Source organism: Embleya sp. NPDC005971, from assembly GCF_040629175.1.
Lineage (GTDB): Bacteria > Actinomycetota > Actinomycetes > Streptomycetales > Streptomycetaceae > Embleya.
In genome coordinates this window covers 1-179,549 of sequence record NZ_JBEXUX010000013.1, presented here as the reverse complement: position 1 = coordinate 179,549, position 179,549 = coordinate 1, and the positions used below count along the sequence as shown (strand labels likewise).

149 protein-coding genes, 6 tRNA genes, 3 pseudogenes and 1 riboswitch are annotated in these 179,549 nt (G+C 71.1%); of the genes and pseudogenes, 101 read left to right on the top strand and 57 right to left on the bottom strand.

Annotated features, from left to right (window positions below; all coding sequences use genetic code 11):
• Nucleotides 1-127 precede the first annotated feature (127 nt).
• The 3 genes from ABZ374_RS14755 to ABZ374_RS14745 form a co-directional block, all read right to left on the bottom strand.
• Nucleotides 128-1,681: an MFS transporter gene (locus ABZ374_RS14755; protein ID WP_360310743.1), complete on the bottom strand. Its 1,554-nt coding sequence runs from the start codon at nt 1,679-1,681 to the stop codon at nt 128-130.
• Nucleotides 1,682-2,480: 799 nt separating this feature from the next.
• On the bottom strand, nt 2,481-3,086 hold the full coding sequence (locus tag ABZ374_RS14750; RefSeq protein WP_360310741.1) for a response regulator transcription factor: 606 nt from the start codon (nt 3,084-3,086) through the stop codon (nt 2,481-2,483).
• A gap of 157 nt (nt 3,087-3,243) precedes the next feature.
• Nucleotides 3,244-4,689, bottom strand: coding sequence for a hypothetical protein (locus tag ABZ374_RS14745; RefSeq protein WP_360310739.1), 1,446 nt, complete (start codon nt 4,687-4,689; stop codon nt 3,244-3,246).
• A 204-nt stretch (nt 4,690-4,893) separates the two neighbouring features.
• Here ABZ374_RS14745 and ABZ374_RS14740 point away from each other — a divergent pair, with 204 nt between their 5' ends.
• On the top strand, nt 4,894-7,311 hold the full coding sequence (locus ABZ374_RS14740; protein WP_360310737.1) for an excinuclease ABC subunit UvrA: 2,418 nt from the start codon (nt 4,894-4,896) through the stop codon (nt 7,309-7,311).
• A gap of 28 nt (nt 7,312-7,339) precedes the next feature.
• Here the strand turns inward: ABZ374_RS14740 and ABZ374_RS14735 are convergent, their stop codons facing one another.
• Nucleotides 7,340-7,780 (bottom strand): MarR family transcriptional regulator, encoded by a 441-nt coding sequence (locus ABZ374_RS14735; RefSeq protein ID WP_360310735.1) that lies wholly within the window; start codon nt 7,778-7,780, stop codon nt 7,340-7,342.
• 50 nt (nt 7,781-7,830) lie between these two features.
• Here ABZ374_RS14735 and ABZ374_RS14730 point away from each other — a divergent pair, with 50 nt between their 5' ends.
• From ABZ374_RS14730 to cimA, 12 genes are all read left to right on the top strand, one after another.
• The gene (locus ABZ374_RS14730) at nt 7,831-8,970 is read left to right on the top strand and encodes a substrate-binding domain-containing protein (protein WP_360310733.1); all 1,140 of its coding nucleotides are present in this window, start codon (nt 7,831-7,833) and stop codon (nt 8,968-8,970) included.
• Nucleotides 8,971-9,024: 54 nt separating this feature from the next.
• Complete coding sequence (locus ABZ374_RS14725) at nt 9,025-10,479, top strand: APC family permease (RefSeq protein WP_360310731.1); 1,455 nt, start codon at nt 9,025-9,027, stop codon at nt 10,477-10,479.
• Nucleotides 10,476-11,495 carry an acetamidase/formamidase family protein gene (locus ABZ374_RS14720; RefSeq protein WP_360310729.1) on the top strand — a complete coding sequence of 340 codons (1,020 nt, stop codon included), beginning with the start codon at nt 10,476-10,478 and terminating at the stop codon, nt 11,493-11,495. Before ABZ374_RS14725 ends, ABZ374_RS14720 begins: the two co-directional genes overlap by 4 nt.
• Before the next feature lie 1,602 nt (nt 11,496-13,097).
• On the top strand, nt 13,098-13,613 hold the full coding sequence (locus tag ABZ374_RS14715) for a SigE family RNA polymerase sigma factor (protein WP_360310727.1): 516 nt from the start codon (nt 13,098-13,100) through the stop codon (nt 13,611-13,613).
• A gap of 183 nt (nt 13,614-13,796) precedes the next feature.
• Nucleotides 13,797-15,416 carry a PP2C family serine/threonine-protein phosphatase gene (locus tag ABZ374_RS14710; RefSeq protein WP_360310725.1) on the top strand — a complete coding sequence of 540 codons (1,620 nt, stop codon included), beginning with the start codon at nt 13,797-13,799 and terminating at the stop codon, nt 15,414-15,416.
• 61 nt (nt 15,417-15,477) lie between these two features.
• A complete protein-coding gene (locus ABZ374_RS14705) occupies nt 15,478-16,302 on the top strand; it encodes a hypothetical protein (protein WP_106669023.1) in 825 nt (274 codons plus the stop codon).
• 31 nt (nt 16,303-16,333) lie between these two features.
• A complete protein-coding gene (locus ABZ374_RS14700; RefSeq protein ID WP_360310723.1) occupies nt 16,334-17,155 on the top strand; it encodes a hypothetical protein in 822 nt (273 codons plus the stop codon).
• 77 nt (nt 17,156-17,232) lie between these two features.
• Nucleotides 17,233-17,625 (top strand): hypothetical protein, encoded by a 393-nt coding sequence (locus ABZ374_RS14695; protein WP_360310721.1) that lies wholly within the window; start codon nt 17,233-17,235, stop codon nt 17,623-17,625.
• Nucleotides 17,626-17,821: 196 nt separating this feature from the next.
• Nucleotides 17,822-19,411, top strand: a complete 1,590-nt coding sequence (gene serA, locus ABZ374_RS14690) for a phosphoglycerate dehydrogenase (RefSeq protein WP_360310719.1) — start codon at nt 17,822-17,824, stop codon at nt 19,409-19,411.
• Nucleotides 19,412-21,161: 1,750 nt separating this feature from the next.
• Nucleotides 21,162-22,205, top strand: a complete 1,044-nt coding sequence (locus tag ABZ374_RS14685; protein ID WP_360310717.1) for a 3-isopropylmalate dehydrogenase — start codon at nt 21,162-21,164, stop codon at nt 22,203-22,205.
• Nucleotides 22,206-22,450: 245 nt separating this feature from the next.
• Nucleotides 22,451-23,578, top strand: a complete 1,128-nt coding sequence (locus ABZ374_RS14680) for a branched-chain amino acid aminotransferase (RefSeq protein WP_360310715.1) — start codon at nt 22,451-22,453, stop codon at nt 23,576-23,578.
• Nucleotides 23,579-23,886: 308 nt separating this feature from the next.
• On the top strand, nt 23,887-25,515 hold the full coding sequence (gene cimA / locus ABZ374_RS14675; protein WP_360310713.1) for a citramalate synthase: 1,629 nt from the start codon (nt 23,887-23,889) through the stop codon (nt 25,513-25,515).
• A gap of 18 nt (nt 25,516-25,533) precedes the next feature.
• On the opposite strand, the gene ABZ374_RS14670 is transcribed toward cimA, so the two are convergent.
• The 5 genes and pseudogenes from ABZ374_RS14670 to ABZ374_RS14650 all read right to left on the bottom strand — a co-directional run bounded on the left by ABZ374_RS14670 (nt 25,534) and on the right by ABZ374_RS14650 (nt 31,553).
• Entirely contained in the window at nt 25,534-25,956 is a 423-nt protein-coding gene (locus ABZ374_RS14670) for a hypothetical protein (RefSeq protein ID WP_360310711.1), read from the bottom strand.
• A gap of 309 nt (nt 25,957-26,265) precedes the next feature.
• Complete coding sequence (locus ABZ374_RS14665; protein ID WP_161364843.1) at nt 26,266-26,856, bottom strand: ATP/GTP-binding protein; 591 nt, start codon at nt 26,854-26,856, stop codon at nt 26,266-26,268.
• Nucleotides 26,837-27,160: pseudogene (locus ABZ374_RS14660) on the bottom strand (DUF742 domain-containing protein); the annotation flags it as partial. The gene ABZ374_RS14665 and the pseudogene ABZ374_RS14660, both read right to left, overlap by 20 nt.
• Nucleotides 27,161-27,207: 47 nt before the next feature.
• Nucleotides 27,208-27,636 carry a roadblock/LC7 domain-containing protein gene (locus tag ABZ374_RS14655; RefSeq protein WP_020553297.1) on the bottom strand — a complete coding sequence of 143 codons (429 nt, stop codon included), beginning with the start codon at nt 27,634-27,636 and terminating at the stop codon, nt 27,208-27,210.
• A complete protein-coding gene (locus ABZ374_RS14650) occupies nt 27,633-31,553 on the bottom strand; it encodes a nitrate- and nitrite sensing domain-containing protein (RefSeq protein WP_360310709.1) in 3,921 nt (1,306 codons plus the stop codon). Before ABZ374_RS14650 ends, ABZ374_RS14655 begins: the two co-directional genes overlap by 4 nt.
• A 716-nt stretch (nt 31,554-32,269) precedes the next feature.
• Between ABZ374_RS14650 and ABZ374_RS14645 the strand changes: the two genes are divergently transcribed.
• The 5 genes from ABZ374_RS14645 (at nt 32,270) to ABZ374_RS14625 (ending at nt 33,846) form a co-directional block, all read left to right on the top strand.
• The gene (locus ABZ374_RS14645) at nt 32,270-32,455 is read left to right on the top strand and encodes a hypothetical protein (protein WP_360310707.1); all 186 of its coding nucleotides are present in this window, start codon (nt 32,270-32,272) and stop codon (nt 32,453-32,455) included.
• Between the two features lie 84 nt (nt 32,456-32,539).
• Nucleotides 32,540-33,340, top strand: a complete 801-nt coding sequence (locus ABZ374_RS14640) for a fumarylacetoacetate hydrolase family protein (protein ID WP_360310705.1) — start codon at nt 32,540-32,542, stop codon at nt 33,338-33,340.
• A gap of 184 nt (nt 33,341-33,524) precedes the next feature.
• Nucleotides 33,525-33,596 (top strand) — tRNA-Gln (locus tag ABZ374_RS14635).
• 51 nt (nt 33,597-33,647) lie between these two features.
• A tRNA-Glu gene (locus ABZ374_RS14630) sits at nt 33,648-33,723 on the top strand.
• Nucleotides 33,724-33,773: 50 nt separating this feature from the next.
• Nucleotides 33,774-33,846, top strand: a tRNA-Glu gene (locus ABZ374_RS14625).
• A 156-nt stretch (nt 33,847-34,002) separates the two neighbouring features.
• Here ABZ374_RS14625 and ABZ374_RS14620 read toward each other — a convergent pair.
• Nucleotides 34,003-34,728 (bottom strand): IclR family transcriptional regulator, encoded by a 726-nt coding sequence (locus tag ABZ374_RS14620; protein ID WP_026218813.1) that lies wholly within the window; start codon nt 34,726-34,728, stop codon nt 34,003-34,005.
• 217 nt (nt 34,729-34,945) lie between these two features.
• Between ABZ374_RS14620 and leuC the strand changes: the two genes are divergently transcribed.
• The 4 genes from leuC (at nt 34,946) to ABZ374_RS14600 (ending at nt 38,315) form a co-directional block, all read left to right on the top strand.
• On the top strand, nt 34,946-36,358 hold the full coding sequence (gene leuC / locus ABZ374_RS14615) for a 3-isopropylmalate dehydratase large subunit (protein ID WP_360310703.1): 1,413 nt from the start codon (nt 34,946-34,948) through the stop codon (nt 36,356-36,358).
• Between the two features lie 3 nt (nt 36,359-36,361).
• Complete coding sequence (gene leuD, locus ABZ374_RS14610; RefSeq protein WP_360310701.1) at nt 36,362-36,958, top strand: 3-isopropylmalate dehydratase small subunit; 597 nt, start codon at nt 36,362-36,364, stop codon at nt 36,956-36,958.
• A 164-nt stretch (nt 36,959-37,122) separates the two neighbouring features.
• Entirely contained in the window at nt 37,123-37,362 is a 240-nt protein-coding gene (locus tag ABZ374_RS14605; RefSeq protein ID WP_040877248.1) for a hypothetical protein, read from the top strand.
• A gap of 116 nt (nt 37,363-37,478) precedes the next feature.
• The gene (locus ABZ374_RS14600) at nt 37,479-38,315 is read left to right on the top strand and encodes an HU family DNA-binding protein (RefSeq protein WP_360310699.1); all 837 of its coding nucleotides are present in this window, start codon (nt 37,479-37,481) and stop codon (nt 38,313-38,315) included.
• A gap of 129 nt (nt 38,316-38,444) precedes the next feature.
• On the opposite strand, the gene ABZ374_RS14595 is transcribed toward ABZ374_RS14600, so the two are convergent.
• Nucleotides 38,445-38,657 (bottom strand): hypothetical protein, encoded by a 213-nt coding sequence (locus ABZ374_RS14595; protein WP_360310697.1) that lies wholly within the window; start codon nt 38,655-38,657, stop codon nt 38,445-38,447.
• A gap of 47 nt (nt 38,658-38,704) precedes the next feature.
• Nucleotides 38,705-39,424, bottom strand: a complete 720-nt coding sequence (gene cofC, locus ABZ374_RS14590; protein ID WP_360310695.1) for a 2-phospho-L-lactate guanylyltransferase — start codon at nt 39,422-39,424, stop codon at nt 38,705-38,707.
• Nucleotides 39,425-39,677: 253 nt separating this feature from the next.
• Here cofC and ABZ374_RS14585 point away from each other — a divergent pair, with 253 nt between their 5' ends.
• The 3 genes from ABZ374_RS14585 to ABZ374_RS14575 all read left to right on the top strand — a co-directional run bounded on the left by ABZ374_RS14585 (nt 39,678) and on the right by ABZ374_RS14575 (nt 43,003).
• Complete coding sequence (locus ABZ374_RS14585) at nt 39,678-40,598, top strand: lysophospholipid acyltransferase family protein (RefSeq protein ID WP_360310693.1); 921 nt, start codon at nt 39,678-39,680, stop codon at nt 40,596-40,598.
• The gene (locus ABZ374_RS14580) at nt 40,595-41,590 is read left to right on the top strand and encodes an NAD(P)H-dependent glycerol-3-phosphate dehydrogenase (protein ID WP_360310691.1); all 996 of its coding nucleotides are present in this window, start codon (nt 40,595-40,597) and stop codon (nt 41,588-41,590) included. Before ABZ374_RS14585 ends, ABZ374_RS14580 begins: the two co-directional genes overlap by 4 nt.
• A gap of 270 nt (nt 41,591-41,860) precedes the next feature.
• Complete coding sequence (locus ABZ374_RS14575; protein WP_360310689.1) at nt 41,861-43,003, top strand: D-alanine--D-alanine ligase family protein; 1,143 nt, start codon at nt 41,861-41,863, stop codon at nt 43,001-43,003.
• A 501-nt stretch (nt 43,004-43,504) separates the two neighbouring features.
• On the opposite strand, the gene ABZ374_RS14570 is transcribed toward ABZ374_RS14575, so the two are convergent.
• Both ABZ374_RS14570 and ABZ374_RS14565 read right to left on the bottom strand, forming a co-directional pair.
• A complete protein-coding gene (locus ABZ374_RS14570) occupies nt 43,505-44,014 on the bottom strand; it encodes a DUF3515 family protein (RefSeq protein ID WP_360310687.1) in 510 nt (169 codons plus the stop codon).
• Between the two features lie 44 nt (nt 44,015-44,058).
• Nucleotides 44,059-44,295, bottom strand: coding sequence for an Lrp/AsnC ligand binding domain-containing protein (locus ABZ374_RS14565; protein WP_360310685.1), 237 nt, complete (start codon nt 44,293-44,295; stop codon nt 44,059-44,061).
• A gap of 180 nt (nt 44,296-44,475) precedes the next feature.
• On the opposite strand from ABZ374_RS14565, the gene ABZ374_RS14560 reads away from it, so the two are divergent.
• Together ABZ374_RS14560 and thiD are read left to right on the top strand one after the other, a co-directional pair.
• Nucleotides 44,476-45,426 (top strand): thiamine-phosphate kinase, encoded by a 951-nt coding sequence (locus tag ABZ374_RS14560; RefSeq protein ID WP_360310683.1) that lies wholly within the window; start codon nt 44,476-44,478, stop codon nt 45,424-45,426.
• Between the two features lie 46 nt (nt 45,427-45,472).
• Complete coding sequence (gene thiD / locus ABZ374_RS14555; protein ID WP_360310681.1) at nt 45,473-46,273, top strand: bifunctional hydroxymethylpyrimidine kinase/phosphomethylpyrimidine kinase; 801 nt, start codon at nt 45,473-45,475, stop codon at nt 46,271-46,273.
• A gap of 124 nt (nt 46,274-46,397) precedes the next feature.
• On the opposite strand, the gene rpmB is transcribed toward thiD, so the two are convergent.
• Nucleotides 46,398-46,583: a 50S ribosomal protein L28 gene (gene rpmB, locus ABZ374_RS14550; RefSeq protein ID WP_079026714.1), complete on the bottom strand. Its 186-nt coding sequence runs from the start codon at nt 46,581-46,583 to the stop codon at nt 46,398-46,400.
• Nucleotides 46,584-46,828: 245 nt separating this feature from the next.
• Between rpmB and ABZ374_RS14545 the strand changes: the two genes are divergently transcribed.
• From ABZ374_RS14545 to ABZ374_RS14490, 12 genes are all read left to right on the top strand, one after another.
• Nucleotides 46,829-48,493, top strand: coding sequence for a DAK2 domain-containing protein (locus tag ABZ374_RS14545; RefSeq protein ID WP_360310679.1), 1,665 nt, complete (start codon nt 46,829-46,831; stop codon nt 48,491-48,493).
• 58 nt (nt 48,494-48,551) lie between these two features.
• The gene (gene recG, locus ABZ374_RS14540) at nt 48,552-50,813 is read left to right on the top strand and encodes an ATP-dependent DNA helicase RecG (protein ID WP_360310677.1); all 2,262 of its coding nucleotides are present in this window, start codon (nt 48,552-48,554) and stop codon (nt 50,811-50,813) included.
• A gap of 85 nt (nt 50,814-50,898) precedes the next feature.
• Nucleotides 50,899-51,450 (top strand): RNA polymerase sigma factor, encoded by a 552-nt coding sequence (locus ABZ374_RS14535; RefSeq protein ID WP_360310675.1) that lies wholly within the window; start codon nt 50,899-50,901, stop codon nt 51,448-51,450.
• Nucleotides 51,447-52,028: a hypothetical protein gene (locus ABZ374_RS14530; RefSeq protein WP_360310673.1), complete on the top strand. Its 582-nt coding sequence runs from the start codon at nt 51,447-51,449 to the stop codon at nt 52,026-52,028. Before ABZ374_RS14535 ends, ABZ374_RS14530 begins: the two co-directional genes overlap by 4 nt.
• Nucleotides 52,029-52,252: 224 nt before the next feature.
• Nucleotides 52,253-52,822: a 16S rRNA (guanine(966)-N(2))-methyltransferase RsmD gene (gene rsmD / locus ABZ374_RS14525; RefSeq protein ID WP_360310671.1), complete on the top strand. Its 570-nt coding sequence runs from the start codon at nt 52,253-52,255 to the stop codon at nt 52,820-52,822.
• A 60-nt stretch (nt 52,823-52,882) separates the two neighbouring features.
• Complete coding sequence (coaD, locus tag ABZ374_RS14520) at nt 52,883-53,365, top strand: pantetheine-phosphate adenylyltransferase (protein ID WP_360310669.1); 483 nt, start codon at nt 52,883-52,885, stop codon at nt 53,363-53,365.
• 108 nt (nt 53,366-53,473) lie between these two features.
• Complete coding sequence (locus ABZ374_RS14515) at nt 53,474-54,403, top strand: cell division initiation protein (RefSeq protein WP_360310668.1); 930 nt, start codon at nt 53,474-53,476, stop codon at nt 54,401-54,403.
• Nucleotides 54,404-54,667: 264 nt separating this feature from the next.
• The gene (locus tag ABZ374_RS14510; RefSeq protein WP_360310666.1) at nt 54,668-55,183 is read left to right on the top strand and encodes a YceD family protein; all 516 of its coding nucleotides are present in this window, start codon (nt 54,668-54,670) and stop codon (nt 55,181-55,183) included.
• A gap of 2 nt (nt 55,184-55,185) precedes the next feature.
• Nucleotides 55,186-55,359, top strand: a complete 174-nt coding sequence (gene rpmF, locus ABZ374_RS14505; RefSeq protein ID WP_026218805.1) for a 50S ribosomal protein L32 — start codon at nt 55,186-55,188, stop codon at nt 55,357-55,359.
• A gap of 20 nt (nt 55,360-55,379) precedes the next feature.
• A complete protein-coding gene (gene rnc / locus ABZ374_RS14500) occupies nt 55,380-56,108 on the top strand; it encodes a ribonuclease III (protein WP_355544790.1) in 729 nt (242 codons plus the stop codon).
• 192 nt (nt 56,109-56,300) lie between these two features.
• The gene (mutM, locus tag ABZ374_RS14495) at nt 56,301-57,179 is read left to right on the top strand and encodes a bifunctional DNA-formamidopyrimidine glycosylase/DNA-(apurinic or apyrimidinic site) lyase (protein WP_360310663.1); all 879 of its coding nucleotides are present in this window, start codon (nt 56,301-56,303) and stop codon (nt 57,177-57,179) included.
• Between the two features lie 26 nt (nt 57,180-57,205).
• Nucleotides 57,206-57,805 (top strand): hypothetical protein, encoded by a 600-nt coding sequence (locus ABZ374_RS14490; protein ID WP_360310661.1) that lies wholly within the window; start codon nt 57,206-57,208, stop codon nt 57,803-57,805.
• 37 nt (nt 57,806-57,842) lie between these two features.
• Here ABZ374_RS14490 and ABZ374_RS14485 read toward each other — a convergent pair whose 3' ends face one another.
• Entirely contained in the window at nt 57,843-58,664 is an 822-nt protein-coding gene (locus tag ABZ374_RS14485; protein WP_360310659.1) for a CAP domain-containing protein, read from the bottom strand.
• Nucleotides 58,665-59,016: 352 nt separating this feature from the next.
• Here ABZ374_RS14485 and ABZ374_RS14480 point away from each other — a divergent pair, with 352 nt between their 5' ends.
• Together ABZ374_RS14480 and smc are read left to right on the top strand one after the other, a co-directional pair.
• Entirely contained in the window at nt 59,017-59,223 is a 207-nt protein-coding gene (locus ABZ374_RS14480) for a hypothetical protein (RefSeq protein ID WP_078975259.1), read from the top strand.
• A 366-nt stretch (nt 59,224-59,589) separates the two neighbouring features.
• A complete protein-coding gene (gene smc / locus ABZ374_RS14475) occupies nt 59,590-63,261 on the top strand; it encodes a chromosome segregation protein SMC (protein ID WP_360310657.1) in 3,672 nt (1,223 codons plus the stop codon).
• 82 nt (nt 63,262-63,343) lie between these two features.
• Here smc and ABZ374_RS14470 read toward each other — a convergent pair whose 3' ends face one another.
• Nucleotides 63,344-64,339, bottom strand: coding sequence for an LLM class flavin-dependent oxidoreductase (locus ABZ374_RS14470; protein ID WP_360310655.1), 996 nt, complete (start codon nt 64,337-64,339; stop codon nt 63,344-63,346).
• Between the two features lie 201 nt (nt 64,340-64,540).
• On the opposite strand from ABZ374_RS14470, the gene ftsY reads away from it, so the two are divergent.
• Nucleotides 64,541-65,725 (top strand): signal recognition particle-docking protein FtsY, encoded by a 1,185-nt coding sequence (gene ftsY, locus ABZ374_RS14465; protein WP_360310653.1) that lies wholly within the window; start codon nt 64,541-64,543, stop codon nt 65,723-65,725.
• A 92-nt stretch (nt 65,726-65,817) separates the two neighbouring features.
• On the opposite strand, the gene ABZ374_RS14460 is transcribed toward ftsY, so the two are convergent.
• Nucleotides 65,818-66,510: a bifunctional DNA primase/polymerase gene (locus tag ABZ374_RS14460; RefSeq protein ID WP_360310651.1), complete on the bottom strand. Its 693-nt coding sequence runs from the start codon at nt 66,508-66,510 to the stop codon at nt 65,818-65,820.
• Nucleotides 66,511-66,797: 287 nt separating this feature from the next.
• Between ABZ374_RS14460 and ABZ374_RS14455 the strand changes: the two genes are divergently transcribed.
• Nucleotides 66,798-68,315: a hypothetical protein gene (locus ABZ374_RS14455; RefSeq protein ID WP_360310649.1), complete on the top strand. Its 1,518-nt coding sequence runs from the start codon at nt 66,798-66,800 to the stop codon at nt 68,313-68,315.
• A gap of 58 nt (nt 68,316-68,373) precedes the next feature.
• Here ABZ374_RS14455 and ABZ374_RS14450 read toward each other — a convergent pair whose 3' ends face one another.
• The 9 genes from ABZ374_RS14450 to ABZ374_RS14410 all read right to left on the bottom strand — a co-directional run bounded on the left by ABZ374_RS14450 (nt 68,374) and on the right by ABZ374_RS14410 (nt 81,979).
• Nucleotides 68,374-69,918: an ABC transporter substrate-binding protein gene (locus ABZ374_RS14450; protein WP_360310647.1), complete on the bottom strand. Its 1,545-nt coding sequence runs from the start codon at nt 69,916-69,918 to the stop codon at nt 68,374-68,376.
• A 349-nt stretch (nt 69,919-70,267) separates the two neighbouring features.
• A complete protein-coding gene (locus ABZ374_RS14445) occupies nt 70,268-71,854 on the bottom strand; it encodes an ABC transporter substrate-binding protein (RefSeq protein WP_360310645.1) in 1,587 nt (528 codons plus the stop codon).
• 148 nt (nt 71,855-72,002) lie between these two features.
• The gene (locus ABZ374_RS14440) at nt 72,003-73,613 is read right to left on the bottom strand and encodes an ABC transporter substrate-binding protein (protein ID WP_360310643.1); all 1,611 of its coding nucleotides are present in this window, start codon (nt 73,611-73,613) and stop codon (nt 72,003-72,005) included.
• Between the two features lie 208 nt (nt 73,614-73,821).
• Nucleotides 73,822-75,444 (bottom strand): ABC transporter substrate-binding protein, encoded by a 1,623-nt coding sequence (locus tag ABZ374_RS14435; RefSeq protein WP_360310641.1) that lies wholly within the window; start codon nt 75,442-75,444, stop codon nt 73,822-73,824.
• 330 nt (nt 75,445-75,774) lie between these two features.
• Nucleotides 75,775-77,376, bottom strand: a complete 1,602-nt coding sequence (locus tag ABZ374_RS14430; protein ID WP_360310639.1) for an ABC transporter substrate-binding protein — start codon at nt 77,374-77,376, stop codon at nt 75,775-75,777.
• Between the two features lie 210 nt (nt 77,377-77,586).
• Complete coding sequence (locus tag ABZ374_RS14425; RefSeq protein ID WP_360310637.1) at nt 77,587-78,909, bottom strand: oligopeptide/dipeptide ABC transporter ATP-binding protein; 1,323 nt, start codon at nt 78,907-78,909, stop codon at nt 77,587-77,589.
• Complete coding sequence (locus ABZ374_RS14420; protein ID WP_360310635.1) at nt 78,906-79,973, bottom strand: ABC transporter ATP-binding protein; 1,068 nt, start codon at nt 79,971-79,973, stop codon at nt 78,906-78,908. Before ABZ374_RS14420 ends, ABZ374_RS14425 begins: the two co-directional genes overlap by 4 nt.
• A gap of 132 nt (nt 79,974-80,105) precedes the next feature.
• Nucleotides 80,106-81,032: an ABC transporter permease gene (locus ABZ374_RS14415; RefSeq protein ID WP_360310633.1), complete on the bottom strand. Its 927-nt coding sequence runs from the start codon at nt 81,030-81,032 to the stop codon at nt 80,106-80,108.
• On the bottom strand, nt 81,029-81,979 hold the full coding sequence (locus ABZ374_RS14410; RefSeq protein ID WP_360310631.1) for an ABC transporter permease: 951 nt from the start codon (nt 81,977-81,979) through the stop codon (nt 81,029-81,031). The genes ABZ374_RS14415 and ABZ374_RS14410 overlap by 4 nt, the downstream gene beginning before the upstream one ends.
• Before the next feature lie 595 nt (nt 81,980-82,574).
• On the opposite strand from ABZ374_RS14410, the gene ABZ374_RS14405 reads away from it, so the two are divergent.
• The 7 genes from ABZ374_RS14405 (at nt 82,575) to ABZ374_RS14375 (ending at nt 93,215) form a co-directional block, all read left to right on the top strand.
• Nucleotides 82,575-83,888 (top strand): ammonium transporter, encoded by a 1,314-nt coding sequence (locus ABZ374_RS14405; protein WP_360310629.1) that lies wholly within the window; start codon nt 82,575-82,577, stop codon nt 83,886-83,888.
• Entirely contained in the window at nt 83,885-84,223 is a 339-nt protein-coding gene (locus ABZ374_RS14400; protein ID WP_360310627.1) for a P-II family nitrogen regulator, read from the top strand. The genes ABZ374_RS14405 and ABZ374_RS14400 overlap by 4 nt, the downstream gene beginning before the upstream one ends.
• A gap of 130 nt (nt 84,224-84,353) precedes the next feature.
• A complete protein-coding gene (locus ABZ374_RS14395) occupies nt 84,354-86,684 on the top strand; it encodes a [protein-PII] uridylyltransferase (RefSeq protein WP_360310625.1) in 2,331 nt (776 codons plus the stop codon).
• Nucleotides 86,685-86,847: 163 nt separating this feature from the next.
• Nucleotides 86,848-88,413, top strand: a complete 1,566-nt coding sequence (gene ffh / locus ABZ374_RS14390; RefSeq protein ID WP_360310623.1) for a signal recognition particle protein — start codon at nt 86,848-86,850, stop codon at nt 88,411-88,413.
• Nucleotides 88,414-88,492: 79 nt separating this feature from the next.
• Nucleotides 88,493-89,056 carry a GNAT family protein gene (locus ABZ374_RS14385; RefSeq protein WP_360310621.1) on the top strand — a complete coding sequence of 188 codons (564 nt, stop codon included), beginning with the start codon at nt 88,493-88,495 and terminating at the stop codon, nt 89,054-89,056.
• Between the two features lie 26 nt (nt 89,057-89,082).
• Complete coding sequence (locus ABZ374_RS14380) at nt 89,083-90,801, top strand: alkyl sulfatase dimerization domain-containing protein (protein ID WP_360310619.1); 1,719 nt, start codon at nt 89,083-89,085, stop codon at nt 90,799-90,801.
• 47 nt (nt 90,802-90,848) lie between these two features.
• Nucleotides 90,849-93,215, top strand: a complete 2,367-nt coding sequence (locus ABZ374_RS14375) for a substrate-binding domain-containing protein (protein ID WP_360310617.1) — start codon at nt 90,849-90,851, stop codon at nt 93,213-93,215.
• Nucleotides 93,216-93,393: 178 nt separating this feature from the next.
• Here the strand turns inward: ABZ374_RS14375 and ABZ374_RS14370 are convergent, their stop codons facing one another.
• Entirely contained in the window at nt 93,394-95,100 is a 1,707-nt protein-coding gene (locus tag ABZ374_RS14370; RefSeq protein WP_360310615.1) for a proline--tRNA ligase, read from the bottom strand.
• Nucleotides 95,101-95,356: 256 nt separating this feature from the next.
• Between ABZ374_RS14370 and rpsP the strand changes: the two genes are divergently transcribed.
• From rpsP to ABZ374_RS14280, 18 genes are all read left to right on the top strand, one after another.
• Nucleotides 95,357-95,824, top strand: coding sequence for a 30S ribosomal protein S16 (rpsP, locus tag ABZ374_RS14365; RefSeq protein WP_360310613.1), 468 nt, complete (start codon nt 95,357-95,359; stop codon nt 95,822-95,824).
• 2 nt (nt 95,825-95,826) lie between these two features.
• Nucleotides 95,827-96,066 (top strand): RNA-binding protein, encoded by a 240-nt coding sequence (locus ABZ374_RS14360; protein WP_020553237.1) that lies wholly within the window; start codon nt 95,827-95,829, stop codon nt 96,064-96,066.
• 124 nt (nt 96,067-96,190) lie between these two features.
• Nucleotides 96,191-96,934 (top strand): ribosome maturation factor RimM, encoded by a 744-nt coding sequence (rimM, locus tag ABZ374_RS14355; RefSeq protein ID WP_360310611.1) that lies wholly within the window; start codon nt 96,191-96,193, stop codon nt 96,932-96,934.
• Nucleotides 96,931-97,749 carry a tRNA (guanosine(37)-N1)-methyltransferase TrmD gene (trmD, locus tag ABZ374_RS14350; protein ID WP_360310609.1) on the top strand — a complete coding sequence of 273 codons (819 nt, stop codon included), beginning with the start codon at nt 96,931-96,933 and terminating at the stop codon, nt 97,747-97,749. The genes rimM and trmD overlap by 4 nt, the downstream gene beginning before the upstream one ends.
• Nucleotides 97,750-97,902: 153 nt before the next feature.
• Complete coding sequence (gene rplS, locus ABZ374_RS14345; protein WP_360310607.1) at nt 97,903-98,262, top strand: 50S ribosomal protein L19; 360 nt, start codon at nt 97,903-97,905, stop codon at nt 98,260-98,262.
• A gap of 65 nt (nt 98,263-98,327) precedes the next feature.
• Complete coding sequence (lepB, locus tag ABZ374_RS14340) at nt 98,328-99,410, top strand: signal peptidase I (RefSeq protein WP_360310605.1); 1,083 nt, start codon at nt 98,328-98,330, stop codon at nt 99,408-99,410.
• Nucleotides 99,403-100,536, top strand: a complete 1,134-nt coding sequence (lepB, locus tag ABZ374_RS14335) for a signal peptidase I (RefSeq protein ID WP_360310603.1) — start codon at nt 99,403-99,405, stop codon at nt 100,534-100,536. The genes lepB (ABZ374_RS14340) and lepB (ABZ374_RS14335) overlap by 8 nt, the downstream gene beginning before the upstream one ends.
• Before the next feature lie 212 nt (nt 100,537-100,748).
• Nucleotides 100,749-101,714 (top strand): signal peptidase I, encoded by a 966-nt coding sequence (gene lepB / locus ABZ374_RS14330; RefSeq protein WP_360310601.1) that lies wholly within the window; start codon nt 100,749-100,751, stop codon nt 101,712-101,714.
• Between the two features lie 85 nt (nt 101,715-101,799).
• Nucleotides 101,800-102,369 carry an NUDIX domain-containing protein gene (locus ABZ374_RS14325; protein ID WP_360310599.1) on the top strand — a complete coding sequence of 190 codons (570 nt, stop codon included), beginning with the start codon at nt 101,800-101,802 and terminating at the stop codon, nt 102,367-102,369.
• 145 nt (nt 102,370-102,514) lie between these two features.
• Complete coding sequence (locus tag ABZ374_RS14320) at nt 102,515-102,841, top strand: DUF2469 domain-containing protein (protein WP_020553228.1); 327 nt, start codon at nt 102,515-102,517, stop codon at nt 102,839-102,841.
• A 102-nt stretch (nt 102,842-102,943) separates the two neighbouring features.
• Nucleotides 102,944-103,411, top strand: coding sequence for a YraN family protein (locus ABZ374_RS14315; protein ID WP_360310757.1), 468 nt, complete (start codon nt 102,944-102,946; stop codon nt 103,409-103,411).
• A gap of 2 nt (nt 103,412-103,413) precedes the next feature.
• The gene (locus ABZ374_RS14310) at nt 103,414-105,024 is read left to right on the top strand and encodes a YifB family Mg chelatase-like AAA ATPase (protein WP_360310597.1); all 1,611 of its coding nucleotides are present in this window, start codon (nt 103,414-103,416) and stop codon (nt 105,022-105,024) included.
• Nucleotides 105,021-106,193 (top strand): DNA-processing protein DprA, encoded by a 1,173-nt coding sequence (gene dprA / locus ABZ374_RS14305; RefSeq protein WP_360310595.1) that lies wholly within the window; start codon nt 105,021-105,023, stop codon nt 106,191-106,193. The genes ABZ374_RS14310 and dprA overlap by 4 nt, the downstream gene beginning before the upstream one ends.
• A gap of 772 nt (nt 106,194-106,965) precedes the next feature.
• Nucleotides 106,966-107,814, top strand: a complete 849-nt coding sequence (whiG, locus tag ABZ374_RS14300; RefSeq protein WP_360310593.1) for an RNA polymerase sigma factor WhiG — start codon at nt 106,966-106,968, stop codon at nt 107,812-107,814.
• A 66-nt stretch (nt 107,815-107,880) separates the two neighbouring features.
• The gene (locus ABZ374_RS14295; protein WP_360310591.1) at nt 107,881-109,188 is read left to right on the top strand and encodes a deoxyguanosinetriphosphate triphosphohydrolase; all 1,308 of its coding nucleotides are present in this window, start codon (nt 107,881-107,883) and stop codon (nt 109,186-109,188) included.
• Between the two features lie 52 nt (nt 109,189-109,240).
• A complete protein-coding gene (gene dnaG, locus ABZ374_RS14290; protein ID WP_360310589.1) occupies nt 109,241-111,175 on the top strand; it encodes a DNA primase in 1,935 nt (644 codons plus the stop codon).
• A 139-nt stretch (nt 111,176-111,314) separates the two neighbouring features.
• Nucleotides 111,315-112,442, top strand: a complete 1,128-nt coding sequence (locus tag ABZ374_RS14285) for a sigma-70 family RNA polymerase sigma factor (RefSeq protein WP_360310587.1) — start codon at nt 111,315-111,317, stop codon at nt 112,440-112,442.
• Between the two features lie 61 nt (nt 112,443-112,503).
• Complete coding sequence (locus ABZ374_RS14280) at nt 112,504-113,976, top strand: FGGY family carbohydrate kinase (protein ID WP_360310585.1); 1,473 nt, start codon at nt 112,504-112,506, stop codon at nt 113,974-113,976.
• Nucleotides 113,977-114,124: 148 nt separating this feature from the next.
• On the opposite strand, the gene ABZ374_RS14275 is transcribed toward ABZ374_RS14280, so the two are convergent.
• The gene (locus ABZ374_RS14275; protein WP_360310583.1) at nt 114,125-114,424 is read right to left on the bottom strand and encodes a YtxH domain-containing protein; all 300 of its coding nucleotides are present in this window, start codon (nt 114,422-114,424) and stop codon (nt 114,125-114,127) included.
• Nucleotides 114,425-114,586: 162 nt separating this feature from the next.
• On the opposite strand from ABZ374_RS14275, the gene ABZ374_RS14270 reads away from it, so the two are divergent.
• Nucleotides 114,587-114,662: transfer RNA gene (locus ABZ374_RS14270), tRNA-Asn, on the top strand.
• A gap of 57 nt (nt 114,663-114,719) precedes the next feature.
• Here ABZ374_RS14270 and ABZ374_RS14265 read toward each other — a convergent pair.
• Complete coding sequence (locus ABZ374_RS14265; protein ID WP_360310581.1) at nt 114,720-115,256, bottom strand: nuclear transport factor 2 family protein; 537 nt, start codon at nt 115,254-115,256, stop codon at nt 114,720-114,722.
• Between the two features lie 107 nt (nt 115,257-115,363).
• Here ABZ374_RS14265 and ABZ374_RS14260 point away from each other — a divergent pair, with 107 nt between their 5' ends.
• Nucleotides 115,364-116,338: an LLM class flavin-dependent oxidoreductase gene (locus ABZ374_RS14260; RefSeq protein WP_360310579.1), complete on the top strand. Its 975-nt coding sequence runs from the start codon at nt 115,364-115,366 to the stop codon at nt 116,336-116,338.
• 38 nt (nt 116,339-116,376) lie between these two features.
• On the opposite strand, the gene ABZ374_RS14255 is transcribed toward ABZ374_RS14260, so the two are convergent.
• The gene (locus ABZ374_RS14255) at nt 116,377-117,321 is read right to left on the bottom strand and encodes an NADP-dependent oxidoreductase (protein ID WP_360310577.1); all 945 of its coding nucleotides are present in this window, start codon (nt 117,319-117,321) and stop codon (nt 116,377-116,379) included.
• A 256-nt stretch (nt 117,322-117,577) separates the two neighbouring features.
• Here ABZ374_RS14255 and ABZ374_RS14250 point away from each other — a divergent pair.
• A tRNA-Ile gene (locus tag ABZ374_RS14250) sits at nt 117,578-117,651 on the top strand.
• Between the two features lie 166 nt (nt 117,652-117,817).
• Here ABZ374_RS14250 and ABZ374_RS14245 read toward each other — a convergent pair.
• Complete coding sequence (locus ABZ374_RS14245; protein ID WP_360310575.1) at nt 117,818-118,801, bottom strand: SGNH/GDSL hydrolase family protein; 984 nt, start codon at nt 118,799-118,801, stop codon at nt 117,818-117,820.
• Nucleotides 118,802-119,129: 328 nt separating this feature from the next.
• On the opposite strand from ABZ374_RS14245, the gene ABZ374_RS14240 reads away from it, so the two are divergent.
• A complete protein-coding gene (locus ABZ374_RS14240) occupies nt 119,130-119,624 on the top strand; it encodes a DUF3145 domain-containing protein (protein WP_026218798.1) in 495 nt (164 codons plus the stop codon).
• 163 nt (nt 119,625-119,787) lie between these two features.
• On the opposite strand, the gene ABZ374_RS14235 is transcribed toward ABZ374_RS14240, so the two are convergent.
• The 10 genes and pseudogenes from ABZ374_RS14235 to ABZ374_RS14190 form a co-directional block, all read right to left on the bottom strand.
• Nucleotides 119,788-121,233 carry a carboxyl transferase domain-containing protein gene (locus ABZ374_RS14235; protein ID WP_360310755.1) on the bottom strand — a complete coding sequence of 482 codons (1,446 nt, stop codon included), beginning with the start codon at nt 121,231-121,233 and terminating at the stop codon, nt 119,788-119,790.
• 103 nt (nt 121,234-121,336) lie between these two features.
• Nucleotides 121,337-122,638 carry a beta-ketoacyl-ACP synthase II gene (gene fabF / locus ABZ374_RS14230; protein ID WP_360310573.1) on the bottom strand — a complete coding sequence of 434 codons (1,302 nt, stop codon included), beginning with the start codon at nt 122,636-122,638 and terminating at the stop codon, nt 121,337-121,339.
• Nucleotides 122,639-122,772: 134 nt separating this feature from the next.
• Nucleotides 122,773-123,021 carry an acyl carrier protein gene (locus ABZ374_RS14225; RefSeq protein ID WP_020553211.1) on the bottom strand — a complete coding sequence of 83 codons (249 nt, stop codon included), beginning with the start codon at nt 123,019-123,021 and terminating at the stop codon, nt 122,773-122,775.
• A 79-nt stretch (nt 123,022-123,100) separates the two neighbouring features.
• Entirely contained in the window at nt 123,101-124,111 is a 1,011-nt protein-coding gene (locus tag ABZ374_RS14220; protein WP_360310571.1) for a beta-ketoacyl-ACP synthase III, read from the bottom strand.
• Nucleotides 124,112-124,454: 343 nt separating this feature from the next.
• Nucleotides 124,455-125,366, bottom strand: a pseudogene (locus ABZ374_RS14215) (ACP S-malonyltransferase); the annotation flags it as partial.
• Nucleotides 125,367-125,463: 97 nt separating this feature from the next.
• The gene (locus ABZ374_RS14210) at nt 125,464-126,630 is read right to left on the bottom strand and encodes a helix-turn-helix domain-containing protein (RefSeq protein WP_360310569.1); all 1,167 of its coding nucleotides are present in this window, start codon (nt 126,628-126,630) and stop codon (nt 125,464-125,466) included.
• Nucleotides 126,631-126,634: 4 nt separating this feature from the next.
• Nucleotides 126,635-127,414 carry an adenosylcobinamide amidohydrolase gene (locus ABZ374_RS14205; protein ID WP_360310567.1) on the bottom strand — a complete coding sequence of 260 codons (780 nt, stop codon included), beginning with the start codon at nt 127,412-127,414 and terminating at the stop codon, nt 126,635-126,637.
• Nucleotides 127,411-128,220 (bottom strand): ABC transporter ATP-binding protein, encoded by an 810-nt coding sequence (locus tag ABZ374_RS14200; protein ID WP_360310565.1) that lies wholly within the window; start codon nt 128,218-128,220, stop codon nt 127,411-127,413. The genes ABZ374_RS14205 and ABZ374_RS14200 overlap by 4 nt, the downstream gene beginning before the upstream one ends.
• Nucleotides 128,217-129,269 carry an iron ABC transporter permease gene (locus tag ABZ374_RS14195; RefSeq protein ID WP_360310563.1) on the bottom strand — a complete coding sequence of 351 codons (1,053 nt, stop codon included), beginning with the start codon at nt 129,267-129,269 and terminating at the stop codon, nt 128,217-128,219. The genes ABZ374_RS14200 and ABZ374_RS14195 overlap by 4 nt, the downstream gene beginning before the upstream one ends.
• Before the next feature lie 10 nt (nt 129,270-129,279).
• Nucleotides 129,280-130,266, bottom strand: coding sequence for an ABC transporter substrate-binding protein (locus tag ABZ374_RS14190; RefSeq protein ID WP_360310561.1), 987 nt, complete (start codon nt 130,264-130,266; stop codon nt 129,280-129,282).
• 112 nt (nt 130,267-130,378) lie between these two features.
• Nucleotides 130,379-130,441, bottom strand: a riboswitch (cobalamin riboswitch).
• Between the two features lie 177 nt (nt 130,442-130,618).
• On the opposite strand from ABZ374_RS14190, the gene ABZ374_RS14185 reads away from it, so the two are divergent.
• The 3 genes from ABZ374_RS14185 (at nt 130,619) to ABZ374_RS14175 (ending at nt 132,885) form a co-directional block, all read left to right on the top strand.
• The gene (locus ABZ374_RS14185) at nt 130,619-131,353 is read left to right on the top strand and encodes a pirin family protein (protein ID WP_360310559.1); all 735 of its coding nucleotides are present in this window, start codon (nt 130,619-130,621) and stop codon (nt 131,351-131,353) included.
• Between the two features lie 91 nt (nt 131,354-131,444).
• Nucleotides 131,445-131,909, top strand: a complete 465-nt coding sequence (locus ABZ374_RS14180) for a MerR family transcriptional regulator (protein ID WP_360310557.1) — start codon at nt 131,445-131,447, stop codon at nt 131,907-131,909.
• Nucleotides 131,887-132,885 carry an aldo/keto reductase gene (locus tag ABZ374_RS14175; RefSeq protein ID WP_360310555.1) on the top strand — a complete coding sequence of 333 codons (999 nt, stop codon included), beginning with the start codon at nt 131,887-131,889 and terminating at the stop codon, nt 132,883-132,885. The genes ABZ374_RS14180 and ABZ374_RS14175 overlap by 23 nt, the downstream gene beginning before the upstream one ends.
• A 44-nt stretch (nt 132,886-132,929) precedes the next feature.
• Here ABZ374_RS14175 and ABZ374_RS14170 read toward each other — a convergent pair whose 3' ends face one another.
• From ABZ374_RS14170 to aceE, 3 genes are all read right to left on the bottom strand, one after another.
• The gene (locus ABZ374_RS14170; RefSeq protein ID WP_360310553.1) at nt 132,930-134,093 is read right to left on the bottom strand and encodes a hypothetical protein; all 1,164 of its coding nucleotides are present in this window, start codon (nt 134,091-134,093) and stop codon (nt 132,930-132,932) included.
• Nucleotides 134,090-135,478: a hypothetical protein gene (locus tag ABZ374_RS14165; protein WP_360310753.1), complete on the bottom strand. Its 1,389-nt coding sequence runs from the start codon at nt 135,476-135,478 to the stop codon at nt 134,090-134,092. Before ABZ374_RS14165 ends, ABZ374_RS14170 begins: the two co-directional genes overlap by 4 nt.
• A gap of 252 nt (nt 135,479-135,730) precedes the next feature.
• Nucleotides 135,731-138,466 carry a pyruvate dehydrogenase (acetyl-transferring), homodimeric type gene (gene aceE / locus ABZ374_RS14160; RefSeq protein WP_360310551.1) on the bottom strand — a complete coding sequence of 912 codons (2,736 nt, stop codon included), beginning with the start codon at nt 138,464-138,466 and terminating at the stop codon, nt 135,731-135,733.
• 655 nt (nt 138,467-139,121) lie between these two features.
• On the opposite strand from aceE, the gene ABZ374_RS14155 reads away from it, so the two are divergent.
• Nucleotides 139,122-139,565 carry a DUF3052 domain-containing protein gene (locus ABZ374_RS14155; RefSeq protein ID WP_360310549.1) on the top strand — a complete coding sequence of 148 codons (444 nt, stop codon included), beginning with the start codon at nt 139,122-139,124 and terminating at the stop codon, nt 139,563-139,565.
• 178 nt (nt 139,566-139,743) lie between these two features.
• Here ABZ374_RS14155 and ABZ374_RS14150 read toward each other — a convergent pair whose 3' ends face one another.
• On the bottom strand, nt 139,744-140,688 hold the full coding sequence (locus ABZ374_RS14150) for a maleylpyruvate isomerase N-terminal domain-containing protein (RefSeq protein ID WP_360310547.1): 945 nt from the start codon (nt 140,686-140,688) through the stop codon (nt 139,744-139,746).
• Between the two features lie 628 nt (nt 140,689-141,316).
• On the opposite strand from ABZ374_RS14150, the gene ABZ374_RS14145 reads away from it, so the two are divergent.
• The 5 genes from ABZ374_RS14145 (at nt 141,317) to ABZ374_RS14125 (ending at nt 145,413) form a co-directional block, all read left to right on the top strand.
• Nucleotides 141,317-141,775 (top strand): peroxiredoxin, encoded by a 459-nt coding sequence (locus ABZ374_RS14145; RefSeq protein WP_360310545.1) that lies wholly within the window; start codon nt 141,317-141,319, stop codon nt 141,773-141,775.
• Nucleotides 141,776-141,921: 146 nt separating this feature from the next.
• Entirely contained in the window at nt 141,922-142,497 is a 576-nt protein-coding gene (locus ABZ374_RS14140) for a TerD family protein (RefSeq protein WP_360310543.1), read from the top strand.
• 196 nt (nt 142,498-142,693) lie between these two features.
• Nucleotides 142,694-143,272 (top strand): TerD family protein, encoded by a 579-nt coding sequence (locus ABZ374_RS14135; protein ID WP_026219140.1) that lies wholly within the window; start codon nt 142,694-142,696, stop codon nt 143,270-143,272.
• Nucleotides 143,273-143,421: 149 nt separating this feature from the next.
• Nucleotides 143,422-144,570, top strand: a complete 1,149-nt coding sequence (locus ABZ374_RS14130; RefSeq protein WP_360310541.1) for a DUF475 domain-containing protein — start codon at nt 143,422-143,424, stop codon at nt 144,568-144,570.
• A gap of 150 nt (nt 144,571-144,720) precedes the next feature.
• Entirely contained in the window at nt 144,721-145,413 is a 693-nt protein-coding gene (locus ABZ374_RS14125; protein WP_360310539.1) for a Tellurium resistance, read from the top strand.
• A gap of 70 nt (nt 145,414-145,483) precedes the next feature.
• On the opposite strand, the gene ABZ374_RS14120 is transcribed toward ABZ374_RS14125, so the two are convergent.
• Entirely contained in the window at nt 145,484-146,746 is a 1,263-nt protein-coding gene (locus ABZ374_RS14120) for a TerD family protein (protein WP_360310537.1), read from the bottom strand.
• 250 nt (nt 146,747-146,996) lie between these two features.
• Between ABZ374_RS14120 and ABZ374_RS14115 the strand changes: the two genes are divergently transcribed.
• The 3 genes and pseudogenes from ABZ374_RS14115 (at nt 146,997) to ABZ374_RS14105 (ending at nt 151,516) form a co-directional block, all read left to right on the top strand.
• Nucleotides 146,997-148,184: an HpcH/HpaI aldolase/citrate lyase family protein gene (locus tag ABZ374_RS14115; protein ID WP_360310535.1), complete on the top strand. Its 1,188-nt coding sequence runs from the start codon at nt 146,997-146,999 to the stop codon at nt 148,182-148,184.
• An 85-nt stretch (nt 148,185-148,269) separates the two neighbouring features.
• Nucleotides 148,270-150,701, top strand: a pseudogene (locus ABZ374_RS14110) (phosphoribosyltransferase).
• Nucleotides 150,698-151,516, top strand: coding sequence for an HAD family hydrolase (locus tag ABZ374_RS14105; protein WP_360310533.1), 819 nt, complete (start codon nt 150,698-150,700; stop codon nt 151,514-151,516). Before ABZ374_RS14110 ends, ABZ374_RS14105 begins: the two are co-directional and overlap by 4 nt.
• A gap of 70 nt (nt 151,517-151,586) precedes the next feature.
• On the opposite strand, the gene ABZ374_RS14100 is transcribed toward ABZ374_RS14105, so the two are convergent.
• Together ABZ374_RS14100 and ABZ374_RS14095 are read right to left on the bottom strand one after the other, a co-directional pair.
• The gene (locus ABZ374_RS14100) at nt 151,587-152,066 is read right to left on the bottom strand and encodes a hypothetical protein (RefSeq protein WP_360310531.1); all 480 of its coding nucleotides are present in this window, start codon (nt 152,064-152,066) and stop codon (nt 151,587-151,589) included.
• Between the two features lie 290 nt (nt 152,067-152,356).
• Entirely contained in the window at nt 152,357-153,733 is a 1,377-nt protein-coding gene (locus ABZ374_RS14095; protein WP_360310529.1) for a hypothetical protein, read from the bottom strand.
• A gap of 181 nt (nt 153,734-153,914) precedes the next feature.
• On the opposite strand from ABZ374_RS14095, the gene ABZ374_RS14090 reads away from it, so the two are divergent.
• The 5 genes from ABZ374_RS14090 to ABZ374_RS14070 are packed head-to-tail and all read left to right on the top strand — an operon-like array spanning nt 153,915 to nt 159,029.
• On the top strand, nt 153,915-155,543 hold the full coding sequence (locus ABZ374_RS14090) for an ABC transporter substrate-binding protein (protein ID WP_360310527.1): 1,629 nt from the start codon (nt 153,915-153,917) through the stop codon (nt 155,541-155,543).
• Nucleotides 155,544-155,560: 17 nt separating this feature from the next.
• Complete coding sequence (locus tag ABZ374_RS14085; protein ID WP_360310751.1) at nt 155,561-156,526, top strand: ABC transporter permease; 966 nt, start codon at nt 155,561-155,563, stop codon at nt 156,524-156,526.
• Complete coding sequence (locus ABZ374_RS14080; protein WP_360310525.1) at nt 156,519-157,403, top strand: ABC transporter permease; 885 nt, start codon at nt 156,519-156,521, stop codon at nt 157,401-157,403. The genes ABZ374_RS14085 and ABZ374_RS14080 overlap by 8 nt, the downstream gene beginning before the upstream one ends.
• 14 nt (nt 157,404-157,417) lie before the next feature.
• Nucleotides 157,418-158,377, top strand: a complete 960-nt coding sequence (locus tag ABZ374_RS14075) for an ABC transporter ATP-binding protein (protein WP_360310523.1) — start codon at nt 157,418-157,420, stop codon at nt 158,375-158,377.
• Complete coding sequence (locus ABZ374_RS14070; RefSeq protein WP_360310521.1) at nt 158,370-159,029, top strand: ATP-binding cassette domain-containing protein; 660 nt, start codon at nt 158,370-158,372, stop codon at nt 159,027-159,029. Before ABZ374_RS14075 ends, ABZ374_RS14070 begins: the two co-directional genes overlap by 8 nt.
• 100 nt (nt 159,030-159,129) lie before the next feature.
• On the opposite strand, the gene ABZ374_RS14065 is transcribed toward ABZ374_RS14070, so the two are convergent.
• The 3 genes from ABZ374_RS14065 to ABZ374_RS14055 form a co-directional block, all read right to left on the bottom strand.
• Nucleotides 159,130-159,723: a lytic polysaccharide monooxygenase gene (locus ABZ374_RS14065; protein ID WP_360310519.1), complete on the bottom strand. Its 594-nt coding sequence runs from the start codon at nt 159,721-159,723 to the stop codon at nt 159,130-159,132.
• A 369-nt stretch (nt 159,724-160,092) separates the two neighbouring features.
• Complete coding sequence (locus ABZ374_RS14060; RefSeq protein ID WP_360310517.1) at nt 160,093-161,031, bottom strand: PhzF family phenazine biosynthesis isomerase; 939 nt, start codon at nt 161,029-161,031, stop codon at nt 160,093-160,095.
• 184 nt (nt 161,032-161,215) lie between these two features.
• A complete protein-coding gene (locus tag ABZ374_RS14055) occupies nt 161,216-162,376 on the bottom strand; it encodes a serine hydrolase domain-containing protein (protein ID WP_360310515.1) in 1,161 nt (386 codons plus the stop codon).
• 611 nt (nt 162,377-162,987) lie between these two features.
• Between ABZ374_RS14055 and ABZ374_RS14050 the strand changes: the two genes are divergently transcribed.
• Nucleotides 162,988-163,839: a hypothetical protein gene (locus ABZ374_RS14050; protein ID WP_360310513.1), complete on the top strand. Its 852-nt coding sequence runs from the start codon at nt 162,988-162,990 to the stop codon at nt 163,837-163,839.
• A gap of 166 nt (nt 163,840-164,005) precedes the next feature.
• On the opposite strand, the gene ABZ374_RS14045 is transcribed toward ABZ374_RS14050, so the two are convergent.
• The 3 genes from ABZ374_RS14045 to ABZ374_RS14035 form a co-directional block, all read right to left on the bottom strand.
• Entirely contained in the window at nt 164,006-165,982 is a 1,977-nt protein-coding gene (locus tag ABZ374_RS14045; RefSeq protein WP_360310511.1) for a cellulase family glycosylhydrolase, read from the bottom strand.
• A 123-nt stretch (nt 165,983-166,105) separates the two neighbouring features.
• A complete protein-coding gene (locus ABZ374_RS14040; RefSeq protein ID WP_360310509.1) occupies nt 166,106-168,181 on the bottom strand; it encodes a beta-galactosidase in 2,076 nt (691 codons plus the stop codon).
• Between the two features lie 258 nt (nt 168,182-168,439).
• Nucleotides 168,440-169,429, bottom strand: coding sequence for a LacI family DNA-binding transcriptional regulator (locus ABZ374_RS14035; RefSeq protein ID WP_360310749.1), 990 nt, complete (start codon nt 169,427-169,429; stop codon nt 168,440-168,442).
• A 520-nt stretch (nt 169,430-169,949) separates the two neighbouring features.
• Between ABZ374_RS14035 and ABZ374_RS14030 the strand changes: the two genes are divergently transcribed.
• The 6 genes from ABZ374_RS14030 (at nt 169,950) to ABZ374_RS14005 (ending at nt 176,360) form a co-directional block, all read left to right on the top strand.
• Complete coding sequence (locus tag ABZ374_RS14030) at nt 169,950-170,834, top strand: sugar ABC transporter permease (RefSeq protein WP_360310747.1); 885 nt, start codon at nt 169,950-169,952, stop codon at nt 170,832-170,834.
• 158 nt (nt 170,835-170,992) lie between these two features.
• Nucleotides 170,993-171,823 (top strand): carbohydrate ABC transporter permease, encoded by an 831-nt coding sequence (locus ABZ374_RS14025; RefSeq protein WP_360310745.1) that lies wholly within the window; start codon nt 170,993-170,995, stop codon nt 171,821-171,823.
• A gap of 182 nt (nt 171,824-172,005) precedes the next feature.
• Nucleotides 172,006-173,400, top strand: a complete 1,395-nt coding sequence (locus tag ABZ374_RS14020) for a sugar ABC transporter substrate-binding protein (RefSeq protein ID WP_360310507.1) — start codon at nt 172,006-172,008, stop codon at nt 173,398-173,400.
• Between the two features lie 150 nt (nt 173,401-173,550).
• On the top strand, nt 173,551-175,191 hold the full coding sequence (locus ABZ374_RS14015; protein ID WP_360310505.1) for a glycoside hydrolase family 31 protein: 1,641 nt from the start codon (nt 173,551-173,553) through the stop codon (nt 175,189-175,191).
• Nucleotides 175,192-175,255: 64 nt separating this feature from the next.
• A tRNA-Val gene (locus ABZ374_RS14010) sits at nt 175,256-175,329 on the top strand.
• A 413-nt stretch (nt 175,330-175,742) separates the two neighbouring features.
• Entirely contained in the window at nt 175,743-176,360 is a 618-nt protein-coding gene (locus ABZ374_RS14005) for a GntR family transcriptional regulator (protein ID WP_360310503.1), read from the top strand.
• A 1-nt stretch (nt 176,361) separates the two neighbouring features.
• Here ABZ374_RS14005 and ABZ374_RS14000 read toward each other — a convergent pair whose 3' ends face one another.
• Nucleotides 176,362-176,580: a hypothetical protein gene (locus tag ABZ374_RS14000; RefSeq protein ID WP_360310501.1), complete on the bottom strand. Its 219-nt coding sequence runs from the start codon at nt 176,578-176,580 to the stop codon at nt 176,362-176,364.
• Nucleotides 176,581-176,807: 227 nt separating this feature from the next.
• Complete coding sequence (locus tag ABZ374_RS13995; RefSeq protein ID WP_360310499.1) at nt 176,808-177,281, bottom strand: hypothetical protein; 474 nt, start codon at nt 177,279-177,281, stop codon at nt 176,808-176,810.
• A gap of 146 nt (nt 177,282-177,427) precedes the next feature.
• On the opposite strand from ABZ374_RS13995, the gene ABZ374_RS13990 reads away from it, so the two are divergent.
• The 5 genes from ABZ374_RS13990 to ABZ374_RS13970 all read left to right on the top strand — a co-directional run bounded on the left by ABZ374_RS13990 (nt 177,428) and on the right by ABZ374_RS13970 (nt 179,462).
• A complete protein-coding gene (locus ABZ374_RS13990; RefSeq protein WP_360310497.1) occupies nt 177,428-178,240 on the top strand; it encodes a helix-turn-helix transcriptional regulator in 813 nt (270 codons plus the stop codon).
• Complete coding sequence (locus ABZ374_RS13985) at nt 178,237-178,425, top strand: DUF397 domain-containing protein (RefSeq protein WP_360310495.1); 189 nt, start codon at nt 178,237-178,239, stop codon at nt 178,423-178,425. The genes ABZ374_RS13990 and ABZ374_RS13985 overlap by 4 nt, the downstream gene beginning before the upstream one ends.
• Nucleotides 178,426-178,590: 165 nt before the next feature.
• Nucleotides 178,591-178,905 carry a hypothetical protein gene (locus tag ABZ374_RS13980; protein WP_360310493.1) on the top strand — a complete coding sequence of 105 codons (315 nt, stop codon included), beginning with the start codon at nt 178,591-178,593 and terminating at the stop codon, nt 178,903-178,905.
• The gene (locus ABZ374_RS13975; RefSeq protein ID WP_360310491.1) at nt 178,905-179,150 is read left to right on the top strand and encodes a hypothetical protein; all 246 of its coding nucleotides are present in this window, start codon (nt 178,905-178,907) and stop codon (nt 179,148-179,150) included. Before ABZ374_RS13980 ends, ABZ374_RS13975 begins: the two co-directional genes overlap by 1 nt.
• Before the next feature lie 63 nt (nt 179,151-179,213).
• Complete coding sequence (locus ABZ374_RS13970) at nt 179,214-179,462, top strand: hypothetical protein (protein WP_360310489.1); 249 nt, start codon at nt 179,214-179,216, stop codon at nt 179,460-179,462.
• The last annotated feature ends 87 nt before the right edge of the window (nt 179,463-179,549 follow it).

The following is a 179,549-nucleotide window of genomic DNA, read 5'->3' as shown; positions in this document are numbered from 1 at the left end:
TACGACCGGTACGAGCCGGCGGGCGAGAGCCGCGGGACGGTGATCCTCGTCGGCGGCGCGTTCAGCTACCGGAGCGGTACGTGGGCGCGGGGGTGTCCTTCGACCGGATCGGCCCGGCGACAGGTGGTCAGCGGGGCGCGCCGATCGTGCCGTTGCGGGACTTCCACTCGGTGGCTGCGTCCTCGGCGGGGCCGTCCGCCGGAGCCGCTGCGGCCTCGGCCTCCAGCGACGGATCGACGGCGGGGCGCGCCGGCAGCGCGAACATCAGCACGAAGATCGCGACCAGTACGACGGCGGCCCACAGCAGCGAGTTCTCGAAGGCGTTCACGAACGCGGGCCCCACCTTCTCGGGCGCGAGACCGTCGTCGATCAACCGGAAGAAGACCACCGACGTCAGGCCGAGACCCAGCGCGTTGCCCATCTGGAGCGTCGTATTGATCAGTCCGGACGCCGATCCGGCGTGCTCGCGCGGTACATCGGACAACACCGCGTTGGTCAGCGGCGCCACGATCAGCCCCATGCCGAGGCCGATCACCAGGAGCGGCAACGCCATCTGCCAGGTCGCGATCCCGGTGCCGTACCGGTCCGCTTCCCACAGGTAGATCAGCATGCCCGCACCCATCACCAGCGCACCGGCCTGGAGCACCTTGCGGCCGAACCGCGGCACCAACTTCTGCACCGACACCCCCGCCGCGGCGGCGACCGCCACCGAGAACGGCAGGCTGGTCAGACCGGCGCGCAGCACGCTCCAACCCAATCCGACCTGCATGTACAGCGTCCAGACCAGGAAGAACATGCCGCACACGACACCGAAGCCGAACTCCACGGCGATCCCGGCGCTGAAGCTCTTCACCCGAAACAGCGACAGCTCCACCAGCGGCGAGCCGTCCCGACGGGTCTTGGCCCGCTCGTACAGCGCCAGCGCGGCGAACACCGACACCGAACCGGCCATGGAGAGGTAGCCCCACAGCGGCCAGCCCAGCTCGCGGCCCTGGGTGAGCGGGTACAGCAACATCAGCAGGCCCAGCGTGACCAGGCCGACGCCGACCAGGTCCAGATGCAGGGCGCGGACGGCCTTGGACTCGGTGATGTACTTGCGGCCCAGGACCAGGCCGGCGATGCCCACCGGGACGTTGATCAGAAAGATGGTCCGCCATTCGAGGCCGAACACGTTCCACTCGGTGAGCAGCGCGCCCAGCAGCGGTCCGCAGACCCCGCCCATGCCGACGATGGCGCCGAACAGGCCGAAGACCTTGCCACGTTCGTGCGCGGGAAAGGTGGCGTGCACGATCGACAGGACCTGCGGGACCATGATCGCGGCTCCGGCGCCCTGCAGGATCCTGGACGCGACCAGCATGTCCGCGTTCACCGCGCAGCCGCTGAGCGCGGAGGCGACGGTGAAGGTGGTGACGCCGATCAGGAAGATCCGCCGGCGCCCGTGGATGTCGCCGAGCCGGCCGCCGGTGATCAGGCCGGCCGCGAACGCGAGCACATAACCCGCGGTGATCCATTGGATCTGGCTCGTGGAGGCGTCCAGGTCGCGCTGGATGGAGGGCAGTGCGACGTTGACGATCGTGACGTCGAGCAGATCCATGAACGCCGCGGTCATGACGATGGCCAGTGCGATCCAGCGCCGCGAATCCGGCGGGGCCGCTTCCGGGTGAGCGATGGGTGAAGTCATGCTTCCAGGCTAGAAATCGAAGGGGGTGTACAGGGGGTCGGGCGTTAAGGGCTTGCGTTCGTTTCGATCAGCACGGTTTATGACCGAGCCCCGGGATTTCCGCGTGAATGCGCGGCGGCGGCAATCGATGGGGTGCGGATCGAATACGTGTTCCATCGGGCGGGTGCCGCATTCGTGATATCCGTTGTGTATGCCCGGAGTTCACCCTCCGGCCGATGGAAACCCGCAGCGCGTCGGGGGCGTGGTCACGGCGCGCGGAGGAAGACTTCCCTCGTCATCGACGAAGTGCCCGGTCCGGTCCCCGGCTTCGGACACACCGGCCCGGCACGCCGCCGCCCACCCTCCGAGAGCCACCATGAACACCATTGCCCTTCCGCCCACCCGAGTCCACCTGCCCGCCACTGCGGCACTTTCCCCGACGGCCGCGAGAAACCGGTCGTCGAAAATCTCGGCGCATCGCCGACCGACAAAACCGGCCGGCCACGTGTATCCGCCGGTCGAACGCGCAGCCCCTGGACCGACCGGGATATCTCGGCCCGATCGCAGGACTCCCCCGAGGACGGAAGGGAAATCGTGAACGGCGCACGACCGAATGCCCCCGGCCTTGCCTTCGAACCCCACCTCGGCGTACCGGGAACTCGCGGGTTCGGACGGTCATTTCGCGGCGGACCGGACACGCGTCGGCCCGGTTGACGTGGTCGGTATCGGCGCGACCGGCACCGCGACCGGGTGCGGCCGACCCCGATCAACGACGGCATCGACGCGAGGCGGACGCCGCCGCACGACCGGTCGACGCGCGTCACAACCAGCCGGAGTCGCGCGCGATCCGCACCGCGTCGATGCGATTGCGGGCGTTGAGCTTGGTCACCGTCGTGGTCAGGTAGTTGCGTACCGTCCCGGCGGACAGGAACAGGCCGCGCGCGATCTCCGGCACGTCCACCCCTTCGGCGGCCAACCGCAACACCTCGGTCTCCCGCGCGCTCAACGGATTCTCCGCCGCCTGCAACGTCGCCACCGCCAACCGCGAATCGATCACCCGCTCACCGGCGGCCACCGTGCGGATGGCGGCGGCGAGTTGGTCCGGATCGGCGTCCTTGAGCAAGAACCCCCAGACGTGCGCGGCCATCGCCCGCCGCAAATTGCCCGGCAGGCCCAGGCTGGTCATGATCACCGTGCGGCACTCGGGTAACCGCTCGTGCAGCAGCCGGGCCGCCCGAATGCCGTCCAGACCCGGCAGATCGATGTCCAACACCGCGACCTCCGGCCGTACCTCGAGCGCCACCGGCAGGATGAGATTTCCGCGATCGACCTCGGCGACGACCTCGATGTCGGGCTCCAGTTCGAGCAGCGACACCAGCGCCCGGCGCAGCATGAGCATGTCCTCGGCGAGAAGAACCCTGACCATCGTGTCCCCCCACGGCATCCCAACGGGATGGTCACTGTCATCGACGTTCCTCGAAAGCACCGGCAGCGGCGCCCCGCCCGCGCCACCGGCGATCCCACGCCCTCTCACCTGCCCCGACGTGCTCCGATCACGCCGGGTCGGACCCGAACACCACGGCTCAGATCGAGAACGTCTCGCCACCCACCCGTACCGAGCGACCGACCCACGGGTCGGTGCGCATCGACGCCAGCACGTCGGCGTCCGTCGAGGAGGCCACCGACCGCACGCCGCCCGCTCCCTCGACCACCGCGATCGCCACCGCCGGCTCGCCCTGCTCGAACGCCACCGTGCAGCCCACCACCTCGGCCGGGCCCGCGTAGTCCGGGTCGACCGGGCGGCTCGGCAACTGCGCGCGCACGTCGATCGCCCGGAACCCGTCGGCGGCCGGCCGATCCGACCACAACGCGCCGGCCTGCTTGGTGACCATCCCGGACACGCTCGTCACCAACCCGTCGCCACCCGCGAGCACCCGTCGGGTCACCTCGACCGTCGCCTGCAACGCGTAGTTGTTGAGCGGCCCGCCGGCGAACGCCATCCCGCCCGTCGCGGTCAACTCCCGGCCGGGGCGCCCGGTCAGACCCAGCTCGTGCCGCTGGATCCGGACCGCCGCCGGGAAGCAGCTGTACAGGTCCAGGTGCGTCGCGTCGCGCACCCCCGCGCCCAGTGCCGCGCCGACCTCGGCGAATCCGGGCGAGCGGCCCAGGTCCGGCCGGGCCACCAGCGGCACCATGGTGTTCGATTCGGCCGCGGCCGTCGGGAACACCCACCGGTCCCGGGCCACCCCGAACCGGCGTGCCGCCTCGGCCGAGCACAGGAGCAGCGCGGCGGCCTGGTCGACGTTCATCTGCGAGCAGTGCCACTTCGAGTACGGGCTCGCCAACCACGCGTTGCGGCCGGTGGGTGCCAGCAGTTCGTCCGGCTGCACCGCGCGGCCCCGGATCGCCTGCCCGGCGTCGGCGGCGACCGTCGAGAAGTCCGCCCACAGCGCGGCGATCTCGCGCGCGTCGTCCGCGGGCGACCGGCCCCGAGCGGCCCCGATCGCCGACTCCATCACCGCGTACTGCCGCGCGGGCACCGCCAGATGGCGATCGATCTCGACCCGGGCCAGGATATCCGCGCCGGGCGCCCACACCGTGTCCGGGACACCCTCCGCGACCGGATCCGCGAGTTCGAGCCCGGCGATCCGGGCGCGCAGTCGCCGATGCGCCGCCTCGCCGCCCACGACGAGCACCACGTCGGCCTGCCCGGCGGCGATCTCGGCACAGGCCCGGGTGATCAACGACTGTTGCAGGACCCCCAGTTCGGCCAACGTGCTGTGCGCGTCCACGATCTTGAACCGGTCCGCCAGCCAGCGGCCAGGATCGCCGTGCCGCCAGGTCCCGCGCGGCACCAGCACCTGCCGGACCGCCCGCAGCAGCGCGCCCGACCCCTCGGCGGCCTCCTCGACGGCCCGCGCCATCAGCTCCAACTCGCCGACGCCCGCCCCGGCCTCGGCCGAGCGCTGCCGCGCCACCCCGGCCCCGACCAACACCGGCGTCCGCGGCTCGACCGCCTCCAGCCCCATCGCCGCCCCCTTGCCACCGCCCGACCGCCCCGGACCATCCGGCGCGCGCCGACGTTAGTGGCGGAGCCCGACGATCACCAGTGCGTCCCGGTCCTCGATCCCGGGTGGCAGAAGGGTGCGCGCTCCCGGTGTCGGTCCGCGACGGTTGTGGATCTCCGTTCGGCGGGCATAGGACAACCTTCGGCCGGTGGCGCAGGGAGCGGTGTGATGACCGAGCACGATCCGTTCGTCCGGGTGCGCGGGGCGCGCGAACACAATCTGCGAAACGTGGACGTGGACATCCCGCGCGACGTGTTCACGGTGTTCACGGGGGTGTCCGGATCGGGCAAGTCCTCGCTGGCCTTCGGCACGGTGTACGCGGAGGCGCAGCGGCGCTACTTCGAGTCGATCGCGCCCTACGCCCGGCGGCTGATCCAGCAGGTCGGCGCACCGCACGTGGACGAGATCAGCGGATTGCCGCCGGCCATCGCGTTGCGTCAGCAGCGGTCCGCGCCCACCTCGCGCTCGACGGTGGGCACGCTCACGACGCTGTCCAACTCGTTGCGGATGCTCTTCTCCCGGGCCGGCGACTACCCGCCCGGCGCGGAGCCGGTGGACTCGGACGCGTTCTCGCCGAACACCGTCGCCGGCGCCTGCCCGAACTGTCACGGCCTGGGTCGGGTGCACGAGGTGAGCGAGGAATCGCTGGTCCCCGACCCGAGCAGGTCGATCCGGGACGGGGCGATCGCCGCGTGGCCGGGTGCCTGGTACGGAAAGAATCTGCGCGACATCCTGGCCACGCTCGGCTACGACGTGGACCGGCCGTGGCGCGAACTGCCCCGGGTCGAGCGGGACTGGATCCTGTTCACCGACGACCAACCGGTGGTCACCGTGCACCCGGTGCGCGACGCGAGCCGGATCCAACGCGACTACCAGGGCACGTACAGCAGCGCGCGGCGGATCGTGCTGAAGACGTTCGCGAGTTCCAAGAGCGCGACGCAGCGCAAGCGGGTCGAGCGTTTCCTGACCAGCGGGCCGTGTCCGGTGTGCCACGGCCGAAGGCTGCGCCCGGCTTCGCTGGCGGTGACCTTCGCCGGCTTCGACATCGCCGCGCTGGTCGCCCTGCCGCTGGTCGAGGCGGCGAAGGTGTTGGCCGGTGCGGGGGACGCCGGCGAGCCGGCCGCGACGATCTGCGCCGACCTGGCGGCCCGGATCGCGGTGCTGGTGGAGTTGGGCCTGGGTTATCTGAGCATGGATCGGGAGACGCCGACCCTGTCCTCGGGCGAGTTGCAGCGGCTCCGGCTGGCCACCCAGTTGCGGTCGGGGCTGTTCGGGGTGGTGTACGTGCTGGACGAGCCGTCGGCCGGGCTGCACTCGGCGGACACCGAGGCGCTGCTCGTGGTGCTCGATCGGCTGCGCGCGGCGGGCAATTCGCTGTTCGTGGTCGAGCACCGGATGGCGGTGGCCCGCCGGGCGGGCTGGCTCGTGGACGTGGGGCCCGGCGCGGGCGAGGGCGGCGGCCGGATCCTGTACAGCGGTCCCCCGGACGGGCTGCGCGCGGTGGCCGACTCGGCGACCCGCCGATTCCTGTTCCCGGCGGGTCCGCCGCCGGCTCGGGAGCCGAGGTCGCCGACCGGCTGGCTGACGCTGACCGGGGTGCGGCTGCACAATCTGCGCGACCTGGACGTGCGGCTGCCGCTGGGCGTGTTCACGGTGGTCACCGGGGTCTCCGGCGCGGGCAAGTCCAGCCTGATCGGCGGGGTGCTGGCGGACGTGACGGCGGAGCACCTGGGCACCCGGGCGCAGGAGGACGAGGAACGTCGGCAGGAGTCCGGCGAGATCCAAGCGGTCCGCGGTCTGGAGGTGATCGACCGCCTGGTGCGGGTGGACCAGAAACCGATCGGGCGCACGCCGCGCTCGAACCTGGCCACCTACACCGGTCTGTTCGACACGGTCCGCAAGCTGTTCGCGGACACCGACGCGGCGCGCGAGCGTGGGTGGACCGCGAGCCGGTTCTCCTTCAACGTGGACGGCGGGCGGTGCGAGACGTGTTCGGGCGAGGGCTTCGTCGCGGTCGAGCTGCTGTTCCTGCCGGGGACGTACGCGCCGTGCCCGACCTGCCGAGGGGCGCGCTACAACCCGCCGACGCTGGAGGTCGCCTACCGGGGGCTGAGCGTCGCGGACGTGCTCGGGCTGACCGTGGACGCCGCCGCCGACTTCCTCGCCGAGGTGCCGGCCGCCGCGCGCAGCCTGACCACACTGCGCGAGGTGGGCCTGGGCTATCTACGGCTGGGCCAACCGGCGACCGAGCTGTCCGGCGGCGAGGCGCAGCGGATCAAGTTGGCGAGCGAGCTGCAACGGGCCCGGCGCGGGCACACGTTGTATCTGTTGGACGAGCCGACGGCCGGACTGCACCCGGCGGATGTCGAATTGTTGATGCGTCAATTGCACGGGTTGGTCGCCGCGGGCAACACGGTGGTGGTGGTCGAACACGACCTGGACGTGATCGCGGGTGCGGACTGGATGATCGACATGGGCCCGGGTGGTGGGGCCGACGGTGGGCGAATCGTGGCGAGCGGGGTGCCTGCGGAGGTGGCGACGGCGGGGGTGGGGGTGACCGCGCGGTATTTGGCGGGGCGGTGACGGGGGCGACGGGTGGCCCGACGCGCCGTCAGTCGATCCGTGGTTCGGCCAGGAAGGCGAGCAGGGTGGCCGGATCCTCGCTCGCGCACGCGGTTCGTACGGCCGATTCGTGTGCCTCGGCCAGCGCGTTCAGCCGGGTCAGGCGATCGTGGCCGCGTCGGGACAGATGGGCCGCGATCCGGCGGCGGTCGATGCCGGACTGACGTCGGTAGATCCAGCCGTCGTCCACCAGCGCGTCCACGATCCGGGTCAGACTGGCGTGCGGGATCAGCAGGCGCTGCGCCAGATCGCCCATCAGCCGGCCCTCGCCGTCGCCCAGGGCGCGCAGCACGAGCCACTGGTCGAAGGTGCAGTCCTCCTCGGCCAACGCGTGGGTCAGCGTGCGGGTGAGGCGGCGCTGCGCGAGGGTGAGCAGCTCGACCAGGAGCGGCGGCGCGACGGCTCGCTCTGCGATTTCGCCGGCGGACATGCTCATCACCCCTTCGCCAGGCCGTTCCCAGGAGCATACTTACTCGCCTTATGAGCGTCGAGACAGTCCTGATCGAGCCGCTCGAAGCGCTGTATTCCGACCGGGATCCCCAGGTGCTTCGAGTGGGACTCGTGGTGCCCCAGTCCGGTGCGCTGGGGATCATCGGGCCCTCCGCGGTGGATGCGGCGCTGCTCGCGGCACACGAGATCAACACGGCCTGCGGTGTGCGCGACCGCCGGATGGAGCTGGTCCTGGTGGACGCCGGCGGCCCGCCCGACCGGGTCGCGGCGCAGGTCGGGATGCTCGGCGACGCCGGCGCGGTGGACGTGCTGGTCGGTTTCCACACCAGCGACGTGCATCGCGCGATCGAGGCGGTGGTCGGCGGCCGGACGCCGTACATCTTCACCCCGCCGCACGAGGGCGGCGGCCGGTTGCCCGGGGTGGTCTGCACGGGTGTCGACCCGATGCGGCAACTGCGCGAGTCGATCGGGTGGCTCACCGAGCACCATCGGCTGCGGCGGTGGGCGCTGATCGGCAACGACTACATCTGGCCGCAGGCCATCCACGCCGCCGCCGGCCGGTTGATCGCGGACGCGCGCAGCAGTGTGGTGTACGAGCGGCGGGTGGGCTTCGGCGCGGTGCGGGACGGGTTGGACGAGTTGTTCGCGGGCCTGCGGAGCACCCGGGCCGACGCGCTGCTGCTCAGCCTGATCGGCCGTGATCTGGTCGACTTCAATCGGGCGTTGCGGCACGCCGGGCTGGATCGCATCCTGGTCCGGCTGTCCGGCTCGCTGGAGGAGAACGGCCTGTTGGCGTACGGCGGGGACGACACCGGCGCGATGTACGCGGTGATGCAGTCGTTCGCGTCGCAGACCGACGATCGCCGGTTGGGTCTGGCCGAGCGGCACCGGTCGTTGTTCGGTCCGCAGGCGCCGGTGTTGGACGCCTACGCGGAGGGCCTGTACGACGGGCTGCATCTGGTCGCGGCGTTGGCCGCGCGGGGCGCGCTCGCGCCGAGCGGGTTGGCGGCGGCGGTGGATCGGCTGTTGGACGGGGGGTCGGACGCGGCGCGTGGGGCCTGGGCGCGCTCGCCGTTGGGGCCGCCGCGTCGGCAGGTGTACCTGGCTCGGGCGGAGGGGCTGGATTTCGCCGTGTTGCCGCGGCGAGAAAGTACTTCCATTTGGAAATAACTGGTTCTAAGGTCTCTTCGAGACCCCTCGGGGTCGTCCCGAGGAGAGATCGACATGAGCGAAGTCCCCACGCCCGCATCGACCGCAAGACCCGGCTCGACCGGTGGTTCCGGTTCGTCCGGTGGTTCCGAGTCGATCGAGAAGTACGGCTACAAGCAAGAGCTCCGCCGCTCCCTGAGTTTTCGTGATCTGCTCGTCTACGGCCTGGTCTTCATGGTCCCGATCGCGCCGTTCGGCATCTTCGGCGGCGTGTTCCAGGGCTCCGGCGGCATGGTGGCGCTCGCCTACGTCATCGGCATGGTCGCGATGATGTTCACGGCGCTGTCCTACGCGCAGATGTCCCAGGCGTTCCCGATGGCCGGGTCCGTGTACTCCTACGCCGGACGCGGCATCGCCGCCCCGGTGGGCTTCCTGGCCGGCTGGATGATCCTGCTCGACTACATCCTGGTCCCCGGCCTGCTCTACCTGATCGCTGCCGTCGCGATGAACTCGCTGGTCACCTCGATCCCGGTGTGGATGTGGGTGGTCGGGTTCGTGTTGCTGAACACGGCGGTCAACTACCTCGGCGTGGCGATGACCGCCAAGGTCAACAAGATCATGCTGATCGGCGAACTGATCATCCTGATCGTGTTCATCGTGATCGGCGTGGTCGCCCTGATCGACGGCAAGGGCCGCGGCTTCGACTTCACCCCGATCTACAACAGCGACACCTTCTCCTGGAGCCTGGTCTTCGGCGCCGTCTCGATCGCGGCGCTGAGCTTCCTCGGCTTCGACGGCATCTCGATGTTGTCCGAGGAGAACAAGGACTCGGCCAAGGCCATCGGCCGGTCGATGGTCGCCGCGCTGCTCCTGGCCGGGACGTTGTTCATCGTGCAGACGTGGGTGGCCTCGCTGCTGGTGGCCGACCCCAAGGCGCTGATCGACAACGGCGATCCGGACGGCACCGCGTTCTACGACGCGGCCCGGGTCGCGGCGGGCGGCTGGCTGGCCAAGCTCACCGCGGTGGCCACCGCGATCGCCTGGGGCTTCGCCAACTCGCTGGTGGCCCAGGCCGCGACCTCGCGCCTGCTGTACGCCATGGCCCGGGACCGGCAACTGCCGTCCTTCCTGGCCAAGGTGCACCCCAAGCACCGGGTCCCGGTCAACGCCACGCTGCTCGTCGCCGCGATCTCGCTCGCCCTGGGCCTGTACACCAGCACCCGCGACGACGGCATCACCACACTGAGCAGCCTGGTCAACATCGGCGCGCTCACCACCTTCCTGGTCCTGCACGTGTCGGTGGTCGTGCACCATCTCGTCCGGCAGCGCAGCCGCGACTACTGGCGACACCTGATCGCGCCCTCACTCGGCTTCGCGATCCTGGCCTACGTCGTCTACAACGCCGACGGCGACGCGAAACGGCTGGGCGGGATCTGGTTCGCGATCGGCCTCGCCCTCCTCGCCGGCCTGGTGCTGGCGGGCCGTCGGCCCCAAATTTCCGCCATCGACCAGGTCGAGGAACCCGTATGACCCTGCTCGAAGTCGTCTCGCTGAGGCCGACCTACCACCAGTACGCCTACACCTTCGGCGGACGCCGACCCCTGGTCACCGTCCGCCCGGGCACCATCGTCGAACTGTCCACCGAGGACTGCTTCGGCGGCAACGTCAAGGGCATCGACGACCTGCCCAGCGCGGTGTGCACCTTCCCCTACCTCAATCCGGTCACCGGACCGATCGCGGTCGAGGGCGCCGAACCCGGGGACACCCTCGCGGTGCACTTCGTGGACATCACGCCCGCCCGCGACTGGGGCATCTCCAGCACCTTCCCGCACTTCGGCGCACTCACCGCGACGAACACCACGGCGATGCTGCACGCGCCGCTGGAGGAGAGGGTGTGGGTGTACGACCTGGACGTCGCGGCGGGCATCTGCCGCTTCCGGGCCCGGAAGAGCGACTTCACCGTCGACCTGCCGCTGGACCCGATGCACGGCACCGTCGGCGTCGCGCCCGCCGGCGGCGAGACGCTGATGTCGATCACCCCTGGCGCGCACGGCGGCAACATGGACACCCCCGAGATGCGCGCCGGCACCACCGCGTACTTCGGCGTCAACGTCGCGGGCGGCATGCTCTCGATCGGCGACGGCCACGCCCGGCAGGGCGAGGGGGAGGTCTGCGGGACGGCGGTCGAGGCCGCGATGCGCACGGTGATCGTGGTCGACCTGATCAAGGGCGGTGCCCCGGTGTCGCCGCGCCTGGAGAACGACGACCACCTGCTCACCACCGGCTCGGCCCGCCCCCTGGAGGACGCCTTCCGGATCAGCCAGCGCGACCTGGTGGACTGGACGGCGGACCTGCTCGACCTGGACCTGCTCGACGCCTACCAATTGGTCAGCCAGACGGGGCTGGCCCCGGCGGCGAACGTGTGCGACACGAACTACACGATGGTGGGGAAGCTGCCGAAGGCCCTCCTCGGCCGACACCGCGCCTACGAGGGCCGACACGACCACCTGCGGGCGGTGGCGGCGGCCTACTTGGCGGAGCGGTGAGGGGCGGGGCGGGCGGGCTTCGGGTGGGGTGAGGTTGCGGGGCTAAGGGGTCGGCCGGCTGGTTGGATGGGGTGGGCGTTCGTCCAGGCGGATGTTTGGTGAGGTTGGGGGCTTGGGGTCGAGGAGGGGTGTTGGCCTTGGTCGGCGGGTTGGCTGACGGGCTGGCCCGCGGACCGGCCGGCCGGCGGACCGGCCGGCGGACTGGCTGACCCGCCGACCGGCAGACCGGCTGGCCCGCGAACCGGCGGACCGGCTGACGGGCTGAGCAGCTGAAGGGCCTGCCGGCCGAGCCGCACGGTATGGACCCCGGGACCCAGGCCATTGGTCCCGGCGCCCGGCGTGTGCCGCCCCCGCGCCGGGCGGGAGGGGACATCCCCGGGGAGTACGCGTCCGCCGACGCGGATCCTTTTGGGAACCCGGGGATGTTCCCGCAACTGCGCGCACGGGGCGCAGCAGGCGTGGCGGGCCGAACGGTGGGCGGGGTGGTGTCCTGGGGCGAGCGGCATCGTGCGTGAAGCCGGCCCGCAAGCTGGAGTCGTGGGCGGAGCGTGGCGGTTCGCCGGGGTCGCGAGTGGAGCGACGCGGTGAGCGAGGGTGCGTTGAGGGCGACTGGGCTGGGTTGTGAGTGGAGCGGGTCGGGGGGCCTGGGTGGTGGGCGGAGCGGGGGGTGGGCCCGGGTCGTGAGCGGAGCGGGCGGGTGGGGGCTTTCGGCGATGCAGCGCTGCTTTTTGTTGGGCGCCTTTGGCGCCGGCTCGCGAGGCACCACTTTTTTGTTCCGTCGCGGGCTCCTCCACAAAAAAGTGGCCCCTCGCTCGTGACTTCGTGTCCCTTCGCTTCGCTACGGGCCACGAAGTCTTTGTTTGGCGGCTCCGCCGCTCTCCGCGCTGCGCGCGTCGATCACGAGGTCTCGACCGGGTGGGCGCTGACGCGCCGGGCCGCAGCCGTACTCGGGGGCCCGGGGAAGGCCCCATGCGTTGCCGCAGCGGGTCAATCGTTGTGGACCAGGGCCACGATGGTGGCTTGGGGGCCTGACCGGGTCGCTCCGGTGCCCGTAGAACCGCAGCGTTCGAGCGTGGGGCAACGGGTGGAGCGGGTGGGTGCGCAACCCGAGCCACCCGCAGGGGAACCGTAGCCGGAGGGTCGGTTCGCGGGCGGCCGTGGGTGGCCGCGTCGTCGGTGGGGCGTCCTCGTGGGTGGGGGCGCAACCTTGGGGGCGTGGTGGGCGTGTGTGCCGTACCAGGCGTGGGTGTGGGTACGGGGGGCGTGATGGACGGGGAGGCGTTGGGGGTTGCGTTCGGTGTGTTGGAGCGGGATGTCGGGCGGGTTCTGGGTGCGCGGGTGGGGGGTGGTGGGGCGTCGATCCGGGCGTTGAGTGCGCGACGGCGGCGGCGACGGGTCTTGGTGGGGGGTGGGTTGGTGGTTTTGGTGCTGTTGGTCGTGGGCGATCGGGTGGCCGCTTCGCGGAACCGATCACCCGGTCGTGTGCGTGGGTGGGGGAGAGACGCCGGAGGCGGCCGAACCGACATCGGGTGGGCGTCTCGGGCCGGATAAGGTACCGGGTCACGGCAGGACGAATACGCCGCGACGGGACGCGGGGGAACGATGGGACGGGACACGGGCGGTCGAGCCGACTTCGACGTGTTCTACGCCGAGAGCTACGGCGCCCTCGTGGCACACCTGTACGCGCTGACCGGTGATCTCGGCGAGGCCCAGGAAGCCGCGCAGGAGACCTATATCCGGGCCTGGAAGGACTGGGACCGGATCAGCGACTACGAGAACCCCGTCGCGTGGATCCGACTGGTCGGCCAACGCATCGCGGTCAGCCGCTGGCGGCGCACTCGTACCGCGCTCAAGAGCTGGATCCGGCACGGCCCGGACGGCGACCTGCCCGCGCCCGGCCCCGAATCGGTCGCCCTGGTGACCGCGTTGCGGCAGATCCCCGAGGCCCAGCGGCGCGCGGTGGTGATGCATCACATGGGCGGCCTGTCGGTCGCCGAGATCGCCGCGCACGAGGGTGCGCCCGAGGGCACCATCAAGGCCCGGCTGTCCCGGGGCCGCAGCGCGCTGGCCGGTCTGCTCGCGGACGGTTCGGAGGCGGTTCGCACCGGACGCCGCTAGGGGCTCGGGCCGCAGCGCGGTCGGTTCGGGTCGGCCCCGGCCGCCGCGTACCGAGAAACCCGAAGGAATTGGCCTTCCGGTTCACATGCCAGGGCCGCATCCGAGGCAGCATGCTTGAACGAGGCAGTGCTATCGCCGCACCGGACTTGCCGTTCCGGTCCGACATCGTGGAGCGTGAGACACATGAAGGGCAGAGGGGACTCGGGTCGGGAGACGACCGTGCCGGCTCGCGGTGGCTTCCCGGAACGAACGCTGCGGCAGGACGAATTGCGCGCCGAACGGCCACCGGCGGCGGACGACGACATCTTCGGCGATCTGTATCTCGACTTCGAGGACGCGCCGGTGCGCGAGCCGGTGGAGCGGGTCGAACCGGTGCAGCCGCGGCCCACGTACGAGCCGACCTCCGGGTCGACCACCTTCGACGACGAGTTCGAGGGAGAGGACGGGGAGTCGGCGCCGGACGGGGACTACGCGTCCGATCCGGGGCGTGAGTCGGGCGCCGCGCCGGAGTTCGAGGCGGAGGCCGACCCCGAGCCGAAGGCGGCCGCCGCGTCGCGGTCGTTGTGGGACGAGGCGCCTCGGCCCGCCGAGACCTTTGCCACCGGGACGGAGGGGGACGACCGTGCGGCCGACCCGGTTCCGCACACGGTGACGCCGCGGGCGGTCCGCCCGGACGCGCGGATTCCGGCGCCGCCGCCGTCGGTTCCCGCGCCGCCCACGGTCGTCGGTGGCTCCGCCGACACGACGTACGCGGCCGGGCACCCGGTGCCGCCGCCGCCCCCCGCGGTGCCGCCGATGCCCACGTCGCCGCCGCCGGTGCCCGAGCCGCAGACCGAACTGCTGCCGGCCGCCGTGCCGATGCCCGAGCCGGTGTCCGAGCCGGTCGAGGACGCGGACGAGTTGGACGTGCCGACCACGTCGCGCAGTGACAGCCTGCGGCGGGCCGAAGCGGCCGGGGAGGACCCGCAGGCCCGCAGTGGACCGCCACTGGGTGTCCAGGCGTCGGCGTGGTCGACCTCCTCGCATCCCGGCCGCCGACGCGCCGCCCGGCGGGAACGGCGCGGGCTGGGGCCGGAGCTGACCGCCCGGGACAACGACGACCGGTACGCCGCGACGGGTGAAGTGTTCATCGTCGCCGACGGCCTCGGCGGCCACCCCGCCGGTTGGTACGCGGCCGATGTGGCGGTGCGCACGCTGGTGGCCGAACTGGCCGCCGCCGACCTGTCCGCGGGCTGGAGCGACCGGCTCAGCGCCGCGATCGCGGTGGCCGACCTCGCGGTGCGCCGGCACGGCGTCGCCCAGTACGAGGGCATGCGCACCACCGTGGTGGCGGCCGTACTGCAGCACGGCAGGCTGCACCTGGCCGGATGCGGCGACAGCGTGTGCTGGTTGGTGCGCGGCGGGCAGGCGTTCCGGCTGACCGAGCAGGGCAACGCCGCCGAGTTCGGCCGACCGTGGCTGCTCACCTCCACTCCGCTGGGCGGCTCGCAGGTGCCCGAACCCGAACTGCAACGCATCGAGTTGCACGAGGGCGACCGTGTGGTCCTCGCCACGGACGGCGTCGGCCACCTGCCCGACGAGACGGTCGCCGACCTGGTGCACGGCGACCCCTTCCACGCGGCAACGACCTTGACCCGGACGGCCGTCGAGAGTGGTGACGACGACGCGACGGCGGTCGTGGTCGAATGCGATGCACTGCCCGTACCCGAAGGACATCGCTCCGGCGCGGACCCTCGGGAACAACCGGAGGATGCGTCGGGTACCCCCGGGGCCCTACGGTCGGACGGCGGAACGGCCTGGTGACGGTTCACCGGGAGAAGATGGGCGATGCCCCAGGGCGGGGCACGAGACCGGACGGATGGCGATGCTCGAACTGATCCTCACCGTGGCGACGTCGGACGACGCCGACCAGCAGGAGTCGGACCTGGCCCGGCCGCGCACGGTGAAGGTGCAAAGCGAGCCCGGCAAGAAGATCGCGATCGGCCGGGACCCGTCGCGATGTGGCCTGGTCACGCCGAAGGACTGGCGTTTCGTATCGCGTGTGCACCTGGAGTTCGTCTACTCCCTGGAGCGCGGCTGGAGTGTGGAGTGGCTCCAGGGCTCGCACCCGCGTCCGGTCGCGCTGGTCCAGATCGATCGCGAGGGCGTGTCCGAACCGGTGCCCTACGGCGCCACGCTGCCGCTGGGTTCGCTGCGCCCGGGCCGAGTCGTGGTCACCGACCTGGCCCGACGTCGGCGGGTCCTGGTGGAGTGGCGGGTGTCGTTGCCGCAACGCCCGGGCGAGGAGCCCACCGAACCGGACGTGGGTGTGCCCGAGACCCAGGACGTCGCGCCGTTCGTCCTGCAGAACCGCCTCTCCGAGACGGAGATGGAGGTGCTGGCCGCGCTGTCCTGCGACTGGGTGCACGGTCGCCCGGTCAAGCGCGCCAAGTCCACCAAGGAACTGTGCGAGCTGTTGCACCTGTCGGCGGCCACGGTCGAGCGGTACAAGACCAAGCTGCGCCGCGAGTTCTACAGCTCGGGTCTGTGCCCCGAACTGAACGCCCTGCTCGGTCCGAACTACCTCGATACCGTGCGGCACGTGCACGGGGGCTGGGACCTGATAGCGCAGACCGCGGTCACGCACGGCATAACGGGGCGCGGCCCCTGCCCGTGTGGTGCGGATGCGCCGCACGCGGGTACCAGGTGAGCGGTAGGACCGGGGAGGGGGCGGGGGGATCATGCTCGAACTGAACATGTCGTTCGTCGCGATCGAGGACGGCCGCGAGGCGGAGCGGGATCCGCTGCCGAGCCCCAAGAGCGTGCGCACGCCCGGGGTGGCCGGCACGCGGTTGTTCGTGGGTCGCGATCCCAGTGCGTGCCGCCCGCTGTTGACGCCGCACGACTGGCTGTTCGTCTCGCGCAGGCATTTGGTCTTCGAGTACAGCGAGGACCGGGGCTGGACGGTGGAGTGGCCGCGCGGCCAACGGGACACCCCGGTGGCGATCGTGCGGATCAAGCGTGGCGAGACCTCGCAGGACATGCCGTACGGCGCGATCCTGCCGCTGCCCGCGCGCACCAGCGGCAACATCCTGGTCAGCGATCTGGCCCGGCGGCGCAGCGTGCTGCTCGGGTGGCGGGCGATGCAGCCGATCCGGCCCAGCGCGTCCGCCTCGCCGGACGGGAACGCACCGCCGACCGTGGACGTCGGACCGGAGGAACTGCGCAACAAGCTGCGCGGGGTGCGCCTGGAGGTGCTCGCGGCGATGTCCTGCGACTGGATCCACGGCCGCGCCACCAAGCGGCCCAGGACCACCGACGAATTGTGCGACATGCTCTACATGGCCAAGGCCACCGTCGAGCGGTGCAAGACCGAACTGCGTCGCGACTTCTACAGCTCGCTGCTTTGCCCGGAATTGAATCATCTGCTGGGGCCGGACTACCTGGACACGACCCCGCATGTCCACGGAGGCTGGGACCTGATCGCCCAGACCGCGGTCACCTGCGGCATTGTGGGACGCGAACCGTGCCCGTGTGCCCGCCGCGGTGGATCGATCGACTGAGACGACGCGAACCGCGTGGGCCGCAGGTCGGGGCGCGCGGCATTGACTGACGACCAGGAGCGTGGGGGAGGAGACCGGTGCTCGATCTCAACATGGCGTCGACTTCGGGGGCGGACGACGCGGCGACGGTTGCCATGCTGATGGCAAGCGCGCCGAGTCGACCGGGGGCGACGTTGGCCGTCGGTCGCGACGCGACCCGCTGCCATCTCGTGACGCCGGCCGATTGGCTGTTCGTTTCCCGGGTGCACCTGGAATTCCAGTGCGGCGCCGACGCGGTGTGGTGGGTGACCTGGCGACGCGGTTCGCAGGACGCGCCGGTGGCCGAGGTGCAGGTGGACGACGGGGAAGCGCGCACGTTGCCCTATGGGGGTACCGCGCCGTTGCCCAGTCCCGGCTCGGGTGAGGTGGTCATCCTCGACCTGAACGGGCAGCGGCGGGTCACCATCGGGTGGTTCCTGGCCGCCGACTGATCGGGGCATGGGTTCCGGGTGTTCGACCGGGTGGATCTGACGATGGGTCAGGTATTGACCTGCGGGTTGGGAGTCCACACATCGGACATCTGTGAAGTCCTTCACAAGGGCGGCGGTAGGATCGGCCACGCGTCAGGCCACCCCGTCGTGCGTCTTCCACGCGGCCACCCGTCATCGCAGCACGCGAAGGAAAACCGTGAGCAAGCCCGTCGTTCTCATCGCCGAAGAGCTGTCCCCGGCCACCGTCGATGCCCTCGGACCCGATTTCGAGATCCGTCACTGCGATGGTGCGAACCGCGGTGAGTTGCTGTCCGCGATCGCCGACGTCGACGCCATCCTGATCCGCAGCGCGACCAAGGTGGACGCCGAGGCGATCGCCGCGGCCGGCCGCCTCAAGGTGGTCGCGCGCGCCGGCGTGGGGCTGGACAACGTCGACGTCCCCGCCGCCACCAAGGCCGGCGTGATGGTCGTCAACGCGCCGACCTCGAACATCGTCACCGCCGCCGAACTCGCCTGCGGCCTGCTCATCTCGGTCGCGCGCAACATCCCGCAGGGCAGCGCCGCGCTCAAGAACGGCGAGTGGAAGCGCAGCAAGTACACCGGCGTCGAGCTCTCCGAGAAGACCCTCGGCGTGGTCGGCCTGGGCCGGATCGGCGTCCTGGTCGCGCAGCGCATGTCCGCGTTCGGGATGAACATCGTGGCCTACGACCCCTACGTGCAGCCCGCCCGCGCCGCGCAGATGGGCGTGCGGCTGCTCACCCTGGACGAGGTGCTGGAGCAGTCCGACTTCATCACCGTGCACCTGCCGAAGACCCCGGAGACGCTGGGTCTGATCGGCGACGAGGCGCTGCGCAAGGTCAAGCCGACGGTGCGCATCGTCAACGCCGCGCGCGGCGGGATCGTCGACGAGGTCGCGCTCGCGTCCGCGCTCAAGGAGGGCCGGGTCGCCGGCGCCGGCCTGGACGTGTTCTCGAAGGAGCCGTGCACGGACAGCCCGCTGTTCGAGTTCGACAACGTGGTGGCCACGCCGCACCTGGGCGCGAGCACCGACGAGGCGCAGGAGAAGGCCGGCGTCGCGGTGGCCAAGTCGGTGCGGCTCGCGCTGGCCGGCGAACTGGTGCCGGACGCGGTCAACGTGCAGGGCGGCGTGATCGCCGAGGACGTGCGTCCGGGCCTGCCGCTGGCCGAGAAGCTGGGTCGGATCTTCACCGCCCTCGCGGGCGGCGTCGCGGTTCGACTGGACGTCGAGGTGCGTGGCGAGATCACCCAGCACGACGTCAAGGTGCTCGAGCTCGCGGCGCTCAAGGGCGTGTTCGCGGACGTCGTGGAGGAGTCGGTCTCCTACGTGAACGCTCCGCTGCTGGCCCAGGAGCGCGGCGTGGAGATCCGGCTGACCACGAGCTCGGAAAGCCCGGACCACCGCAACCTGGTCACCGTGCGCGGCACGCTCGCCGACGGCGGCGAGATCTCGGTCTCCGGCACGCTCGCCGGGCCCAAGAACATCGAGAAGATCGTCGAGGTGGACGGCTTCGACGTGGACCTGGTGCTCACCGCGCACATGGTCTTCCTGCGGTACGCGGACAAGCCGGGCGTGGTCGGCGTGATCGGCCGCCACCTCGGCGAGGCGGGCGTCAACATCGCCGGCATGCAGGTGGCCCGCGCCGCCAAGGGCGGCGAGGCGCTGGTCGGCCTCACGGTCGACACGACGGTGGAGCCGCAGATTTTGAACGCCATCGCGGAGGAGATCGGCGCGGCGTTCGTGCGCTCGGTGAACTTGGAGGACTGAGGGCTGGGTCGCGGGTGCGGCCGGCGGGGCGGGCCGGCCTGGGTCGTGGGACCCGGTGGGCCGGGATGTGAGCGGGGCCGGCCGGGTCGGGCCGGGTTGTGGGCCGGCGGATCCGGCCGGCCAGGGGGAACTGCCGGCTGTTCGGCGGGCCGGCGGCGAATCGCGGGCGGGGCGTGACGGGGTTGGGGGGCGGGCAACCCCGGACCAGGTTGTGGGGCCGGTGGGCGTAGTCGGCCGAGGTGTGAGCGGGGCGGGTTGGTGGACCCCGGACCCCGGTCGTGGGCGGGGCTCGACGTCTGGGCCGGGGTTGTGAGCGCAGCGGGCCGAGGAGCTCGGGATGCGGGCCGAACACCACATCCGGTCCGGGGTCGTGAGCGGAGCGGGCCGGAAGGTGCTGGTTGTGGGCTGAAGCCTGTACCTGGGCCGGGGTCGTGAGCGCGGGGGGCCGGAAGGCGCCGGTCGTGGGCTGAACCCCGCACCTGGGCCGGGGTTGTGAGCATAGGGGGCCGAGGAGTCCGGGACGTGAGCCGGACTTCAAGCCTGAGCCTGGGTCGTGAGCGGAGCGGGCGGGAAGCCCGAGACGCAAGCCGAACCCGGCACCCGGGCCCGGGTCGTGAGCGGAGCGGGCGGGCGGGAAGGCCTCGGTCGCGAGGTGAACGCCGCAACCGGGCCCGGGTCGTGAGCGGAGCGAGCTGGAAGGCCTCGGTCGCGAGGTGAACGCCACAACCGGACCCAGGTCGTGAGCGGAGCGGGCGGGTGGGCGTCGGTCGGCGATGCAGCGCTGCTTTTTGTTGGGCGCCTTCGGCGCCGGCTCGCGAGGCACCACTTTTTTGTTCCGTCGCAGGCTCCTCCACAAAAAAGTGGCCCCTCGCTCGTGACTTCGTGTCCCTTCGCTTCGCTACGGGGCACGAAGTCTTTGTTTTGCGGCTCCGCCGCTCTCCGCGCTGCGCGCGTCGATCGCGCGGCTTGCCTGCCTCGGGGGCGCTGACGCGCCGGGGGGCGGGCTTGGTGGGAGGCCGGGGTCGGGGGTGTTGTCGGGGTGGGGCCTCGGTCGTGGGGCTTCCGCTTGTCGTTGCAGCGCTACTGGGGGTAGCGGCGCACGGTGGGCGCGGTGGCCGACTGTGTTGCTTGTGTTTGTGTCGCCCGTCGATTGCCTCATGGAGCTCGGGCTGTTGGGGCGGGGGCGTGTCGTCTCACAGTGTGAGATGTCTTGCGTGGCGTCGTGGGTGCTTGTGTCGTGTCTTGGGCGGTGGTTCGTTGTGGGGCCGCGTTGTCGAATTGCCGCGCCGTGCCTGCTACGTGCGGTGGAGCCCTTGTGGCCCGTGGATCCCGTGTCGTGGGGGGTGCTCCCGTGCGCGTCGTGCGGGGACGCGCCGGGGGTGGTTGGTCTCAGATAGTAGGAACTCCGAGTAAATTGCAGACAGCGATGTCATGCGTCGCCTAACGTGAAAGAAGACGGTCCCTTCCGTACCCGGAAATCCCCGTACGGCAGGAAATTTCAGCACGCCCACAAGGCCCCTGCACGTGTCCGTCGCACGCTGTGTAGACCCCCGCCTTGTGAAGGAAGTGCAACCATGGACGAAACCGCGCGCCGTAACGCCGCTCGTGCCCTTCAGCGTGCCCTCGATCGGCGTGACAACGGGGGCAGCCCGGCCGACGAGGAGCGCTGACGGGCTCCGATTCGCACCACTGCGTCCCATCATCCGGACTGGATATGTCAGTCCCTGGGACGGAAGGTAAGGTCCAGCGCATGTCTCGCAGCATTCGTCTCGCAGTGGTTCCCGGTGACGGCATCGGCCAGGAAGTGGTCGCGGAGGGTCTGAAGGTCCTCGGCGCCGTGCTTCCTCCCGACGTCAAGATCGAGACCACCGAGTACGACCTCGGTGCCCGCCTGTACCACCGCACCGGAGAGACGCTGCCCGACAGCGTGCTCGACGAGCTGCGCGGTCAGGACGCGATCCTGCTCGGCGCCATCGGCGACCCGAGTGTGCCCTCGGGGGTGCTGGAGCGCGGCCTGCTGCTCAAGCTCCGCTTCGCGTTCGATCACCACGTCAACCTGCGTCCGGCCAAGCTCGCGCCGGGCGTGGTCTCGCCGCTGGGCGCGGACGCGCAGATCGACTTCGTGGTGGTCCGCGAGGGCACCGAAGGCCCGTACACCGGCAACGGCGGCACGCTGCGCACCGGCACCGAGCACGAGGTGGCCACCGAGGTCAGCGTCAACACCGCGTTCGGCATCGAGCGGGTCGTGCGGGACGCGTTCGCCCGCGCCCAGGCCCGGCCGCGCAAGAAGCTGACCCTGGTGCACAAGAACAACGTGCTGGTGTACGCGGGTCACCTGTGGACCCGGGTGTTCGACGCGGTCGCGGCCGAGTTCCCCGACGTCACCACCGACTACCTGCACGTCGACGCGGCGACCATCTTCATGGTCACCCAGCCCGAGCGCTTCGACGTGATCGTCACCGACAACCTGTTCGGCGACATCATCACCGACCTCGCCGCCGCCATCGCGGGCGGCATCGGCCTCGCGGCCAGCGGCAACATCAACCCGTCCCGCGAGTTCCCGTCCATGTTCGAGCCGGTGCACGGCTCGGCGCCGGACATCGCCGGCCAGGGCAAGGCCGACCCCACCGCCACCGTGCTCTCGGTCGCGATGCTCCTGGAGCACCTGGGCCTGACCGCGGAGGCCCGTCGGGTCGAGGCGGCGGTCTACGCCGACCTCGCCGAGCGCGGCACCCTCGGCACACGCGGGACGTCGCAGATCGGCGACGCCCTCGCGGCCCGAGTAGCCGGCTGATTCGCCGGCACCATCACGTTCGTCGACCGGGACCGTCGACGCGTGCCCCCTGCCCGACCGGCGAATCGGTCGTCGGGCAGGACGGGGGCCGCGCCTGTCGGGATCCCGGTCGACTGCGTTAACGTCTCACCGGGTGGAACGCGAGTGCGGTTCCCGGGAACACTTCCAGTACGTCTACGTGCCGGAAGCCGGGTTCCAACAGCACCCAGCTCCGCCATACTCCACGGTGAAGGACGAGAACAGCCATGACGACTGCCGCCCCGCAGGAGCCCTCCCTCCAGGCTTCCCTGACGATCGACCTCAAGCCCACCGCACATCCGCTGAGCGACGCCGAGCGCGCCACACGCCTGGAGAGCCCCGGCTTCGGCCGCGTGTTCACCGAGCACATGGTCGGCATCAAGTGGAGTGCGGGGCGCGGCTGGTACGACGCGCAGCTCACCCCGTACGCATCCCTCGACATCGACCCCGCGAACATGACGCTGCACTACGCGCAGTCGATCTTCGAGGGTCTCAAGGCGTACCGCCGCCCCGACGGCAGCGTGGCCACTTTCCGGCCGTACGCGAACGCCGCGCGCTTCCAGAACTCCGCCCGCCGGCTCGCCATGCCCGAGCTGCCGCAGGACCTGTTCGTGGCCGCGGTGGACGCGCTGATCCGCCAGGACGCCGCGTGGGTGCCCAGCGCGCCCGAGGAGAGCCTGTACATCCGGCCGTTCATGTTCGCCACCGAGGTCGGCCTCGGCGTGCGGCCCGCGAACGAATTCCTGTTCCTGGTGATCGCGTCGCCGGCCGGCCCCTACTTCGCGGGCGGCGTGCGGCCGGTCTCGGTGTGGTTGTCCCAGGAGTACGTGCGCGCGGTGCCCGGCGGCACCGGCGAGGCCAAGTGCGCCGGCAACTACGCGGCATCGCTGGTCGCCCAGGCCCAGGCCATCGAGCAGGGCTGCGACCAGGTGGTCTGGCTGGACGCGATCGAGCGTCGCTGGATCGAGGAGATGGGTGGCATGAACCTGTACTTCGTGTACGGGGAGGGCAAGGACGCGCGGATCGTCACGCCGCGCCTGACCGGCTCGCTGCTGCCCGGCATCACCCGCGACTCGCTGCTCCAGCTCGCGGCGGACCGCGGCTACGCCACCGAGGAGGCGCTGATCTCGGTCGACGACTGGCGCGAGGGCAACGCGAACGGCACCCTCACCGAGGTCTTCGCGTGCGGCACCGCCGCGGTGATCACCCCCGTCGGCTCGGTCAAGTCCAGCAGCGCGAACTGGACCGTCGGCTCCGGCGAGGCCGGCCCGATCACGATGGAGCTGCGCAAGGCGTTGGTCGACATCCAGACCGGCCGCGCCGCGGACGCGCACGGCTGGACGCACACGATCTGAGCCGGGTCTCGCGCGGGGCGGCCGTGCCCACGGCCCAGCCGCCCCGCCGACGACCATCGCCCACATAGTGAGACCCCGGGCCCGACCCACAGGCACCTGTGCCAGACTCCGGAGCATGCAGCAGTGGCTCATTATTAGCCGCAGCGTGCCGGTAACGGGTTGATCCCCCCACCAGGGGTGCACCATCGCCCACCGCCCGCACGCAGACCTCTCGCGACCGCGAGGGGTCTTTTTGTTTGCCGCCCCACCCCGGCGGTGAGCGTGCGCGTGGGCCCGTCATGTCTTGATCGAAGGGAGAACCGAGGCCAATGCACCCCACGACCACCGACCCGAGCGCCTTCCACGTCTTCGACACCACCCTCCGGGACGGTTCACAGCGCGAGGGCATCAACCTGACGGTGTCCGACAAGCTCACCGTGGCCCGCCACCTGGACGACTTCGGCGTCGGCTTCATCGAGGGCGGCTGGCCCGGCGCGGTACCGCGCGATACCGAGTTCTTCCGCCGGGCCAAGGAGGAACTGCAACTGGGACACGCCGTCCTGGTCGCGTTCGGCTCGACCCGCAAGGCGGGCACCACGGCCGCCGCGGATCCCCAGGTCCAGGCGCTGCTCGACGCCGAGGCGCCGGTCGTGTGCCTGGTGGCCAAGTCGCACGACAAGCACGTCTCGCTCGCGCTGCGCACCACGCTGGACGAGAACCTGGAGATGGTCCGGGACACCGTCGCCCACCTGCGGGCGCAGGGCCGTCGGGTGTTCGTCGACTGCGAGCACTTCTTCGACGGCTACCGGGCCAACCCCGAGTACGCGCTGAGCGTGGTCGCCGCCGCGCACGACGCGGGTGCCGAGGTGGTCGTGTTGTGCGACACCAACGGCGGGATGTTGCCCAGCGGCGTCCGCGAGATCGTCGCCGCCGTGCACGCCGGCACCGGGGCCCGGCTGGGCATCCACGCGCAGGACGACACCGGCTGCGCGGTGGCCAACACCATCGCGGCCGTCGAGGGCGGCGCCACGCACGTCCAGTGCACCGCCAACGGCTACGGCGAACGGGTGGGCAACGCGAACCTGTTCCAGGTGGTGGGCAACCTCGAACTCAAGAAGGACATGCGCGTATTGCCCGAGGGCAAACTGCGCGAGATGACCCGGATCTCGCATGCGATCGCCGAGGTGGTCAACCTGGCCCCCTCCACCCACCTGCCCTACGTGGGGGTGTCCGCGTTCGCGCACAAGGCCGGACTGCACGCGTCCGCGATCAAGGTCGACCCCGACCTGTACCAGCACATCGATCCGGCGCTGGTCGGCAACGACATGCGGATGCTGATCTCGGACATGGCCGGGCGTGCCTCGATCGAGCTCAAGGGCAAGGAACTGGGCTACGACCTCTCCGACGACAAGGACCTGGTCGGCCGGGTGGTCAACCAGGTCAAGGTGCGCGAGGCCGCCGGTTACACGTACGAGGCCGCGGACGCGTCCTTCGAACTGCTGCTGCGGGACGAGAGCCTGGGCCGGGCACGGTTCTTCACGCTGGAGTCGTGGCGCGCGATCAGCGAACAGCGCGGCGACGGCGTGCCGGTCAACGAGGCCACCGTGAAGCTCTTCGCCAAGGGCGAGCGGATCGTGGCGACCGGCGAGGGCAACGGCCCGGTCAACGCGCTCGACCGCGCGCTGCGGCTGGCCCTGGAACGCATCTACCCGCAGCTCGCGGCGTTCGAGCTGCTGGACTACAAGGTGCGGCTGCTGGAGGGCCGACACGGGACGGACGCGATCACGCGGGTGCTGGTGGAGACCACCGACGGCAAGCAGGAGTGGAGCACCGTCGGGGTCGCGGAGAACGTGATCGCGGCGTCGTGGCAGGCCCTGGAGGACGCGTACACCTACGGTCTGCTCAAGGCGGGCCTGACCCCCGGTGCCCCGGACACCGAGGGATCGGACCACGCGTAGCTCGTAAGTGATGAACCGTCAGGGGCGGCCGGGGCGGAACGATCGCCACCCGTCGCCCCACGGTTCGTCCCAGCCCGCCGGCAGCGGCGACAGGGACCCCGGCGGGGGCGACGGCAGCGCGGGGGGAGCGGGCGCCGGGGCGGGCGGACGCACGGGTGCGGAGGCCAGCGGACTGGCCGCGGTCATCGGGTTGGGCGGCAGCAGCGGTTCGCTCTCTTCGAGACGTGCCAACTCGCGTCCGACGGCGAAACGTTCGAGCCGCCCTCGGACCTCTTCCGGTTCCCGCGACACGGATAGTTCCCGGTCGAGGTCGAACTCCTCGGCCGCCGCGCCCGGCAGCAGGTTGGCCTGCGGGGGCCTTCGCGGCAGCCCCGACTCGGTCGTGCCGTCGACCATCGGAAGGCGGGCCGCTTGCGCCGCGCGCCTGCTGTTGTCGTCCACCGAACCCCACCTCGGTTCGTTGTTGGGCCTGCGCCTCAAAACGTTCTGATATCAATTGGGCAACAGATGGCTATGGAATGACCTTAGCAATGTGCGGCTCGAGGCGGGCACTCGGCCGGGCATGTCGCCGAGTCCTGTCACACGTTTGTCGAATTTCTCGAACGCCCTTGGGAATCCCGCTACTCGGGCTTCGCGACCACAACACCTCAGGCGAACCCCGCAATGGGATTCGCCTGAGATGAAGTGGTGCGCAATACGAAAAAACAGGTGCGAACGGTTACCGAAGACCGGTGCGAGCGAGCCCGAAGGTCAGCGCAGGCGGGCCATCAGTGCGTGCTCGACCAGCGTGATCAGGGTCGACTTGGCCGATTCGCGGCGCCGTGCGTCACAGCTCACGATCGGGGTGTCGGGCCCTATCTGCAATGCCTCGCGGACATCCTCCGCGTGGTGGGTCTGCAATCCGTCGAAGCAGTTCAACGCGACGATGAACGGCAGCCCGCTGTTCTCGAAGTAGTCGATCGCGGGGAAGCAATCGGCGAGTCGGCGCGTGTCCACCAGAACCACGGCGCCGATCGCGCCGCGGACCAGGTCGTCCCACATGAACCAGAATCGGTGCTGACCCGGCGTACCGAAGAGGTACAGGATCAGATCCTCGTCCAGCGTGATGCGACCGAAGTCCATCGCGACCGTCGTCGTCTGCTTGTCCGGCGTCGCCGACAGGTCGTCGACACCGGCGCTGGCGGACGTCATGACCGCTTCGGTACGCAGCGGAGCGATCTCCGAGACGGCACCGACGAGCGTGGTCTTGCCCACGCCGAATCCGCCGGCGACGACGATTTTCGCCGACGTGGTGGAGGACCTGGCGGGAGCCGGGCCCGGGCTAGAGCTTGCGAAGTCCACTGAGCACCCTTTCGAGCAGCGTGACGTCCGGCTGCCCCTGGTCGTTCCCGGGCTGGTGAATGACCACCAGCCCGGCTTCGGCGAGGTCCGCGACGAGTACGCGGGCGACGCCGAGCGGGATGGTGAGCAGAGCCGAGATCTCGGCTACCGACTTGACCTCCCGACACAGCGCACAGATGCGCTGGTGCTCGGGCAACAGGCCGGGTGGGTTGGCCACCTGAGGTGTAGTGGTGACCAGGGCCTCCAGCGCGAGCTGATAGCGAGGCCGGGTGCGACCACCGGTCATGGCGTACGGGCGGACCAGGGTCTCGTGAAACTCCTGGTCCCCGTGATCGGACATATCCGGAGGTGTCATCGCGGCAGTGCACCTTGGAGTTCGGCGCGCAAGGCCGGCGTGAGCACGGCGCCCGCGCGATCGACGAGCAGGGCCATCTCGTAGCCGATCAGGCCGATGTCGCACTCCGGCGACGCCAGCACGGCCAACGAGGAGCCGTCCGAAATCGACATGATAAAGAGGAAACCCCGTTCCATTTCCACGACCGTCTGGGTCACGTGCCCGCCCTCGAAGATACGGGACGCACCCTGGGTCAGGCTGGTCAAACCCGATGCGACGGCGGCGAGCTGATCCGCCCGGTCGCGAGGGAAGCCCTCGGACAGGGCGAGCAGCAGGCCGTCCGCGGAGACCACGACCGTGTGCGACACCCCGGGGGTGTTGTCCACGAAGTTCGTGATCAGCCAGTTCAGGTTCTGCGCGGCCTGGCTCAACGACTTCTCAGTCATGCCTGCTCCTGGTTGTTCTCGTCACGAGGCCGAGGGGCGGATCCCCCGGACCCGGCGGTGCGACCCTGCTGGATGCCCCGGCGGAAGTTGGTCAGTCGCCCGCGAACCTCGTCGGGCGACCGGGACAGGCCCGGAGCGCCCGGCGTGGGCCGGCCCGACTGCTCCTGACGGGTGCCGGGTGCGGCAGGACCCGCACCCGGGTGGCCCGGGGCCTGAGCCCCGCCGGACTGCTCGACGCCGCCCGGCACCAGGTTGGCGCGGGGCACACGGCGAGGCAGGCCCGCTCCGGTGGTGCCACCCGAGGACGGCTCGCGAGCGGCCTCCGCCGCGCGCCAACCGTCGTCACCGGCCGAGTACCAGCCGGACTGCTGACCCTGGGGGCCGACGGCGGGTGCGACCGCGGGGGACTGCTCGACAATCTCGTCCGGTTCCGTCGGCGTCCCGAACATGTCGGTGGCGGGCTGTTGACGCCCTCCACCGAAGGCCGGGGCCTGCTCGACCGGTGCCGGTGCCTGCGGCGGGTTGGTCGCCATCGGCACCCGACGGTCCAGGTTGCTGAGCGGACTCGCCTCGGCCTCCTGCTCCGGCGCGGCCTGCTCCCCGCCTCGCGGCGTGGAACGGACCTGCGCGGCTCGCATCCGGCCGCCACGGTTGCCCTGGCGGTGGAACCAGTCGGATTCGAGCGTGTCGAAGATCGGCAGCCTACCGTCGTCGCCGGTGCTCGGCGGCGCACTCATGTCCAACTCGGACGGAGCGGGCAGTTGTTCGGCGCTTTCCGGCACACCCACCGGCGCGAAGGGCGAGCCCTCCGAGCGGCCGGGTCCCACCGGTGCGAACGGCGAGGCCGCCGGCCGCACATCGCCCTGCGGACCGCGTACCTGCTCGGCCCGGGTGTGCTCGTCCTGTTCCTGCCGCGGGGGCTCGGGGCGAGCCTGCGGGGCGAGACCGCGCAGTACCGGCAGCGAGTCCCCGGTCGAGGGCAGGTCGCCGTCGAGGGGAGTGCGACCGCGCTGCGGCAGTTCCTCCCGACGGGTCAGTTCCTCGCGGCGCGGCGTCTCGTAGCCGGTCGGCACCTCGGCCGGCGGCGCAACGGGCTCCAGCGACTGCGGTGCCACCGGGGTGAGCTCGTCGTATTCGGTGCCCCACGGAGCGAGCGCACGCTCGTCCTGCCGGGGCGCGAGCTCCGCACCCGGGCGGCCGAACGGCTGCGCGGGCTGCTCGTAGCCGCCCCGGTCGATCTCGGTCCCGGGCTGCGGCTCGTCGGCGTACGGCGAACCGAACGGCGACGCGAACTGCGAGGTGTCACCCCCGCGTCCGGACTCCTCCAGGGGCTGCGGCGGGGCCGGGAACGAACCGGTGTCCTGCCCGTACCGCGGCTGCAACGACTCGGCCTCGTGGCCGTCGTCGCCGGTGCCGAACATCGGCGCCGAGGGCGCGGCGGGGAAGACTCCGGCGCGCGGGTCGTCCGCGTGCGTCCGGTGCTGCGGCGGCTGCGGCAGTACCGGCGCGAACGGGTTGTCCTCCCGACCCGGCGTGGCCGGCGGCGGCGAACTCGGCGCGCGGTGCGCACCCGTGCTGGTGACGCCCGGTTCGCTTGCGAACGGGTTCACCGTGCCCGGGTAGGGCGTGTCCGTCCCGACCGAGCCGTCCTGGAAGGACGGGGCCGCGAAGGACTGCGTGCTGCCGTAGGAAGGCTCCTGCTGAACCGGAGGCTGCGCGGGCCGGCCGTCGGTGTTGCGGTTGTTGCGGGTGTCGGGAGCGTTGTTCGGCTGCGGGGCCTGGTTGACCGGCTGGGCCGGTGCCTCGGCGCCCCGCTGCGGCAGTTCGCGTCGCCGGTTGCGCTCCTCGGCCCGGCTGCCCACCCGGGGTCCGGGCAGGGCCTGGGCGACCGGCGCGGCGGCGGGCAGTTCCTCGGTCCAGCCGGAGACGGCCGCCGCGGTCTTGTCGCCGCCCTTGCTCCAGCCGTCGCCGCCACCGGGGCGGTCGCCCTGGATGAGTTCGATCGGGAGCATGACCAGCGCGGTGGTACCGCCACCCTCGCCCGGCCGGAGCTGGACGCGGATGCCGTGCCGGGTGGCCAGTCGGCCGACCACGAACAGACCCATGCGGCGCGAGATGGACACGTCCACCACCGGCGGGCGGGCCAGCCGCTGGTTGGCGTCGGCGAGGTCGTCGCCGGTGAGCCCGATGCCGTTGTCGTGGATCTCGATCAGCGCGCGGCCGTCGGGGAGGATGTGGCCGGTGACGCGCACCTTGGTGTGCGGGCTGGAGAAGGTGGTCGAGTTCTCCAGCAACTCGGCGAGCAGGTGCACGAGGTCGTTGACCGCGCGGCCGGCGATGTCGGTGGTGGGCAGTGCGCCCAACTCGACTCGCTCGTACTGCTCCACCTCGGAGGCCGCGGCGCGCAGCACGTCGACCAGCGGGACCGGTCGGGTCCAGCGGCGGCCGGGCTCTTCACCCGCGAGCACCAGGAGGTTCTCACCGTTGCGGCGCATACGCGTCGCGAGGTGGTCGAGCTTGAACAGGTTGGCGAGCTGGTCCGGGTCCGCCTCACGGTTCTCCAGGTCGGAGATGAGCGCGAGCTGACGCTGGATCAGGCTCTGGCTGCGGCGCGAGAGGTTGACGAACATCGCGTTGACGTTGCCTCGGAGCAGGGCCTGCTCGGCGGCGAGTCGCACGGCCTCGGCGTGCACCGCGTCGAACGCGCGGGCCACCTGACCGATCTCGTCCCGGGACAACACGCCGATCGGCTCGATGGCCAGATCCACGTCGCCGGGATCGGACTCGGAGAGCCGGCGCACCGTCTCGGGCAGTCGCTCCTCGGCGACCTCCAGGGCGGAGCGGCGCAGCGTGTTCAGCGAGCGCACCAGCGACCGCGCCACGATCACACCGAGCAGGATGGTGATCAACAGCGCGCCGACGACGAGGATCGTGTTGATCAACGCGTCGGTACGGGCTTCGTCCCGCAGGTCCTTCGCGGTGGCGGTCAGCTTGAGCCCGAGTTGGGCCTCGACCTGACCGAGCGCGCTGATCTTGTCGGTGGACAGCGTCCACCACTCCTGCGTGGTGAAGTCGTTCGCGTTCTCCAGCCGGGCCAGGCCGTTCGGCTTGTTGTTGGAGGCCAGCGCGGCGTTGACCATGCTCTTGAAGAGCTGGAACCGCTCCTCGACCGCGGTGATCTTGTCCCGGCTGACGCTGGCCTTGTAGACCGTGCTCCAGTCGGAGGGCGCGACGCTGGTGAAGCCGCGAATCGCGTTCTGCTCGGCTTCGTTGAGCCGGGCGAGCGTCTCGCTCGCCTCCAGCGGGATCTCGTTCGGCTTGAGGCCGTACGCGATCACCGCGGCGCGCTGCGAGGACGCGTACGCCTTCGACTCACCGAACGAACCCAGTGCGCGGGCGCCCTGGATCAGGTCGGGGTCGCGGGTGACCTCGGGCGCCTCCTGGTTGATCTGCAGGAGCTGCAGAATCATCTTGTTGTAGGCGTCGACCGTGCTGCGGGTGCTCGTGCGGAAGGCGTCCTGACGGGTGCGGTTGAGCTCCGTCAGAGAGTGGCCGATGTCCTTGAGCGTGGCACCGAGCACCGGCATCGAATCGGTGTTCATCTTCGCGACGGTCGCGTTGTAGACGGTGACCTGGTCGTCGGTGGTCTTCTTGGCCTTGTTGACCTCGGCCGTCAGATCCGACGAGGGAGCCACACTCGCCTGCGCGAGCAGGTCGCGTTCCTGCTCCAGCCACGTGGCCAGCGTCGAGGCCTGATCGATGATGGCGGCGGCCTTTTGCACCGTGTCCATCTCGCGGGTCTTGTCGATCGACGACTGGATACGCAGGCCACCGAGCAAAGCGGCGACCACGACCGGGAGCAGGAGCAGCGCGGTGATCCGGGTACGGATGCGCCAGTTCCTGATCGAGAACAGCAACTTGAACCGGGACGGTGCCGCCCCGGTGGGCCGGGCTGCCCCGGCGCCGGCTAGGGAGTCCCCGACGGGGTCGGAGGTCTCGTTGGCGTCCTGGGGTCCGCTGGCTTGCTGCGGGGCTCGCACCTCCGGCGTGGAAGGGCCGGCCGTGGCCGGGGCCCCTGCGGAGTCGTGCTGCTTCTTCCGACGTCCCTGCACTAGCGTCGCAACCTCTTGTGACCAGTCGTTAGACCCGCCGGTAAGGCGAGGCTCGTGTGCGTAAATCCGCTGGATTCGCGTTCTTCCCAGGGCACCTCGGCCGCGTTCGCGCGCCGAGATGAAGGAACTCCGCTTGTTGGGAACCACCCCCGTGGTCGCAGGCATTTCAGCACAGCCACGGGGCCGCAACAAGATAGCGGGGTCCGGACATAGAACCATTGCAACCGGTCTTGGCGGTTAACCCGCTTCGTGGGGTAAACAACCGGTATTAAGGGACGAGCGAGGGCAAAATGCCACACGTTTGTCGAGGTTCCGAGGAGGTGAAAATCACATATTGATGTCCCGGTTCGAACACCTGGTGTAAACCGTGATGTGCAGTCGGTGATCGAGGCCGGCGGGTGACCCGTGACCACCCCTGACGTAACCACGGGTAATCTTGAAGGACAAGGCTGCACCCTGCATGCAGTTGTGACGGTGCCCCGCATGCGGCACGAGGCGAGAAAGAGCGAGAACCGGGAATCGTGGACAACATCAGCACGCACCGCGCCAGCACGGCCAATCCCAGGCGTACCCAACTGGACGTGGTCCTGCCCCGCCAGCGCGTGGCCGAGGCGGCGGTGGGGACGTCGGTGATCGCCGAGGTGCGGACCGCGAACCCCAGGCGCACCAACCTGATGGACGTCCCGCCGGCGGACGCGCGCGGCTGACCCCGCACCACCCACCGAGGCGCTCCGCGCCCGCGTAGCCTTGGGCACGTCTCGTACGTGTCTCTTCGGCAAGGGTGACCCATCTTGCGCATTGCCAGGTTCTCCACCGACGACTCCGTCTCCTTCGGGGTGGTGACCGGCGACGCCGACCGACCCGAGTCGCTGGTGGTGCACGCCCTCGCCGGCCACCCGTTCGGCGAACTGCGGCCCACCGGCGCCCAGCACGCGTTGTCCTCGGTCCGTCTGCTCGCGCCCGTACTGCCGAGCAAGGTCGTCGCGATCGGCAAGAACTACGCCGCGCACGCCGCCGAGATGGGCTCGGCCGTCCCCGACGTGCCGATCACCTTCCTCAAGCCGTCCACGTCGGTGATCGGGCACGGCGACGGCATCGCCTACCCGCAGATCTCCGACGACGTGCACCACGAGGCCGAACTGGCCGTGGTGATCGGCCGGATGTGCCGGGACGTGCCCGCCGAGCGGGCGGCCGAGGTGATCTTCGGCTACACCTGCGCCAACGACGTGACCGCGCGCGACCTGCAACGCGCCGAGGGCCAGTGGGGCCGGGCCAAGGGCATGGACACCTTCTGCCCGCTGGGCCCGTGGGTGGAGACCGACATCACCCTGGCCCAGATCGACGAGGGCGAGGGCCTGACCGTGGCCTGCACCGTCAATGGCGAGGTGCGCCAGGCCGGCAGCACGGGACAGATGATCCGCACCGTCACCGAGTTGATCGTGCACGTCACCCAGGCGATGACCCTGCTGCCCGGCGACGTGCTGCTGACCGGCACCCCGGCGGGCGTCGGTCCACTGCACGTGGGCGACCGGGTCTCGGTCACCGTCGGTGGCGTCGGCACCCTGACCAATACCGTGATCAAGCGCGGCTGAACCCGGCGCGCGCGGGCAATCATGGGCGGGACATCCCACTTGTGACGGTTCGAACGAGGGTCCGGTAACCCGTTTTGGTCACGCGCGCCTCATCGGGTAAAGTTCTTCTCGTGCCGCCCCGCAAGGGACCGGCGCGGAGCGAAGTCCTCGCAAAAGCCCCCGGGTGCGGCGAAGGACCGAGCAATGGGGTATGGGGTAATTGGCAGCCCGACGGTTTCTGGTTCCGTTAGTCTAGGTTCGAGTCCTGGTACCCCAGCTGCATCGTCTCCGGACGATGTCGCTGGAAGAAGTTCATGATTGATGATCTGGCCCCGTTGTGTAGTGGCCTAGCACGTCGCCCTCTCAAGGCGGTAGCGCGGGTTCGAATCCCGTCGGGGCTACCAGATCAGCCGTTCGCCGCTTCCCTGGCACGCGGCATCACACAGCAGTACGAGGCCCCGTTGTGTAGTGGCCTAGCACGTCGCCCTCTCAAGGCGGTAGCGCGGGTTCGAATCCCGTCGGGGCTACCTCGAAGAAGAAGACCTCTCGCAGTCGCGGGAGGTCTTCCTCGTTTTCCGGGACGCAGGCGCCGGACACCGGTGCAGGGCCTGCCGGTTCGGGTCTCGATCGTGGTACGTGGTGCGGTTCCCCGGACGCCGCCGGGCGCCCGGGGAGCGGGGCGGTCAGACCTCCACCTGTGCCCGGCGCAGTGCGTCGGACAACTTGGCGGCGGCCTCCATGACGGCCTGCGCGTGCAGGCGGCCGGGGTGCCGGGTCAGTCGCTCGATCGGGCCGGAGACGGACACGGCGGCCACCACGCGGTTGCTCGGACCGCGTACGGCGGCCGAGACCGACGCGACGCCCGGCTCGCGCTCGCCGATGCTCTGCGCCCAGCCGCGGCGGCGCACGCCGGAGAGTGTGGTCGCGGTGAATCGCGCGCCCTGCAGGCCGCGGTGCAGCCGCTCGGGTTCCTCCCAGGCGAGCAGGCACTGGGCGGCCGAACCGGCCTTCATCGGCAGCGTGCTGCCCACCGGGACGGTGTCGCGCAGGCCGGAGAGTCGCTCGGCCGCGGCCACGCACACGCGCATGTCGCCCTGGCGCCGGTAGAGCTGTGCGCTCTCGCCGGTGATGTCGCGCATGTGCGCGAGCACCGGGTGCGCGGCGGCCAGCAGCCGGTCCTCGCCGGCCGCGGCGGCCAGCTCGGCCAGCCGCGGGCCGAGCACGAAGCGCCCCTGCATGTCGCGCGCGACCAGACGGTGGTGTTCCAGGGCCACCGCGAGTCGATGTGCGGTGGGCCGGGCAAGACCGGTTATGGCGACGAGTCCCGCGAGCGTGGCAGGACCGGCTTCGAGCGCGGCCAGCACGACAGCGGCCTTGTCGAGAACGCCGACTCCGCTAGAATTGTCCATGCCTTGATATTGCCGTCTCGGATTACGAGACGCAAGTCCGCGACCGAGGCCGGTGCTGGCACAGTGGCGCAACGCGCCGAACCCGAGCACCGGAAGACAGCCGGGAGCCGTCGGGAGCGGGGACGCGTCAGCGCGTCGACCGCGGATACGGAATCAGCCGCACCCGCGCGACACAGGACATACAGCGCCGGCAATGGCGCCGGCCGGAGGGACAGCGATGGGACGGACACTCGCGGAGAAGGTCTGGGACGCACATGTGGTGCGTCGCGCGGAGGGCGAGCCGGACCTGCTCTACATCGACCTGCACCTGCTGCACGAGGTGACCAGTCCGCAGGCGTTCGACGGCCTGCGGCAGGCCGGTCGGCAGGTTCGTCGGACCGATCTGACGATCGCGACCGAGGACCACAACACGCCGACGCTCGACGTCGACAAACCCATCGCGGACCCGGTTTCGCGCGCCCAGATCGAGACGCTCCGCAAGAACGCCGCCGAGTTCGGGGTCCGGATCCACTCGCTGGGCGACGTCGAGCAGGGCATCGTGCACGTGGTCGGCCCGCAGTTGGGACTGACCCAGCCCGGCATGACGGTGGTCTGCGGCGACAGCCACACCGCCACCCACGGCGCCTTCGGCGCCCTGGCGTTCGGCATCGGCACCAGCCAGGTCGAGCACGTGCTGGCGACCCAGACGTTGCCGATGGCGCCGTTCAAGACGATGGCGGTCACCGTCGAGGGCGACCTGCCCGAGGGCGTGGGCGCCAAGGACCTGATCCTCGCGGTGATCGCGCGGATCGGCACCGGCGGCGGTCAGGGCTACGTCATCGAGTATCGCGGCCAGGCGATCCGGAACCTCTCGATGGAGGGCCGGATGACGGTGTGCAACATGTCGATCGAGGCGGGTGCCCGGGCGGGCATGATCGCGCCCGACGAGACCACGTTCGCGTACCTGAACGGCCGGCCGCACGCCCCGCAGGGCGCCGACTGGGACGCGGCGGTGGAGTACTGGACGGGTCTGGCGACCGAGGCGGACGCGGTGTTCGACAAGGAGGTCGTGATCGACGCGGCCGAACTGTCACCGTTCGTCACGTGGGGTACCAACCCCGGCCAGGGCGCGCCGCTGGGCGAAGCCGTGCCGGACCCGGTCGCGATCGAGGACCCGGTGGAGCGCGCGGCGGCCGAGAAGGCGATCGCGTACATGGGTCTGACGGCGGGCCAGAAGCTGCGCGACATCGCGGTGGACACGGTCTTCGTCGGCTCGTGCACCAACGGTCGGATCGAGGACCTGCGCGAGGTGGCCGACATCGTCAAGGGCCGCAAGGTCGCCGACGGCGTACGCATGCTGGTCGTTCCCGGCTCGGTGCGGGTCTCGCTGCAGGCCGTGTCCGAGGGCCTGGACAAGGTGTTCACCGACTTCGGTGCCGAATGGCGCTACGCGGGCTGCTCGATGTGCCTGGGCATGAACCCCGACCAACTCGCCCCCGGCGAGCGCAGCGCGTCCACCTCCAACCGCAACTTCGAGGGGCGGCAGGGCAAGGGCGGCCGCACCCACCTGGTCTCGCCGCAGGTCGCGGCCGCGACCGCCGTGCTGGGCCACCTGGCCGCACCCGCCGACCTGAGCACCGCAGGAGTCTGAGCGATGGAAGCCTTCACCACCCACACCGGAACGGCCGTCCCGCTGCGCGAGAGCAACGTGGACACCGACCAGATCATCCCCGCGCACTGGCTCAAGAAGGTCACCCGCGACGGCTTCGAGGACGGATTGTTCGAAGCCTGGCGCAAGAACCCGGAGTTCGTACTGAACCGGCCCGAGCGCGCGGGCGCCACCGTGCTGGTGGCCGGCCCCGACTTCGGCACCGGGTCCTCGCGTGAGCACGCGGTGTGGGCCCTGCAGAACTACGGGTTCAAGGCCGTCATCTCGGCCCGGTTCGCGGACATCTTCCGGGGCAACTCGCAAAAGGGCGGTCTGCTGACCGTCGTGCTGCCGCAGGAGACCGTCGAACGCCTGTGGGCGTTGACCGAAGCCGACCCGACCGCCGAGATCACCGTGGATCTGGTGGGCCGTCAGGTGCGCGCGGGCGAGCTCGTCGCCGACTTCGAGATCGACGACTACACGCGTTGGCGGCTGCTCGAAGGGCTGGACGACATCGGTCTGACCCTGCGTCACGAGGAGGATGTCACCTCGTTCGAGGCGACCAGGCCGACCTGGCTGCCGCGCACCCAGCCGGTGGGCTGATCGGCAACTCCCTTACGCAGTAGGCAAATCTGCGAGGATCGAACGGCGGGACGCGGTTGCGTCCCGCCGTTCGCATGTTCGGTGTCCGCCCCCGAAGGGCGCCCCGTTGTGCCCATAGCCGGATGAGCTGTCACAATTGCGGTGTGGAGCACCAAGGCCGACACGTGAACGAGTTCGAAGAAGTGGAACTCTTCGCCGAACTGGCCACCCGGTTGAAGGTCGCCCACGCCCGGGTGCGTAGGCTCCGACTACCGAACGAGGCTAAAGTGGCGCTAATACGCCGCTTGTTGGTCATCACCGACGCGGCAAAGCATGATTTGGCGGACGCCTCGCGGCGACTGACCAAGCTCATGGACGAGTTGGACGCGGGGCCCGCGAGTTCGCGGGACACCGCCGAAGCCTGAATCCGTTGCGACACAAGGGTGATTCGCCCGTTCGGTAATTGCTTCGGCACTTTTGGATGCTTAGCGTGCCCAATGCCGGCTGAACTGTCCCGGCATCGGTTTCCGAAGGGGAAGACGTGAACAAGGCGCAGCTCGTCGAGGCGGTCGCTGACCGACTGGGTGGCCGCAAGGCCGCCGCAGAGGCAGTCGATGCCGTCCTCGACACCATCGTTCGTGCGGTCACGGCGGGAGACCGGGTGTCCATCACGGGCTTCGGCTCGTTCGAGAAGGTGGACCGTTCGGCTCGATACGCCCGCAACCCGCAGACCGGTGAGCGGGTGCGCGTCAAGAAGACCTCGGTGCCGCGCTTCCGCGCGGGCCAGGGCTTCAAGGACTACACCAGCGGGACCAAGAAGCTCCCCAAGCCCAACGTGAAGAGCGCGGCCGCCAAGAGCAGCCCGACTCCGCGCGTGGTCGCGACGGACGCCACGGCGCCCGCCGCGAAGGCGACGACCCGCAAGGCGACCGCGGCGAAGAAGGCACCGGCGAAGCCGGCCACCTCGCGCGCCGCGGCGGTCAAGACGCCTGCCGCCACCACCCGCAAGACCGCGGCGGCCGCCAAGACGACGGCGGTTGCCAAGCCCGCCGCCAAGAAGGCGACCAAGGCGCCCGCCACCAAGGCGCCCGCCACCAAGGCGCCCGCCACCAAGGCGCCCGCGACCAAGGCCGCGACCAAGCCGGCCGCGGCGAAGAAGGTCACCGCCAAGGCCGCGACCAGCACCGCCAAGGCCACCACCACCAAGGCCGTCAAGAGCACGCCGGCCGCGGCGAAGGCTCCGGCGACCAAGGCGAAGGCGACCAAGGCCGCGCCGAAGGCCGCGACCGCCAAGCCGGCCGCGGCCAAGCCCGCCGCTGCCGCCAAGGCGCCGGCGACGAAGAAGCCCGCTACCAAGCGCGCGGCCAAGAAGGCCTGACGCGGCGGATTTCCCGAGCCGGCGAACCGCCGGACGACGGCGACGGGCCGGAACCCACACGCGTGGGTTCCGGCCCGTCGCCGTGTCCCGATCACGGGTCGGTGCGGTCGCCGGGCGCCGGCGTCGAACTCAGCGCAGCGGATCAGGCAACGTGTACAGCGTCACCAGCACCACTCGATCACCCGTCGCGTCCATGGTCATCCGCACCCGTTGGCCGGGCCGCAGGAAGCGCATTCCGCCGGCGTCGAACGCCGCCGCGTCGAAGGGCACGGGAGAGCCGTCGTCGAGCAGCACGACGCCCTCTCGCGAATCGGTCTCGAAGGTGTACACGGTGCCCTGCATGCCCTCATTGTGACGGCTGCCGCGCCGCCCGCCGATCCGACGCGGCGTCAGGAAGCGGCGGCCCGAGGCGAAAACGGCACGGACGGGAGCACCGCGGCGGTGGCCGTGCCGACGCCGAGCGCGATCGCGGCCCGCAGATCCTCGCCGGTATCCACGTCTCGGCGCACCGAATCCACGTCGTAGGGCGTGAGTTCGACCGCTCCCGAGGCCAGGTGCCGAGCCCGCGAGCGACCCTCGAAGCCCGGCGCCAACGACACTCCCGGCGCGGCGGTCAGCAACGTGGTGCCCACCCCCGCCGCGTCCGCCAGGAAGGCCCGCCGCGCGAACGTCGCGGCGGCCAACACCCGATCCAACTCCTCGGCCCGCAAAGCCGGAAGGTCGGCGGACAGCGCGGCCACCCCGGTCCGCGGTCGTGCCGCGCCGGCCGACCGGGCCCCGTGCGCGAGCGCGGCGTTCAGGCCGCCGCCGACGTCGGCCAGTACGTCCGCGCCGAGCGCCCGGATCGCGCCGGCGACCCGGACGTCGTCGGTGACCACGAGCACACCGTGCACGCGCGGGCAGGTCAGCGCCGCCCGCACGGTGTCGAGCGCGAAGGCGAGGGCGAGTTCGGGGCGATGGCCGGGACCGATCGTGCCGGCGAGGCGGCTCTTGGCGATCGACAACGGCTTCACCGGCACCACGAGCCGCCACGCGCGCGTGCCGGAGGGTGCGGTGCGACCGTTTCCGGCGGGCCGGCGCCGATCGGTGGAATCCGTGGCGGGGGACATCGGCAAGATCCTCGCATCCGTACCGTAAGCCCATATCCTCGTCGGTCGACGAGGACGTTTCTCGACAATGCGGAAGGCCCGGGGGAAACTATGGGGTCCGCGTGTACAGAATCGATGTTCCGTCAGAATCGATGTTCCGCGCTTCTCGCGGGGAACGTCGATTGTGTGAGGAGCGACACGGCAGCGGAACTCCACAGCGGGACTTCCGCGTCGACACGCACAGATCTGAAACACATGAACGGGAGGAACGCCGGTGGCCCGCCGAAGGATCGGTTTCTGGTACCGCCTGGCGGTCGTGGTGATCAAGCCCCTGTTGTTGCTGTTCACCAAGCGTGACTGGCGGGGCACCGAGAACATCCCGACGTCGGGCGGGTTCGTCACGGCGGTGAACCACATCTCCTATGTCGACCCGCTGACCTACGCGCACTATCAGTACGACAGCGGCCGGGTGCCGCGCTTCCTGGCGAAATCCGGCCTGTTCAAGATTCCCTTCGTCGGCCGGGTGCTGGCCGGCGCCGGCCAGATCCCGGTCTATCGGGACTCCGCCGATGCCGCGCTCGCGTTCCGCGCGGCGGTGGAGGCGGTCGAGAAGGGCGAGTGCGTCGCGGTCTACCCGGAGGGCACCATCACCCGGGACAAGGACCTGTGGCCGATGCCGGGCAAGACCGGCGCGGCCCGGATCGCGCTGAGCACCGGCGCCCCGGTCATCCCGATCGCCCAGTGGGGCGCACACGAGCTGTTGCCGCCGTACGGCAAGCGCCCGCGCCTGCTGCCGCGCAAGACCATGCACATACTGGCCGGCCCGCCGGTGGACCTGGACGAGTTCCGCGGCCGTGAACTGACCTCCGACGTGTTGCGCGGGGCGACCGATCGCATCATGGAGGCGGTGACCGAATTGTTGGCCGAGCTGCGCGACGAGCCCGCCCCGCCGGACGCCGGCGTGCGTCGGGTGTCCGGCCGCCGGTCGGAGGCCGGGATCGAGCCGGTCGAGCCGGACCCGGTCGAGCACGACCTGATCAAGACGGGCTCGGTCGAGAAGAGCCTGGTCGAGCAGGTCGCCCGGCCGGAGCCGAGCCACGCCGAGCCCGCGCGCAAGGACACCGCGAAGGTCGAGACCGAGCACCCGGTGGGCGAGCGCGCCGGGACCGAGCACACCGAGGATGGCCGCGCATGACGCGCTGCGCGGTATTCGGCATGGGTTCCTGGGGCACCGCCTTCTCGATCGTGCTCGCCGAGGCGGGTTGCGACGTGGTGATGTGGGGCCGGCGCCAGGAGATGGCCGACGCGATCAACGTGCGGCACGAGAACGACGAGTACCTGCCCGGGATCGCGCTGCCGGTTGGGATCCAGGCCACCACGGACGCGGCGAAGGCGGCCGAGGGTGCGGAGTTCGTGGTGCTCTCGGTGCCGTCGCAGACGTTGCGCGGCAACCTCACCACGTGGGCGCCGCTGCTCTCCGACGAGGCGATCCTGGTCAGCCTGATGAAGGGCGTCGAACTGGGCACCGCCAACCGGATGAGCGAGGTGATCCGCGAGGTCACCGGCGTGCCCGAGGGCCGGATCGCGGTGGTCAGCGGGCCCAACCTGGCGCCCGAGATCGCCCAGCGCCAGCCCGCCGCGAGCGTGGTGGCGTGCGTCGACGAAGAGGTCGCCCGGCGACTCCAGGCGGCCTGCCACACGTCCTACTTCCGCCCGTACACCAACACCGACGTGGTCGGCGCCGAACTCGGCGGCGCGGTCAAGAACGTGATCGCGCTCGCCGTCGGGATGGCCGACGGCATGGGCATGGGCGACAACACCAAGGCCACGCTGATCACCCGAGGGCTGGCCGAGACCGCCCGACTGGGCGCGGCGATGGGTGCCGACGCGCACACCTTCGCGGGCCTGGCCGGCCTCGGCGACCTGGTGGCCACGTGCACCTCGCCGCTGTCGCGCAACCGCACGTTCGGCGAGAAGATCGGCCGCGGCATGCCGATCGAGGAGGCCGTACGGGACAGCCGACAGATCGCCGAGGGCTTCAAGTCCTGCGAATCCGTGCAACTGCTCGCGCGGCGGTACGGGGTGGAGATGCCGATCACCGACGTGGTCGTCTCGATCATGCACGGCGGGAAGCCGCCGTCGGTCGGCATGGCGCTGCTTTCCCGCTCGGCGAAGCCGGAGCGTTAGGGCGCTGCGCGCGGTGGTGGCCGTGCCGCCGGTGGCCTCCGGCCGTTCTCCTCGCGGGTTCGTCGATCATCGGTCGACGATCGAGTCCGCGGGCGCCGACGCGCCGGGGGAGCGGCCGGGGGCGTCGCGGTGTCCGGCTCGGTCGGTGGTTGGTTCGGTCGCGGCGCGGTCGGATCGGGGCCGAGTGCCGTGTGGGTTCGGTGACTTCGATGCCTGTGCCGGGCGGGCCTCGGCGCATTCGAACAGCAGGAGGGATAGGGTCGTCCGACCATGAACGACGTTTCCGCCACCCCCCACCCCAGTTCGCGCCCCCGCGTCGCGGTCGTCTTCGGCGGCCGCAGCTCCGAGCACGCGATCTCCTGCGTCACCGCAGGGAGCGTGTTGGCCGCGATCGACCGCTCCAAGTACGACGTGCTGCCGATCGGCATCGGCACCGACGGGCGTTGGCTGCTCGTCGGTGACGATCCCGAACGGCTGGCGATCCGCGGCGACCGGCTGCCCGCGGTGGCCGATGTCGCGGACTCGTCCGCGGCCGTCATGCTTGCCGCCGACCCCACGTCGCGCGAGATCACCGTGCTCGAACCCGGCGCCTTGCCCAAGCTGCTCGGCGAGATCGACGTGGTCTTCCCGCTCCTGCACGGCCCCTACGGCGAGGACGGTACGTTCCAGGGCTTCCTGGAACTTGCCCAGGTCCCGTACGTCGGGTCCGGCGTGCTCGCCAGCGCGGCGAGCATGGACAAGGAGTACATGAAGGCCCTGTTCAGCGGGTTCGGCCTGCCGTCGGGTCCGTACGCCACGGTGCGCCCGCGGGAATGGGAGCGCGACCCGGCCGCCGTGCGCGAGGCGGTCTCCTCGCTCGGCTTCCCGGTGTTCGTCAAACCGGCCCGCGCCGGCTCCAGCATGGGCATCACCAAGGTGCACCGGATCGAGGACCTGGACGCGGCGATCGAGGAGGCCCGCCGACACGATCCCAAGGTGATCGTCGAAGGCATGCTGGTCGGGCGGGAGATCGAGTGCGGCGTCCTGGAGTTCGAGGACGGACCGCGCGCGAGCCTGCCGGCCGAGGTCCGGGTCGGCGGGGAGCACGAGTTCTACGACTTCGCCGCGAAGTACCTGCCGGACAACGGCACCCAGTTGGACGTGCCGGCGTCGCTGACCAAGGAGGAGACCGCCGAGGTGCAGCGGCTCGCGGTCGCCGCCTTCGAGGCGCTGTCCTGCGAGGGGCTGGCCCGGGTCGACTTCTTCCTGCTGGAGAACGGCCACTTCGTGATCAACGAGGTCAACACGATGCCGGGCTTCACCCCGGTATCGATGTTCCCGAGCATGTGGCAGGCGACGGGCGTGGACTATGCCGAGCTGGTTGACCGCCTGATTCAGGCAGCGTTGCGACGGCCCAACGCTTTGCTGCGTTAGTTGGGCGGGTTGGTTGGTAGGTAGGTAGGTAGGGGTGGGTCGGGGTTTGGTGAGGCCGGCCCACCTGGGGTTTGAGTGGCTGGGTCGTTGGGCGGGGGCGGTGTTCGGAGCTGGGTCGTGAGTGGAGCGAGGTGGGAAGTCCACGACGCGGGCTCAACTCCCTGACCGGGCCTGGGTCGTGAGCGGAGCGGGCGGGGTGGGCGGCTTTCGGCGATGCGGCGTTGCTTTTTATTGGGCGCCTTTGGCGCCGGCTCGCGAGGCACCACTTTTTGCTCCCCCGCTGACGCTCCTCCGCAAAAAGTGGCCCCTCGCTCGTGACTTCGTGTCCCTTCGCTTCGCTACGGGGCACGAAGTCTTTGTTTTGCGGCTCCGCCGCTCTCCGCGCTGCGCGCGTCGATCACCGGGGGCGGGCTGGGTCGGGGGCGCTGACGCGCCGGGGGTGTGGCGGGTGGGCGGGGCCTACGAGGTCTTGGCTGGGTTGGGGCGCTGACGTGGTGGGGGTCAGTCGGGTTCGGTCAGGTTCAGGGTGGTGGGGACGGCGTGGGTTACCGCTTCGGCGATGTCGGTGAGGGGGGCGGCCGGTTCGGCGAATTTTTTGGGGACGGTCATTTCGACGTTGGCTTCGCGGTAGACCGTGGTGAAGCGGACGCCGTCGGCGTACTTCGCGAAGTTCCAGATCACGCCGTTGACGGTGACCGAGTCGCGGGGTTCGGAGCCGACCTTGTCGGGGTCCACCACGCGCAGCGAGGCGGGCAGGCCCACGCCGCAGCGGAGCACGATCGCCGGGTTTCCCCAGGCGGCGGTCAGGGTGGACTTCGGCGAGGTCTTGCGAGCCTCGGCGTCCATCACCTTCGCGGGGAGTGCGTCGTGCAGGGCGCGACACGCGTCGGTCGCGGCGCCCGGTGGCGGAGTCGGCGCCGCGACCTCGATGTTGCCCGAACCGCTGTCGCACGCCACGGCCAGCGACAGTGTGACCGGGAGTAGTCCGGCGAGGATTCGAGAGGAACGCACGGGCTCGATCCTAGATGTCCCGTGCGTCGGACCACGTTCGCGGGTCAGCCCAGGTTGACCACCGGACAGGTCAGGGTGCGGGTGATGCCGTCGATGCGTTGCACCTCGGCGACCACCATGCGACCCAACTGGTCGACATCGGGGGCTTCGGCCCGCACGATCACGTCGTAGGGGCCGGTGACGTCGTCCGCTCTGGTCACCCCCGGCAACTCGGCGATCGCTCTGGCCACCGCAGCCGAACGGCCGACCTCGGTCTGGATCAGGATGTATGCCTGTACCACCACGGCCTCCCGGCGCGCAGGATGATGGGATCTTGACGTGATCCCCGCTGCTGCGACCATTGTCGGCCCGGTGGGGCTTCGGCGACCACAGCGGAAGTCGATGGATCACGGGTGACGGATCACAGCTCAACACGGGCGACGAGGCGGATCAAGGCTGATGGGCATGGCAGGAGAGCGGCGATGAGCGGGACGCTGGGCGATCTCGGCGAATTCGGCCTGATCGGGGCACTGGTCGCCCGCGTGCCGACGGGGCCGCACGTGTCCCTGGGGCCGGGCGACGACGCCGCCGTGATCGCCGCCGCCGACGGGCGGGTGGTGGCCACCATGGACCTGCTCGTCGAGGGGCGACACTTCCGGCGGGACTGGTCCACCGCGTACGACGTCGGCCGCAAGGCCGCCGCACAGAATCTGGCCGACGTGGCGGCGATGGGCGCCGTGCCCACCGCGCTGCTGATCGGTCTGTGCGGCCCGCGCGACCTGCCCACCGGGTGGGCGCTGGAGCTGTACGACGGCCTGCGCGACGAATGCGCGGTGGTCGGCGCGGGTGTCGCCGGCGGCGACGTCGTGGGCAGCGACACCGTCACCGTCGCGGTGACCGCGCTGGGCGACCTCCAGGGCCGGGCGCCGGTGGTCCGCTCCGGGGCCCGTCCCGGCGACGTGCTCGCGGTCGCGGGCTGGTTGGGCTGGTCGGCGGCGGGGCTGGCGATCCTGGGCCACGGGCACCGCGCGCCGCGCGCGTTCGTGGAGGCACACCGCCGGCCCGAGCCGCCCTACGACGCCGGTCCCGGTGCGGCGATGCTCGGCGCGACCTCGATGATCGACATCAGCGACGGCCTGCTCGCCGACATGGGCCACGTCTCGCGCGCCTCCGACGTGCGGATCGACATCCTCACCGCCCGGCTGGACGTGCCCGCCCAGATGCGCGATGTGGCCCGGGCGCTGGGCGCCGACCCGCTGAACTGGGTGCTCACCGGCGGCGAGGACCACGCCCTGGTCGCCACCTTCCCGGCGGGCACCGCGTTGCCCGCGCGCTGGCGGGTGATCGGCCGCGTACACGCCGGCACCGGCGTCACCGTGGACGGTCGGGACCCGGGCCTGGCGGGCGGATGGGACCACTTCGACCGGGGCTGAGGGGCGCGCACGCCGAGGGTGCGGGCGGCGTGGATAGGCTGCCGGGATGGTGCAGACTCCTCCGCGCGTGCTCACGGTGGCCGGCTCCGACTCCGGCGGTGGCGCCGGGATCCAGGCCGACCTCAAGACGATGCTGGCCCACGGCGTACACGGGATGAGCGTGATCGCGGCGGTGACCGCGCAGAACTCGCTCGGTGTGCAGGGCTACTGGGAACTGCCCGCGGAGGCGGTGCGGGCGCAGTTCCGCAGTGTCGTGGACGACATCGGTGTACAGGCGATCAAGACCGGGATGCTGGCCTCGCCGAACCTGGTGGCGGTGGTCGCCGCGCTGCTGGCCGAGGTGTCCGCGCCCGTGGTGGTCGATCCGGTGGCCTCCTCCAAGCACGGCGACACGTTGCTGGCGAACGACGCGCTGGAGACCCTGCGCAGCAGGCTGCTCCCGGTCGCCACGATCGTCACGCCCAACCTGTACGAGGTCGAGTTGCTGACCGGGCACAAGGTGCGCGAGCGGGCCGACATGCGCGGCGCGGCCGAGGCGGTGCGGGCGTTCGGTGCGCGCTGGGTCCTGGTCAAGGGTGGTCATCTCGAAGGAGAGGCCGCCGACCTGCTGTTCGACGGGACGCGTGAGTACTGGTTCACCAGCCCGCGCTATGACAACCGGCACACCCACGGCACCGGCTGCACGTTGGCGAGCGCGATCGCCTCGCGGCTGGCCCTGGGCGACACGGTGCCGGACGCGGTCGCCGCGGCCAAGGAATACGTCACCGGTGCGATCCGGGCCGGCTTCCCGCTGGGCGAGGGGATCGGGCCGGTCGATCACGCGTGGCGGTGGCGGGAAGGGTTCTGACCCGGAGGGGGCCGGGACTCGTCGCCTCGGGCGACGGGTCCCGGTTCACTCGACGGGCGGGCACCCCGGACAAGCCGAAGGGCCGGTCCACCGTGAGGTGGACCGGCCCTTCGAAGTCGAGCAACTAGCGGGAAACCTTGCCCGCCTTGATGCAAGAGGTGCAGACATTGAGGCGCTTCGGCGTGGCACCGACCATCGCGCGCACCGTCTGGATGTTGGGGTTCCAGCGACGGGGCGTCCGGCGGTGAGAGTGCGAAATGCTGTTGCCGAAGCCCGGCCCCTTGCCGCAGACGTCGCAGTTGGCAGCCACGGGAACACTCCAAAGACGAATGGGAATTGCGTACGAACACGTGCCGGCCGAATGCCGGACAACCGCAGAAGAGTAACCGACGAACCATGCGATGCGCGAACCCGGGATGATCCGGGCATACGCAATCAGCCGATCTCGTCATGCTTCCCGCCAAGCCTAACCCATCCGGGTGGGCCGCTTCACCGCTCCCCGTCTCGATAACGTGACCGGCGGACGGGACGCGCAGAGACGGATTCGTACAGGAGGTGGGCGTGCAGGGCCTGCTGGGAGAGCTGGACGGTCCGGCGGTACGCCGCTGGGGTCGCGTCGCCTTGGAACTGATGGGGCGAGCGCGCGAGGAAATCGACGCCCTCAACGTGTATCCCGTCCCCGACGGCGACACCGGCACCAACCTGTTCCTGACCCTGGAGTCGGGAACGGCCGAGGTCGACGCGCTGTTCGTTCGCGACCTGCCCGAGCCCGACCTGCCGACCGCCTTCCGGGCGCTGGCGCACGGCGCGTTGATGGGCGCGCGCGGCAACTCCGGGGTGATCCTCAGCCAACTCCTGCGCGGCATGGCGGAGCGCCTGGAGGCCGAACAGGTCGCCGCGCTCGAAAGCGGCCGCGCGGTGCCCGCCGGGCTCGCCCTGGCGCACGCGCTGTGCACCGCCGCCGACGCCGCCTACGCCGCGGTGGCCCGGCCGGTCGAGGGCACCATGCTCACCGTGGCCCGGGCCGCCGCCGACGCCGCGGCCGGCGCGGGCGAGGAGCTTCGGCCGGTGGTCCGGGCCGCGGCGACCGCGGCGCGCGGCGCCCTGGCCCGCACCCCCGAGCAACTGGACGTGCTGCGCCGGGCGGGCGTGGTGGACGCGGGCGGGCGTGGCCTGACCGTGCTCCTGGACGCGCTGCTCGCGGTGGTGACCGGCGAGCGCTCGGCGTACCGGATCCACCCGCACCAGGTGCAGACCCCGGTGCCGGTCCCGTTCGCCGCACCGGACGGGCCGGACACCTCGACCGAGGGCCCGGGCTTCGAGGTGATCTACCTGCTGGACGCGCCCGACCACGCGCTGCCGGCGCTGCGCGAGCGGCTCGGCGCGCTCGGCGACTCGCTCGTGGTGGTCGGCGGCGAGGGATTGTGGAACGTGCACGTGCACGTGGACGACGCGGGCGCGGCGGTCGAGGCGGGCATCGAGGCGGGCCGGCCGTACCGGATCCGGATCACCCACCTGGAGCGCACCCTCGCCGGCCTCACCGCGCCCGAGCCCACCTCCACGCGCGGGATCGTCGCGGTCGCCCAGGGCGGCGGCCTGGCCACGCTGTTCGCCGAGAACGGCGCGCACGTCGTACAGGCCGGACCCGGCCGGCGGCCCTCCACCGGGGTCCTGGTCGACGCGATCCGGCGCACCGAGGCGCGCGAGGTGGTGCTGCTGCCCAACGACGCCGACTGCCAGGCGGTGGCCGGGGTGGCCGCCCAGCAGGCCCAGGCGCACGGCATCCGGGTCCAGGTGATCCCGACCAAGGCGGCCGTACAGGGCTTGGCCGCGCTCGCCGTGCACGAACCCGGCCGGCGCTTCGACCAGGACATCGTCGGGATGACCTCGGCCGCCGGCGCCACCCGCTACGGCGCGCTCACCGTCGCCGTGCGCGAGTCCTGGACGATGGCCGGCGTCTGCCAGGCGGGCGACGTGCTCGGCGTGATCGAGGGCGACATCGCGGTGATCGGCCACGACCAACGCGAGACCGGCACCGTGCTGGTGGACCGCATGCTCGCGGGCGGCGGCGAACTGGTCACCCTGGTCACCGGCAGCGCCTGCCCGCCGGGCCTGGCCGCCGCGATCGAGCGCCACCTGCGGGCCACCCGGCTCGGCGTGGACGTGATGGTCTACGAGGGCGGCCAGGAGGTGTATCCGCTGCTCATCGGGGTCGAGTAGCGGCGACTCGGCGCTTGGGCGGCCTCGATGACAGCGTCGACCAGTACCGTTGGGCGGCATGTCGCGCCTTGACGAACCGCTGAAGAAACTCGTCGGCGACCGCACGGCGACGGTGCTGGCCAAATCCCTCAAGCTGGACACCGTCGGAGATCTGCTGCGCCACTACCCCCGGCGCTACGCGGAGCGCGGGCGCCTGACCGACCTCTCCCGCCTGGAGCCCGAGGAACACGTCACCGTGATGGCGGAGATCGCCAAGGTGACCAAGCGGCAGTTCCGCAATCGGCGCGGCAACCTGCTCGAGGTCGAGGTCACCGACGGGCGCGGCAAGCTCACCCTGATCTTCTTCAACCAGGCGTGGCGCGAGGAGGAACTGCGCCCGGGCCGGCGCGGCCTGTTCGCGGGCAAGGTGGGCCGGTTCAACAACGTGATCCAGCTCAGCCAGCCCGACTATCAACTGGTCGGCGAGGACGATCAGGACGGTGTGGCGAACCTGTTCGCCGGCGCGCTGATCCCGGTCTATCCGGCCGCCGCCAACATGCCGTCCTGGAAGATCGCGCAGTGTGTGGGCATGGCGCTGGACACGCTGGGCGAGGTCGGCGACCCGCTGCCCGCCGAGATGCGCGAGCGGCGCGGCATGCCGGGACTGGCCGAGGCGCTCGTCCAAGTGCACCGGCCGGCCTCGTGGGACGACGTCACCGCGGCCAAGGACCGGCTCAAGTGGGACGAGGCGTTCGTCCTGCAGATCGCCCTGGCCCGCCGCCGTCGGGACGCGCGGGCGCTGTCCGCGGTCGCCCGCCCGCGCCGCGCGAACGGCATCCTGGACGCCTTCGACGCCCGCCTCCCGTTCGAACTCACCGACGGGCAAAAGGAGGTCTGCGCCGAGATCGAGGCCGACCTGGCCACCGAACATCCGATGCACCGCCTGCTCCAGGGGGAGGTCGGGGCCGGCAAGACGCTCGTCGCGCTGCGGGGCATGTTGACCGTGGTCGACGCCGGCGGACAGACCGCGTTGTTGGCGCCGACCGAGGTGCTCGCGCAGCAGCACTATCGGTCGATCGTGGAGATGCTCGGACCGCTGGCCGAGGGCGCCGGGATGCTCGGCGGGTCGGAGATCGGCACCAAGGTCACCCTGCTCACCGGCTCGATGGGGGTGCCCGCGCGCCGTGCCGCGCTGCTGGACCTGGTCACCGGTGAGGCCGGGATCGCGATCGGCACGCATGCGCTGATCGAGGACAAGGTGGGGTTCCACGACCTGGGCCTGGTCGTGGTCGACGAGCAGCACCGCTTCGGCGTCGAACAGCGCGACGCGCTGCGCGGCAAGGGCAAACGTCCGCCGCACCTGCTGGTGATGACCGCCACGCCGATCCCGCGCACGGTGGCGATGACCGTGTTCGGCGACCTGGAGACCTCGATCCTGGCCCAGCTCCCGTCCGGCCGATCGCCGATCGCCACGCACGTGGTCCCGGCCAAGGAGAAGCCGCACTTCCTCGACCGCGCGTGGCAGCGGGTGCGCGAGGAGGTGGAGAACGGCCACCAGGCCTACGTGGTGTGCCCGCGGATCGGCGACGAGGAGGACGACCCGAAGGCGAAGAAGAAGGCCAAGAAGAAGGCCAAGGCCGCGAAACCGGCCGAGGACCTGCCCGCCGAGGCGTACCTGGACGACCCCGAGGACATCGGCGCGGACGCCGCGGACGGCGAGGAGCGGCGACCGCCGCTGGCCGTACTCGACGTCGCCGCGGCGCTGACCGCCGGTCCGCTGGCCGGGCTGCGGATCGCGGTGCTGCACGGCCGGATGGCGCCGGACGACAAGGACGACGTGATGCGCCGCTTCACCGCCGGCGAACTGGACGTGCTGGTGGCCACCACGGTGATCGAGGTCGGCGTCAACGTGCCCAACGCGACCGCGATGGTGATCATGGACGCCGACCGGTTCGGCGTCTCCCAACTGCACCAGCTCCGCGGCCGAGTCGGCCGCGGCAGCGCTCCCGGCCTGACCCTGCTGGTCAGCGAGATGCCCGGCGGCACCTCCGCGCGCGAACGCCTGGACGCGGTCGCGGCGACCCTGGACGGATTCGAGCTGTCCCGGATCGACCTCGAACAACGCCGCGAGGGCGATGTGCTCGGCGACGCGCAGTCCGGCTCGCGCTCGTCGCTGCGCATGCTCGAGGTCGTCCGGGACGAGGAACTGATCGTGGCCGCTCGCGAGGAGGCGAGCACGATCGTGGCGAACGATCCGGACCTGGTCGAGCACCACGACCTGCGCAGCGCGCTGGCCAGCATCCTGGACGACGAGCGCGCGGAGTACCTCGACAAGGGCTGACCGCCCTCGTTCCGCTCCCGCGCGCCCCCACGGCTCACCCGTTCGGAGCACGCGGAACAGCTCGTCGGTTGGTTACCAATGGGCCATGGACGCACGTACGGGGGACCAGGGCTTCGACGCGCTCTTTTGCGGGTTGCTCCCTCGGTTGTATCGACGGGCCGTGTTGCTCGCCGGCGAGGGCAGCGCCGAGGACGCGGTGCACGAGACGTACCTCAAGCTGGCCCGCAGACCCGACCGGCTGCTCGGCCATCCCGAGCCCTACGCCTACGCCTTCCGGGCCCTGGTCAGCGTCACCCGCGACATGTGGCGCGTCCGCAGCCGCCAGGTGTTGCTGCCCGAACCGCCCGAGCCCGCGGAGCGGGCCCGGTCCGGCGCCGGCGACGACGCGATCGCCCGGCGCGAGGCCGAGTGGGAGGCGGTACGGATGCTCGGCTCGCTGCCCGCCAAACAGGCCGCTGCGGTGCTCCTGGTCGACCTGGACGGATACACGATCGATCAGGCCGCCGAGATCCTCGGCGTGCACCGGGGGACGGTGTCCCGCTCACGCGAGCGTGCCCTGACCCGGCTGCGGGTCGGTCTGGGCGGCCCCACCGGACGGTTCCGCCGCCGGGATCGACACGAAGGAGTCTCCCGGTGAACCCGTTGCCCCCCGATGTCGACGACCCCGACGTCGCGGTCGCCGAACTGCGAACCCGGCTGCGCGACGCGGACGCCGCGTGTGTCGAACCGCCCGGCCTGGCGCTGCGGGTGCTGCGCCGGCCCGCACCGCGCCCGGTGTGGCGCGGCGCGTTCGCGGTGGTGCTCGCCGCGGTGCTGGTGGTCGCCGTGGTCGGCCTGGGTGCCTTCCTGGCCGGCCGGCACGACCCGGTCGACCGGCCGACCCCCAGGCCGCCCGCCGCGCGTGCGGTCAGCGTGCAGAGCGAGGTCTTCAACTCCGAGGTGCCGTGCCGCGAGCTGCGCACGATCGAGTGTTCGCTCGGCGTCTTCAAGGAGGCGAGGTTGTCGTCGCGGACGGCCGATCTGGCCGATCGGGTCTGGCACGGCGACCGGCTGCTCCTGGTCTGCCTGCGCGCGGACGGTCCGCGGGTGACCGACGAGACCGGCGTCGGGTCCAAGCACTGGTATCGGGTGGTGGTGCTGGGCACCGGTGCCGAGGGCTGGCTACCCGGCGTGCGCACCCGCAACGAGGCCGAGGTACCGGACTGTTCCTTCTGAACGCGGCGGGCGAACGCAAGTCGCCCGTGCCGTTGCCGTCGACGTGACGGTTCGCTGCGGGCGACCTGCCGGTGTCTTTGGGTGAACGAGGCGTCGCGCACCGTGCCTCGGCCCGGATTTCGTCGGCCGCGACCAGTCGATAGCGTTGACCCCATGCCGGATACGTACGCCGGGCCCGCCCGCAGCGCCGCCCACGAGCCCGCCCACCGCCCGCGAGCACGCGCATGACCCGGGTGATCGCCGGGGCGGCGGGCGGCCGACGCCTGACCACCCCGCCCGGCGAGAACACCCGGCCGACCTCGGACCGGGCCCGCGAGGGACTGTTCTCCACCCTTCGCTCGTTGCGCGGCAACCTGCACGGCGCCCGAGTGCTCGACCTGTTCGCGGGCTCCGGCGCGGTCGGCCTGGAGGCGCTGTCCCGCGGCGCGACGCGGGCGCTGCTGGTCGAGTCCGACCCCCGGGCGGCGAACACGATCCGCACGAACATCCGCCTCGTCGCATTGCCCGGCGCGGAGCTGCGGTCGGCCCGCGCGGAGAAGACGGCCGCGATCCCCTGCGTCGAGGAGCCGTACGACGTCGTCTTCCTCGATCCGCCGTACGCGGTCACCGACGGTGACGTGCGCGCGCTGCTCGAAGCACTGGCCGAACACGGCTGGTTGGCGCCCGAGGCGCTGATCGTGGTCGAACGGGCCACTCGTGGTGGGCCATTCGCGTGGCCCGCCGATTTCGCCGAGATCAGATCCCGTCGCTACGGCGAGGGAACGCTCTGGTACGGTCGCGCCGCGCAAGCCTGACCAGGCGGGCGGGCCATCGGGCCCGGACCCGTCGGCACCCGATTTCGAGGGGAACCTCCGTTGCGTCGAGTCGTCTGCCCCGGTTCGTTCGACCCGGTCACCAACGGCCATCTGGACATCATCGGACGGGCGTCGAGCCTGTACGACGAGGTCTACGTGGCGATCGGTTTCAATCGTGCCAAGCGCTCGGGTCTGTTCACCATCGAGGAACGCATCGAGATGCTCCACGAGGTGGTCGAGCAGTACCGGAACGTCAAGGTCGAGGCCTTCGAGGGGTTGCTGGTCAACTTCTGCAGGGAACGCGGGATCCCGGCCATCATCAAGGGTCTGCGGGCCGTCACCGACTTCGACTACGAGTTGCAGATGGCGCAGATGAACTACGGTCTTACCGAAGTGGAGACGTTGTTCGTCGCGACGAACCCCCTCTACAGCTTTCTGTCGTCGAGTCTCATCAAAGAGGTCGCGACGTACGGAGGCGACGTGTCCGGCCTGGTGCCGGAGACGGTGCTACGTCGGCTCACCGAGCGGCTCGCGCAGGGCTGACGCGGCACGTGCCTCGTTGTCGGGCCGACCGCCCGCGGCGAGTCGGTCCGTCACGCGATGCCGGCGAACACGACGGCTACCGTCGGTTTGAGGAGAGAGAGCAAGCCCGTGGACGTGCAGCCCAAGCTCGATGAACTGATCGCTCTGGTCGAGAACGCGCGCTCGATGCCGATGTCGGCGTCGTGCGTGGTCAACCGTGCGGACGTGGTGGCCCGGCTCGAGGAACTCAAGAACCTGCTGCCCGCCGAGTTCGACCACGCCCGCCGAGTGCTCGGCGACCGCGAGTCGGTCATCGAGGAGGGGCGCCGCGAGGCCGAGCGGGTGCTGGCCAACGCGCGCGAGGAGCGCGGCTCGCTGATCGCCGACACCGAGGTGGCCCGCGAGGCGTACGGCGAGGCCGACCGGATCCTGTCCGAGGCCCGGCGCGAGGCCCAGCGCATCCGCGAGGAAGCCGACGACTACGTCGACCAGAAGCTGGCCAACTTCGAGGTCGTGCTGACCAAGACGCTCGGCGCGATCGGCCGGGGCCGGGACAAGATGCGCGGTCGCCGCCCGTCCGACGAGCTCGGCGAGTACATGCAGGCGCAGGAGCTGGCCGACGCCCAGGCCAAGGGCCGTCCGGGCAGCCTCCAGGCCCAGCTCGACGGCCACGAGGAGACCTTCGCCGCGCCGCCCGCCCCGGAGTACCCGGCCGCGCCGCCCACCGCGCCGACCGTGCCCGCGCAGGCCGGCCCGTACGGCCAGGACACCTATGCGCAGCCCGGCTACGGACAGCCCGCCTACGCGCAGGGCACCGGCCCGGACAACGGCTACGCCGGTGGCTACGAGGGTCAGTACGACATGCAGCAGTACGATCAGCACGGGCAGCCGCAGTACCCGGCGCAGCACAACCCGGCCCAGCACACTCCGGCGAGCACCGGGCAGCAGCCCGCCTACGACCCGCAGGCCCAGTACGCGCAGTCGCTGGACGAGACCAGCTTCTTCGACACGAGTCTGATCGACGTCCGCCAGTTCCAGCAGGACGGCGGTCGGCAGTAGCCGGCTCGCGCGAGCGGGCCCGGCGATCGAAACGTGCCGCTCGAATGGCCCCGTTTGGGGCCTGGCGCGCCGGCTGCGATACTCTTACGGACCGACCCTGCCCGAGGCGTGTTTTCCGCGTGCCCCGAGGGTCGGCACCCTGACCATCGAAGCCCCCCGCGACCCGGGGGGTGGCACTGCATGAGGTAGGACATCCTGGACCGCTTGGATCACCGCAAGCCGCTCGTCGTCGATACACGCGAGCTGGGGCGTCGGCCTGGATCCATGCTGAAGGTGTCCCGCTCCGTGCCGGCCCCGGTGGACATGGGCGTGGCAGACGTGATCGGCGCTCCCGAAGGTGCCCCCATCCAGCTCGGTGTCCGACTGGAAGCGGTCATGGAGGGTGTGCTGGTCACCGGCGTCGCACAGGTGCCGCTGACCGGTGAGTGCGTCCGGTGCCTGGAACCGCTCGAGCGCGAGCTCACGGTGCGTTTCCAGGAGCTGTACGTCTACCCGGACGCGGACGCCGACGAGGACGCCTTCCGGCTCACGGACGACTTGTTCGACCTGGAGCCGGTGCTGCGGGACGCGACGGTGCTCGCACTGCCGCTCTCGCCGCTGTGCCGGGAGGACTGCCCGGGTCTGTGCTCCGAATGCGGAGCACTGCTCGCGGAGGACCCCGACCACAGTCACGAGCTCGCCGATCCCCGGTGGGCGAAGTTGACCAACATCTTCGACGGACCTTCCGCCGAAGCCGACGTTGACGGCGCGTCCAGCGCCGACGAGAACCAGGAGAAGTAGCCGTGGCTGTTCCGAAGCGGAAGATGTCGCGCAGCAACACCCGGCACCGCCGGAGCCAGTGGAAGGCCACTGCCGCCAACCTGGTGACCTGCGAGCGCTGCCGTGAGCCGAAGCTGTCGCACATCGCGTGCCCGAGCTGCGGCACCTACAACCGCCGCCAGGTCCTCGACGTCTGATCAGGCCGGTGGTCGTTCCGGTGACGGAATCACTCGCGCAATACGCGGATCTGGAAGGGCGGCTGGGCTGGTCGCTCGATGCCGCCCTTCTGGAACGCGCCCTCACCCATCGCTCGTACGCGTACGAGCACGGCGGGCTCCCGACCAACGAGCGCCTGGAATTCCTGGGCGACTCGGTGCTCGGTCTCGTCGTCACCGACACGCTGTACCGCAGGCACCCCGACCTGCCCGAGGGTCAGCTCGCGAAACTGCGGGCCGCCGTCGTCAACTCGCGCGCCCTGGCGGGCGTCAGTCGGCGACTCGACCTGGGCGCCTTCATCCGGCTCGGCCGAGGTGAAGTGGGCACGGGTGGGCGAGACAAGTCCTCGATCCTCGCGGACACCCTCGAAGCCATCCTCGGTGCGGTGTACCTGGACCAGGGTCTCGACGCGGCGACCGAACTGATCCACCGGTTGTTCGATCCACTGATCGAGCAGTCGGCGAATCTCGGCGCGGGCCTGGACTGGAAGACCAGTCTCCAGGAGCAGACCGCCGCGGCGGGAATCGGAGTGCCCGAATACGTGGTCTCCGAGACCGGTCCCGACCACGAGAAGACCTTCACCGCCCTCGCCCGGGTCGCGGGTGTCGATTACGGCACCGGTGTCGGGCGGAGCAAGAAGGAGGCGGAGCAGCAGGCCGCCGAAAGCGCTTGGCACTCGATCCGGGCCAAGTACGGAGACGGTTCCGGCACGCAGCCGGCCACCGCGTAGTCTCCGAGCCAATGCCTGCCGATAGGTAAGTTCGAACCGGTCACCGACCTCACGGTCGCCCGGCACGACCTCACCTACCGGCAGGCATTTTCGCATTCCCGGTACCGGCCCGCCGACGTTTCTCGCGTCGCGGGTCGAGGCCGTCTCCCGTCGTGTCGTCTCCGGTTGTGCCGTCCCCAGGGGGAGTGCAAGGTGCCCGAACTGCCCGAGGTCGAGGTCGTCCGTCGCGGACTGGAGAAGTGGGTGGTGGGTCGCACCATCGCGCACGTCGAGGTCACCCACGAGCGTGCCGTGCGGCGCCATTCGGCGGGCCTGGTGGACTTCGCCGACGTGCTGGTCGGCGCCCGGGTGCACGCCGCCCGACGGCGCGGGAAGTATCTGTGGTTGCCGCTGGTGGCGCCCGAGGCCGAGGACCCCGAGGACGCGCTGCTCGCGCACCTGGGCATGAGCGGCCAACTGCTGGTGCAACCGCCCGAGGCGCCCCGGGAGAAGCACCTGCACGTGCGGTTCACCTTCACCGACGGCGGGCGCGAGCTGCGCTTCGTCGACCAACGCACGTTCGGCGGGCTCGCGGTCGAGCGCGGCGGCGCCGAACTGCCGCCCTCGATGGCGCACATCGCCCGCGATCCGTTGGACCCGCTGTTCGACGACGCGCTCTTCCACGCGGCGCTGCGCCGGCGCAACACCGAGATCAAACGGGCCCTGTTGGACCAGTCCCTGGTCAGCGGGATCGGCAACATCTACGCCGACGAGGCGTTGTGGCGGGCCCGGCTGCACGGTGCCCGGCAGACCGGCAACCTCACCCTCGCGCAGACCACGTTGCTGCTCGCGTCCGCGCGGGACGTGATGACCGACGCGCTGGCCGCGGGCGGCACCTCCTTCGACAGCCTGTACGTCAACGTGAACGGCGAGAGCGGCTACTTCTCCCGCGCCCTGGACGCCTACGGCCGCGAGGGTGAGCCGTGCAACCGGTGCGCGACGCCGATCCGACGGATCTCGTTCATGAATCGCAGCAGTTACTTCTGTCCGGTCTGTCAGCGCACGCCACGCAAGCCGACGGCCGGGGCGTAGGCACCGCAATCCAGGGAGCGCGTGTCATGGGATTCAACGGGGACATCGTCGTCGTGCGCGGGGCGCGGCCGTTGTCCGAATACGCGCCGCACGTGGACACGGCGGCGCACCCGGCCCGGACGATGTGGGAGTCGCCGGACGGCTGGACCACGACGCATGTGCGGCACGGGGACGACCCGTTCGCGTTCGAGCGGCCGTGGCTGGAGGCGCTGGCCGCGAAGGCGGACTCGCCGGTGCTGGTGTGCTGGGTCTTCGAGACGCACGTCGCGCACGTCCAGGGGGTGAGCGAGGAGGGCGCCTGGGAGGCGTGGCTCAATCCGGGGGAGGCGGCGGCGCACCTGGCGATGGGCCGGCTCGAACTGGAGGCGGCGCGCACCGGGACGGAGGTCTTCGACGGCGGCGAGCTGCGGCGACCGGAACGCTACGCCCAACTGCGCGACGAGGTGGGCGAGGTGCTGGACCGGGCCCGGCCGAAGGTGGTCGACGCGGCGGTGCGCTGGGCACGGGCGGCGGGTCGCACGGCGGCGGCGGAGGCGGTCGACCTGGTGCTGGCCCGCAACCAGGGCGAATCCGGGCTGTACGTGTTCGGTCTGCTGGCGGATCGGCTCGGCGTCGGGCCGCGCTGAGGAACGGGCCCGCGCCGTCTGCCGGAAACGCCCGGGGTCAGCGGCCGAACTCCTGGGTCCACCAAGGGCCGTTGCCGCCCTCCTTGATGCCGACGCCGATCTTGGTCAGGCTGCAGTCGAGGATGTTGCGGCGGTGGCCGGGGCTGTTCATCCAGGCCCGCATCACCGCGTCGGCGGTCTTTTGGCCGCGGGCGATGTTCTCCGCGCCCAGGTAGGTCACGCCGGCCTTCTCGGCGCGGTCCCACGGGGTCAGGCCCTCGGGGGTGTTGTGGTCGAAGTAGTCGCGGGCGGCCATGTCCGCGCTGTGTGCGCGGGCCAGGGCGACCAGCTTGGCGTCGTTCTTGACCGGGCCGCAGCCGGCGGTCGCGCGCTCCTCGTTGACCACCGCGAGCACCCTGTCCTCGGGGCCGCTCGGCGGGTTCGACGCGCTCGTGCTCGGGGTGCCGGCGGGCTTGCTCGGCGTCGCGGTCCGGCTCGGGACGCCGGTCGCGCCGGTGGTCGGCGCACCGGGCGTCGTGCTCGTGGTGGGCGCGGTGCTCCCCGTGGGCAGCGCGGTCCGGCCGCTGGTCGCCGCGCCCGGGAGCAGACTGCGGGACGCCTCGTCGCCGGTGCGGTCGGCGCCGACGGCGCCCGGTGCGGCGGAACCGTCGAGGGCATGCCCCGGAAGGGGTCCTTCGGCGCCCGCCACCCGATTGGCGGAGGACTCGCCCGCCCGGTTCGAGACGACCAGGCCGGCCACTGTGCCACCGACCGCGAGCAGGGCCAACAGGGCGATCAACGGAGCCAGACGGCGGCGGCGCGACTTCGCGCGTCGTCGATGCGGGTGGGCCGAGGCCGAGGTACGACTGTGCCGAGCCATGGAGGGTTGCGTCACCTTCCGGCAGGGGATATTCACTCACCCGAACGGGTGACATGCCGGAGTGACTCTAGGGCACAGCCGACCAGAGTTGACGGACAACCGGAATCTTCTTGACTGGGGAGGTCGAAAGATGATCTCGTACACCCAGCACGACAGCCGTCACCCCAGTCCGCGGTCGAACCGCGTTTGATCGGGTGAAGGTCTCGTTATCGTGCCGTTATGATATTGACCTCCTGCGATTTTGGTGCGACGCTGGAAGCCCGCGCACCCTATCAGGAGCCTTGCGGCCGGGTGCCACATTTAGACCCGCGAATCTGCGTGGTCATTCATTTTCAGCGTGGAGGACCCTCTCATGGCGAAGGCGCTTCTCGGTTACGTCGGCGGCCCCGATCCCCGACTGCTCGCCGAGAATCGACGGCTCCAGCAGCGTGTTCGTGACCTGGAAACGGAACTTGTCCGTGCCCAGGAGCGTAACGACGCGCTCAACGCCGCCGCTTCGGACGAGCTGCTTGCCGGCTTCGACGTCTCCGCGGCAGAACCCGCGCTTTCGCGAGCGTAGGTCCGCGCAAGCGATAACCAGGGACGCCTTCAGGCGTCCCTTTGTCGTTTCCGGCCACGGTCGTGTTCCGCCCGTTACCCGGGATGTCATCCGGTTGGTGGCCGGGTGTTGCTCCCGGCTGGTCTCCGGCTCCTGCGTCCGGCTCCGTGGTTGCGACCCGTGGTCCCGATCCCGCGCGACCCGTGTGGCGCGCGCCGTGATCCGCGCACCCGGTACTTCGATTCCCCTGCTGCCGTCCCCGCCCTGCCCCCTTGTGCCCACCCGCTCGCTTCCAGCGGTTGATACCCCCATCCGTGGCGCTCGACACGCCCTCGGACGGACCGAGCGGGCGAATCGTCCGGGTCGTGCCGACTACCCTTTCGTCGCGTGCACCTGAAGAGTCTGACCCTGCGTGGCTTCAAGTCCTTCGCGTCGGCGACGACGCTGCGCTTCGAGCCGGGAATCACCTGTGTGGTCGGACCCAACGGCTCCGGCAAGTCGAACGTGGTCGACGCGCTGTCGTGGGTGATGGGCGAGCAGGGTGCCAAGACACTGCGCGGCGGCAAGATGGAGGACGTCATCTTCGCCGGCACCTCGGGCCGACCGCCGCTCGGGCGCGCCGAGGTCAGCCTGACCATCGACAACACCGACGGCGCGCTGCCCATCGACTACTCCGAAGTCACCATCGCCCGGCGGATGTTCCGCAACGGCGGCTCCGAGTACGAGATCAACGGCAGCACCTGCCGGCTGCTGGACATCCAGGAACTGCTCTCCGACTCCGGCATCGGTCGGGAGATGCACGTGATCGTCGGCCAGGGGCGACTCGACTCGGTGTTGCAGGCCGATCCCGCCGGTCGACGCGCGTTCATCGAGGAGGCCGCGGGTGTCCTCAAGCACCGCAAGCGCAAGGAGAAGGCGCTGCGGAAGCTGGACGCGATGCAGGCCAACGTGACCCGGGTGCAGGACCTGACCAACGAATTGCGCCGGCAGCTCAAGCCGCTCGGGCGTCAGGCCCAGGTGGCCCGCCGGGCGGCGGCGATCCAGGCCGACCTGCGGGACGCGCGGCTGCGGTTGCTCGCCGACGACCTGGTACGGCTGCGGTGCGCGCTGGCCGAGGAGGTCGCGGACGAGGCCGCGCTGCGCGAGCGGCGCACCGCGGTGGAGCGCGAACTCGCGGTGGTCCAGGCGCGGGAGGCGCAACTGGAGGCCCAGGTGCGGGCGATGGCGCCGCGGCTGGCCCGGGCGCAGGAGACCTGGTACGCGCTGTCCGCGCAGGCCGAACGGGTGCGCGGCACGGCGGGGCTGGCCCGGCAGCGGGTCCGGCACGCGAGCTCGCCGCCCGCCGACGAGCGGCGCGGACGCGACCCGCAGGAGATGGAGCGCGAGGCGGAGCGGATCCGCGAGCAGGAGGCCGAACTCGCCGCCGCACTCGAATCGGCGCAGGTCGAACTGGCCGAGACGGTGGAGCGGCGGGCCGAACTCGAAGGTGCCCTGGTCGAGGAGGAACGCCGGCTCAGGGAGGTCGCCCGGGCGTTGGCGGATCGCCGCGAGGGATTGGCCCGGCTGGTCGGCGGGGTCGGCGCCGCGCGCAGTCGGGTGGCCGCGGCGGAGGCCGAGATCGGTCGCCTGGTCGGCGCGCGGGACGAGGCGGTGCAACGGGCGGTCGCCGCGCAGGAGGAGTACGAGCAGCTTCGGCTGGGTGTCGAGGGCGGGCCGCCCGAGGACGGCACGGCCCCGGACGGCGGCGGGGGACTCGCCGCGATCGAGGCCCGGTTGGCCGCGGCCCGGGAGGTGCTGGCCGAGGCCGAGGAGGCGCTCGTGCTCGCCCGCGACGCGGAGCAGGAGGCCGAGCGGGAGCGGTCGGCGGTGCTCGCGCGCAAGGAGGCGCTGGAGCCGGCGCTCCGGCGCAAGGACGGCACCGGCGCGCTGCTGGCCGCAGGGGATCGGCTGTCCGGCGTGCTGGGCACGGTGGCCGCGCTGCTCACCGTCGAGCACGGGGCCGAGCAGGCGATCGCGGCGGCGCTGGGCGCGGCCTCGGACGCGGTCGCGGTGACCGGTGTGCGGCCGGCCGTGGACGCGTTGCGGCTGTTGCGCGAGGACGACGCGGGTCGCGCCGCGCTGCTGCTCGGCGGGGTCGAGGCGGACGGGCCGACGGCCGGTGGGCCGGCGGCGTGGCCGGAGTTGCCGGCGGGCGCGGTCTACGCGACGCGCCTGGTGTCCGTACCGCCCCGGTTGCGCGGCGCGGTGGATCCGCTGCTCGATCGGGTCGCGGTGGTCGAGGATCTGGCCGCCGCCGCCGAGTTGGTCCAGGCGTTGCCCGGGGTGCGCGCGGTCACCCGGGACGGCGATCTGGTCGGCGAGGGCTTCGCGCACGGCGGGTCGGCGAGTGCGCCGAGTCTGCTGGAGGTGCAGGCGGCGGTGGACGAGGCGACCGAGCGGGCGAAGGTTATGGGCGAGCGGTGCGCGCGGTCGGCCGAGGCGCTGGCCGGTGCGCTGGCGAACCGGCGGGAGGCGGCGGCCGAGGTCGAGCGGATCACCGCGCGGCGGCGCGAGGCGGAGCACCAGGCGGCCGCGGCGGCTCGGCAGTTGGGCCGGCTCGGCGGGCAGGCCCGGGCGGCGGCGGGCGAGGCCGAGCGGTTGGCGGGCGCGGTGGCCGCGGCCGAGGCGGCGCGCGCTCAGGAGGAGCTCAAGGCCGAGGAACTCGACGCCCGGTTGGCGGCGGCGCGGGAGTACAACGCGGCCGAGGGCGACGAGGAGCCGGACACCGCCGAGCGGGACCGGCTCGCGGGCGCCGCGAGTGCCGCCCGGCAGGCCGAGATGGAGGCGCGCCTGGCGGTGCGTACGCACGAGGAGCGGGTCCGGTCGCTGGTCGGTCGGGCCGACGCGCTCGACCGGGGTGCGCGGGCCGAGCGCGAGGCGCGGGCGAGCGCGGCCCGGCGACGCGAGCGGATGGCGGTGGAGGCGCGGATCGCGGGCGCGGTGCTCGCGGGCACCGAGGTGCTGCTGCGCTTCGTCGAGGCGTCGTCGGTCCGGGCCGGGGCCGAACGCGATGCGGCGGAGGGGGCCCGGGCCGCACACGAGGCCGAACTGGCCCGTGAGCGCGGCCGGTCCCGCGGCTTCGCCGCCGAGTTGGAGAAGTTGACTGACTCGGTGCACCGGGACGAGATGTTGCGCGCGGAAAAGCGACTGCGGGTCGAGCAGTTGGAGGCCAAGTCCCTGGAGGAACACGGGATCGAGGCCGAGGGCCTGCTGGCCGAGTACGGCCCGGACCAACTTGTTCCGCCGTCGCCGCCGGCCGAGGGCGAGGAGCGCGCCCCGGATGCGCCCGAGGCGCTGCCGCGGCCCTACGTCCGGGCCGAGCAGGAGAAGCGGCTGCGCGCGGCGGAGAAGGCGCACGTGCAACTGGGCAAGGTGAATCCGCTGGCGTTGGAGGAGTTCGCCGCCCTGGAGGAGCGGCACAACTTCCTCACCGAGCAGTTGGAGGACCTGAAGAACACCCGCCGGGATCTGATGACCGTGGTCAAGGAGGTGGACGCGCGGGTCGAACAGGTCTTCACGGCGGCCTTCCACGACACCGCGCGCGAGTTCGTGGGCGTGTTCGCGCGGCTGTTCCCGGGCGGCGAGGGTCGGCTGATCCTGACCGACCCGGACGACATGCTCACCACCGGCATCGAGGTGGAGGCCCGGCCGCCGGGCAAGAAGGTCAAGCGGCTGTCGCTGCTCTCCGGCGGCGAGCGCTCGCTGACCGCGGTGGCCCTGCTGGTGGCGATCTTCAAGGCCCGACCCAGTCCGTTCTACGTGATGGACGAGGTCGAGGCGGCGCTGGACGACATGAACCTCCAGCGGCTGATCGGGATCTTCGCGGAACTGCGGGAGAGCTCGCAGCTCATCGTGATCACCCACCAAAAGCGCACGATGGAGGTGGCCGACGCGCTGTACGGCGTCTCGATGCGCGGCGACGGGGTCACCACGGTGATCAGTCAGCGGCTGCGTCAGGAGGATCGGCGGGTCGCGTCCGAGCACGCCGAGCCGATGAGCGGGGTGGCCGCGGGCGGGTGAACGCGAACGGCGGCCACACCCCGGTCGAGTCGAGGGTGTGACCGCCGCTGCTCGCGGGCCGTGCGTCAGCGGGCCGGCCGGGTCACTCGGCCGGCACGTTGCGCGGCATGACCTTGTCGTTGAACAACTGCAGGCTGGCCCAGCCCGCGTCGATCGGCAGGCCGCCGACCAGCGGGTGCAGGATCAGCGCGTCGGTCAGGCCGCCCGCCTGGCCGATCTCGACGCACTCGTCGGGGGTGAGGCAGCAGTAGATGCCCTCCTCGCGCAGCGCGTCGACCGTGGTGGCCGCGGACTCGACCACCGACGCGATGTCGGGGGTCTGCCAGCCCGCGTACGTGGTGGCCTCGTGCAGGAAGTACTCGCCGTACTCGGCCCACGCCTTGTCCGGGTCCTCGGTGCAGAAGATCATCCGGGTGGTGACCGGCGGCAGGATCGCGAAGCCGCCCTCGAAGCCTTCCTCGGCCGCGAGCTCGTAGTAGTACTGCTCCAGCTCCGGGATCGGCGCCGCGGCGTAGAACGGCAGTCGCAGGCGCACCGCGCGGCGTACGGACGCCTTGGCGGTGCCGCCGACCATGACCATCGGGTGCGGGTCGCTGAACGGCTTCGGGGTGACCCGGACGGTGCTGCCGCGGTACTCGAACGGCTCGCCGGTCCACGCCTTGAGCAGCGTCTCCAGCACCTCGTCCTGGATCTTCCCGCGCCGCTTCCAGTCCTTGCCGAGGGCCGCGTACTCCTCGGGCCGGTAGCCCAGGCCCGCGACGATGGACAGTCGGCCGCCGCTGATGTTGTCCAGGACGGCGAGGTCCTCGGCGAGCCGGATCGGGTCGTACAGGGGGGCGAGCAGCGCGCAGACGATCACGCCGATGCGCTCGGTGGCGCCGAAGATCGCGCCTGCGGTGCTCAGCGGGGAGGGGCTCCACGCGTTGTCCGCGCCGTGGTGCTCCTCCAGGCTGATCATGTCGAACCCGTTCTTGTCCGCGAAGGCCGCCATCTCGACGGTGGCCCGGTAGCGCGCGGACATCTCCTGCCGGTCGAGACCGGGGAGGACCTGGTTGAACCGCAGATTCGTGACAGCCATGGAGCGTGAACACCTTCCGGGTCGAGCCGAAGCCGTCTCGGTCACGTGTCGTCCGCCGGACGGTGCTTGGCAAGGGCAAGCTATCTGACGCAGTGTCAGGATTCAACGGTCTCCCGGTCGGGGGCGTGCGGCCGGCCCCGGACCCGCCGGGAACGGCCGGTCGCGGGCGGTCGCCGAACCGTCTGGGAGACTGGAGGTCCTATGGAGACTGTGATCCTGATCGTCGTCATTGCCCTCGTTGTCCTCGGCGCCGCCGGCTGGTTCGTGGTCGGCTCGCGCCGCAAGGGCGTGCCGCCGGCGCCGCCGCGCACACCGGTCGAGCCGGGTGTCGGCGACGAGGCCGCCCCGACCGTCGAAGCGCCCCGGCGCACCATCGACACGGTCGATCTGCCGGAAACCTCGGTCGTCGTGCCGGCCGAGCCGGAACCCGCCCTGTTGGAGGTTCCCGAGCCCACGGCCGGGCGGCTGGTCCGGCTGCGCGCCCGGCTGGCCCGCTCGCAGACCACGTTCGGCAAGGGCCTGTTGGCACTGCTCGCGCGCGAGCACCTGGACGAGGACACCTGGGAGGAGATCGAGGACACCCTGCTGACCGCCGACGTCGGCGTCGCGCCCACCCAGGAACTGGTCGACCGCCTGCGGACCCGGGTCAAGGTGCTGGGCACCCGCACTCCCGCCGATCTGCGCGCGTTGCTGCACGAGGAACTGCTCACCCTGCTCGGCCCCGACCTGGACCGCACGCTCAAGACCGCCCGGCACACCGGCGGCGAGGCCGGCGATCGGCCGGCCGTGGTGCTCGTGGTCGGCGTCAACGGCACCGGCAAGACCACCACGACCGGCAAGCTCGCCCGGGTGCTGGTCGCCGACGGCCGCAGCGTGGTGCTGGGCGCGGCGGACACCTTCCGCGCCGCCGCCGCCGACCAGTTGCAGACGTGGGGCGAGCGGGTCGGCGCCCGCACGGTGCGCGGCCCGGAGGCGGGCGACCCGGCCAGTGTGGCGTTCGACGCGGTCAAGGAGGGCATCGCCGAGGGCGTGGACACGGTGCTCGTGGACACCGCCGGCCGACTGCACACCAAGACCGGCCTGATGGACGAGCTGGGCAAGGTCAAGCGGGTGGTGGAGAAGCACGGCCCGGTCGACGAGGTGCTGCTGGTGCTCGACGCCACCACCGGTCAGAACGGCCTGGTCCAGGCCCGGGTGTTCGCCGAGGTGGTGGACATCACCGGCATCGTGCTGACCAAGCTCGACGGCACCGCCAAGGGCGGCATCGTGGTCTCGGTGCAGCGCGAGCTGGGCGTGCCGGTCAAGCTGATCGGCCTCGGCGAGGGTCCGGACGACCTGGCGCCGTTCGAGCCGTCCGCGTTCGTGGACGCGCTGATCGGGGACTGACGGGTGGCACACGAACGCCGGACGGGCCGAGTCGGCCCGTCCGGCGTTGTGCTGCTCGCGGTCGTTTCGTCGATCGTGCTCTTCGCGCCCGCTCAGGAGGCCAGCCACAGCCCCCGGCCACTGGGCGAGGCGTCCCTGCGGTGGCACGCGTAGGCCAGGGTGCCCAGGAGCAGGCGGGCCTCCGGGAGCGCCGGGTCGCCGTTGTCGGGCGGGCGGATCCACTCCACCGGGCCGAGCACGCCCATCGGCGACGGCGGCGCGAACACGTAGTCGCCCTCGCCGTGGCAGCGCAGGTCCAACTCGGCGTCGTCCCAGCCCATCTGGTAGAGCAGGTGCGGCAGTTCGGCCGCCGCGCCGGGGGCGACCAGGAACGCGACCCGCCCGGTCGGCGTGGCCAGTACCGGCCCCAGCGGCGTGCCCATCCGCTCCAGCCGGACCAGCGCCCGGGTTCCCGCCTGCCGCGGCACGCTGATCGCGTCGAAGACTCGACCGGTGGGCACCACGACGGTGCTGTCCGGCCATTGCGACCACAGGTAGCGCACCGCGGCCGGCGACGCGGTGGCCCGCTCCGACCAGCGCGGGTCCGCCGGGTGCATGCCCGGCGCGGCACACGTGACACGGCCGCACGAGCAGTGGGTGCCGCGTCCGTCGCGTACCAGGTGCGCGCCCTGGGCCACGGGCCAGCCGCGTTCCTCCGCGAACTCGGCCACCGCCTGCCACAGTGCGGCCCGCGTACGCCGGCGCGATCCGAGCATGATGTCCATGTCCTCCCCAACGGCACTCATTACTTTTGGTTACGCTGTGACCGCATCGGGTCATCTCGACGGGTGCGGGGTTCGCACGATATGAACGGGACCGGCAGCCGTCGTCGGCACTGTGTCGCCGATCAGTCAAACGCGGCCTCCCCCGTAGCGCGTCCCGGGCGCGTGGGGTGGCGAAGCCTGGCGTTTGCCGCATCGACCGATGCCTGCGGGTGAGTCGGAATACGTTCGGCGAACGGGCCTGCGCGTACGGTTCCCATCGGGGCCCGACGCCTGACCGGCCGGACCGCTGAGGGCATGGGGGCGATGCGGTGGCGACGACGCGAGCGCGGGACGGCGGCTCCGCGGACGAGCACGAGCCGGAGCACGGGCGACAGCCCAACGACCGGCTGTCCGCGTGGTTCGCGCGCAGCGGCTGGTCCAAGGGCGAGTTGGCCCGGCAGGTGAACCGGCACGCACGGGCGATGTCGGCCCCGCATGTGAGCACCGACACCTCCCGGGTGCGCCGCTGGCTGGACGGTGAGCAGCCGCGCGAGCCGATACCGCAGATCCTGGCCGAGTTGTTCACCCGACGGTTCGGTCGGGTGGTCAGCATCGACGAACTGGGCCTGCGCGAACCGGACGAGCCGCACGGCGACTTCGGCGTGGACCTGCCCTGGACGTTCGAGACGGTGGTCGAGATCCTCGGCGAATACACCCGGGGTGATCTGCTGCTCGGCCGACAGGAGTTCGTCGGGCCGTCGCTGCGGCTGGCGGCGGGCCGCGACCTGGTCGAGCCGCTCCAGCGCTGGTCCGCGGCGTTGCCCGCGACGCCGGCCCCGCCGCCCGCGTCGGTCGTACCGGGTGCCGGCGCGGGTGCCGTTGCCGACTCCGGCATGCGCCGGCCGCGGTTGCCGGCGTCCGCGACCGAGCATCTGCGCGAGTCGGTCCGGCTGTTCCGGCGCTGGGACATGCAGGGCGGTGGCGGGCTGCGGCGCAAGGCGGTGATCGGGCAACTCAACGCGCTCACCGACCTGTTGCGCGACGAGCACCCACCCGCCGTGCGGGCCCGACTGCTCGGGCTGACCGCCGAACTGGCGCTGCTGGCCGGGTGGATGTCCTACGACACCGGCCTGCAACCGGGCGCGCAGAAGTACATGGTGCTTGCCCTGCACGCGGCGAAGGAGTGCGACGACGCGCCGTTCGGAGCCAATGTGCTCGGGGTGATGTCCCGGCAGATGATCCACTACGAGTTGGGCGAGGACGCGCTGGAGTTGATCCACCTGGCCCAGTACGGCAGCCGGGACACCGGTGGGGCCGGGCTCCAGGCGATGTTGTACGCGCTGGAGGGGCGTGCCTACGCCGCGCTGGGCGACGCGGAGCGATGTCGACGCGCACTGGGACTGGCCGAACAGGCGTTGGCGGACAGTCGGCCGCAGGCCGAACCGGATTGGATCCGCTATTTCAATCGGGCCGAGCTGCTCTCCGAGAGCGGCCACGCCTATCGCGATCTCGCCTATACCCGACCGGCGTTCGTGGCGCCGGCGAAGGAGCGACTGAGCGAGACCGTGCGATTGTTGCTGGGCACCGGCGAGTTCGTGCGCAGCCTCGCGCTCGCGCAGGTGGGCCTGGCCACGGTGTACCTGATCGAGCACGACGCGGCGGGTGCGGTGGAACAGGCCACGGCGGCCCTGGAGATCGCCTTCCGGGTGCGTTCGGAGCGGCTGATCGTGCGACTGCGGCGCACCGTGGAGGCGTTGGCCGGGCGGTTCCCGGCCGATCCGGCGGTGGCCGAACTGGCCGCCCGGGTGGCCCGGGAGCTGCCCGAGGCGCCGTTCCCGACCGCGTGACGCGCGTCGGCCCCCGCCCGCGCGTGGCGGACGGGGGCCGAACGGTGTTGCCGGTGGGCTACTTCAGCCCGATCCGGTCCATGAAGAACACGCCGGTGTTGTACTGCACGACGCCGGTGACCTTCTTGTTGAATATCACGCCGATCGAGGATTCGGCGTACGTCCACAACGGCAGCTCGGCGACCATCGCCTTCTGCAGGTCCGAGTAGGCCTTCTTGCGGGCCGCCGGGTCGGTCGAGCTGCGGCCGGCCACCAGCGCGCCGTCCACGGCCGGGTTGATCCAGCCGACGAAGTTGGTCGGGCTCTTGGAGAACCAGTTGTTGAAGGCCAGCGGCTCGGGGTCGACCAGCCACTGCTGGAAGAGCATCGCCTGGAAGTCCTTGCGCAGCGCGTACTTCTCGATGTACGCCCCGATCTCCAGCGGCTCCAGCTTCATCGAGACGTTCTTGTACTCGGCGAGCTGGGTCTGCATCCACTCGGCGACCTTGACCGAGGAGGGGTTCTGCGGCAGGAGGTAGGTGAACTCGACCTTCTTGCCCTCGCGCTCCAGCTCGTCGAAGAGCTGCTTGGCCTTGGCCTTGTCCGGGTTCGCCTGCACGTTGGCCGGGTCGAAGAACGGCGACTTCTGGGCGAAGTAGCCCTTCGCGGGCACGTAGCCGTTGGACAGCGTCTTGGGGATGCCGGCCGGGTCCAGGGCCAGGGTGACCGCCTGGCGTGCCCGCAGGTCGTCGAACGGCGGCTTGGTCATGTTGAACTGGATCATCTGGCCGCCGTCGACCGAGCGCTGGACGACGCCGACCTCCTTCTCCGCCTGCGCGAGGGTCGCGTTGTCGGAGCTCAGGAAGACGTCCGCGCCACCGCTGTTGACGGTGTTGTACTGCTGCTTGACGTCCGGCACGTTCTTGATCGTCAGCTTGTCCAGCTTGGGCAGACCCTTGTCCTTCTGCCAGTAGTTCTCGTTCTTGACGAAGACCTGCTGGCTGCCGCGGGTCCAGCTCTCCAGCTTGAACGGTCCCGCGCCCACCGGCTTGTTGCGGTACTCGTCGGGACCCTTGGCCAGCGACGCGGGCGAGGCGATGTAGGTCAGGTCGATGGCGATCGCGCGGTCCAGTTGGGCGTTCGGCATGCCCAGCGGGGTGATCTCCAGCGTGGTCGGGTCGACGACCTTGCTGGTCAGCGCCGCGGCTATCTGGCGGTGCTGGGACTGGGTCTCCGCCTTGGCGTGCATGTCCCAGTTGAGCTTGACCGCCGCCGCGTCGAGCGGCGTGCCGTCGGAGAACTTGACCCCCGGGCGCAGCTTGAGCTGCCAGGTCTTGCCGTTGTCCGCGGTGGTCAGCGCCTCACCCAGGTGTGCCTTGACCGAGTTGTCCGCCGCGTCGATATAAAAGAGCGGGTCGTACAGCGCGGCCAGCCGCGGTTCGTCGGCCACCGCGACGGAGGCGGCCTTGAACGGGTCGAGGGAGGCGGAGTCCTGTACGGCCAGCATGGTCATGCTGCCGCCGGCCTTGGCCTCGCCCTGGACGGTCGACTGTTTGCCGCCCGATGAGTTGGAGTCGTCCGAACCGCCACACGCGGTGGCGGTGATGCCGAGAACCACCATCATCGAGACGATGGTCGTGCGACGTGCGGTCGTGCGTCGTGCAGACAACGTTCTTGCCACCTCCGCCGGGGAACAACACATGTGGTGCCGGGAGCCATGAGCGTGGAGCGGGAACAGCCGAATCGGTACCGCGTGCGGCACACCGTAGGACCAAGGGGCGTAAGTTGCACGCCCTGTGAGCCGATCTGTTACATCGTTACAGAGGGTCGTTGAATCGTGTCGGAACGCGGGTGCGTCCCGGCTGCCCGGGAGCGGGCCGGGAAGCCCGTCCGCACACGGCGAACGAGCCTCCCGGACACCGATGGTGACGGTGCGTCGGATCAGCCGGGGATGATCCGGACCCGGTGTCGAACTACTTCAGGCCGACCCGGTCCATCAGCATGCCGCCGTCCTGGACGCCGACGACACCCACGGCCCGCGGGCCGGAGATGATGTTGGTGACCGCCTCCTGGTAGGCGAGCATCGGCAGGTCCTTGACGAGCACCTTCTGCAGGTCCGAGTAGGCGGCCTTGCGGGCGGCCTCGTCGGTGGTGGAACGGCCCTTGATCAGCGCCGCGTCCGCCTCCGGGCTCTTGTAGCCGGTGAAGTTCAACGGGGTCTGCGAGAACAGGCTGTTGAACAGGATCGGCTCGGGGTCGCTGGACCAGATCTGGTACAGCGCGGCGGTGAAGTTCTTCTGCACCGTCAGTCGCAGGTAGTAGCTGGCGACCTCGGCCTTGTCGAGCTTGACCTCGACGTTCTTGAACGCGTTGAGCGCGGTCATGGTGTACTCGGAGGTCGCGTTGGAGGTCGGGTTCTCCGGGACCAGGTAGCTGAACTTCACCGGCTTGCCCTCGGCCGCGAGCTCGTCGAAGAGCTTCTGTGCCTCGACCTTGTTCGGGCTCGGCTGTGCGGCGGTGGGGTCGGTGAACGGCTTGCCGCTGTGGAAGATGCTCTTGGCCGGGGTCGCCGTGCCCGCGTACATCTTCTGGTTCAGGTCGGCCGGGTCGAGCGCGAGCGCGACCGCACGACGGGCGCGCGGGTCGTCGAACGGCGCCGTCGAGGTGTTGAAGACGATCATCTGGCCGCCGTCGAGGGTGAACGGCGTGACGCCCAGGCCCGCTTCCTGCGCGGCCTTGGTCTTCTGCGGGTCGATCGTGAAGGTGATGTCGGCGCCGCCGGCCTTGATCGTGTCGACCTGCTGCTTGACGTCGTTGACCACCTTGATGGTCAGGGTGTCCAGGTACGGCTTGTCCGCGCCCTGCCAGTAGTTCGGGTTCTTCTCGAACACCATCTGGCTGTCGCGGGTCCAGGTCTTGAGCACGAACGGCCCGGCGCCGACCGGCTTTTCGCCCTTCGGGTCGGCCGCGTACTGCTTGGGCGACTCGATGTAGGACAACTCCGAGGCCACCGTGCGGTCGAAGTTCGCGTTCAGCATCGGCAGGGTGATCTTCAGCGTCAGCGGGTCGACCACCTCCAGCCCGAGACCGCTCGCGGCCGGGCGGTGCTGGCTGAGCACCTCCGGCTTGGCGTGCATCTCCCAGTTGAACTTGACCGCGGCGGCGTCCAGCGCAGTGGCGTCGCTGAACTTGACGTTCGGCTTGACCTTGAGCAGCCAGGTCTTGCCGCCGTCGTCGCTCTTGAGGCTCTCGCCGATCTGCGGCACGACCTTGTTCTGCGTGTTGTCCAGGTAGAACAGCGCGTCGTAGACCGCGAGCATGCGGTTGAGGTCGGTGACCGCCGCGTAGGACGCGTTGAACGGCGTCATGCTGCGGGCGTCGGACACCGTCAAAAGGGTGAGGTTGCCACCCTTCTTGGCGCCCGCCGACGCGTTCGGATCGGCCTTGCCGCCGGCGCCGTCGTCCCCGCCGCCGCAGGCGGCCAGGACCAGGCCCAGTGCCGATGCGCCGGCGACGGCCGCCGCGCGCTTTCGTGCGTTGTTGCCGAGGTGCTTGCTCATGTGACTCCTCCGTTGTCACAAGGCACACCCGGTCCCCGTTCGGACCGAATGTGATGGTGCGGTGGTGCACGGTCGGGTGGTGTGCGCGGCATGACGATCTCGGCGCCGCGCACGCCACCCGGCCGGGTCTGTGGGGGTCAGCCGCTCATCAGCGCCGCCCGATGGCGTCGAAGTGGATCAGCCCGTCGTTGTAGAGCTGGATCCCGACCAGATCGGTCCGGTGCACGGCACCGATCACCGCCGACGAGTAGACCCAGAACGGCAGATCGCGGTTGACCTGGTTCTGCAGCCGGGTATAGGCGTCGCGCCGCGAGCCGGCGTCGGTCGAGCGCCGACCGTCCTCCAGGGCGGTGTCCACGACGTCGTTGGCATAGCCGGTGATGTTGCTCAACCCGGCCTTGCTGTACAGGAATTGGTAGATCGTCGGCTCCACGTCGTCGGCCCAGAGCTGACAGACGGTGGCGTCGAAGTCGTTGCCCGCCAAGCGGGTCACCAGCGAGGCCATGTCGGTGACCTCGACGATCACGGTCACGCCCGGATAACCCTCCAGGGTCTGCCGGATGTAGTCGGCGGTGGCGCGCATCTTGGCGCTGTCGGGCACCAGGTAGCGGAAGACGAACGGTTTCTTCCCGTTGTTGGTGACCTGCGCGAACAGTGCACGAGCCTCGTCGGGCCGGTTCTCCGGCGCGGCCAGGTTGACGTTGGCGAGCGGGGAGGTGCTGTCGAAGATGCCGCGCGCTGATTCGCCCCGCCCGCCGTAGAACCGCCGGCTGATCTCGGTGCTGCTCAGCGCCAGTGCGGTCGCCCGGCGGGCGTTCGGGTCCTGGAACGGTCCCTTGCGCACGTTGAAGGCGACCATCAACCCGCCGTTGAGCCGGGCGTCCTCGGCGACCAGCCCGTCCGCGCGGGCCTGCGCGATGCTCTGCGGGTCCGTGGTCAGGGTGAGGTCGGCCCGCTTGGCCTGGATCGCCTTGTTGCCGCCCTCGACGTCCTTGTCCACTCGGAAGACCACCTCGTCGAGGTAGGGCCGATTCCGTTGCCAGTACTGCGGGTTGCGCTCCAGCCGAACCTCCTTGCCCGGTTCCCAGCTCTTCACCTTGAACGGGCCCGCGCCCACCGGCGCGTGCTTGAGCTCGAAGCGACCCTCGGGCGTGGAGACCAGTCGTCGGGGTGCGACGAAGGAGAGGTTGCGCGCGATGGTGTGGTCGAAGTTGGCGTTGGAGGAGGGCAGTTCGATGCGGAGCTGGAGCGGGCCCTGCTCGGTCAGGGTCACCCCGCGCAGCGGACCGCCGACCAGCGATCGCACCGTGGGGTCGCGATGCGCGTCCCAGTTGGCCCGGACGGTGCCCGCGTCGAGCAGGCTGCCGTCGCTGAAGTGCACGTCGGGACGCAGGGTCAGGGTCCAGATCCGCGCGCTCTGGTCGGAGACCAACGACTCGGCCAGTTTGGGGCGCACCCCACCGGTGGTCGGATCGGTCCAGACCAGGACGTCGTACAGGGCGGACAACCGGTTCGAGTCGGCCACGCTGGAGTACGAGGCGGTGAACGGATCGAGCCCGCGCTCCTCGCCGGGCATCAGGATGGTCACCGAACCGCCGTGCTCGGGCTCGCCGCTCGCACCGCCGGAGTCGGACGAGTCCAGGCCGCAGCCGGCCGTGGCCAACACCGTGGCCGCGGCGAGCGCGAGGGCGAGGGAGAGTCGGCGGCGCAGGCCGCGACACGGTGGTCGTCTCGGGGGTTTCTTCGGGTGGGGTACCACTGCCGGCCTACCTACCTATCACTGTGGGGTTCGAACGTGCCTCGTGCTTCGGTGCATTCGTGCAGTCGTTCCGGAAGTGCGGTAGAGCTGTGGTGCGATGGCTCGCGCGCGGAGTGCGGCGGGAGCCGAATGCGTTGGTGCGCCGGCCCCGGGTACGGCGGGGTGTCCCGCCCGGGAACACGGAGCCCGGGCGGGACGAGTCGCTCGACTAGCCGGTGGTGCCGATCCGATCCCACAGGACGACACCGTCGTTGGCCAGTTGGATGCCGGTGATCCTGGGGTTGTAGACCGCGGCGGTGACCGCTTCCTGGTAGACCCAGAACGGCATGTCCTTGTTCACCTGGAGCTGTACACGCGTGTACGCGTCACGTCGCTGCGCAGGGTCGGTCGTCCTGCGGGCGTCCTCCAACGCGGCGTCGACCGCCGCGTTCTCGTAACTGCTGTTGTTCGGCATGCTCTTGCTGTGCAGCAGATCGTAGATGCCCGGCTCCGGGTCGTCGATCCATTGCTGGCCCAGAGCCGCCGCCCATTCGGTGGTGCCGCCTCGGACGGTGCGGACATAGGTCGCGATGTCGACGACCTTGACCTCCATCTGGACCCCGGGGTAGGTGTTGAGTACCTGCTTCATGTACTCCGCGACCCGGATCGAGGCGGGGGCCTGGGGAACCCAGTAGGTGAACTTGAGCGGCTTGGTGCCGCCCGCCGTCACGTCCTCGAACAACTCCTTGGCTCGCTTGGGGTCGTTCTCCGACGCCGCGAGCTGGATGTTGGCCACCGGGGACGAGGCGGCGAAGATGCCCTTGGCGGGGGTGCCCTTGCCGCCGAAGAACTTCTGGTTGATGTCGATGCCGTTGAAGGCGTAGACGAACGCCCGGCGTGCCCGCAGGTCCTTGAACGGCGCGACGTTCAGGTTGAACACGACCATCTGGCCGCCGTTGAGGCCGATCCGCGTCACGCCCAGCTTCTTCTCCTCGGCCTGCGCCGTGGCGAGCGGGTCCACCGCGACGGTGAGGTCGGTCTTGCCCTCGTCGACCGCGGATACCGAGTGGTTGACGTCGGTGTCCACCGTGATGGTCAGGTTGTCCAGGTGCGGCAGACCCTTTTCCAACTGCCAGTAGTCGGGATTGCGGGTGAAGCTCTGCTTGACCCCGCGCTCCCACTTCACCAGCTTGTACGGGCCGGCGCCGACCGGCTTGTCGCCGATCCCGGTGGGACTGGCCCGCAGCGCGGTGGGTGAGGCGATGTAGGCGAGGTTGCGGGTCACCAGGTGGTCGAAGTTCGCGTTCTCGCTGACCAGCTTGATGTCCAGGGTGAGCGGGTCGCTGACGGTGAGCGAGAGGATGACGCTCGCCGCACCCCGCTGGAAGGAACCGACCTTGGGGTCCTTGTGTCGGTCCCAGTTGAACCGGACGGCCTCGGCGTCGAAGACCGTGCCGTCGCTGAACTTCACGTTCGGACGGATCTTGAGTCGCCACGTGTCGGCTTTGGGGCCGTTGATCGCCAGCGACTCGGCGATCTGCGGGCGAATGCTGCCGGTGCTGGGGTCCGCCCACACCAGCGAGTCGTAGAGCGCCGACATGCGACTGCCGTCGGCGACGTTGACATACGACGTGGAGAAGGGGTCCAGGCTGGTGGAGTCGCCCGGGAGGCTCATCGTGAGCGAGCCGCCCTGCTTGGGCGTGCCCGCGGCCGACGGTTTGCTCTTGTCGTCGTCCCCGCAACCGGCGAGGGCGGTGGCCGCCAACGCGGTCGCGACGACCAGTACGGCTATTCGGCGCCGGGGACGGGGATGGCGCGTGGATCGAAGGGACAACAGGGAAGTACGAGTCACTGCAGGGCCAACCTTCACCTGACGGACCGTCCGGGCTGCTGTGGCCGGGCGGCGGACGTGCTTGGTGCCGGGTACGTCGGCCGACTCGGGGGGAGAGGGCGACGGCGCCCCGGGTGGAGCATGGTGGTGCGTCCGTGCGGCTGTGCTGTCGTGCGGTGGTGCGTGCTGCTCGACTGTCTGCAACCCTCGGGCGAGACACGTGAAGGCCGGGAATCACCAAGGTGATTCCCGGCCTCCACGAACCGACTGGTAAGGGTGCCGTCCCTTTCTACTGCCTTCCGGCGATCTGGTCCATCAAGATCGGGTCACTGTTGTACTTCTGATGACCAGTCAGCCCTTTTTGCCGATGCGATCGAAGAGGAAGATGCCGTCGTTGGACAACTGCACACCGGTCACCCCGGAGTGGAACACGCCCGCCACAACCGCCTCCTGATAGACCCACAGCGGCATGTCCCGGTCCAACTGGAGCTGGAGCTGCGTGTAGGCGGCCCGGCGCCGGGCCGGGTCGGTGGTGTTGCGGGCGTCGTCGAGCGCCTTGTCCACCACGTCGTCGCCGTAGAAGCAGCAGTTGCTCGGGCTGCCCTTGTGCAGGTACTGGTAGACCGCCGGCTCGGGGTCGTCGGCGAGCAACTGGCTGACCTTGACGTCGAACGCCTCGGCCAGGTTGGAGCGCTTGACGAACTCGGACAGGTCGGCGGTCTCCACGTCGACCCCGACTCCGGGGTACTTCTCCAGCGTTTCCTTCATGTACCGGCCGAGTTCGTCGATCGCGTTGCTCTTGGGCGCGATGAACTTGATCCGCATCGGCTTGGCGCCGTTGTCGGTCACCTTGGCGAACATTTCCGCGGCCTGCTTCGGCTTGTTCTCCGGAGCGGACAACTGCGGGTTGGCCAGCGCGGTGGCCTGGTTGAAGATGCCGCGCGCCGGGGTGCCCGCACCGCCGAAGACGCGCCGGTTGATCTCCTCGCTGCTCAGCGCCAGCACGATCGCGCGACGCACCTCGGGATTGGCGGTGGGACCGCCGGAGGTGTCGAAGCTGAGCAACTGGCCGCCGGAGAGCGCGAGCGACTCGATGCCGATGCCCGCGTCGCGGGCGGCCTTGAGGGTGAACGCGTCGCTGACGTTGGCGACGTCGGCCTTGCCCTTCTTGACCCGGTCGACCGCCGCACTGCCGCTGGACTCGTAGCGGAAGGTGAGGCTGTCCAGGTACGGCTTGTCCGGGCCCTGCCAGTAGGTCGGGTTCTTCACCAGGGTCAGGTGGTCACCCTTGACCCAGCCGCCCTCGCGCAGCATGAACGGACCCGCGCCCACCGGGTGTTCGGCCAGCTTGTCGACGCCCTCGGCGATCGCCTTGGGAGAGGCGATGAAGGACAGGCTGCGCGCGACCAGGCGGTCGAAGTTGCCGTTCGGCTTGTCCAGGATGATCCGCAACTCCAGCGCGTCGGCGCCGATCTGGCTCTTCATGCCGACCGTCGCGTCGCGCTGGCGCGACTTGGTGGTGGGCACCGCGTGCGTGTCCCAGTTGATCTTGACCGCCGCGGCGTCGAAGACCGTGCCGTCGGTGAACCTGAGGTTGGGTCGAAGCCGCAGGCTCCAGATCTTGTTGCCACTGCCCTCCACCGGCGCCAGGCTCTCGGCCAACTGCGGCTGTACGGAGCCGGTGACGGGGTTCGTCCAGAGCAGGCTGTCGTACAGGGCCGCCATCCGGTTTCCATCCGCCTGGGCGGCGTAGGAAGGCAGGAAGGGGTCGAGGCTGCGGGCGTCGGAGGTGGCCAGGATGTCCAGCGAGCCGCCGGCGCGGGGGGTGCCCACCGCGCTGGGGGCCTCACCGGACTCGGAACCGCAGCCGGCCGCGGCCAGCAGGCCGATTGCCGCGATGACGGCGGCGGTGCGACGGCGTGCCCGAAGGGCGAAAGGTCGTGCGTGTGCCACAGAAAACGTCCTCAAGCATGGAGCAGGTCGGCCGGTGGCCGGATGCCGCGCGATGAGCGCGGTCAGCGCCGTGAGGCTACAACTCGACACGTGTCGCATCGTCGACGGGATGCCCGATTCGACCCCCGGGCGGCCGACCGGGACACGTGCGTGTACGCACAGCGACGCGGTACGGCCGGGCTCGGCCGTACCGCGTCGGGTGTTCGGCGGTCAGTCCCGCTCGGCCGCCTTGGGTGCGGCTTCGGGGGCGGACTTCGGGTCGGGCTCGGGCTCGGGCTCGGCTTCGGCCTTCGGCTCGGCGTCGGAATCGGCGTCGATCTCGACCTCGGGCGCGGCCTTGGGCTCGGGCTCGACCGCGGCTTCGGGCGTGGCTTTGGACTCGGGCTCGACCGCGGCCTCGGCTTCGGGCGTGGCCTCGGCCGCCGCCTCGGGCACGACCTCGACCTCGGCCGCCGGCTCCGGCGCGGCTTCCGCCTCGACCGCAGCGGTGCTCGACGCGAACACCGCTGCCTCGCCCACCAACGGGAAGTGGCACGCGACCCGATGCCCCGGCGCGATCTCGCGCAACGTCGGCACGTGGGCCGCGCACTCCTCGCGCGCGATCGGGCAGCGGGTGCGGAACCGGCAACCGCTGGGCGGGTTCATCGGCGAGGGGATCTCGCCCTTGAGCGAGGGCCCGGCCGGCGCCGCCTCGGGGTCGGGCGCGGGCACCGCGTCGAGCAGGGCCCGGGTATAGGGGTGCGCGGGCGTGTCGTAGATGGCCGCGGTGTCGCCGGTCTCGGCGATGGTGCCCAGGTACATCACCGCGACGTCGTCGCTGATGTTGCGCACCACCGCGAGGTCGTGCGCGACGAAGATCATCGACACGCCGGTGCGGTTCTTCATCTCGTCGAGCAGGTCGAGCACCTGCGCCTGCACCGACACGTCCAGGGACGCCACCGGCTCGTCGCAGATCAGCAGGTCGGGATCGACCACCATGGCCCGGGCGATCGCGATCCGCTGGCATTGGCCGCCGGAGAACTGGTGCGGACGCCGGTCGGAGACCAACTCCGGGTCCAGGCCCACCTGACGCAGCACCGCCTCCACCCGCGGGCGGATCTCCTCGGCGGACATGCCGGAGATGACCAGACCCTCGGCGACGATGTCGAAGATCTTCCGGCGCGGGTTCAGCGCCGAGATGGGGTCCTGGAACACCATCTGGATCCGCCGACGCATCGTGCGCAGACCGGCCTTGGGCAGCGTGGTCAGTTCCTGACCGTCGAACCGGACCGAGCCCTCGGACGGCTTGGTCAACTGCAGGATGGCCCGGGCCAGCGTGGACTTGCCGCAGCCGGATTCGCCGACCAGGCCCAGCGTGCGCCCGCGCCCGAGCTCGAAGCTCACCCCCGCGACCGCGTTCATCATCCCGCCGGGCACCCGGAAACGCTGGACCAGGTCGGTGACCGTGAGCAGCGGGTCGGTGCCGGTCGAGGTCTCGGCGGCGGGCTTGTCGTCCAGGGCGAGCGCGCCCGGCGTGGTGCCGTCGGCGGTCATGCGGAGGCCTCCTTCATCAGGGACGGCTGCCCGCTGTCGGCACCCGCGACGGCGGCGACGTCCTCGCCGACGGGGTGGTGGCAGGCGAACCGGTGTGCGCCGAGCTCGTCGCCCAGCTCGGGCCGCTCCTCGCGGCACAGGTCGTCCGCCGCCGTGCAGCGGGCCGCGAACGCGCAGCCGGACTTGAGCGTGATCAGGTCCGGCGGCGTGCCCGGGATCGCCCGCGGGCGCTGGTCGCGTGGCACGTCCAGGCGGGGTACGGCGCCCAGCAGGGCCTCGGTGTAGCGATGCCGACGGTGGGCGAACAGGTCCGTGGTGGGGGAGTGTTCGACCATGCGACCGGCGTACATCACGGCGATCTGATCGGTCCGCCCGGCCACCACGCCCAGGTCGTGGCTGACCAGGATCATGCCCATGCCGCGTTCGGCCTGGATCTCCTGGAGCAGGTCGAGGATCTGCCGCTGCACGGTCACGTCCAGCGCGGTGGTCGCCTCGTCCGCGATCAGTACGTCGGGGTCGCAGGCGAGTGCCATCGCGATGGTCACCCGCTGGCGCATGCCGCCGGAGAGCTGGTGCGGGTACTGCCGGGCGCGCTTGGCCGGTTCGGGGATGCCGACCAGCGTGAGCAGTTCGATCGCGCGCTCGCCGGCCTCCTTCTTGCCCAGGCCCAGGTGCAGGCGCATCGACTCGGTGAGTTGTCGGTCGATCCGCAGTACCGGGTTGAGCGAGGTCATCGGGTCCTGGAAGACCATCGCGATCCGGTTGCCCCAGATCTTGCGGGCCTCCTTGCGTGGTACGCCGACCAGTTCGCGGCCGTCCAGGCGCACGCTGCCGTGGATGTCGGCGATCGAGGGGCAGATGCCCATCAGCGAGCGCACCAGCATCGACTTGCCCGAGCCGGACTCGCCGACCAGGCCGAGTGTCTCGCCGCGTTCGATGCTGAAGGAGACCCCGTCCACCGCCTTGAGCACCCCGCGCGGGGTGTCCAGGTGCACCCGCAGGTCGGTGGCCCGCAGCAGTGGTTCGTCCGGCGTGGGCGAGCCGGTCGTCTTCGGCTCCGCCATGGTCACCACGCCACCTTCGCGCCGCGCGGCTGTTGGATCCCGTCCATGTGAGCGGTCCCGTCTGTGTGAGGGGGTCGAAGAACGGGGCCGACGGCGGTCCTGTGGGAGGCAGGACCGCCGTCGAGCCCTCGGCTACAGCTTGGTGTCGCGGACGTCGAACCTGGCACGCAGCCGGTCGCCGATGACGTTGAGCGAGAAGACCGTCAGGAACAGCACCCCGCAGGGTACGAACACCTGGGCCGGATACAGCGACAGATCGTCCCGGGCGGCGTTGATCATGCCGCCCCAACTGGGCATCGGCGGCGGGATGCTCAGGCCGAGGAAGGACAACGAGCCCTCCGCGACGATCAGCACGGCCATCACGATCACCGAGTACGACATCACCGCGGGGAACGTGTTGGGCAACAGTTCCTTGAAGATGATCCGGCCCGGACCCGCGCCCATCGCCTTGGCCACCGTGACGTATTCGCGGTTGGACTGGGCGATCGCGCTCGCCTTGGTCAGCCGGGTGAAGCCGGGGATGGTGAGCACGGCCAGACCCGCGGTGATGCTGGTCTGCGAGGGCTCGTACACCGAGGACAGCGCGAGCAGCAGGATCAGCGGCGGGAAGGCCAGCAGCGCGTCGGAGAACAGGTCGATGATCATCTCGGTGACGCCGCGGAAGTAGGCCGCGACCAGGCCGAGCAGACCACCGATGAGGACGCCGACCACGACCGACACCAACGCGACGATCATCGACACGCGCGCGCCGAAGGCGAGCCGGGTCAGGTGGCTGCGACCGAGGCCGTCGGTGCCCAGGAACTCGGGCCAGGCGGCGAACGGCTTCTGCTTCGCCTCGCCGAACGCCTGCCCGTACTCGTGCGGGAAGACGCCCGGTGCGATCAGGCTCAGCACCGCGCCGAGCAGCACGATGCTCATCCAGGCGATCGCGAACCACAGCAGCACGCTGGGCCGCTTGCGGGCCTTGCCGCTCTTGGCCCGCTTGACCTGCGAGGGTCGCAGGCCCGTCGGTTCGGCCGCGCCGAGAGCCGGCTCCGGGGCGGTTTCGAGTGTGCTCATCGGGCCCTCACTCTCGGGTCGATGAGTGAGTAGCCGATGTCCACGAGCGTGTTGAGCAGCACGTAGACGATCGCGATCACCACGACCGTGCCCTGGACGACCGGGATGTCCTTGCCGTTGATCGCCTGGTACATGCCCTGTCCCAGACCCGGGATGGAGAAGTACGACTCGACGATGACGGTGCCGCCGATCAGCCGGCCCAGGGTCAGCCCGGAGACGGTCAGCAGCGAGAACGACGAGGGCCGCAGCGCGTGTCGGAACAGCACGTACGACGTCGACAGGCCCTTGGACCGCGCGGTCAGGATGAAGTCCTCCTGGAGCGTGGCGAGCATGTCGCTGCGCAGGAGGCGTTGGAACTGGGGGATCTCCGCCAGCGCGAGCGCGAGCGCGGGCAGGAACGCGAACTCGATGTTCTTGGCGAAGTCGATCGAGATGTACTCCCATCCCGTCGGCTTGAACGCCGCGATCATCTCCCGGTTCGCGAAGAAGTAGACGAGCAGGAACACGCTGACGAAGGTGGGGATCGACAGCAGTGCCGAGGACACGCCGCCCACGACGCGGTCGACGCGTCCGCCCGCCTTCGCTGCCGTCCACACGCCCAGCGGCACGGCCACGATCAGGGCCATGAGGAGGGCGAAGACGGCGAGTTCCAAGGTCACCGGGAATCGCTCGGTGATCCCGTCCATGACGGGGGTTCGAGTCTTCAGCGACTCCCCGAGGTCGCCGGTGAGCGCATGGCCCACCCAGGTCACGTATCGGACGGGCAGCGACTTGTCGTACCCGAACTCGTGCTCCAGGTCCTTGAGATCCTGAGGCGTGGAGCCGGGGCCGAGCATCTGGGCGACCGGTGAGCCGTCCACCAGGTCGGGCAGGGCCGTGGTCGCGAACGTGACCAGGAACAGCACCGGAATCAGGGCCAGCAACTTGCGACCGAGCAGGCGCAACACGACGGTGTCACCCCCTCTCGCTGGTCTGGTCGGTTGACGAGGTCTGTTGACGTTCCGTGCGGTCGTGCGGTGGTGCGCTCGCGCGAAACCGCCGAATCCCGGACAGGGCCGATCACCTGTGGTGACACGTGCCTTGACGGGTCGTCAGTTAAGCGCGGTGATTAATTACGGCAGTGGGCGCGATCAATGTCAATGGATTCATCGCAACCGTTAGCGGGTCGAAAACGTCCGGCCCGAAGCGGAGCGCCGGCCCCCGGCGGCACGTGTCGACCTGCGGGAATAAGGTGCGGACGGCAACTAACTGACGGTGCGTCAGATGTGGTCGACGGGCTGTGTGTGCGCTGCCTGCCGCTCACCTGCGGGACACCCGATCGCGCCTCGCGCGCGAGCCCTCGGTGGCTTCGCCGCGGTTGCGGGGACCGGCGCGATCCGGCCGGCCACGTGCGTGAGCGGACGTTCATCCGCCGGAAACACATGTGCGGCAAGCGTCACGTCGGCGAAACACGTCGCGCCACGGCGCGAAACCTCACGCCTCGAAGCTCCTTTCCATGAGCTCCCGGAGGTCGGCCGGGGCCACGGAGAAGAGAGGCAGAGTATGGACACGGGTAACACCGCATTCGTACTCCTGAGCGCCGCACTGGTCATGCTCATGACGCCCGGGCTGGCGTTCTTCTACGGCGGCATGGTCCGCGTGAAGAGCGTCCTCAACATGCTGATGATGAGCTTCATCTGCCTGGCTGTCGTGACGGTGCTGTGGGTGCTCTACGGGTTTTCGATGACGTTCAGCACGGACGCGTTCGGCGGCCTGGTGGGCAACTTCGACTGGTACGGCATGCGCGACATCGGGGTCGCGGAGTTGTGGGACGGCTACACGATCCCGGTGACGGTGTTCGCGGCCTTCCAGTTGATGTTCGCCATCATCACCCCGGCGCTGATCAGCGGCGCCGTCGCGGATCGCACCAAGTTCACCGCCTGGGCCGTGTTCGTGGCGTTCTGGGTCACCCTGGTCTACTTCCCCGTCGCGCACTGGGTCTGGGCCGCGGACGGCTGGTTGTTCGAGAAGGGCGTGATCGACTTCGCCGGCGGTACGGCGGTGCACATCAACGCCGGTATCGCGGCGCTGGCCCTGGTCCTGGTGATCGGCAAGCGGGTCGGCTTCAAGCGTGACCCGATGCGCCCGCACAACCTGCCGCTGGTGATGATCGGCGCCGGTCTGCTGTGGTTCGGCTGGTTCGGCTTCAACGCCGGTTCCTGGCTCGCCGCGGACGGCGTCACCGGCCGAGCCCTGATCAACACCCAGATCGCCACCGCCGCGGCCATGCTCGGCTGGCTGTTCCTGGAGAAGATCCGCGACGGACACCTGACCACCCTGGGCGCCGCGTCCGGCGCGGTGGCCGGCCTGGTCGCGATCACCCCGGCGTGCGGTGCGCTCAGCCCGCTCGGCTCGATCGCCCTGGGCCTGGTCGCCGGCGCGGTGTGCGCCTGGGCGGTGGGCCTGAAATACAAGCTCGGCTACGACGACTCGCTCGACGTGGTCGGGGTGCACCTGGTCGGCGGCATCATCGGATCGCTCGCCCCCGGGTTCCTGGCCACCGGTCACGTCCAGAGCGACGCCAAGGGCTTGTTCTACGGTGGGGGCTTCGATCAGCTCGGCAAGCAGTTGATCGGAGTCGGTGCCGTCCTGGCCTACTCCTTCGTCGTCACCTTCATCCTGGGCACGGTCATTCACAAGACCATCGGCTTCCGGGTGACCGAGGACGACGAGGTGGCCGGCATCGACCAGGTCGAGCACGCCGAGACCGGGTACGACTTCGCCACACTCGGCGGTTCCACCCGACCGTCGGCGGGCATCGGCACCTCTACGGGCGCGGGCGCCGCGGCGCCCGCCGACACGAAGGTGGATGCGTGAAGCTCATCACGGCGGTGATCAAGCCGCACCGGCTCGACGACGTGAAGAACGCCCTCCAGGCGTTCGGCGTCCACGGCCTCACCGTGACCGAGGCGAGCGGCTACGGCCGGCAGCGCGGCCACACCGAGGTCTACCGGGGCGCCGAGTACCAGGTCGACCTGGTGCCCAAGGTCCGCATCGAGGTCGTCGCGGACGACGAGGACGCGGAGGAACTGCTCGACGTCCTGGTCAAGGCCGCGCGTACCGGCAAGATCGGCGACGGCAAGGCGTGGATCGTCCCGGTGGACAGCGTGGTGCGGGTGCGCACCGGCGAGCGCGGCCCGGAAGCCCTGTAACACCTCCGATGGCCGGTCCCGCTCCGAAGACGCTCTTCGGGGACGGGTCCGGCCATCGGCCTTTGTGTCGACCGCTCGCGGTGCTCGGCGGCCGGCGCCGCCGGCGCGTGTGAACGAGGGAGCAGGCCCCATGGAACCGACCGCCACCTCGCGGTACACCCGAGCCAGGGACGACCTCCTGGCCGACCCCGCCGGACCCACCGGTGCGACCCGTCGACAGGCCCTCGGCACCCTGTCGGACCGCTGGCTGACCGAGTTGTTCGTCGGCGCGGGCGCGCCGACCGAGGGCGTGTGTCTGGTCGCGGTCGGCGGCTACGGCCGACGCGAACTGTCCCCCGGCAGCGACCTGGACCTGGTGCTGCTGCATCAAGACCACGACGGGATCACCGAACTCGCCGACGCGATCTGGTACCCGGTGTGGGACGCGGGCATCGCCCTGGACCACTCGGTGCGCACCCCCGACGAGGCCCGCCGGGCCGCCGCCGAGGACCTGCGGGTGCAGACCGGCCTGCTCGACATCCGACACATCGCCGGCGATCCCGAGTTGACCGCCGCGCTGCGCACCTCGATGTTCGGCGCGTGGCGAGCCGCCGCCGTCAAGCGGCTGCCCGAACTGCACGAGTCCTGCCGCGAGCGCGCGCAGCGGCACGGCGAGGTCGCCTTCCTGCTCGAACCCGACCTCAAGGAGGCCCGCGGCGGCCTGCGCGACGCGACCGCGCTGCGGGCGATCTCGGCCTCGTGGATCGCGGACGCGCCGCACGAGGAGGTGAACACCGCCCGGGCCACCCTGCTCGACGTGCGCGACGCGCTGCACCTGGTCACCGGGCGCGGCTCGGACCGACTGCTGCTCCAGGAACAGGACGCGGTCGCCCGCCGGCTGGGCCTGCTGGACGCGGACACGTTGCTGCGCCGGGTCTCCGAGGCGGCCCGGGCGCTGGCATACGCCTGCGACGTGACCTGGCGCGAGGTCTCCCGGGTGCTCGCGGCGCGCGACGCGGGCGCGGGGGTGCGCCGGCTGCGCCGGGGCCGGCATGCGGTGCCCGCCCGCACGCCGCTGGCCGAGGGCGTGGTCGAGTACGCCGGCGAGGCGGTACTCGCCCAGGCCGCGCAGCCGGCCCGGGACCCGGTGTTGTTGCTGCGCGCCGCCGCGGCCGCCGCACAGGCCGGCCTGCCGCTGTCCCGTCACACCGTGGACCGCCTGGCGATCGAGTGCCCGCCCCTGGCCGATCCGTGGCCGTCGGCCGCCCGCGAGGCGTTCGTGTCGCTGCTGGGCGCCGGGCGGGACGTGTTGCCGGTGTGGGAGGCGTTGGAGTCCAAGCGGCTGATCACCAAGCTGTTGCCGGACTGGGAGCGGGTGCGCTGTCGGCCGCAGCGCAACGCGGTACATCGCTTCACCGTCGACCGGCACCTGATCGAGACCGCGATCGAGGCCGCCGCGCACACCCGCCGGGTGGCCCGGCCGGACCTGCTCCTGGTGGCCGCGCTGCTGCACGACATCGGCAAGGGCTGGCCGGGCGATCACAGCGTCAGCGGCGAGGTGATCGCGCGCGAGGCCGCCGTGCGGATGGGCTTCGCCAAGGACGACGTGGACGTGCTCGGCACGCTGGTGCGGTGGCACCTGCTGCTGGTGGACACCGCGACCCGGCGGGACCTGGACGATCCGACCACCGTGGCGGCGTTCGCAGAGGCGGTGGGCAGCGTGGAAACCCTCGAACTGCTCCACGCACTCACCGAGGCCGACGCCGCCGCCACCGGACCCGCCGCGTGGAGCGAGTGGCGGGACGCCCTGGTCCGGGACCTCGTGGCCCGGACCAGGGCGGTGTTCGCCGGCCGGCCCACCCCGGCGGTGTCCGAGCGCATCGTCACCGCCGACGTGTCGGGGGAACTCCCGGTGGTCCGGCTGGAACCGCTGCCCTTCGGCGCCGAGGTGACCATCGCGGCGCCGGACCGGGTCGGCCTGATGGCGCTCTCCGCGGGCGTCCTGGCGCTGCATCGGCTCACCGTGCGCTCGGCCGCGATCGACGTGGTCGAGGACCTGGGTGTCACGGTGTGGACGGTGGAGACCGAGTTCGGCCGACTGCCCGACCCGGCCGCGCTGCGCGAGGACGTGCGCAAGGCCCTGGCCGGCGGCCTGGACGTGGCCGCCCGGCTGGCCAAGCGCGAGGCGGCCTACCCGCCCCGGCGCGGCACCACCCCGGCGCCCGCACGGGTGGAGGTGATCGCGGACGCGTCGCGGAGCGCGACCGTGCTGGAGGTGCGGGCGCACGACAGCCCCGGCCTGCTGCACCGGATCGGCAAGGCGCTCGCCGACGCCCGGGTGAGCGTGCGTCAGGCCCGGGTCGGCACCCACGGCGCGGACGCGGTGGACGCCTTCTACGTGGTCGCCCCGAACGGACACCCGCTGACCGCCGCCGACGCCCGGGGCCTGGCCCGCACCCTGGAGCGGGCGCTGACGCCGTGATCCCGGGCGCACGCCGCCTTCCGGGGTGCACGAGTCACCATTGCCGCAGCGCCCACATGTGCCTGGCAGGCGGATCCGGGACACGTGCCCCCGCCACGACCGCTCGGCGGGCGGTTAGGCTGGGCCCGACACCACCCGTATCTGACGAAGGACCTCTGCCGACGTGTTCGACACTCTCTCCGACCGCCTCGCAGCGACCTTCAAGAACCTTCGCGGCAAGGGGCGGCTCTCCGAAGCCGACATCGACGCCACCGCACGCGAGATCCGCGTCGCCCTCCTGGAGGCCGACGTGGCCCTCCCGGTGGTCCGCGAGTTCATCGCCCGGGTCAAGGAGCGTGCCCGAAGCGCCGAGGTGTCGGGGGCGCTGAACCCGGCCCAGCAGATCGTCAAGATCGTCAACGAGGAGCTCGTCGGGATCCTCGGCGGCGAGACCCGCCGGCTGCGCTTCGCCAAGACCGGCCCCACCGTGATCATGCTCGCCGGCCTCCAGGGCGCGGGCAAGACCACCCTGGCGGGCAAGCTGGGCAAGTGGCTCAAGGAGCAGAAGCACGAGCCGCTCCTGGTGGCCTGTGACCTCCAGCGCCCGAACGCGGTCAACCAGCTCTCCGTGGTCGCCCAGCGGGCCGGCGTGGCGGTCTACGCCCCCGAGCCCGGCAACGGCGTCGGCGACCCGGTCAAGGTCGCCCGCGACTCGATCGAGTTCGCCAAGACCAAGCAGTACGACGTGGTCGTGGTGGACACCGCCGGCCGTCTGGGCATCGACGCCGAGATGATGCAGCAGGCCGCGGACATCCGGGACGCGGTCAAGCCGGACGAGATCCTGTTCGTCGTCGACGCGATGATCGGTCAGGACGCGGTGGTCACCGCGCAGGCGTTCCTCGACGGCGTCGGCTTCGACGGCGTGGTGCTCTCCAAGCTCGACGGCGACGCGCGTGGTGGCGCGGCCCTGTCGGTCGCGTCGGTGACCGGCCGCCAGATCATGTTCGCCTCCAGCGGCGAGAAGCTCGACGAGTTCGACGCCTTCCACCCGGACCGGATGGCCTCGCGCATCCTGGGCATGGGCGACATGCTCAGCCTGATCGAGATGGCCGAGGCCAAGTACGACCAGGACCTCGCGCTCAAGGCCGCCGAGAAGCTGCACGGCGGCGGCAACAACTTCACCCTGGAGGACTTCCTCCAGCAGATGGAGCAGGTCAAGAAGCTCGGCTCGATCTCGAAGCTGCTCGGCATGTTGCCCGGCATGGGCGCGATGAAGGAGCAGATCGACAACATCGACGACCGCGACCTGGACCGGGTCGCGGCGATCATCAAGTCGATGACGCCGGCCGAGCGCGCGGACGTGAAGATCCTCAACGGCTCGCGCCGGGCCCGGATCGCCAAGGGCGCCGGCACCGAGGTCAGCGCGGTCAACAACCTGATCGAGCGGTTCGTCGAGGCCCGCAAGATGATGGGCCAGATGGCCAAGGGCGGTGGCATGCCGGGGATGCCGGGGATGCCGGGCATGGGCGGCGCCGGCAAGAAGAAGGGCAAGGCGCCCAAGCAGGCCAAGGGCAAGCGCCAGTCGGGCAACCCGATGAAGCGCAAGCAGGAGGCGGCGGCCGAGGCGGCGCGGCGCGAGGAGCGCGCGGCGAACCCGTTCGGTCTGCCGGCCGGCGGCGGTGCGGGCGGCGCGGCCGACTTCGAACTGCCCGAGGAGTTCAAGAACTTCCTGCCGCCGGGCCAGAAGTAGGCTCGACGCGACGCGGGACGACCGCACCCGGGCGAACCCCCGGGTGCGGTCGGCGCACACGACGAGGGGACGCAGGCAGATGACCAAGGCCGTCGACCTTTACACCGTGGCCGGTGCCCGGGTGGGCATTCGCGCACCGCGCCCGGCGGACACGGCGGCGTCCGCCGCGGCGATCCGCCGCTCGGACCACATCGCGCGGTGGAACCCGTCCGACCCGGACGACCTGCCGGACCTGATCCGCCGCCAAAGCGACACCTTCCGCACCTTCCTGGTGGTGGACCTCGCCGACGCGGGCCTGGCCGGCCGGATCAACGTCTCGAACATCGTGCGCTCCCGGTTCTGCAACGCCTCGCTCGGCTACGACGCGTACAAGCCGTACGCGGGCACCGGGCGGATGACCGAGGCGCTCGCCCTGGTGATCGACCGGGTGTTCGCCGCGGACGGTCTCGGCCTGCACCGGCTGGAGATCAACGTGCAGCCGGGGAACGAGGGTTCGATCGCGCTCGCGCGGCGGATGGGCTTTCGGCACGAGGGCTTCACACCGCGGATGTTGTTCATCAACGACGACTGGCGCGACCACGAGCGCTTCGCGCTGACCGCGGAGGAATGGCCCGGGGCGGAGAAGACCATTCTTCCCTCGTAGGGCCGGACGTGGCAGGCTGCCCGGCCATGACGTACGAGGTCGAGCCTGCTGTTCATCCCGAACTCGCCGCCCACACCGCGCACTTCACCAAGCGCGTGTACACCGTGGCCGAGCATGTACACGTCGCCGTGGGCTGGTCCTCGGCCAACGCGACGGTGATCGAGGGTCCCGGTGGTCTGGTGGTGGTGGACACCGGCAGCGGCGCGGATCTGGCCGCGGTGATCGAGGCGGAGGTACGCCCGCACCTGGACGACCCGCGGGCGCCGGTCCGGGCCGTGGTGGTCACCCACCATCACCCCGACCACGTGAACGGGTTGAGCCACTGGGCCGCGACGCCGGATGTGGACGTGTACGCGCACCGCACGTTCCTGGCGAGCCTGACCGACCAGTCCGGTCCCGCGCTGCACATCATGGGCCTGCGCTCGGTGTACTCGCTGGGCAACCTGCTCGGGCCCTCGGACACCGAGGGCGTCAACGACGCGGTCGGCCCGCACGCCGGGGTCGGCACCCCCTCGTTCGTGATGCCCACGGTGCTGGTGGGCGACGAGTTGGAGACCGAGGTCGCGGGGGTGCGGCTGCGGCTGTTCCACAACCCCGGCGAGACCGACGACGCGATCAGCGTGTATCTCCCGGACAGCGACGTGCTCCTGTGCGGCGACACCATCCAGGGCCCGACCCTGCCCAACATCCACACCCTGCGCGGTTGTCGCTACCGCGACCCGATGCAGTGGGTGCGCAGCATCGACGCGCTGCGCGCGCATCGGGCCGCGCACCTGATCCCCAGTCACGGGCAGCCGGTGTCGGGCGCCGCCAAGGTGGCCGAGGTGCTGGCCGTGGAGCGGGACTGCATCCAGTACATCCACGACCAGACGGTGCGCCGGATGAACGAGGGGCTGACCCCGGACGAACTGGCCGAGACCGTCGAACTGCCCGAACACCTGGCCTCGTACGCGCCGTACGCACGGGAGTACTACGGCACGGTCAAGCACACCGTGCGGCAGATCTTCTTCGGCTACCTGGGCTGGTTCGGCGGCGACCCGGTCGACCTGGACCCGCTGCCCCGGGCCGAATACGCGCGCCGGACGGTGGAGTTGATGGGTGGCCGGGAACGGGTGCTGGACGCGGCGAGGCGGGCGTACGCGAGCGGCGAATACCAATGGGCGGCCGAGTTGGCCACGCACCTGACCCGGATCGACCGCGCGGACGCGGACGCGCGCTCGCTCAAGGCCGCCGCGTTTCGCCGGTTGGGCTACGCCCAACTCAACATCAACTGGCGGAACTGGTACCTGACCAGCGCGGACGAGCTGGAGGACCGGATCCAGCCGATCCTGCCGCTGATCAACTTCGCCGCGATCTTCGCGCCGCCGGACCTGGTCGCCCGGATCCCGGCGGCCTGGCTGATCGAGCTGTACACGACCCGGCTGCGCGCCGAGGAGGCGCTGGAGGTGGACGCCGTGCTGGGCTGGCGGGTGTCGGGGGGTGTGCACGGCGAGGAGGAGGTCGCGCTGCACATCCACCGCGGCGTCGCCCGGTTCCTGCGCGAGATCCCCTCGGACGCCGAGGTGATCCTCGAACTCCCGCGTGAAACGGTGGAATCGCTGCACCTGGGCCGCACCGACCTGCGCGGCGCCCTGGCCGGCGAGGACGCCCGGACCTCTCGGGGCACCGCCGAACGGGCGGTGACCCTGCTGGACCTCTTCGACCCGGCCCAACCGAAGAAGCCCACCGAACTCACGCTGCGCTGAGATCTCCGACCACCGGTACGCGGCACCCGGGTTCCGGGTGCCGCCGTGTGGCTGCGGCGCGGGGTCGGATTCGGCGACGATTGGGCCCGGCAGTGCACGCGGTCCGGGCATGCGGCCCGACCCGGCCCTCGCCCGGGTGGGATCGGCGGCCGGAGTCGACGACGGGGGAACCAGTGGACGCATTGCGGGCCGACGATCCGCGTCGCGTGGGGCCGTTCCGATTGCTCGGCCGGCTCGGTGCCGGTGGCATGGGACAGGTCTACCTCGGCCGCGGGCCCGAGGGGCGCACCGTGGCGGTCAAGCGGGTCCGGGTCGAACTCCTGGACGACGAGGACACGTTCCGGCCGCGGTTCGCCCGCGAGGTGGAGGCCGCGCGTCGGGTGCGAGGCCCGTTCACCGCACCGGTCGTGGCTGCCGACGCGTATGCCGAGGTGCCCTGGCTGGCCACCGCGTACATCCCCGGGATGGCGCTCGGCGAAGCGGTCGGCGCGTTCGGTCCGCTGCCCCCGCACACGCTGGGCGCGGTGGCCTCGGGCCTGGCCGACGCGCTGGTGGCCATGCACGCGGTGGGCCTGGTGCACCGGGACCTGAAGCCGGCCAACGTGCTGCTCGCGGTCGACGGCCCGATCGTGATCGACTTCGGCATCGCGCTGTTGGACGGGGCGACCGCGCTGACCCGCCCCGGGCACACCCTGGGCACGCTCGGGTTCATGTCGCCCGAGCAGTTCGAGCGGGCCGACGTCGGGCCGGCCAGCGACGTGTTCTCCTACGGGGCGGTGCTCGCCTACGCGGCCACGGGACGACTGCCGTTCGGCAGTGGGCCCTGGCCGGTCCTGTTGGCCAACCTGACCGGCCGCGATCCGGATCTGGCCGGTGCCCCGGAGGCTTTCCTGCCGTTGTTGCGGGCATGCCTGGACAAGGATCCGGACCGCCGGCCGACGCCGACCCTGGCCCGTGCGCTGGTACCGAGCGGAACGGGCGAGGACCTGCCGGGCGGCTGGTTGCCGGCGCCGCTCGCGCACGAGCTGTTACGGATCGCGGGGCGTGCGCTGGACGCCGAGGGCGTGCCGGATCCGCCGGGCGAGGCGGGGCCGGCCGACCAGGGCGGCGACGGCCCGCCGATCGCCTGCGCGGTGGTCGAGGACACCGCCGACTCGGTCGGGTTCGGGCCGACCCGGGTCGGCGCCGAGCCCGCCGGGGACGCGCTGCCGGGCGACCCGCCGGCCGACCTCCCGGCCGGCGCGTCGAGCCCGATGCCGCGCGCCGCCCCCGCCGTGCGTGGCCCGACCCCGGGGCGCGGCGGGAGCCATCGGCTGCCGTCGACCCGCTCCCGTTTCACGGTGGTGATCACGGTGGCCGTCGCGGCGGCGCTGACGGCCGGCCTGCTGGTGTGGCGCGGGTTCGGGGACGGCGCGTCGAACACCGCCCACTCGCGCGGCGCCTTCCGGGTCGGCCTGCTGCTGCCCGACGATCGGGCCGAGCGCACGGTGCGACCCGCGTTCGAGGCCCGGATCCGCCGGCTGTGTCCCGGCTGCTCGGTGCGTTTCGCGCAGGCCGGCCGGCAGCCGGACGTACAGCACCGGCAGATCGACACGATGATCTCGGCCGGCGTCCGGGTGCTGGTGCTGGGCCCGGTGGACCCCAGGGACTCGGCGGCGGCCGTGACCAGGGCCCGGGAGCGCGACATCCCGGTGGTGTCCTTCGACAAGCTGGCCGCCGGTCCGGTGGCCGGGCACGTCTCGTTCGATTTCCGGGCGGTGGGCCGGCTGCAGGCCCAGGCGCTGCTCGACGCGGTGCGCGCGGCGGGCGGACCACAGCGCGGCTCGATCGTGATGCTCAACGGCCGCGCGGGGGACCGGGCCGGAAACGAGATCAAGCGCGGCGCCCACGGCGTGCTCGACGGCGAGGTGACGATCGCTCGCGAGTACGACGTCGACGACGCCGGTGGACCCAAGGCCCAGCAGGTGATCGCGGACGCGCTCACCGCGCTCGGCGGGCCGCGGCAGTTGATCGGGGTCTACGCGGCGGACGACACCCTGGCCGCGGGCGCGTTGCGCGGCCTGACCGCCGCCGGGGTCGGCCCACCCGTGCCGCTGACCGGACAGGATCCGGACCCGGCCGCGCTGCGCCGAATCATCGCCGGCACCCAGACCGTGTCGGTGCTCAAGCCCGGCGGGCCGGAGGCCGAGGCCGCCGCCGAGATGGCGATCACGCTGGGCCGGGGCGAGGAGCTGTCGCGGGTCGACGTCACCCGCGACAACGGCACGACCCAGGTGCCGACTGTGGCGCTCGCACCGGTCGCGCTGACCAGGGGCAACGTCAAGGAACTGCTGCCCACGCTCACCGGCCTGGACGTGCGCGAGGTGTGCACGGCCGAACTCGCCTCCGAATGCGCCCGGCTCGGGCTCGGCTGACCGGCCGCCAACGCGCCTTCGGTGGGGCGTGGGCCCGGGGACGACAACGGCGGCGAGGGTCGATCGGGGCATCACCCACGATGCCCGGCGAATCGTCGGCCGGCCCGGACCGGCACGCGAGCGCCCCCGTCGATCGATGCGACGGGGGCGCTCGTGGAGTGGTCGTCGGGAGCAGGGGTCAGCTCGCGTCGAGGACCAGCTTGCGCACGTACTCGACCGCCTCGGCGACCGGGACCAGGGCCTTGTCGCCGCTCGCCCGGGAGACGATCTCCACGTTGCCCTCGGCCAGGCTGCGGGCGCCGACGGTGACCCGGAACGGGATGCCGACCAGCTCGATGTCCTTGAACTTCACACCGGGACGCTCGGCCCGGTCGTCCAGGATCGTGTCCACCCGCTGCCGCAGCAGTTCGGTGTAGATCTCCTCGGCCGTGCCACGCGACTTCTCGTCGTCCACGTCCAACAGCGCGACCGCGACCTCGAACGGCGCGACCGCGATCGGCCAGACGATGCCGTTCTTGTCGTGGTGCGTCTCCACGACCGCGGCCATCGCGCGCTCGACGCCGATGCCGTAGCTGCCCATGATCGGGGTGACCCGCTCGCCGTCCGCGCCCAGCACGTTCACGCCCAGGGCCTCGGTGTACTTGTAGCCGAGCTTGAAGATGTGGCCGATCTCCACCGTCTGCTCGACCTCCAGGCCGGTCCCGCAGGCGGGGCACGGCTCGCCGGCCACCACCTCGCGCAGGTCGGCCCAGGTGCCCACGGCGATGTCCCGCTCGATGTCCACGCCGCGCACGTGCACCTTGTCGATGTTGGCGCCGGTCACCATGTCCCGACGACCACGCAGCGCCTGGTCGGCCAGGATCGGTAGGTCGCTCACGCCGACCCCGCCCAGGCTGCCCGGGTAGGCGCCGAGCGCGGCCTTGATCTCGTCCGGGGTGGCCGGGCGCACGTCGGTGGAGCCGGTGGTGTCGATCAGCTTCTGCTCGACCAGCGCGTGGTCACCGCGCAGCAGGGCCAGGGTGAGCTGCCCGCCGACCATGTAGACCAGCGTCTTGATCTGCCGGTCGGCCGGCACGCCGTGCGCCTTGGTCAGGTTCTCGATGGTCTTGATGCCGGGGGTGTCGAACCGCTCCGGCGCGTCGAGCCCGGCGCCGTCCTCGATCTCCGCGAGCCGGGAGACGGCCTTCTCGACGTTGGCCGCGTAGTCGCAGTTCGGACAGTGCACGACGAGGTCCTCGCCGGCCGCGGAGGGGCACATGAACTCGGTCGAGCCGCTGCCGCCCATGGTGCCGCTGGACGCCTGCACGGCGATCGCCGGGATGCCCAGCCGCTGGAAGATCCGCACGTACGCCTGCCGGTGCGCCTCGAACGAACGATCCAGCCCCTCGGCGTCCAGGTCGAAGCTGTACGAGTCCTTCATGGTGAACTCGCGCACCCGGATCAGACCGCTCTTGGGCCGCGGCTCGTCGCGGAACTTGGTCTGGAACTGGTACCAGGTCTGCGGCAGGTCGCGGTAGGAGCTGAGTTCGTGCGCGAGGGTGGTGAAGATCTCCTCGTGCGTCATGCCCAGCGCCAGGTCCGAACCCTTGCGGTCCTTGAGCCGGAACATCTCGTCGCCCATGACCTCCCAGCGACCGCTCCTCTGCCAGATCTCGGCCGGGTGCATGGTTGGCAGGATCATCTCCTGCGAGCCGATCCGGTTCATCTCCTCGCGGATGATGGCGACCACCTTGGCCCGCACCCGCACCGCGAGCGGCAGCAGCGAGTAGTGACCGGCCATGAGCTGGCGGATGTATCCCGCGCGCACGAGCAGACGGTGGCTGACCGCGTCGGCGTCGGCGGGGTCCTGGCGGAGGGTGGGTACGTACAGATCGGACCAACGCATGAGACCGTGGCGTCCTGACGGCTAGAGGGGAAGGGCGAGCGACCTGCATTCTAAAAGCCGCGCGAGGCTCGGTCGGCCGAGTTTGCGCCCGGCTTTGGTCGGGGCCGGGATGTCTGGCAGAATGGCGAGCTGAGTACCCGGGGCATTGCCGGACCCTCTCTCCGCATGCTTACCGTGTCCACGATCAGCCGAGCCTCATGTCCCCACGTGAATGCCGGCTGTTCACCCACGTCAAGATGCAGGAGACACCACTCTCGTGGCAGTCAAGATCAAGCTGAAGCGCCTGGGCAAGATCCGTTCGCCCCACTACCGCATCGTCGTCGCCGACGCCCGCACCAAGCGTGACGGTCGGGCGATCGAGGAGATCGGTATCTACCACCCGATGGAGAACCCCTCGCGCATCGAGGTCGACTCCGAGCGGGCGCTCTACTGGCTGGGTGTCGGCGCGCAGCCGACCGAGCCGGTCGCGCACATCCTCAAGCTCACCGGCGACTGGCAGAAGCACAAGGGTCTGCCGGCCCCGGCCCCGCTGCTCGTCGCCGCGGAGAAGGCCGACAAGAAGTCGCTCTTCGAGGCCGCCGCCCGTGAGGCGATGGACGAGCCCAAGGACGGCGCCACCACGCCGAAGGCCAAGAAGGAGAAGAAGGTCGAGGCTGCCGCCGAGACCGAGACTCCGGCCGCCGAGGGCGAAGCCGCCGCCGAGACCGCCGCTGACGAGGGCTGACCATGCTCGAGGAAGCCCTCGAACATTTGGTCAAGGGCATCGTCGAGCATCCGGACGAGGTCAAGGTACGGGCGCGTAATCTCCGCCGCGGCCGCATTCTCGAGGTTCGGGTCCATCCCGAAGACCTCGGGAAGGTCATCGGTCGAGGTGGGCGCACCGCGCGTGCGCTGCGCACCGTCGTGACCGCGCTCGGCGGCCGAGGAGTCCGCGTCGACCTCGTCGACGTCGACCAGGTTCGCTGACGTACCCGGACATCACGTCCAACCGGGAGCTGCCCGGCGGAGTCATCCGCCGGGCAGCTTCTTGGCATTTTCGCCTCCTGCCTCGGGCACGAGGTTTCATCGGGCAGAGAACGAGGAGTCGCAGGTGCAGCTTGTGGTCGGCCGTATCGGCAAGGCACACGGCATCAAGGGCCAGGTGACCGTCGAGGTCCGTACCGACGAGCCCGAACTGCGGCTCGCGCCCGGCGCGGTGCTGATGACGGATCCCCCGTCGGTCGGTCCGCTGACCATCGCCGACGGCCGGGTGCACAGCGGCCGGCTGCTGCTCACCATCGAGGGTGTGAGCACCCGCAGCGGCGCCGAGGCGCTGCGCAACACGCTGCTGATCGCCGAGGTGGACCCCGAGGAACTCCCCGAGGACCCCGAGGAGTACTACGACCACCAGTTGATCGGGCTCGACGTGGTCACCGCGGACGGCGAGGCGATCGGTGAGCTGACCGAGGTGGTGCACCTGCCCTCGCAGGACCTGCTCCTGGTCCGTCGGGCGGACGGCCGCGAGGTGATGATCCCGTTCGTGCACCAGATCGTCCCGGAGATCGACCTGGAGAACCAGCGCGCGGTGATCACCCCGCCGCCGGGTCTGCTGGACGCGGAGAACGCGGTGCTCGCGGTCTCCGACCCGGAGGCGGGCGAGGACCGTCCGCGCGAGCGCAAGCCGAAGAAGGCCAAGCCGAAGAAGCTCACCGCCGCCGAGCGGGCCGCGGCGAAGGCCGCCCGAGCCGCGGCGCGGCCGGCGCCCGACGCGAAGCCCACGCCGGGCACGACGCCGCAGGCCGAGCCGAAGCCGCAGGCCGAGCCGAAGCCGGAACCCGGGCAGGACCCCTCGTGAGGATCGACGTCGTCACGATCTTCCCCGAATACCTCGCACCGCTGGACGTCTCCCTGGTCGGCAAGGCGTGCGCCAAGGGGCTCATCGACGTGCACCTGCACCAGTTGCGGGACTGGACGTACGACGTGCACAAGACCGTCGACGACACCCCCTACGGCGGCGGCCCCGGCATGGTGATGAAGCCCGAGCCGTGGGGCCTCGCGCTGGACGCGGTGCTCGAACAGGGCGTGAGCGAGGCGGCGCCGGTGCCGCGGATGATCGTGCCGACCCCGTCCGGGCGCCCGTTCACCCAGGACCTCGCGGTCGAACTGGCCGACGAGCCGTGGTTGTTGTTCGCGCCGGCCCGGTACGAGGGCATCGACCGGCGGGTGCTCGACGAGGCGGCGACCCGGATGCGGGTGGACGAGGTGTCCATCGGCGACTACGTGCTGGCCGGCGGCGAGGTGGCCGTGCTGGTCATGGTCGAGGCGGTGGCCCGGTTGTTGCCCGGTGTGCTCGGCAACGCCGAATCGCACCGGGACGACTCGTTCGCACCCGGTGCGATGGCCAACCTGCTGGAGGGGCCGGTCTACACCAAGCCCGCCGAGTGGCGCGGGCGCGAGGTGCCGCCGATCACGGTGTCCGGGAACCACGGCGCGATCGCCCGCTGGCGGCGCGACGAGGCGCTGCGTCGGACCGCCGCGCACCGGCCCGATCTGATCGGGCGCATCGCTCCGGCGGCCGTGGACAAGAAGGACCGGGCCACCCTCGCCGAGCTCGGCTGGGTCGAGCGGGACGGCCGGTTTCGGCCGGCCGATACACCTGTGGCAGACTGAGACGCTGTTGCCATGTCCCGATCCGGACCGGGTTCCCCGGGAGCCGGACGGCACCCCTGCCACAGGGGGAGCGCCACTCGGGAGCGGCGACCCCACACTTGTGACCACGAAACCCGTGGGTGACCTGTGGCACCCACGAGAAAGCGACGCGAGATGAACAAGCTCGACCACATCGATGCCGCATCCCTGCGGGACGACGTCCCGGACTTCCGTCCCGGTGACACCCTCAAGGTGCACGTGCGAGTCATCGAAGGCAACAAGTCCCGCGTCCAGGTCTTCCAGGGCTTCGTCCTGCGTCGCCAGGGTGACGGCGTGCGCGAGACCTTCACGGTCCGCAAGGTCAGCTACGGCGTCGGCGTGGAGCGCACCTTCCCGGTGCACACCCCGGTGATCGAGAAGATCGAGCTGGTCTCCCGCGGTGCGGTCCGTCGCGCGAAGCTGTACTACATGCGTGACCTGCGCGGCAAGGCTGCGAAGATCAAGGAGAAGCGTACGGACCGTCCGAGCCGCTGACCCGGGCGTTCCACCCGGGGTGCCTGGACCATGTCGAGGCGACCCGGACGCTAGGCTCGTTCGTGATGGACGACGCAGAGCAGAGCAAAGGCCGTGCCTCCACGGCGGAGGAATCCGCCGGTACCTCGTCCACCGAGGTCGTGGAGGCGCGGCCTTCGCGTGTCTCGGGGCAGGTGCGGAGCGCGGACGGCGACGAGACCGGCTCCGAAGGGGCCGTCGCGACGGTCGCGCAGCCGGCGAAGTCTCCAAACCTGGCAAAGGATTCGGCCGCGGAGCCGCCCCGGGAGCCGGCTGCGGATCCGGTACCCGTCGCCGATGCCGAAGCCGTCGTCGAACCCCCTGCCGAAGCGCACGCGAACGTCGTCGCGGCGCCTGCGGCCGACCCCGACCCGGCGACGGAGGGGGACGGGCCCGGCGAGCCGGCGGACGCCGCCGACACCGACGACGAGGCCGACGACGCACCTGCCGCGCCGCGCCGGCGGCGGATGCCCGCGTGGGTCGAACTGCCGCTCCTGGTCGCGGTGGCGATGGTGGTGGTGCTCGCGGTGAACTCGTGGGTGGCCCAGCCGTTCGTGATTCCGAGCGGTTCGATGGAGAACACGTTGCAGGTCGGCGACCGGGTCCTGGTCAACAAACTCGCCTACCGATTCGGGGACATCCACCGCGGCGACATGATCGTCTTCGACGGACGCGGCTCGTTCACCCCCGAGGACACCGACAAGGCGAACCCGGTGACCGGCGCGTTGCGCAAGTTCGGCGGGGTGTTCGGCTTCACGAACCCGGACGACAGCGACTTCGTCAAGCGGGTGATCGGGGTCGGCGGCGACGTGGTCAAGTGTTGCGACGCGCAGGGTCGGGTCACCGTCAACGGCGTGCCGCTGGACGAGGGCGACTACCTGCATCCGGGCGACAAGCCCTCGGACTTTCCCTTCGAAGCTGCGGTGCCCAAGGGCAAGCTGTGGGTCATGGGCGACCACCGCAGCAACTCGGCCGACTCGCGTGACCACCTCGGCGACCCGGGCGGCGGCATGGTGCCCGAGAGCCGGGTGATCGGACGGGCGCAGTGGATCATCTGGCCGTTCGGTCGCATCCAGGGCGCGGACCGGCCGAAGACGTTCGAGCGGCCGGACTTCGACCGTCGTGGGTAAGCGGGGCAAGCCCAAGGGTGCCCGCGCCGCCGAGGCCGGCACGTCGGGGCCGGCCACGCGCCCGCGGTCACCGGACACGGGGGCCGCACCCGCCGCGTCGGCCGGCGCGGTGGTGCTCGGCGAGGCCGAACCGCCGCCCTCGCCGCCCTCGGCGCCCTCGGTCCAGGCGGCCCCGCCGACCCGACGGCGGCGCGGCCGGCGTTCGCGGCGCAAGGACAAGGTGGTGCCGCTGTGGCGCGAGTTGCCGATGTTGGCGGTGATCGCGCTCGCGCTCGCGCTGCTGATCAAGACCTTCCTCGTGCAGGCGTTCTACATTCCGTCCGGTTCGATGGAGCACACCATCAACGTCGGCGACCGGGTGCTGGTGGACAAGTTCTCGCCGTGGTTCGGCTGGACTCCCGAACGCGGCGAGGTGGTGGTCTTCCGGGACCCGGGCGGCTGGTTGGGCAAGAAGCAGTCGGACGATCCGCCGCCCGGGCTCAAGCAGGTCAAGCAGGGCCTGGTGTTCGTCGGCATGTTGCCCTCGGACGACGAACAGGACCTGATCAAGCGGGTGATCGGGGTCGGCGGCGACACGGTGGCCTGTTGCGACCCCTCCGGTCGGATCACGGTCAACGGTGTCCCGTTGGACGAGCCGTACCTGTATCGGGGCAACGCGCCCTCGGAGAAGAGATTCAGCGTGACCGTGCCCAAGGGCCGATTGTGGGTGATGGGCGACCATCGCGGTGACTCGGCCGACTCGCGGGCACATATGGATCGGCCCTTTCAGGGCACCATCCCGGAGGGCGATGTGGTCGGTCGGGCCTTCGTGGTGGCCTGGCCGTTCGGCCGGGTGCATCGATTGCCCGTTCCGGAAACGTTCGGGAACAAAGCCCTGTCGGTTGCGATTCCCCCGCCCACCCCGGTCGTTATGGGAATGGTGGGTGCGGTTCCGCTGGTCCTGCTACGTCGACGTGTACGCTCGCGCCGGCGCATGCCGGACCTTTGGGACCGACATCGACCCGGCAACGTGCGCGGCACGGGTCGGAAATCATCAAGACAGAGCTGTGGGCGGCCGGTGGACAGCCCCGACCGGATGCCGTCCGGCCTGCACGGGTACGAGGAGGCGCCGTGGGGGAAGTCGTGATCGGAGCGCGATCCGCTGGTGGAGACGACGATCGTGGGCGGGAGCCGCAGGAGCGGCATCCGACCGACGCGCCGCACGATCCCGGAGCGCCACCGACCCAACCAACGAACGGGGACGGGCCCGCGCAGTCGCCCGATCTGGTGAAACGGCCGGCGTCCGATCCCGGGAACCGACCGGGCGTCGACCCGAACTCGGCGCCGATCTTCCCGGCGGTGGGCCCGACCCCCGCGCCCGGCGGCCCGGGCGGCGGTTCGCCGCCCGACGCGGACGATCCCGGCGGTCCGGGCGGCTCCGGCGGATCGCCCGGCCCGGAGGACTCCGGGGACGACGAGGGCGCCTCCGACTCGGGCGAACGGCGCAAGAAGAAGGGGTCGTTCTGGAAGGAACTGCCGCTGCTCCTGCTGATCGCCATCGTGCTGGCACTGCTCATCAAGACCTTCCTGGTCCAGGCGTTCTCGATTCCGTCGGAGTCGATGGAGAACACCATCAAGGTCGGCGACCGGGTGCTGGTGAACAAGTTCTCGCCATGGTTCGGCGCGGAGCCCGAGCGCGGTCAGGTCGTGGTCTTCCACGACCCGGGCAACTGGCTTCAGGAGGCCCCGAAGCAGTCCGACAACGCGGTGGTGCGCGGGTTGCAGAAGGGCATGTCCTGGGTCGGTCTGATGCCGTCCGCGGACGAGAAGGACCTGATCAAGCGGGTGATCGGAGTCGGTGGCGACCGCGTGCAGTGTTGTGACGCGCAGGGTCGCCTGATGGTCAACGGGAAGCCGTTGAACGAGAGTTCGTACCTCAAGAAGGGCGTGGCCCCGTCGACGAAGGTGTTCGACGTGACCGTGCCCAAGGGCCGGATCTGGCTGATGGGCGACAACCGGGACAACTCGTCCGACTCGCGCTATCACATGGACCAGCCGTTCAACGGGACCGTCGACAAGGACCAGGTGATCGGACGCGCGTTCACCGTGGTGTGGCCGCTGAACCGGATCCACGGGCTCGGGGTGCCGGGCACGTTCGATCAGCCGGGTCTGGGGCTCGACGTGATCGGCGGCACGCCGATGGCGGCCGGGCTGATCGGGGCCGTGCCGCTGGTGATCTGGCGACGCAGGCGCCGGGCGGCGGCGGACGGCGCGCCCGAGGCGCGGGTGGCCACCCGCGACCCCTCGGGAGCGCCGCCGGCCTGACCGCGGGTGCCTCGGCCCGGCCGGGTCGCTCGGGAGCGCTTCTCCCGGGCGACCCGGCCGGGCGCGTTCGGGGCACAATCCGTGGATGACGACTCAACCCGTGTCATGGCCCGGAGACGTGCCGGAGCCCGTTCCGGACTACCCCACCGACCTTGTTCCCGACCTGGAACGCCGCGCCGTGCGTGTGGTGCTGCTCGATCCGGACGATCGGGTGTTGCTGTTTCGCACCCGGGTCGACGAATCCGACCCGTCGCAGTGGTACGACCTGCCGGGCGGCGGCATCGATCCCGGGGAGACCTACGTGGACGCGGCGGTCCGGGAGATTCGGGAGGAGACCGGCCTGCGGATCGCCCCCGCCGACGTGGGCCCGCCCACCTGGCGGCGGAGTGTGACCTGGGCGCGCCCGGGGCATCGGCGGGTGCAACACGAGTTCGTGGTGCTGGTCCGGATCGCCGAGCGGGCGCCCGCGGTCGGCGAGGACCGGTCGCAGTGGACGGCCGAGGAGCTGGCCGAGTACCAGGAGGCGGTGTGGTGGTCGCCGGCCGAGATCAAGGCCGCCCCCGTGCGGTTCTACCCCGGGCGGCTGCCCGAGCTGCTTGCGGCGTTCCTGGCGGGCGAGCTGATCGACGAGCCGTTCGAGTGGTGGAACGACTGAGCGGCGGCAGGCCGCCCGGGATCCGGCCGGCCGATCCGGGCCGCAGGCGGGCTCCCGGACCGTTGTGCCATGGTGCGCCGGTGGTCGCGAGGGTCGCCGGTACACAATGGGAGACGTCAGCGAAGCGCAGGAGCGAGGGGCGCGCATGAGTGCGGAAGATCTCGAAAAGTACGAGACCGAGATGGAGCTGCAGCTCTACCGCGAGTACCGCGACGTCGTCGGTCTCTTCAAGTACGTCATCGAGACGGAAAGGCGCTTCTACCTCACCAACCAGTACGAGCTGCACGTGAGGTCGGCCGACGGGGAGGTCTTCTTCGAGTTGTCCATGGCGGACGCGTGGGTGTGGGACATGTATCGGCCCGCGCGATTCGTGAAGAATGTCCGAGTCCTCACCTTCAAGGACGTCAACGTCGAGGAACTGACCAAGAGCGAATTCGAGATGCCCTCGGGCAACGAGGGATTCGGCGGCTGAGCGGACCCGGCGCGGGTCCCCACCCGCAAGGGCGGCGTCCACAACGACCGAGTCGTCCACAGCCGGTCGGGCCCGCGCCCACGACCACCTCCGGCCCCGGCACTGTCGGTGCCGGAGGTGGTCGTCGTGCGAATCGGTGCGGGTGGCGGCGAAGACCGGGGCAGCGGCCCCGCGGGTGCACGGGAGGGGGCCGGCCCGGCCCGGCAGTCCCGGAACACCGCTGTGGGGCGGTACGGCGAACGGGTCGCGGCCCGGTATCTGATCGAGATCGGGATGGCCGTCCTGGATCGCAACTGGCGATGTCGCGACGGTGAGATCGACATCGTCGCCCGGGACGGGCCCACGCTCGTGGTGTGCGAGGTCAAGACCCGGCGGGCGGGCGGCTTCGAGCATCCGCTGGAGGCGGTCGGCGCGGTCAAGGCACAGCGGCTGCGGGTGCTCGCGCAGCGCTGGTCGCTGGCCCACCCGGCGGTCGGCCCGCCGGGGGGCGAGGTGCGGATCGATCTGGTCGCCGTGGTCCCGGCCGCGCGCGGGGCGGCCCGGGTCGAGCATGTGCGGGGGGTGTGCTGACCATGGGCTTCGCACGGACCCGCTCGGTGACCCTGCTGGGCGTCGACGGCGTGGTGGTCGAGGTGCAGGCCGACCTGGAGCCCGGGGTGACCACGTTCACTCTGGTGGGATTGCCGGACAAGACCCTCGTGGAGTCCAAGGAGCGAGTGCGCGCCGCGCTGGTCAACAGCGGCGAGGAGTGGCCGCAGCGACGGCTCACGGTGGGCCTGTCGCCCGCGACCGTGCCCAAGACCGGGTCGGGGTTCGATCTGCCGATCGCGGCCGCCGTGCTGGCCGCGGCGGGCGTGCTCGACCCCCGGGTGATCGAGGACCTGGTGATGATCGGCGAACTGGGCCTGGACGGGCGGCTGCGACCGGTGCGCGGGGTGCTGCCGGCGGTGATGGCCGCCGCCGCGGCGGGCTGCGCGCGGGTCGTGGTGCCCGCCGTGGTGGCCGGCGAGGCCGAGCTGGTGCCCGGGATCACCGTGTGCGGGGTGACCTCGCTGCGTCACCTGCTCGCGCTGCTGCGCGGCGAACCGGTGCCGGTGCCGGAACGCGCGGTGGCCGACATCGGCCTGGGCCCGGACCCACTGGCCGTGGTCGGCACCCTGGCCGCGGGCCCGACGCCGGCCGGCGCGGAGCCGGCCGACCTGGCGGATGTCGCCGGACAGGACCGGGCCCGGCGGGCGCTGGAGGTGTGCGCGGCGGGCGGCCACCACCTGTTCCTGCTCGGCAGCCCCGGAGCGGGCAAGACGATGCTGGCCGAACGGCTGCCCGGGATCCTGCCCGCGCTCGACGGGCCGTCCTCGCTGGAGGTCAGCGCGGTGCACTCGATCGCCGGCACGCTGCGCCCGGACCTGCCGCTGGTGACCACGCCGCCGTTCTGCGCGCCGCACCACAGCGCCACGATGCCCGCGATCGTGGGCGGCGGCAACGGCCTGCCCCGCCCGGGCGCGGTCTCCCTGGCGCATCGGGGCGTGTTGTTTCTGGACGAGAGTCCGGAGTTCTCCGGGCGGGTGCTCGACGCGCTGCGGCAGCCGTTGGAGTCGGGCACGGTCACCGTCGCCCGCAGTGGGGGGATGTTGTGTTTCCCGGCCCGGTTCCTGCTGGTGATGGCGGCCAACCCGTGTCCGTGCGGGCGGTTCTCCGGGCGCGGCCTGGACTGCACCTGCTCGGTGCTGATGCGGCACAAGTACCTCTCCCGGCTGTCCGGGCCGCTGATGGACCGGATCGATGTGCGGGTCACCGTGGACGCCGTCTCCCGGGCCGAGTTGTTCGCGCCCGAGGGGTCGGGGGAGCGGTCCGCGGTGGTGGCCGCACGGGTGCTGGCGGCCCGGGAGCGGGCGGCGCGGCGACTGGCCGGGACCGGGTGGGCGGTCAACGCCGAGGTGCCCGGGCGCGAGCTGCGGACCCGCTGGAGCGTCGAGCCGGACGCGCTGGATCGGGCGGCCCGGGACATGGAGCGTGGGCTGCTCACCGCCCGGGGCCTGGATCGGGTGTTGCGGGTCGCCTGGACCGTCGCCGACCTGCGCGGGCGCGAGCGGCCCGGGCGGGCCGATCTGGACACCGCGCTGGAGCTGCGGACCGGGATCGTCCGGGGCGACTCGGCGGGCGACGGCGAGCCCGCGTCGTGAGGGCGCCGGATCCGCTGCCCTGGGCCGAGCCGGACCCGCCGGCTCGGGACGCCGCGGCGGAACGGTCGGCCCGGGCCGCGCTGACCCGGCTGGTGGAGCCGGGCGACGAGGCGTTCGGCCGCGCGGTGCGGGTCCACGGCGCCGCCCGGTTGTTGGCCGACCTGCGGGCGGGCCGCGCGTTGCCGGTCGAGTTGGCCCGGCGGGATCCGGCCGGCTACCGGGTCCGACTGGGCGGGCACGACGACCCGGAGCACGACCTGGCGCGGATCGCCGGGCTCGGTGGCGACTTCGTGGTCCCCGGCGACCCGGGCTGGCCCACCCAGCTCGACGACCTGGGGGACACCCGGCCACTGGGCCTGTGGGTGCGCGGCGCGGCCACGCTGCGGCTCGCCGCGTTGCGCTCGGTGGCGGTCGTGGGCGCGCGGGCCTGCACCGACTACGGCGCGCACGTGGCCGCGACGCTGGCCGCCGACCTGGCCGAGGCGGGCTGGACGGTGGTCTCGGGCGGCGCCTACGGGGTGGACGCCGCCGCACATCGCGGCGCGCTCGTGGTGGCCGGCCCCACCGTCGCGGTGCTCGCGTGCGGGATCGACGTGCACTATCCACGCGGACACGAGCGGCTGCTCACCCGGATCGCCGAGGAGGGCACCGTGGTCACCGAGCTGCCGCCGGGGGCGCACCCCACCCGATACCGCTTCGTCGAGCGCAATCGGGTGATCGCGGCGCTGACCCGGGGCACGGTGGTGGTCGAGGCGGCGCTGCGCAGCGGGGCGCTGATCAGCGCGCGTCGGGCGGCGCGGCTGGGCCGCCAGGTGATGGGGGTGCCGGGGCCGGTCGGCTCGCCGAGTTCGGCCGGGGTGCACGCGTTGTTGCGCGAGCCGGGTTCGGTGCTGGTCACCCGGGCGGCCGAGGTGATCGAGCAGGTGGGGCTGATCGGTGACGACCTCGCGCCGGTGTTGTCCGGTCCCCTCCGGCCGGGCGACGATCCGGCGCCGATCACGCGCCGGATCCTGGAGGCGGTGCCGACCCGCGGTGCCGCGTCCACGGCGCGGATCGCCCGCGAGGCCGGTCTGGCGCCCGCCGCCACCCGCCGCCATCTGGATGTGCTGGTCGCCCGCGAACTGGTCGATCGCACCTCGAAGGGGTGGCGTCGCCGTGGCGGTGCTTGACCTGGGGCGGCAGTGATCATCACCGTGAGGGGAGGCCCAATCGAGGAGGTGCCATACCCCGTGACCGACGAGAGCGTGGCCGAGGCCGCGGCCGAGGAAGAAGAGGCCGCGGCAGAGGCAAGGGACACCGGCCGCCCCGATCGGATCGCCCCGCCGCCGACCGCGCCCGCCCGACCGACGGGCGGGGCCCGGCTCCACCGCCGCGGCGGGCGCCCGCGCGCTCGGGACGGCGTCGACCCCGCTCCCCTCGAACGCGCGTGCCCGGGTGGCGTCGCCGCGACGTTCGACGACACGCCCGTACCGGCCGGTGACCTTGTGGCCGCGTCGACCCCCGTGCCCGCATCCGACGCGGCGGGTACACCCGTCCGGGTCGGTGCGACCGCCGTACCCGGGCGCGCCACGGCGCGGACGCCGAGCCCGGTCGCGCACGCGCGCACCCCGCCCCGCCCCGGCCCGCCCGCGGGCACCCCCGATCGGTGGATCGGCGCCGGTGGGCGGCCCCGCGCGGGCCGGACCCGGGGCGCCGCCCGCCATCGGGCCCAACCCTCGTCCCGACCACCGCGACCGGCACCCCCGACCCGCGCGGAAACCACCTTCGCGCCGCCGCCCGGATCCGTCGGGCGCGATCCGGGCGATCCGGGTCACCGCGCCGCGATCCGGCCGAATTGTGCCCGACGGGATATTCGTAGCGCTCGGGAGTCGTCAGGTCACGCTACGCTCGCGAGAACTCAGATCTGCACGCACGTCTCCGTGGAACGACACAAGGCCACGCATGCCCAAGCAAATCCCAGGGCGTAAGAGCGCCACCGCGTCCGCGTCCCAGGACGGACCGGCCGTCACCGTCGAGGACGGTGGCGCTTCCAACCGTGCGCTGGAGAACCTCTGGAGCGACTTCAAGCGCTCGGGGGATCCCACCCTGCGGGAACGCCTCATCCTGAATTACTCGCCGCTCGTGAAGTACGTCGCCGGGCGCGTCGGCGTCGGCCTTCCGGCCAACGTGGACCAGGCCGACTTCGTCTCGTACGGGATGTTCGGCCTGATCGACGCGATCGAGAAGTTCGACCTCGACCGCGCGATCAAGTTCGAGACGTACGCGATCAGCCGCATCCGGGGCGCCATCATCGACGAACTGCGCGCGCTGGACTGGATCCCGCGATCCGTGCGGCAGAAGGCCCGCGCGGTCGAACTGGCCTACGCGGGCCTGGAGGCCAAGCTCAACCGCACGCCCTCGGAGGTCGAGGTCGCGCACGAGATGGGCATCGCGCTGGAGGACCTGCACGCGATCTTCAGCCAGCTCTCGCTGATCAACGTGATGGCCCTGGACGAACTCCTGCACACCGGCCAGGACGGCGGCGACCGGCTCAGCCTGGTGGACACGCTGGAGGACACCACCGCCGACGACCCGGTCGAGGTGGCCGAGAGCCGAGAGATGCGACACCTGCTCGCCCGCGCGGTCAACGCGCTGCCCGAACGGGAGAAGACCGTCGTGACGCTCTACTACTTCGAGGGCCTGACCCTGTCCCAGATCGGCCAGGTGCTCGGGGTGACCGAGAGCCGCACCTGCCAGATCCACACCAAGGCGGTGCTCCAACTGCGCGGCAAATTGTCCGACGCGCGGTGAAGGGTTCCCGCGTTGTTCGCGGCCCGGCCTTCGTCGAATGTCGGTACGACTCCTTAATGTGGACAAGTGGACAGCAAATCGGCAGGCACGACGGCAGCCCCCGCCACCCGGTCCGGGGCAACGGATCGATCCGGGCCGGGCCCCTACCAAGCCGCGGACCTCGCCCGGTGGGTCACCGAACCCAACAAGCGACCCGGTCGCACCGCGTTCGAGCGCGACCGGGCCCGGGTACTGCACTCGGCCGCGCTGCGTCGCCTCGCGGGCAAGACCCAGGTGGTGGTCCCCGGCGAGACCGCCGCCGCGGGTCAGGACAGCCCGCGGACCCGGTTGACCCACTCGCTCGAATGCGCCCAGATCGGTCGTGAGCTGGGCCAGGCGCTGGGCTGTGATCCGGACCTGGTGGAGACCGCGTGCCTGGCGCACGACCTCGGCCACCCGCCGTTCGGCCACAACGGCGAGCGCGCCCTGGACGAGGCGGCCAAGAGTTGCGGCGGCTTCGAGGGCAACGCGCAGAGCCTGCGCCTGCTCACCCGGCTCGAACCCAAGACGTTCGCCCCGGACGGCCGCAGCGTGGGCCTGAACCTGACCCGCGCCGGGCTGGACGCGGTGCTCAAATACCCGTGGTCGCGCCGCCCCGACACGCACTCCTACGGGGCCTACGAGGACGACCTGGCCGTGTTCGAGTGGGTGCGCGCCGGCGCCGACCCCAGCCGCCGCTGCCTGGAGGCCCAGGTGATGGACTGGTCCGACGACGTCGCCTATTCGGTGCACGACCTGGAGGACGCGGTGCAGTCGCACCGGCTCGACCTGGTCCGACTGCGCGACGCCGGCGAACGGCGCGAACTGCTCGACCTGACCGTGCGCCGCTACCGCCCCGACTGCGCGGCCGACGAACTCGGCGAGGCCCTGGACCGACTGCTCGCGCTCGACTTCTGGCCGGTGGGCTACGACGGCTCGCGTCGCGCCCAGGCCCGGCTCAAGAACGCCACCAGCGGCCTGATCGGCCGCTTCTGCCTGGCCGCCGAACACGCCACCCGCGAGCTGTACGGCACCGACCCGGTCACCCGCTACGCCGCCGACCTGATCGTCCCGCGCGACATCCGGCTCGAATGCGCCGTGCTCAAGGCGGTCACCGCGCGCTACGTGATGGCCCGCGAGGGCGCCGAGCGGCTGCGCGAGCGCCAACGCGCGGTGATCACCGAACTGGTCGAACTGCTCGTGGCCGGCGGTCCCGAGGTGCTGGACGCGTCGTTGCGCGCGGACTGGGCCGACGCCGCCGACGACGCGGCCCGGCTGCGGGTGGTCGTCGACCAGGTGGCCTCGCTCACCGACCGCGCCGCGATCACCCTGCACGCCGCGCTGAGCTCGCGGTGAGTCGCCCGGTCGCCGCCGACGTCCACCGCGCGGACCCGTAGACTCGACGATCGTGGCCGGCCGTATCCGTGAGGAAGACGTCAGGCGGGTCCGCGAGACGGCACGCATCGCGGAGATCGCCGAACAACACCTGCAACTGCGCAACGCGGGCGGAGGAAACTTCAAGGGGCTGTGCCCCTTCCACGACGAGAAGTCCCCGTCCTTCCAGGTCAGCCCGGCGAAGAACCTCTGGTACTGCTTCGGCTGCGGCGAGGGCGGCGACGTTCTCGACTTCGTCATGCGCCTGGACCACACCACGTTCTCCGAGACCGTGGAGCGGCTGGCCCAGCAGTACGGCATCGAACTGCGCTACGAGGAGGGCGGCTACACGCCGGGCCGCCAACAGGGCCGGCGCACCCGCCTGGTCGAGGCGCACAAGATCGCCGCCCGCTGGTTCGCCGATCAACTCGGCACTCCGGAGGCGCAGACCGCCCGGCAATTCCTCGCCGACCGAGGCTTCGAGCAGGACGCCGCCGAACGCTTCGCGCTCGGCTACGCGCCCAAGGGCTGGGAAAACCTGGTGCGCTTCCTGCGCGGCAAGGGCTTCACCCCGCAGGAGATGCTGGAGGGCGGCCTGGCCAGCGAGGGCCGCAACGGGCCGATGGACCGCTTCCGGGGCCGGTTGATCTGGCCCATCCGCGACATCACCGGCGACGTGATCGGCTTCGGCGCGCGCAAGCTCTACGACGACGACAACGGTCCCAAGTACCTGAACACCCCCGAGACGCCGATCTACAAGAAGTCCCAGGTGCTCTACGGCCTGGACCTGGCCAAGAAGGAGATCGCCAAGTCCGGCCGGGCGGTCATCGTCGAGGGCTACACCGACGTGATGGCCTGCCACCTCGCCGGCGCGGGTACCGCGATCGCCACGTGCGGCACCTCCTTCGGCGACGAACACATCAAGGTGCTGCGCCGACTGCTGATGGACTCCGGCGAGTTCCGCGGCGAGGTGATCTTCACCTTCGACGGCGACGCGGCGGGCCAAAAGGCCGCGCTGCGGGCGTTCGAGGAGGACCAGAAGTTCGTCACCCGCACCTTCGTCGCGGTCGAGCCGCGCGGCCTGGACCCGTGCGACCTGCGCCTGGCGCACGGCGACGAGGCCGTGCTCGGCCTGATCGACGCGCGCGTCCCGCTCTTCGAGTTCGCCATCAAGTCCCGGATCGAGGGCCACGACCTGTCCACCGCCGAGGGCCGGGTGGCCGCCCTGGACGCCGCCGCACCGGTCATCGCGGGCATCAAGGACCAGGCCCTGCGGCACACCTACGCGGTCCGGCTCGACTCGATGCTCGGCTTCCTGGACGAACGGTTCGTGGTCGCCCGGGTCGCCCAGGTCAACCGCTGGCAGCGCGAGCGCGCCGCACGCGGCGAGCGGGGCGCCCAGCCCGGTCAGGCCCCCACGCAGCCCGGCCGGCAACCGCAGGCCGCAGCGCGACCGGGCGGCTTCCGGCCGGACCCGCGCGACATGTGCCAGGCCGTGCAACGCGAGGTGCTCAAGCTGGCGTTGCAGGCCCCGGTGTTGGTCGCACCGGCGTTCGACCACTACGAGGCCGACGAGTTCACCGCGCCGGCGTACGCGGCCGTGCGCGCGGCGATCGCCGTCGCCGGCGGCGTGTGCTGCGAACTCGCACAGACCCCGAACTGGGTCGCCGAGGTGCGCACCGCCGCCCCCGACGACACCGTGCGGCACATGGTCACCGAACTCGCCGTGGAGAGCCCGCACATCACCGCCGACCCGGACCGGGCCTACGCCGACGGCAACCTGGTCCGGCTGCGGGTGTTCTCCGCCGAACGCCGGATCGCCGACGCCAAGTCCCGCCTGCTGCGCATCGACCCGGTCCGCGACGCGGACGAATACGCGCTGGTCTGGCAGGAGTTGACCACCCTGGAGACGTACAAACGCGCCCTGGTCGACCGAGGCGCCGAGGCGCTGTACGCCCCCGGCGGCTGACCCCCGGGGCGTCTGCCCGGGCAAAACCGCCCCCACCCGGCCGGTGGGCCGCGTCGATCGGCCGGATCGCCCCCGTGCCGGCGAGATTTCCGCGCCCAACCCTCGGCGGCAGGCCCCCTCGTACAGCAGACTGGGGAAGGTGCATCGGCACACCAGAGGGGGGAAAACGCCCGGCGGCGACCCCACCCACACGGATCGGACGGATGAGCCTGAACCGGGCCCGGCCACCGTCCTCACGGAGCACGCCACCCCAGGAACCGCGCCACCCGAACCACCCGCGCCGGCCGCGGCCGAAGACGTCGAGCGACCGGCCGCCGACGGCGAACCCGAGAGCGCCCCGCAGCCCGCGGAATCCGGCGCCTCGTCCGCCGACCTGCTGCGCCAATACCTGCGCGAGATCGGCCGGGTGCCCCTGCTGAGCGCCGCGGACGAGGTCGACCTGGCCCGTCGGGTCGAGGCCGGCCTGTTCGCCGGCGAACGCCTGCTCGCCGACCCGCCCACCGACCCCGCCGCCCGCGACGCGCTGAGCACCCTGGTGCACGACGGCGAGCGGGCCAAGCGCCGGCTGATCGAGGCCAACCTGCGCCTGGTGGTCTCGATCGCCAAGCGCTACGTCGGGCGCGGCCTGGGCCTGCTCGACCTGGTCCAGGAGGGCAACCTGGGCCTGATCCGGGCGGTGGAGAAGTTCGACTACACCCGCGGCTACAAGTTCTCCACCTACGCGACCTGGTGGATCCGCCAGGCGATGAGCCGGGCGCTGGCCGACCAGGCGCGCACCATCCGGGTCCCGGTGCACGTGGTCGAACTGATCAACCGGGTGATCCGGGTGCAGCGCCGACTGCTCCAGGAACGCGGCGAGGAACCCACCGCCGAGGACGTCGGCAGGGTGCTCGACCTGACCGCCGCGCGGGTCACCGAGATCCTGCGGCTGGCCCAGGAACCGGTGTCCCTGCACACCCCCGTCGGCGAGGACGAGGTGCTGTTGGGCGACATCGTCGAGGACACCGACGCGACCTCCCCGGCCGAGGCCGCCGCCGCCCTGATGTTGCGCGAACACCTGGAGGCGTTGTTGTCCACGCTGGGGGACCGCGAGCGTCAGGTGGTGCAACTGCGTTACGGCCTCGCCGATGGCGAACCGCACACCCTGGAGGAGATCGGCCGGGTCTTCGGGGTGACCCGCGAGCGCATACGCCAGATCGAGTCGCGCACCCTGTCCCGCCTGCGCGAGCGGTCCTATTCCGAGCAACTCCGGGGCTATCTCGACTGATCCCCGACCGTTGTGCCCGGGAGTCGGGTCGCGCTCGGTCGGCTGCTGTCAGAATCTGCCCATGCCGACAAGCCCGACACCCACCCTCGTCGCCGGAGTGCACTGCTCGGCGCGCCAGTTGCGCATCCTCGTCTGCGACGCCGAGACCGGTACGCCACTGCGCCAGGGGCGCGCCGCGTACGCCGAGGGCGCCGCGACCACGCCCGGGGCATGGCTGCGGGCCTTCGGCGAGGCCGCGGCGGGCGGTCTCCTCGACGACGTGGCCGCGATCGCGGTGGCCGCGCAGAACCACGGCGCGGTCCCGCTGGACGCACAGGGGGTGATCCTGGGCCATCCCCTGCCCGCGGACGACCCCGGCGCCTCCGGAGCCGCCGCGGACCTCGTGGACGGGCTCGGCGGGCCGGCCGCGTGGACCGCCGCGACCGGGTCGGTGCCGCGCTCGTCGTCGGCGATCGCCCAACTGCGCCGCTTCGCCCGCTTCGAACCGGAGGCGGTGGGCCGGATAGCCTCCGTGCTGCTGCCGCACGACTGGGTCACCTGGCAGTTGCTCGGCTGCCCGCCCGACCCGGTCACCGACCGCGCGGACGCCTCCACCACCGGCTACTACGCCACCACGGGAGAGTGGCGGGAGGATCTGCTGCACCTGGCCATCGGTCGGGTGCCGCGCACACCGATCGTGCTGCCGCCGGGCGGCGCCGCCGGGCGCACCCCGGAGGGGGTGCTGGTCTCGGCCGGGACGGGCGCCGAGGCGGCACTGGCGCTCGGGGCGGGGCCGGCCGACGGCGACGTGGTGGTCGCGATCGGCACCATCGGCACCGCGTTCGCGTCGCACCCGGTGTCGTTGGCCGACCCCACCGGCGTGGTCGCCTCCTACGCCGACGCCACCGGACGCCACCTGTCGCTGACCCGCACCCTCAACGCGGCCCGGGTGTTGCGCGGAACCGCGTCGATGCTGGGGCTGGACGCCGAGGCGTTCGACCGGGCGGCGCTGGAGTGCACACCCGGCGCCTGCGGACTGGTCCTGCTGCCCTACCTCGACGGCGAGCAGATCCCCGACCTGCCGCACGCGGCGGGCACGCTCACCGGACTGCGCCCGGAGAGCATGACCCCGCAGGCGCTCGCCCGGGCCTCGGTGGAGGGCATGTTGTGCGGCATCTCGGATTCGCTGGACGTGCTGCGCGACCGGGACGTGGCGGTGGAGCGGGTGATCCTGGTCGGCCCCGGGGCCCGCTCGGCGGCGGTGTCCACGATCGCGCCTGCCCTGCTCGGCATGCCCACCGCGGTGCCCGCGGCGGCGCTCGCCGGACGCTACGTGGCCCAGGGCGCGGCCCGACAGGCCGCGTGGGCGCTGTTCGGGGCGCTGCCGGCGTGGGCCTCGGGAGTGGGCACCTTCGTGGAGCCCGACGAGGAGGAACTCGCGTTCGGCGACGCGGTCCGGGCGCAGTATCGCGAGGTGCGCGACCGGCTGCATCCGGGCGCGGTACCGCCGCCGCGCGAGGGGGCGGAACTGGGCGGGCGCCACCGCCGGGGGTGATCGGGCAGGCGAAGGCCGCCAGGCGATTCCGCTGCCCGGCCCCACCGGCTCACCCGGGCTCACCCGGCCGATGCCGTCGATCGGCGCACCGCTCGATTTCCGCAGGCCGCCGGGACAGCGGCGACCCCACCACCGTCCCGGCGAGCCTCTACAGGCCCTGTCCGTAGCGCGCGGACGTCACCGAGGTGCCGTTCGTGCCCTGCCGGACGAAGCGGTCCGGCAGGTGCCGTCCCACCCGCTCGGGCAGGTGCTCGCCGATCGCCCGACCGGCCTTGGCGCCCGCCTCGCGGCCGAGTCCGGCCGCCGCGTGTCCGGCCTTGCGGGCGGGCGGGCTGGCCGCCACCGTGCCGGACAACTTCCGGATCTGCTCGTAGCGCTCGCGCCCCGCCTTGGTCCCCAGTACGTAGCCGACGGCGAGGCCGGTGACGAAGGTGAGCTTGTTGATCATGATGTCCTCCGCGGTCGTGTGTCCCGCCCGTGCACGTCAGCGCCTACCCGGGCGCGGTGCGTAGGCAACCTGTGAGGTCCTACCGGAAAAACCCTGGTGCGGGCCACCCCCGGGAATGCGCTAATGTATTCCACGCAGCGACCGCCCAACGGTCCGACGCAATCCCGCATAGCTCAATTGGCAGAGCAGCCGGCTGTTAACCGGCAGGTTATTGGTTCGAGTCCAATTGCGGGAGCCACCGAAGCGCCCGCCGGATCCATCCGGCGGGCGCTCGTGCGTTGCAGCCGGCCCCGACTCACTCGCTCCCGGTGCGCGCCCAGAACTCCCGCCACGACGCCCACGCCTGCGGCAGTTGGGCGTCGGTGATCATCGGGTTGTTCGGGAAGTGGAACCGGTCGGGCACCGACAGCGGGTGCTCCAGGACGTCCGCCGCGTAGAACACCCGGGGCTTGCGGCTGCGGAAGTACCAGCGCCCGTCCCGCCGTTCGTAGCGGTCCTGGTACTGCATCGGCATCACCACCCACAACTCGCCCACCTCGTGTTCGGGGCGGCAGTAGACCACGCCGGTGGCGTGATCCTCGTCCACCAGGTCGATCACGTGGTTGCCGATCAGGTGGAAGGTGATCCCGTACGGACGCAGCACCGGGTCGAACCACCGGGCCAGCGCGTCCCGCCCGACTCCGCCGTCACCGGTGCGCACGTCGTCCACGAACAGCGCGGCCAGCGCCGGCACATCCCGACTGTCCAGCGCGAGTGCGTAGCGGGCCGCGAGTTGGCGGATCTGCTCGTGCGCCTCCAGGCGATCGAGCCGGGCGGTGATCGGGTCGGACACGCTGCCTCCGTAAGCTGACGGTCAGTCAGATATCACCGTGTCAGATGGCCGGCCGAGGCGCTGCCCCGGGTCAGCCGATCCCGGCACCCACCCATGGGGAGCGTCGCATGGTCAACGTCGGCATCTACCTGGACCTGCGCAATCCGGTCGAGTGGCGGCAGGACTGGTCCCGGCTGTACGCCTTCACCCTGGAGCTGTGCGAGGAGGCGGACCGCCTCGGGGTGCACTCGATCTGGACCACCGAGCACCACGGCTTCGAGGACGGCTACCTCAGCCAGCCGCTCACCCTGGCCGCCGCGATCGCCGCCCGCACCCGGCGGGCCCGGATCGGCACCGGCGTCACCATCGCGCCGCTGCGCCACCCGGCGCACCTGGCCGAGGAGGCCGCGATCGTGGACCTGATCGGCGGCGGCCGGTTGGAACTGGGCATCGGCACCGGATACCGGCAGCCCGAATACGACCTCTTCGACCGGACCGAACTGCTCCGGACCCGGTTCGCGGCAACCGACGCGAGCGCCCGCGAGATCCGCCGACTGTGGGAGAGCGGGACCATCACACCCGCGCCGGTCCAGCGCCGACCGCGGATCTGGCTGGGCTACCAGGGCCCGCAGGGCGCGCGTCGGGCCGGGCTGCTCGGCGAATCGCTGCTCACCGCGAACCCGGCGATGGCCGCGCCCTACCTGGACGGCCTGCGCGAGGCGGGCCACGACGTGGCGGACGCGCGGATGGCCGGACTGCTGAACGGCTGGATCACCGAGGACCCCGAACGGGACTGGCCGGTGGTCTCCCGGCATCTCGCGCACCAGTGGGACGGCTATCACCGGTACGCGGTCGAGGGCACCGACGCCGCGCCGCCGCGCCCGATCGATCCGAACCGGTGGCGGGCCCGCGGCCTGTCCGCCGCACCCGGCCACTTCCTGCACGCGACGCCCGAGGACGCGGCGCGCGAGATCCGGGCCTACGTGGCCGATACGCCGATCGAGACGGTGTGGTTCTTCGCGTCGCTGAGCGGCATGGGCGAGGAACTGGTCCGCACCCATGTGACCACGCTGTGCTCGCGGTTGGCGCCGCTGTTGGCCTGACCGGCGGCCCGGCCGACACCGCCGGACGGGCCCGGTGACTACGGCAGGATCACCGTCTTGCCCCGGGCGCCGCCCAGGCGGCTGCGGGCGATCGCGCTCGGGGCGTCGGACAGCGGCAGGCGCGCCTCGATCGGCACGGTGATCCGGCGCGCGCGCAACTCGTCGGCCAGCCGGTCGTACAACCGGGCCGTGGACTTCTGGTTGTGGTTGATCGCCTCGATCCCCCGGCGGCCCAGTTCGTCCGGGTCGGCCACGAACTGGGTGCTCAGGGCCACCCCGCCGTCCCGGATCAGCCGGGCGTACGCGGCGAAGTCGGCCGCACCGGAGACCAGGTCGACCAGCGCGTCCACGCCGTCGGGGTGGTCCGAGCGCACCTTGTCCACCACGATCCCATCGGCCGCGTCGTAGGTCTCGGCGGCGCCGAGCGCACCCATCCCGGCCGCGCCGACGCCCCGGGTGACCGCGAGCACCCGCACGTCGCGGGCCGCCGCGAGCTGGGTCACGAAGGTGCCCACGCCGCCGGCCGCGCCGACCAGGAGGACGGTCTGCCCGGCCAGGACGCCCCCCGCCTCCAGCAGGCCCAGCGCGGTGCCGGCGGCGGTGGGCAACGCCGCGGCCCGGGCCGGATCCAGGTCGGCGGCCGAGGCCACCAGCCCCTCCGAGGGCACGGTCAGGAATTCGGCGTACGCGCCCACCGCGCCGACCGGCGCGCGCAGCACCGAGCCGAACACCCGGTCGCCGACCGAGAATCGGGTCGTGTCCGCACCGAGGTCGACCACCGTGCCGGCGAAGTCCGACCCGAGCACGAGCGGGAACGTGTGTTCCATCGACCCGCCGAGCATGCCGTCCGCGACCTTCCAGTCGAACGGGTTGACCGCCGCGGCGGCGATCTCGACGAGCAACTCACCCCTGCCGGGTGTCGGCTTCGCCAGATCGACGACCTTCGGGTCGCCTCCGAACTCGTTCACGGCGACGGCGCGCATGGTGGTTCTCCTCGCACAGGTGACGGATCACGGGATCACCCGAGTGACCGCAGCCGGCGGGTCGTAAACGAGTGGCGCCGAGCGGGTGTGCGAACCCCTGGATCGGCCCATCCACGGGGGTGTGGCGCGCGCCGGCCCCGACGGCGGGATGCGAACACTTTCGGGCAGGATGAGACCACGCTCGCGAGGATCCCCCCGGGCGATGGTCGTGCCTGACCGGTTATGCTGCCTCAGGTTGTCCGGCAGCGGACGGCGAGGGGCGGTAGCTCAGCTGGTTAGAGCAGGGGACTCATAATCCTCTGGCCGTGGGTTCGAGTCCCACCCGCCCCACCCATTCAGGTCGGCGTCTCGTGTGTGCTCCCGCGTGGTATGTCTCGGTAGGCTGCTTTCGTCACCAGACTTCGTCGCTCTGTGTCGCCGAGCGACTCTTTTCCGTAGTCGAGTCAGAGCTTAGCGGGCCGGTGAGTGATTCCGGGAGGGAAATCACTCGGATGGGTTATCCCCAGGTATATCCCTGGCGGGACGTCACCTCCGCGAGCGTGCGCTGACCGGCCACGCTGGGGTGGAACCAGTCCCAGTGGCTGACGTCGTTCTTGCCGAACCGCTGGGTGTTCACCACGCCGCCGTCGTAGCGGCAGTTGGACCAGGTCGAACACACCTCGCGCAACTTCGCGTTGTAGGCGGTCACCCGATCGCGCACCCGCTGTCGGCGATCCAGCGCGTCGGGCTTGGCCGAGCGCGGGTCCTCCAGCATCGACTGGCACACGTTCGCCAGCGACCACACCGTGCGGGCCACCAGTTCGTCGTGGCCCGTCTCCCACATCCGCCCCAGATCGGGCACGCTGACCACGAGCACGCGCGCATGCGGCAGCCCCTCGCGCAACACCGACAGCGCGTCACGGAACTGGCTCTCGAACGTGCCCGGCGAGGTCATCTCGGCCTCGGTGCGGCGGCACGCGTCGTTGGCGCCCATCAGGATCGTCACGTATTCGGCCCGCTCCCGGACCGCCTCGCGGGCCTGACCCGCCAGATCCGACATCCGGGCGCCGGTCGCGGCGTTGTTGAACACCGCGTCCGCGGGCAACTGCAACCGCTTGGCGTGACTGTTCACATCGGCCGAGGTGCCGGTGGCCCACGACTTGTCCGGGCAGTCCTGCAGCGGGTCGCACGAGTCGAAACCGCGCGTGATCGAGTCGCCCAGGGCGGCCATCGAGCGCGGCCGGGGCGGCACGGTCGCGGTCGCCGGCGGGTCCGGTGTCGGGACCAGCGCCTTCCCGTTGGGCTGTTCGGTCGCACTCGGGTTGCCGGGCTTCCCGGTTTGCTCGCCGGTTCGGCTCCCGCTCGGCTTGCCCGCGTGGTCGGCGTCGACCGCCGCCGGCGCGGCACTCCTGCCCCCGTCCGAGTCGTTGCACGAGGACAGTGTCAATACCGCCGCGACCATCGCCGCGGTTGCCGTCCCTACTCGCCGTTTCCCACCCACGTCGCCCCCTCTGACCCCTAGCATCGACACGACGATGTCCATCGACGGCACGTCACTCCTTCGTGTGAAGGCCGACACTGCCGGGAGTGGCATTGTCGACGGCCGGGCACGTTGAGTGCAGTGGCTCACCATTCCGAGACGGTGAGTAACGAATTGTTCCTCCGCATCGGACAATTGCCCACATGTGATTACGGACAGCAACTGGTGCCTGTGGTACATCCGTGGTCTGTGGGGCACAATGGAAGACCGGGATTCGAACAGGCAGTCCGAGACAAGGGTTGAGGCCGCTGGGGAAGGCGAACCTCGTCCTTGAAGCCTGGAGGTCCCGGTGACGACACGTGGAGTTCTTTACGTGCACTCCGCGCCGCGTGCGCTGTGCCCGCACGTCGAGTGGGCGGCAGCGGGCGTTCTTGGCGTGCGCGTGAGTCTTGACTGGGTCCGCCAGCCGGTGGCGCCCGGAATGTTGCGGGCCGAACTGTCCTGGCAGGGCGCGCCCGGTACTGCGTCGCGCCTTGCCTCGGCGCTGCGCGGGTGGCACCTGCTGCGCTTCGAGGCCACCGAGGAGCCCTCGGCCAACGCGGAGGGGGAGCGCTACAGCAACACCCCCGACCTCGGTATCTTCCACGCGGTCACGGGGGCGCACGGCGACATCCTGATCCCCGAGGATCGGCTGCGCGCGGTGCTCGGTCGCGCGGCGCGCGGCGAGGTCGACCTGCGTTCCGAAGTGGAGAAGCTGCTCGGCAAGCCGTGGGACGACGAGTTGGAGCCCTTCCGCTACGCGGGGGAGGGCACGCCGGTGCGTTGGTTGCATCAGGTGGTCTGAGCCCGGCCGGCGGGTCGGCGGTGATGGCCGGAGCGGCCGTGGAAAAGACATACGTATAGACATACCGACGAGGCGGGCCCTTCCGAATCATTCGGAAGGGCCCCTCGTGTCTCCGCCTTGGGGCCTATTCGGGGCCGCCGAGGTACTGGTGCCGAGCCCGGTTCTACAGTGGGATGTTGCCGTGTGCGCCGCGGGCCGGCGGGGCGGCGGCGATCGCCTTCGCGATCGCGATCCGGCTCTCGTCCGGGTCGATCACCTCGTCCACGACGCCGATTTCGATCGCTCGGTCCAGACCGCCCGCGACCTTCTCGTGCTCGGCCGCCAGCTCCAGCTCGACCTGCGGCCTCAGCTCGTCCGGGACCTCGGCGAGCCGGCGCCGGTGCAGGATGCGCACGGCGGCGACCGCGCCCATCACCGCGACCTCGGCGGTCGGCCAAGCCAACACCCGAGTCGCGCCCAGCGAGCGTGAGTTCATCGCGATGTACGCGCCGCCGTACGCCTTGCGGGTGACCATCGTCACTCGCGGCACCACACACTCGCCGAACGCGTGCAGCAACTTCGCGCCGCGGCGCACCACGCCGTCCCACTCCTGGCCCACGCCGGGCAGGTAGCCGGGCACGTCCACGACCACCACGAGCGGCACCCCGAACGCGTCGCACATGCGGACGAAGCGGGAAGCCTTCTCGGCCGACGCCGAGTCCAGGCAACCGCCCAGCCGCAACGGGTTGTTCGCGACCAGGCCGACGGTGCGTCCGCCGAGCCGGCCGAGCGTGGTGACGATGTTCGGCGCCCACTTGGGGTGCAGTTCCCGACCGGGCTCGTCCAGCAGGCCGTCGACGACCGGGTGCACGTCGTAGGCGCGTTTGGCCGACTCGGGCAGCAGGGCGCCCAGTTCGCGGCGGTCCAGCGCGCCCGGGTCGATCTCGCCCTGGTTGGCCAGCAGGTCGGCCAGGCCGCGGGCCCGGTCGATCGCGTCCTGCTCGGACTCGGCGACCACGTGCACGACCCCGCTGCGCCGGCCGTGCGGCTCGGGGCCGCCCAGGCGCAGCGCGTCGACGTCCTCGCCGGTGACCGAGCGGACCACGTCCGGGCCGGTGACGAAGATCCGACCCTCCGGGGCCAGGATCACGATGTCGGTCAGCGCGGGCCCGTAGGCCGCGCCGCCGGCGGCAGCGCCGAGTACGACCGAGATCTGCGGGATCCGGCCCGAGGCCATGGTCATCGCGTGGAAGATCCGGCCCACCGCGTGCAGACTGGCCACCCCCTCCTGGAGGCGGGCGCCCCCGGAGTGGAACAGCGCGATGATCGGTGCCTGTTCGGCCATGGCGCGCTCGTACGCCTCGACCACGATGGCGCAGCCCGCCTCGCCCATCGCGCCGCCCTGGACGGTGGGGTCCGACGCGTAGGCGACCACTCGGGCGCCGTTGATGGTGCCGACGCAGGCGAGCGTGCCGGAGGTGGTCTCGTAGGCCGAGATCTCCTCGTACGATCCCGGGTCGACCAGCTTGCGCAGCCGCAGTCTCGGGTTGCGCGGGTCCTCGTCGCGGTGCGGACGGGTGGGCCCGGCGGCGGGCGCGGACGCGGTCTCGGTGCCGGGTCGGTTGTCCATCACGGTCACGGCTGTCTGGTCCGTCCTGCCGAGTGCGGCACGTGCGCCGGGCATGGTGCGGCCCGGCGGCACGCTTCGCGAACCGGCGCAAGGAGCTCGGGGATCACCCGAGCCGGCGGAAGGCGACGACGACGTTGTGGCCGCCGAAGCCGAACGAGTTGTTGAGGGCGACGACGTTGCCGTCGGGCAGCGTGCGCGGCTCGTCCCGGATGATGTCCAGGTCGACCTCGTCGTCGAGGTCGTCCACGTTGATCGTGGGCGGTGCCGTGCGGTGGTACAGGGCGAGCACCGTGGCGACCGACTCGACCGCGCCGGTGCCGCCGAGCAGGTGCCCGGTCATCGACTTGGTGCTGGTGACGGTGACCTTGTCGGCCGCCGCGTCGCCCAGCGTGGCGCGGATCGCCTTGAGCTCGGTGACGTCGCCCGCCGGGGTGGAGGTGCCGTGCGCGTTCACGTGCACGACCTCCGCCGGGTCGATCGCGCCGTCCTCCAGGGCCAGGGCCATCGCGCGGGCGATGTCGCGGCCGGTCGGCTCGGGCTGGGCGATGTGGTGGCCGTCGGAGCTGAGTCCGGCGCCGGCGACCTCGGCGTACACCCGGGCGCCGCGGGCCGCCGCGTACTCGGCACTCTCCAGGACCAGGGCGCCCGCGCCCTCGCCCATCACGAAGCCGTCGCGGCCCTTGTCGTACGGACGCGACGCGCGCTGCGGCTCGTCGTTGCGCTTGGACATCGCCATCATGTTCGCGAAGGCGGCCATCGGCAGCGGGTGGATCGCCGCCTCGGTGCCGCCGCAGACCACCACGTCGGCGCGGCCGGAACGGATCATCTCCAGGCCGTAGGCGACCGCCTCGGCGCCGGAGGCGCACGCGCTGACGGGGGTGTGCACACCGGCCCGCGCGCCCAGCTCGATGCCGACGTTGGCGGCGGGGCTGTTGGGCATGAGCATCGGGACGGTGAGCGGGCCGACCCGACGGGGGCCCTTCTCGTGGAAGGTGTCCCAGGCGTCGAGCAGGGTGGTGACGCCGCCGATGCCGGACGCGATGACCACGCCGAGACGGACCGGGTCCACCACGGGTGCGTCCGGGGCGTCCTCGGGTGCGGTGTTCTTGGCCGCGTAGCCGGCGTCCAGCCAGGCCTCGCGCGCGGCGATCATCGCGAACTGGCCGGACCGGTCCAGGCGACGTGCCTCGACCTTGGGCATGACCTCGAGCGGCTCGACGGCGATCCGCGCGGCGAAGGTCACCGGCAGTTGCTCGGCCCATTCCTCGGTCAGCGCCCGCGCGCCGGACGTGCCCGCGAGCAGCGCGGACCACGTGGTCGCGACATCGCCGCCGACCGGCGTGGTCGCGCCCAGACCGGTGACGACCACGGTTCGCGCGGCATCGTTGCGCTCGGTCGACTTCACTGTCTTCTCACTCTCACGCTGTGGTTTCGGGCGGTCCGGCGGTGGGCGGGCCGGGGCCCGGTGTGGCTGCGACGGACCGGGCCGGACTCGCGGGTGCGGGTCCGGCCCGGAGAACGGCCGGCGCTACTTGCGAACTAGGCGGCGGCCTTGACGATGTAGTCGACCGCGTCGCGGACGGTCTTGAGGCCCTTGACGTCGTCGTCCGGGATCTTGACCTCGAACTTCTCCTCGGCCGCCACGACGACCTCGACCATCGACAGCGAGTCCACGTCCAGGTCGTCGATGAACGACTTGTCCAGCTCGACCTCGTCCTGCGGGACGCCGGCGATCTCGTTGACGATGTCGGCGAGGCCCGTGAGGACCTCTTCCTGGCTGGCAGCCATGTTGCTCCTTGAATCGAATCTTCTGCGGTGACGGGTAATGCTTTTGTTGCTCGTCCGGCCGGCGACGACCGACAGGGGACTACGGAAGCGTAATGACCTGGCCCGCGTAGACGAGGCCGGCCCCGAATCCCATGATCAGTGCCGTTCCGCCGCTGACCGCTTCGCCGCTTTCGAGCATGCGCTCCATGGCGAGCGGGATGGACGCGGCGGAGGTGTTGCCGTTCTCGGCGATGTCCCGGGCGACCGGCACCTCGGCGGGCAGCTTCAGCGCCTTGATCATCGCGTCGGTGATGCGCATGTTGGCCTGGTGCGGGATGAACGCGTCCAGGTCCTCGGCCTTGACGCCGGCGGCGTCCAGCGCCTGTTCGCACACCTTGGCCATCTCCCACACGGCCCACCGGAAGACCTTCTGGCCCTCCATCTTGAGCGTGGGGAAGTCCTGCTCGGGCCGGTCGCGCAGGTCGTTCCAGTCGACGGTCTGGGTGATCGCCTCGGACTGCGAGCCGTCCGAACCCCACACGACGGGACCGATGCCCGGTGTGGCGGAGGGGCCGATCACCACGGCGCCCGCGCCGTCGCCGAAGATGAACGCGGTGCCGCGGTCGGCCAGGTTGGTCAGGTCGCTCAGTCGCTCGACCCCGATCACCAGGACGTACTCGGCACTGCCGCCGCGGACCATGTCACTGGCCAGCGTGACGCCGTAGCAGAAGCCGGCGCAGGCCGCGGAGACGTCGAACGCCGCCGCCCGCCCGCCGCCCGCGCCCAGTCGGTGCGCGATTTCGGTCGCGATCGCCGGGGTCTGCTTGAGGTGGGTGACCGTCGAGACGATCACGCAGCCCACCTGGGAGGCGTCCAGACCGGCGTGCGCGAGGGCCTTGCCGGCCGCGGCGATGGACATCTCCGCGACGGTCTCCTCCGCGGACGCCCAGCGCCGGGTCTTGATCCCGGAACGGCTCTGGATCCACTCGTCGGACGAGTCGATCCGGTCCACCAGCTCGGAGTTGGGCACGATCCGAGCCGGGCGATACCCGCCGACACCGAGGATGCGCGCGTGCGCGGCTCCGGCGCGAGGGGTGATGGAAGCGGTCACGCGTGGTCCTCCCGTACGGGTTCGAGGCCGGGTGGGTTCGCGGCCGGATGCGAAGCGGATGTCGCGACGAGGATCACGGCGAGCTCTGCGGGTGGATGCGCAACAGCGGCATGCCGGGGGCGACCGGGTCGCCGTCCTCGACGAGCCACTCGACCACGGTGCCGCCGTGCGGAACGGTGATGCTCTGCTCGTCGCGGTGCGAGCGCACCGTGGCGACCCGGGCACCGGGCGCGAGAGCGTCGCCCGACTTGATGTCGGTGAGCTCGATGACGCCCTTGAACGGCGCGACCACCAGGCGCCACGTGGGCGAGGCGTCGATCGTGCTGGGGCTGCCGTGCCGCTCGACCAGCTTGCGGGCGGCCTCCAGGTCGTCCGGGGTCTTGAGGGCGACCGTCTCCACGCCGGGCAGGGCGCGCTTGGCCAGACCGGTCAGGGTGCCGGCCGGGGCCACCTCGATCAGCCCGGTGACACCCAGGTCCTTCATGGTCTCCATGCACAGGTCCCAGCGCACCGGGTTGGAGACCTGGGTGACCAGCCGCTTGACCACGTCGCGGCCGTCGTGCAGCACGGCGCCGTCGGAGTTGGAGATGAACGGGGTGCGCGGGTCGCGCACGGTGACGCCCGGAACCAGCTCGGCCAGCCGGTCCACCGCGGAGGCCATGTGCTCGGTGTGGAAGGCGCCGGCCACCGCGAGCGGACGCACGCGGGCCTTCTCCGGCGGGTCGGCGGCGAACGCGGCGAGCTGCTCCAGGGTGCCGGCGGCGACGATCTGGCCCGCGCCGTTCATGTTCGCCGGGGTCAGCCCGTGTTCGGTGATCTTGGCGAGTACGGTCTCCGGGTCGCCGCCGAGCACCGCGCTCATGCCGGTCTGCGTGACGGCCGCTGCGGCGGCCATCGCCTTGCCGCGCTCACGCACGATGGTCATCGCCGACTCGGCGGTGATCACGCCGGTGCCCGCGGCGGCGGTCAGCTCGCCGACGCTGTGGCCGGCGGCGGCGCCGACCACGCGGTAGGCGTCGGAGGGGTGCGGGAACAGGGCGAGGGCGGCCACCAGACCCGAGGCCACGAGCAGCGGTTGGGCCACCGCCGTGTCCCGGATCTCGTCCGCGTCGGCCTTGGTGCCGTAGTGGATCAGATCGAGGCCCGTGACGGCAGACCACCAGCGCAGCCGATCGGCCACGCCGTCGAGGTCGAGCCAAGGGGCGAGGAATCCGGGCGTCTGGGCGCCCTGTCCGGGAGCGACGAGTACGAGCACGAGGTCAAGCCTCTCTCCTGCGAGGGGTGTGAGCCCCTTATCGGCAGGGACGAAGATCCGATGGTGGCTTTGTGGGTTTCCTACAAGAGTGTCTCGACTAGATCTCGATTGCGGCGAGCCGGCCGAGGATCAGTGAGACCTGGAGGGTGAATGCGGAACGGGTCTCCGTCGGTACGAGTCCGGTCACGTCGACCACACGTCGCAGCCGGTAGCGCACGGTATTCGGATGTACGAAGAGCATTCTGGCGGCCCCCTCCAGGCTCGCCGCCTGCTCCAGGTACACGGAGAGTGTCTCCAACAGTGCGGAGCCCGCCGCGTGCAGAGGTATGTAGATCTCCTCCACCAACTGCTCCCGAGCCTCCGCGTCACCCGCGAGCGCGCGTTCGGGCAGGAGATCGTCGGCGGACACCGGGCGCGGAGCGTCCGGCCACGCCACGCACGCCCGGTGTCCCGACATCGCGGCCTGGGCCGAGCGCACCGCGGCCAGCAGGTCCGGTACCTCGGGGCCGACCACCACCGGGCCCGGGCCGAACTGGCCGATCAGCGAGCGGGTGGCCCGGATCGGATCGTCGGTGCCACCCAGGATCACCACGAGGCGTTCGCCCTGGACGCCGGTGAGCACGTTGAGTCGGGCGTGTCGCCCCGCGCGGTGGATGCCGTCCACCACCGCCTGCGAGTCCGCGTCCGGCGCGTTGCCCACCACCACCATGACCGAGTCCGGCGAACCCCAGCCCAGTGCCGAGGCGCGGGAGAGGATGCCCTCGTCCGCCTCGCCCCGCAACAACGAGTGCACGACCAGCGCCTCCAGCCGCGCGTCCCACGCGCCGCGCGTCTCGGCGGCGTGGGCGTAGACCTGCGCGGTGGCGAAGGCGATCTCGCGGGAGTACAGCAGCAGCGCCTCGCGCAGCGCCTGTTCGTAGCCGGGCGCGGCCAGCGTGGCGATCTCGGCCTCGACCACCTCGATCGTGGTGCGGATCAATTCCACCGTGTGCGGCAGCGTGATGGTGCGGGTCAACTCGCGCGGTGCGGTGCCGAAGACGTCGGCGCTGACCTTCTGCGGCGTCTCGGGGTGCCGGAACCATTCGGTGAACGCGGAGATGCCGGCCTGGGCGACCAGACCGATCCAGGAGCGGTTGTCCGCGGGCATGTCCCGGTACCAGGGCAGTGCCTCGTCCATCTTGGCCAGGGCCGCTCCGGCGAGCGCGCCGGCGGACTTCTCCAGCCTGCGGACGGTGGCGGCACGCAAATCGGGCTTGGAGGTCACGGGGTCATTCTGCTCTGTCACGTGGCCGGGAGTGGTGGGGGCTCGCTCGGGGCGAGTCGTGAGCGGCGCGAACGCGGTCGTGGCCGCGGCGGCGGATGTGGTCGGCACGGGCGCCTTGGAGGACGGCGGTGTGGACCGCGCGGGCCAGGCGGGCGCCCCACAGGGAGCGGGGGCCGGCGAAGGGTTCCGGGGGGTCGGTGGGGTGGGGAGTGTGGGCGGCGATGCAGATGGCGTCCGAGGGGGTGCCGGTGCAGGCGTAGCCGGCGGTGAGGAGGGCTTGGACCTTGGCTTCGGTGGCGGTGGCGATCGCGTTGATCAGGGCCGCGTCGGAGAGGGGCGCGGGGATGGCGGCGAGGATGTTGATGGTGCCGGGAGCGGGGATGCCCGGGGTGCCGGGGACCGGGGCGGCGGCCCAGGTGGGGATGCCGATGCCGGTGGTGACCGCGGCTTCGACGCCCTCGTCGGCGCCGTGTGTCCAGGCGGTGACCTCGGCGGCGGTCATCAGACCCACGCCGAGGGTGCTCGGCAGGCCCAGGGGCGCGGCGACCTCGTGCAGGTGGGTGACCGGGTCCATCCGGTCGTAGCCGGGGCGTACCTGCATGTTCAGCACCCAGGAGCGTTCGCCGATGCCGCCGCCGAGCAGTGCGGAGGAGGCCATTCGCCAGCCGGGACCGGCCCGCCAGAGCAGGGCCGGGCGGCGCACGCCGTCCTCGTCGCGCCAGATTGCCGTCGGCCACAACAACGGGTTCGCCGGCGCCTCGCGCGGGCCGGGCAGGGTGCTCATGCGTCTTCCTCGCTGTCTCGGCCCGCGTGCCCCGGGCGGATCAGGTGCACTCGTGGGCGACCGTCCGGACCCGGCTCGACCGATACCCGCGCCTGGTAGTGCTCGGCGATCGACGCGGGGGTGAGCACCTCGGCGGCCGATCCGAAGGCCACCGGCCGCCCGTCGACCAGCATCAGCAGCCGGTCCGCGTACTGCGCGGCGACGCCCAGGTCGTGCAGCGTGGTGAGCACCGTGAGGCCGTCGTCGCGGCGCAGGCCGTCGACGATCTCCAGCACCTGTTGTTGGTGACCCAGGTCCAGCGCGGTGGTCGGCTCGTCCAGGAGCAGTACCGGTGCCTGCTGGGTGAGGGCGCGGGCCAACACCACGCGTTGGCGTTCGCCGCCGGAGAGGCGGCCCACGTCGCGGCTCGCGAAGGGGCCCAGGTCCAGGCGCTCGATCACCTCGTCGGCGATCGCCCGGTCGCGCCGCCCGGGGCGGGCCAGGTAGCCCAGGTGGGGGGTGCGACCGAGCAGGATGTACTCGTGTACCGGCATCTGCGCGGGCACCACCGGGGTCTGCGCGGTGTAGGCGATGCCGCGGCCCGATTCGCGTCGGGTGAGTTCGCGGACCGGGCGGCCGGCCACGCTGATCGAGCCCAGGTAGGGCAGCAGCCCGGCGACCGCCTTGAGCAGCGTGGACTTGCCCGCGCCGTTGGGGCCGATCACCGCCAACCACTCGCCGGGCTCGACCTCCGCGTCCACCCCGCGCAGCACCGGAACCCCGTCGCGGTCCACGCCGGTGTCGCGCAACAACAACCGGGCGCTCACACGTCCACCTTGCGGGTGCCACGCAGCACGAACACGAAGAACGGCGCGCCGACGAACGCGGTGACCACACCGATCGGCAGCTCGCCGGGCGCGGTGATGGTCCGGGCGAGCAGGTCGGTGAGCACCAGGAAGGCCGCGCCGCACAGCAGCGACATGGGCAACACCCGGCGGTAGCTGCCGCCCACGAAGCGCCGCACGATGTGCGGCACGACGATGCCGACGAAGCCGATCAGGCCGCTGATCGCGACCGCCGACGCGGTGGCGAGGGAGGCGGCCAGGAGCACCACCAGGCGCACCCGGCCGGCCCGGACACCCAGGCCCGCGGCTTCCTCGTCGCCGACCGACATGACGTCGAGCAGGCGTCCGTGCAGGAGCAGCACCGCGGTGCTCAGCAGCGCGTACGGCAGGATCATCCGCAGATCGGCCCAGCCGATGCCGGACAACCGGCCGAAGATCCACGAGTAGATCCGCCGCAGTTCGTCGGTGTTCGCGGACTGCACGTAGGTCTGCGCGGCGGCCAGGAACTGGGCGACCGCGACGCCGGCCAGGACCAGGTTCGCGGTGCCGTCCGAGCGGCCGGTGCTCGCCCCGAGCCCGTAGGCGAGCAGCACCCCGCCCATCGCGCCGACGAACGAGGCGAGCGGCACCACCGGGATCCCGCCCACGCTGTTGCCGTCGGCGTAGACGATCACCAGCGTCGCACCCAGGCCCGCGCCGGAGGCGGCGCCGAGCAGGTACGGGTCCGCCAGCGGGTTGCGAAAGACGCCCTGATAGCCGGCGCCCGCCATGGCCAACAGCCCGCCCACGGTCACCGCGGCCAGCACCCGGGGCAGCCGCAGGTCCATCAGGACCGCGTACTGGACCGGGGACAGGCCATGGTCCAGGTGTACCCACGGCAGCTTGTCCAGCAGGGCCAGCAGCACCCCGCTCGCGGGCAGATCGGCCGCCCCGACGGTCAGTGCGAGCACGACGACGCCGACCAGCAGCACGCCCGCGCCGAGCAGGGGCAGTACCGCCGGTCGGGATCGCCCGGGCAGGAGGTCGCGCACGGGAGGGCCGTCAGCCCTGCGCCGCGCCGGCCTTGGTGACCGCCTCCGACACGGCCCGGACCAGCTCGACCACCCGCGGGCCCCAGCGCGAGGCTATGTCGTCGTCGAGCCCGACCACGCCACCCTTGCGCACCGCGGTCACCCGGTCCCAACCCGGCCGCTTGCCCACCACGTCGGCGTTTTGGCCGCAACACTTGGTGTCGGCGAGGAAGACCAGATCGGGGTTGGCCTGCAGGAGGTATTCGGCGGACAACTGCGGGTAGCCGGTGCCGGCCTTGTCCGCGTCGTCGGCGATGTTCTTCAGGCCGAACTGCGCGTACACCTGACCGAGGAAGGTCTTGGAGGTCGAGGTGTAGAGCGTGTTGTCCAACTCGTGGAAGTAGCTCAGCTGCTTCGCGGGCTTGGGCGTCGCGGCGACGATGGCCGCGATGTCGCCCTTCATTTTGGTCGCCACCTCGCCGGCCTGCCTGCTGTGCCCGGTGGCCGTGCCCAGGGTGGCCAATTGGGCGTACGAGTCGTCGAAGGACTTCGCCGCCGGCGTCAGCACGACCGGGATCTTCAGCTTGGTCAAGGACGCGACCAGGCCGTCGGTGTCGTCCGAGGCGACCACGAGGTCGGGGGTGTAGTTGGTGATCGCCTCGATGTTCGGCTTGAAGCCGGACAGCTTGGTCTTGGGCGCGTCCGCCGGGAAGTTCGACTGGTCGTCCACCGCGGTGACCTGGCCGCCCGCGCCGATCGCGAACAACATCTCGGTGGCGCTGGGCGCGAGCGAGACGATCTTCTTGGGGGCACTCGCGATGGTGACCTTGCCGCCGCCGGAGTCCACGGTGGCCGGGAACGCCTTGGCGTCGGGACCCGATCCGGCCGAGCCGCCGGTCGCGGTCGGCGTGCCCTGGGCCTTGTCGTCCTTCGAGTCGTCCGAGTCACCGCAACCGGTGAGGACGAGCGCGCCCAACAGCAGCGCGGTGGCGGAACGAAGCAGGGGTACGGATCTCAACGAAGACTCCAGGTCCTTCGACGCGGCAGGCGTCGGGACCCGTGGAGACGGATCGCCCCTCCTGCGAGGCCGATGTCGTCGGCGCGAACGAGGCGACCCGGCTCGTCCCCGATCTCCCGGGCGTCCGGGCGGGGCATCACGGTTGCGGGACAGCGCCGGGATCCCACCGGACTTCGCTGCGTTCGACGCCGTCGGCGACAAACCGGTCGCCGACGCGCGAACGATATCAACGGGGTCGTTCACCCTGGGTGATCGGGGCCGGATTACGGGCGATCCATCGACAATCGGGCGCTCGTCGGCGGGGCGCGGGGCATGGGGAACAGTGCGCCGCCGGTCCGTGGTTGAACCGGGCATGACCACCTTCGACGTGCGCCGGGCCGGCGAACGTTTCCACACCCGCGCAGGCTGGCTCGATTCGCACCACAGCTTCTCCTTCGGCCGGCACTACACGCCGGACAACACCCATTTCGGACTGCTCCTGGTCAGCAACGACGACACGGTGGCGCCCGGCACCGGCTTCGACACCCACCCGCATCGGGACATGGAGATCCTCACCTGGGTCCTGTCCGGGGCCCTGGTGCATCAGGACTCCGAGGGCCACAACGGGATCATCCATCCGGGCCTGGCCCAGCGGATGAGCGCCGGTCGCGGCATCCTGCACTCGGAGCGCAACGACGTGGACTCCTCGGACCCGGTGCACTTCGTGCAGATGTGGGTCGTCCCCGACGAGGACGGGATCGCGCCGGGCTACCAACAGCAGGACGTGCGGGCCGAGCTGGCCCGCGGTGACCTGGTGCCGGTCGCGTCCGGTCGCCCCGGCCACGACGCGGCGATCCGGATCCACCAGAAGGACGCCGCGCTGCACGCGGCGCACCTGCCCGCGTCCGGCACCGTGACGCTGCCGGACGCACCGTTCGTGCACGTGTTCGTCGCCCGCGGGATCGTCGACCTGGAAGGGGCCGGCGTGCTCGCGGCGGGTGACGCGGTGCGGGTGTCCGACGCCGACGGGCTGCGGCTCACCGCCTTCCCGGACGGCCCGGCCGAGGTGCTGGTGTGGGAGATGCACGCGGGATTGACCCGGGCGTGAGGATTCGTGCTTGCTTGGAGTGCGCTCCAACTCCGTAGCGTTCGTGTCGTGCCCGTCCCACCGGGGCGGGCTTCCCACCGGAGGCTCACCCATGTCGGCCACGCAACAGGTCACCACACCCGAGGACTACGAGGTCGGCAAGTACTCGATCGGTGAAGTGGTCGAACGCACCGGTCTGACCGCGCACACGCTGCGCTGGTACGAGCGGATCGGCCTGATGCGGCACGTGAGCCGGCAGGGCCCCCGGGCGGGAGGAGACGGGAACGGGCGGGGCAGTCGTCGTCGCTACAGCGACCACGATCTGGACTGGCTGGAGTTCGTCGGCAAGATGCGGCTGACCGGGATGCCGGTGGCGGACATGCTTCGCTACGCGGAGATGATCCGCCTGGGCGACGAGACCCGGGCCGCACGCCGAGAGTTGCTGGAGGACCACCGCGAGGAGGTCCGCAACCGGATCAGCGATCTCCAGAGTTGCCTGCTCGTGATCGACTACAAGATCGAGACGTACGCGGACGCGGAGCGGAGTAACGACGATGAGCACTCTCAAGTTGGGTAGCGACGGTCCCGAGGTCTTCGCACAGGGCCTGGGTTGCATGGGCATGAGCGCCTTCTACGCGGGGGCCGAGCACGACGAGTCGGTGGCCACGCTCGAACGTGCCCTCGACCTGGGTGTCACCCTGTTCGACACCGCGGACGTCTACGGCCCGCACACCAACGAGGAACTGCTCGGAGCCTTCCTCGCCGAGGGCGGCCGGCGCGAACGGGTCACCCTGGCCAGCAAGTTCTCGATCACCGTCACGCCCGAGGGGGAGCGGGAGGTGCGCGGCGACGCGGCCTACGTCAAGCAGGCGGCCGAGGCCAGTCTGCGTCGGCTGCGCACCGACGTGATCGACCTGTACTACATGCACCGCCGCGACGTCCGGGTGCCGATCGAGGAGACCGTCGGCGCGATGGCGGAGCTGGTGCGCGAGGGCAAGGTGCGACACCTGGGCCTGTCCGAGGTGACCGCCAAGGAGTTGCACGCGGCGGCGGCCGTACACCCGATCGCCGCCGTGCAGTCGGAGTGGAGCCTGTTCACCCGCGACATCGAGGACGGCGTGGTGCCGGCCACCCGCGCGGCGGGCGCGGCACTGGTCGCCTACTCGCCGCTGGGTCGAGGCTTTCTGACCGGCGCCTGGGCCAGTGCGGAGACCCTGCCGGAAGGCGACTTCCGCCGCTCCCAGCCGCGCTTCACCGGCGACAACGCCGCCGCGAACGCGGCCATCCTGGCGCCGCTGCAGACGATCGCCCGGGCCCACGACGCCACCCCCGCGCAGGTCGCGCTCGCCTGGGTGCACTCGCGCACCGCGGCGTGGGGCCTGTCGGTGGTGCCGATCCCGGGCACCACCAAGCGACACCGCCTGACGGAGAACGTGGGCGCGGTCGACCTGGTGCTCACCGAGGCCGAACTGGCCGCCCTCGAACCGATCGCCGAGCAGGTCACCGGGGCGCGCTACCCGGACATGACGGCGACCTTCAACGACCGCGACTGAACCCGGCCACAGACCGCCCCGCCGCCGATCCGGCGCGGGGCGGCTCAGCCGCGGCGGCGTCCCTCGCGCTCCAGGCGGTCCACCTCGTGTTGCCGGAGCATGCCCTCGAAGCCCGATTCGCGGATGCGCCGGGCCAACGCGGACGGCGTACTGTGCAACGCGGTCGCCGTGGCGTCCAGGGCCCAGTCGTGCGCGTGCAGCGTGGTGAGCAGGTGCCCCCGGCGGGTCTGGGCCGGGGAGAGCCGAAACGTCTTGCAGTACGCCAGCCGGCCGTCCTGGTGGGTGATCCGCTCGCCGATGTGGTTCTCCTCGTCGAGGCGGAACGAGGGCAGGAACCGGGACAGCTCGAACGGCCCCAGGCGGTACACCGATTCGTGCGTGTACGCGCCCTCGCCGGTGAGCCCGGACAACATCAGGTGGTGGAACCGCTCCCAGGCCCCGACCTGTCCGTCCGCCGCGCGGCGCAGGTCCGCCGGCGAGGACACCCGCTCGGCATCGATCTCCACGACGAAGTCCGGGACCGCCTCGACGTAGGTGGCGTAGTGGAACAGCGCCTCGCCGTACAGGTCTTCGAGCAGGGTCGCGTGCAGGGCCCGGTAGTCGGAGGGATGCGGCACCACGAACACGCTCGCGAGCGTGTCCGCGACGTAGAGCGCGACCCCGCACTGACGCGGGTGGATCTCGAACACCTTGAGCGCGTCGGCCAGACCGCGCACGGCGTACCCGCAGTACGCCTCCTCCATCCGCGGCGTCAACCCCTCGCGCACGGCCCGGTCGGTCCACTCCTCCCACACCATCGAGGGGCCGCCGAAGTGCAACGCGAGATACCCCTCCAGGGCCAGGTGCATCGGCAGGAAACGCAGTCGGTTGCCGCCCACGCCGCGGGCCATCCGGCGCACCGCGCGCCTGGGCGGCATCTTCATCCGCGCGCTGCGCGGCGTGACCGGGCGTTCCTGGAGCTGGGTGCCGAAGGCCGCCGTCGGGTCGCCCTCGGGATCCCACGACGCGACGAAGGCGTGCGGGATGAAGGACCGGTACCAGGAGCCGTCGCCGACGTCGACGATCGAGGGGTCGCCGACCCCGTACACGCGCCGATCCAGCCGCAGGCCCTCCAGCGGTTCCTCGCGCACCAGCGGCACCAGCCGGACCGCGCCCCACACCTGGGCCGGCCGGGCGACCAGCCCGGTCGCCGCGAAAGTCCCGTTCACGCCGCCGCCTTCCGGATACGGAACCGGTCCTGGCGATCAGCCAGGTAGTGGCGCAGTTCCGCGAATCCGGCCCGCCCCTCGGCGAACCGGGCCAACTCGATCAGGGCCGGGACGTCCTCGGCGTCGCGCACCCCCACTGTCGGCACGCTCGCCGACAATCGCTTCACGTCGAAGCCCTGCGCGTCGTACACCGGGTTCAGATGCACCACGGTGGTCGCCTCCTTCGGGTCCAACCGCTCGCGCCACACTCGCAACACCTCGGCGGCCAGGCCGGGCGGGCTGTTGTCCCACCCGTCCGAGACCACGATCAGGCGGTCGGGCGCCAATTCGAGCGCGTCGATCAGTCGGTGGCCCAGCGGCGTCGGCCCGCTCGGCCGGACCAGCAGCGGATCGTGCGTCCCCGAGGTCCACAGTCCGGTGAACTCCCCGGCGAGCGCCTTCAACAGGAACCGACACGCGAGCGCCACGGCCAACGGACGTTGCCGCTTGGCCGTCGAACCGAACGAGGAGAAGCTGTCGTCGAGCACCGCGACGACCCGCCCCCACGTCCCCGCGGCGGCACCGGCCACCCGACGGGCCGAGACGGTCATCGCGTGGCGCAACTCGTCGTGTCGGGCTGCCCGTTCGGCCTGCGACAGGGACAGTACGTACGACGCGAGCCTGGTCAGCCCCATCTCGCCGAGATCCGCCTTGAGCGCCCCGACGCCGGCCCGCTCGCCCGCCGTCTGCAGGCGCAACCGCTCCAGGCGGGTCAGTTGCGGGGCGATCTTCTCCAGGAACGTCGCGCGCTTGATGCCGTGCGCGGAGGCCAGCCCCTCGGCGACGCTGTAGGGCAAGTCGTAGAGCGCGCGCTGCGCGTAGTGCGCCTGCCGCCACGTCTCGAACAACGGCGTGGTGAACACCGGGACCCGGCGCGGCGGCGTGAACAGGAAGGTCCCCGTCTCCGCGGGCACTTCCAGATGCGCGTGCCGCATCGTCGCCTTCACCCCGGCGCGATACTTCACCGCGTCGAAGACCGGATCACGGCGGCCCGTCGTCCAATCCCGCATGATCGCCCGGGTGCGTCGGTTGTTCACGCCTCGTCGGGCCAACTCGCGAAAGAGCTTCCAGACCCGCTGCGGGGCCATCGACTCCAGCCTGCGCGCGATCAGCTCGCCCTCGCGCCGACGCACCTCGGGAGTCAGCTCGCGGCTGCTCACCAGCAGGTTCCGGACGATCAGGGCCGCGTTGAAGTCGTTGATGTCCAGCGCGAGGGTGGCGGCATAGAGCTCGCGGTAGTTGCCCACGATGTATTCGTGCAGGAACTCCACCGACAGCCGTTGGGTGTCCGCGTCGTCGCGGAACTCGCGCTGGCCGGTCGCGGTCACCGCCGCGTTGACGAACATCACCACGTCTTCGCACGCGACCAGATCCCGGCGATCCACCAGATATCCCCTCGACCGGACAAAATTGATGCCGGCCGGGGAATGGAGGCGCGAACAGCGAAGTGACGCTTAAGAGGCGATTCCGAAAGTCGCAGCCGAAGTCCCGCGGCCGGCCCCGAGAGTCTAGTCCCCGGGCAATCCCGAAGGCTCGGCAATAACGGCCGTGGCCCCGATCCGCGAACGGATCGGGGCCACGGCCGGGTCATTCGCCGGTCAGGCGTCGCCGCCGACCGTGCCCACTCCGGCCGCCTTGACGTCCAGGAGTTCGTACTTCTCGATCGCCTTCGTGACGATCCCGGTCTCGATCTCGCCGCGCCGGGCGAGCTCGGACAGCACGCCCACCACGACGGACTCGGTGTCCACGTGGAAGAAGCGCCGCGCCGCACCGCGGGTGTCCGCGAAGCCGAAGCCGTCGGTGCCCAGCGACGCGAAGTCGGCCGGGACCCAACGCGAGATCTGGTCCGGGACGGCCCGCATCCAGTCGCTGACCGCCACCACCGGGCCGGGCCGGCCGTCGAGTACTCGGGTCACGTACGGGATGTGCGGCTCGGCCTCGGGGTGGAGCAGGTTGTGCTCCTCCGCCGCGACCGCGTCGCGCCGCAGCTCGTTCCAGGACGTGGCCGACCACACGTCGGCGACCACGTTCCAGTCCTCGGCGAGCAACTTCTGCGCTTCCAGCGCCCACGGCATACCGACACCGGAGGCGAGGATCTGGGCACGCAGCGCGCCCTCCTTGGCGGGACCGTCCTGGTAGAGGTACAGACCCTTGAGGATGCCGTCCACGTCGACGTTCGCGGGCTCCGCCGGCTGCGCGATGGGCTCGTTGTAGACCGTCATGTAGTAGAAGATGTCCTCGGCGTTCTCGCCGTACATCCGCCGCAGACCGTCCTTGACGATGTGCGCGATCTCGTACGAGAAGGCCGGGTCGTACGCCACACAGGCCGGGTTGGTCGAGGCCAGGAGCTGCGAGTGCCCGTCCGCGTGCTGGGTGCCCTCGCCGGTCAGCGTGGTGCGACCGGCCGTGGCGCCGAGCACGAAGCCGCGGCTGAGCTGGTCGGCCATCTGCCAGAACTGGTCGCCGGTGCGCTGGAACCCGAACATCGAGTAGAAGACGTACACGGGGATCATCTGCTCGCCGTGCGTCGAGTACGTCGAGCCCGCCGCGATCAGCGACGCCACACAACCGGCCTCGGAGATGCCGTCGTGCAACATCTGACCCTGCGCCGACTCCTTGTAGGACAGGAGCAGCTCACGGTCGACCGAGTCGTAGGTCTGCCCGTGCGGGTTGTAGACCTTCGCGGTCGGGAACATCGCGTCCATGCCGAACGTGCGGTACTCGTCCGGAGCGATCGGCACGAACCGCTTGCCGATCTCGGAGTCGCGCATCAGGTCCTTGAGCAGCCGCACGAACGCCTGCGTCGTGGCGACCGGCTGCTTCGAACCCTTCTTCAGCACGCTGTAGACCGGGTCGCCGGGCAGCTTGAGCGCCTTGGACCGGTCCAACCGCTGCGGCAGCGAACCACCGAGCGCGGCGCGCCGCTCGCGCATGTACTCCATCTCCTCGGACTTCTCACCGGGGTGGAAGTACGGGGGGACGTCGCCTTCGAGCTGCTCGTCCGAGATCGGCAGGTAGAGCCGGTCGCGGAACGCCTTCAGGTCCGACTTGGTGAGCTTCTTCATCTGGTGCGTGGCGTTGCGCGACTCGAAGTTCGGGCCGAGCGTCCACCCCTTCACCGTCTGCGCCAGGATCACCGTCGGCTGGCCGACGTGCTCACGTGCCGACTTGAAGGCCGCGTAGACCTTGCGGTAGTCGTGCCCGCCGCGACCGAGCTTTTGGATGTCCTCGTCGGACAGGTCCTGCACCATCCGGCGCAGCCGCGCGTCGTCGCCGAAGAAGTGCTCGCGCACGTACGCGCCGGACTCCACCGCGTAGGTCTGGAACTGGCCGTCGGGCGTCGTGTTCATCTTGTTCACGAGCGCGCCGTCGGTGTCCTGGGCCAGCAGCGGGTCCCAGTCGCGACCCCAGACGACCTTGATCACGTTCCAGCCGGCGCCGCGGAAGTACGACTCCAGCTCCTGAATGATCTTGCCGTTGCCGCGCACCGGACCGTCGAGCCGCTGCAGGTTGCAGTTGATCACGAAGGTGAGGTTGTCCAGCTCCTCACGGGCGGCCAGGCCGATGTTGCCGAGCGACTCGGGCTCGTCCATCTCGCCGTCGCCGAGGAAGGCCCACACGTGGCTGCGCGAGGTGTCCTTGATGTTGCGGTTGTGCAGGTACCGGTTGAACCGGGCCTGGTAGATCGCCCCGAGCGGGCCCAGGCCCATCGAGACGGTCGGGAACTCCCAGAAGTCCGGCATCATCCGCGGGTGCGGGTAGCTGGGCAGCCCGTTCGGGGCGGCCGACTTCTCCTGGCGGAACCCGTCGAGCTGTGCCTCGCTGAGGCGTCCCTCCAGGAAGGCACGTGCGTAGATGCCCGGGGACGCGTGTCCCTGGAAGTAGATCTGGTCGCCCGATTCCCCGTGGTCCTTGCCGCGGAAGAAGTGGTTGAAGCCGACCTCGTACAGGCTCGCCGACGACGCGTAGGTGGCGATGTGACCGCCGACCCCCAGCCCCGGGCGGTTCGCCCGCGACACCATGATCGCGGCGTTCCACCGCACGAACGCACGGATGCGCCGCTCGATGTTCTCGTCGCCGGGGAACCAGGGCTCGCTCTCCGGGGCAATCGTGTTGATGTAGTCCGTGCTGCGCAGAGCCGGCACGCCGACCTGTCGTTCACGGGCCCGTTCGAGCAGCTTGAGCATGATGTAGCGGGCTCGCTGGCGGCCCTGCTCGTTGATGACTGCGTCCAGCGACTCCAGCCATTCCCCGGTCTCGTTCGGATCGATGTCGGGGAGCTGGCTCGGGAGGCCGTCGCTGATGATCGAGAAGCGCTCTCGTCCGGAAGCCACGCTGTTCCTTCGCCTTATCGGTAGATGGGGACCCTCCCCGCGCGAGAGCGGGGTCGACCACCCTGAGCGGTGTCGCGCCGTCCCCATCGTGGTACCCGGACGTTGGATCCGTCATCTCTACCGACCGGTAATGGACCGGCGGGGTGCCCGCCTGCATCTCATGTACCGAGCCCGATCCGTGTTCGGCTACCGCGAAAGGAGCGGAGCTGCCCTGATCGTCCGGCTGTCACCGGACGCTCCTCGCGGCGGTTCGCGATTGCGGGGTGATGCAACCGTGAACCTCCAAGACCTTACGCCGACTGTCATACGGACAGCGCACTGGCGTAGTTCCCCTGGGAGGGTGTGAGGGCTTTCGCACCCCTTCGGCCGCGAGGTCGGAGCCGATGCGGGCACCAATCGCGGCGACCGGCTCCACGTGGGCGGGGTGGATCCGACCGCCGGACGGCCCCGGCGGACCCGGTGGGTTTTCTTCTGTCAGGCTGGACCCTCGAATACGTTGCGTGATCCACACCCGGTCGGGGTAGCTTCCGCACAGGGCGTGGTGTGGCGTTTGCGCAAGTACGTGACCTGGGTACTTGCGCGAACAGCCTGGCGCGTGTGGACTTACGCGCGTGAGCCCCGAAGCGTTGTGGGGCCGGACAAGGGAGGTTGATTCGTGAGCGCGACCGCGGACCACGCGGAAGAGCGGGCCAACTCGGCTGCTCGACTTGGGTTCCAGCCCGGACAGGTGGTCCAGGAGCTCGGTTACGACGACGACGTGGACGAGGAGTTGCGCGAGGAGATCGCGGAACTCACCGGCAACGAACTCGTCGATGAGGACTACGAGGAAGACGTTGCCGACGTCGTTCTGTTGTGGTTCCGCGACGATGACGGCGATCTCGTCGACACCCTCGTGGATGCCCTCGCCACGCTCACGGATGGCGGCCATATCTGGCTGCTGACCCCGAAGACCGGCCGGGACGGATATGTAGAACCCTCGGACATCGGTGAGGCCGCGCCGACGGCGGGCTTGGCCCGCACGACGAGCTTCGGCGCCGTCAAGGACTGGTCGGCGACCCGTCTGGTGTCGCCCAAGGCGGTGCGCAGCGGCAAGAAGTAAACCGATGCCACTGCGGTAAGCAGACGAGCTGTACGGCTGCGGTTGGTGAGCAGCGAGTGTGAGGCCCCGGGCGGTGACTTTGGTCACTGGTCGGGGTTTTGCTGTTTCGGTGCGGTGGTTGTCGGGGCGGTGCCGGCGGGGCGGGGGCGTTCCGGACGCTCCGGGTGTTCGGCGGCGTTCAGGGGCGGAAGCGGGGGAGGGTGGGCAGGAGGGCGGTCATTCGGCCGACGCTGCCCAGGGCGGTTGCGGTCAGGCGCAGCGCGGGGCCGCCCGGGAGGCCGGGGACGTGGTCCAGGAGCGGGGCCAGGGCGAGCAGGCCGGGCAGGTTGTGCGGCTTGAGGTCGCGTCGGGCGAGCAGGCCCGGGACGGCGCGGCGGCCTGCGGAGGCGTCCAGGAGCAGGGCGGCGGAGCGGGCCTCGACGGCGGGGAGGGTGGGGCGGCCGGGGGGCAGGGGGAAGACCTCCCAGCCGGTGCCGTCGGCGCCGGGGGCGGCGAAGCCCCAGCCGCCGCCGGGTACGGCCAGGCCGGTGCGGGCTCGGACGCCGTGGCGGGCGGCGAGGGCGCCGGTGATGTCGGCCAGGGCCAGGACGCCGGCGTCGAGGAGCGCGGGGGGCGGTTCGTCGGCGCCGCAGGGGGCCAGGTCGAGTGCGTGTACGGCCAGTTCGTAGGCGATCGCGCCGAGCTGGGTGAGGAGCGGGACGGGGCCTACCTGGGAACCGGTACGGGCCAGGGCCAGGGTCGGGTCCTGGGCGGTCGCGTCGAAGGCCGCCGCGAGTCGGGTGCGGCCGTCGTCGAGGGCGGCGAGCAGTTCCTCGGTCGTGGCGTCGCGATGGGTGTCGACCAGGCGGGCGTTGACGTCGTCCTGGTGCATCGGGGCGGTGTCGGGGGAGCGTCGACCGCTTGCCTCTGCGAGCAGGCGGGCCAGCAGGGGGGCCTCCGGCCAGGAGGCGAGGTGGGTGATCACGGCGCGGGCGTTCCAGCCGGGGAGGCGGGAGGGGGCGTCCGGGTCGACTTGGGCGGCCAGGTCGCGGAAGGCGTCCCAGGCGGTGAGGGCGCGTGCGCGTTGCTTGGGGGTGGGCATGGAGGCGGTGCCCCATGGGCCGCACACGGACTCGATCGACATGCTCGCATACTGCCCGTTGGGTCGGGGGGCGAACGCTGGGGGCCCGGGGGCGGGGTTGCCCTCAGGCGCCGGGCGGGGCTGCCTTGGCCTCATGCGCCGGCCGGGCTGGGTTCGCCTCAAGCGCCGGCGGGGCTGCCTTGGCCTCATGCGCCGGCCGGGCTGGTTCGCCTCAAGCGCCGGCGAGGCTGAGTGGCCTCAAGTGCCGGCGGGGCTGGGTGGCCTCATGCGCTGGCCGGGCTGGGTTCGCCTCAAGCGCCGGCGGGGCTGGGTGGCCTCATGCGCCGGCCGGGCTGGGTTCGCCTCAAGCGCCGGCGGGGCTGGGTGGCCTCAAGCGCCGGCCGGGCTGATTCGCCTCAAGCGCCGGCGAGGCTGAGTGGCCTCAAGTGCCGGCGGGGCTGGGTGGCGTCAAGTGCCGGCCGGGTTGGGTTCGCCTCATGCGCCGGTTGCCGGGCTGGGTGGCCTCAAGGCTTTGGTTGGGCTGATTCGGCTTGAGGGGCCGGAGGCTGCTTGGTCTCGAAGGTTGGTCGGGTTGGTTGTTCTGGTGGGCTGGGTGGGGCCGGGTGGTGGGGCGGGGGTGGTTAGGCTCGGGGGGAGAGGCGGATGGCGCCTGGGAGAAGGGGATTGCATCGTGGCTGTCGAGGTTGGTAGCAAGGCACCCGAGTTCGAGCTCAAGAACCAGCACGGCGAGGTTGTTCGGCTGGCGGACTTCCGTGGTGAGAAGAACGTTTTGTTGGTCTTCTATCCGTTCGCGTTCACCGGTGTGTGCACCGGGGAGCTTTGCGCGCTGCGGGACGACCTGCCGAACTACCAGAACGACGACGTGCAGGTGCTGGCCGTGTCGTGCGACGCGCCGTTCTCGCTGCGTGTGTTCGCCGAGCAGGAGGGCTACGAGTATCCGCTGCTCTCGGACTTCTGGCCGCACGGTGGCGTCGCGCAGGCGTACGGCGTCTTCGCCGAGGACAAGGGTTGCGCCGTCCGTGCGACCTTCGTCATCGACAAGGAGGGCGTGATCAAGTGGAGCGTGGTCAACGCGATCCCGGACGCCCGTGACCAGGCGGAGTACCTGAAGGCGCTCGCGAGCGTCTGATCCGGTGTAGGCCGGGTCGGGTCGGGGTACCCATGCCGCGGCGAGACTCCCGTCGGTCAGGAACTCCTGACTAGGATCGGCGCGTTGTCACGTCTGTAGGCGAAAATTCCGGGGCACCAGTTGCTCCATGAACCTTTGGAGGACTCGTGGGCGTCAGCCTGAGCAAGGGCGGCAACGTCTCGCTCTCGAAGGAGGCTCCGGGCCTCACCGCTGTTCTGGTCGGCCTGGGCTGGGATGTGCGTACGACCACCGGCACGGACTTCGACCTCGACGCGAGCGCGATCCTGCTCAACGGAGGCGGTCAGGCGCCGTCGGACGGGCACTTCGTCTTCTTCAACAACCTCAAGAGCCCCGACGGCTCCGTCGAGCACACCGGTGACAACACCACCGGTGAGGGCGAGGGCGACGACGAGGCGCTGAAGGTCAACCTGGCGGGTGTTCCGGCCGACGTGGAGCGGATCGTCTTCCCGGTCTCGATCTACGACGCCGAGACGCGGCAGCAGAGCTTCGGTCAGGTCCGCAACGCGTTCATTCGCATCGTGAACCAGGCCGACAACAAGGAACTCGCCCGGTACGACCTCACCGAGGACGCGTCCACGGAGACCGCGATGGTCTTCGGCGAGCTGTACCGCAACGGCGCGGAGTGGAAGTTCCGCGCGGTGGGCCAGGGCTACGCGTCCGGCCTGCGCGGTATCGCCAAGGACTTCGGGGTCAACGTCTGACCGGCGAGACACCAACGAACGCCCGCCGACCGCAGCCGCGGTCGGCGGGCGTTCGCCGTCCCGGACCCTGGTGGGTCGTGTGCAGATCGCTGTCGAAGATCCCCTCGGGCATGCCTTGAGCTGTGCAAAAAGGGGGTCCCGCCGGGTCGGGGGCATGGCAAGGTTGAAGCGAATGTACGACGATCAGGAGGAATCGATGGGGGTCACCCTCGCCAAGGGCGGAAACGTCTCGCTGAGCAAGGCCGCACCCAACCTCACCAATGTGCTGGTGGGTCTGGGCTGGGACGCGCGTGCCACCACGGGCGCCTCGTTCGACCTGGACGCGAGTGCGCTGCTGTGCGGTGGTGCGGGCAAGGTGCTCGGCGACGACTATTTCGTTTTCTACAACAATCTCAAGAGCCCCGAGGGTTCGATCGAGCACACCGGCGACAACCTCACGGGCGACGGTGACGGCGACGACGAGGTGATCCTCGTCGATCTGATGGCCGTTCCGGAGCAGGTCGAGAAGGTGGTGTTCCCCGTCTCGATCTACGACGCCGAGATGCGCGGGCAGACCTTCGGACAGGTCCGCAACGCCTACATCCGGATCGTGAATCAGGCGGACAACAACGAGCTGGCGCGTTACGACCTCACGGAGGATGCGTCAAGCGAGACAGCCATGATCTTTGGAGAACTTTACCGTTACCAGGGGGAGTGGAAGTTCCGCGCAGTAGGGCAGGGGTACGCTTCGGGCCTGCGGGGGATCGCACTCGACTTCGGCGTCAGCGTGCAATGAGTACGTGCTGACGGTGTGTGTCAGGGTCGGTCACCCGGTGGGGCCGGCCCTGACGCCTTTCCCGGGGTTTCTCGGGTGGGGGAGTGAGGGCCGGTCTTCCTGATGACCCACCCGGAGATGCAATCCCCAGGTAGATAAGGACCTCATCCGTGGTAATCCGTACGTTCGGCTGGTCGTTCGGCGTGACGGTGGCCGGTCTCGCCGTCGCCGCTTATTTTTGGGGGGCGACCGGATTCGGCATCGTGCTGATCCTGTCGATCCTCGAGATCTCGTTGTCTTTCGACAACGCTGTAGTAAATGCCACCGTCCTCAAGAAGATGAATGCCTTCTGGCAGAAGATGTTCCTGACGGTCGGCATCTTGATCGCCGTCTTCGGCATGCGGCTCGTCTTCCCGTTGCTCATCGTCAGCCTGACCGCCGGAATCGGTCCGGTGGACGTCGTCGACCTCGCGTTCCACGACGACAAGATGATCGACGGGATGACCTACGCGCAGCACCTGGACGAGGCGCATCCGGCGATCGCCGCCTTCGGTGGCCTGTTCCTGTTGATGATCTTCCTGGACTTCATGTTCGACGACGAGCGTGAGCACCGGTGGATCGGCCCGCTGGAGCGCTTCACCGGCAAGCTCGCCAACTTCGATGTGCTCTCCACGCTGATCGCGCTGATCACCCTCGTGGTCGTGGCCCAGACGCTCTCGCCCGCGCACAAGGAGGGCACGGTGATGGTGGCCGGCGTGCTCGGCCTGATCGCCTACCTGGGTGTCGGCGGACTCTCGGACTACTTCGAGACGCACGGCACGCTGGCGCACATCAACGACGAAGAGGACGAGGACGAGGCCGAGGCGGGTGCGGAGCCGGCCAAGGCCGAGGGACGCGGCGGGCCCAAGCCCGTGCAGCTCGCCGCCGGCAAGGCGGCGTTCTTCATGTTCCTCTACCTCGAGGTGCTCGACGCCTCGTTCTCCTTCGACGGTGTGGTCGGTGCGTTCGCGATCACCCAGGACCTGCTGATGATCACGCTGGGTCTGGGCATCGGCGCGATGTACATCCGGTCGCTCACGGTCTACCTGGTGCGCCAGGGCACGCTGGACGACTACGTCTACCTGGAGCACGGCGCGATGTACGCGATCGGCGCCCTGGCGAGCATCCTGCTGCTGTCGATCAAGTGGGAGATCCACGAGGTGATCACCGGTGTGATCGGGGTCGGCTTCATCGGCGTCGCGCTGATCTCCTCGATCATGCGCAACAAGCGGATCGGTCACGTTCCGGGGCAGAACGGCGAGACCAAGGCCGAGGCCTAGCCCGCCGGCCGCAGGTGACGCGCAGGACCACGACCGGTACCGCGCCCGAGCAATTCGGGCGCGGTACCGGTTTTTTCGAGCCCGGTTATGTTGTGTACTGAAGCCGCCACTACGCGTACGCGTGCCGGCCGGGGGACCAGGGAGGGCTTGATGCCGCTTTTCGACTGGCGTCGGGGATTGATCGAACGCGAGCCCGAGCACGGCGGGCACAAGGTCGCGCTGACCCGTTCGACGCCCGAGGTCTCACTGACCCAGGCCGGTTCCGCGACCGGGACGCTGCGGGTCAATCTGCACTGGAATCCGCAGGTCGAGGAGGCGCCGCCGAGACAGCGCAGCGGGGGTCTGTTCCGGCCCCTCGCGGTGCAGGCGCCGCCGTTGCCGCAGAAGATCGACCTCGACCTCGGCTGCATGTGGGAGATGAGCGACGGTTCCAAGGGCGTGGTCCAGGCGCTGGGCAACCTGTACGGGTCGTTCAGTCAGCCGCCGTATGTCCGGCTGGACACCGACGACCGATCCGGATCGGCGTCGGGCGAGACGTTGTTCATCAACATCGATCAGGCACGCAACGTGCGCCGGTTGTTGATCTTCGTCTACATCTACGAGGGCATCCCGGCGTTCGATCAGGTCAACGGGGTGGTCACGCTGTTCCCGAACGCGGGTCTGCCGATCGAGGTGCGACTGGACGAGCATGCCCGCGAGGCGCACACGTGCGCGGTCGCGGTGGTGGAGAACCACGGCGACGAGATCGTGGTCCGGCGCGAGGTGCGCTACGTGCACGGCTACCAGGCCGAGCTGGACCGGCAGTACAACTGGGGGCTGCTGTGGGCGCGCGGCTACAAGTGAGCGGGCGCCGGTGGACCGCACCGGGCCCGGCTGCCGCCATCCGCGGCGGCAGCCGGGCCCGTGGGTGGGCTCAGCCCTGGAACTGCGGGCCCTGCGGCGGCGAGTCCAGCCGGCGCAACTGCGGCGGGCCGCCCTGACCCTGCGGCGGGGTGCCCTGGTACTGCTGCTGCGGCGGCATGCCCATGCCCTGTGCCGGGGTTCCGGGCGGCATCGGAGCGCCGTGCGAGGGCGTGTACGGCCCGGGGGGCTGCGGCACGCCGTGGGCCGGCGAGTACTGGCCCGGCGCGGGTAGCTGCGGGCCGCCCGGCGGCATGTGCATCACGCCCGGCGGGGTCTGGAAGGTCATCCCGTGGGCGGGCGTGCCGGGTCCCGGGAAGCCCTGCGGTGGGGTGCCGCCCATGGCGGGCGGCGGCGGGAGCGGCGCGCCGCCGGCGGGGGTGTGCGGGTAGCCGGGCGGCGGGCCGCCGATCGTGTGCGGTGCCGGCGGCGGCGGGATCATCGGGCCGTCGTGGCGCGGCGGAGGCGGCGGCACGGGCGCGCCGCCGTACGGGGTGTTGCCGGAGATCGGCAGCACGCCCTGCGGCTGCGCCGGTGGTGTCGGGGCGGGCGGCGCGGGCAGCGTGCCCTGGCCGTACTGCGGCAGGACGGCGGTGGGCGCCGGTTCCTGGTACGCGGGCGGTGCCGGCGGGCCGTCGCGGAGCATCGGGGGCGGCGGCGGGGCCGGCGCGGTCGGCGGGGACTGGTGCACCGGCGGCAACGGCATCGGGGCCGGCGCGGGTGCGGGTGCCGGGGCGCTCGGCTCGTCGTCGACGCTGATGCCGTAGTCGGTCGCCAGGCCCGCGAGACCGCTCGCGTAGCCCTGCCCGACCGCGCGGAACTTCCACTGGTCGGCCCGCCGGTAGATCTCGCCGAAGACGAACGCGGTCTCGGCGTCGGCTCCCGTGATCGGGAAGTTGAGCAGCTCGGCGCCGCCGTCGGCGTCGTACAGTCGAAGGACGAGGCCGGGCACCGAGCCGATCGTGCCGCCGTCCGCGGACGCGGCCACGATCACGTGTTGCACATCGTGGCCGAGCGCGGCGACGTCCACCCGGACGCCGTCGGTGCAGCGGTTCGGAGTGGTGTTCTTGCCCTCGTGGACGACCGTGCCGGACGGGTGCCGGGGCTGGTTGTAGAAGACGAAATCGGCGTCGTCGCGCACCTTGTTGTTCGCGCCGAGCAGCAGCGCCGAGGCGTCCATGTCCGGCACACCGGCTCCGGGCCGCCATTCGAGCACCACGCGCACGGACCGGGCCGGGAGGGCCGTATTCGCTCCCTTGGACATCACCTGGGTCATGCGCCCATCCTGCCGTCCCGAAGGAGCTGCGCTCAACGTGGGGCGGGCTCGTGACGATTGTGTGAACACATGGTCCTATAACCGGATCGTACGCCTTCGATTTTGCTTTTCGGTTACCGTAGGCAGCGCCTGCCGGCGGCTCACCGGCCGGGCGCGAATGCGCCTTTTTCGTACCACCGGGCGCGTACGGGTTTCCCGCCCCGACGCGCCTTTGCCACCACCACCGTCAGTCGAGGGGGATCAGATCACGATGCGGCATTTCGGCTACCTGGACGATGCGGTCCGCGATCATCTGTTCCACCGCCCGCCGGAGACCTTCGACCGGGACAGCGACGCCGCCGTCCTGGCCGCCGCCCTCGGCGCGACGCTGTACAGCCCCGCGACCCGCCGCACGCTCGCGGCGGACATCGTCAAGCAGGCCGCCCGCGGGGTGACCTCGATGGTGTTGTGCCTGGAGGACTCGATCGACGACCGCGAGGTGGTCGGCGCCGAGCAGAACCTGGTCGAGCAACTGGCCGAGTTCGCCCGCTCCGGGGTCGAGGGCCCGCTGCTGTTCATCCGGGTCCGCCACCCGGAGCAGATCACCGACCTGACCGAGCGGCTGGGCGACGCCCTGGACGTGCTGTCCGGATTCGTGCTGCCCAAGTTCGAGCCGGACAGCGGTACGCGCTACCTCAAGGCGCTGGACGAGGCGATCGCGCTCAGCGGACGCCGGCTGTACGCGATGCCGGTGCTGGAATCGCCCTCGATCGCCTACCTCGAACACCGGCGCGCGGTGCTCGCCGAACTCGCCGAGCTGGTCGCCGCGCACCGGGATCGCATCCTCGCGGTCCGGATAGGCGCCACCGACTTCCAGTCCGCGTACGCGCTGCGCCGCTCGCGCGACCTGACCGCGTACGACGTGCATCTGGTGGCCGGCCTGATCGGCGACATCGTCAACGTGTTCGGCCGCGCGGACGGCACCGGACACGTGATCAGCGGGCCGGTGTGGGAGTACTTCCCGCAGGGCGAGCGCCTGTTCAAGCCGCAGCTCCGGCGCACCCCGTTCGCCGAGGCCGAGGATCCGGACGAGGCGGTCGAGCTGCGTACCCGGCTGATCTCGGCCGACCTGGACGGGCTGATTCGCGAGCTGGAACTGGACAAGGCCAACGGTCTGCTCGGCAAGACCGCGATCCACCCCAGCCACGTGGCGGTGATCCACGCGATGTCGGTGGTCACGCACGAGGAGTACTGCGACGCGACCGACATCCTGGCCGAGAGCGCGGCCGGCGGCGGGGTGCTGCGCTCGGCGTACACCAACAAGATGAACGAGGTGAAGCCGCACCGGGCCTGGGCCCAGGCGATTCTGCGCCGGGCGCAGGCGTTCGGCGTCGCGGGCGAGGAGGTCACCTTCGTCGACCTGCTCGCGGCCGGCATGGAGTGCATCGGCACGGGGTGAGAGGGTCGTCGGGGCCGGATGCCCCGCGCGGTGGGATTCGATCGGGTAGCGAGGAAAGCGGGTTCGGGCGTTGAGTGAACATCGGATGGAAACCTGGTCGGGGAGTTGGGTCGCCGAGCGACTCGACGTGGCGCTCGCGGGGGAAGGGCTCGACACGCTGGTCGGGCTCGCGCTGCGCCGTAATCCGCGTCGGGCCCACCTGCTGGTGTCCACCGTGCTCGGCAAGCACATTCCGCAACTGCCCGCGGTGGTCCACGACGCGGGCCGCGCGCTGGGCGCACGGGTGGCGAGCGTGTTGACGGGCGAGCCGACGCCGGTGGTGCTCGGCTACGCGGAGACCGCGACCGGCCTCGGGCACTGTGTGGCCGAGGCGCTGCCGGGGGCGACCTACCTGCACTCCACCCGACGTCCGGTGGCCGGGGTCGCGCCGTTCGGCGCGTTCGAGGAGGAGCACTCGCACGCCACCTCGCATTTGATCCTGCCGCGTGATCCGCAACTGCTGGCCGGGACTGGGCCGTTGGTGCTGGTGGACGACGAACTCTCCACCGGGCGCACGGTCGCCAACACGATCCGGGCGCTGCACGCGGTGGCGCCGCGCGCGCACTACGTGATCGCGGCGCTGATCGACGTGCGCGGTCCCGCCGACCGGGCCGAGGCGGAGGTGTTCGCGGCCGAACTCGGCGCCCGGGTGGACGTGGTGACGCTGGCCGCCGGCACCGTCGAACTTCCCGAGGACGTGTTGGCGCGCGGCACCGCACTGGTGGCCGAGCACGACGGCGGCCGGGTGAGCGGCGGCGGGTCCGGCACGGTGCGCACGCTCGACCTGGACTGGCCCGCCGGGTTGCCCGACGGCGGCCGGCACGGATTCACCGGGGCCGATCAGGACGCGCTGGAGCGGGCGTTGCCCGCGCTGGGCGCCGCGTTGGCCGAGCAGGTGGTCGGCCGGCGGATCCTGGTGCTCGGCTTCGAGGAACTGATGTACACGCCGCTGCGGTTGGCCCGGGCGCTGGCCGAGCACGTGGCGGCGGACGTCGAGGTGCGCTACTCGACCACGACCCGCTCGCCGGTGCTCGCGGTCGACGATCCCGGCTACGCGATCCGTACCCGGTTGGAATTCCCGGCCCACGACGATCCGTCGGACGGTCCCGGCGCCCGCTACGCGTACAACGTGGCGGCCGGCATCGATCCCGCACGACGGTTCGACGAGGTGCTCATCGTCGTCGACTCGGTCGCCGACACCCCCGAACTGCACGCGCCCGGCGGGTTGCTCGCCGCGCTGTCCCGGGTCACCGACCACGTCGGTCTGCTCGTCGTCCCCTCCTTCACCCCCGAGGTGCGCAGCTCATGAACCACCAGCCGAGCCCACCCGGGCACGACACCGGCAAGCTGCCGGACCCGCTGTACGGGCCGGCGTTCTCCTCCTACGCCGCCGACGAGGTCGCCTGGCTGCTCAAGGACCTGTCCGCGGTGGAGCTGGAGGCACCGCTGGAGGAGCGCGAGGAGGCGATCCAGCACGCGGGCGCGCACTACGCCGAGTCGTTGCCGATCGAGTACCAGCCCTCGCCCGAGTATCAGGCGCTGTTCCACGCGGCATCGGACGCCTCGGCGGACCGGATCGCACACGCGGTCGGCGTGGTCACCGAGACCATCCTGGCCGAACGCGGCCGGGACGCGGTGTTGGTCTCGCTGGCCCGCGCGGGCACCCCGGTGGGCGTGCTGATGCGCCGCTGGGCCCAGCGGGCGCACGGCCTCACCCTGCCGCACTTCGCCGTGTCGATCGTGCGCGGACGCGGCATCGACAGCACCGCGTTGCGTTGGCTGGGACGCGAATTCGATCCGTCGCGGATCGTCTTCGTGGACGGCTGGACCGGCAAGGGCGCGATCACCCGGGAGTTGTCCGACGCGCTGGAGCTGACCGCCGAGACCACCGGCATGCGCTTCGACCCGGAACTGGCCGTGCTCGCCGACCCGGGCTCGTGCGTGCGCACCTACGGCACCCGCGACGACTTCCTGATCCCGTCCGCGTGTTTGAACTCGACGGTGTCCGGGCTGGTTTCGCGCACCGTGCTGCGGGACGACCTGATCGGTCCGGACGAGTTCCACGGCGCGAAGTTCTACGCCGAGTTGGCCGACGCGGACGTCTCCGGTCTGTTCCTGGACACCGTCGCCGAGCGCTTCGCCGCGGTGGCCGAGGACGTCGCGCGCGATCAACCGGTACTGGCCGCGAGCGACCGGGCGCCGACCTGGGAGGGCTGGCGGGCCGTCGAGCGGATCGGCGTCGAGTACGAGATCGAGAACATCAACCTGATCAAGCCCGGCGTCGGCGAGACCACCCGGGTGCTGCTGCGCCGGGTCCCGTGGCAGATCCTGGCCCGCAAGGGCGTCGGCGCGGAGCTGGACCACGTGCGAATGCTCGCCGCACAGCGCGGGGTTCCGGTGGTCGAGGTGGACGACCTGCCGTATTCGTGCGTCGGACTGGTCAAGCCCGGCTTCCGCCGGGAAGGGAGCCCAGCGTGAGTGTCGTGGTGGCCAGCGACCTGGACCGCACCCTCGTCTACTCCCGGGCCGCCGCCCGGCTGGGGTTGGCGGCGACCGACCCCACGCCCGAGTTGGTGTGCGTGGAGGAGTACGAAGGCGCGCCGATGTCGTTCGTCACGCGGGAGGCCGTCGCGCTGCTCGTCGAACTGGCCGAGCGGACCACCTTCGTGCCCACCACCACCCGCACCCGCGAGCAGTACGGCCGGATCGTACTGCCGGGTCGGGCACCGGAGTTCGCGATCTGTGCGAACGGCGGTCACCTGCTCGTGCACGGCGAGAGCGACCCGGACTGGCACGCGGGGGTGCGCAAGACCTTGGCCGCGAACGCCGCTCCGCTGCCGGAGGTGGTCGCCCACCTGGAACGGGTGGCGCTGCCCGAGTGGACCCACAAACTCCGGGTGGCCGAGGACCTGTTCACCTACCTGGTGGTGGAACGGGCGGAGCTGCCGCCGGAGTTCGTGCCGGAGACGACCGAGTGGGCGGCCGAGCGCGGCTACGGCGTCTCGCTCCAGGGCCGCAAGCTCTACCTGGTCCCGGAGGCGTTGACCAAGGGCGACGCGGTGCGCGAGGTGGCTCGGCGGGCGGACGCGGACGTGGTGTTCGCGGCGGGCGACTCGCTGCTGGACATCGAGCTGCTGCGCGCGGCGGACGCCGGGGTGCGGCCGGGACACGGCGAACTGGCCGAGACGAACTGGTCGGCGCCGCACGTCGAGGCGTTGACCGCACAGGGTGTGACGGCGGGCGAGCGGATCGCGGCCTGGTTGCTCGAGCGGAGCCGCCTGCCGGTCGAATGATCGGGCGCGGCCCGGGCGGCGCCTCGGGTGTTGCGGGCCCCTCGGGTGTTCCGGGGCCCGCCGGGGCGACTCAGACGCAGGCGCCGCGGACGGTCAGCAGTTCGGCCCGGGCGTGCAACTGCCGGCCACACTCCATGTCGAAGGTGAGCTCGAAGCCGTCGCGCGCGGCCCGCACCCGGGTCAGCGCCACCTCGGTGAAGCGGTCGAGCGCGCCGCACAGCTCGTGCATGACCAGCCCGGTCGAGGACAGCCCGAGCACCGTGCCGTCGCCCAGGGTCACCAGGTCGCAGCCGCGATTGCCGGTCGCCGCCTGCGCGTCGGTCACCCGCAGCGGGCCTCGGCCGAGCGAGTGCAGCCAGGTGACCGCCTGGCGATGCAGCACCGCACGCTCCTCCTCGTACGCGAGGACCATCATGCGATGCATGTCGGTCATGTCGTTCGTGTGCAACGGCAGCACGGCGGCGGTGCGCGGGGCCCGGCGCAGCGCGCGCAGGCTCGGCAACGCGAGCACGAGGAGGAACACGAACAGCAGCATCAAGAGCACGGGCATGTGCGACTTCCCGGTGTCGGCAAGTGGTCGACGGCGCGGCACACGGGGTTTCGGACCCGTGAATAGGGACCTGAGTCCCGAAGTCGACCGGTCCGACGACTTTAAACCTTAAATTTCGGGAAGGTGGCTGAAGGTGCCGATTCTTTACCCGACTGGTCGAACATGGCGACGATTTCACTACGCTGAGTCGCGCGAAGTGCGTGCAAAGCGCAGAATGTCGCCTTTCTGCTTCCGTGTGCTGACGCGCCGTGATGTCGGTGCGGTCCGGAGTCTCGGTTCGGTCCGGGGCCTCAGTGGGGGCCGGGGCCGGCCCGGTCCTCGCGGATGACCTGCACCGTGGCCGCCACCTCGGCCCGGATGGCCCGGGTCTCGCTGAGGAAGTGCCACCAGTTCGGGCGCGGATTCTCCGGTTCGGCGGCGATCGCCTCCAGGCGGAAGACCAACGCGTCCAGCCGGCGGGCGTAGCGCTCCTCGGCGTTGGCCCGGCCGCCGAGCGCGAGCCGCTGGGCGTCGCGCAGCGCGAATCGGGTGCGCTCCAGCTCGGCCTCGGGATCGCGGGCGACCTCCTCCAGCGCGGCCAGGCGGTCGTTGACCGAGGCCATCGCCTCGTCGGCGTCCTTGAGGGTGGCCCGCGCGGTGGCCAGTTTGCTGACCGCGTCGGCGTATTCGCCGCGTCCGGCCGCGGCGCCGGCCTCCTCCAGGCGGGCGTGCGCCACGCCCAGCGACTGGCGGGCCTTGGCCGGGACCTGTTCCAGGTCGGTCCAGCAGGACTGGACGTAGTCGCGACGCAGGCGGTGCAGGGCGGGCTCGACGCCGGTCAGGCGGGACTCCAGGGCCTGGGCTCGGGTGCGCAGCGAGGACAGCCGATTGGTGACCTCCTCGCGCTGTCGGGGCAGCCGCTCGGCCTCGGCGCGCAATTCGCCGGCCGAGTTCTCGATCCGGCGTGCCACCTCCAGCGTGCCCGGAATGCCCAGCGCGGCCGGGCCGCGGTCCAACTCGGTCAGGTCGCCGCGGATCGCGGCCAGCCGGGCGGTGAGTCCGCTCGTGCCCAGACCGGCCCGCTCGGTCTCGGCGAGCGCCTCGGCGGCCTGCGCGGCGGCCCGGCGGGCCCGATCCACGGCCGGCGGCAACTGCCCGAGGGCGTGCTCGGCGTCGGCGAGCAGCGGGCCGAGCGAGGTGCCGAACCGGTCCAGATCCCGGCGGACCGCGTCGAGCTTGCCCGCGGTCTCGGTCAACTCCCGACGGGCCGCCTCGTATTCGTCGGTCTCCAGGTCCGCGTCCAGCGGATGCCGGTCCATCAGCGCGATGTAGGCCGCGCTCGCCTCGTCGATGCGCAGGCTGACCGCGGCGAAGCTGCGCAGCGCGTCCTCGGTGCCGCGCGCGCCGCGCACCGCGCGCACCGTCTCCAGCGAAAGCATCATGTCCCGCTGCGCGGTGTCGAGCTGAAGGAACGCCTCGCCCGCCGCTTCGCGCGCGGCCAGCGCCGCCGAGCGGGCGGCGTCCTTGCGCCGACGCCACGGTCGCGTCTCGCCGCCGGCGAACGCGGCCGGGAGCAGGGCCAGGATCAGCGGCGCGAGCGTGATCGACAGCGGAAGGCCGACCCCGAGGGACCGTCGTGCGGATCCGACCACCACGCCTGCTCCCATCACCGTGCGGACCGTGCCCACTCCATCCTGCCCATCCTTCCAGGTGCAGTCCGATGGAGGTCCACCAACTGTGCGCACGGGGCGTGTCCGACCGGGCGGATGGGCTGCGCTAGGTTCGCCTATTGCAATCTCTTTGCAAGTGCGAATCATGTGTAATCACATGGCACTGCGCACAACCATCACGAACGACCGAGGACGAATCGTGCATTACCCACCCTTTTCCGGCCGTCGACGCGGTGTACTCGCCGCCACCCTGGTCGGCGCGACGCTCGCCGCGGCGGGTTGCGCGGGCTCGGCGCCCTCGGCCGGTGGGGCGAAGGGTGCGCACACGATCGTGATCGGGGTCGGCCAGGAACCCGATTCGCTCAGTCCGATCCTGGGCTACAGCAAGGACGGCGCCGCCAAACTCTTCGACGGGCTGCTCGCGCACGACGCGGATCTGGGTCTGGTGCCGGCGCTCGCCCGCGCCTTGCCGGAGGTCTCCGCCGACGGCCTGACCTACACCTACCGGCTGCGCGATCGGCTGAGCTTCTCCGACGGACGCCCGCTGACCTCGGCGGATGTGGCCTTCACGTACCGCACCATCCTGGACCCGACGGTGCCCACCACCGTGCGCAGCGACCTGGCGGCGCTTGATCGGGTGGCGGCGCCGGATCCGGGCACCGTGGTGTTCACCCTGAAATACCCGTACGCGCCCTTTCCGCAGCGCACCACGCTCGGCATCGTGCCGGAGCACGTGCTGGGCACCCTGACGGGTCCGGCGCTGACCACCGCCGAGTTCAACCGGAAGCCGATCGGCTCCGGGCCGTACACGGTGGACACCTGGCGGGCGGGCGAGAAGCTCGTGCTCAAGGCCAATCCGAATTACTGGGGCGGCGAGCCCGCGATCAAGCAGGTCACCTTCGCGTTCATCCTCGACGACAACACCCGGGCCACCCGGCTGGCGGCGGGCGACCTGGACGCGGCGGCACTGCCGCCCAAGCTCGCCGAGCGCTTCGCCAAGGACCGCACGCGCAGCACGCTCAAGGTGGACACCGCCGACTACCGGGGCGTGATGTTGCCCAGCGGCAACCCGGTGACCGGCGATCTCGCGGTGCGCAAGGCGCTCGACCTCGCGGTGGACCGCGGCGCGATGGTGCGCGGCATCCTGAACGGGGACGGTGCGCCGGCGTTCGGTCCGGTGGCGCCGTCGAGTCCGCTGTACGCCCGCGAACTCGAACACGCGGTGGACGCGCCGGCCGCCGAACGGCTGCTCGACGAGGCCGGGTGGCGCAAGGGCGACGGCGGCATCCGGGTCAAGGACGGCCGGGCCGCCCGATTCACGCTGCTGTATCCGGCCGGTGACGCGCTGCGCAAGGACCTCGCGCTGGCCTACGTGTCGGACGCCAAGAGGATCGGCATCGACATCTCGGTGGAGGGCCTGACCTGGGACGCGATCGAGCCGCGGATGCGGGCCGACGCGCTGCTGATGGGTCAGGGCGCGCCGTACGACCCGGACTTCGTCTCCTACGAGACGTTCCACTCCTCGCTCGCGGGCCAGGCGTTCAACAACCCGGGGCACTATCGCAACGCGAGCGTGGACGCGCTGTTGACCGAGGGACGCACCACCCGGGATCCGGCCCGGCGGGCGCAGGTCTACGGCGATCTCCAGCGCGCGTTGGCGGCGGATCCGGCCTGGACCTTCCTGACCTACCTCAAGCACGTCTACGTGGTCGACAACGACTGGACCGGCGTCGGCGCTCAGGTCGAGCCGCACCCGCACGACCTGGTCGGGCCGTGGTGGAACATCGAGAAGTGGGTGCCCCGGGCGGCGTCCGCGACCACGTCGTGAACCTGCGACTGCGCGGTCTGTCCGTCCTGGTGGCGCGCCGGCTGGCGGCGGCGCCGGTGGTGTTGCTCGCGGTCACCTTCCTGGTCTTCGCGTTGGGCGCGGCGTCGCCGTTCGATCCGGTGCGGCAGTACGCGGGGGACGCGGCCTTCACCGCCTCCGCCCGGAACCTGGAGCAGATCCGGGCCGGGCTGGGCGCGGACCGGCCGTTCGTGGCGCAGTGGTGGTCCTGGCTGGGTGACGCGCTCACCGGCGACCTGGGAGCGTCCCGGTCGTTGCGGATGCCGGTGGGTCAAGTGATCGGCGAACGGCTGGGCTGGACCGTGCTGTTGGTATCGGTGGCGTTCGTGCTCACGCTGGTGGGCGGGATGGCGCTGGGGATCCTGGCGGCTCGCCGCCGGGGAGGGGTGCTCGATCGGTGCGTGACCGGCGCGATGTACACGCTGGAGGCCGCGCCGGTGTTCTGGCTCGCCTTGGGCGCGGTGTGGTTGTTCGCGCTGCGGCTGGACCTGTTGCCGGCCGGCGGTCTGACCGACACCTCCGCCTCGGTGGTGACGGCGGATCAGGTCGGTGCACATCTGGTGTTGCCGGCCGCGGTGCTGGCGGTGTCCCAACTGCCTTGGTTCGTGCTGTACATCCGCCAGTCGCTGATCGCGGCGCTCGCCGAGGAGCACGTACTCGGCGCGCGGGCACGTGGGTTGCGGGAGCGAACCGTGCTGCTGCGACACGCGCTGCGCTCGGCGCTGTTGCCGTTCCTGACCCTGCTCGGGTCGCGGGTGCCGGAGTTGATCACCGGCGCCCTGCTGGTGGAGACCGTGTTCTCCTGGCCGGGCGTGGCGTCGGCGACCGTGCAGGCGGCGCTCGCGCTGGACTTCCCGCTGCTGACCGCCCTGACGGTGTTGGCCACGGCGGCGGTGCTGATCGGGAATCTGGCCGCGGACGTGTTGTACGGGCTGGCCGATCCGAGGGTGGCCCTCGATGGCTGACCCGATCCTCGCGCCGGTCGGGCCGGCGCGGCGCAGGCTGGTCTCGGCGGCGGGCGCGGCGCGGTTGCGGTGGTGGGCGTCGGTGTCGGTGGCGGCCGTGATCGTGCTCGCGGTGGTGTTCGTGCCGCTCTTCGCCGAGTTGGATCAGCGCATCGTGCACCTCGACGATCGGCTGCTCGGGCCGTCCCCGGCCCATCCGTTGGGTACGGACGAGCTGGGCCGGGACACGCTGTTGCGCTGCGTGTACGGGATGCGGGTGTCGCTCCTGGTCGGGGTGGTGGCCGCGGTCGTGTCGACGGTGATCGGGACGGTGGTCGGGGCGACCGCCGGCGCCCTGGGCGGGTGGACCGACCGGGTGTTGGCGCGGCTGGTGGACGTACTGGCTTCGGTGCCCCACCTGTTGCTCGGGATCATCCTGGTCGCGCTGTTCCGACCCGGGCCGGGTGCGGTGATCGTGTCGGTGGGGCTGACCCACTGGTTGTCCACGGCGCGCATCGTGCGGGCCGAGGTGATGTCGTTGCGGACCCGGCCGTTCGTGGACGCGGCGATCGCCGGCGGGGCCTCCCGGCGGCGGGTGACGATGCGTCACTTCGTGCCGAACGTGGCCCCGCAGGCGGCGCTCGCCGCGGTGCTCGCGGTGCCGCACGCGATCTGGCACGAGTCGGCGCTGTCCTTCCTGGGGCTGGGCATGCCGCCGCATCTGGCCAGTCTGGGCACGATGATCGAGGACGGCCGGCAGGCGCTGCTCACCGGTCACTGGTGGCCGGCGTTCGCGCCCGGCCTGTTCATCGTGGTGCCGACGCTGGCGATCGCCGGGCTGGCCGGGGCGTGGCGGGAGCGGATCGATCCGCGTGGGCCGGGGGAGCTGCGGCTGTGACGGCGATGGCGTCGATGGACGTCGGATCCCTGCTGGTGGATCGGCTGACGGTGCGGTTTCGGCTGCCGACGGCCGAGGTGTGCGCGGTCGAGCAGGTCTCCTTCGGGCTGGTGGCCGGCGAATGTCTGGCCCTGGTGGGCGAGAGCGGCTGCGGCAAGTCGGTGCTGGCGGCGGCGCTGCTCGGCCTGCTGCCGGCGAACGCGCTGGTCGGCGGGCGGGCGGTGCTGGGCGGGGGCGGTGACGAGGCGGTGCAGTTGATCGGTGCGCCGGAGCGGACGCTCGCCCGCACGGTGCGCGGCCGGCGGATCGGGCTGGTGCCGCAGAGTCCGGCCGCCCGGTTGACCCCGGTGCGCACGGTGCGTTCCCAACTGGAGGAGACGGTCCGGGAGTTGTTGTGCCCGGAACGGGCCCTCGTCGGCCGGATCGCGGAACGGGTGGCCGCGCGGGCCGCGTACCCGGTCGACCACCTGGATCGGTACCCGCACCAGTTGTCCGGCGGATTGGCCCAGCGGGCGGCCGTCGCGCTGGCCCTGGTCGGGGATCCGTGGCTGATCATCGCGGACGAGCCGACCACCGGCCTGGATCGGGCGCTGGTCGAGCGCACCGCGGACGAGCTGCGCCGACTCGCGGACGCGGGGCACGCGGTGCTGCTGGTCACCCATGACCTGGTCGCGGCGGAGCGGATCGCGGATCGGGTGGCGGTGATGTACGCGGGCCGGATCGTGGAGGAGACCTCGGCCGAGGTGTTCTTCGGCGCGGCCGGGCCCCGGCATCCGTACGCGCGCGGCCTGCTCGCGGCGCTGCCCGAGCGGGAGTTCGTGCCGATCCCCGGGATGCCGCCGGAGCTGAGCGCGTTGCCCGCCGGGTGTGCGTTCGCGGCGCGCTGCGAGTTCGCCACGAAGGCGTGTGTGCGGGTGCCGGACTTCGTGGCCGGTCTCGCCTGCCACCATCCCCGGGGAGACGATCGTGGTTGAACTCGGCCTGCGGGCTCATGGTGTGGTCGCCGGCTACGATCGGCGCGCGCCGATCGTGCGGGACGCGTCGTTGCTGATCGCGCCCGGTGAGGCGGTGGGCATGTCGGGGCCCAGCGGTTGCGGCAAGTCCACCCTGGCGCGGGTGCTCGCGCTGTTGCAGGTGCCGTACGGCGGACGGGTGTCGTTGGACGGCGAGTTCGTCACGCGGTGGCGGTTCGCCGCGCCGCGCGCGATGCGGACCCGGGTGGGGGTGTTGTTTCAGCAGCCCAGGGTGTCGGTGGATCCCCGAATGCGGCTGCACGAGGTGATCGCCGAGCCGCTGCGGGCCGGTGGGCGATCGGTCGAGGTGGCCGATCGGGTGCCCGAACTGGCCGCGGAAGTCGGGTTGACCGACGAACTGTTGGCCCGCCGGCCGCATCAGGTCAGCGACGGGCAACTACAACGCGCGTGTCTGGCTCGGGCGTTGGTGTTGCGGCCGCGGTACCTGGTGTGCGACGAGATGACTTCGATGCTGGACGCCTCGACGACGGCCGCGCTGGTGGGGGTGGTGGAGCGCTACCGCGCGTCGACGGGGGCGGGGTTGTTGGCGGTGAGCCATGATCCGCCGTTGTTGCGGCGCTGGTGTGATCGGGTGGTCGAGTACCCCGGATGAGCCCGCCGCGGGCGGCCCGGGCCCGACGGTGCGGGGCGCGCCGTGGCCGGGCCCGGCGGCGCGGGGTGTCGCGTCCGGCCGCCGGGCGGGCGGTGTTCGGTCAGAACTTCACGTCGGAGCACGAGTAGAACGCGTTGTCGGTGTCCGCGACGTCCCAGACGGCGAAGATCAGCGCCTGGCCGGTGCGGCCGGCCGGGAGAGTGCCGGTGTGCACCGTGTGCGCGGCGGGCAGGGCACCGCCGTACGGGACGGTCAGGAACGGCGTGCTCTCGATCTGCGCGCGGCTGATCGGCTGGGTGGGATTCCAGCTCGGCTTGGTGATGTAGTAGCGGAACGTGCTGGTGGAGTGCCGGGCCTCGATCTCCCAGGTGAAGCTGAACGAGGCGCCCGAGGTGAGTGCGGTGGTCGGCCAGGCGCCGCCCCGCGGGTCGTCGAGCGGGGCCCACCGGCCGTCCGCGCCGGCACACAGCTTCCCGTCGGCGGGGCCGCCGGCCGGGTAGCCCTTGGGGCCTTCGACGCTCTGCGGCTCCCACTGGATCTGGCCGCACCTCTTGACCTTGCCCTCACCGCACAGCGCGGAGCGGCTCTTCGGGCTGGAGATGAACCCGTGGGCCGAGGCGGAGGACGGCACGATCATGAAGGGCAGGGCGACCGCCGCCGCGCTCAGTGCGGACAGGATGATCCTCTTGCGCATGGAACTTCTCCTCGTGAACGAAGTCGTGCCGGGACTGGCCGACCCGTTCGGGCACGGACTCGAACCGGCTCGTCCGGATGCCGCGGGCGGCACGGTCGAGCCGATGGGACATCGAATCCGCATCCGAACGTGGAGCCACACGGTCCGGGTGCGGACCGTGTCGATGCGACCTGCGCGCGTCGCGTGCCTTCGTTTACCGGGGGGCGCTCTGCCACGTTAGGAGGGCTGTTCGGGGGCGAGCAATGGTCTGGACCAGTGCTGTCACAAATTGGCGAACGCGGTTCGGGGCCGCAGGGCGGACCCGAACCGGGCGGTCCCCGAACGCGGCTCGGGGGCCGCCCGACGCGGGTCCGCCCGGCTCGCTCTTGCTCAGCCGAGCGGATCCGGGATCGGTACGGCCACGCCGGAGACCCGCACCCTCGGGTCGTCGGCCCGCAGGTCGACGGTCAGCAGGCCGGGGCGGCCCAGGTCGTCGCCCTGATGCAGGGTGAGCGTGGCGGGCGGGCGGACCAGGTCCAGGGCCCGCAGGTAGTGGCCGAGGGCGGCGGCCGCCGCGCCGGTGGCCGGGTCCTCGACGACGCCGCCGATCGGGAACGGGTCGCGGACGTGGAAGGTGGTCGCGGACTCGCGCCACACCAGTTGCAGGGTGGTCAGGTCGCGGGCGCGCATGAACTCGGCCAGACCGTCGAAGTCGTAGCGCAACTCGGCCAGCCGGGCCCGGGTGCCGGCGGCCAGGATCAGATGGTGGGCACCGGCGTAGGCGTAGCCCGGCGGGATGGCCGGGTCGAGGTCGGCGGCGGCCCAGCCGAGCAGGGCCAGCGCCCGGGTGACGTCGGCGGCCGGGGCGGCCCGGTGATGCGGCTCGACGCTGGTCAGCGTGGCGCGCAGCACGCCGTCGGCGGCGGCGATCACGTCGACCGGGACCAGGCCGGCCCGGGTGGCGAAGACGAGTTCGCCGGGGCCGATCCGCTCGGCGACCGCGACCGCCGCCGCGACGGTGGCGTGGCCGCAGAAGGAGACCTCGGCCAGGGGGCTGAAGTAGCGCACGTCGAAGGTGCGGGCCGCTGCGGGGTCGTCGCCGACGGTGGGTCGGGTGAGGAACGCGGTTTCGGAGTAGCCCAGTTCGGCGGCGATCGCGAGCATCGCCGGATCGCCGAGGCCGTCGGCGGCCAGGACGACGCCGGCGGGGTTGCCGCCGGCGGGGTCGGTGGAGAAGGCGGTGTAGCGCAGGGGCTTTCCGGCCTCCGGGGCGCCCGGGTGGAGCGGTGTCGCGGAATCCGGCGTGTTCGGGCCGAGCGGTGTCGTCATGTCGGGGCGCAACGCGTTTCGGCGGGGTGGGATTCCTGGGTGGGGTGGGGCTCGTGGTTGTGGCTTTCCTGGTGGGTGCTTCGGGGGCCTCGGGATGTGCGGGACGTGCGGGCCTGGTGGGTGGTGCGGGTCTGTCGGGCGGTGCGGGACTCGTGGGCGGTGCGGGACCTCCGGGCGGGCCGGATCAGAGGCCCGCCGCCAGGTGCCAGAAGTCGCGCATCAGGGTGGGCGGGGTGGGGCCGGACATCTCGAACTGGGTGAGCAGGATGGTGGCGGTGCCGGTGGACGGGACGATGTGCGCCGCCGTGCCGGTGCCGCCCACCCAGCCGTAGCGGCCGGGGACGTTCCAGGGATCGACGGCCGCGACGTCGACCGAGCCACCGAAGCCCCAGCCCTGGCCCTCCAGGAAGAGGTGGGCCGCGTCCCGCTGGGGTGCGGTCAGGTGGTCGGTGGTCATCCGGCGCACCGACGCGGGGGTCAACACCTGCCGGCCGTCGACGGTGCCCTCGCCGAGCAGCAGTCGGGCGAAGGCGTGGCAGTCGTCGACGGTGGACACCAGGCCGCCGGCACCGGAGGGGAACGCGGGCGGGCTGCTCCACTGGCCGGCGGGCGGGTCGACCAGATCGAGGCCGCCGGTCGAGGTGCCGCGGTAGCAGTACGCGAACCGGTCGAGCCGGCCGCGCGGAACGGCGAAACCGGTGTCCACCATGCCGAGCGGCTCGAACAGCCGATCGGCCAGGAAGTCGGGCAACGAGCGGCCGCTGACCCGGGCGATCAGCACACCGAGGATGTCCGAGCAGGTGTTGTACAGCCACGCCTCGCCCGGCTGGTACAGGAGCGGGATCCGGGCCAGCCGGGCCAGCCATTTGTCGGGGGCCGGGACCAGTTGCGGCTGCGGGGGTCCCTGGGTCAGCTCGGTGAACAGCGGGCCCACCGCCGGCAGTGAGAAGTCGGACGGGAAGCCGTACCCGGCGCGGAAGGTGAGCAGGTCGAACACGGTGATCGGTCGGGTGACCGGGACCACGTCCTCGATCGGGCCGGTCGGCGAACGCACCGCGTACGGTGCGGCCAACTCGGGCAGCCACCGGCCGACGGGATCGCCGAGCGCGAAGCGGCCGTCCTCGACCAGCAGCATCACCGCGGCGGCGATGATGGGCTTGGTGAGCGACGCGATGCGAAAGATGGTGTCCCGGGTCATCGGGGTGGTGCCGGCGGCGTCGAGTGAGCCGACCGCCTGGACCGCGACCCGGTTGTGGCGTGCCACCAGGGCCACTGCTCCCGGCAGGGGTCCGGAGTCGACGTGGGACTTCAGGAGCTCGTGCAGGCTGGTTGCCGGGTCGGTCATCGGGCCACCTTCTCGTGCGTACGTACGTGGGTGCGGGCGATGCTTCGGGGTTGAGCGAGGGTTTCGGAGCGGGGCTTCGGGCTTCGGGGCTTCGAGGGGGCTTCGGGGGCTTCTGGGAGCGCGGGTGCCGGGGCGGGAGTGGGTGAGGGCTCGGAAGGGGGACTCCCCACGTGCCGCGCGATCATCGGTCCGGAGCCGCCGGCGCGGTTTCCTCGTGCGAACGCCAGAATATGAGCCCTACTTGATGTTCCGGGCGTATTCGCGTGACGGCCCGGGGGGTTCGGCGCGTTCTATCTAGTGGGTACACGCGCGACGTCGGTCGGGGTCGGGGGGACGCCGGTCGGGTCGAGTTTCGTGCCTGGTGGGAACGACCGGGCAGGTCCATGCGCGATTGGCCCGGGACGCCTGCCGGCACGACCTGCGGGTGGGGGCACGACACGTGGTCGAACAGACGTCTAGGAGACAGCAGGCCGATGGGATCCCCGAGGACCGAGGAGCAGGAACTGGCGGCCGCGATGCGGACGGCGGCGTCGGAGTTGGTACTCCCCGCCGGGTTGGTCGCGGGGGGAATCACCCGGGGCCGGCGGATGCGGCGGGCCCGGCGGATTCGGATGGGCGCCTCCGTCGTGGCGGTATTGGCCGTGGCGGGCACCGGCCTGGTGGTGGCGGGCGGGAGCGAGGGGGAGCCGAAGAGCCGGGTGGCTTCGGGGCCGGCGGCGGTGGGCGGCGACTCGACCTCGCCGAGTACGAGTCCCCGGCCGGTTGCGGAGCCCTCCACGCCGGGCGGGAAGGAACCGGTCTCGGCTCAGGAGATTGCCCGGGTACTGCTGCAGGTGCAATGGCTCGGCGGCAAGACAGTGGAGCCGCAGGGGCTCTCGTTCACCCCGAAACCGGGCGATTCGACGAGCCGGATCGGCGCTTCCGCAGGCGTGATGCTGAAGGGCGTCAAGTCTTCGACCCGGCTTGCGGTGCAGGTGACGTCGCGTACCTCGCTTTCCGTCCCCGCCTGCGCCGAGGTCGGCAAGTTCGATACCTGTACACCCTTCACCGGGCCGGGTGGCGGTGGATACAGCGCGGAGTCCATGGGGAGCCGCGAGTCGACGGCCGGTGGGAACGGGCAGCCGGGATCGGGTGTGCAGGGGCCGTGGACGCGGTCGGTGCGCCTGCAACGCACGGACGGGGTGGAGATCACGGTGACGGAGACGGCCGAGCGCGGGGTCGTCGGTGCGGCCGTACCGGCGGATGTGCTGCCGCTGCCGCTCGAGCGGCTGATGGAGGTCGCTTTGCTGCCCACGTGGCAGCTCTGGGTGGATCCGGAGGTCAATCGGGCCGCGTCGAAGCAGGTGGCCGAATTTCAGGACCAGTCCGTCACATTGGGTCTTCCCGACACGGTGCCTTACGGGAGGCCGCAGACGGAGCGGCCGCCGGCGGCTCCGACGGGGACTCAGCCGCCGACCCGCTAGGGGTGTTCGGGGCTTGGGCCGATGTGCCGGTGGGTTGGTGCCGGGACTGCGGATGCCGGTGCCGGGGGTGCCTGCCCAGGTGTGACTGCGGTCGGTGTGACTGCGCTGGGTGTGACTGCGCCGCCCCCGGGGTGGGGGCGGCGCGGTCGTGGTGGGTCGGTCGGGTCTAACGCTTGCAGAGGAGGGCATCGGGGGTCTTGGCCGAGCCGACTCGGCCGGTGTAGGCGACGCCGGCCGCGTATTCGTCGGCGTTGCACTGGCCCTTGTACGAGCCGGAGGCGAACTCGCCGCCGGGGTTGCCGGTCGGGCGGTTGTCGCCTCGGTCGAACCACAGGGTGCGGGCCTGGGTGCCGAGCGCCGTGGTGGGTTGGGTGCACAGGATCGCGGACACGGCCGCGCCGCGCACGCTGTAGCCGGTGATCATTCGGCCGGCGGGGCATTCGAGCTTGGTGTAGCCCGCGGCCCAGTCGTTCTGCACGTAGGACTGGTCGCGAACCACCGTGTAGGGCGCGCCGATCGGGGACAGGTCGGGGCCGCCGGCGGTGGTGCACAGGCCGCGGTTTCCGGTGTGCGACAGGCCGATGATGCGCTCGCCGTCGGGGCAGACGCCCTTGCGGGCACCGGAGTCCCAGTCCGGTCGGGTCCGCATCCGCAGCGAGGGTTGGGCGTCGGCGCTGTCCAGGTTGAGCATGTTCCAGCGCGCGGATCCGGGGATCGCACCGGTACGGCCGGCGGCGCCGGTCAGCTTGGTCCAGGCGGCGGCGCGCCAGTCGTTCGGGTCGTCCGCGATGCCGCTGCGGGTGCCGGACGGGTCGAAGCGGAGCAGGGCCCACGAGTCGCCCTGGCCGTTGCCCTTCCAGCCGACCAGCGGCCAGTAGGCGAAGTCGAGGTCGCGGGCCACCAGGTAGTCGGTGAAGTTGGTGAACCAGGCACGGGCGGCCGGATCGGTCTCCTCCGCGCCGGTGCCGAATTCGCTGATCCACACCGGAGCGGTGTGGTGCTGCCCGTCGGTGGTCACGTACTGCGCCGATCGGTCGATCTCGGCGAACAGTTGATCACGCGTCAGGTCCTGGTAGCGGGCGTCGTGGGTTTCGCCCGTGCCGTACGCGCCGCTGTGGTTGGGGCCGGTGTACCCGTAGAAGTGTGCCGAGTAGACCAGCTTGTTCGGGTCGACCAGGGTGTGCGACAGGGTGCGGACCGGAGTCAGCGTGGGGCGGCCGTGGGGCAGGCCGTCGACCGGGATGCCGGTCCAGTTGATGCCTTCGACGATGATCAGCAGGTCCGGGTTGGCCTCGGTCAGGATCCGGTTGCCCGCCTCCAGCGACGCGGCCTGCCAGTCCTTGTCGTTGCCCCAGCCCCAGTTGGGGTCGTCGGTGATGTTGCGCCGGACCTCGTTGTACAGATCGGCGCCGACCACGCGCTTGTTGCTCTTGTAGCGGTTCGCCATGGTGACCCAGTCGGTCACCCAGTCGGCGGTGCTGCGCGTCGTGTTCCAGCGTTCGTTGCCGTCCAGGCCGCAGCACCAACGGGTGGTGCCGGTGTGGTTGTTCAGCACCACCGCGAAGCCGTCGGCGGTCAACGCGGCGACCACCGCGTCGAACACCTGGAGTGGGGTCTTGCCGCGCAGTTGCGGATTGGCGGCGACGGCCGCGTCGGGGACGGTCGTGGTCGTGTGCACCATTTCGTTCGAGAAGGGCAGCCGGATGCTGTTGATCCCGACGGCGTGGAAGCCCGCCAGGATCGTCGGCAGGCTTGCCCGATCGAGGCCCAGCGGCATGCCGTTGGCATTCTCTCCGCTGTGGTGGTTGGTGGCGTTGGCGATGTCGCCGGAGCCGTTCCAGGTGCCCTGGGCACCGGCCCAGTTGGCCGAACGCAGCTTGAATCGTTGGCCGTTCGCGTCGACTATCCAGCGGCCGCTCGTGGACAGGGGGGCTGTCCAGGAGGCGGCGAGGGTGGCTGCCTGCGTGGGTGCGGGCGTGGTGGGTGCGGTGGCGCCGGCTTGTGGGGCGATCAGGAGGCCGGCGGTGAGGGCGGTGAGGGCGAGGGCGGAACGGGTGAGGAGTCGGTGGCCGGCGCGGGGGAGGCCGGGGGCCTTCGGGGTCGGGGGGCGGCGGGTGAGAAGTCGGTGCCTGGTGCGTTGCATCGGTACCTGCTCCGGTTGAGGGTGAGGGATGTGCAGGGGTGCCGGTGGCGCCGGTGGCGCGGATTTTGACGTTGGTGAGTTGGTGAGTTGGTGGTGCGTTGGTGGTGCGGTTTGGGGTGGCGGTTACTCGGGTTCGGTCGGGAGGGAGCCGAGGACTGCCACGTCTTGGGGTGCCAGGGTGATTCGGCGGGTGATCGCGCGGTCGTTGGTGAGCAAGTCCCGGCGAGCGGTCGGGAGATCGATCTCGTGGGCCGCGTCCGTGTGGTTGAGCACGACCAGTACGTCGTACCCGTCGCCGGCCCGGATGGTGGCCTGGACGCCGCGTGGGAGCACCGGCAGTACCGGTTCGACGCCCGCGTCGGCGCAGGCTCGGGCGATCAGGCCGCGCATGGTCGCGGCGTCCGGGCGGGTCGCGATGTAGCGTGCGATGCCCGCGCCGTGGTTGTGTACGGTCGCGGCGGGGCGGCCCGCCCAGTCGGCGCCGGCGAACTCCAATTCGACCCGCGCGCCCTTGAGCGTGACGTCCTCGCGCCACAGGTCCCCGGTGCCCGACGGCGGTGCGTCGCCCGATTCGGCAACTCCCCGTACCGGGAACTGCGTTCCGGCGTCCGCGGGCCAGAACTCCTGCACCGACACGCCCAGTGTCTCCCGCAGGGGACCGGGATATCCGCCCAGATGCACTCGGTCGCAGTCGTCGACGATGCCGCTGAAGAACGACACGACCAGCGACCCGCCGTCGGCGACGAAGCGGGAGAGCTTGTCGCCGTGTTCGGCGGACAGCAGGTAGAGGCTCGGCACGATCACCAGGCGGTAGTCGGACAGGTCGGCCCCCGGATGCACCACGTCCACCCCGACGCCCAGGTCGAACAGGGGTGCGTAGTGGTCGAGTGCGCGATCCAGGTGCCGGACGGCGTCGGAGGGATGCGAGTCGAGTTCGAGGGCCCACCAGCTGTGCCAGTCGGTGAGCAGCGCGACCCGATTGCGGATCCGGGTGCCGACCAGCTCCGGGACTCGGGCCAATTCGACGCCCAGGTCCACCACTTCCCGGAACACCCGGGTCTCCGGTCCGGCGTGCGGCACCATCCCGGAGTGGAACTTCTCGGCCCCACCCCGGGATTGCCGCCACTGGAAGTACATGATCGCGTCGGCCCCCTGGGCAACCGCCTGCCAGCTCCACAACCGCATCCGGCCGGGTGATTTGGCGGCGTTGCGAGCCCGCCAGTTGACCGCGGACGGCGCCTGTTCGGTGAGCAGCCACGGTTCGCCGTTGCCCGCGCAGCGGATCACGTCGTAGCTCATCGCAGCACCGATGTGAGCCTGTGCCCAGTTCGGGTCGGGGTAGCTGTCCAGGGACAGGACGTCCATGGCCGGCGCCCAGTCGTACATGTCCACGCTCTTGAGCCCGGCCAGGAAGTTCGTGGTGACCGGCACGTCGGGAGTGATCCGGCGCAGGATCGCGGTCTCGGCGGTGAAGCACGCGAGCAGCGCGTCGTTGCCGAATCGCTTGAAGTCGAGCTGCTGGGAGGGGTTCGGGTAGGTCGGCGCCGTGCGCGGCGGCAACACCTGGTCGAAGGACGCGTAGCGTTGCGACCAGAAGTCGGTGGACCACGCCTCGTTGAGGGCGTCCACGCTCTTGTAGCGCTCGCTCAGCCAGCGCCGGAAGTCGGCCGCCGACACGTCGCAGAAGCATTCCGCGACATGGCACCCGTATTCGTTGCCGACATGCCACAGCCCGAGCGCCGGGTGGTCCCGGTAGTGCGTGGCGACCGCCTCGACCAGGCGCGCGGCGCGGTCGCGGAAGACCGGCGAGGACGGGCAGAAGTGTTGCCGGCCGCCGGGGGACAGGACCGTGCCATTCGCGGTCGTCGGCAGCACCTCGGGATGCTCGGTGACCAGCCACGGCGGCGGCGCGGCGGTCATCGTGGCCAGGTCGGCGGTGATCCCGTGTGCGGCCAGGTCGTCCATCACCCGGTCGAAGTAGCCGAAGTCGTAGGCATCGCGGGCCGGTTCGACCCGGGCCCAGGCGAAGATCGCGAGGTTGACCACGGTGACCCCGGCCCGGGCCATCAGCGCCAGGTCCTCGGCGCGCGTTGCCTCGGGCCACTGGTCCGGGTTGTAGTCGGCGCCGAAGCCGATGCCGCCGAGGCGGGCGCGCAGTGCGGCCATTCGACCGGCGGGGCGGTGTGTGGTGTCGTTCATCGGTGCGTTGTGGCGCGCGCCGGAGCCGAAGGTCGTTCGGTGCGGCGCCACTTCTCCTTCGGGGTCACTTCGGGGGTGCTGAGGACGAGGGGTGCGCGGGGCGAACTCGTGCCGGAGGCACCGGGCTTCGGTGGTGCGGAGTGGGCAGGCAGGAATCGGCCGTACGGCGCGCGGGCGGACTCCCGCATCGCGGGCGAGCGGCGTGCGCGCGTGGCCGTGCGCGGTGCGGGTGCGGACCGGGGCCGTGGTGACGGATCGTCAGGGTGCGCCGGGTGCCGAGGTGCTGTCCCGGACGATCAGGGTCGGGGCGACCGGCGTGGCTCCGTGGACGGTGGCGTGACCGGTGCGGAACTGGTCGAACAGCAGCGCCACGCACTGCCGGCCGACCTCCTCGAAGTCCTGGTGGATGGTGGTGAGCGAGGGCAGGAACCAGGCCGATTCGGCGAGATCGTCGAAGCCGACCACGCTGACCTCGTCCGGGACCCGGCGACCCGCCTCGTGCAGTGCGCGCACCACGCCCAGTGCCATCTGGTCGTTGCCCGCGAAGATCGCGGACACCTCCGGATTCGCGGCCAGTTCGAGGCCGGCCGCGTAGCCGCTGGCGGCGCTCCAATCGCCGTACAGCAGCGGCGGGACGGGCGCACCGGCCGCCTTGAGCGTGCGATGCCAGGATTCGGCGCGCCGCCGGGCGGCGTAGGAGTCCTGGGGCCCGCAGACGTGCCACACAGTGCGGTGGCCGAGTTCGAGCAGGTGAGTGGTGGCCAGTCGGGCGCCCTCGGCCTGGTTGGTGTCCACGCCGGGATGCCGCCGACTCTCCTCGCCGTCGACCACCACCACCGGCAGGCCGGAGGGCAGTCGTAGCGCGGGGGTGTCCAGGATCTGTGCCTCGATCAGGATGATGCCGTCCACGGCCTGCACGGTGAGTCGATCGAAGGCGTCGCGTACGGCGCTTTCGGTCTGTGCCCGCACGCTCACCACGTTGACCGAGTAGTCCGCGTCCTGCGCGGCGGCGACGATGGCCTCCAGGGTGCGGGCGTTGCCGTACGCGTTCAGGCCGAAGCTGATCACGCCGAGCATCCGGAACTTGCCGGTGGCCAGGGCCCGTGCGGCCGTGTTCGGCCGATAGCCGAGCATCTGCATCGCGGCGAGCACCCGCTCGCGGGTCGCCTCGTCCACGTTGCTGCGGTGGTTGGCGACGCGCGAGACGGTCTGGCTGGAGACCCCTGCCATCGCGGCGACATCGGCCATGGACGGCGGCCGGGTCCGTGCTTCGAACGACCCGCCCGATTCCGGCTTCGCCACCTCTCCGTCCTTCGCCATGCCCCGATCCTTTCACTCACGCCGTCCGCACGCTCGGGCCGTCCGCACACTCACGCCATCCGTGCCGGGCGGCGGGTGCGCTCATGTTCGCGCAAACACGATTCCCGGTCAACAGCGCGTCGCGATCGACTTCACGGAAGCGCCAAAAGCCATATTTGCGCGGGAAACTTCCCGCAGAGATGGCTATTGACAGGTCGTCAGGCTGACGGAACACTCTCGAAACGCGCCGCGATGTTGGCGCAAACATTCGTCGGGGGTGACTGCCCCCGCGATCGTCGTTCCCGAATCCCGCGACTGTCGTTCCCGAACCCCGCGACCGTCGCCTTTTCCCAACCCCAGTGATCGTCGTTCCCGAAATCCCGTGACCACTGTTCCCGAAATCCCGCGAGCGTCCCGGAGGACCTTCCGTGAGAGTCGACCCGGTCCCGTGCCGCTGCCGGGGCACGTGGTGAAGCGCGGCGCCCTGCGGCGCAACCTCACCGGCCACGCCTTCTTCTTCCCGTTCCTGGTGGTCTTCGTCATCGGCGTCGCCGCACCGCTCGCCTACGCGTTCCGGCTCAGCCTGTACGAGGACCGGATGATCGGGGGCACGGTCTTCGTCGGCTTCGACAACTACTCGAAGGCGCTGAGCGACCACCTGTTCTCCGCCGGACTGGCCCGGGTCGCGCTGTTCTTCGCGATCCAGGTACCGCTGATGTTGGCCCTGTCGCTGCTCGCCGCGTTGGCCATCGACAGCGGTCGGTTGCGTGGTGCGAGCCTGTTCCGGGTGGGCATCTTCGTGCCGTACGCGGTGCCCGGTGTGGTCGCGGCGCTGATGTGGGGCTACATGTACGGCAACCGGTTCGGTCTGTCCGCCGAGTTGGGCGACCTGTTCGGTACCGAACTGCCGAATCTGCTGGGCCCGGACTGGATGCTCGCGTCCATCGGCAACGTGGTGACCTGGTCCTACGTGGGCTACAACATGATGATCCTCTACGCGGCACTGCGGGCGATTCCCGAAGAGCTGTACGAGGCGGCCGAGATGGATGGCGCGGGTGCGTTTCGGACCGCGTGGAGCATCAAACTCCCGGCGCTGAAACCGGCGTTGCTGCTCGCCACCACGTTCTCGGTGATCGGCAGCTTCCAACTGTTCAACGAGCCGAGCATCCTGTCCGCGCTCGCCCCGGCGTCGGTCCCGACCAACTACACCCCGAACCTGTACGCCTACAACCTCGCGTTCAGCGGACGCCAGTTCAACTACTCGGCCGCCATCGCGGTGGTGCTCGGTGTGGTGACCGTGTTCGTCGCGTACCTGGTGCAACTGGCCACCGCCCGACGGGAGCGCATGCAGTGAGTACCTCGACTCTGCCGGATCGTCCGAGTGCGGCCGGCGACGCGCGCAATCGGTTCCTTCGTCCTCGGGGACGGCGGCCGGATCGCGGGAGCGGCGGGCGTGGTGGACGTGGTGGACGGGGTGGGCGCGGCGATCGACGCAATCGCAAGAGCACCGCGCTGACCGTCGCGATGGCGCTGATGCTCGGCTATACGCTCCTGCCGCTGGTCTGGCTGATGTTCGGCGCGACCAAGTCCAACGAGGGGCTGTTGTCGTCGCGTGGGTTGTGGTTCGCCGACGACTTCAACCTCTTCGACAACATCCACGACGTCCTCACCTACGAAGACGGCATCTATCTGCGCTGGTTCGCGAACAACCTGCTGTACTCGGTGGTCGGTGCGGGTGGCGCGGCGATGATCGCCACACTCGGCGGGTATGCGCTGGCCAAGTTCGAATTCGCCGGACGCAGGCTGATGTTCGCGCTGGTGCTGGGCGCGATTTCGATCCCGGGTACGGCGCTGGCGGTGCCGACGTATCTGCTGTTCAGCGACGTTGGCATCGTGAACACCCCGTGGGCGGTCATCCTGCCGTCCCTGGCCAGCCCGTTCGGGCTGTACCTGATGCGGGTGTACGCGGCGGACGCGGTGCCGGACGCGATGTTGGAGGCGGCCCGGATGGACGGCGCGGGCGAGTTGCGGATCTTCTTCACCATCTCGCTGCGGTTGCTCGCGCCGGGCTTCGTGACGGTGTTGCTGTTCGCGCTCGTGGCGACCTGGAACAACTACTTCCTGCCGTTGATCGTGCTCAACGACCCGAACTGGTTCCCGCTGACGGTCGGCCTCAACCGGTGGAACGGGCAGGCCAACGGCGGCAGCGTGGCGGGCAGTACGTCGATCTATCCGATCCTGCTGACCGGCAGCCTGCTGGCGATCGTGCCGTTGATCGTGGCGTTCCTGTTCCTGCAGCGGTTCTGGCAGTCCGGGCTTTCGGCGGGTGGGGTCAAGCAGTAGGTGCGGGCCTGGCGGCTGGGGCCGGGCGGCCGGGCGGCCGGGCGGCCTGGCGGCCACGTGGCCGGGCGGCCCGGTGGCCCGGTCGGGCGCTTGGTAGGGCTTCTTTTCTTTCCTTTGTATTTCGCATGCCTCCTTTCTTCGCACGTCCCCGAGTTCGCGAATTCCCTTTGGAGTGGGCACACATGAATGCAAAACCGTCGATCGCCGGTCGCCGCGGCCTGCGTGGGTCGACCTCGATGACCGCAGCGGTCACCGTCGCCGCGCTCGCCCTGTCGCTCGCCGCGTGCGGGTCGGACGGCAAGTCCGAGGACGACAAGGGCGGCAAGGGCGGCAAGCAGGCCGACCCGGCGGCGGTCGCGGGGGCTCTCGACCAGCCCGCCGAGATCACCTTCTGGAGCTGGGTGCCCAACATCGACAGGACCGTGGCACTCTTCGAGAAGAAGTACCCGAAGGTGCACGTCAAGTTGGTCAACGTGGGCCAATCGGCCGACCAGTACACGAAGTTGCAGGCAGCGCTCAAGGCCGGCAACGGTGCCCCGGACGTGGCGCAGATCGAATACTTCGCGCTGCCGCAGTTCGCGATCACCAAGCAATTGGTCAACCTCGCCGACTTCGGCGCCGCGTCGCTTCGGGACAAGTTCGCCGCGTCCGCCTGGTCGCAGGTCAACGTGGCCGGCGGGATCTACGGCGTCCCGCAGGACACCGGCCCGATGGCGATGTTCTACCGCAAGGACATTCTGGACAAGCTCGGCGCGACGCCGCCGAAGACCTGGGCCGAGGTGGCCGAACTGGGCAAGAAGGTCAAGGCGGCCGACCCGGGGAACTTCGTCACCTACCTCGACCCGGGCGACGCGGGCCAGGCGAACAGCCTGATCTGGCAGCAGGGCGGCAAGCCGTACCAGGTCTCCGGCGAGACCTCGGCCGCGGTCAAGCTCAAGGAGGACCCGGGCACGGCGAAGTGGGCGGCCACGTGGGGCCCGATGCTGGCGGACAAGACGGTGGAATCCACGCCGAGTTGGAACGAGGAGTGGTGGAAGTCGATGGGGGCCGGCAAGTACGCGCTGTGGCTGGCCGGTGCGTGGGCGCCCGCGGTGTTGCAGAAGAACATCCCGCAGGGCGCCGGTCAGTGGGCCGTTGCGCCGATGCCGACCGGTGACGGTGCGCCGGGCAGCGCGGAGAACGGCGGTTCCTCGGTCGCGGTGACGAAGCAGGCCAAGAACAAGGCGGCTTCGGTTGCCTTCGCCACGTGGTTGAACTCCGACCCCGAGGCGGTCAAGTCGCTGAACACCGATGTCGGCCTGTTCCCGGCTACCCGACAACTGCTCGACGACCCGGGCTTCCGCGGCGCGGACCTCCCGTACTTCCCGGGTACGAAGCCGAACGAGGTGTTCGCGCAGATGTCCGGCGCGGTGCGGCCGGAGTGGCAGTACCTGCCCTTCCAGGTGTACGCGAACAGCATCTTCAAGGACACCATCGGCCAGGCGTATCGGCCCGGTGGCGACCTGCCGGGAGCGCTGGCCGGCTGGCAGGAGCGGATCGTCTCGTTCGGCAAGGAGCAGGGTTTCAGCATGAAGTGACGCCTGCTCGGCAGGTGGCAGGTGGCAGGTGGCAGGTGGTGCGTGGCGCCCGGCCGGTGATTGTTCTTACCCGGCCGGGTGGTGTCGGGGTGGCGGTGGGCCGAACGGGGGGCCCACCGCCACCGGTTGGTGGGCGCGCGGAGGGAATCGGTGAACGTGGGAGAGCAGAGCGTCATGGCGAATCGTGGGTCGATCGAGGACGGCGTGCTCGCGCTGGAGCCGCGCGTCGGCGAACGCTGGTGGGGCGGAGCGAGCGCCGACGGCCGCCGGATGCCGTTCACCGACGGGTACGAGATCGACCTGCGGGATGTGAAGGCCAATCAGGGCATGCCGGTGCTGCTTTCCGACCACGGCCGATGGGTGCACTGCACACGGCCGTTCACGTTTCGGATCCGGGAGGGACGGCCGGTGATCGAGGTCCCCGGGAGGTCGGGGGCCGCGGAGGCCGGTGAGGGCTTCGGGGCTGCGGACGCGGATGTGGTCGTCGATACGGGTGTGGCCGCAGGGGGCACGTTGCGGGACGCGTACCTGGAGGTGATGCAGCGTCACTACCCGGCCACCGGTGGGCTGCCGGACCCGTTGTTGTTTACCGCGCCGCAGTACAACCTGTGGATCGAGACGGTCTTCGAGCCCACCCAGGACAAGGTGCTCGCCTACGCGGAAGACCTGCTGCGGCACGGATTTCCGCCCGGCGTGCTGATGATCGACGACCGGTGGAGCGAGGACTACGGGACCTGGACCTTCCACCCGGGGCGCTTCCCGGACCCGGCCGGCATGGTCGCGCGGCTGCACGAACTCGGCTTCCGGGTGATGTTGTGGCTGGTGCCGTACGTGACCCCGGACTCGCCGACCTGCCGGCAACTCAACGATCAGGGGCTGTTGATCCGCCGCCCGGACGGGTACTTCGGCGTGCACGCGTGGTGGAACGGCTACAGCGCGGGGTTGGACCTGCTCGATCCGAACGCGACCGGCTGGCTGCGGGCGCAGTTGACGGAGCTTCAGGAGTCGGTCGGCATCGACGGGTTCAAGTTCGACGGGGGCGACGCGCCGTTCTGGCGGGCGCTCGGTGTGGCCGACCCGGAGGCGTACACGCACGCGTGGAACCGATTCGGCGCGCAGTGGCCGCTGAACGAGTTCCGCGATTCGTGGCGGGCGGCCGGGTTGCCGCTGGCCCAGCGCCAACAGGACAAGTACCACCTGTGGGAAGGACGATTCGGGCTGGAGAGCCTGGTCCCGAACGCCCTCGCCCAGTCGATCACGGGCCACGCGTTCACCTGCCCGGACATGATTGGCGGCGGCGAGTTCCGCTTCGTCCCGGGCCCGGACGGCGAAGGCTTCGACCCCGAGCTGTTCGTCCGATACGCGCAGACCGCCGCGCTCTTCCCGATGATGCAATTCTCCGCGGCACCGTGGCGGGTGCTGGACGCGGAGCACCTCGACGCGTGCCGGGCCGCCGCCCGCCTGCACACCGAGCTGGGCCCGGAGATCCTGACCCTGGCCCGCGCCGCGGCACACACCGGCGAGCCGATCCAGCGCCCCCTCGACTACGCCTTCCCGGGCCGGGGCTACGCCGCCGTCACCGACCAGTTCCTGCTCGGCGACACGATCCTGGTCGCCCCCGTGACCACCAAGGGCGCCCACTCCCGCAAGGTCACCATCCCCCCGGGCACCTGGCAGGCCGACGACGGCACCACCCACCACGGCCCCACCGAGATCACCGTCGACACCCCATTGACCCGCCTCCCCTGGTTCCGCCGCATGCCCACCACCCCCGACCTCACGCAGAGGTGACCGGCCCCACGCCCCAACGGCACGAACCACCCCCACGGATTCGGTAGGCTGTCCTCTCGCATCCGGGCGCATAGCTCAGTTGGTTAGAGCACTGCTCTTACAAAGCAGGGGTCGACAGTTCGAGTCTGTCTGTGCCCACCGGTTAGACAGCACAGCTCAGAGCCCATAAGAGGCGGCTGACCTGCGGATTCCCGCAGATCAGCCGCCTCTTTGTCGTACCTGGTGACTGCTCTGGTGTGCTGCTGTGTGCTGTGAACTGCTGTGGATTGCACAAGATCATCTCCCATAGTTCTCCCACTTGCAGCCAGGAGCACTTGAGAGCACACAGGAGCAGGCCGAGCGCCGGGGGCCCGACATCGGCGCCAAATCGATGAACCGAACCCCCGACGCGTCTTTGGGTGTCCGTCCGTCCTAGCCTGCGGATTGCGCGATTGGAAGATCGTTTCGCCGCTTCACCCGATAGAGCTAAGAGGGTATCGGATGTTTGTTCGAAAATGTCTTTCGAATGATCTGTACCGGACCAGAAATGATCCGAGCCGCAGACTGCACCCGTGCCAGCCGATGCGTCCTACCGACGAGTCGCTGCGGCCCTTCGCCGACGTATCGTCTCCGGCGAACTCGTACCCGGCACTCCCGTCCCCTCCCGCACGCAGATCGTCCAGCAGTACGGCGTCAGCCTGGGCGCCGCCCAGCGGGCGTTCCGTGTCCTCCGTGCGGAGGGACTTGTCGAGGGATCGGAGCGCCACCGCCTCACCGTGGCGCATCCTCCGGCTGTGCGGATCCTCATCGACGCTGCGGCACCCTGGCCCCACGGGACGGGAGACCGCCGACTCGAACGCGCCGCCGCACCGGCCGACATCGCCGTCCTGCTCGACGTCTCCGTCGGAGCCCGGGTCGAGCGCGAGCAGACCGAACTCCTGGATCCCGACGGCCGAACCTCGCACGCGCTCGTCCGGTACAGCGTCCGCCTCCGACCGGCGCCCGGGCAGCATGTGCACGCCGAGACGGTTGCGCGTGCCGCCGCACCGGGTGAGGCGGGGATGCTCGGGGTGGCCATCGGGTCCATCCTCCAGGTGGTGCGGGTGGTCAGGTACGCGCGGGACGGACGGCCCGCGGCGGTCGACGAGTTGCTGCTGCCGGCGGACCGGTGGCGGGTCCGGCTCGGGTAGGTCACACCGGCCGCGAGAGCGCCGTGCTGCCGACGTACATCTCGTCGGCGGGCGCGATGAGCGTCTCCCGCTTCTCCGGCGACCAGCCGCGGGTGTACTCGACCATCCACCGGTCGCCGGTGTCCTGCCACACGCGGGTGACGGTGCCGTAGTGGTGGTTGCCGTCGGCGACCTTGCGCCACAGGTTGTCGCCGACGGACCAGGGGGCCGAGCTGGACATGACCTCTCCAGGGTTGGGTGTGAGTGGTGGTCCTCGCCCGGCCGCCGTCGGGGGTACCTGCGGCCGGGCGAGGGTGGGTGGGGCCCGGCGGCGTGGAATCACCGCCGGGCCGAGTCGCCCGCGAACGGTCGGGCGACGGGGTGGCCGGCCCGGCGGCGCGGTGGGGTGCGCGGGCCGGGCCGGAGGCCGCGAGCGGTACCGAGCCGCAGCGGCCGGGGGGCGGCTCGTCAGCCGCGAGGATCCGGGCGGTCGGTCCAGTCCGACGGATCGAGCACGTCCGCCAACTCGTAGACCAGGACCGTGTGGCACAGCGCGGTGTCGACCAGCGGGGTCGACTCGGTCGGGCGCGAGTGCCAGGCCAGCAGGCACGAGTCGTCGTCCAGCGCCGGTATCTCGATGCACCGCTCGCGGGACGCGTCCGACCCCAGAGCCTGGATCCCGGGCGGCCACCGGAGGCTGGCGGTAGTGCCGGGCGGCACCAAGATGTGCACCCACTCCCGACCGTACAGCTCGTGCACGATCGCTCCCGGAGTCCCGCCCGCGACGGCGCGCACTGCGTTCGCCACGTCCAGGCCGCGCAGGCCAGCGATACGGACGACGTCGAAGTGCTCCCCGATGCGCACGAGTTGCGAGTACTCGCGGGGGACCCACTCCGGTCGCCCGGTCGGGGGTGCCGCGATCGAGTGCCGATCTGCTGTCATGCCCATGAGCCTGCCGCGCAGCGTCTACCGTGACCAGTAGCGACGCCTGTACACCGCCTGTACACGTGATCGTCCGGTCGTGCGGGTCGCGTACAAGCCCGTACAGAACGACGCCCCGCGCATACACGCCCATACACGGGAGGCTCATGCAAGTGGACGGACAAGCGAACCCTGCCACGCAGATCTTCGGTACCCAACTGCGCTATCTCCGCGAGCAGCTCGGCATGGCCGTCTCGCAAGTCGGCGACGCCGTAGGCAACTCACCCCACACTGTCAACTCGTGGGAACGTGGCGTCCGCGTACCCAACCCGGACGCCATCCGGATGCTCGATGAACTCCTGCAGGCCAACGGTGCTCTGATCGCGGCCATCGAACCGCTCTCCAGCCCACTTTTCCCTGGCAAGTTCCGCGAGTACGCGGAGCTGGAGACCAAGGTCGTCAGCCTGTATTCGTACAACCCTCTGGCCGTGCCCGGTCTGCTGCAGACCGAGGCGTATGCCCATGCGGCGATCAGCGCGAGCGTTCCGCCCCTGGATGACGAAGAGGTCAATCGTCTCGTCGCGGCCCGCATCGGGCGCCAGGAACTCCTCACTCGCAAGCCTCAGCCGGTCCTAGGGTTCGTGATAGAAGAAGCCGCCCTACGTCGTCCTTTGGGCGGGAAGCCGATCCTTTGCGAGCAGTTGAAGCGGATCGTCGAGTGTGCGTACATGCGCAACATCACGATCCAGGTGATGCCCATGGACATCGACGAACACAGCGGGTTGGAAGGTCCGATGATCCTGATTCGCACCCACAAGGGGCGAGACCTCGTGTACATCGAGGGTCAGGCTGGCGGCTCCTGGGTGTCCGATCCTGAGCAGGCTGCGGTCATTGCGCAGAGACATGGCAGGATCCAGACGCAGGCCCTCCGGGCGGCAGAGTCCATCACGCTGATCGAGCAGATTGCAGGGGACCTATGAGCAGTGAGCACACCACCGCGAGTGCATGGCGGAAGAGCACCTACAGCGGCAATCAGGGCGGCGACTGCGTCGAGGTCGCCCCGCTGACCAGCTCGGTCGGCGTCCGCGACAGCAAGTTCAGCGATTCGCCGATCATCACCACCGGCACCGAGGCATGGGCTGCATTCCTCGACGCCACCCGCTGACACAACGGACCGCCCCGTCCCCAGGGCTGCTGGAGACGGGGCGGTCGCATGTCCGGACCCGACCATGATGCACCGGTCGCCCGCCACGGGGGCGCACAACGAGGCGGTCACCCACCCGAGTGCGCCGGCTACCGATCACCCGGGCCGCGGTGCCACGCTGTCCGCATGGACACCACCCCGGACATCCACCTCACCATCACCGGCACCGGCCTCCACGCCCGCATCACCGACCAGGCCCTTGCCGTAGTCGACGACGAACTGCGCGCCGACTACGAGCGCACTGTCAGCCAGGCCCTCACGGCCGCCGCCGCAGCATGGGACAACCACCGCTACGACGAGTTCGCAATCCACCTCGCCCGGGCCACCGAAACCCTCACCGAGATTCAGCGCATGGCCGTCACCTGCGGCGACCGCGCTGGCTACGACGAGATGACCGCCCGGGCCCGCGAAATCATCGCCGACGGCGAGAGGATCACCTGATGTCGTACTCCATCAGCTACGACCGCAGGGCCCGCCAGCAGGCGGCGAACCTCCCGAGGCTCGCGCAGAGCGCCCTGTCCGGCGCGGAGTCCCGGCTCGCGAGCGACCCGTGGGGCTGCACCCAAGCCGCGGGACACCTCAAGGAGATGCGGCACATGGAGTTCACCGCGGGCGGCCTGATCACCCTGACCATCCAGGTCCAGACCAGCACCGTGGTCATCATGGACATCACCTACGTCGGATGAGCCACCCGACCGCCGGTCTCGCCCGCCGGCCCGGTGTCGGACCCGGCCGGTAGCGTCGGCCGGATGCACGACACGCACGACACCCCAACGCTCGACGCCGCCAAAGCCCGCTGGGACGCTGCGCACGCCGCGGTCACCGCCCACTCCGCGAAGGGCTGGCGGAACGACGAGCCCGCGCCCGAGGACGAGGCCGAGCGGGAGGCGTGGGACGCCGAGCATGCCGCCTGGGCGGCCGAGTGGGACCGGCTCCAGGCCGAGGCGCGGGCCGCCGCCGTCGCGCTGCACCGGGCGCGGCAGGCCGGCTCCGAGTAGGGCGGGCGGCCAGCACCGACACCACCGAGCCCGCCGCGCCGATCAGCGCGGCCACCACGTCCCACATGCGCACCTCCGAGTCGGGCC

What these genes read in the sequence shown, in the direction of transcription:
- ABZ374_RS14755 (WP_360310743.1), bottom strand. Translation starts at nt 1,681, where the DNA reads ATGACTTCACCCATCGCTCACCCGGAAGCGGCCCCGCCGGATTCGCGG.
- ABZ374_RS14750 (WP_360310741.1), bottom strand. Translation starts at nt 3,086, where the DNA reads ATGGTCAGGGTTCTTCTCGCCGAGGACATGCTCATGCTGCGCCGGGCG.
- ABZ374_RS14745 (WP_360310739.1), bottom strand. Translation starts at nt 4,689, where the DNA reads ATGGGGCTGGAGGCGGTCGAGCCGCGGACGCCGGTGTTGGTCGGGGCC.
- ABZ374_RS14735 (WP_360310735.1), bottom strand. Translation starts at nt 7,780, where the DNA reads ATGTCCGCCGGCGAAATCGCAGAGCGAGCCGTCGCGCCGCCGCTCCTG.
- ABZ374_RS14730 (WP_360310733.1), top strand. Translation starts at nt 7,831, where the DNA reads ATGAGCGTCGAGACAGTCCTGATCGAGCCGCTCGAAGCGCTGTATTCC.
- ABZ374_RS14725 (WP_360310731.1), top strand. Translation starts at nt 9,025, where the DNA reads ATGAGCGAAGTCCCCACGCCCGCATCGACCGCAAGACCCGGCTCGACC.
- ABZ374_RS14720 (WP_360310729.1), top strand. Translation starts at nt 10,476, where the DNA reads ATGACCCTGCTCGAAGTCGTCTCGCTGAGGCCGACCTACCACCAGTAC.
- ABZ374_RS14715 (WP_360310727.1), top strand. Translation starts at nt 13,098, where the DNA reads ATGGGACGGGACACGGGCGGTCGAGCCGACTTCGACGTGTTCTACGCC.
- ABZ374_RS14710 (WP_360310725.1), top strand. Translation starts at nt 13,797, where the DNA reads ATGAAGGGCAGAGGGGACTCGGGTCGGGAGACGACCGTGCCGGCTCGC.
- ABZ374_RS14705 (WP_106669023.1), top strand. Translation starts at nt 15,478, where the DNA reads ATGCTCGAACTGATCCTCACCGTGGCGACGTCGGACGACGCCGACCAG.
- ABZ374_RS14700 (WP_360310723.1), top strand. Translation starts at nt 16,334, where the DNA reads ATGCTCGAACTGAACATGTCGTTCGTCGCGATCGAGGACGGCCGCGAG.
- ABZ374_RS14685 (WP_360310717.1), top strand. Translation starts at nt 21,162, where the DNA reads ATGTCTCGCAGCATTCGTCTCGCAGTGGTTCCCGGTGACGGCATCGGC.
- ABZ374_RS14680 (WP_360310715.1), top strand. Translation starts at nt 22,451, where the DNA reads ATGACGACTGCCGCCCCGCAGGAGCCCTCCCTCCAGGCTTCCCTGACG.
- cimA (WP_360310713.1), top strand. Translation starts at nt 23,887, where the DNA reads ATGCACCCCACGACCACCGACCCGAGCGCCTTCCACGTCTTCGACACC.
- ABZ374_RS14655 (WP_020553297.1), bottom strand. Translation starts at nt 27,636, where the DNA reads ATGACTGAGAAGTCGTTGAGCCAGGCCGCGCAGAACCTGAACTGGCTG.
- ABZ374_RS14620 (WP_026218813.1), bottom strand. Translation starts at nt 34,728, where the DNA reads ATGGACAATTCTAGCGGAGTCGGCGTTCTCGACAAGGCCGCTGTCGTG.
- leuC (WP_360310703.1), top strand. Translation starts at nt 34,946, where the DNA reads ATGGGACGGACACTCGCGGAGAAGGTCTGGGACGCACATGTGGTGCGT.
- leuD (WP_360310701.1), top strand. Translation starts at nt 36,362, where the DNA reads ATGGAAGCCTTCACCACCCACACCGGAACGGCCGTCCCGCTGCGCGAG.
- ABZ374_RS14595 (WP_360310697.1), bottom strand. Translation starts at nt 38,657, where the DNA reads ATGCAGGGCACCGTGTACACCTTCGAGACCGATTCGCGAGAGGGCGTC.
- cofC (WP_360310695.1), bottom strand. Translation starts at nt 39,424, where the DNA reads ATGTCCCCCGCCACGGATTCCACCGATCGGCGCCGGCCCGCCGGAAAC.
- ABZ374_RS14580 (WP_360310691.1), top strand. Translation starts at nt 40,595, where the DNA reads ATGACGCGCTGCGCGGTATTCGGCATGGGTTCCTGGGGCACCGCCTTC.
- ABZ374_RS14575 (WP_360310689.1), top strand. Translation starts at nt 41,861, where the DNA reads ATGAACGACGTTTCCGCCACCCCCCACCCCAGTTCGCGCCCCCGCGTC.
- ABZ374_RS14560 (WP_360310683.1), top strand. Translation starts at nt 44,476, where the DNA reads ATGAGCGGGACGCTGGGCGATCTCGGCGAATTCGGCCTGATCGGGGCA.
- thiD (WP_360310681.1), top strand. Translation starts at nt 45,473, where the DNA reads ATGGTGCAGACTCCTCCGCGCGTGCTCACGGTGGCCGGCTCCGACTCC.
- recG (WP_360310677.1), top strand. Translation starts at nt 48,552, where the DNA reads ATGTCGCGCCTTGACGAACCGCTGAAGAAACTCGTCGGCGACCGCACG.
- ABZ374_RS14535 (WP_360310675.1), top strand. Translation starts at nt 50,899, where the DNA reads ATGGACGCACGTACGGGGGACCAGGGCTTCGACGCGCTCTTTTGCGGG.
- rsmD (WP_360310671.1), top strand. Translation starts at nt 52,253, where the DNA reads ATGACCCGGGTGATCGCCGGGGCGGCGGGCGGCCGACGCCTGACCACC.
- ABZ374_RS14510 (WP_360310666.1), top strand. Translation starts at nt 54,668, where the DNA reads ATGCTGAAGGTGTCCCGCTCCGTGCCGGCCCCGGTGGACATGGGCGTG.
- ABZ374_RS14490 (WP_360310661.1), top strand. Translation starts at nt 57,206, where the DNA reads ATGGGATTCAACGGGGACATCGTCGTCGTGCGCGGGGCGCGGCCGTTG.
- ABZ374_RS14485 (WP_360310659.1), bottom strand. Translation starts at nt 58,664, where the DNA reads ATGGCTCGGCACAGTCGTACCTCGGCCTCGGCCCACCCGCATCGACGA.
- ABZ374_RS14480 (WP_078975259.1), top strand. Translation starts at nt 59,017, where the DNA reads ATGGCGAAGGCGCTTCTCGGTTACGTCGGCGGCCCCGATCCCCGACTG.
- ABZ374_RS14470 (WP_360310655.1), bottom strand. Translation starts at nt 64,339, where the DNA reads ATGGCTGTCACGAATCTGCGGTTCAACCAGGTCCTCCCCGGTCTCGAC.
- ftsY (WP_360310653.1), top strand. Translation starts at nt 64,541, where the DNA reads ATGGAGACTGTGATCCTGATCGTCGTCATTGCCCTCGTTGTCCTCGGC.
- ABZ374_RS14460 (WP_360310651.1), bottom strand. Translation starts at nt 66,510, where the DNA reads ATGAGTGCCGTTGGGGAGGACATGGACATCATGCTCGGATCGCGCCGG.
- ABZ374_RS14450 (WP_360310647.1), bottom strand. Translation starts at nt 69,918, where the DNA reads ATGATGGTGGTTCTCGGCATCACCGCCACCGCGTGTGGCGGTTCGGAC.
- ABZ374_RS14445 (WP_360310645.1), bottom strand. Translation starts at nt 71,854, where the DNA reads ATGAGCAAGCACCTCGGCAACAACGCACGAAAGCGCGCGGCGGCCGTC.
- ABZ374_RS14425 (WP_360310637.1), bottom strand. Translation starts at nt 78,909, where the DNA reads ATGACCGCCGACGGCACCACGCCGGGCGCGCTCGCCCTGGACGACAAG.
- ABZ374_RS14420 (WP_360310635.1), bottom strand. Translation starts at nt 79,973, where the DNA reads ATGGCGGAGCCGAAGACGACCGGCTCGCCCACGCCGGACGAACCACTG.
- ABZ374_RS14415 (WP_360310633.1), bottom strand. Translation starts at nt 81,032, where the DNA reads ATGAGCACACTCGAAACCGCCCCGGAGCCGGCTCTCGGCGCGGCCGAA.
- ABZ374_RS14405 (WP_360310629.1), top strand. Translation starts at nt 82,575, where the DNA reads ATGGACACGGGTAACACCGCATTCGTACTCCTGAGCGCCGCACTGGTC.
- ABZ374_RS14395 (WP_360310625.1), top strand. Translation starts at nt 84,354, where the DNA reads ATGGAACCGACCGCCACCTCGCGGTACACCCGAGCCAGGGACGACCTC.
- ABZ374_RS14385 (WP_360310621.1), top strand. Translation starts at nt 88,493, where the DNA reads ATGACCAAGGCCGTCGACCTTTACACCGTGGCCGGTGCCCGGGTGGGC.
- ABZ374_RS14380 (WP_360310619.1), top strand. Translation starts at nt 89,083, where the DNA reads ATGACGTACGAGGTCGAGCCTGCTGTTCATCCCGAACTCGCCGCCCAC.
- ABZ374_RS14370 (WP_360310615.1), bottom strand. Translation starts at nt 95,100, where the DNA reads ATGCGTTGGTCCGATCTGTACGTACCCACCCTCCGCCAGGACCCCGCC.
- ABZ374_RS14360 (WP_020553237.1), top strand. Translation starts at nt 95,827, where the DNA reads ATGCTCGAGGAAGCCCTCGAACATTTGGTCAAGGGCATCGTCGAGCAT.
- rplS (WP_360310607.1), top strand. Translation starts at nt 97,903, where the DNA reads ATGAACAAGCTCGACCACATCGATGCCGCATCCCTGCGGGACGACGTC.
- lepB (WP_360310605.1), top strand. Translation starts at nt 98,328, where the DNA reads ATGGACGACGCAGAGCAGAGCAAAGGCCGTGCCTCCACGGCGGAGGAA.
- ABZ374_RS14325 (WP_360310599.1), top strand. Translation starts at nt 101,800, where the DNA reads ATGACGACTCAACCCGTGTCATGGCCCGGAGACGTGCCGGAGCCCGTT.
- ABZ374_RS14320 (WP_020553228.1), top strand. Translation starts at nt 102,515, where the DNA reads ATGAGTGCGGAAGATCTCGAAAAGTACGAGACCGAGATGGAGCTGCAG.
- ABZ374_RS14310 (WP_360310597.1), top strand. Translation starts at nt 103,414, where the DNA reads ATGGGCTTCGCACGGACCCGCTCGGTGACCCTGCTGGGCGTCGACGGC.
- whiG (WP_360310593.1), top strand. Translation starts at nt 106,966, where the DNA reads ATGCCCAAGCAAATCCCAGGGCGTAAGAGCGCCACCGCGTCCGCGTCC.
- ABZ374_RS14280 (WP_360310585.1), top strand. Translation starts at nt 112,504, where the DNA reads ATGCCGACAAGCCCGACACCCACCCTCGTCGCCGGAGTGCACTGCTCG.
- ABZ374_RS14275 (WP_360310583.1), bottom strand. Translation starts at nt 114,424, where the DNA reads ATGATCAACAAGCTCACCTTCGTCACCGGCCTCGCCGTCGGCTACGTA.
- ABZ374_RS14260 (WP_360310579.1), top strand. Translation starts at nt 115,364, where the DNA reads ATGGTCAACGTCGGCATCTACCTGGACCTGCGCAATCCGGTCGAGTGG.
- ABZ374_RS14255 (WP_360310577.1), bottom strand. Translation starts at nt 117,321, where the DNA reads ATGCGCGCCGTCGCCGTGAACGAGTTCGGAGGCGACCCGAAGGTCGTC.
- ABZ374_RS14235 (WP_360310755.1), bottom strand. Translation starts at nt 121,233, where the DNA reads ATGGACAACCGACCCGGCACCGAGACCGCGTCCGCGCCCGCCGCCGGG.
- ABZ374_RS14225 (WP_020553211.1), bottom strand. Translation starts at nt 123,021, where the DNA reads ATGGCTGCCAGCCAGGAAGAGGTCCTCACGGGCCTCGCCGACATCGTC.
- ABZ374_RS14205 (WP_360310567.1), bottom strand. Translation starts at nt 127,414, where the DNA reads ATGAGCACCCTGCCCGGCCCGCGCGAGGCGCCGGCGAACCCGTTGTTG.
- ABZ374_RS14185 (WP_360310559.1), top strand. Translation starts at nt 130,619, where the DNA reads ATGACCACCTTCGACGTGCGCCGGGCCGGCGAACGTTTCCACACCCGC.
- ABZ374_RS14180 (WP_360310557.1), top strand. Translation starts at nt 131,445, where the DNA reads ATGTCGGCCACGCAACAGGTCACCACACCCGAGGACTACGAGGTCGGC.
- ABZ374_RS14175 (WP_360310555.1), top strand. Translation starts at nt 131,887, where the DNA reads ATGAGCACTCTCAAGTTGGGTAGCGACGGTCCCGAGGTCTTCGCACAG.
- ABZ374_RS14165 (WP_360310753.1), bottom strand. Translation starts at nt 135,478, where the DNA reads ATGTTCGTCAACGCGGCGGTGACCGCGACCGGCCAGCGCGAGTTCCGC.
- ABZ374_RS14150 (WP_360310547.1), bottom strand. Translation starts at nt 140,688, where the DNA reads ATGTCGATCGAGTCCGTGTGCGGCCCATGGGGCACCGCCTCCATGCCC.
- ABZ374_RS14135 (WP_026219140.1), top strand. Translation starts at nt 142,694, where the DNA reads ATGGGGGTCACCCTCGCCAAGGGCGGAAACGTCTCGCTGAGCAAGGCC.
- ABZ374_RS14125 (WP_360310539.1), top strand. Translation starts at nt 144,721, where the DNA reads ATGCCGCTTTTCGACTGGCGTCGGGGATTGATCGAACGCGAGCCCGAG.
- ABZ374_RS14120 (WP_360310537.1), bottom strand. Translation starts at nt 146,746, where the DNA reads ATGACCCAGGTGATGTCCAAGGGAGCGAATACGGCCCTCCCGGCCCGG.
- ABZ374_RS14115 (WP_360310535.1), top strand. Translation starts at nt 146,997, where the DNA reads ATGCGGCATTTCGGCTACCTGGACGATGCGGTCCGCGATCATCTGTTC.
- ABZ374_RS14100 (WP_360310531.1), bottom strand. Translation starts at nt 152,066, where the DNA reads ATGCCCGTGCTCTTGATGCTGCTGTTCGTGTTCCTCCTCGTGCTCGCG.
- ABZ374_RS14080 (WP_360310525.1), top strand. Translation starts at nt 156,519, where the DNA reads ATGGCTGACCCGATCCTCGCGCCGGTCGGGCCGGCGCGGCGCAGGCTG.
- ABZ374_RS14075 (WP_360310523.1), top strand. Translation starts at nt 157,418, where the DNA reads ATGGACGTCGGATCCCTGCTGGTGGATCGGCTGACGGTGCGGTTTCGG.
- ABZ374_RS14065 (WP_360310519.1), bottom strand. Translation starts at nt 159,723, where the DNA reads ATGCGCAAGAGGATCATCCTGTCCGCACTGAGCGCGGCGGCGGTCGCC.
- ABZ374_RS14060 (WP_360310517.1), bottom strand. Translation starts at nt 161,031, where the DNA reads ATGACGACACCGCTCGGCCCGAACACGCCGGATTCCGCGACACCGCTC.
- ABZ374_RS14055 (WP_360310515.1), bottom strand. Translation starts at nt 162,376, where the DNA reads ATGACCGACCCGGCAACCAGCCTGCACGAGCTCCTGAAGTCCCACGTC.
- ABZ374_RS14050 (WP_360310513.1), top strand. Translation starts at nt 162,988, where the DNA reads ATGGGCGCCTCCGTCGTGGCGGTATTGGCCGTGGCGGGCACCGGCCTG.
- ABZ374_RS14045 (WP_360310511.1), bottom strand. Translation starts at nt 165,982, where the DNA reads ATGCAACGCACCAGGCACCGACTTCTCACCCGCCGCCCCCCGACCCCG.
- ABZ374_RS14040 (WP_360310509.1), bottom strand. Translation starts at nt 168,181, where the DNA reads ATGAACGACACCACACACCGCCCCGCCGGTCGAATGGCCGCACTGCGC.
- ABZ374_RS14035 (WP_360310749.1), bottom strand. Translation starts at nt 169,429, where the DNA reads ATGGCCGATGTCGCCGCGATGGCAGGGGTCTCCAGCCAGACCGTCTCG.
- ABZ374_RS14020 (WP_360310507.1), top strand. Translation starts at nt 172,006, where the DNA reads ATGAATGCAAAACCGTCGATCGCCGGTCGCCGCGGCCTGCGTGGGTCG.
- ABZ374_RS14000 (WP_360310501.1), bottom strand. Translation starts at nt 176,580, where the DNA reads ATGTCCAGCTCGGCCCCCTGGTCCGTCGGCGACAACCTGTGGCGCAAG.
- ABZ374_RS13995 (WP_360310499.1), bottom strand. Translation starts at nt 177,281, where the DNA reads ATGACAGCAGATCGGCACTCGATCGCGGCACCCCCGACCGGGCGACCG.
- ABZ374_RS13990 (WP_360310497.1), top strand. Translation starts at nt 177,428, where the DNA reads ATGCAAGTGGACGGACAAGCGAACCCTGCCACGCAGATCTTCGGTACC.
- ABZ374_RS13985 (WP_360310495.1), top strand. Translation starts at nt 178,237, where the DNA reads ATGAGCAGTGAGCACACCACCGCGAGTGCATGGCGGAAGAGCACCTAC.
- ABZ374_RS13980 (WP_360310493.1), top strand. Translation starts at nt 178,591, where the DNA reads ATGGACACCACCCCGGACATCCACCTCACCATCACCGGCACCGGCCTC.
- ABZ374_RS13975 (WP_360310491.1), top strand. Translation starts at nt 178,905, where the DNA reads ATGTCGTACTCCATCAGCTACGACCGCAGGGCCCGCCAGCAGGCGGCG.
- ABZ374_RS13970 (WP_360310489.1), top strand. Translation starts at nt 179,214, where the DNA reads ATGCACGACACGCACGACACCCCAACGCTCGACGCCGCCAAAGCCCGC.